The organism is Campylobacter canadensis, assembly GCF_013177655.1.
GTDB lineage: Bacteria > Campylobacterota > Campylobacteria > Campylobacterales > Campylobacteraceae > Campylobacter_E > Campylobacter_E canadensis.
The window spans coordinates 980418-1211103 of record NZ_CP035946.1; the positions used below are offsets into that span (position 1 = coordinate 980418).

The 230686-nt window shown below is 26.8% G+C and carries 214 protein-coding genes, 1 tRNA gene and 3 pseudogenes (2 of these 218 only partly in view); 79 read left to right on the forward strand and 139 right to left on the reverse strand.

Going from position 1 to position 230686, the window contains the following annotated elements; all coding sequences use genetic code 11:
- The 5 genes from CCANL266_RS04670 to CCANL266_RS04690 form a co-directional block, all read left to right on the forward strand.
- Positions 1-378, forward strand: partial view of a FecCD family ABC transporter permease gene (locus tag CCANL266_RS04670; protein WP_172232081.1) — the 3' portion only. It extends 675 nt beyond the left edge of the window; 378 of the gene's 1053 nt are visible here — the last part of the coding sequence; the start codon falls outside the window, past its left edge; its stop codon occupies positions 376-378.
- Positions 365-1132: an ABC transporter ATP-binding protein gene (locus tag CCANL266_RS04675; RefSeq protein ID WP_172232084.1), complete on the forward strand. Its 768-nt coding sequence runs from the start codon at positions 365-367 to the stop codon at positions 1130-1132. The genes CCANL266_RS04670 and CCANL266_RS04675 overlap by 14 nt, the downstream gene beginning before the upstream one ends.
- A 58-nt stretch (positions 1133-1190) precedes the next feature.
- The gene (locus CCANL266_RS04680; RefSeq protein ID WP_172232087.1) at positions 1191-1595 is read left to right on the forward strand and encodes an acyl-CoA thioesterase; all 405 of its coding nucleotides are present in this window, start codon (positions 1191-1193) and stop codon (positions 1593-1595) included.
- Between the two features lie 543 nt (positions 1596-2138).
- A complete protein-coding gene (locus CCANL266_RS04685) occupies positions 2139-2351 on the forward strand; it encodes a hypothetical protein (protein ID WP_172232090.1) in 213 nt (70 codons plus the stop codon).
- A gap of 640 nt (positions 2352-2991) precedes the next feature.
- Positions 2992-3186: a hypothetical protein gene (locus CCANL266_RS04690; protein ID WP_172232093.1), complete on the forward strand. Its 195-nt coding sequence runs from the start codon at positions 2992-2994 to the stop codon at positions 3184-3186.
- A 192-nt stretch (positions 3187-3378) separates the two neighbouring features.
- Here CCANL266_RS04690 and CCANL266_RS04695 read toward each other — a convergent pair whose 3' ends face one another.
- The 3 genes from CCANL266_RS04695 to CCANL266_RS04705 form a co-directional block, all read right to left on the reverse strand.
- Positions 3379-3762 carry a hypothetical protein gene (locus CCANL266_RS04695; RefSeq protein ID WP_172232096.1) on the reverse strand — a complete coding sequence of 128 codons (384 nt, stop codon included), beginning with the start codon at positions 3760-3762 and terminating at the stop codon, positions 3379-3381.
- A gap of 281 nt (positions 3763-4043) precedes the next feature.
- The gene (locus tag CCANL266_RS04700) at positions 4044-4634 is read right to left on the reverse strand and encodes a hypothetical protein (protein ID WP_224315888.1); all 591 of its coding nucleotides are present in this window, start codon (positions 4632-4634) and stop codon (positions 4044-4046) included.
- Between the two features lie 16 nt (positions 4635-4650).
- On the reverse strand, positions 4651-7032 hold the full coding sequence (locus CCANL266_RS04705) for a molybdopterin-dependent oxidoreductase (protein WP_172232099.1): 2382 nt from the start codon (positions 7030-7032) through the stop codon (positions 4651-4653).
- A 169-nt stretch (positions 7033-7201) separates the two neighbouring features.
- Here CCANL266_RS04705 and CCANL266_RS04710 point away from each other — a divergent pair, with 169 nt between their 5' ends.
- Positions 7202-8320, forward strand: a complete 1119-nt coding sequence (locus CCANL266_RS04710) for an MFS transporter (protein ID WP_224331514.1) — start codon at positions 7202-7204, stop codon at positions 8318-8320.
- 3 nt (positions 8321-8323) lie between these two features.
- Here CCANL266_RS04710 and CCANL266_RS04715 read toward each other — a convergent pair whose 3' ends face one another.
- Both CCANL266_RS04715 and CCANL266_RS04720 read right to left on the reverse strand, forming a co-directional pair.
- Entirely contained in the window at positions 8324-9364 is a 1041-nt protein-coding gene (locus CCANL266_RS04715) for a hypothetical protein (RefSeq protein WP_172232105.1), read from the reverse strand.
- A 42-nt stretch (positions 9365-9406) separates the two neighbouring features.
- Complete coding sequence (locus CCANL266_RS04720) at positions 9407-10240, reverse strand: prephenate dehydrogenase (RefSeq protein ID WP_172232107.1); 834 nt, start codon at positions 10238-10240, stop codon at positions 9407-9409.
- 80 nt (positions 10241-10320) lie between these two features.
- Between CCANL266_RS04720 and CCANL266_RS04725 the strand changes: the two genes are divergently transcribed.
- Positions 10321-10722, forward strand: coding sequence for a trehalose-6-phosphate synthase (locus tag CCANL266_RS04725; protein ID WP_172232110.1), 402 nt, complete (start codon positions 10321-10323; stop codon positions 10720-10722).
- Here CCANL266_RS04725 and mfd read toward each other — a convergent pair.
- From mfd to rpsO, 11 genes are read right to left on the reverse strand one after another with little or no spacing between them, the layout of a single operon-like run.
- Positions 10705-13572 (reverse strand): transcription-repair coupling factor, encoded by a 2868-nt coding sequence (gene mfd / locus CCANL266_RS04730; protein ID WP_172232113.1) that lies wholly within the window; start codon positions 13570-13572, stop codon positions 10705-10707. The two genes, CCANL266_RS04725 and mfd, sit on opposite strands and share 18 nt — an antisense overlap.
- Positions 13572-14675, reverse strand: a complete 1104-nt coding sequence (locus tag CCANL266_RS04735) for a Mur ligase family protein (protein ID WP_172232116.1) — start codon at positions 14673-14675, stop codon at positions 13572-13574. Before CCANL266_RS04735 ends, mfd begins: the two co-directional genes overlap by 1 nt.
- A complete protein-coding gene (locus tag CCANL266_RS04740) occupies positions 14669-16204 on the reverse strand; it encodes a GGDEF domain-containing protein (protein WP_172232119.1) in 1536 nt (511 codons plus the stop codon). Before CCANL266_RS04740 ends, CCANL266_RS04735 begins: the two co-directional genes overlap by 7 nt.
- A 58-nt stretch (positions 16205-16262) precedes the next feature.
- Entirely contained in the window at positions 16263-16748 is a 486-nt protein-coding gene (locus CCANL266_RS04745) for a hypothetical protein (RefSeq protein WP_172232122.1), read from the reverse strand.
- Entirely contained in the window at positions 16745-19138 is a 2394-nt protein-coding gene (gene leuS / locus CCANL266_RS04750) for a leucine--tRNA ligase (RefSeq protein ID WP_172232125.1), read from the reverse strand. The genes CCANL266_RS04745 and leuS overlap by 4 nt, the downstream gene beginning before the upstream one ends.
- A 9-nt stretch (positions 19139-19147) precedes the next feature.
- The gene (locus tag CCANL266_RS04755; protein WP_172232128.1) at positions 19148-19492 is read right to left on the reverse strand and encodes a DUF6394 family protein; all 345 of its coding nucleotides are present in this window, start codon (positions 19490-19492) and stop codon (positions 19148-19150) included.
- Positions 19492-20463: a protein translocase subunit SecF gene (gene secF, locus CCANL266_RS04760; protein ID WP_172232131.1), complete on the reverse strand. Its 972-nt coding sequence runs from the start codon at positions 20461-20463 to the stop codon at positions 19492-19494. The genes CCANL266_RS04755 and secF overlap by 1 nt, the downstream gene beginning before the upstream one ends.
- The gene (secD, locus tag CCANL266_RS04765; protein ID WP_172232134.1) at positions 20463-22034 is read right to left on the reverse strand and encodes a protein translocase subunit SecD; all 1572 of its coding nucleotides are present in this window, start codon (positions 22032-22034) and stop codon (positions 20463-20465) included. Before secD ends, secF begins: the two co-directional genes overlap by 1 nt.
- Entirely contained in the window at positions 22034-22327 is a 294-nt protein-coding gene (yajC, locus tag CCANL266_RS04770) for a preprotein translocase subunit YajC (protein ID WP_172232137.1), read from the reverse strand. Before yajC ends, secD begins: the two co-directional genes overlap by 1 nt.
- A gap of 53 nt (positions 22328-22380) precedes the next feature.
- The gene (ybeY, locus tag CCANL266_RS04775; RefSeq protein ID WP_172232142.1) at positions 22381-22794 is read right to left on the reverse strand and encodes an rRNA maturation RNase YbeY; all 414 of its coding nucleotides are present in this window, start codon (positions 22792-22794) and stop codon (positions 22381-22383) included.
- Positions 22795-22833: 39 nt separating this feature from the next.
- Positions 22834-23106, reverse strand: coding sequence for a 30S ribosomal protein S15 (gene rpsO / locus CCANL266_RS04780; RefSeq protein WP_172232145.1), 273 nt, complete (start codon positions 23104-23106; stop codon positions 22834-22836).
- Positions 23107-23207: 101 nt separating this feature from the next.
- Here rpsO and CCANL266_RS04785 point away from each other — a divergent pair, with 101 nt between their 5' ends.
- The gene (locus CCANL266_RS04785) at positions 23208-23828 is read left to right on the forward strand and encodes a thiamine diphosphokinase (protein ID WP_172232149.1); all 621 of its coding nucleotides are present in this window, start codon (positions 23208-23210) and stop codon (positions 23826-23828) included.
- A 3-nt stretch (positions 23829-23831) separates the two neighbouring features.
- Here CCANL266_RS04785 and CCANL266_RS04790 read toward each other — a convergent pair whose 3' ends face one another.
- Genes CCANL266_RS04790 through CCANL266_RS04815 form a run of 6 tightly spaced genes read right to left on the reverse strand, consistent with a single transcriptional unit; the run spans position 23832 to position 29537 of the window.
- Entirely contained in the window at positions 23832-24857 is a 1026-nt protein-coding gene (locus tag CCANL266_RS04790) for a hypothetical protein (protein WP_172232153.1), read from the reverse strand.
- Positions 24854-26137 carry a M99 family carboxypeptidase catalytic domain-containing protein gene (locus CCANL266_RS04795; protein WP_172232156.1) on the reverse strand — a complete coding sequence of 428 codons (1284 nt, stop codon included), beginning with the start codon at positions 26135-26137 and terminating at the stop codon, positions 24854-24856. Before CCANL266_RS04795 ends, CCANL266_RS04790 begins: the two co-directional genes overlap by 4 nt.
- Positions 26130-27188 (reverse strand): 1-deoxy-D-xylulose-5-phosphate reductoisomerase, encoded by a 1059-nt coding sequence (locus tag CCANL266_RS04800; RefSeq protein ID WP_172234391.1) that lies wholly within the window; start codon positions 27186-27188, stop codon positions 26130-26132. The genes CCANL266_RS04795 and CCANL266_RS04800 overlap by 8 nt, the downstream gene beginning before the upstream one ends.
- Positions 27189-27220: 32 nt before the next feature.
- A complete protein-coding gene (locus CCANL266_RS04805) occupies positions 27221-27943 on the reverse strand; it encodes a phosphatidate cytidylyltransferase (protein ID WP_172232159.1) in 723 nt (240 codons plus the stop codon).
- 2 nt (positions 27944-27945) lie between these two features.
- On the reverse strand, positions 27946-28272 hold the full coding sequence (locus tag CCANL266_RS04810) for a hypothetical protein (protein ID WP_172232162.1): 327 nt from the start codon (positions 28270-28272) through the stop codon (positions 27946-27948).
- Positions 28269-29537, reverse strand: a complete 1269-nt coding sequence (locus tag CCANL266_RS04815) for an NFACT family protein (RefSeq protein ID WP_172232165.1) — start codon at positions 29535-29537, stop codon at positions 28269-28271. Before CCANL266_RS04815 ends, CCANL266_RS04810 begins: the two co-directional genes overlap by 4 nt.
- A 60-nt stretch (positions 29538-29597) precedes the next feature.
- On the opposite strand from CCANL266_RS04815, the gene CCANL266_RS04820 reads away from it, so the two are divergent.
- Together CCANL266_RS04820 and CCANL266_RS04825 are read left to right on the forward strand one after the other, a co-directional pair.
- Positions 29598-30851, forward strand: a complete 1254-nt coding sequence (locus tag CCANL266_RS04820) for a 3-isopropylmalate dehydratase large subunit (RefSeq protein ID WP_172232168.1) — start codon at positions 29598-29600, stop codon at positions 30849-30851.
- A complete protein-coding gene (locus CCANL266_RS04825; RefSeq protein ID WP_172232171.1) occupies positions 30841-31419 on the forward strand; it encodes an NTP transferase domain-containing protein in 579 nt (192 codons plus the stop codon). Before CCANL266_RS04820 ends, CCANL266_RS04825 begins: the two co-directional genes overlap by 11 nt.
- A 107-nt stretch (positions 31420-31526) precedes the next feature.
- On the opposite strand, the gene upp is transcribed toward CCANL266_RS04825, so the two are convergent.
- Genes upp through gltX form a run of 3 tightly spaced genes read right to left on the reverse strand, consistent with a single transcriptional unit; the run spans position 31527 to position 34750 of the window.
- Positions 31527-32150 (reverse strand): uracil phosphoribosyltransferase, encoded by a 624-nt coding sequence (gene upp / locus CCANL266_RS04830; protein ID WP_172232174.1) that lies wholly within the window; start codon positions 32148-32150, stop codon positions 31527-31529.
- Positions 32137-33384, reverse strand: coding sequence for a malic enzyme-like NAD(P)-binding protein (locus CCANL266_RS04835; protein ID WP_172232177.1), 1248 nt, complete (start codon positions 33382-33384; stop codon positions 32137-32139). Before CCANL266_RS04835 ends, upp begins: the two co-directional genes overlap by 14 nt.
- A complete protein-coding gene (gene gltX / locus CCANL266_RS04840; protein ID WP_172232180.1) occupies positions 33377-34750 on the reverse strand; it encodes a glutamate--tRNA ligase in 1374 nt (457 codons plus the stop codon). The genes CCANL266_RS04835 and gltX overlap by 8 nt, the downstream gene beginning before the upstream one ends.
- Positions 34751-34819: 69 nt before the next feature.
- Between gltX and CCANL266_RS04845 the strand changes: the two genes are divergently transcribed.
- Together CCANL266_RS04845 and CCANL266_RS04850 are read left to right on the forward strand one after the other, a co-directional pair.
- Positions 34820-35386: a peptidylprolyl isomerase gene (locus tag CCANL266_RS04845; RefSeq protein ID WP_172232183.1), complete on the forward strand. Its 567-nt coding sequence runs from the start codon at positions 34820-34822 to the stop codon at positions 35384-35386.
- A gap of 15 nt (positions 35387-35401) precedes the next feature.
- On the forward strand, positions 35402-37114 hold the full coding sequence (locus tag CCANL266_RS04850; protein ID WP_172232186.1) for an EAL domain-containing protein: 1713 nt from the start codon (positions 35402-35404) through the stop codon (positions 37112-37114).
- Positions 37115-38207: 1093 nt separating this feature from the next.
- Here CCANL266_RS04850 and CCANL266_RS04855 read toward each other — a convergent pair.
- Genes CCANL266_RS04855 through CCANL266_RS04905 form a run of 11 tightly spaced genes read right to left on the reverse strand, consistent with a single transcriptional unit; the run spans position 38208 to position 47384 of the window.
- The gene (locus CCANL266_RS04855) at positions 38208-40136 is read right to left on the reverse strand and encodes an HD domain-containing phosphohydrolase (protein WP_172232189.1); all 1929 of its coding nucleotides are present in this window, start codon (positions 40134-40136) and stop codon (positions 38208-38210) included.
- An 11-nt stretch (positions 40137-40147) separates the two neighbouring features.
- Positions 40148-40873, reverse strand: a complete 726-nt coding sequence (locus tag CCANL266_RS04860) for a 3'(2'),5'-bisphosphate nucleotidase CysQ (protein ID WP_172232192.1) — start codon at positions 40871-40873, stop codon at positions 40148-40150.
- Positions 40874-41332: a DUF2147 domain-containing protein gene (locus CCANL266_RS04865; protein WP_172232195.1), complete on the reverse strand. Its 459-nt coding sequence runs from the start codon at positions 41330-41332 to the stop codon at positions 40874-40876.
- Positions 41333-41391: 59 nt separating this feature from the next.
- Complete coding sequence (gene rpoN, locus CCANL266_RS04870; protein WP_172232198.1) at positions 41392-42600, reverse strand: RNA polymerase factor sigma-54; 1209 nt, start codon at positions 42598-42600, stop codon at positions 41392-41394.
- A complete protein-coding gene (gene lptB / locus CCANL266_RS04875; protein ID WP_172232201.1) occupies positions 42600-43322 on the reverse strand; it encodes an LPS export ABC transporter ATP-binding protein in 723 nt (240 codons plus the stop codon). The genes rpoN and lptB overlap by 1 nt, the downstream gene beginning before the upstream one ends.
- The gene (gene tsaE / locus CCANL266_RS04880; RefSeq protein WP_172232204.1) at positions 43303-43710 is read right to left on the reverse strand and encodes a tRNA (adenosine(37)-N6)-threonylcarbamoyltransferase complex ATPase subunit type 1 TsaE; all 408 of its coding nucleotides are present in this window, start codon (positions 43708-43710) and stop codon (positions 43303-43305) included. The genes lptB and tsaE overlap by 20 nt, the downstream gene beginning before the upstream one ends.
- Positions 43707-43952 carry an RNA-binding S4 domain-containing protein gene (locus CCANL266_RS04885; protein ID WP_172232207.1) on the reverse strand — a complete coding sequence of 82 codons (246 nt, stop codon included), beginning with the start codon at positions 43950-43952 and terminating at the stop codon, positions 43707-43709. Before CCANL266_RS04885 ends, tsaE begins: the two co-directional genes overlap by 4 nt.
- The gene (locus tag CCANL266_RS04890) at positions 43942-44727 is read right to left on the reverse strand and encodes a DUF535 family protein (RefSeq protein ID WP_172232210.1); all 786 of its coding nucleotides are present in this window, start codon (positions 44725-44727) and stop codon (positions 43942-43944) included. Before CCANL266_RS04890 ends, CCANL266_RS04885 begins: the two co-directional genes overlap by 11 nt.
- A complete protein-coding gene (locus tag CCANL266_RS04895) occupies positions 44724-45272 on the reverse strand; it encodes a DedA family protein (protein ID WP_172232213.1) in 549 nt (182 codons plus the stop codon). Before CCANL266_RS04895 ends, CCANL266_RS04890 begins: the two co-directional genes overlap by 4 nt.
- On the reverse strand, positions 45272-46852 hold the full coding sequence (gene rny, locus CCANL266_RS04900) for a ribonuclease Y (protein ID WP_172232216.1): 1581 nt from the start codon (positions 46850-46852) through the stop codon (positions 45272-45274). The genes CCANL266_RS04895 and rny overlap by 1 nt, the downstream gene beginning before the upstream one ends.
- A complete protein-coding gene (locus CCANL266_RS04905; protein WP_172232219.1) occupies positions 46755-47384 on the reverse strand; it encodes a 5-formyltetrahydrofolate cyclo-ligase in 630 nt (209 codons plus the stop codon). Before CCANL266_RS04905 ends, rny begins: the two co-directional genes overlap by 98 nt.
- Before the next feature lie 48 nt (positions 47385-47432).
- Between CCANL266_RS04905 and CCANL266_RS04910 the strand changes: the two genes are divergently transcribed.
- From CCANL266_RS04910 to CCANL266_RS04930, 5 genes are read left to right on the forward strand one after another with little or no spacing between them, the layout of a single operon-like run.
- The gene (locus tag CCANL266_RS04910) at positions 47433-48011 is read left to right on the forward strand and encodes a TlpA family protein disulfide reductase (RefSeq protein WP_172232222.1); all 579 of its coding nucleotides are present in this window, start codon (positions 47433-47435) and stop codon (positions 48009-48011) included.
- The gene (ftsY, locus tag CCANL266_RS04915; RefSeq protein WP_172232225.1) at positions 48008-48880 is read left to right on the forward strand and encodes a signal recognition particle-docking protein FtsY; all 873 of its coding nucleotides are present in this window, start codon (positions 48008-48010) and stop codon (positions 48878-48880) included. The genes CCANL266_RS04910 and ftsY overlap by 4 nt, the downstream gene beginning before the upstream one ends.
- Entirely contained in the window at positions 48873-50204 is a 1332-nt protein-coding gene (radA, locus tag CCANL266_RS04920; protein ID WP_172232228.1) for a DNA repair protein RadA, read from the forward strand. The genes ftsY and radA overlap by 8 nt, the downstream gene beginning before the upstream one ends.
- Complete coding sequence (locus tag CCANL266_RS04925) at positions 50159-50701, forward strand: prepilin-type N-terminal cleavage/methylation domain-containing protein (RefSeq protein ID WP_172232231.1); 543 nt, start codon at positions 50159-50161, stop codon at positions 50699-50701. Before radA ends, CCANL266_RS04925 begins: the two co-directional genes overlap by 46 nt.
- A gap of 1 nt (position 50702) precedes the next feature.
- On the forward strand, positions 50703-51320 hold the full coding sequence (locus CCANL266_RS04930; RefSeq protein WP_172232234.1) for a YggS family pyridoxal phosphate-dependent enzyme: 618 nt from the start codon (positions 50703-50705) through the stop codon (positions 51318-51320).
- Between the two features lie 79 nt (positions 51321-51399).
- Here the strand turns inward: CCANL266_RS04930 and CCANL266_RS04935 are convergent, their stop codons facing one another.
- The 4 genes from CCANL266_RS04935 to CCANL266_RS04950 are packed head-to-tail and all read right to left on the reverse strand — an operon-like array spanning position 51400 to position 53345.
- Positions 51400-51786 carry a hypothetical protein gene (locus CCANL266_RS04935; RefSeq protein ID WP_172232237.1) on the reverse strand — a complete coding sequence of 129 codons (387 nt, stop codon included), beginning with the start codon at positions 51784-51786 and terminating at the stop codon, positions 51400-51402.
- Between the two features lie 46 nt (positions 51787-51832).
- Positions 51833-52357 carry an SCO family protein gene (locus tag CCANL266_RS04940; protein WP_172232240.1) on the reverse strand — a complete coding sequence of 175 codons (525 nt, stop codon included), beginning with the start codon at positions 52355-52357 and terminating at the stop codon, positions 51833-51835.
- 5 nt (positions 52358-52362) lie between these two features.
- The gene (locus CCANL266_RS04945) at positions 52363-52806 is read right to left on the reverse strand and encodes a hypothetical protein (protein WP_172232243.1); all 444 of its coding nucleotides are present in this window, start codon (positions 52804-52806) and stop codon (positions 52363-52365) included.
- A complete protein-coding gene (locus CCANL266_RS04950; protein ID WP_224331896.1) occupies positions 52806-53345 on the reverse strand; it encodes a copper chaperone PCu(A)C in 540 nt (179 codons plus the stop codon). Before CCANL266_RS04950 ends, CCANL266_RS04945 begins: the two co-directional genes overlap by 1 nt.
- A gap of 27 nt (positions 53346-53372) precedes the next feature.
- On the opposite strand from CCANL266_RS04950, the gene CCANL266_RS04955 reads away from it, so the two are divergent.
- The 6 genes from CCANL266_RS04955 to CCANL266_RS04980 are packed head-to-tail and all read left to right on the forward strand — an operon-like array spanning position 53373 to position 59445.
- Positions 53373-54332: a L,D-transpeptidase family protein gene (locus tag CCANL266_RS04955; protein WP_172232246.1), complete on the forward strand. Its 960-nt coding sequence runs from the start codon at positions 53373-53375 to the stop codon at positions 54330-54332.
- A gap of 1 nt (position 54333) precedes the next feature.
- Positions 54334-55311, forward strand: coding sequence for an alanine racemase (locus CCANL266_RS04960; protein WP_172232249.1), 978 nt, complete (start codon positions 54334-54336; stop codon positions 55309-55311).
- An 8-nt stretch (positions 55312-55319) separates the two neighbouring features.
- Complete coding sequence (locus tag CCANL266_RS04965; RefSeq protein WP_172232252.1) at positions 55320-55667, forward strand: hypothetical protein; 348 nt, start codon at positions 55320-55322, stop codon at positions 55665-55667.
- The gene (locus tag CCANL266_RS04970; RefSeq protein ID WP_172232255.1) at positions 55668-56234 is read left to right on the forward strand and encodes a ComF family protein; all 567 of its coding nucleotides are present in this window, start codon (positions 55668-55670) and stop codon (positions 56232-56234) included.
- 40 nt (positions 56235-56274) lie between these two features.
- Positions 56275-58875, forward strand: coding sequence for a DNA gyrase subunit A (gyrA, locus tag CCANL266_RS04975; RefSeq protein WP_172232258.1), 2601 nt, complete (start codon positions 56275-56277; stop codon positions 58873-58875).
- A gap of 3 nt (positions 58876-58878) precedes the next feature.
- On the forward strand, positions 58879-59445 hold the full coding sequence (locus CCANL266_RS04980; RefSeq protein ID WP_172232261.1) for a manganese efflux pump MntP: 567 nt from the start codon (positions 58879-58881) through the stop codon (positions 59443-59445).
- A 16-nt stretch (positions 59446-59461) separates the two neighbouring features.
- Here CCANL266_RS04980 and dcuC read toward each other — a convergent pair whose 3' ends face one another.
- From dcuC to CCANL266_RS05170, 38 genes are all read right to left on the reverse strand, one after another.
- Complete coding sequence (gene dcuC, locus CCANL266_RS04985) at positions 59462-60832, reverse strand: C4-dicarboxylate transporter DcuC (protein ID WP_172232264.1); 1371 nt, start codon at positions 60830-60832, stop codon at positions 59462-59464.
- Positions 60829-62058, reverse strand: a complete 1230-nt coding sequence (locus CCANL266_RS04990) for an L-cysteine desulfidase family protein (protein ID WP_172232267.1) — start codon at positions 62056-62058, stop codon at positions 60829-60831. Before CCANL266_RS04990 ends, dcuC begins: the two co-directional genes overlap by 4 nt.
- Positions 62048-63019 (reverse strand): uroporphyrinogen decarboxylase family protein, encoded by a 972-nt coding sequence (locus CCANL266_RS04995; RefSeq protein WP_172232270.1) that lies wholly within the window; start codon positions 63017-63019, stop codon positions 62048-62050. Before CCANL266_RS04995 ends, CCANL266_RS04990 begins: the two co-directional genes overlap by 11 nt.
- Before the next feature lie 713 nt (positions 63020-63732).
- Positions 63733-64746 carry a hypothetical protein gene (locus tag CCANL266_RS05000; protein WP_172232273.1) on the reverse strand — a complete coding sequence of 338 codons (1014 nt, stop codon included), beginning with the start codon at positions 64744-64746 and terminating at the stop codon, positions 63733-63735.
- 929 nt (positions 64747-65675) lie between these two features.
- Entirely contained in the window at positions 65676-66152 is a 477-nt protein-coding gene (cheQ, locus tag CCANL266_RS05005) for a cheVAW transcriptional regulator CheQ (RefSeq protein WP_172232276.1), read from the reverse strand.
- A gap of 18 nt (positions 66153-66170) precedes the next feature.
- The gene (gene rplQ / locus CCANL266_RS05010) at positions 66171-66521 is read right to left on the reverse strand and encodes a 50S ribosomal protein L17 (RefSeq protein ID WP_172232279.1); all 351 of its coding nucleotides are present in this window, start codon (positions 66519-66521) and stop codon (positions 66171-66173) included.
- Positions 66522-66524: 3 nt separating this feature from the next.
- Positions 66525-67535 (reverse strand): DNA-directed RNA polymerase subunit alpha, encoded by a 1011-nt coding sequence (locus CCANL266_RS05015; RefSeq protein WP_172232283.1) that lies wholly within the window; start codon positions 67533-67535, stop codon positions 66525-66527.
- Between the two features lie 13 nt (positions 67536-67548).
- Complete coding sequence (rpsD, locus tag CCANL266_RS05020) at positions 67549-68175, reverse strand: 30S ribosomal protein S4 (RefSeq protein WP_172232287.1); 627 nt, start codon at positions 68173-68175, stop codon at positions 67549-67551.
- 45 nt (positions 68176-68220) lie between these two features.
- Entirely contained in the window at positions 68221-68613 is a 393-nt protein-coding gene (gene rpsK / locus CCANL266_RS05025) for a 30S ribosomal protein S11 (RefSeq protein WP_172232290.1), read from the reverse strand.
- A gap of 9 nt (positions 68614-68622) precedes the next feature.
- Positions 68623-68988 carry a 30S ribosomal protein S13 gene (gene rpsM / locus CCANL266_RS05030; protein WP_172232293.1) on the reverse strand — a complete coding sequence of 122 codons (366 nt, stop codon included), beginning with the start codon at positions 68986-68988 and terminating at the stop codon, positions 68623-68625.
- A gap of 3 nt (positions 68989-68991) precedes the next feature.
- On the reverse strand, positions 68992-69105 hold the full coding sequence (gene rpmJ / locus CCANL266_RS05035; protein ID WP_172232296.1) for a 50S ribosomal protein L36: 114 nt from the start codon (positions 69103-69105) through the stop codon (positions 68992-68994).
- 225 nt (positions 69106-69330) lie between these two features.
- Positions 69331-70053: a fumarate reductase iron-sulfur subunit gene (locus CCANL266_RS05040; protein ID WP_172232299.1), complete on the reverse strand. Its 723-nt coding sequence runs from the start codon at positions 70051-70053 to the stop codon at positions 69331-69333.
- The gene (locus CCANL266_RS05045; protein ID WP_172232302.1) at positions 70046-72037 is read right to left on the reverse strand and encodes a fumarate reductase flavoprotein subunit; all 1992 of its coding nucleotides are present in this window, start codon (positions 72035-72037) and stop codon (positions 70046-70048) included. Before CCANL266_RS05045 ends, CCANL266_RS05040 begins: the two co-directional genes overlap by 8 nt.
- A gap of 10 nt (positions 72038-72047) precedes the next feature.
- Complete coding sequence (locus CCANL266_RS05050; RefSeq protein ID WP_172232305.1) at positions 72048-72803, reverse strand: fumarate reductase cytochrome b subunit; 756 nt, start codon at positions 72801-72803, stop codon at positions 72048-72050.
- A 253-nt stretch (positions 72804-73056) separates the two neighbouring features.
- Entirely contained in the window at positions 73057-74859 is a 1803-nt protein-coding gene (gene mrdA / locus CCANL266_RS05055) for a penicillin-binding protein 2 (protein WP_172232308.1), read from the reverse strand.
- Entirely contained in the window at positions 74856-75314 is a 459-nt protein-coding gene (locus tag CCANL266_RS05060) for a hypothetical protein (protein ID WP_172232311.1), read from the reverse strand. Before CCANL266_RS05060 ends, mrdA begins: the two co-directional genes overlap by 4 nt.
- A gap of 2 nt (positions 75315-75316) precedes the next feature.
- The gene (gene yihA / locus CCANL266_RS05065; RefSeq protein ID WP_172232314.1) at positions 75317-75892 is read right to left on the reverse strand and encodes a ribosome biogenesis GTP-binding protein YihA/YsxC; all 576 of its coding nucleotides are present in this window, start codon (positions 75890-75892) and stop codon (positions 75317-75319) included.
- Positions 75879-76334, reverse strand: a complete 456-nt coding sequence (locus tag CCANL266_RS05070) for an LptA/OstA family protein (protein ID WP_172232317.1) — start codon at positions 76332-76334, stop codon at positions 75879-75881. The genes yihA and CCANL266_RS05070 overlap by 14 nt, the downstream gene beginning before the upstream one ends.
- Complete coding sequence (locus tag CCANL266_RS05075) at positions 76322-76774, reverse strand: LptA/OstA family protein (RefSeq protein ID WP_172232320.1); 453 nt, start codon at positions 76772-76774, stop codon at positions 76322-76324. The genes CCANL266_RS05070 and CCANL266_RS05075 overlap by 13 nt, the downstream gene beginning before the upstream one ends.
- Positions 76775-76812: 38 nt before the next feature.
- On the reverse strand, positions 76813-77289 hold the full coding sequence (locus CCANL266_RS05080; protein ID WP_172232323.1) for a KdsC family phosphatase: 477 nt from the start codon (positions 77287-77289) through the stop codon (positions 76813-76815).
- A gap of 1 nt (position 77290) precedes the next feature.
- Entirely contained in the window at positions 77291-78016 is a 726-nt protein-coding gene (locus CCANL266_RS05085) for a septal ring lytic transglycosylase RlpA family protein (RefSeq protein WP_172232326.1), read from the reverse strand.
- Positions 78013-79095, reverse strand: coding sequence for a lytic transglycosylase domain-containing protein (locus CCANL266_RS05090; RefSeq protein WP_172232329.1), 1083 nt, complete (start codon positions 79093-79095; stop codon positions 78013-78015). The genes CCANL266_RS05085 and CCANL266_RS05090 overlap by 4 nt, the downstream gene beginning before the upstream one ends.
- Positions 79092-79847: a TatD family hydrolase gene (locus CCANL266_RS05095; protein WP_172234395.1), complete on the reverse strand. Its 756-nt coding sequence runs from the start codon at positions 79845-79847 to the stop codon at positions 79092-79094. Before CCANL266_RS05095 ends, CCANL266_RS05090 begins: the two co-directional genes overlap by 4 nt.
- Entirely contained in the window at positions 79837-81111 is a 1275-nt protein-coding gene (locus CCANL266_RS05100) for a GGDEF domain-containing response regulator (RefSeq protein ID WP_172232332.1), read from the reverse strand. Before CCANL266_RS05100 ends, CCANL266_RS05095 begins: the two co-directional genes overlap by 11 nt.
- 85 nt (positions 81112-81196) lie before the next feature.
- On the reverse strand, positions 81197-82186 hold the full coding sequence (locus tag CCANL266_RS05105) for a tRNA (uridine(54)-C5)-methyltransferase TrmA (RefSeq protein ID WP_172232335.1): 990 nt from the start codon (positions 82184-82186) through the stop codon (positions 81197-81199).
- Positions 82179-83891, reverse strand: coding sequence for a Na+/H+ antiporter NhaC family protein (locus tag CCANL266_RS05110; protein WP_172232338.1), 1713 nt, complete (start codon positions 83889-83891; stop codon positions 82179-82181). The genes CCANL266_RS05105 and CCANL266_RS05110 overlap by 8 nt, the downstream gene beginning before the upstream one ends.
- A 68-nt stretch (positions 83892-83959) precedes the next feature.
- Positions 83960-85234 (reverse strand): TolC family protein, encoded by a 1275-nt coding sequence (locus CCANL266_RS05115; protein ID WP_172232341.1) that lies wholly within the window; start codon positions 85232-85234, stop codon positions 83960-83962.
- Positions 85218-86069 (reverse strand): biotin synthase, encoded by an 852-nt coding sequence (locus tag CCANL266_RS05120; protein ID WP_172232343.1) that lies wholly within the window; start codon positions 86067-86069, stop codon positions 85218-85220. The genes CCANL266_RS05115 and CCANL266_RS05120 overlap by 17 nt, the downstream gene beginning before the upstream one ends.
- A gap of 15 nt (positions 86070-86084) precedes the next feature.
- Positions 86085-87176 (reverse strand): peptide chain release factor 2, encoded by a 1092-nt coding sequence (gene prfB / locus CCANL266_RS05125; protein ID WP_172232346.1) that lies wholly within the window; start codon positions 87174-87176, stop codon positions 86085-86087.
- A gap of 84 nt (positions 87177-87260) precedes the next feature.
- Positions 87261-89708 (reverse strand): molybdopterin-dependent oxidoreductase, encoded by a 2448-nt coding sequence (locus CCANL266_RS05130; protein ID WP_172234397.1) that lies wholly within the window; start codon positions 89706-89708, stop codon positions 87261-87263.
- Between the two features lies 1 nt (position 89709).
- The gene (locus CCANL266_RS05135; RefSeq protein WP_172232349.1) at positions 89710-90309 is read right to left on the reverse strand and encodes a hypothetical protein; all 600 of its coding nucleotides are present in this window, start codon (positions 90307-90309) and stop codon (positions 89710-89712) included.
- Positions 90310-90422: 113 nt separating this feature from the next.
- Positions 90423-91067 (reverse strand): M48 family metallopeptidase, encoded by a 645-nt coding sequence (locus CCANL266_RS05140; RefSeq protein WP_172232351.1) that lies wholly within the window; start codon positions 91065-91067, stop codon positions 90423-90425.
- A complete protein-coding gene (locus CCANL266_RS05145; RefSeq protein WP_172232354.1) occupies positions 91043-92359 on the reverse strand; it encodes an MATE family efflux transporter in 1317 nt (438 codons plus the stop codon). The genes CCANL266_RS05140 and CCANL266_RS05145 overlap by 25 nt, the downstream gene beginning before the upstream one ends.
- 75 nt (positions 92360-92434) lie before the next feature.
- Positions 92435-94174, reverse strand: a complete 1740-nt coding sequence (locus CCANL266_RS09670) for a methyl-accepting chemotaxis protein (protein WP_172232357.1) — start codon at positions 94172-94174, stop codon at positions 92435-92437.
- A 5-nt stretch (positions 94175-94179) separates the two neighbouring features.
- On the reverse strand, positions 94180-94410 hold the full coding sequence (locus CCANL266_RS05155; protein ID WP_172232360.1) for a hypothetical protein: 231 nt from the start codon (positions 94408-94410) through the stop codon (positions 94180-94182).
- Between the two features lie 13 nt (positions 94411-94423).
- Entirely contained in the window at positions 94424-95848 is a 1425-nt protein-coding gene (locus CCANL266_RS05160; RefSeq protein ID WP_172232363.1) for a DUF3373 family protein, read from the reverse strand.
- Positions 95849-95979: 131 nt separating this feature from the next.
- Positions 95980-97977 (reverse strand): ATP-dependent helicase, encoded by a 1998-nt coding sequence (locus CCANL266_RS05165; protein WP_172232366.1) that lies wholly within the window; start codon positions 97975-97977, stop codon positions 95980-95982.
- Complete coding sequence (locus CCANL266_RS05170) at positions 97970-99775, reverse strand: LTA synthase family protein (protein WP_172232369.1); 1806 nt, start codon at positions 99773-99775, stop codon at positions 97970-97972. Before CCANL266_RS05170 ends, CCANL266_RS05165 begins: the two co-directional genes overlap by 8 nt.
- A 74-nt stretch (positions 99776-99849) precedes the next feature.
- Between CCANL266_RS05170 and CCANL266_RS05175 the strand changes: the two genes are divergently transcribed.
- From CCANL266_RS05175 to dapB, 3 genes are all read left to right on the forward strand, one after another.
- Positions 99850-102453 (forward strand): valine--tRNA ligase, encoded by a 2604-nt coding sequence (locus CCANL266_RS05175; RefSeq protein ID WP_172232372.1) that lies wholly within the window; start codon positions 99850-99852, stop codon positions 102451-102453.
- 149 nt (positions 102454-102602) lie between these two features.
- Complete coding sequence (gene trxA / locus CCANL266_RS05180; protein WP_172232375.1) at positions 102603-102911, forward strand: thioredoxin; 309 nt, start codon at positions 102603-102605, stop codon at positions 102909-102911.
- Positions 102911-103645 (forward strand): 4-hydroxy-tetrahydrodipicolinate reductase, encoded by a 735-nt coding sequence (gene dapB, locus CCANL266_RS05185; protein WP_172232378.1) that lies wholly within the window; start codon positions 102911-102913, stop codon positions 103643-103645. Before trxA ends, dapB begins: the two co-directional genes overlap by 1 nt.
- A gap of 1597 nt (positions 103646-105242) precedes the next feature.
- Here the strand turns inward: dapB and CCANL266_RS05190 are convergent.
- The 3 genes and pseudogenes from CCANL266_RS05190 to secA form a co-directional block, all read right to left on the reverse strand.
- The gene (locus CCANL266_RS05190; protein ID WP_172232381.1) at positions 105243-106328 is read right to left on the reverse strand and encodes a glycerate kinase family protein; all 1086 of its coding nucleotides are present in this window, start codon (positions 106326-106328) and stop codon (positions 105243-105245) included.
- A pseudogene (gene sppA / locus CCANL266_RS05195) lies at positions 106328-107195 on the reverse strand (signal peptide peptidase SppA). The gene CCANL266_RS05190 and the pseudogene sppA overlap by 1 nt, the downstream one beginning before the upstream one ends.
- A gap of 19 nt (positions 107196-107214) precedes the next feature.
- The gene (gene secA, locus CCANL266_RS05200) at positions 107215-109716 is read right to left on the reverse strand and encodes a preprotein translocase subunit SecA (RefSeq protein ID WP_172232384.1); all 2502 of its coding nucleotides are present in this window, start codon (positions 109714-109716) and stop codon (positions 107215-107217) included.
- A 68-nt stretch (positions 109717-109784) separates the two neighbouring features.
- Here secA and lolA point away from each other — a divergent pair, with 68 nt between their 5' ends.
- The 10 genes from lolA to CCANL266_RS05250 all read left to right on the forward strand — a co-directional run bounded on the left by lolA (position 109785) and on the right by CCANL266_RS05250 (position 122282).
- Positions 109785-110291 carry a LolA-like outer membrane lipoprotein chaperone gene (lolA, locus tag CCANL266_RS05205; protein ID WP_172232387.1) on the forward strand — a complete coding sequence of 169 codons (507 nt, stop codon included), beginning with the start codon at positions 109785-109787 and terminating at the stop codon, positions 110289-110291.
- A 1-nt stretch (position 110292) separates the two neighbouring features.
- On the forward strand, positions 110293-111309 hold the full coding sequence (gene aroB, locus CCANL266_RS05210) for a 3-dehydroquinate synthase (RefSeq protein WP_172232390.1): 1017 nt from the start codon (positions 110293-110295) through the stop codon (positions 111307-111309).
- Complete coding sequence (locus tag CCANL266_RS05215; protein WP_172232393.1) at positions 111306-112868, forward strand: mechanosensitive ion channel domain-containing protein; 1563 nt, start codon at positions 111306-111308, stop codon at positions 112866-112868. Before aroB ends, CCANL266_RS05215 begins: the two co-directional genes overlap by 4 nt.
- Positions 112822-114108 (forward strand): tRNA (N(6)-L-threonylcarbamoyladenosine(37)-C(2))-methylthiotransferase MtaB, encoded by a 1287-nt coding sequence (gene mtaB / locus CCANL266_RS05220; RefSeq protein WP_263450550.1) that lies wholly within the window; start codon positions 112822-112824, stop codon positions 114106-114108. Before CCANL266_RS05215 ends, mtaB begins: the two co-directional genes overlap by 47 nt.
- Entirely contained in the window at positions 114065-115615 is a 1551-nt protein-coding gene (locus CCANL266_RS05225; RefSeq protein ID WP_172232396.1) for an ATP-binding protein, read from the forward strand. The genes mtaB and CCANL266_RS05225 overlap by 44 nt, the downstream gene beginning before the upstream one ends.
- Positions 115615-116145, forward strand: a complete 531-nt coding sequence (mog, locus tag CCANL266_RS05230; RefSeq protein WP_172232399.1) for a molybdopterin adenylyltransferase — start codon at positions 115615-115617, stop codon at positions 116143-116145. The genes CCANL266_RS05225 and mog overlap by 1 nt, the downstream gene beginning before the upstream one ends.
- 64 nt (positions 116146-116209) lie before the next feature.
- Entirely contained in the window at positions 116210-116482 is a 273-nt protein-coding gene (locus CCANL266_RS05235) for a hypothetical protein (protein WP_172232402.1), read from the forward strand.
- A 23-nt stretch (positions 116483-116505) separates the two neighbouring features.
- Positions 116506-119718: a hypothetical protein gene (locus CCANL266_RS05240; protein WP_172232405.1), complete on the forward strand. Its 3213-nt coding sequence runs from the start codon at positions 116506-116508 to the stop codon at positions 119716-119718.
- A 51-nt stretch (positions 119719-119769) separates the two neighbouring features.
- Positions 119770-119922, forward strand: a complete 153-nt coding sequence (locus CCANL266_RS05245; protein ID WP_172232408.1) for a CstA-like transporter-associated (seleno)protein — start codon at positions 119770-119772, stop codon at positions 119920-119922.
- Between the two features lie 383 nt (positions 119923-120305).
- Positions 120306-122282, forward strand: a complete 1977-nt coding sequence (locus tag CCANL266_RS05250) for an OPT family oligopeptide transporter (protein ID WP_172232411.1) — start codon at positions 120306-120308, stop codon at positions 122280-122282.
- A gap of 408 nt (positions 122283-122690) precedes the next feature.
- Here CCANL266_RS05250 and CCANL266_RS05255 read toward each other — a convergent pair whose 3' ends face one another.
- The 13 genes from CCANL266_RS05255 to CCANL266_RS05315 form a co-directional block, all read right to left on the reverse strand.
- Positions 122691-123272, reverse strand: coding sequence for a response regulator transcription factor (locus CCANL266_RS05255; RefSeq protein WP_172232414.1), 582 nt, complete (start codon positions 123270-123272; stop codon positions 122691-122693).
- Positions 123272-124591, reverse strand: a complete 1320-nt coding sequence (locus CCANL266_RS05260; protein ID WP_172232417.1) for an HlyD family type I secretion periplasmic adaptor subunit — start codon at positions 124589-124591, stop codon at positions 123272-123274. The genes CCANL266_RS05255 and CCANL266_RS05260 overlap by 1 nt, the downstream gene beginning before the upstream one ends.
- Before the next feature lie 3 nt (positions 124592-124594).
- Positions 124595-126709, reverse strand: coding sequence for a type I secretion system permease/ATPase (locus tag CCANL266_RS05265; RefSeq protein ID WP_172232420.1), 2115 nt, complete (start codon positions 126707-126709; stop codon positions 124595-124597).
- A gap of 8 nt (positions 126710-126717) precedes the next feature.
- Positions 126718-128592, reverse strand: coding sequence for a bifunctional diguanylate cyclase/phosphodiesterase (locus CCANL266_RS05270; protein ID WP_172232423.1), 1875 nt, complete (start codon positions 128590-128592; stop codon positions 126718-126720).
- Complete coding sequence (locus tag CCANL266_RS05275; protein WP_172232426.1) at positions 128589-129155, reverse strand: transglutaminase-like cysteine peptidase; 567 nt, start codon at positions 129153-129155, stop codon at positions 128589-128591. Before CCANL266_RS05275 ends, CCANL266_RS05270 begins: the two co-directional genes overlap by 4 nt.
- 106 nt (positions 129156-129261) lie before the next feature.
- On the reverse strand, positions 129262-131037 hold the full coding sequence (locus CCANL266_RS05280) for a TolC family protein (protein WP_172232429.1): 1776 nt from the start codon (positions 131035-131037) through the stop codon (positions 129262-129264).
- Between the two features lie 146 nt (positions 131038-131183).
- Entirely contained in the window at positions 131184-131489 is a 306-nt protein-coding gene (locus tag CCANL266_RS05285; protein WP_172232432.1) for a c-type cytochrome, read from the reverse strand.
- Positions 131490-131584: 95 nt separating this feature from the next.
- Positions 131585-131956: a hypothetical protein gene (locus CCANL266_RS05290; RefSeq protein WP_172232435.1), complete on the reverse strand. Its 372-nt coding sequence runs from the start codon at positions 131954-131956 to the stop codon at positions 131585-131587.
- Positions 131953-132405, reverse strand: a complete 453-nt coding sequence (locus tag CCANL266_RS05295) for a DUF4149 domain-containing protein (protein ID WP_172232438.1) — start codon at positions 132403-132405, stop codon at positions 131953-131955. Before CCANL266_RS05295 ends, CCANL266_RS05290 begins: the two co-directional genes overlap by 4 nt.
- 2 nt (positions 132406-132407) lie before the next feature.
- Entirely contained in the window at positions 132408-133199 is a 792-nt protein-coding gene (locus CCANL266_RS05300; RefSeq protein WP_172232441.1) for a HemK/PrmC family methyltransferase, read from the reverse strand.
- Complete coding sequence (locus tag CCANL266_RS05305; RefSeq protein ID WP_172232444.1) at positions 133180-134358, reverse strand: M48 family metallopeptidase; 1179 nt, start codon at positions 134356-134358, stop codon at positions 133180-133182. The genes CCANL266_RS05300 and CCANL266_RS05305 overlap by 20 nt, the downstream gene beginning before the upstream one ends.
- Entirely contained in the window at positions 134348-136285 is a 1938-nt protein-coding gene (abc-f, locus tag CCANL266_RS05310; protein WP_172232447.1) for a ribosomal protection-like ABC-F family protein, read from the reverse strand. Before abc-f ends, CCANL266_RS05305 begins: the two co-directional genes overlap by 11 nt.
- Positions 136286-136335: 50 nt before the next feature.
- Positions 136336-136905, reverse strand: a complete 570-nt coding sequence (locus CCANL266_RS05315; protein ID WP_172232450.1) for a YceI family protein — start codon at positions 136903-136905, stop codon at positions 136336-136338.
- A gap of 172 nt (positions 136906-137077) precedes the next feature.
- On the opposite strand from CCANL266_RS05315, the gene CCANL266_RS05320 reads away from it, so the two are divergent.
- Complete coding sequence (locus CCANL266_RS05320; protein WP_172232453.1) at positions 137078-137695, forward strand: thioredoxin domain-containing protein; 618 nt, start codon at positions 137078-137080, stop codon at positions 137693-137695.
- Positions 137696-137706: 11 nt separating this feature from the next.
- Here CCANL266_RS05320 and CCANL266_RS05325 read toward each other — a convergent pair whose 3' ends face one another.
- Genes CCANL266_RS05325 through CCANL266_RS05345 form a run of 5 tightly spaced genes read right to left on the reverse strand, consistent with a single transcriptional unit; the run spans position 137707 to position 142153 of the window.
- A complete protein-coding gene (locus tag CCANL266_RS05325) occupies positions 137707-138459 on the reverse strand; it encodes a UDP-N-acetylmuramate dehydrogenase (protein ID WP_172232456.1) in 753 nt (250 codons plus the stop codon).
- Positions 138449-138736, reverse strand: coding sequence for a hypothetical protein (locus CCANL266_RS05330; RefSeq protein WP_172232459.1), 288 nt, complete (start codon positions 138734-138736; stop codon positions 138449-138451). The genes CCANL266_RS05325 and CCANL266_RS05330 overlap by 11 nt, the downstream gene beginning before the upstream one ends.
- On the reverse strand, positions 138721-139935 hold the full coding sequence (gene eno / locus CCANL266_RS05335; protein ID WP_172232462.1) for a phosphopyruvate hydratase: 1215 nt from the start codon (positions 139933-139935) through the stop codon (positions 138721-138723). The genes CCANL266_RS05330 and eno overlap by 16 nt, the downstream gene beginning before the upstream one ends.
- On the reverse strand, positions 139916-140971 hold the full coding sequence (gene recA / locus CCANL266_RS05340) for a recombinase RecA (protein ID WP_172232465.1): 1056 nt from the start codon (positions 140969-140971) through the stop codon (positions 139916-139918). Before recA ends, eno begins: the two co-directional genes overlap by 20 nt.
- 9 nt (positions 140972-140980) lie before the next feature.
- Positions 140981-142153 (reverse strand): MFS transporter, encoded by a 1173-nt coding sequence (locus CCANL266_RS05345; RefSeq protein ID WP_172232468.1) that lies wholly within the window; start codon positions 142151-142153, stop codon positions 140981-140983.
- A gap of 70 nt (positions 142154-142223) precedes the next feature.
- On the opposite strand from CCANL266_RS05345, the gene thyX reads away from it, so the two are divergent.
- The gene (gene thyX, locus CCANL266_RS05350) at positions 142224-142847 is read left to right on the forward strand and encodes an FAD-dependent thymidylate synthase (RefSeq protein ID WP_172232471.1); all 624 of its coding nucleotides are present in this window, start codon (positions 142224-142226) and stop codon (positions 142845-142847) included.
- Positions 142848-142864: 17 nt separating this feature from the next.
- Here the strand turns inward: thyX and CCANL266_RS05355 are convergent, their stop codons facing one another.
- The 12 genes from CCANL266_RS05355 to CCANL266_RS05410 all read right to left on the reverse strand — a co-directional run bounded on the left by CCANL266_RS05355 (position 142865) and on the right by CCANL266_RS05410 (position 153064).
- Positions 142865-143554: an energy transducer TonB gene (locus tag CCANL266_RS05355; RefSeq protein ID WP_172232474.1), complete on the reverse strand. Its 690-nt coding sequence runs from the start codon at positions 143552-143554 to the stop codon at positions 142865-142867.
- 37 nt (positions 143555-143591) lie between these two features.
- Complete coding sequence (locus CCANL266_RS05360) at positions 143592-143963, reverse strand: ExbD/TolR family protein (RefSeq protein ID WP_172232477.1); 372 nt, start codon at positions 143961-143963, stop codon at positions 143592-143594.
- Positions 143956-144378, reverse strand: a complete 423-nt coding sequence (gene exbB / locus CCANL266_RS05365; RefSeq protein ID WP_172232480.1) for a TonB-system energizer ExbB — start codon at positions 144376-144378, stop codon at positions 143956-143958. Before exbB ends, CCANL266_RS05360 begins: the two co-directional genes overlap by 8 nt.
- 9 nt (positions 144379-144387) lie before the next feature.
- Positions 144388-146433 (reverse strand): TonB-dependent receptor domain-containing protein, encoded by a 2046-nt coding sequence (locus tag CCANL266_RS05370; protein WP_172232483.1) that lies wholly within the window; start codon positions 146431-146433, stop codon positions 144388-144390.
- 425 nt (positions 146434-146858) lie between these two features.
- The gene (locus CCANL266_RS05375) at positions 146859-147899 is read right to left on the reverse strand and encodes an epoxyqueuosine reductase QueH (RefSeq protein WP_172232486.1); all 1041 of its coding nucleotides are present in this window, start codon (positions 147897-147899) and stop codon (positions 146859-146861) included.
- Positions 147900-148613 (reverse strand): ABC transporter substrate-binding protein, encoded by a 714-nt coding sequence (locus tag CCANL266_RS05380; protein WP_172232489.1) that lies wholly within the window; start codon positions 148611-148613, stop codon positions 147900-147902.
- A 9-nt stretch (positions 148614-148622) separates the two neighbouring features.
- Positions 148623-149093: a phosphatidylglycerophosphatase A family protein gene (locus tag CCANL266_RS05385; protein ID WP_172232492.1), complete on the reverse strand. Its 471-nt coding sequence runs from the start codon at positions 149091-149093 to the stop codon at positions 148623-148625.
- Entirely contained in the window at positions 149093-149560 is a 468-nt protein-coding gene (locus CCANL266_RS05390) for a type II secretion system protein (RefSeq protein ID WP_172232495.1), read from the reverse strand. Before CCANL266_RS05390 ends, CCANL266_RS05385 begins: the two co-directional genes overlap by 1 nt.
- Positions 149560-150066: a prepilin-type N-terminal cleavage/methylation domain-containing protein gene (locus CCANL266_RS05395; protein ID WP_172232498.1), complete on the reverse strand. Its 507-nt coding sequence runs from the start codon at positions 150064-150066 to the stop codon at positions 149560-149562. Before CCANL266_RS05395 ends, CCANL266_RS05390 begins: the two co-directional genes overlap by 1 nt.
- A 9-nt stretch (positions 150067-150075) precedes the next feature.
- Positions 150076-150519, reverse strand: a complete 444-nt coding sequence (locus tag CCANL266_RS05400; protein ID WP_172232501.1) for a molybdopterin synthase catalytic subunit — start codon at positions 150517-150519, stop codon at positions 150076-150078.
- Positions 150519-150740: a MoaD/ThiS family protein gene (locus tag CCANL266_RS05405; RefSeq protein WP_172232504.1), complete on the reverse strand. Its 222-nt coding sequence runs from the start codon at positions 150738-150740 to the stop codon at positions 150519-150521. Before CCANL266_RS05405 ends, CCANL266_RS05400 begins: the two co-directional genes overlap by 1 nt.
- A complete protein-coding gene (locus CCANL266_RS05410; protein WP_172232507.1) occupies positions 150740-153064 on the reverse strand; it encodes a putative bifunctional diguanylate cyclase/phosphodiesterase in 2325 nt (774 codons plus the stop codon). The genes CCANL266_RS05405 and CCANL266_RS05410 overlap by 1 nt, the downstream gene beginning before the upstream one ends.
- A gap of 79 nt (positions 153065-153143) precedes the next feature.
- Here CCANL266_RS05410 and nspC point away from each other — a divergent pair, with 79 nt between their 5' ends.
- The 5 genes from nspC (at position 153144) to selD (ending at position 157049) form a co-directional block, all read left to right on the forward strand.
- Positions 153144-154283, forward strand: coding sequence for a carboxynorspermidine decarboxylase (gene nspC, locus CCANL266_RS05415; protein WP_172232510.1), 1140 nt, complete (start codon positions 153144-153146; stop codon positions 154281-154283).
- Positions 154283-155173 carry a formate dehydrogenase subunit gamma gene (locus tag CCANL266_RS05420; protein ID WP_172232513.1) on the forward strand — a complete coding sequence of 297 codons (891 nt, stop codon included), beginning with the start codon at positions 154283-154285 and terminating at the stop codon, positions 155171-155173. The genes nspC and CCANL266_RS05420 overlap by 1 nt, the downstream gene beginning before the upstream one ends.
- Positions 155154-155372 carry a winged helix-turn-helix domain-containing protein gene (locus CCANL266_RS05425; protein WP_172232516.1) on the forward strand — a complete coding sequence of 73 codons (219 nt, stop codon included), beginning with the start codon at positions 155154-155156 and terminating at the stop codon, positions 155370-155372. Before CCANL266_RS05420 ends, CCANL266_RS05425 begins: the two co-directional genes overlap by 20 nt.
- Positions 155373-155487: 115 nt before the next feature.
- Positions 155488-156039, forward strand: coding sequence for a sulfurtransferase-like selenium metabolism protein YedF (yedF, locus tag CCANL266_RS05430; RefSeq protein WP_172232519.1), 552 nt, complete (start codon positions 155488-155490; stop codon positions 156037-156039).
- A 41-nt stretch (positions 156040-156080) separates the two neighbouring features.
- Positions 156081-157049 (forward strand): selenide, water dikinase SelD, encoded by a 969-nt coding sequence (gene selD, locus CCANL266_RS05435; protein ID WP_224315898.1) that lies wholly within the window; start codon positions 156081-156083, stop codon positions 157047-157049.
- Positions 157050-157604: 555 nt separating this feature from the next.
- On the opposite strand, the gene CCANL266_RS05440 is transcribed toward selD, so the two are convergent.
- From CCANL266_RS05440 to CCANL266_RS05465, 6 genes are all read right to left on the reverse strand, one after another.
- Entirely contained in the window at positions 157605-158351 is a 747-nt protein-coding gene (locus tag CCANL266_RS05440) for a mechanosensitive ion channel family protein (RefSeq protein WP_172232525.1), read from the reverse strand.
- Positions 158352-158359: 8 nt separating this feature from the next.
- Entirely contained in the window at positions 158360-160051 is a 1692-nt protein-coding gene (gene ilvD / locus CCANL266_RS05445; protein WP_172232528.1) for a dihydroxy-acid dehydratase, read from the reverse strand.
- Positions 160052-160112: 61 nt separating this feature from the next.
- Entirely contained in the window at positions 160113-160880 is a 768-nt protein-coding gene (locus tag CCANL266_RS05450) for a DUF3298 domain-containing protein (protein WP_172232531.1), read from the reverse strand.
- Between the two features lie 8 nt (positions 160881-160888).
- A complete protein-coding gene (locus CCANL266_RS05455; protein ID WP_172232534.1) occupies positions 160889-163591 on the reverse strand; it encodes a bifunctional diguanylate cyclase/phosphodiesterase in 2703 nt (900 codons plus the stop codon).
- Entirely contained in the window at positions 163588-164451 is an 864-nt protein-coding gene (locus CCANL266_RS05460; RefSeq protein WP_172232537.1) for a cytochrome-c peroxidase, read from the reverse strand. The genes CCANL266_RS05455 and CCANL266_RS05460 overlap by 4 nt, the downstream gene beginning before the upstream one ends.
- On the reverse strand, positions 164448-164801 hold the full coding sequence (locus tag CCANL266_RS05465; RefSeq protein WP_172232540.1) for a Fur family transcriptional regulator: 354 nt from the start codon (positions 164799-164801) through the stop codon (positions 164448-164450). Before CCANL266_RS05465 ends, CCANL266_RS05460 begins: the two co-directional genes overlap by 4 nt.
- A gap of 109 nt (positions 164802-164910) precedes the next feature.
- Here CCANL266_RS05465 and CCANL266_RS05470 point away from each other — a divergent pair, with 109 nt between their 5' ends.
- Genes CCANL266_RS05470 through CCANL266_RS05485 form a run of 4 tightly spaced genes read left to right on the forward strand, consistent with a single transcriptional unit; the run spans position 164911 to position 168563 of the window.
- Entirely contained in the window at positions 164911-165843 is a 933-nt protein-coding gene (locus CCANL266_RS05470; RefSeq protein WP_172232543.1) for a metal ABC transporter solute-binding protein, Zn/Mn family, read from the forward strand.
- 31 nt (positions 165844-165874) lie between these two features.
- A complete protein-coding gene (locus tag CCANL266_RS05475) occupies positions 165875-167044 on the forward strand; it encodes a DUF1007 family protein (RefSeq protein ID WP_172232546.1) in 1170 nt (389 codons plus the stop codon).
- The gene (locus CCANL266_RS05480; protein WP_172232549.1) at positions 167041-167754 is read left to right on the forward strand and encodes a metal ABC transporter ATP-binding protein; all 714 of its coding nucleotides are present in this window, start codon (positions 167041-167043) and stop codon (positions 167752-167754) included. Before CCANL266_RS05475 ends, CCANL266_RS05480 begins: the two co-directional genes overlap by 4 nt.
- Entirely contained in the window at positions 167745-168563 is an 819-nt protein-coding gene (locus CCANL266_RS05485) for a metal ABC transporter permease (RefSeq protein ID WP_172232552.1), read from the forward strand. The genes CCANL266_RS05480 and CCANL266_RS05485 overlap by 10 nt, the downstream gene beginning before the upstream one ends.
- Here CCANL266_RS05485 and CCANL266_RS05490 read toward each other — a convergent pair.
- A complete protein-coding gene (locus tag CCANL266_RS05490; RefSeq protein WP_172232555.1) occupies positions 168546-168998 on the reverse strand; it encodes a tRNA (cytidine(34)-2'-O)-methyltransferase in 453 nt (150 codons plus the stop codon). The two genes, CCANL266_RS05485 and CCANL266_RS05490, sit on opposite strands and share 18 nt — an antisense overlap.
- Complete coding sequence (putP, locus tag CCANL266_RS05495) at positions 168995-170506, reverse strand: sodium/proline symporter PutP (protein WP_172232558.1); 1512 nt, start codon at positions 170504-170506, stop codon at positions 168995-168997. Before putP ends, CCANL266_RS05490 begins: the two co-directional genes overlap by 4 nt.
- A 122-nt stretch (positions 170507-170628) precedes the next feature.
- Here putP and CCANL266_RS05500 point away from each other — a divergent pair, with 122 nt between their 5' ends.
- From CCANL266_RS05500 to CCANL266_RS05580, 17 genes are all read left to right on the forward strand, one after another.
- The gene (locus CCANL266_RS05500; protein ID WP_172232561.1) at positions 170629-171711 is read left to right on the forward strand and encodes a DegT/DnrJ/EryC1/StrS family aminotransferase; all 1083 of its coding nucleotides are present in this window, start codon (positions 170629-170631) and stop codon (positions 171709-171711) included.
- Between the two features lie 30 nt (positions 171712-171741).
- Positions 171742-172854, forward strand: coding sequence for a 5-methyltetrahydropteroyltriglutamate--homocysteine S-methyltransferase (locus CCANL266_RS05505; protein ID WP_172232564.1), 1113 nt, complete (start codon positions 171742-171744; stop codon positions 172852-172854).
- Entirely contained in the window at positions 172851-173675 is an 825-nt protein-coding gene (locus CCANL266_RS05510; protein WP_172232567.1) for a Gfo/Idh/MocA family protein, read from the forward strand. The genes CCANL266_RS05505 and CCANL266_RS05510 overlap by 4 nt, the downstream gene beginning before the upstream one ends.
- Positions 173676-173866: 191 nt before the next feature.
- Entirely contained in the window at positions 173867-174448 is a 582-nt protein-coding gene (locus CCANL266_RS05515; RefSeq protein WP_216657286.1) for a MotA/TolQ/ExbB proton channel family protein, read from the forward strand.
- Positions 174435-174830 carry an ExbD/TolR family protein gene (locus tag CCANL266_RS05520; protein ID WP_172232570.1) on the forward strand — a complete coding sequence of 132 codons (396 nt, stop codon included), beginning with the start codon at positions 174435-174437 and terminating at the stop codon, positions 174828-174830. Before CCANL266_RS05515 ends, CCANL266_RS05520 begins: the two co-directional genes overlap by 14 nt.
- Before the next feature lie 4 nt (positions 174831-174834).
- A complete protein-coding gene (locus tag CCANL266_RS05525; protein ID WP_172232573.1) occupies positions 174835-176805 on the forward strand; it encodes a TonB-dependent receptor in 1971 nt (656 codons plus the stop codon).
- Positions 176805-177773 (forward strand): FecCD family ABC transporter permease, encoded by a 969-nt coding sequence (locus tag CCANL266_RS05530; protein ID WP_172232576.1) that lies wholly within the window; start codon positions 176805-176807, stop codon positions 177771-177773. The genes CCANL266_RS05525 and CCANL266_RS05530 overlap by 1 nt, the downstream gene beginning before the upstream one ends.
- Complete coding sequence (locus tag CCANL266_RS05535; protein WP_172232579.1) at positions 177766-178503, forward strand: ABC transporter ATP-binding protein; 738 nt, start codon at positions 177766-177768, stop codon at positions 178501-178503. Before CCANL266_RS05530 ends, CCANL266_RS05535 begins: the two co-directional genes overlap by 8 nt.
- A gap of 8 nt (positions 178504-178511) precedes the next feature.
- A complete protein-coding gene (locus tag CCANL266_RS05540; protein ID WP_172232582.1) occupies positions 178512-179288 on the forward strand; it encodes an ABC transporter substrate-binding protein in 777 nt (258 codons plus the stop codon).
- Complete coding sequence (locus CCANL266_RS05545; RefSeq protein ID WP_172232585.1) at positions 179285-179971, forward strand: hypothetical protein; 687 nt, start codon at positions 179285-179287, stop codon at positions 179969-179971. The genes CCANL266_RS05540 and CCANL266_RS05545 overlap by 4 nt, the downstream gene beginning before the upstream one ends.
- Positions 179972-180040: 69 nt before the next feature.
- The gene (locus tag CCANL266_RS05550; protein WP_172232588.1) at positions 180041-180769 is read left to right on the forward strand and encodes a pyridoxamine 5'-phosphate oxidase family protein; all 729 of its coding nucleotides are present in this window, start codon (positions 180041-180043) and stop codon (positions 180767-180769) included.
- A 1-nt stretch (position 180770) separates the two neighbouring features.
- Positions 180771-181589 carry a class I SAM-dependent methyltransferase gene (locus CCANL266_RS05555; RefSeq protein ID WP_172232591.1) on the forward strand — a complete coding sequence of 273 codons (819 nt, stop codon included), beginning with the start codon at positions 180771-180773 and terminating at the stop codon, positions 181587-181589.
- Positions 181590-181646: 57 nt separating this feature from the next.
- Positions 181647-182357, forward strand: coding sequence for a carboxy-S-adenosyl-L-methionine synthase CmoA (gene cmoA, locus CCANL266_RS05560; RefSeq protein ID WP_172232594.1), 711 nt, complete (start codon positions 181647-181649; stop codon positions 182355-182357).
- Between the two features lie 280 nt (positions 182358-182637).
- The gene (locus tag CCANL266_RS05565) at positions 182638-183600 is read left to right on the forward strand and encodes a methionine ABC transporter ATP-binding protein (RefSeq protein WP_172232597.1); all 963 of its coding nucleotides are present in this window, start codon (positions 182638-182640) and stop codon (positions 183598-183600) included.
- Positions 183593-184348: a methionine ABC transporter permease gene (locus tag CCANL266_RS05570; RefSeq protein WP_172232600.1), complete on the forward strand. Its 756-nt coding sequence runs from the start codon at positions 183593-183595 to the stop codon at positions 184346-184348. The genes CCANL266_RS05565 and CCANL266_RS05570 overlap by 8 nt, the downstream gene beginning before the upstream one ends.
- A 10-nt stretch (positions 184349-184358) precedes the next feature.
- Entirely contained in the window at positions 184359-185120 is a 762-nt protein-coding gene (locus CCANL266_RS05575; RefSeq protein WP_172232603.1) for a MetQ/NlpA family ABC transporter substrate-binding protein, read from the forward strand.
- A 9-nt stretch (positions 185121-185129) separates the two neighbouring features.
- Positions 185130-185891 (forward strand): MetQ/NlpA family ABC transporter substrate-binding protein, encoded by a 762-nt coding sequence (locus tag CCANL266_RS05580; protein ID WP_172232606.1) that lies wholly within the window; start codon positions 185130-185132, stop codon positions 185889-185891.
- Positions 185892-186936: 1045 nt separating this feature from the next.
- Here CCANL266_RS05580 and CCANL266_RS05590 read toward each other — a convergent pair.
- The 14 genes from CCANL266_RS05590 to cysD all read right to left on the reverse strand — a co-directional run bounded on the left by CCANL266_RS05590 (position 186937) and on the right by cysD (position 203611).
- Positions 186937-187425, reverse strand: a complete 489-nt coding sequence (locus tag CCANL266_RS05590) for a type II secretion system protein (protein WP_172232608.1) — start codon at positions 187423-187425, stop codon at positions 186937-186939.
- A 951-nt stretch (positions 187426-188376) separates the two neighbouring features.
- Entirely contained in the window at positions 188377-188757 is a 381-nt protein-coding gene (locus CCANL266_RS09440) for a hypothetical protein (RefSeq protein WP_216657287.1), read from the reverse strand.
- Between the two features lie 566 nt (positions 188758-189323).
- Positions 189324-190313: a beta-1,4-N-acetylgalactosaminyltransferase gene (locus CCANL266_RS05605; protein ID WP_172232610.1), complete on the reverse strand. Its 990-nt coding sequence runs from the start codon at positions 190311-190313 to the stop codon at positions 189324-189326.
- A complete protein-coding gene (locus tag CCANL266_RS05610) occupies positions 190300-191697 on the reverse strand; it encodes a glycosyltransferase family 2 protein (protein WP_172232612.1) in 1398 nt (465 codons plus the stop codon). Before CCANL266_RS05610 ends, CCANL266_RS05605 begins: the two co-directional genes overlap by 14 nt.
- A gap of 17 nt (positions 191698-191714) precedes the next feature.
- The gene (gene cysQ / locus CCANL266_RS05615) at positions 191715-192482 is read right to left on the reverse strand and encodes a 3'(2'),5'-bisphosphate nucleotidase CysQ (RefSeq protein ID WP_172232614.1); all 768 of its coding nucleotides are present in this window, start codon (positions 192480-192482) and stop codon (positions 191715-191717) included.
- A gap of 1 nt (position 192483) precedes the next feature.
- Positions 192484-193644 (reverse strand): glycosyltransferase family 2 protein, encoded by a 1161-nt coding sequence (locus CCANL266_RS05620; RefSeq protein ID WP_172232616.1) that lies wholly within the window; start codon positions 193642-193644, stop codon positions 192484-192486.
- The gene (locus tag CCANL266_RS05625; protein ID WP_172232618.1) at positions 193637-194581 is read right to left on the reverse strand and encodes a beta-1,4-N-acetylgalactosaminyltransferase; all 945 of its coding nucleotides are present in this window, start codon (positions 194579-194581) and stop codon (positions 193637-193639) included. The genes CCANL266_RS05620 and CCANL266_RS05625 overlap by 8 nt, the downstream gene beginning before the upstream one ends.
- 82 nt (positions 194582-194663) lie before the next feature.
- Complete coding sequence (locus CCANL266_RS05630; RefSeq protein ID WP_172232620.1) at positions 194664-195794, reverse strand: glycosyltransferase family 2 protein; 1131 nt, start codon at positions 195792-195794, stop codon at positions 194664-194666.
- Entirely contained in the window at positions 195787-196731 is a 945-nt protein-coding gene (locus CCANL266_RS05635) for a beta-1,4-N-acetylgalactosaminyltransferase (protein WP_172232618.1), read from the reverse strand. The genes CCANL266_RS05630 and CCANL266_RS05635 overlap by 8 nt, the downstream gene beginning before the upstream one ends.
- Positions 196732-196813: 82 nt before the next feature.
- Complete coding sequence (locus tag CCANL266_RS05640; RefSeq protein WP_172232622.1) at positions 196814-199117, reverse strand: glycosyltransferase family 2 protein; 2304 nt, start codon at positions 199115-199117, stop codon at positions 196814-196816.
- The gene (gene cysC, locus CCANL266_RS05645) at positions 199114-199707 is read right to left on the reverse strand and encodes an adenylyl-sulfate kinase (protein ID WP_172232625.1); all 594 of its coding nucleotides are present in this window, start codon (positions 199705-199707) and stop codon (positions 199114-199116) included. The genes CCANL266_RS05640 and cysC overlap by 4 nt, the downstream gene beginning before the upstream one ends.
- A gap of 12 nt (positions 199708-199719) precedes the next feature.
- Positions 199720-201429, reverse strand: a complete 1710-nt coding sequence (locus CCANL266_RS05650) for an SLC13 family permease (RefSeq protein ID WP_172232628.1) — start codon at positions 201427-201429, stop codon at positions 199720-199722.
- Entirely contained in the window at positions 201426-202721 is a 1296-nt protein-coding gene (locus CCANL266_RS05655; protein ID WP_172232631.1) for a sulfate adenylyltransferase subunit 1, read from the reverse strand. The genes CCANL266_RS05650 and CCANL266_RS05655 overlap by 4 nt, the downstream gene beginning before the upstream one ends.
- Positions 202721-203611: a sulfate adenylyltransferase subunit CysD gene (gene cysD, locus CCANL266_RS05660; RefSeq protein WP_172232634.1), complete on the reverse strand. Its 891-nt coding sequence runs from the start codon at positions 203609-203611 to the stop codon at positions 202721-202723. Before cysD ends, CCANL266_RS05655 begins: the two co-directional genes overlap by 1 nt.
- An 82-nt stretch (positions 203612-203693) precedes the next feature.
- Here cysD and CCANL266_RS05665 point away from each other — a divergent pair, with 82 nt between their 5' ends.
- The 12 genes from CCANL266_RS05665 to CCANL266_RS05720 all read left to right on the forward strand — a co-directional run bounded on the left by CCANL266_RS05665 (position 203694) and on the right by CCANL266_RS05720 (position 221611).
- Positions 203694-204404, forward strand: a complete 711-nt coding sequence (locus tag CCANL266_RS05665; RefSeq protein WP_172232637.1) for an RICIN domain-containing protein — start codon at positions 203694-203696, stop codon at positions 204402-204404.
- A gap of 9 nt (positions 204405-204413) precedes the next feature.
- Positions 204414-205220: a cytolethal distending toxin subunit B family protein gene (locus CCANL266_RS05670; RefSeq protein WP_172232640.1), complete on the forward strand. Its 807-nt coding sequence runs from the start codon at positions 204414-204416 to the stop codon at positions 205218-205220.
- A gap of 9 nt (positions 205221-205229) precedes the next feature.
- Positions 205230-205784, forward strand: coding sequence for an RICIN domain-containing protein (locus CCANL266_RS05675; RefSeq protein WP_172232645.1), 555 nt, complete (start codon positions 205230-205232; stop codon positions 205782-205784).
- Positions 205785-205792: 8 nt separating this feature from the next.
- On the forward strand, positions 205793-207097 hold the full coding sequence (gene rimO, locus CCANL266_RS05680) for a 30S ribosomal protein S12 methylthiotransferase RimO (RefSeq protein ID WP_172232648.1): 1305 nt from the start codon (positions 205793-205795) through the stop codon (positions 207095-207097).
- Positions 207087-208019 (forward strand): tRNA lysidine(34) synthetase TilS, encoded by a 933-nt coding sequence (gene tilS / locus CCANL266_RS05685; RefSeq protein WP_224316244.1) that lies wholly within the window; start codon positions 207087-207089, stop codon positions 208017-208019. The genes rimO and tilS overlap by 11 nt, the downstream gene beginning before the upstream one ends.
- Positions 208020-208097: 78 nt before the next feature.
- Positions 208098-213335, forward strand: coding sequence for a hypothetical protein (locus tag CCANL266_RS05690; protein ID WP_172232651.1), 5238 nt, complete (start codon positions 208098-208100; stop codon positions 213333-213335).
- Between the two features lie 76 nt (positions 213336-213411).
- Positions 213412-213486: transfer RNA gene (locus CCANL266_RS05695), tRNA-Val, on the forward strand.
- Positions 213487-213505: 19 nt separating this feature from the next.
- Complete coding sequence (locus tag CCANL266_RS05700) at positions 213506-214828, forward strand: porin family protein (RefSeq protein ID WP_172232654.1); 1323 nt, start codon at positions 213506-213508, stop codon at positions 214826-214828.
- A gap of 11 nt (positions 214829-214839) precedes the next feature.
- Positions 214840-217560, forward strand: coding sequence for a FecR family protein (locus CCANL266_RS05705; protein ID WP_172232657.1), 2721 nt, complete (start codon positions 214840-214842; stop codon positions 217558-217560).
- A 23-nt stretch (positions 217561-217583) separates the two neighbouring features.
- Positions 217584-218003: a FecR family protein gene (locus CCANL266_RS05710; RefSeq protein WP_172232660.1), complete on the forward strand. Its 420-nt coding sequence runs from the start codon at positions 217584-217586 to the stop codon at positions 218001-218003.
- Between the two features lie 566 nt (positions 218004-218569).
- Positions 218570-219715 carry a hypothetical protein gene (locus tag CCANL266_RS05715; protein WP_172232663.1) on the forward strand — a complete coding sequence of 382 codons (1146 nt, stop codon included), beginning with the start codon at positions 218570-218572 and terminating at the stop codon, positions 219713-219715.
- A gap of 21 nt (positions 219716-219736) precedes the next feature.
- Complete coding sequence (locus CCANL266_RS05720) at positions 219737-221611, forward strand: DUF1561 family protein (RefSeq protein WP_172232666.1); 1875 nt, start codon at positions 219737-219739, stop codon at positions 221609-221611.
- A 14-nt stretch (positions 221612-221625) separates the two neighbouring features.
- Here the strand turns inward: CCANL266_RS05720 and CCANL266_RS05725 are convergent, their stop codons facing one another.
- Entirely contained in the window at positions 221626-222324 is a 699-nt protein-coding gene (locus CCANL266_RS05725) for a hypothetical protein (protein WP_172232669.1), read from the reverse strand.
- A gap of 406 nt (positions 222325-222730) precedes the next feature.
- Between CCANL266_RS05725 and CCANL266_RS05730 the strand changes: the two are divergent.
- Positions 222731-223022: pseudogene (locus tag CCANL266_RS05730) on the forward strand (Rossmann-fold NAD(P)-binding domain-containing protein); the annotation flags it as partial.
- Positions 223023-223068: 46 nt separating this feature from the next.
- Here the strand turns inward: CCANL266_RS05730 and CCANL266_RS09580 are convergent.
- Positions 223069-223352: pseudogene (locus CCANL266_RS09580) on the reverse strand (SAM-dependent DNA methyltransferase); the annotation flags it as partial.
- A gap of 222 nt (positions 223353-223574) precedes the next feature.
- On the opposite strand from CCANL266_RS09580, the gene CCANL266_RS05735 reads away from it, so the two are divergent.
- Both CCANL266_RS05735 and CCANL266_RS05740 read left to right on the forward strand, forming a co-directional pair.
- A complete protein-coding gene (locus CCANL266_RS05735) occupies positions 223575-223994 on the forward strand; it encodes a cupin domain-containing protein (RefSeq protein WP_172232672.1) in 420 nt (139 codons plus the stop codon).
- Positions 223995-224101: 107 nt separating this feature from the next.
- Positions 224102-224869: a carboxymuconolactone decarboxylase family protein gene (locus CCANL266_RS05740; RefSeq protein ID WP_172232675.1), complete on the forward strand. Its 768-nt coding sequence runs from the start codon at positions 224102-224104 to the stop codon at positions 224867-224869.
- A 63-nt stretch (positions 224870-224932) separates the two neighbouring features.
- Here the strand turns inward: CCANL266_RS05740 and CCANL266_RS05745 are convergent, their stop codons facing one another.
- The 4 genes from CCANL266_RS05745 to CCANL266_RS05760 all read right to left on the reverse strand — a co-directional run.
- Positions 224933-226426 (reverse strand): type I restriction-modification system subunit M, encoded by a 1494-nt coding sequence (locus CCANL266_RS05745; RefSeq protein ID WP_172232678.1) that lies wholly within the window; start codon positions 226424-226426, stop codon positions 224933-224935.
- 107 nt (positions 226427-226533) lie between these two features.
- Positions 226534-227787 carry a restriction endonuclease subunit S gene (locus CCANL266_RS05750; protein WP_172232681.1) on the reverse strand — a complete coding sequence of 418 codons (1254 nt, stop codon included), beginning with the start codon at positions 227785-227787 and terminating at the stop codon, positions 226534-226536.
- A 1-nt stretch (position 227788) separates the two neighbouring features.
- Complete coding sequence (locus tag CCANL266_RS05755) at positions 227789-229924, reverse strand: DEAD/DEAH box helicase (RefSeq protein ID WP_224316169.1); 2136 nt, start codon at positions 229922-229924, stop codon at positions 227789-227791.
- Positions 229888-230686, reverse strand: the 3' portion of a protein-coding gene (locus CCANL266_RS05760) for a HamA C-terminal domain-containing protein (protein ID WP_172232684.1). 134 nt of this gene lie beyond the right edge of the window; 799 of the gene's 933 nt are visible here — the last part of the coding sequence; its start codon lies off the right edge, out of view — the gene reads right to left on this strand; it ends in the stop codon at positions 229888-229890. Before CCANL266_RS05760 ends, CCANL266_RS05755 begins: the two co-directional genes overlap by 37 nt.

Sequence of the window (230686 nt, forward strand, 5' to 3'; positions counted from 1 at the left end):
CTAAAAAATAGCTGGGCATTAAGTGTTTTTAAAATGGGTGAAAAAAATGCTCAAGTTTTAGGAATAAATATAAATATATTAAGGTTAAAAGTCTTATTTTGTGTGTGTTTAGTTAGCTCTTTGGCTGTTTGCTTTGTTGGTGTTATTGGTTTTATAGGTCTTGTTGCACCACATATGGCAAGGTTATTAATAGGAGAAGAACAAAGGTTTTTCTTACCACTTTCAATGCTTTTTGGGGCTTTATTTTTATCTTTTGCCTCTGTTGTATCAAAAATAATAATTCCAGGAGCCTTATTTCCTATCGGAATTGTTAGTGCTTTTGTTGGTGTTCCTTTCTTTTTTGTGATGATTTTAAGGAAAAAATATGCTAGAAATTAATAATTTATCAATCTATAAATCAAGAAAAAGCATATTAGAAAATATAAGCTTAAAATTAGAAGAAGGTAAAATTTATGCTATTGCTGGTCCAAATGGCGTTGGTAAAAGCACTTTACTTGATTGTATCTTTGGTTTAATAAAAAGCGAAAATATAAGTTTTAACAAAGAAACACAAAAGAATTTAAAAAAATGGCAAGAAAATATAGGATATATGCTTCAGCATTTTCATACCCATGTTGATTTAAGTGTTTTAGAAGTTGTTTTGCTTGGTGCTTATGCTAATTTAAGTTTAAATATTGATAAACAAATAATTGATGAAGCTTTAGGACTTTTAGATAGATTTGCAATTGCAAATAAAGCAAATGAAAATATTCAATCTTTAAGTGGTGGGCAAAGGCAAATGGTAGCTTTTGCTCAAGTCCTGCTTAAAAATCCTAAAATTTTATTATTAGATGAGCCTGTTAGTGCGCTTGATTTAAAACATCAATGTATTTTGCTTGAAGCTTTACAAAAAATTACAAAAGAAAGAAAATTATTAAGTATTGTTGTTTTACATGATTTAAATCTCGCGTCTTTATTTTGTGATGAAGTAATTTTATTAAAAGATAAAAAATTATTTGCAAAAGGTGATGCGAAAACTATTTTAACAAAGGATTTGATTAAAAATATTTACGAGGTTGATTCTTGTATTCACAAAATTAATGATAAAAATTTTGCACAAATTCTAGGAAGTATTACTAAAAAAATTAATTAATAATTTTTATTAATTAAAAAATATTACTATTTTAGCTTTAAAAATTTTAGGAGACTATATGAAAGATTATAAAGAAGTTAGTTTAAGATTAGTTGCTATGCCAAGCGATACTAATCCTGCTGGAAATATTTTTGGTGGCTGGATTATGAGTCAAATTGACCTAGCTGGTTCTGTTGCTGCAAAAGAAGTTGCGAACGGTAGAGTTGTAACAATAGCAGTAGATAAAATGACATTTAAAAAACCTGTTTTTGTAGGTGATATTGTTAGCTTTTACGCAAAAATAATCAATGTTGGCACCACAAGCATTCAAGTTAGCGTTGAAGTCGTTGCTGAAAGATGTACTCCAAAACTTTATGGAGTTTGCACTGACGTAACTAGTGCTGTATTAACTTATGTAAATGTTGATGAAAATGGAAATAAAATTCCAATTAGTGAAGAAAACAAAAAAAGAGCAGGATTTTAAAAGCTAAATAAAGGAAAAAATTTTAAAGCACGTTAAGTGCTTTAAAACTATGTGTATTTATTTTAATAAAATCTTCATAAAAGCCTAAAAATTATATTTTGAAAAAATCCAATCAATAAAGACTTATTTTAAGTGCAACTAATAATCACAAGATGATAAAAATTATATTAAGTACTTGCAAATTTTATATAATTTACATTTATAACTTTTTTTATTCTAGCATTAAGCGTTTTTTTACAATACGATATGACTTTTTTGAAGCTTGAAAAATCTAAGCAAATAAAAATAGCCAAAATAAAACAAGGCTTATACTTTGTTTTCTTTCATAAATGGGAGAATAAACACTCCCTTTGGGGTGTATTATATTCTCCTTTTTGGTTGTTTTTTAACAAACCGCACGACAGAAAATTATCAAAATATTTATTATTGTCAATAACAGAGTAATCGTGCTAGTTGCCCCTGTGGGAATAACTTTCCCATCGTGGGTGTTATTTTTCCTTTTGGGGTTGATTTTATTTAAAAATTAACAAAAAAGGATAAAATATGAAAGAAATTTTAAAAGATATATTTTCAAATAAATATGCCCTTGAAAATATATCAAAAAGCTGTTATGGCTTAGGCATAGGTATAATAGTTGCTATAATAGTTAAAACTGAAACATTTGATTTAATCACAATGGGTATTTCAGTTATAATTAGCTTTCTAGCATTCCTTGTTGGTTTGCTAGTTGATATAATAAGAAAGGATTTACAATGACAAATTTACAAATTTTTTTAATAATTATAGGCTTAGGGTTATCAGCATTTGGGCTTCTTGCTTTAAGCCATCTAAAAAAAATAAAACAAGAACGCAAATAAGTTCTAAAAGCTAGGTCGCAAACGATACATTGCATGGCATTTGCCAAGTGTATCTACCTAGCAAATAAAATTAATCTCGGTTAAATACCGAGATTTAAAATGTTTTTCTTAGTATCTACAATAAAACTTTATTATTCTTTATATACAAACATCATATTTGTATTACTATACATTTTTATAAATTGATTAAAAAAGCTTGCAAAAATTGATTTTTTAGGAATAAGGATTTATAAAACTTATTATATCTTATTTTATTTCTTGCTTAGAAAAACTAAAAATAGCTTAAAAACACGCTTGTTATTTACTTTCATAAATGGGAGAATAAATACTCCCTTTGGGGTGTATATTATATTCTCCTTTTTGGTTGTTTTTTAACAAGCCGCACGACAGAAAATTATTTTCAATCAGTATTTACTATTGTCAATAACAGAGTAATCGTGCTAGTTGCCCTAATGGGAATAACTTTCCCATCGTGGGTGTTATTTTTCCTTTTGGGGTTAGTTTTTATTTAAAAATTAACAAAAAAAAGGATAAAATATATGAAGAAAAAAACTGCAGAAAATGCCGCAAAGACATTTTGGGACATAGGCAAATTGTCTTTAGTAGGTGGTATCATTGCACCAACTCTTTTTTCAAAAGATGAAGTGCAATGGAGCTTAGTTTTTATTGCAGCAATAGTTGCTATAATATTTTTTTATCTAGCTTATTGCATAGATGAAATATATAACGAGTAAGGAGCAAAAATGGAGTTGATTATGCTTTCCCCGCATATTATTGGGGTTAGTTTTGCTGTATGTTTTGTAATATACGCAAAATATAGTAAATTAAAAGAAGAAAAAGAATTAAAAAAGTAACAAGCTAGGCTGAGCTTGTTACACACCGATAACGGCGGTGTTTAATCAGCCTTTCTTAGCTTGTAGCTAATTTTAATACCCTGCTTTGCTTAAAATATTTGCAATATATAAAAATGCTCTAGTTTGTTTTTCTTCTTTGGAAAAATAAGTATCAAAAATATTAGCTTTTAAAATATATTTATTGTTTTTGTATTCTAAAATATTTAGTCCGATAAACATATTTAAACTATGTTTTAAATGTAATAAGTATTTTTCATCTTCATCATCTTCTTTTAGATTAAAATAATGCGATAATAAAACTGCTTGATTAATCTTTATAAAAGCTGGGCTTAATTTATTTGCCGATTTTATAAGCTCTTGTCTTTGAGAGTTATTAAACTCATTTGATGAATGTATAAATTGCAAAATTTGTGAAAAAATTTTAAATATTTTTCTTTTGTGAAAAATGAAATTCATATTTTCTTGCAAGTTGTTGCTACAATAGCTATTACTTAAAAACATTAGCTATTTTAATAAAATCATTCTTTTTTTATATTTAAAAACAAAGTAAGTTGTAGATTTTATATACTCGTAGTCTTATAAAATAGCATAGTTTAAAATAATTTTTAAAAATAAATTCCAAGTTTGATAAAGCAAAATAACTAAATTTGCTGTGCTAAAATATACTAATTATTAAATATTTTTAGCGTTTTAAATTAATAATTAAAATACGCAAGAGTTTTTACTCTTGCATAAAATTATTTAAATTCACCATCACTAGCAAAGGCTTGCATAAAGCGTAAAATTCTATCCTTTTGCTCATCGGTAATTTTTGCATTCATTTGCATTGCACTAACATAAGCATCCCAATCTTCCATTGAATGTTCTTTTGGGGCGTGTGCTGCATGACAAGATGTGCAAGAATCATAATAAAAAACTTCTACCGCTTCAAAGGCATCTTCGATATTTTTTGTAAGCGCTGATGTTTTTATCCAAAAATTCATTTTTTCTTTAGCTGCTAATTTATCAAGTACAAGATATAAAAATTCTCCATTCGCAGTAAAAGCAGCTTTGTTTTTATCAAAAACTTTAGCTGTAATTTCTATTTTACTAAAGCCCTTGCTTTCTTCTAAAACCTTAACTTTACTTCCTTCAAATATCTGTCCTACAGGCTTTTTGTGTTCATCAAGCAATAAAGCTTTTTCATCTAAAACAAAAAATATATCACTAGCAAAACTTTGCTTTACTTCTTGTGTTTTTGGTGGAGTTGGTAAAAATATTTGCTCGTAATCACTTTTATACGCAAGTAAATTAGCTGCGATTAAACTTAAAAATAAAATCTTTTTCATCATACACCCCTTTTTTTTAACCTATTAATTCTGGTAATCTATTTACTGCTTTTAGTACTTGATTATCTATCTTTTTTATCGCAACTAAACAAGAATTTACTGAAGTTGCCTGCGCCATTTGCGAACTTGGGCGAGATGAAGTTAATACATTTACATGCCCACTGTTGCAGCGTGGCATATCCTCATTTGTATTTTCAGGCTCATACCAAGCACCTTCTTGAATGCTAATTACACCTTCTAAAATATCATCACTTAAAATTGCACCTACTAAAATCCTACCCCTATCATTATAAACTTCTACTATTTCTTTATTTTTTATACCTAGTTTTTTCGCATCATTTGTATTGATCAACATCGGTTCTCTGCCGTCTATTTTATACAAATTAGCAATCCAAGTATTATCAAGTTGAGAATGAATTCTATATCTTGGATGTGGGCTTAACATATGAAATAGAAATTTTTGCGTTAGTTTTTTGTTACCTAAATACTCAACAGGTTCTTGCCATACGATATGACCTTTGAAATCAGGTAAATTTAAATTAGCAAATTTTTTAGAATAAATTTGTATTTTACCACTTTCTGTAGAAAGTTTATTATTTACTGGATCTTTTCTAAAATCTGCGTGTCTTACAAAAGAATAATTTTCTTTAGGTGCTTGAAAATGCATACTTCCTTTTTGCCAAAATTCATCAAAATCCATCTCATTAGCACAATCACTTTTTTCATAAAAGCTCTTAATCCATTCTTGCTTAGTTTTACCGCCGCTAAATTTTGCTAATTCTCTTTGTCCGAAGCGTTTTGCAAGCTCATAAAATACATCATAATCATCTTTACTCTCTCCAATAGGTTCAACAACCTTTTTCATAGCATAAACCCAATCTTGTGAATATGAACCACCAAAGCTAATATCATCTCTTTCTAAGGTTGTAGTTGATGGAATAACAATATCAGCCATCTTAGCCATAGGAGTCCACCAAGGCTCATGTACAACAACACAATCAAGAGTTCTTAAAGCATAAATTAATTCATTTGTATTTGGATGATGCCCTAAAACACTTGCACCTGCAACATAAAACATTTTTATTTGTGGATATGTAAAAGTTTTTCCTTTAAAATTAATTGTCTTGTTAGGATTTAAAATACACTCGCTTACCCTTGAAGCAGGAATATTAATACCTATGCTATTTTTACCTTGCGCTAATCCAACAGGCAATAATGCGCCGCTAAACGCTCCACCAGCAGAACAATAATGCATAGCAAAGCCAAATCCACCACCAGCAAGTCCAACCTGCCCTATCATACAAGCAAGTGTAATAATAGCCCAATCAGCATTTTCTCCATATTGCGCCCTTTGATTAGCCCAATTTCCTGCTAAAAAAGTTCTTTTACTAACAAATAAATCGCATAATGAAATAATTGTTTTTTCATCAATTCCACAAATTTTTGATGCCCATTTTACATCTTTATTTATTCCATCACTTTTTCCAAGCAAATATGGTAAAAATTCATTAAAACCATCGGTATATTTTTCAATAAATTCTTTATTGTATTTGCCACTTACATAAAGATAATTACACATTCCTAAAATTAAAGCAATATCGGTATTTGGCTTAATTTTTATCCATTTTGCATTTGTAATTTTAGCTGCGTCTGTGTATTGTGGGTCTATATTTATAAATTGCATTTTTTTATTTGCTGCGTATTTTTTTAACCATTCATCATTTTCTCTATTTGCCACTTTAAAATCTATTTGATTGTTTTTAAAGATATCACAGCCCCACATTACATAAACTTCACAATTATCAAGCATCACTTGATAGCTAGTTTGCAGTGAATACACTTCTAAATCGCCACAAATACTTGTATTTACCTTTCCAGCCGCACCGTTTGAATACTCTCCATCAGTGCCAATAGCACCACCTAAAACAGTGTTAAAAAACCTTCCCGCAACAGCGTTGCAATTATGTAATAAACCAACATGCCCCCATCCGCCATAACTTGCATTAAAGATATTTTCAGGTTTATGCTTTTTTAACTCTCTTTCAAGTAATTCAAACGCCTTTTCCCAACTAACACGAACAAAAGGTTCTTTTCCACGAAGTGTTGGCTCGTTTTTGCCTTCTAAAAAACTCTTTCTTACATAATGGTATTTAACTCTTGTATTTGAAAAAGTTCTATCTACAATAGCCTTTGTAATTACACTTGGTCGTTTATCACTTTCGTGCGCTTTAAGTTCTGTAATATAACCTTTATTATTAACACTAGCGCTAAATGCACCAAAGTGCGTAGCATGCGGTATTTGCTTGATATCATAAAAATTTGTATTTGCATTAAGCATTGTTGTACTTGCTCCAAGACTTAAAGCACTTGCTTTTAGAAAAGTTCGCCTTCTAAGCATAAAAACTCCTTAAAAAAAATAATTTAATATGAATATTTAAATATTATTTAGTTATAAAAGAATAAACATAAATTTTATATTTAATTAAAAAAATTTATAAAAATTATAAAATTACCTAATATTGTTAAAGAAAGATTAAAATAAGTCTATGGATAAAGACTTTAAACGAATGCTTTTTATTGTAGCAATAGGAAATTTTTTAAGCTCAATAGCAATGAATCAGATTATACCTTTATTACCTTTTATAATGGCTGCATATAATGTAGAAGGTGAAAAAATTGGATTATATTCAGCGCTTGCTTATGGAGGTTCAACCTTTATAATGGCGATTTTTGCACCTATTTGGGGTACATTAGCAGATAAATTTGGAAGAAAAAAAATGCTTTTAAGAGCATCTTTAGGTATGAGTTTGTGTTTGTTTATTAGTGTTTTCTTAAAAAATGCTGAAAGTTTTATAATACTTAGATTATTTATGGGAGCATTTTCGGGTTTTAGCTCTGCTTGTATCGCAATTATTGCACTAAATGCACCAAAAGAATATGCAAATTATTCCCTTGCAAAGCTTAGCTCTTACCAAATTACAGGCTCTTTGCTTGGCCCTTTAACAGGTGGAGCTTTAATGCACTTTTTTGATTTTAGAGTACAATTTTTAATATCATCAATTTTACTTTTTATTATCTTTTTTTTAATTTTATTTATGGTAAAAGAAAGACACGAAGTAAAACAAAGCATAAATGTAAAAATTAATAATAATTTTTACTCTTTTGTTTTTAAGGTTTGCATTGCTACTTTTTTAGTGCAATTTACTATGAATTTTTTAGCACCAATAATAGGACTTTTCATTGAGAGAATTAGCCAAAACAAAGAATTAGCAACAGGATTTTGCTTTTCATTAGCTGGGATTGCGAGTGCTATTTTTGCACCTAAAATTGTAAAAATAAAAATAAATGAGCACAAACTTATTGCTTATTCATCCTTATTTATGGCAATAAATTTATTTTTACAATACCTTTGCATAAGCAATTTTTATTTACTTTGTGTTATGAGATTTTTATTTGGCATTTCTTTTTGTGCTGTTATGCCTAGTATTTATACTTTAATTAAGAAAAATACCCCATCAAATATTGGTTCAAAAATTTACGGAATAAACCAAAGTTTTTTAGGTTTAGGCTCTTGTGTTGGAGCCTTTTGTGGCGGATATTTTTATCATATTCTTGATACAAAGGTATTTTTTATTTGCATTGCAAGTATCTTGCTAAATGCCTTAATATTTTTTAGACAAAAATAATTTTTAAACACGAATATCTAAAATCTTCATATCCTGCATACTATCAATAAATTCATTATGAAATTCTTTAAAGTCATCAAAATTAATTTTATCAATCGTATCTTCATCAAGTTTATAAAGTTTTGCTTGAATTTGTTTTTTTAAAGCATCTTCGCTTAAATTTAAAAGCTCTAAAGCCTTTGTGTCTTCATTGCTTAGTTTTGTTTGACTTTCAATTTTTTGCATAATTTGTTGCAGTCTTGCTAGTGCTTTAGCTGCTTCTAACTCACGCTTTTTCTTTTCGTATTCTAAATCTTCCTTGCTTGAAATTTTACTTTTACTTGTCTTTTCATAAGAATTATATTGAGATGCTGCAAAATTATATTCGGCATTGTTTTCTTCAATATTTTCATAATATTCATTAAATTTTATTATTCCATCACTATTAGCATCTTTTAAAATTGAAAAACTAAGTGCTTTTGAAATATCGTTTAATTTTTCAAACTTATATAAATCATCTAAACTACTTGCATATTTAAAATTATTGTTATCTTGAGACTTAATAGCATCATTAATTTTTATATAATTTGTAAAAGAATTTTCATCAGCTTTTAAAGTATCAATAGATTGATTTGTGTATTTTGCACTTACTATTAATTTTAAATCCTTAATTTCTTCTTTATCAATAAAACCACTTTTATTAATATCAGCATTTAAGTAATTTCTATTAATAGCAATATCACTAAACCAACCAGCTACATAACTTGCAGCTTCTTTATCTAAAATTATTCCACCATCATTTGCTTTTATAAAATTATCGCTATCAAAAAAATTTTGCAATTTTGTAAGCGCTGCTTCATTTAACTTTACACCTACATTAAAATCAGCTAGTTTAAAATAAGTATTATATTTTTGTTCTTCATTTGTTTTAAAGGATAAATTATTATTTAAAATATCATTATTTAACTTTGAAAGCTCTTGCTTATTTAAGCTTTTACTTTCATAATTATCTTTTTGATAAACAGTTTTATTGTAAATATCGTTATTATTAATTAAATAAAGCATAAAATACTCCTTTAAAACAATATCGGAAAAAAATATTTTTTTTTACAGAATTTTTCTAAGCTCGTTTGCGTTTTGCAACCATTTAAACAAGGCTTCATAATCATCATTATTTACAAAATCTTCAAATTTTTTTAATTCTTCTTTAAAATCTTTTAAAGATGCTAAGACATTTTCTTTATTTTCTTTAAAAATATTTTGCCACATAAGCGGAGAACTTTTTGCAATCCTACTCATATCAGAAAAAGACCCACCAGCAAGATTTAAAATATGTTTTTTATCTTCGCAAGCTAAAACATAATTTGCAAGTGAAAAAGAAATAATATGTGGTAGATGAGAGATGATTGCACTGTGATGGTCATGCTCTTTTTCGTCCATAAAAACTAATCTCATTTTAAGAGAACTTAATAATTCTATAATTCTATGCTCGTGAAAATTATTTACTTCCTTATCAATGCAAAGTACGCAAACTGCATTAGTAAAAAGCTCTTTAAAGGCTGCTTTTGGACCTGAATTTTCCGTTCCTGCCATTGGATGAGCTAGAATAAATTGAGATTTTAATTCACTAGGAATTGCCTTTTTTATACTTTCTTTTGTACTGCCAAATTCAATTATGCTTGTATTTTTACTTAAATTAAGCTTTGAAAGCTCTTTTATTATGCTAATAATTGCACTAACAGGGGTGCATAAAAATATCAAATCACATTCATTTATATTATCAAAGCTAATTTCTTGATGAATTAATCCAAGCTCTAAAGCTTCTTTTAAATGCTCTTTATTTAAATCAATCCCATAAACACAGCTTATAAATTTATTTTGTTTTAAATTAAGAGCTAATGAGCCACCAATAAGTCCAAGTCCAATTACAACTGCTTTCATAATTTTTCCTTTTTTTGATAATATAAATCAAGTTTTTATTAAAAAAAATTAATAAAAATTATATATAAAAAGGATTATTTATGGACTATGTATTTATAAATTTTATTCATTTATTTTGTGCGATTTTATTTGTTGGCTATGTTTTTTGCGATGCTATTATTATGCCTAAGAGTGATTTTGATTCAAATATTAAAAAAGCTATTATGAAAAAATCTGCTTTAATTTATGCATTTATTTTTATAATTTTGATTGCTAGTGGGATTTATTTGTATTTTTTAAATACATTTTCAAAGCTTGAATTAATATTTTTTGTATTAAAAATATTTTGCATTTTTCTTATATTTTTTTGCGCATTGCTTAGCATTTATAAACTTAGAATAAAAAAGCAAAAAGATGCTTTTGTAATAAAATACGCTCATTTAATAGCTATTATTTTATGCTTATTTGTTGTGCTTTTTGCTAAATTAATTTTTCTTGTTTAAAAATTCTAAAACACAATTTAAAATATCACTATCGTTTTTAGAATTTGCTTTTAAAACTAAACTTTTTTTATCAGCATAAAGTATGCGAATATTGCTATCAAAATTAGAAATTTCAATAATATTTTGTTCTAATGCTTTAATTTTAATTGCGATTAATTTAAAATAATTATTACTAACTTCATCAGGTTTGCTAAAGCTATCGCTAAATTCATCAACAAAATTAGAAAGTTCGCTCATATTTTTACATTCATTAAGTCTTCTATATAAATTAAGTCTTATTTTCTCATTTGAAACAAGCTCATCGCTAATATAAGCATTAACAAGCAGTTTTTGCTCAAAATCTTGTTTTTTACTTTCATTTTTACTTAAAAGATTGATTTGCTCTTCAAGCATTTTAATATATAAAGCATAACCCAATTGTTCAATATGTCCGCTTTGCTCTGCACCAAGCAAGTTTCCACCGCCTCTTAATTCTAAATCCATTTGCGCAAGCATATGCCCACTGCCTAAATAAGAATTACTCTCAAGGCTAAGTAATCTTTTTTTAGCATCTTCGCTTATTTCATCGTTATCAATTAAATAATAGCAAAAACCTTGAATATTTGACCTACCTACCCTACCTCTTAATTGATGTAAATCAGCAATTCCAAAGCGATTAGCATTTTCAATTATTATTGTGTTTGCATTTTGCAAGTCAATACCACTTTCTACTATGCTAGTGCTTAATAATAAATCATATTCTTTATTCATAAAAGCAAGCATTTGTTCTTGAGCTGTATTGTTATCAACCTTGCTATGAAGAACTAGAATTTTTAATTTAGGAAACAAATCTTGTAAATACCTTTTTTTATATTCGATACTTGCAATATGATTATGAATGTAAAAAATTTGCCCTTTTCTCCTTAGTTCTCTGGCTATTATTTCTTTAATTAAAGCATCATCATAAATCTTTACAAAAGACCTTACATCAAGTCTTTCAAGTGGTGGTGTTAAAATACAAGAATAGCTTTTAAGTGTGCTTAAGGCTTGATTTAAAGTTCTTGGAATTGGAGTTGCACTCATACTTAATTGATGTGCGTAAAGGCACAATTGTTTTAATTTTTCTTTGTGTTTTACTCCAAATTTATGCTCTTCATCAACTACAATTAAAGCTACATTTTCAAGTTCTAAAGATAATAGCGAATGAGTGCCAATAATAATTTTAGCCTTTTTTGAAGCAAGAATTTTGCTTTTTGTATTTGAATATCTATCTAGCCTAAAAATATCAATATCATAATCTTTAAATCTTTCTTTTAAGGTATTGTAATGTTGTGCGCACAAAAGTGTTGTAGGTGCAAAAAACAAGGCATTGTAATTATTTTTCACGCAGGCAAAAATTGCGTGCATTGCAACTTCTGTTTTACCAAAGCCAACATCAGCACTAAGCAATCTATCCATAGGATAAGATTTTTGCATATCACAAAAAATATCATTTATTGCCTTTTGTTGGTCAGGTGTTAAACTAAAATCAACAGCATTTTTAAATATCTCATACTCAAGTGGAATGCTAATGCTTTTTGCCTTAATTAAAGCTCTTTTTGCTGCTAATTCACAAATAGAATTTGCTATTGCAAAAAGTTTAGTTTTTAGTTTTTCTTTTAATTTAACAAAGGTATTTTTACCTAGTTTATCAAGTACAGGAATAGAACTAGCTACATATTTATCAATTAAATGAAGTGAATTTGTAGGAAGTAATAATTTATCATCATTCGCATAAAGAATTTTTATGAATTCTTGCTGGGTATTTTGAGTTTTAATAAGTTCTAAGCCAATGAATTTGCCAATTCCGTATTTTTCATGCACAATAAAATCATTTTTGTTTAATTCGTTTATATTTAAACTTGCTTTTATTTTTCTTTGCTTGTATTCTTTTTTGTTTAAACTTATTATATATTCATCATTACTACTAATATTTATAATGGCTGGACTAATAACTTTTTTAACATTTTCACCAAAAGAAAATTCTAAAAATTTATTTTCATTACTTGCTAAAAGTGTGATATTTTTTTGAGAATTTATTTTAAAAAAATCATTATTTATTAGTACTTTACAATCTTTATATTTTTTTGCAGGACTTAAAATATTATTTAATCTATTAGAAAAATCTAAAAAATTACTTGAGCAAAGATGAGAATAATAATCTAATAAATCATTTAATTTTAATTTCCAAAAAAATACGCTTAAATACTCATCAAGCTCACTACATTCATTATTTATTTGCTCAAAAAAATCATACTCAACCCTTGAAATAATAGGTAAAATATCAATTTCTAAAAGCTCATCTTTAAAACTTAAACCGGTATTAATATCATAAAATTTTATACTTTCAATCTCATTGTCAAAAAATACTATTCTAATTGGATTTTCATAATTAATACAAAAAATATCAATTTTTTCATTTTTTATACAAAATTCAGCCTTTGTACTAACACTATCAACTAAGCTATAAGCACTGCATTTTAACATTTTAAACAATTCTTCTTTATTTACACTTTGTGCAAATTCAAGCTTAATTGGCTTTAAATTTTGCTCATTTGGTAATTTGTGCAAAATACTAGCTACAGGAGAAATTAAAACTTTCTTTTCTTTGCAATTATAAAAATCATAAAGCCTGTTTGAAAAAGATATTAATTCATCTAAAAAAGACCTTAAATCATCATTTTCTTCTGCTCTAAAATCTGGCAAAACAAAGCTTTTAATATTAAAATATTCAAAAACATAAGAATAATTATAAGCTTTATTTAAGTCTTCACAAATAAATAATTCACAACTTTTTTTAGAATTTAAATACTCAAATAAGTCCGCTTGCATTATTTTCCTTCATAAAATTTTAAGAATTTTTCTACTAAAACAAAGGAGCCAAAAACAACATAATTTTTATCTTCTTTTATTTTAAAATCAAAATCGCTACAAGCAATATTTAAAGCCTTTGCATTTTCTTTTACATCTGCTAATTGCCTATGAGAACTTTCATAATTTAAAATTTTAATTTCATCAATATTATCTTTTAAAATACTTAAGATATTTTGCACTTCTTTGTCTTTAAAAAAATTACAAATTAAAATTATTTTTGATGAAAAATTTCTTTTAATTTCTTTCTTTAAATTCTCTGCTGCATCAGCATTATGTCCAACATCAATTAAAATATTTTTTTGTATTAATTCACATCTTGCCTTTAAGCTTAATTTAATTGCTTTTGTAATGTAAAAATGAGAAAAAAGCTCAAAATAAGCAAGTTGTGCTAAAGAAAAATTATGCTTTAAAAAATCAGCCTCATCAAGGCATAATTTTGATAAATCTTGTTTTAAAAATATTGCCTTTACACCTTTTTTACAAGCTGCTTGTTTTATTTGCAAAAAATCATCTGCAAAAATATTTACACTAGACATTGCCTTAATTTTTGTACTTATTATTTTATTTAAATCATTGCCTAAAAGTTCGCAGTGGTCAATACTTATTTTTGTAAAAACACACAAATCTATTTTAAAAGCACTAGTAGCATCATATTCTCCGCCAAGCCCAGCTTCAAAAACAACATAATCACAATCTTTAAAACATAAAATACTAAGCAAGGTTAAATATTCAAAATAACTAGGTCTTTCTTCGGTAGCTTTTAGCATTTTTTGTAAAAGTTGATGATTTTCTTCTAAATTACAATCACAATTAAAACAAGTTATTCTTTCTTTAAAATCTAAAATATGCGGACTTAAAAAATGCCCTACTTTAAAATTATCATTTGAAAGCATTTGGGCTAAATATCTACCTGTACTACCTTTACCATTTGTTCCTAAAATTTGTATTACCTTTTGCTTGTTAGAAAAATCTATATTTAAACTGTGCTTTAATCTATATATTTTAAATAAATCAAATTTTTCATAATGTTCTTGCAAAGATAATAAATAATCTTCTAGCATTTTACTTGATTTCTACCTGCTTGTTTTGCACTATAAAGTAAAGAATCAACCGCTTCAATTAATTTTTCTTGAGAATCAAAAGAAAGCCTATCGCTAACACCACCGCTAATTCTAACTACAATTTGTTGATTTTTATATTGAAATTTTTGCTCTTGTACTAATAATCTTACCTTTTGTGCAAATTTAAAAGCATCTTCTTTACTAGTGTGCGGCAATACAACCATAAACTCTTCTCCGCCCCATCTTCCAGCACAATCAAGCTTTCTAATATTAGATAAAATTATATTTCCTATTTGAGCTAAAATAGTATCACCTGCTATATGCCCATAAGTATCATTTATATTTTTAAAATAATCAATATCAAAAAAAACTACTGAATAATTAATATTATATCTATCAAAAGAATCTTCAGCTAGTTTTAATTTTTCTTCAAGCAGCCTTTTATTTGCTAGTTGTGTTAGAAAATCAATTTGTGATTGAGAACGAAGGTTTGTAATTTCTTGTTCTAGTTTAGAAACCTTAACTTTTAATTCATCTAAAACATTAAAATCACTAGTAGCCTTACTTTTTATATCAACAATTTCACTTTCAAAACTTTTTACAATAGCAAGTAGTTTTGCCTTAATCATCTGCATAGCGCTATCGTTTGAATTTATTTTTTCAATCTCACTTCTAATTGCTTGTATTTTTTCAGCTGATGTTGTAGCCATCGTTAAAATATGACCAATTTTTTCACTAATATGACCTAAAATATCATTTAAAACCTTATTAGAACTTGTAATTTCTGCTCTATCTAAATCTATTCTTTTTTGGATAAAATCTTTAATCGCATCAGCAAAATTATTTTTTGAAATACACAAAGGATTATTAGTAATTTGCTCACAAAAATTACTAATTTCACTATTTGTTTCGCTAATGCTTGGAGTTAGAGCATAAACAATTACAGGTGCAAGCAATAAGCAAATATCATCAATACCTTCTTTTAACTCTTGTTTGTTTAAAGAATTTAAAAATAAAAGCATATCTTCTTCTTCTTTATAACCTAATTTAACTGCTTGTTCTAAGGTTTCATCAAGCTCGTTTAAAATATCCTTACTTTTATCCTGCCAAATATTTTTAACAACATCAATACTGTTATTTGTTAAAGGTTGGTAGGTGTTTTTTACAACTTCTTTTATATTTTTAAATGGAACTTTTAAAAATATTTGAAAAATAATTTTTAATAAAATATTGTATGTATGAATTAGCTTTTTATCATCATCTTGATTTTTTACATTATTTACCTGAGTTATTAAATAAATTATAAGCTCATCTAGCGTTTTTATATTTCTATATTTTAAATCTTGGTTTATATTATTATTTAGCTTAGAAATATAAGTTTGCAGTTTATCACTAGTTAAAGTTACTCTACCATGCTTTTTAGCAACCTCATTAAAAACCTCTGTGTAATTTTCAGGAGTTAATAATAAATTTCTTTTAGTAAGTTCTAATATCGTTTCTTTTGCAATTTCATTTATATTCGCTGACATTCACACTCTTTATATTTTTTTAAAATTAACAAATATTGTAACAAAAATTTTTAAATCACTAATTATTTAACAAAACAAAAATAAATTCATTAAATGCTCTTAAACTTGCTTGATTTATTGCTTCTCTTTTTAATTCATCGCTGATTACACCGCTTGAATCTAAGTTAAAAATATATTCTCCGCTTGTAATAATTTGCTTTTTTTTACCATTTTTATAATCAACTAAAAATAATATTTCTACAATAGCTTTATTTACCTTTGCATTTCCTAATTCATCGTAGTACAGTGGAGAAAAAATTAATTTATTTTCTTTAATGCTTATATCTACATCACTTTCTTCATTATCAACAACTTCTTTATTTAGATAGCTTTGTAGATATTGAGCAAAATTATCTCCAAGTAAAATACTATTTTTTGGTTCAATTTTATTAATAATGGTTTTTACATAAATTCTTTGCCCAAGCTCATCTTCTGATAAAGAAGATAAACTTTTATAAGCACAAGAATTTAAAAAAAACAATAAAATCAATAAAAAATACTTCATTTTACAACAATATTTACAAGTTTATTTAAAACATAAATTTCTTTTACAATTTGCTTTTGCTCTAGCCATTTAGCACCTACTTCTTTTGCCTTTGCAATAATTTCTTCTTCTGTAGCACTTGCTGCTACTATAAATTCTGCTCTATTTTTACCATTAATACTAACACCTAGCTTTAGCTCATCACTAATAAAAACTTCTTCTTTAATTTCGTAGTTTTTATTATTTGCACAATCAAATAATTCTTTGCTTAATTCAGAGCAAACATGAGGAATTATAGGTTCTAAAATATTTAATATAATAGCAAAGCCTTCTGATAAAACCTTATTATCTTTTGCATTATTTAAAGCATTTAAAGCCTCCATACACGCAGCAATTATTGTATTAAATGCATATGTTTTTGTAAATACATCATCTGCCTTTTTTAAAGCTTCATATACTTTTAATCTAGCGTATTTATCCTCTTTTGCTAAAGCAGAATGATTAATATCATCAAAAGAGCAAACATTAAGGGTTAAAGCTCTATCATATAATCTATTTATAAATCTAAACGCACCTTCTAATGCACTATCATTCCATTCTAATTCTTTTTGTGGTGGCGCTGCAAATAAAATAAACAATCTTGCAGTATCAGCACCATATTTACTAATTATTTCATCAGGGTCAACAATATTGCCCTTGCTTTTACTCATTTTTGAACCATCTTTTAAAACCATACCCTGTGTTAAAAGCTTAGCAAAAGGTTCATCATATTTTAAATACCCTAAATCTCTTAGTGCTTTTTGGAAAAATCTAGCATATAAAAGGTGTAAGATAGCATGTTCAATACCGCCAATATATTCATCAACATTCATCCAATAATTAGCTTCTTTATCAATTGCACACTTATCCCAATTTAAAGGATTGCTTGCAAATCTTGCAAAATACCAAGAACTTTGAAAAAAAGTATCCATTGTATCAGTTTCTCTGCTTGCATCTGCATTACATTTAGGGCATTTGCACTTTTTAAAACTGTGGTGTTTTTCAAGCGGATTTCCTTCTCCTGTAATGCTAACATCATCAGGTAGTAAAACAGGTAGCTGCTTTTCTAAAAGCTTTCCACAATTTTTACAATTAATAATTGGAATTGGTGCTCCCCAGTATCTTTGTCTTGAAATACCCCAATCTCTTAATTTATAGTTAATTACTTCTTTTCCTATATTTTTTTTACTAAGTAGGCTAATTATTTCATCTCTTGCCTTGCTTGAATTAAGACCACTAAATTCATTACTATTTATTAAAATACCATCATTTGTAAATGGTAAATTTTCACATTCAATTACTTTTTTAATATTTAAATTATACTTACTTGCAAATTCATAATCTCTTTCATCGTGTGCAGGAACAGCCATAACAGCACCGCTACCATAGTCAGCTAAAACAAAATTAGCAACCCAAACAGGTAATGGCTCGTTTGTTAAAGGATGAATTGCATGAATATTTAAATTAATACCAATTTTTTCACTTTGTTGACGAGTTCTTGTGCTTTGATTTTGTAATTTTATAATTTCTTCTTTTGCTTTTTCATCAATTAAATTTGTATTTAAAACTTCTTTTACAATATCGTTTTCAGGCGCAAGAGCAAAATATGAAAGACCAAAAATAGTATCAGCCCTAGTTGTGAAAACACTAAATTCTTTGTCTAATTCTTTAATTTTTACTTTAAATTCACAACCTTTACTTTTACCAATCCAGTTTTCTTGCATTGTTAAAACTTGACTTGGCCATTTATCTTTTAATTCTTCTAAACTATCAAGTAATTCTTGAGCGTATTGTGTTATTTTTACATAATAGCCATCCATACTTTTTTGTACAACTTCATTACCACAACGCCAACATTTACCATCTTCAACTTGTTCGTTTGCCAAAACAGTTTTATCATGCTCACACCAATTTACCTGTGCTTTTTTAGTATAAATAAGACCTGCTTCATACATTTTTGAAAATATTTCTTGCTCAAATTTAGTATAAATTGCATCACTTGTTGCAAGTAATCTTTTTTTAGAAAAAGAAAAACCTAATGAATATAATTCTTTTTTCATATAATCAATATTTTCATAAGTCCATTTGCGTGGGTGAATTGAGTGTTTTATTGCAGCATTTTCAGCAGGCATACCAAAAGAATCAAAACCAAGCGGATGTAAAACATTAAAGCCTTTTTTTCTATAATATCTTGCTAAAGCATCTCCAATTGCATAATTTCTTACATGCCCCATATGAATTCTTCCACTTGGATATGGAAACATTGATAAAATATATTTTTTTTCCTTTGAAAAGTCATCGCTAGGCTCATAAAAAGAACCATCTTCCCATATTTTTTGCCATTTACTTTCAATCTCTTTTGCGTTATACATAAGCAATCCTTAATATTCTTCTTTATTTTTTATAGCATCAATAACAACTAAAATCATTGTAAATACACTAGATATTACAGCACCAATAGCAAGCGAATAAACTAAAGTTGCAACACTGGTTCCATAAATTTGCAAGGTTACAAAAGCAATTATTAAATGTGCATCAGTAACCAATGAACAAGCAAAAATCTCTGTACTTAAGAAATTTTTTACACCAATTTTTAGTAAGGTTGATATTAAATTTATACTAGCAGCAATAAATAAAGCAACTTCATTTTGGTCATATAAAAAACCAGCTGTAGTAGTAAGGCTCATTAAAGTAAAAAATATATGAACAATTCTACCAAAATCCATTACACTTGTCCTTTCTCGTATAATAACCTCATTTTTTCTTTTTCTTCTCTTGCTTTTTGTTTGCTTAATTCTTTGTTTCTATAATTTTCAACACTAAAATTAAACCACATTAAAAGTGGGCTTGCAACAAAGATTGAACTAAGTGTTCCTGCAATAACACCAACAATTAAAGCTAAAGAAAATCCGTGTATTATCTCTCCTCCAAAATAATATAAAATTAATACAGTAAATAAAGTTGTACCTGATGTAAGTGTTGTCCTTGATAAAGTTGATGAAACACTTTCATTTATAATATCGTGCATTTTTATACTTTTACTTGATTTTATATTTTCTCTAATTCTATCAAAAATAATAATAGTATCGTTCAAAGAATAGCCAAGCACGGTAAGTACAGCAGCTAGGGTATCAAGATTTACATCAATGCTAAATAAAGAAATAGCTCCCATAACAATCACTATATCGTGTATTTCACTAATAATAGCAGCCATCGCAAAACGCCACTCAAACCTAATAGCAATGTAAAGCAAAATCAAAGCAAAACTAACTAAAACTGCCATTAAACCTTTTTGCCTTAACTCACCGCCAACCTTTGGTCCGACAATATCAACACGACGAATTTCAAATTCTCCTGTCTTGCTTAATGTTTGTTTTAATACATCGGCAATATCATTGCTTAAAGTATCGCTGATTGCTGCAAATCTGATTACAACCTCTGTTTTATCTCCAAATTCAGTAACACTAGCTCCCTTAAAAAGCTCATTAACATCAAGTGCATTTCTAATCTCTTCAATTGGGGCGTTATTATTATACTTAACCTGAGCTAAAGTACCACCACTAAAGTCAATACCGTAATTTAACCCCTTAGTAAGTAAAAGCACAATTGAACCAAGCACTAAAATAAATGAAAGTCCAATAGAAGCAAATCTTAATTTCATAAAATTATAAACAATTTTTTTATCAAAAACTTGCATTAGTTTCTCCTATAACCAAACCAAAGCTTAGTATTGTTACTGCTTTGAATTTTACCTAAAAATAAATCAAATAATGCATGTGTTCCGATGATTGCAGTAATCATTGAAGCAACAATACCAATACTCATAGTAACAGCAAAACCCTTAATAGCTCCAGTGCCATAAGCATATAAAGCTGCACTTGTGATTAAGGTCGTTAGATTACTATCTAAAATAGCACTCATAGCATTTTTATAACCATCATTAATAGCATCTTTTAAAGAATGACCATCTCTTATCATTTCTCTAATTCTTTCGTTTATAATAACATTGGCATCAACAGCCATACCAACAGTAAGCACAATTCCCGCCATACCTGGCAGTGTAAGCGTTGCGCCAAATAAAGCCATTATTGATATTAACAAAAATACATTGGATATTAAGGCAATATTTGCAAAAATTCCACTTATTCCATAGTAAAATCCCATAAATAAAACAATCATAACAAATACACCAATTAATGCACTTAAGCTTTGTTTTATGCTATCTGCTCCTAAGCTAGGTCCAACACTTCTTTTTTCTAAAACTTTTACAGGGGCAAGCAAAGCACCACTTCTTAATGCAATTGCTAAATCGTGCGCTTCTTCAACAGTAAAATTACCGCTTATTTGACCACTACCGCCGCCTATTCTTTCATTAATTCTTGGCGCTGAATACACCTTACCATCTAATACTATTGCTAGTTGATAACCGATTTTTTTAGCAGTAAAATCAGCAAATATCTTTGCACCTTGAGCATTAAGGGTAAAATTAATTACCGGTTGATTATTTTGTTGAGAAAAACCTACTTTTGCATCAACCAACATAGAGCCATCAAGGACTGGGATATCTTTTAAAACATACTTAATATTAGAATCTTTTACATCAGGTAATATAATATCTCCAAATTTTGCAGCTTGTGCATTTGTTAAAGTATTTGCTTGATCTGCTTTGTTTTTATCAACTTCCATTAATTGTAAGTGCGCTGCTTTAGCTATTAAATCCTTTGCTCTTTGCTCATCTTCAGCACTTTTTACACCTGGAATTTCTACTAAAATATTGTCTTCACCTTGCTTTGCAACTGTAGGTTCTGAAAGGCCAAATAAATCTAAACGATTTCTTATTGTTTCTACTGCTTGTTCTATTGCGAATTTGCTTGTTTCATTTTTTAGCTTTTCACTTAAAGTAATTTTAAAAAAAGAAGAATTTTGTTCTATTTGCAAATCCTTAATTTCGTTTATTATTTCTTTAACTTTCGCATAATCATTTTCATCTAAAACTTCAAAACTAATGCTCTCATCATCACTTTTAAAATTATTAATTACAATTTTTTCTTTATCAAAAGAATAGTTAAAACTTGAAGCAATTGATTTAACTTTAGATTTTAATGCTTCTTGTGTCTGCACGCCTAAAAGCATATGCAAACCACCTTGTAAATCCAAACCTAAATTAATTTTTGCACCCCAGTTTAAAGAAAATAAACTAGGGATTGATAAAAAAATACCAAAAATACTTACAAAAATTAAAACATATAATCTATAAGTTATTTGCATTATTTTTTTACCACTTCTTTTGCTGTCTCATCAATTTTTCTAAGAACAAAATTTCTATCAAGTTTAACAACAACATCATCATTTAAACGAATTTTTAAATGGTCATCTTCTACTTTTACAACTTCTGCTATTATTCCACCTTGAGTTACTATTTTATCCCCTTTTGCTAGAGAATTTAACATTTGTTGGTGTGCTTTTTGCTGCTTTTGTTGCGGACGAATTAGTAAAAAATAAAAAATTGCTATGAAAACAATTATTGGAAGAATTTGATAAAAGAAATTACCATTTTGCATAAAATATCCTTTTTGAAAAAATTAAAAAATAAATAATACATAAAAAAATTTAATCATAATTCAGTTCTTACAATCAAAGAATTTGGTAAATTAAATTTTTTTATAAGTTCACATTCTTTTTGTCTCATTTGACCATCATCAACTTCGTGGTCATAGCCAAGTAAATGCAATAAACCATGAATAAACAATAAACAAACTTCATCTTCAAAACTATGCTTAAATTCTAATGATTTTTCTTTTGCTAAGTCTATATTTATAACGATTGAACCAGCAAAATGTGAATTTATAAAAGAATTATCGTGTGGGAAACTAAGAACATCGGTACTTTTATTTATATTTCTAGTATTTAAGTTGATTTCTTGCATATTAACACTATCAACAAAAAGCAACTCTATATCATCATTACATAATAATTCATAAATTGGAATAAGATAAGAAATATCTAAAGTATCTTCATAAATAATCATAAAAAAAGCTCAAAAGCCCTTTTTTAAAAGGGCTAAAAATTATTTATCTCTAATATTTAAATCGTTAATGATTTTTACATAAACATCATATTTTGTTGCTTTTAAATATTTTAGTAGTCTTTTTCTTTTACCTACTAATTTTAATAAGCCTAAACGAGATGAAAAATCTTTTTTAAAAACTTTTAAATGCTCTGTTAAAACAGCTATTCTTTCTGTTAATAAAGCAATTTGTACCTCAGACGAACCAGTGTCGCCAACCTTTCTTTGCATTTTGCTGATAATTTCAGCTTTTCTTGCCGAATCTAAAGCCATATTGACCTCCAAATTGGTGTTAAAATAAAAATACGAATAATATATTTATTTAATTAACAAAAATTAATTTATGTATAATTAAAATAAAAAAGTGAGAAAAAATGCTTTGTGTTATAGTTGCAAATGGGCAAAAACCAAAAACAAAAATAGAATTAGATACAATTAATAAAGCTGATTATGTTATTGCTTGTGATGGAGCTGCAAATTGGCTTTTAGAAAATAATTTTAAAATAGATGTTATTATTGGTGATTTGGATAGCTTAAAGATATATAACAAAAATATAAAAATAAAAAAAATTAATAATCAAAGTACAAACGATTTAACAAAAGCTTTTAAATATGCCCTATCACTTAATTTTAATAAAATTTATTTTATCGCTTGTCATGGTAAAAGAGAAGACCATTTTATAGCTAATTTTGCCTTACTTAATTGCTTTGCAAAATTAAAAAATAAAGACAAAACTCAAGCAGAATTAAAAATGATTACAAATTATGGTGAATTTTTAGTTTTGAGAAAAAGCTGTGAAGTTAGTGTTAAAAAAAATCAACAAATATCACTTTTTGCCTTAAATCCAAATACGATTGCTAGCTCAAATGGGCTAAAATACGAATTAAATAATTTTAAATTCAAAAATTTATATTGTGCTAGTTTAAATAAAGCTGCTAAAAATAAGGTGCAACTTCATTTAAATGATATTATTTTATTTTATATTTTATTTTAATACCTACAAAATATTTTTCAATAAAATTAATAAATCCTTAGTAACAAGCTCATTTAATTTTATATCATAATTTGTTTCTATTTTTTTTATCAATTCATCAGGATTTTTATTATTTGCAAATTCTGACAATAAAACATCATTTTTGCTTTTAAAGCTAAATTCTAATTTAACTGTATTTTCTTTTATAAGATTAAATAAAAAGCCTTGCAGTATATTTAATAATTCTTCATCTTTAATTTTATTTCTCATATTTTCAACTAATGTATCTTTATTTTCATTTAAATATTCATTTAAACCATTTGTAAATGCTTCAGGTAAATTTAAATTAAATATTGCATTAACATTAGTTAGATAGATATTATCTTCAATTTTAATACTTTTATCTTCAAAACTTGCTATTTGTTGTGTTATATCGTATTTATAAGCATTAGCTAAGTTTTTATTAATTTTAAATGAAGTATCTGTTTTTAAATATGCATCAGCAAGCATCACTGCATATTTCATATTTGTTTGTATTAATTCATCTTTTTTAGAATAATCAAGAAAATATTCTAAGTTAATATCCTTTGATAAGCTAGGAATTAAAAAAGAAAGCTTGTCATTAAACAAAGCAATATAAAAAGCTAATAATTGTTGAAGTTGAGTATCTATTTTTATATTGTTTATTGAAGCTTTTAAATAGCGTTTTTCTTTAGCAAAATAGCTTAAAACATCAAAATAACTACCTGAATCTTTACCATAAATAAGATTATTTTCAACAACAACCGAGCCTATAGTAGCAATTGCTACATTATCAATTAATAGTTTTACATTTTCACTCTTGCAACTAACTAAATTGTTATTTAAGTTGCAATTAAAATTTAAGCCATCAAGTAAAACATTTCTACCTTGATTAAATAAAGCTATTTGCTTTACTTGTTTATTTAAACCAAGCTCAAATTGTTTTGCTTGTTCTTGAGTGATTTTATCATCATTAGAACAAGATAAGAATGTAAAAAGCAACATAGAACAACATAATATTTTTTTCATTTTTTATCCTTAAAATTAATTAAAATCGCACCAATAAATTTATCGTTTTCATAAACTTCAACTCTATAAATATTACCATTTTTATCAACTGAAAAAGATTTTTGCAACATATTTTTTTTAATTAAAATACCTGCTTCATCACCCTTTGCATTATATCCGATTATATTTACTCTTGCACCGTTTATTGGATATACCATAAAACTATCATATGCATCGTGTATGGTAGCAAAATTTGTATTGATAATTTGTTTATCAATATTTAGATTTAATTTATTTATTAAATTTGAATATTCAATTTTGTTATCTAAATACAACCTTGTTTGAAATCTATTACCATATTGTACAATAAAAGAATTTTTATCTTTATAAATTGCTGTTAATTCATTACTTGCTTGATAATTAAAGTCTTTTTTTACTGGAATATAATTTAATCTATTTCTTGAATTTTTAAGAAATAATAAAAATCTATTATCTAGTGTTACATAAATTGGTTGTTCTATAACTTTTTTTACCGAATACGGATTTAAATCAAAATCTCTTGTAAATTCAATACCTGCTGCTTTTAAATAGCTTTCTAATGCTATTAAATGATAGTACGCTCTTTCGTGAGTTGGCAAGTCTTTACTAGCTTCATTAGCAAAGGCTGCTTTTTTATTTGTTATTGCAAAATAGGTTAATGATTTTAACATTTCTTCATCACCATCTTTAGTATTTGTATTTTTTAAATGATAACTATGTAATTTATGCAATAATCTTTCATTAATACTTGCACAGGTATTGCTTGCTATTTCTTCTAAATTACCATATTTTGCATTTATATTTTTTTGGTCTATTATACAAGAATTACCCCATCTATTAGGATTTTTATCCTTACTTATGTATTTTGGAGAAAAATAGCCACTACCATCGTGTAAATTTACAATTAGCTTTACTTCTGGCAAAAGTATTAAAGATTTTATTCTTTGAATTGTGTTAAAATCTGGGTCGTTATCTTTTATTGCTGCGAATTTTCTATTTAAATCTCCATTAGTACCACGATTTCTAGCAATTATTGAATCAAAAGCTAAATTAGGTACAACAATAACCTTACCCTTTGTAAAAGTATAATTTGTAAGCAATAAACTTGCCGCATGAAATCCGCCCGGCTCATCTCCTTGAATTCCACCAAAAACTAAAACAGTATTATCACAATTTTTATCACATTCTCCTCTTGTATTAATTGTAAAATCAAGAGCAAAAATATTGCTCAACATAAAAAAATATAAAAATATTTTAACCATTTAAAAATCCCCTAACTTTATTATCTATTGTAAATACATCCTCAATTGTATCAATTTTGCAAGTACAAAACTTATCTAAAGCTTTCATAATTGCATAATAAATATCATAATATCCGCACTCATCTTTTAAATATTTTTCTACATAAACTTCATTTGCGGCATTTATAATTACCCCTAGGTCTAAATTCTTAAGGAGTTCATTTTTTAAAGAATATATTGGATATTTTTTCTCATCAATTTCATATAATGATAAATTTTTTATTTTTAATAAATCAAGTGCATTACAATGAGCTTTACTATCTTCTTTAAAAAGCGCATTTGCAATACTTAACTTCATATCAGGCACACTAAAATATGCTGTAATAGAATTATTTTTACACTCACAAAATGCGTGTATTAACGAGCTAGGCTCAATTAAAGCATCAAGCTCTAAATCTTTGTACAAATGTTTTGCTTCTACAAGCTCAAAAAGCTTATTTGCCATAGTGGCACTGTCAATTGTTATTTTTGCGCCCATTTGCCAATTTGGGTGCTTTAAGGCATCTTTTGCTTTTAAATTCTTGCAATCTTCTTGTTTAAAAAAGGTGCCGCCACTAGCTGTGATTGTTATTTTTTTAGGATAAGCAACACTTCTTAATAAAGCAGCTAAAGCACTGTGTTCGCTATCAATTGGACTTATTTTACTTGTATCTAAAAATTTTCCTGCAACCAATAAACTTTCTTTATTTGCTAAATATAATTTTTTATTGTATTTTTGAGTTAAAAGGCTTAGTTTTAAACCTGCAAAAGCTACAATAGCATTAACAATTCCATCACTTTTTAAACTAGCAAAATGTCTTTCAAGTTCATTTATATCATAGGCTTCTTTATGTTTTATCAAGTGTAAAATATCTTTATTAGCAAAAACTAATTTTGGTTTATATTCTTGTATTTGCTCATTTAATAGCTCATAGTTTTTATTTGCAGCAAGGCATTCTATTTGTATATCACTATTTTTTAAAACTTTAAGAGTATTAACTCCTATTGTTCCAGTTGAGCCAAAAATACTAATCAGCTTAGCCTTGCTAGGATTTAAAGCAAAACTCATATAAAAATCACCAAAATTACACTTGCAAAAATTAAAGCATCAAGCCTATCAAGAACACCGCCATGACCTGGAAATAAATTTGCACTATCTTTTACATTTGCAAGTCTTTTTAAATAACTTTCAAACAAATCACCAAACACTGAAAAAAATGCCATTAAAAAACTAATCATCAAGCAAGAATAAAAAGATAAATTCTGAGCAAAACAAGCAAATAAAGCTGATAAAACCGTACTTATTAATACACCGCCTATTACACCTTCAATAGTTTTATTTGGACTTGTTGGACAGAATTTATGCTTACCAAAAGCTCTCCCAACAAAATAAGCAAAACTATCACAAAGCACCGTACATAAAAGCACCCAAATTAAAGCATTTAAACCATAAGAAAGATAAATTTCATAAATAAAACTTATACCTACTATTGCATAAATAGTACTTGCTAGTTGTTTTAAATCTTCTTGCTTATAAGCAATGTAACTTGCTTGTAAAATAAGTACAAAAATTGCAGAATAAAGCGCCTTATCGCTCACAAAGGTCAAAACAATGCTAATTACAGCATAAAATATTTTAGTATCTGTTTTAAATAAATTGTTTGCTTCTTTTAAAGCAAAAATCATAGCTAACGCAAAAAGCACAAGCCATAAAATTTTATTGTTTAGAAAAACTACAAGCAGTAAAATTACCGCAAAAATAATTCCTGTTTTTATTTTTTCATTCATCATTACACCTTCTTATCAAAAATATGTTCGTTATCAGTATCATTTTGTTCATCTTCGTTATTTTCTTCTTCTTCATCACTTTGAATTTGCATTCCAAATAAATATGCTTTTTTCTTATTTTCTTTTTTGTTCTCATCAAAAGAAGACTCATCATCGTTAAAATTTGTATTTGTACTTGCACTTTTTGAGCTTTCTTCTATACTCTTTATTTCTGGCATTACTGGGCTTTGCTCTAATTCAATATTTGTTTTTGACAAGGCCTTTGAATGCAATTCACTGGCATAATTTTGGTTTTGATTTATATATGATATACTGCCAATATTACTCATAAAAACACCTTGATAGTATCATAATTAACATAATTAACATATGCTTTTTCAATAATCTTTACATTTTTTCTTTGTGTAAAATCTACTAAAAAATTACCATTTTTCTTGCCTGAATAGCAAGCACAAAGACTAGCAGCATGATAAATTAAATCAATATCATATTTTTGTTTATTTGATGAGATAATCACATGCGCTCCTTTTAAATCTTTAAGATGAAACCACATATCATCTTTTTTAGAATTCTTTAAAAGCCATATATTAGCATTTTCATTTAACCCAACGCTAATTTTATATTCATTTAAATAAAAATTTAAAATATTTTCATTTATTTTTTTATCATTTTTCTTTTGCTTAAAACTTTGCAAAAAATACTCATCTTTTGCAAGATTGATAGCGGTTTTTGTATATTCAAATTCTTTAATTTTATTTTGTAAATTTTCTTTTTCTATATTAATATTTTTTGCTTTTTGCTTTAATTTTTTAGCATTTTTAAAAATTGAATTTATTTCAATACTTGCGGAATTTTTTAAATTAAAATTAATATTTTCTAAAGAAAAGTTGCGTTCATATTCTTTTATTTTATATAAATTTGCCTTTAGGATTTCTCCTTTTTTATATTCAAACAATGCTTTTTCTTCTAATTTTTTTTCATCTTCTAAATTATCTAATAAATATTGTATTTTTTGAATTTTTTTATCAATATTTGCATTTTTTTGCTTTTTAATATCATTTAGTTTGTTTGAAAAAATTTCTTCATATTTATTTTTAAAATATTCTTCAAAATTAATAATTTCAATATATTTTTCACTAATTTTGGTTTCTTTTAAATCTATATATTTTTCATTTTGCTTAATAATTCTTGCATTTTCATAATATCTTAAAGCACTTATTATAATTTTATTTTCATCTAAGAATAAAGCATTTGTAAATCTACCAGAAAACTCTAGCACAAAATAAAATTCTTGCTTTTTATAAGCATGAGCTAATTCACAATGAAAATATAAAATTCTATTGTTTTTTAAGACATTAATATCAAGAATTTTTGCATTAAAAAGATATTTTTTTAACATTAAATCAAAAGGTGAATTATAATTTTTAGCAAAAAAATCCGCCTTGTAAATAGCTGATTTAAATTTACTTAAATCAAAACACAATCTTTCATCAAAATGTATACAAATAGAATTATCACTAACTCTATAAGCTTTATAAATTTTTTTATATTTTTTTAAATAATCTGCAATTTGCACTAAATCATAATAATTCATTTAAATCCTTTCATTAATTTTAACTGCTAAAATTAATAAAATCATTAAAAAGGCTAAAAAATGACTTTAACAGAACAAATTTTTGCAAATCATATAAATAAAGAAGTTAAGGCAAACGATATTGTTGATTGCCCTATAGATATGGTAATTGGTAATGATATAACCACTCCTATTTCTATTAAGCAATTTGAAAAAAGCAAGGCGCAAAAACTAGCTAATCCTGATGGTTTTGCAATAGTTTTAGACCACTACATTCCTGCAAAAGATATTTTAAGCGCAAATCAAGCAAAAATCAGTCGTGATTTTGCAAAAAAACATAACTTAAAATACTTATTTGATGAAAAAAATATGGGAATTGAACACGCTTTATTACCTGAAAATGGTCTTATTAGCCCTGGTGATGTGATAATTGGAGCTGATAGCCACACCTGTACTCACGGAGCGCTTGGCGCTTTTGCAACTGGAATGGGAAGCACTGATTTAGCATACGCTATGATTACTGGTAAAAATTGGTTTAAAATTCCAAGTGCAATTAAGGTGCTTTTTCGTGGAAAGTTGCAAGAATATGTTTATGGAAAAGATTTAATTTTAGAAATAATTAGAATTTTAGGCGTTGATGGTGCTTTATATAAATCTTTAGAATTTTTTGGCATAGAAGAACTTGATATGGATAGTCGCTTTTCACTTTGCAATATGGCTATTGAAGCTGGTGCTAAAAATGGAATTTGTGCAGTTGATGATGTAACAAAAGACTTTTTAAAAAATGTAGATTTAAAAAGAAAAATGGTAGAAGTAAAAGCTGATGAAAATGCAAAATATGAAAGAATTTTAGAAATTGACCTTGATAAATTAAGCCCTGTTGTAGCTCACCCGTTTTTACCAAGTAATGGTAAAAGTATTGAACAAACAGCAAGTATGAAAATAAAAATTGACCAAGCATTTATTGGCTCTTGTACAAATGGAAGACTTAGCGATTTAAGGATTGCTGCTAGTATTTTAAAAGGCAAAAAAGTACATAAAGATGTAAGAATGATTATTACACCTGCTACAACAAAAATAGCTCTACAAGCTCAAAAAGAAGGTTTGATGGATATTTTTGCTGAGGCTGGTTGTGTTGTTTCTAATCCAACTTGTGGTGCTTGTCTTGGTGGATATATGGGGATATTAGCTGATAATGAAAAATGTATTTCTACAACTAATCGTAATTTTATTGGAAGAATGGGTGCAAGAAGTTCGCAAGTTTATTTATCAAATAGTGCAATTTCGGCTGCTTCGGCTATAAAAGGCTATATTTGCTCACCAAATGATTTATAAAAAAAATAAAAAGGCATTTAAGAATAAATTAAATGCCTATGCGGTTATTTTATGTGGCGGTAAAAGCTCAAGAATGCAAAAAAATAAGGCTTTTTTACAAGTAAAAAAAGAAAATAAAAATATATTTCTTTATGAATGGCAAAAAAAAAGATTAGAAAAAATTTTTAAAAAAGTTTTTATAAGTTCAAAAGATATTTATACACACAATACTATTCAAGATTTACAAAAGGACTTTCATCCGCTTAATGCGCTTTTAAGCATCAAAGAATATTTTAAAGATTATAATAAAAACACACAAATTTTTATAATAGCAGTTGATTATATTTGTGTAAATAAAAATATTATTAAAAAACTTTACTATAAAAATGCCATTGCAAAAGATACAAAAACTCACTACTTATGCGGCTTTTACACTTTAGAAGAATTAAAACTTATATCAAATAATAGTTTTTACAAAATTAAAGATTTTGCTACAAGCTGTAATAAAAATACACTAAAAATTAAAAAAAGATTAGCCAATATAAATCATCAATTTGAAATCTTAAAAAAGTCAAAAATTATCTACTAAAAAGCCTATCATATAAATATTTAAATATAAAATACAAAAAATTTTTTGTAAAATTTTACAAAAATTATGCTTAAACACTTAGATAATAAGCATTTAAGCAGTATAAATTATTTTTTTATTGTATTAAAAATTCTATCCCCTGCATCGCCTAAACCAGGAATAATGTAACCATATTCATTTAAGCCCTCGTCCATACAAGCTGTAATTAAATGTACATCAGGATGTGCTTGTTTCATTCTTTGTGCTGCAATTGGAGTTGCTATTATACTTGCAAAAATAATCTTTTTTACTCCATAGCTTTTAAGTTTGTTTACCGCCGCAATAGCACTACCACCGGTTGCAAACATAGGATCTATTATGATTGCTGTTTTTTTATCAACATTTTGTGGAAATTTTTCAAAAAAGAATTCAGGCTCAAGCGTACTTTCATTTCTTTGAATACCTAAAAAACCAACACTAGCATTCTCTAACAAATCAAGCGCTATATCGCTCATACCAAGCGCTGCTCTTAAAATTGGTACAATAACGATATCTTCAGCAATTTCTTCGCATTCACAAGGCATTAAAGGCGTATTTACTTGTATTTTTTTGCAAGTTAAAAACTCACAAGCTTCATAAATTACAAAACCGCTTAATTTTTTAATATAAGTTCTAAAATCCTTGCAGCTTGTATTTTTATCTCTAATTTTTGCTAGATAACTTAAAACGAGTTTATTATTAATTACCTTCATTTAACAATTCCTTAAAATATTTTTCTTCATCAAAATCACTTATTAAAGCAACTTTATCATCAATTGCAGCCTTAGCTACTGCTGTGCTGACATAGGCCTTTACTCTTGTGTCAAATGGTTTTGGAATAATTAAATCCTTACCAAATTTTAGCTCTTTATTATAAATAGCTTTAGTTTTTTCATCTACCGCTTCTTCACCTAATTTTGCTAAGGCATAAACAGCAGCTAGTTTCATATTTTCAGTAATTTTACTAGCTCTTACATCAAGCGCTCCTCTAAAAATATAAGGAAAACCTAAAACATTGTTTATTTGATTATCGTAATCGCTTCTTCCTGTTGCAATAATCACATCACTACGAACTTTTTTTGCAAATTCTGGGCTAACTTCTGGATTTGGGTTTGCTAATGCAAAAATTATTGGGTCTTTTGCCATTGATAAAAGCATTTTTTCACTTAAAATATCAGCTTTGCTAAGACCTAAAAACACATCAGCTCCTACTAAAATTTCTTCTAAACTATCCTCATCGCATTCTCTTATAAATTCACATTTGTGTAGATTTAAATCTTTTCTTTTATGATTAATTACGCCTTTTGAATCAAGCATAAAAATATTTTTTACTCCTATTTGCTTGTAAATTTTTGCACTTGCAATACCAGCTGCACCTGCTCCGCAAATTACAACCTTTAAATCTTCAAGCTTTTTATTTATAAGTTTGCAAGTATTTATAAGTCCAGCTGCGCTAATAATTGCCGTTCCGTGCTGGTCATCATGCATTACAGGAATTGATAATTCTTGTAATTTTTCTTCTATTTCAAAACACTTTGGTGCTGCTATATCTTCAAGATTTATTCCGCCAAAACTTTGAGCAATATTTTTTATGGTATTTATTATTTCATAAGTATCTTGAGTGTTTAATTCAATATCAACTGCATCAATATTTGCAAATTTCTTAAATAAGCAACATTTTCCTTCCATTACAGGCTTACCAGCTAATGCACCAATATTTCCAAGTCCTAAAACCGCACTACCATCAGTAATAACAGCTACTAAATTAGATTTACTTGTATATTTATAAGCTAAATCACTATTTTCTTGTATTTTTAAGCACGGATATGCAACACCTGGAGAATAAGCTAAGCTTAAATCTTCATAACTATTCATAGGAGTTTTAATTGATGTTTGAATTTTTCCACCTTCGTGGTATTTTAAAGCTTTTTGTTCTAAATTATCCATTAATTTTTCCTTTAAAATTATTAAATCTTATTTTAATTTCATCTTCGCTTAAATATTCAAGCATAGCAAACACGCTAGGGCTTACACTAACACCAGTTAAGGCAATTCTTAATAACTGTGCTAAATCCTTTAATTTTGCATTATTTGCTTGTAAAAATTCATTAGTAAATTCTTCATATTTACTCTCATTTTCTTGAACTGTAAATTCATTTACATATTTATTAAATAAATCTTTGCTAATTTCATTTACAAATTTATTAATCGCATTCTCATCATAACTTTGTGGAGTGTTATCTACAATCTTTGCTGAAGATATTAATTCTACTAAAGTTTTTGCCCTTTCTTTTAACATATGTAACAATTTTAACTTTGAGCTAAAATCATAGCCAAGTTCTTTACAAGCATTAATAATTCTTTCATCTGGTAAGCTTTTAATATAATGTGCATTAAGCCATTCTAATTTTTTTGCATTATAAGTACTTGCACCTTTGCTAACATTTTTAAATGTAAAACATTCTTTCATTTCTTGCATAGAAAATATTTCTTGGTCTTTATTTGAATATCCTAATCTTAATAAAAAATTAAGTAAGGCTTCTGGCAAATAACCCATTGCTTTATATTCCATAACATCGGTTGCTCCGTGTCTTTTACTTAGCTTTTTTCCATCTTCGCCATTAATCATTGCTAGATGATAAAAATTAGGAATTTTAAAATTAAGTGCTTCATATAAAATAATTTGCTTAGGAGTATTAGATAAATGGTCATCTCCTCTAATAACATCGCTAACCCCCATTAAAGCGTCATCTACAACCACTACAAAATTATAAGTAGGGCTTCCATCTGCTCTTGCGATTACAAAATCATCTAAGATATCTTCGCATTTAAATACAACCTTGCCTTTAACTCCATCATTTACAACGATTTCTCCACTTAAAGGAGCCTTTATTCTAACAACTGGTTTAATATCTTTTGGAATTTCGCCTTTATAATCTCTATATCTTCCGTCATATTTTGGTCTTAATTTTTTTGCTTCTTGTTCTTTTCTTAACTGCTCTAGCTCATCTTCACTCATATAACAATAATAAGCCTTACCTTCATCAAGCAATTGTTTAATATATCTTTTATAAATATCAAATCTCTTACTTTGATAGGTAATTTCTGAATCAATTTCTAAATCAACCCATTTAAAAGCATCTAATATTGCTTGAGCGGCCTGAGCACTATTTCTAGCCATATCAGTATCTTCAATTCTTAAAATAAATTTACCATTATTTGCTCTTGCATATAAATAAGAAAATAAAGCGGTTCTTAAACCACCAATATGTAAATAGCCCGTTGGTGATGGGGCAAATCTAGTTGTAATCATTGTATTAGCCTTTTATTAAATTTAATATTGCTATAATCTCATAAAATCACTTCTTAAAGGTAAATTTAAATGAAAAAAATATTTATTTTAATATCGTTTTTACTATGTTTAAATGCTTCAACAATAGTAAATATAAAAGCAACAATTAATGGACAAGCAATAACAAATATTGATTTAAAACAAGCAATAAATTTTTATAAACTTGATGAAAAATTAGTTTTAAATAAATTAATTCAACAAAAATTAGTTGTTTTTTTAGCAAAAAAATATAATCTTACTTCTAACGAACTTGAGTATGAAGAAATGCTTAAACAAATTGCAAAAGAAAAAAAATTAAGTGTTGATGAATTTTTAGCTCAATATTCAAATGAAGAATTATTCTTTGTAAAAGATTTAATAAAAAATGAGGTTTTAACTCAAAAATTATATCAATTTATAGTTCAAAATTTTACAAAACAAATAAGCGATGAAGAAGCGCAAAAATTTTACGATGCTCATAAAAGCGATTTTTATTACGCAGGTTATGACAAGGTTGCAAATCAAATAAAAAATATTTTATTTAATCAAAATGCGCAAGAAAGCATAGAAAGTTTTATGCAAAAGGAAAATTCAAAAGCAAAAATAAAAATATTTTAACTAGGAGTCGGTGCTATGAAAATTAATTCTTTATTTTCAAATTCTTTTAGAAAATTTATGGCAATATTGTTTATTAGTTTTGAACTTGTAATTGCCTTTTACTGCTATGGAATTTATAAAAGCGAAGAAAAAAGAATAGTAGCACACCATAAAACTTTTAATATAAGCGAAGATAGTATGAATGTTAGACTTGCACAAAATAAAGCAAGATTTATTAATCAATTTAGTATTTTTAGCCTTTGTTTGCTTGTGCTTCTTTTAGTTACAACTATTTTTTACAAAAAAGAAAAAAGAAAACTTATGAAGTTGTTTAACAATTTTACAAAACAAATTGAAAGTAGTGTTATTAAAAACGATAAAATTCAATTAGAAAAAGAGCTAAACTATCAAGAATTTCAAACAATATCTAATGCTTTAAATCAAGTTTTACAAGAAAATTACAAAAATTTGTATTTTGATAAAGCAACTTCTCTTCCTAATGAATTATTTTTTGTAAAAGAATTAGCTGATAACAAAAATATGATTGTCGTGTATATTTATTCTAAAAATTATCAAAATTTATTATATAACTATAATTTTTTAATTGCCGATAGAATAAATTTAATCTTAGCAAAAAGATTAAAATTTTCTTTTATAAATAAAAAGAATTTACAAATTGCAAAATCAAGTGGTGGAGATTTTTTACTGGCTTTTTCAACAGAAAGCCTTGATTATTATGAAAATATTATACAAGACTTTGCAAAAGTTCTATTAAAAACACTGCAAGAGCCAATAATGTTTGAGTGTAATAAAATCCACAATCAAGACTTTTGCTTAGGTTTTGATTATATTTTAAATGAGAATATCCAAAGAGTTGTTAGTAATGCTTACAAGGCAGCACTTTTAGCAAGCGCTAAAAATGAAGAATATTGCATATATTCATACGAACTTGATGAGCAAATTTCATATACTAATGAATTAAAAAATGACTTAAAAATAGCAATAGAGGAAAATAAGCTGCAAGTTTATTATCAGCCGAAATTTGCTTATGATGGTTTAAGAATTCTTGGTGCAGAAGCCTTAGTTAGATGGAAAAGAAATAATAAATTTGAAAATACAGAAAAATTTATTCAAATTGCAGAAAATAATGATTTAATAATAGCCCTAGAGCAAAATGTAATAAGACAAGTTGCTAAAGATATTACAACTCTTATGAAAATAGGAATATCATTAAAGGTTAGTATAAATGTTTCTTCAAAACACATAAAAGATTCAAAACTACTAGAATATTTAGAAAAAATTTGCAAAGAATTTAATATACCTAAAAATTTAATTGAATTAGAAATTACTGAAAGACAAAAAGTTATTAATTCAAGTTTTAATGAATTAAATAATTTAAAAAATGCTGGTTTTAATATAAGTGTTGATGATTTTGGTAAAGAATATAGCTCTTTTTCATACATAAATGAACTTCCTGTTGATGAAATTAAAATTGATAAAAGCTTTGTAGATGGACTTATTATAAAAGAAGACGGTGCATTTACTAATTCAAATTCATTAATTATAATTGAAAGTATAATTTCTTTAGCTAGACGCTTAAATAAAACAATTACAGCAGAAGGTGTTGAATATAAAAATCAGTTAGATTATTTAAATTCTTTAGGTTGTGAACAATTTCAAGGATACTATTTTCAAGCTCCAATGCCTTTAGATAGCTTACTTGAAAAATATAAAAACCATAATTTTTAAAAACAATATTTAAGAAAACTATTCTTAAATATTTTGATCTTATTTTTTACAGTTTAATTTAAAAGATTTTACAAATTATGTTGTAAGTTTTTTCAAAAGCTTTTCACAAGAATTAAGTTTTAATTAGTAAAAAATATATTTTTAATAAAAGTTTAAAAAATCAATAATAGCTTTTATTTAATATTACTTAGCTAGAAAAATGATGGAGTGATTTAGCTACATACTTGCTTTATTAATAAAATAAGTAATAACACTGAACTTATTTAATTTAAAGCTATTTAAGCAAAAATCCTTCTTAGGCTAAATACTAATGTATTTAGTGAATTTTATCCTTAATTTTTATATAAACCTTAATTATTTTAAACCTACTTGACACATATTACAAGCAAAAATTCATAGCTCAAAATTAAAAATGCTTTAAAATTATTATCTAAACGGCATTACATACTTACATTTATACTTTTGTTTGTAGTTACATAAAAATAAAAACAAATTGCTTTTAGGCAATTAGTTAGCGCCTTTGATAATTTCTTTGTTAAAAAAGTAAAATAGTTACATTTCAAGTCAAAGAAAAATAAAAGATTATGCTATTTTGCAAATAAATACTACATTATAATTAGAAAATTTTATCATTAGAAGCAATGGTGTAAAAATCATAAATTCTTGCAAGATAAAAACTCATAAAATTTTAAAGCAAAAAGTCTCAAATGATAAAGCTAAAGCTTGTAATTTACATAAAATAAGCGATAAAATAACAAATTTATATAATTTTATAGCTCTTTAATATCTAAACATTAAAGGCTTAATCATAATATAAAAATAATTATCACTTTTTTGCTAGCTTTTATCAATTTGCTTTAAGTTTGTGCTAAATTGTAACTAGTTTATAATCAGTATGAGTTATTTTTTAAGATTGTTTTGCTTGAAGTTTTTTAAAATTCTAAATAAGACTATTTAAAATGATTAAAAATTACTTCAATAATAAAAAACCAAAAAAACTTATATGAATATTTGCAAAAAAATATATGTAGTATAGATTTTAAGAAAATAAATTAATTAAAATCTATCTTAATATTATTTATTTTTCTTAAAATTAATCACTTAACTCTTCTCTAACTTTATAAATCTCATCTTTTGAATCTAAAAACGCTTGAACAACCTTAGGGTCAAAATGACTGCCCGATTTATCAACTATATACTTTTCAATTTCTTCAATAGGCCAAGCATCTTTGTAGCATCTTTTTGAAGCAAGCGCATCAAATACATCAGCTAAGGCAACAATTCTTGCAAAAAGATGAATCTGCTCCCCTTTTAAACCATTTGGATACCCAAGACCGTTGTATTTTTCATGATGTTCTAAAGCAACAATTGCAGCCATCTGCATAACTTTACCCTTAAATTTACTTAGCATATCATAACCAATTTGTGAATGCTTTTGCATAGTTTTAAATTCTTCAGGATTTAACGCTGCAGGTTTGTGCAAAATAGAATCAGGAATGCCTATTTTACCAATATCGTGGGTTGGTGCAGCATAGGCTATTATTTCAACTTCTTCTTTTGTACATTTTAGTTTTTTTGCTAAAATCTCACTAATCTTGCCTACTCTTTTTACATGATTTCCTGTTTCTTCGCTTTTTGTTTCAACCATTTCTGCAATAGAATAAATTAAATCTTTTTGAGTATTTAAAATTTCTTCTTGCTTTTGCATACCTTCATAAATCTTTCCAGCATAATCAGCTGCAATTGCTACATAATTTAAATCATCTTTATCAAAATTATTATTAATATCTGTAAGTTTATTTAATACTTGAAAAACCCCTATTACTTCTTTATTTGAATCAACAATAGGCATAGCAAGAATTGATTTTGTTGTATATGAAGTTTTTTTATCATTTGTACTATCAAAATACTTATTATTACTTGGGTTGTTTTCTAAAATTGCCTCTTTTGTTAAAAAAACCTGCCCTACTATACCCTTTCCTAACGGAACTCTAATTTCATTAACGCCATCAGCGTGTAAGGTATAATATTCGTTTTTATCCTTATCAATAAACCAAACGCTACATCTATCAGCTTGAATATTTTGCTTAACCATTTCACCTAAAATTCTTAAATTAGCCTTAGAATCAAGACTCTTTGAAATCTCGCTAAAACATTCTAAAATACTTTGTAATTTTTGCTCTTGGTCAAGATTGTGTCTTTTTAATAATTTCTCGCTAACTCCAAGCTTGTCAAAATCTGTATCAAAATACATAAAAGAACCATTTTGTACTATCATTCCATATTCTTTTGGAATATTAAATTCTTTTAATTCTTTTTCAATTAAATCTTTGTAAGCATATTTTATGTGATAAACATGAAAAATCACATCATCTCTACACTTATCTTGAATATCTTTTAATATTAAAGGCGTTAAATGCTTAGCATCTTTTGCAAGCATATGAGAACTTGAATCATAACTTACATCAGCAATAACTTGCTTAATATCTGTTCTTTTATTGATTAAATTCACAATTTCATCATCATAATAAGTATCTGAAGTAAAATAAATACTATTATTTTGATAACTTAAAATAAAGCCAAAACTACCTTGAGTATGAAAACTCTTAACCGCTTCTATATAAATATCATTAATTAATAATTTTTCTCCTACATTAATTTCTTGAAAGCTTATTGCAGGTTTATTATTTAAAAGGTTAATTTTTGTAAAATCAGGCCAAATTTTGTCGTTAAAAAAATGTTCTTTTAATGTTTGAATACTTTCTTTACTCGCATAAATGGTTATTGTATTTTTTAAATATTGAAAAAAATTATCAACATATAATGCAATAGCACAAATATGGTCTAAATGAGTATGAGATACAAAAATATGCTCAATAAAATTATTCGCCTTTGGCTTTGGTAAATAACCAGCATCAATTACAGCGTTGTTTGTAAATTGAATGCAGGTTAAATTATCACTTAAATATTTACTTACTGAAGAACCTTCAAAAACAATTCTTGGCCTTGTAAAAATATCCATTTTCTTACCTCTTAACTATAATAATTTGATAATGCTATAAAAGCACTACACTTAAAATCTTCTTTATTGTAATTTAGCATTTTTTTATCTAATCCAATCATAATTCCACCACTTTGATTACACAAAAAATCTCCAGCTGCTAAATCCCACGAATTTAGGTTTTCAAACCTAATATACATATCAGCTCTACCTTCTAGCAATTCACAAAATTTTAAAGCCGAGCCTATATGTGCTAATTCAAAATTATGCGATAAAGCAAAATCTTTATTTTTAATACTATCATCTTTTCTTAAAGAAATTAAGGCTTTTTTACTTTCTTTACTTACTTTTTTTAAAATAGTATTGTTTTTATAAACATGATGATTTATAGCAGAATAATACACATTATCATTGCAAACATCATAAATTAATCCTAAAATTGGTCTTGTATTTTCAATTAAACTAATACAAATACAATAATTTTTTTTATTTTTTAAATAATTATTTGTTCCATCTAGCGGGTCAATCAACCAAAAAGTAGAATTTTTTCTAAGCTCATAGTCTAAAATACTTTCTTCAGAACAAATAAGATATTTACTTTTACTTAAAATATCGCAAATAATTTCATTTGAAATTAAATCAACATTGCTAACAAGGCTACCATCTTGCTTTAATCTTGTGCTGCTGACATTAGCATTTTTTAAATAAAGTGCCGCCTTTTTTGAAGCATTTAAAGCGATATTTATTAAATCTTGCAACTACTTAACCTTAATCCAAGTTTGTGTTCTACCCAATAAAGAAAAACCTATATAACCTCTAAGCTCAAGTTTATCGCCTATAATTTTTGCATTTGCTTTATAATTTTTACCACTTTTTGGGTCAATTATAAAACCATTTTTATACTCTGTATCGCTTACCTTTTTTAGCTTATATAATAAAGGTGCTCCAACAAGTTTCATCTTTGAAGCATCATTGCTATAATCAAATTCTTCATAGCTTTTTTTGCATTTATCACATATTTTATCGTCGCTATATCCTGCAACCTTTGTCATTTTACCGTACAAAAGATTATTTTCTTCATAAATAATCCAAGTTCCTGTTATTTTATTGTCCTCATCAACACTATTGTATTCTCCAATAAGTTTTGCATTTTGTGGCAAAAAATCATTTGCATAAGTAAAAACAATAAAAGATAAAAATAAAAGTATTTTTTTCATATTTTTTCCTGATTATTAAATTAAGACAAAAAATATACCAAAATATATTTTATATTTAGTTAAGAATTTAAAAAATACATTTTCTTGCGAGTTGAAGAACTTGGAATATCTAATATTTTTCTATATTTTGTAACTGTTCGTCTTACTAATTTTATATTAAATTTTTCTTGCAAAATTGCAACTAAGACTTCGTCACTAAGAGGCTTTTTTTTATTTTCATTTTTAATTAAATCAAGTAAATAATCTTTTAACGCTTTATTGCTAATACCATCATCAATTTTTTTTGCAAAAAATTCCTTAATTGCAATCACACCCCTATTTGAACATAAATATTTATTTGCAATCGCTCTGCTTATTGTGCTTGTATTTCTGTCTAATTCTAAGGCTAAATCTTGCAAGGTCATTGGTTTAATATCTTTACCTAAAAAATATTCATATTGATATTCAACCAACATTAATGCGAGTTTTTTTAATGTTGCCTTTCTTAATTCAAGACTATCTACTAACTTTTTAGCTTCTTTTATATGCTCTTTAAAAAATTCTTTATTTAAATTATCATCACTAACATCAATTTCAATATGTGGATAATATTCATCATTTATATAAACTTTTAATTCATTATTTTCGTAATAAATATAAATATCAGGAATTATTTGCTCACTATCTGCATAATCATTTAAAAAAGGTGGTAAAGAAAAACTTTTAAATAAACTTGTAGCTTCTTTAAATAAAGTATCTTTTGAATAAGAACTTAGATTTTGAAAATCATTAAGAATTTTTTTGCAATAAACAAATAATTCATCTTTAATATCGCTGTTTAAAAGGCAAAAATATAAAGCCTCGCAATAATCTTTTGCACCTACTCCCATAGGCTCTAAAAGATAAAATCTTTTTCTTACCAGTTCAATATCGCTAAGCAAATAATCCTTGCATAAATCTTCATCATAAACAAAATAGCCATTTTCATCAAGACAAGTTATTATAAGCTCAGCAATTTTTTGTGATTTTTCTGTGGGAAATAAGCTTTTATTTATTTGTAAATATAAATCATCATATAAACTTTTTTTATCCACACATAAATTATCATCTAAAGAATTAAATGAGCTTTTTTTGTAATTGGCATTAATTTTTATAAAAGGATTATCATTAGCTAATTTAGCAATTTCTTCTTCTAATTGCTCTGAACTTGCTTGAAGAACATTAAGCCAAGATTGTAAAGTTTGTGAAAGTTTTGCTTTTTGACTTATTAGAACTTTTTGCTTTAACATTATATTAAGAAATTTTTTCCTAAATATTTATTTAATACAAGCTCGTTTGTTGCTATTTCTTTAGCACTTCCGCTAGCTAATATAACACCACTATCAAGCACATAAGCATAATCGCATATCTTTAAAGTTTCTCTTACATTATGGTCGGTTATTAAAACTCCAATATTTAATGCTTTTAATTCTTTAATAATATTTTGTACATCTAAAATACTCTTAGGGTCAACTCCAGCAAAAGGCTCATCAAGCAATAAAAAAGATGGTTCTAGCACTAAAGCTCTTGCTATTTCTAGCCTTCTTCTTTCACCACCGCTTAAGCTTTTTGCTAAACGATTTTTTCTGTCTAATATCTTTAACATTTGTAATTTTTGCGTTATAACTTCATCTTCATCATCTAGTTTTTTTATTTGTGCTGCTATTTTCATATTATCCCACACGCTAAGCTCTTTTAATACACTTGAATCTTGTGGAAGATAGCCAATACCCATTAAGGCTCTTTGGTGCAATGATTTTAGTGTTATATCTTCGTTGTTTAATAAAATTTCACCCGAGCTTGGTTTAACAAGCCCTGTAATCATATAAAAAGTAGTTGTTTTACCAGCACCATTTGCTCCAAATAAACCTACAATTTGATTATTTTCTATCTTAATATTTACATCTTTTATAATATCATTATTTTTAATAGTTTTTTTTAAATTCTTAGCTTCAAGCTTCAATGAATTCATATTCTCTACCCTCTTTAATTGTAGTAATTTTAACTATTGTAGCATTAATATTGTATTTTTTTAGCAATAAAATTAATTCTTCATTTCCCCATTCAACCAAGTGTAAAGTATTTATAAAAAAATTTTCAAACAAACCATTAATAAGCATTGTTTTTACTTCACAATTATAAATATCATAATGAAATATTTTTTTATTGTTTTTTTCATAGATATTTAAAATACTAAATGTTGGCGAGCTTACATCATCATAATCTAAGCGTGTTTTAAGCAAATGTTTTACAAGGCTTGTTTTACCACTTGCTAAATCTCCTTGCAAAATATAAACACCATTTTCCTTAAATAAATCTGTAACTTTTGATAATTCATTAATATTTGCTTTTATCTTCATAGCTTTTCAACATATTCATTCATTTTTGCTTTAGCTATATTTTTTGTGCTAGGTAGGGCTAAAACCTTATAACTAATTTCATTATCTAATAATTTTAAAGTAATAATATCACCAATCTTAACTTCCTTGCTTGGCTTAGCTAAAACACCATTTATTGCTATAACTTGATTTTTACACATATCTAAAGAAATTGCTCTTCTTTTAGTAATATTTACTGCGTTTAAAAATTTATCAACTCTCATTGTCTATCCTAATTGAATCTAAAAATTCATATCTTTTTTTATACATTGAACGCTTTTTTGATGGAATTTCTTCTAAGTCTTTTTTTAAGTATTCTATTAAAAAGCTTTCTTTATTTTCTTTAATAATCTTTGTATTATCTTTCCAAATATCATCATAGTTTTGTATATAAACTATTTTATTATTTCTAATTCTATTTCTTTTAAAATTAGAAACCATATATTTATCTTTTACAGCATAAACTTGTTTTAAAGACAAAGACTTAGCAAAAACAAAAGCCATAAAAATAATAAAATTCATCGGTCTTATTGAATGAAAATCTTTTGTAAATTCCTTTAAAAGCTCTTTATTATTCGTAGCACCTTGCAAAGCACTAATAAATAAAGCCTCTTCTAGCAATGTAAAAGATAAGGTGTATAAACAATTTTCCTTATAAAATAAAACAAGCTGAAAAAAACCTTCGCTAATAACTCTTGGATACATATTTAAATATAAAGCAATGCTATCTTGCCTAAAAATACACTCACTTCTACTTTTTAAAATATTTGGATACTTATTAAAAAGTATCTTAATATCTCTTTTAAAACAAGAAAAATAAAAAGAAAATGAAAATGAATTACAAGCATATTTTTTGCAAAGCATATCATTTAAATATTTATTATCTTTATAAAAAAATTTTTCAATATCAGGATAAGCTGATAAAAATTCTTTAATTAGCTTAAGCCTATTAAAATAAATAATCTTTCTTAAAAACAATCTAGTAGCTTTTAAGTTCATTTTCTTGCCTTAATTTTAAAAAATAAAAATATTAAAAACAATATTGCAAATAACACAATAGGAGCATAAGATGAATATTGTTCAAAAGTATTTTTTATAAAAGATGCAGCATATAAAGCAGTGTAAAATACACTAACAGCCCATACAAAGCAAGAAATAGCATTGTAAATAAAAAATTTATCAAATCTCATCTTTACTAAAGCACTTGCTATAGGAGATATTGTTTTTAAGCCATAAATAAATTTACAAATTAGAGTAAAAATAAAGGCATTTTTTCTAAATAAAACCACCATTAAAGCCACTTTTCTTTTGTACTTAAAAACATATTTAGAATACTCATTTTTATTTATTTTCATTAAAAAATAAATTAAGCAATTTCCAGCTAAATTACCAATAAAAGCAACAAAAATACTAATATAAGGATTAATATCATAAGCACTTGAAAAAACTCCAAGTGCCAATAAAGCAAGCATACCCCCACCTAAAGAATATAAAAACACTAAAATATAACCATATTTTACAAAACTATCTATAAATTCTTGCATTATTTTGCTATCTCCACAGCTCTTGTTTCTCTAATTACATTTACCTTTACTTCGCCAGGAAACTGCATATTGCTTTCTATTTCTTGTGCAATTTCTTTTGCTAATAAAATACTCTCATCATCGTTAATTAATTTTGCATTAACAATAATTCTAATTTCCCTACCAGCATTAATTGCATAGGCTTTTTTAACCTGAGTACGCTTTTTAGCAATTTCTTCAAGGTCGCTAACTCTTTTTAAGAAGGCTTCTAAAACCTCTCTTCTAGCTCCAGGTCTTGCTGCACTCAAAACATCAGCAGTACAAACCGCTGCAGCTTCAATACTAGTTGCTTCTTCGTGTCCGTGATGAGCGTAAATTGCATTTAATACAACTGCGTGTTCTTTGTGTCTTTTACAAATCATAGCACCTAAATCAACATGCGAACCTTCATAATCATGAGTTAATGCTTTACCAATATCATGCAAAATTCCTGCTCTTCTTGCTAATCTTGCATTACCACCACATTCATCAGCAATTATTCCTGCTAAATGCGCAACTTCTAAACTATGTGTTAGTGCATTTTGACCATAACTTGCACGGTATTTTAATCTTCCGATTAATCTTATTAGCTCAGGAGCCATTTTTGTAAGCCCTAAATCCATTACAACTTCTTGACCACTATTAAACATTTCTTCTTCAAATTCGTTTGAAACTCTTTCGTGTAATTCTTCTATTCTCGCAGGTTGAATTCTTCCATCTTCAATAAGCAGTTCAATAACTTTTTTAGCAATAGCTCTTCTTAATACATTAAAAGAACTAATAATAATAGCATTAGGCGTATCATCAATAATAACATCAACCCCTAAAACCATTTCAAGCGTTTTTATATTTCTACCTTCTTTACCAATAATCCTGCCTTTTAAATCATCGCTTTTTAAATTAATTACACTAATTAATCTTTCGCTAACATACTCTCCTGCATATCTTGTTGTTGCTTGAGCTAAAATATAACCAGCCTTTGCTTTTGCTTGACTTTTTGCTTCTTCTTCATATTTTCTAACTATATGTGCTATTTCTGCTCTTGATTGCTCTTTTACATTATTTAAAACTAATTCTTTACCTTCTTCTTGGGTAAGTCCGCTTACATTTTCTATAGTTTTTAAAAGTTCTTTTGTTTTTAAATCATAATATTCTTTTAATTTTAAATTCTCTTGTTTTTCATCGGCAATTTGTATTTGAAGTTGCTCTACTACTTGTTTTTCTTTATTAAAACTTTCTTGCATAACACATAAATTATGCTCTTTTTTTTCAAGCTCTAAAAGTTTAAAATTAAAATCTTTTTGCAAATTATTTGATAATTCTTCATAGGTTTTTTTGTATCTTAACTCTATTTTTGTCTCGCTAGTTTTTGCATTTTCTAGCACCTTATCTGCATTTTGTAATATCTTTTCAGCTTCATATTCAATAGCTTTAGCTTTAGCCTTAGCCTGTTCTTCGTGAATTTTAAAATGTGCATCGTTTATTTTTTTTGCAATGCAATAACCGATGATTAATCCTAAAATTAGAACAATAGGAAGCGATATAATTTCTCCTACACTCATTATTACTCTCTTTTCTTACATAAAATTTATTTGATGTGATATAAATATCAGCTTGTAAATCTTGTTTAGAACAAATCTTAAAATCAACAAGACTTTGCTTATTTTGAATAAAAATAATTAATAAATTATTATAATTTGTAAAAGTCTTGTCATAATAACCCTTACCAAAACCAATTCTTCTTAAATTACAATCAACTCCAAGACTTGGAATAATAGCCAAATCTATCTTATTTATAGCCCTTTTTGATATGCTTTCTTTTACTTTAAATTTTTTTTGTACTAATGGGTATCTTAATTTAACAATTTTTAATTTTCCATCTTCAAGCATAATTGGGCTAAAAAGCTGATATTTGCTTAATTTCCTTTTAAATTTAAGTAAATTTACTTCTTTTTTTAAAGGAATATAAAGTAAAATATTTTTTAATTTTTTATTAATCTTAAGTATTTTTTTTATATCCTTAAAAATCTTATAATCGTATGAAAAATTGTAATTTTTTTTTCTAAAATTTGCTCTTATTAATTTTTTATCCATAATATATCCTACAAAATCCAAAATACTTATAATTAAAAAAGGTTACAAATGAATTTTAAAACTATATTTTTTGCAATATTTATAATATTTTTTATATCTTGTGGCGATAATGAAAATAAAGAAAATAATACAAATAACCAACAAGAACAAAAAGAAAGTAACGCAGATAATTTTAATAAATTTTCTACAATTTCTTTGCAATTTAGCAATTCTTCAATAGGCTTAGGCTTAAAAAGAACAAATGAAAATAACAAAAATTTAGAATTTATAAATAATGATAATAGAGCTATTATGTTTATATTTTTTACAACTTGGTGCATTCCTTGTAAGGCTGAAATACCGCATTTAAACAATCTTTATCAAAAATACAAAGATAAAATAAGATTTATAGGTATTTTATTAGAAGATAAAAGCGATAAAGAATTAAAAGAATTTATTGAAAGTAATAATATAAATTATGAAATAGCAAATTCTGATGCAAATTATTTATTTGTAAAATCTATTGATGGAGTAAGCGGAATTCCTTATATGATGTTATATAACAACAAAGGTAAAAATATAAACAACTACTTAGGTGCTGTATATGAAGAAATGCTTGATATAGATATTCAAAAGGTAATCCAATGATAGATTTTTTTAAAAAAGGCTTAAACAAAACCCTAGAAGCAATCAAAGGTGTAAAAACAAATAATGATAAAATAAACAAAGATTTATTAGAAGAAATGCTAATAAGCGCTGATATCACCTATGAAATTGTAGAAGAAATACTATATTACCTACCGCCAAGCGATATAGTAAAAAAAGATGATTTGTATAATGTTATGAGTTCTTATTTTATGTACGAACATAAAAATAATACAACAAATAAACCCTTTGTAGAATTAATCTTAGGAGTAAATGGAGTTGGAAAAACAACTAGCATTGGAAAGCTTAGTTCTTTTTATAAAAATCAAGGAAAAAAAGTTTTGCTAGGCGCTTGTGATACTTTTAGAGCTGGGGCAATTATGCAGCTTGAATTGTGGGCTAACAAAAATAATTGCGATATTGTAAGCACCAAGCAAGGTCATGACCCAAGTGCAGTTGCTTTTGATACTATTACAAAGGCAATAAGTAAAGGCTATGATAATGTTATTTTAGATACAGCAGGAAGATTAGAAAATAAAAAAAATCTAGCAAATGAGCTAGAAAAAATAATTAGAATTTCAAATAAAGCTTTAGAAAACGCACCGCACAGAAAAATTTTAGTTTTAGATGCTACTCAAGGCAATAGTGGAATAAATCAGGCAAAAGTTTTTAATGATTTAGTTAAACTTGATGGAGTGATAATTACAAAGCTTGATGGCACGAGCAAGGGTGGGAGTTTATTTGCAATTGCTAGAGAGCTTGAAATACCTATTTTATATTTTGGTTATGGCGAAGGCGTAAATGATTTAGCGCAATTTAGTCCTAGTAAATACTTAAATGTATTACTAGATGGGATTTTTAATAATGGCTAAAAAAAAGCAAGTATTATTTGAATGCCAAGCTTGTGGAAATAGACAAATTAAATTCTTAGGAAAATGCCCTGAATGCGGTGTTTTTAATAGTTTTTTAGAACTAAATGAAGAACAAATTAATCATTTAAAAAACGAAGATAAAAAAATAAACAAAGAAGAAGCCTTAAGCATTTGTGATATTCAAATAGAAACAATAGATAAATTCACAAGCTTTGATAATGAGCTTGATTTAGTTTTAGGCGGCGGAATTGTAAAAGGGTCTTTAATTTTACTTGGTGGTTCGCCTGGAGTTGGTAAATCTACGCTTTTGCTAAAAATTGCTGCAAATTTAGCAAAAAATAATAAAAAAGTCTTATATGTTAGTGCAGAAGAAAGCAAATCTCAAATAAAAATCCGTGCAAACAGACTAAATGCAAATGAAAAAAATCTTTTTTTACTAACCGAACTTTGCTTTGAAAATATAAAAGATGAACTAATTAAAAATCAATATGATTTGCTAATAATAGATAGCATTCAAACAATTTATTCAGAAAATATAAATTCTTGTGCAGGTTCAATTACCCAAGTAAGAGAACTAACCTTTGAACTTATGAAAATTAGCAAAAGTAAAAATATAAGCACCTTTGTCATTGGACATATTACAAAAGAAGGTTCAATAGCAGGTCCAAGAGTGCTTGAGCATATGGTTGATGTTGTTTTATATTTTGAGGGCGATACAGGAAAAGAATTAAGAATTTTGCGTGGTTTTAAAAATCGTTTTGGAAGTACTAGCGAGATTGGAATTTGGCAAATGAGCGAAAACGGGCTGATAGCTGCTTCAAAAAGTAAATTTTTAAATAGAAATAAAAAACAAGCAGGAACAGCTCTTACAATAATAATGGAAGGAAGTAGAGCAATCACCCTTGAAGTACAAGCTCTTGTTTGTGAAAGCTCTTACCCAAAAAGAAGTGCAACAGGCTTTGATAGAAATAGACTTGATATGATTTTAGCCCTTTTAGAAAAAAAACTTGAAATCCCACTTAGAAACTACGATGTGTTTATAAATATTAGCGGAGGTATAAAGGTTAATGAAACAGGAGCTGATTTGGCAGTAGCAGCTGCTATAATATCAAGTTTTAAAAATAGAATTTTAAGTAGTGAAAGTGTTTTTATAGGCGAACTTAGCTTAAATGGTAATATTTGTGAGATTTACAATCTTGACATTCGCTTAAACGAAGCTAAAAACCAAGCTTTTAAAAATGCTATAATACCTAATCAAACCAATTTTAAAGGAATAAAATGTTTTATCGCAAAAGAACTTTCTCAAGTGTTAGAATGGATGTAAAAAGAGCTTTTACCTTATTAGAGCTTGTGGTTGTAGTTGTTTTAGTTGCTATTTTAAGCAGCGTTGCAGTATCAAAAATCCATACTGGAAGCAAACTAGATGAATATGTTTATAACTTATTAAACGATATTAGATACACACAAATACTAGCACTAAGCTACGATGCTTATAATGGCAGTACTAACTTTGATCAAATTAAAAATTCATATTATCTTAATTTTGGTACAAATTGTTATAGCATTTTTTTTAATAAAAGCACTCAAGAGATAATCAATGATTATATGGGTTCTAATAGTAAATTAGAATGTAAACAAGGTTCAAGAACATATTTAGATGGATTAGCAATAACTGGTAATCCTATTGGTTTTGATTATCTAGGTCGTCCTATTATTAGTGACGGCATTGCTAATACACCAAGCGAAATCACATTAAAATACAATAGTGAGGAAAAAATAATAACAATACAGCCATACACAGGCTATTTATCGGTAAAATAATATGAATAAAGAATTATATTTTAATATTAAAGATAAATATCCTAATGTAAGGATAATTGCTGTAAGCAAATACACAAGCGATGAAAACATAAAAGAGCTATTTTCACTAGGTCATAAAGAATTTGCAGAAAATAAGGTTCAAGATTTACTTAGAAAAAAAGAAGAGCTTTCAAAAGAAATTTCTTGGCATTTTATTGGAAATTTACAAAAAAATAAAATAAACCATCTAATAAAAACAAAACCTATTTTATGGCAAAGTTGTACTAGCTTTGCTCTTGCACACGAAGTAGATAAAAGACTTGATTATAAACTTGATTGCCTTTTGCAAATCAACTCGTCTTGCGAAGATAGCAAAAGTGGAATAAGCACTCAACAAGCTTTAGATGAGTATTTAAAAATACAAAATGAATGTAGTAATTTAAACCTAATAGGCATTATGTGTATTGGTGCAATTGATGAAAAATACACTCAAAAAAGTTTTGAAGACTGCTATAAAATTTATGAAGAAGTAAAAAAATACGGAGCAAAAATATGCTCAATGGGAATGAGTTCTGATTACGAACTAGCAATTAAATGCGGTTCTAATATGATAAGATTAGGCTCAATTTTATTTAAGTGATTTAAAAGCTATTTTTTTACTTAAACAAGTTTGTCTTAGTAAGATTAAATAATTTTATTGGAAATTGCTTCCAATAAAATCAATATCCTTCATTTTCTGAAATTTGATACTCTAATTCTTCTAATTTCTCATCAATTTCATAAATTTTTTCTTTTAATTTTTCAATTTCTTGAACTAATCTATCATAAGAGCCTTTCTCGCTATTATTTTTAACTTGCTTTAAAATATTTAGCTCTGCTCTAATTTTTTCAATCTCATTTTGCAAGCTATCATTAACAACCACCTTACTAGCTGCACTCTTAACTTCGCTTACTTTTTGTGCTTTTACATTTTCTTTTACGCTTTCTTTTGCACTTTCTTTTGCTTTTGTATTTGTTTTTTTAGTGCTTGTTGTTGCTTTTTTGCTACTTTCATTGCTTTTTTTAACACTAGTTTTTGCACTAGTTTTAGCTTTTTTTTCTGCCATATTTTCTCCTTAAATTATAAAAAAACCGCATTTTAGATATAAATAATTAACCTTCGTTTAAAAAGCTATTAATTTTTTTTATAATATTTTTTTCTGTTAGGTTTGAGATTTCTCCTTTATACTCTCCTTTATCGTTTATAAAATATAACGATGAACTGTGTGCTACTGTGTAAAGCGCTTCTGAATCTTGATATACATATTCATATTTCACACCATAGTTTTTTGCTATTTTAACAAGCTCTTCTTCGCTTGGAACTAATCCTATTGAATTTTCTTGAAAGAATTTTACATATTCTTCAACGCTTTTTACATCATCTCTTTTAGGGTCAAGCGTTATAAAAACTAATTTTATATTTTTATTATCAAGCTTAGCTAAAACATCACTTGCTCTACTAAGTGAAAAAGGGCAAACATCAGGGCATAAAGTGTAACCAAAATAAATAAGCAAATTTTCGCCTTTAAAATCTTTTAACGAGTAATTTTTATCAAGCCCTTGTAAATTAAAATCATATTTATTCTCGCTACAAGCACTTAATAAAAAAAGCAAAAATACGAGTATAATTTTTTTCATAATAACTACCTTTTTACATCAAAATCAATGTATAAATTTAAACTTTTTTCCCCACTAAATAATTCTAATCTATATCTCATAATGTTTTCAGCACAAGCACTAAAAACTAAATCAGCATAATAATCTTTATTGTTTTTACTTGAAAATTCTTCTACAATATCGCCCATATACATATTTAATCCATAAAATCTTGCATTTAAATTATCTATTTTTCCAAGATTTTTTATATGTAGAGTGTTTTCTACCATTATTTCTAAGGGCTGCTTTTGAAAATAAATCTCAATTTCTTTATTATTAAATTCTAAAAAACAATGCTCTTTATTTAAATTGCATTCTAAGGGAGTTAATTCAGTAATCAACTCTCTTTTTTTAAAATTTTGCTTAGGATAAAAAATAATTACAATTGCAATAAAAATTATTACAAATAATAAAATAAATATTTTTTTCATTAGTGATGTTTATGCGCTTTTATTGCTTTTGATGGAATATCTTTTAAAACTATTTCTTCATTATTATCAAATTTTAATTTTACATCAAGTTTTGTATCATCAACTATTGGCTCTTTAATATCAAAAAGCATAATATGTAAACTTTTTGGCTTTAATTCAACACTTGAATGAGCTGGTATTACAATATCTTTTACTCTTACCATTTTCATCATTCCGTTTTCATGTAAATGAGTGTGCAATTCTGTTGTTTTAGCATAAGATGAATTAGCATCAATTAAACTTATATCCTTATCGCTAGTATTTTCAATATTCATAAAAATTGCTGAATTTTTTGCATTTGGCATACTTTGTTTTACATAAGCATCTTTAATTACTATATCTGCACTAAAAGCAAATAAACTTAAACCTAAAACTAGGACTGTTTTTTTAAACATTTTTTCTCCTTTTGTATTGTAATTTTGATAATCATAAATATAAATAATTAATGTTTGATATTTTTTATTATTAACAATAGCATTAAGTATAAATTTTATAATCATTAGTTTTAATAATTTTAGGGAGTTTTTATGAAAAAAATAATATTTTTTATCTTGACTATAAATTTATTTGCTACTGATTTAACGCAACTTTATTTAAAAGAAGGTATAAAAGCAGTTGAAAAAAAACTACAAGAAAACATAACAAAAACGGATTTTTGGAAAAACGAACTTAAAGATTTAGACCTAGAATACGGGTATTATAGCGATGATGCAATGATAATAATAGTAGATAAAACTAGTAAGAATTTTGAAGTTTATGAAGAACAAGACAATAAATTAAAAAAGATTTTTGAGCAAATTGTAATTACTGGCTTAATGGGAGAGAAAAAAATTGAAGGAGATTTAAAAACCCCTATTGGTTTTTATGAAGTTTTAAAAGAAATAAATCCGCCTGAATACTATGGTCCAACAGCCTTTGTGTTATCATATCCAAATTTATTAGACAAAGCACAAAATAAAACAGGTTCTGGCATTTGGATTCACGGTTTTCCACTTGATGGAGATGTAAGATATGATGCTTATAAAACAAAGGGCTGTGTAGTAATGACAAACGATGTTTTGCTTGATTTTAAAGAATTGCTAAAAAATAAAAAAGCCTATGTTTTAATTAATGAAAAAGGTCAAAGCAAAACAAACATTGATGAAATTTCTTTATTATTATCAAATCTATTTAAGTGGAAAAATGCTTGGACAAATAGCGATACAAAAGAATATTTATCTTTTTATAGTGAAGATTTTGTACGCTTTGATGGTATGAAATTTGCAAAATTTAAAGAACAAAAAGAAATAATTTTTAAAAGAAAGGAAAATAAAATTATTAACTTTTCAAACATTTCAATAAGCCCATACCCTAATATTGAAAACAAAAAACTTTTTAGAATTTCTTTTAGTGAAGATTACAAAAGCGATAATTATTCTTTTGTTGGAGAAAAGACAATTTATGTTGAGTTATTAAATGATAAATTCTTAATTTTAACAGAGCAATAAAATGGCTTATATTACAATAAATAAAGAAAATTATTTTTATAATTTAAATGAGTGTTTAAAACATATAAATAATAATATTGATAATTTTGTTTTAATATTAAAAGACAATGCCTATGGGCATGGATTATTGCAAATCTCAAATCTAGCTTTAGAATTTGGGATTAACTTCATTGCCTTAAAAAATCAAAATGAAGCAGAAGAAGTTAAAAATAAATTCAAAAATATCTTATTACTTTCTCAACTAGCACAAGATTATGAAAGTAATGAAAACTATATTTTAGGAATAAATTCTCTTGATTATTTTAACTACACAAAGAAAAACGATAAAATAATGCTAAAGTTAAATACAGGTATGAATAGAAACGGCTTGCAAATTAATGAATTAAAACAAGCAATTAAAATAATAAAAGAGCAAAAATTAAGATTTTTAGGCGCTTACACTCATTTTTCAAGTCCAAATAATATTGACAAACAAAAAAAACTTTATAAAGAATATTGTACTTATTTACAAGATAATTATGATGAAAAATTATTTTTTCATTCAAGTAATTCTAGTGCGGTTTTTTTAAATAAGAATGATGATTTAGCTGCAAGATGCGGTTTAGCACAATTTGGTTTTTGCGATGTGGAGGCTAATTTAAAGCCAGTTATGAGCCTATATGCACAAAAATTATCTTCAAGAACAATACAAAAAGATGAAATAATAGGCTATGATGAAAGATTTAAAGCTACAAAATCAATGCTTGTTTCAACATATGATTTAGGTTATGCTGATGGCTTAATTTATAAAGAAAATATAAAAATAAAAAATAATATTAAAATTCTAGGCAAAATTTCAATGGATAGTTTTGTATGTGAAAGCAATCAAAATGAACTTTGCATTTTTGATAATGCTTATGAATTTGCAAAAGAATTTAACACAACCGTCTATGAAATTTTTGTTAGACTAAATCAAAATATTAAAAAAATTATAATTTAAGGAAAAAAATGCTTATTTTTGGTCTTGATTTCATAAATAATAAAAAAATAGGTTTTAATAATGATAGTAAGATACAATGTATTGATTTTGATGAAAAAAATATAAAAGAAAATTCTGCAGTTTTTTGTAATGATATTAATGAAATTTTAATTGCAAATGCACTAAATGCAGCCTTTATTATCCCTAATAAATCAATTTTAAACGACTGTGTTAATTTAGCAGAATATTATTTATTTGATAGCAAAATTTTAAGCCTTGTAAAAACAAAAGAAGAGCTTTTTAAAGCTGCAAAATTAAAATGCGATGCTGTTTTTGTGTGCGAATACAACGAAAAGTATAAAGAATATTTTTTATAAATGTTATGCTTTAAATGCAATAATTTTAGCCTTTTTACCTTTTGCTCTAAATGTAAAAAAGAGCTTTTAGATTTTAAAATTAAAAGAAGAATTATAGAAGATAAATTGGTAGTATATTCATTTTACGAATATTCAAAAATAAAAAAATTACTTTCACACAAACACTATTTAAGTGGATATTTTGTATTAAACAACCTTGCAAAATTCAGCCTTAAAAGGTTTGATTTTTGCCTAGAAGAAAAAGTAAATATTATAGCAGTTGATGATGATATAAAAAGTGGTTATTCTCACACAAGCATTTTAGCAAAACACCTACAAAATAAAAACGCAAAAGCACTTTATTCTGCAATATTTAAAAGCAAAAACATAAGTTATAAAGGTAAAAGCAAAAGCTTTAGAAAAGCAAATAAAAAGGGTTTTTATTTAGTAAAAAAGCCAAAATACCCTGTAATTTTAGTTGATGATATTTTAACCACAGGCTCAACGCTAATGCAAGCTTATAAAATGTTAAAAAAAGAAAAAATAAGAGTTCTTTTTGCCGTTGTGTTAGCTGATGTGAAAGACTAAAGCATTATAATAAAGAAATTTTCTCACCAAAAGGATAGTAATGAATCTATTTGATAATAGCGAAATAACCGTAGTTGATATTGAAGATAGCATAAAAACGAGCTATTTAGATTACTCAATGTCAGTTATTATTGGTCGTGCCTTACCTGATGCAAGAGATGGCTTAAAGCCTGTTCATAGAAGAATTTTATATGCGATGCATAATGACGAATCAAAATCAAGAACAGATTTTGTAAAATCAGCTCGTATTGTCGGTGCTGTAATTGGTAGATACCACCCGCATGGAGATATTGCTGTTTATGATGCCTTAGTTAGAATGGCTCAAAGTTTTTCTATGAGATATCCAAGTATCACAGGGCAAGGAAACTTCGGTTCAATTGATGGAGATAGTGCTGCTGCTATGCGTTATACCGAAGCAAAAATGAGCCACTTATCACACGAATTATTAAAAGATATAGATAAAGATACAGTTGATTTTACACCTAATTATGATGGCTCAGAGTTTGAACCTGATGTATTGCCAACTAGAGTTCCTAATTTATTATTAAACGGCTCAAGCGGTATTGCAGTTGGTATGGCTACAAACATTCCTCCGCATAGTCTTGATGAGCTAGTAGATGGCTTACTTTATCTACTTGATAATAAAGATGCGAGTTTAGAAGAAATTATGCAATTTATTAAAGGACCTGATTTTCCAACAGGTGGAATTATTTTTGGTAAAAAAGGCATAATTGATGCTTACCGTACAGGTAGGGGTAGAATAAAAATTAGAGCAAAAACTCATATTGAGCAAAAAGGTAATAAAGAATTAATTGTAATTGATGAGCTACCATACCAAACAAACAAAGCAAGATTACACGAGCAAATAGCAGAATTAGTAAAAGAAAAGCAAATTGAAGGTATAAGCGATACAAGAGATGAAAGCGACAAAGATGGAATTCGCTTAGTAATTGAGCTTAAAAAAGATGCAATGAGTGAGATAGTGCTTAATAATTTATTTAAAAGCACAACAATGGAAAGCACCTTTGGTGTGATTATGCTTGCTATTACAAACAAAGAACCTAAAGTATTTAATTTAATTGAATTGCTAAATTTATTTTTAAATCATAGGAAAACAATTATTATTAGAAGAACTATTTTTGAACTTGAAAAAGCAAAAACAAGAGCACATATCTTAGAAGGTTTAAAAATAGCACTTGATAATATTGATGAAGTAATAGCATTAATTAAAGCTAGCGAAGATAGCTTAAGTGCTAAAAATTCTTTAATGCAGCAATTTAACTTAAGCGAATTACAAGCTGTATCTATCTTAGAAATGAGATTACAAAGATTAACAGGTCTTGAAAGAGATAAAATAGAACAAGAATTAAAAGAATTATTAGCTTTAATTGAAGAATTAAACTCAATTTTAAAAAGCGAAGAAAAAATTGAGCAAATTATAAAAGATGAATTACTTGAAATTAAAAACAAATTCAAAGTTCCAAGAATTACTGAAATAGTTGATGATTACGATGATATTGATGTTGAAGATTTAATACCAAATGAGCCAATGGTAATTACAATAACTCATCGTGGTTACATTAAAAGAGTTCCAACCAAATCTTATGAAAAGCAAAAAAGAGGTGGTAAAGGAAAAATCGCAGTAACAACTTATGATGATGATTTTATTGAAAGCTTCTTTACAGCAAATTCTCACGATACTTTAATGTTTGTTACAGATAAAGGTCAGCTTTACTGGCTAAAAGTTTATAAAATTCCTGAAGGTAGCAGAACTGCAAAAGGAAAAGCAGTGGTAAATCTAATCAACCTTGCGCCTGATGAAAAGATTATGGCAATAATACCTACAACAGATTTTGATGATAATAAATCTTTATGTTTCTTTACTAAAAATGGAATTATAAAAAGAACAAATTTAAGTGAATATCAAAACATAAGAAGCGTTGGAGTAAGAGCTATTAATCTTGATGAAAACGATGAATTAGTAAGTGCTTTAATTGCATTTAATGATGGTGATGATAACTTTAGCGATGAAAATGAAGAAGGCGAAAATATTCAAGAAATAAACGAAGATTTAAGCGAAGAAAATAATGAAAATGAAGATAATGCAGCCCAAGATGATTACAATAAAACAATGGTTTTTGTTGCAACTAAAAAAGGTATGTGTATTAAATTCCCACTTGAAAAAGTAAGACAAATCGGTCGTGTATCTCGTGGTGTAACAGCTATTCGCTTTAAAGAACAAGATGACTGCGTAATCGGTGCAGTAGTAATTACAAGCAACGAACAAGAAATTTTAAGTCTAAGCGCAAAAGGTATCGCAAAAAGAACAAATGCTGGCGAATACCGCTTACAAAGTCGTGGTGGAAAGGGTGTAATTTGTATGAAATTAACTCAAAAAACAAAAGACTTAGTAGGTATTGTAATAGTTGATGAAAGTATGGATTTAATGGCGCTTACAAGCAGTGGCAAGATGATAAGAACCGATATGCAAAGCATTAGAAAAGCAGGACGCAACACAAGCGGAGTAATAGTTGTAAATGTTGGTTCTGATGAAGTTGTAAGCATTGCAAAATGCCCTAAAGAAGAAGACGAAGAAGACGAAGAAATCATTCAAGAAAATGATTTAGGTTTAAACGAATAATTTATGCTTAGTATAATCTTACTAGCAGTAGCTTTAAGTATCGATGCTTGTATCGTTGCTTTTAGCTACTCTCTTACTCTTAATAAAAATTTAATTAAAAATGCCTTTATTTTTTCATTTTCTTCTGCTTTTTTTCAAGCCTTTATGCCTATTGTTGGTTTTTTTATAATGTATTATTTTGGCTTAAAATTCATTGAACTTGCAAAAAAAATAGACCATTTTATAGTATTTTTTATTTTTTTATTTTTAGGAATAAAAATTATAAAAGACGCTTTTAAAAATGAAACAATACAAATTGAAAAAAACCTTAGTTTTAAAATAGTATTTAGCTTAAGCGTAGCAACAAGTCTTGATGCTCTTGCTGCTGGAGTGCTAATATTTTCAAGCAAACTTGATATATTAGACTGTATATTTATAATTTTTGTAATTACTTTTGTATTATGCTTTATGTCATTTTGCATTGCAAAAAGTATTAAATTAAACATAAAGCTACTACAAATAATATCTGCAATTATAATAATATTAATTGGCTTTAAAATTCTAATTGAACATACAATTAAACATATTTAATTGTATGTTTTTTTGTTTAAATAAAAATTATACTAAGCATACTTACAATAATTGCTACAAAAACAGGTAAAGAATTTCTTTTTACAAGCTTAAAGGCATTAACATTTGCAAGAGAACTTACGATAATAATTACTGCTGCAACTGGGCTTAGCAGTCTTCCTAAACTAGCAGCATTTTGCATTGAATGTAGCATTATTAGCGCATCAGCATTTATAGCGTTTGCAAATTGCGGAATTATTGGTGCAAAAGAATACACAATCGCAACCCCACTTCCAGTTGCAAAACTAAGCAAAATAATAATTATAGAAACTCCTAAAGTTACCACACTCGCACTAAGTCCTAAAGAACTTACCAAACTTGTAAAAGCATCAATCAAACCAGTGCAAGTAATACCATAAGCAAAAACCTTAGCAGCGCTAATTAATGTTACTGTAATTGCAAACATTCTGCCCATTCCATCAAAAAATATTTGAATACTAGCAGCCACTTCTTTATAATTTTTGTATCTTATAAATTCACAACACATTGCAATAAAAAAGCTTAAAAGCATTGCAGTTACAATATCTATTTTAATTTTTATACCTAATTTATAAATTCCATATTGAGAAAAAAATAAAATAAAAAATAAAGGTAAAATAGGCAATAAAACATAATATTTTGGTGCAATATTTTCATTTTTTTGCTCTTCTTCTATGTAAATATCAGTGCTTTTATCTTTTTTATCAAGATGTTTTTGCCAAAAATAATGCGCTATAGTTGCAAAAACCCCGCAAAACGCATAAACTGGCAATTGATGTTCTACAAATAATTGCTCAATAGAAATATCAGCGTATTTTGAAACAACCAAAGAAGTAGCAGCTGCAGGTCCAATGTCTAATAAATGCCCACTAGCAACTACACTAGCTGCTGCTAAAGCACTAACGCCTAATCTTCTTAAAATTGGAAAAATAGTAACCATAGTTAAGGTTGCTAAAGCACTTGCTGATTGTATTGCTAAAGATAAAATCATACAAATGCTAAAACCAAGCGCACAAACAATATAAGGAGCATTTAAGCTTTTTAAAGGTCTTGTTAGCAACATAACCATTCTAGTGCTTGCACCAATCATGTCCATATATTTTGCAAAACCAGCTCCGCACATAATAGTTAATCCAAGAGTACTTAAATCTTTAGCTAAAGTGTGTCTTATATAAGCAAACATATCTAAAATAGCACTATTTGTACTTTGCTTTTCGTTAAGAAATTGCGTATTTAAACCTGTTATATATGAATAAAACATTAAAACAAGTCCAGCAAACAATAAAATACTTTGTGCCTTTACCTTCTTTATGATTAAATAAATACTAAAACTCATTACAAAAAGTGTAAAAACAATATGAAATATCATTGTTTATCCTTTTTAAGCATTTGCTCTAAAATAACCACATCAGTTTGTGCCATTCCATATCTTGCAACATTACAAATTGCATCAACTGTATTTTGTAAATTATTTTTAATAATCCCATCATTAAAATTAAAATTATTATTGCTTTTTGCCTGCTCGTATGCTAAAAATGCACTATTTAAAGCACTTGCGATTTTTGCAGCACAAGAAGCTTTTGCTCCATCACAAAATATACCAGAAGAAATCGCTAAAGAATTTATAAGGCATCGCTCAATTACTTTTTTATCTTGCTTATCAAGCATTGCTATAGCACAAATTGCAGCACTAGCAGCACTTACAACTCCACAATATGCGCTTAATTTTCCTATTTTACTTTTTAAATAAAGTGTAATTAAATTGCTAAAGGCTAGTGCTTTTATTAATTCATCTTCACTTGCATTTATTTTTTTAGCATGTAAATACACAGGAACACTAGCGCAAATACCTTGATTACCGCTACCTGAAACTATCATAACGCTTAAAGCACTGCCGCTCATTCTTGCATCGCTTCCTGCACAAGCATAAGCTAAAGATTCGTTTTTAGTGCTTGAAAGCATTAGTTTTCCAATATTTGCTCCGTAATTATTTTTTATACCTTCTTGTGCAATTTTGTAATTTAGCTCATATTGTTCTTTTAGCAAGTCTTTAACATTGTCTAAATTTGCAAGCTTACAATAAGTATAAATATCATCAAAATCAAGCCTATATTCTTCTTCAACACTATTTTTATAAGTATCAATTAAAAGCTTATCATTTAGGCTAAGATACGCTATATTTGTATGCTCATTTACTATTATTATTTGAGCTTTGTTATTTTTTGTATAAGCTATGATTTTGATAAAAAGATTAGGAACCCCTACTTCTAAATTCACAGTAATTTTTTTACATAAATCATCTATTTGCTCTATATCTTCATCTTTTACATTTTTAAGCAATTCTAATTTATCTTCATATTTTTTTACAATGTAACCAATTGCAGCAGCTACTTCTATTCCTTTTTTATAATTAGTATTTGGAATTACAACACTATTTACATTTTTAATAATATTTGAAGAGCAAAATAATTGCATTTGCTCTAAATCTTCATTTAATAAAGAAGAAATTCTTGCAGCAGCGTAAGCTAAAGCTATTGGTTCTGTGCAGCCGTATGATTTTAATAATTCATTTTTTAAAAGTTTTTCATAATTCATAAGATGAAATCTCCTTTATGCAAAAATCAATACTTTCTTCATTTACAGGGTAACGAATAACACAAGATGGGGCTAAAATCAATCGTCCTTTATAACTATCATTTATAGTATGTTTAATATTTTCTTTTAAAAGAGTAAAATTATTATTAGTAATATTAGACCTTGCAATACCAGCAACTAAGATATAATCACTTTCTTGCATAATTTGTCTAATGCTTACATTGCAATCATATGCGTGATAAGATAAAGCAGCTACATTGTATTTATTACATAAAGAAAAATAAATATCATCTCCGTGTAAATGAATAATATTAAAGAATTTATTTTTATCAAAATGATTTAGAATGTAATTATTAAACTGTGCTGAAAACTGCACATATTCATCACTGCTTAATAAATGTTTTTGTGCCATCTGCTCTGCAAAAAATACACCAGCACAACCAATATTTATACATTCTAAAGAATGCTTTAATACTACCTTGCTAATTTTTTCTAAGGCACTTAAAACCTTTTTTGGAGCTATTTTAATATGCTCTAAAACAAGATTATTAGATATCTTTGCAGCTATTGTTAAAGGGCTAAATTGTGTAGCTAAAATTGGTGTTTTATCATCTTTAAGCAGTGCTTTTAGTATTTTTAAAGACTGCAATTCTCTACTTAAAGTAGGACTAGAAAATATATCAATTTCATTAATCTTATCCCAGTCATCAACGCTATTTACAAAGGCTTTTGTTATTTTTGCAACGCCACCTTCTTTTATTTTTGAAAAATCACAAAGACAATCAAAAGCCTGAGCGTAAAACATTCCATTAGGCATACTTTTTATAAAAGCAAGATTATATCTTTTATAAAACTCATAAGTTTTTAAAGCTAGCATTTGTGCATCCAAATCACATTCTGGCAAATGTGTCCAAAAAGAATACAATAATTTATTTTCAATATTTTTCATAAATTCTTGCATTAATTCCTCCTTAATTAAAAATTAATGCAAAGCATTCTACCCCCCCCCCTAGCTTAAAAAAATATTAAAAAATAAAATTAATTAAAAATTTTGCACCATAAAGCAAGTTAAACACAAGCAAATATTTCTATTTTTTAATAGATGAAAATATAAAAACTAATTTAAATAAAATGAATAAAGCAAGCAAAAAGAAATATGCTTAATAGTAAGTAAAAAGGAAGTAAAAGCCCAGCAAGTAGGGAAAATAGACTAGTTAATAATTTATGATATAGAAAATACAGTTTAAAAATAAAGAAAAATATAAAATAACCATAAGTAAAGAATATTATTCTTTACTTGTCATATTATTTTCTAAAATTTTTATTATTCTTTCTAATAAAATATTGTTTCTTTCTAATTCGGTTTCAATTATTTTATTGTTTTGTTCCAATAGTTCATTATTTTTTTGTAATTGTTTTTCTAAATTTATTAGTTTTTTCTTATACTATCATTTTCTATTTCTAAAAATCTTCTAGTTAGTTCTGCTTGGTGTCTAATTTCTATATCCATTGTTTTCTATCCTTAAAATAAAATTTAAGCTAATTATATTACAAAAGATGTAAAAATCTACAGTAAAGTAAAAATACAAATATATTATTAAAAAGTAATTAAAAGCTAAGAAAGGCTGATTAAACACCACCAATATCGGTGTGTAACAAGCTAAGCCTAGCTTGTTACTTTTTTAATTCTTTTTCTTCTTTTCTGATCTTTTCAAGATCGTAGTACCCGCTGACATTGACAGCAGCAATGCTACCTGCAAAAAGAAGAAACATAAAAATTAATTTAACATCTCCTTTTGCAAAGAAAAAAATCTTATTTAATATCCAATGGGTACTAGGAATAAAAATCATAGCCCACAAAGAAACACTAAATAAGACTAGCATAATGCAAAAGAATGTTCTTTTACTTATGCACCTTAGAGGGTTATCATATACTTTAGCCTCTTCTTTTAAAACTGGATTTTTAAATTCCACTTTCGCAGAATTTCTGCTTGTTGCACCATCGCTAGGCGTAGTAGAAGGTTTTTTTATTTTTTTCAAACAAGGTATTTCTTCTTCGCTTTCTATAATGCCATCATAAAGATTACCATTTTTAAAGTCCCATCTATTAAACCTTAATTTATCATAAAAATAATCTCTTTCTAAATCTAAAAACATTTGTGTTTTATTTTGATATATGCCGATATTATTATCATTTTCTTGATAATTTATAATCTCTTCGTTATTGATAATAAATTTACATAAGCCTTTGCATTTGCAACTGCTTAGCATTGTCATTAAAAACACCGTACAAATTTCTTCTTCTTTAGCTTCTAATTCTTTTCCTGTTAATTCAATAAGTGGCTTAAAAGAAAAATCAAGAAAGTCTTTGCTAAGTTTTGATAATAAATCTTTTGCTATGTTAAATTCTTCTTGCGTACATAATTTTTTATAATGAGTTATATTTTCTTTATCAAGTTCAAAATTATAAGAATACTGCTCTGCTGCCGTAAAATTACAATAAATTTTATCATTTAGTTTAACTGCTATAAAATAATTATCTTTAATCTTTTTTATTATTTTTATTTCAAAGCTAGATTTAGTTATATTGCACAAAAGTTCAACTATTTCTTTGTAAGAATCAACATAAGTTGCTCCTGTTTGATGGGCTAACTCTAATTCATATCCTTCTTCATTATATTCTTTCATTTTTTTATTATTATGTAAAAAATAGTACGGTTTTTTTGCTGTTTCGTATTTAATTTTCATATATAATCTCCTTATAAAAATATATTATAAAAGTAACTAAACCGATTATATTATAAAAGACAGAAAAAATCTATATTTTTAATTACGCTTTAAAAATATTTTTGTTACAACGCCTTTAAAGATACATTAACAAAAGCAATTAGCAATGTAGGCGAACACAATAACGCAAGTTAAAGTATAAAAAAGCGGCTATTTTAAGCAATACTGAAACTAATATTTTAAAAGCTAAACTTGCTAATGCAATAAATATAATACTATGGTTAATTTAGTAAAATAAGAAGGATTTTCATAGCAAGAAGTAATACAAGTATAAAAATAAAATAAGCTAAATATATATAGCAACCAAAATTGCTAATACTGCAGTATTTATAAGAGTTTAATTAATATGGTATATGAAGATATTCTTTATAAAAGCAAGTCTATAAGCTTGTAGTACTCTTGGTATATTTAGTATTAAATTTGGTACAAGTAAAGAAATTAAAACAAATTAAAAGATATACAATATTGCTAATTGCTACTAAAATGAGAGTGCAAAAAATAAAGCAACTATTAAATTTGCTAAAAATAAAGTATTTGCTAAATAAGCTAGTACGGCTATTTATAATAGTAAAACACTTAATATAAGTCTATTAATAGCCAAAGAGTAGAACAAATCGCTAAAATTTTATTATAAAATTGCTTTTACAAATGCTAGGCAACTACTCGTAGATTACACATATATCAAAAAGCACATAAGGAATTTATAAAATAAAACACTTTATATAAAATAAAAATTATTACTTATCAACTGTAAACACAAAGCTTGATAGACTGCAATATAAAACTTTTTATAAAAAATATATAAGTTTAGCTATTAAATAATATTGATTTTAGTAATAACCTAAACACAAAGTTGGTGTAAGTTTGATTTTTTTCTCAAAAGGCTCTGGTGCAAAATAACAACATTTTTCAATATAAATATGCGCATTATGTGGTATTTTTAGCTTTTTATAAAAATTTCTAAGATTTATAAATTTTACACCACAAATTTCTACTAAATCAAGCACATCTAAGAGTTTTGAACCATTTTTAGCATTTAAATGAGATGGTGCAAGATTACTCATAGCACAAAAAGAACTAGCCAAAATTAAACCACTTAAATCTGTGCATTTTTCTTTAATATCTTGATGTTTTAAAATAATACTAGTTTTTTCTAAAAAAACAATTCTTGAATTTGGATAATTAGCTGTTTTAACATTTGACCAAAATTTATAAGCATTTTGCGATACTTTAGCTAATTTACAAAACTCTTGATTTAAAATATAATCATCTAAAGTATCACTATAAGATAAAATATATCTTTGCATAAATAAGATATATTGAGCTTATACTAGCTCAATATATGCAAGTGTAGCTGCGTCGCCACGTCTTGTTCTTGTTTTAATAATTCTTGTATATCCACCATTTCTTTCTTTGTATTTTGGTGCTATTTCAGTTACAAGTTTATTTGTACATTCTTTATCTTGAAGACTAGCAAACACTGCTCTGTGTGCATTAGCATCGCCAAGTCTTGCACGAGTAATTAATTTTTCAAAATAAGATCTTAATTCCTTAGCTTTTTCTAAAGTAGTTTCAATTCTACCACTTTTAATAATTGCTATGCTAAGATTTTTAAGTAAAGCTGCACGGTGTGAGCTTGTTCTACCTAATTTTCTATATCCGTGTTTATGTCTCATCTATTATCCTTTATTTTTTAACTCTGCTATTTTTTCTTTTAACTGCTCTTTGTAAGCACTAGTACTATTTGAACCTATTGGATAACCAATTTCTTTCATAGTTGCAACAATTTCATCAACTGATTTTTTACCAACATTTTTTAAATTGTTAATATCTTCAATAGACATTAAAGCTAATTCTCCAACATATTTAATACCAGCAATTTCTAAAGCATTAGAACTTCTAACTGTAAAACCTAGCTCCTTTACACTTTTTAAAAGCTTAGTAAAGTCAATATCACTTTCTTTACTTTGTTTATTTTGTGGTTTTTTTACTTTATCAGTAATTTTTTCAAAAACCGACATTTGTTGATACATAGCTTCTAAAGCATTTTTAAAGGCATCTTCTGGGCTAATTTGACCATCTGTTGTAATATCAAAAACAATCTTTTCATGGTCAGGATTATCCTCGTGCAATACATTTTCAATCTTGTAAGAAACATTTCTTACTGGATTAAAGAAAGCATCAATAGAAATAAAATCATTTGAATTTCTTTCTCTTAAGTCTTCGCTTGCAACATAGCCAATACCTTTTTCAACTATTAGTGTAAAAGATAATTCAGTATCTTCATTAATTGTTGCGATGTAAATATCAGGATTTACAACTTCAACATTTTCATTAACTAAATCAGCACCTCTAATTTCTTTTGCGCCTTTAAAATTAAATTCCAAAACTTCTTTTTTGCTTTCTGGATTTTTAAATCTAAATCTAGTATTTTTAATATTAATTATAAATAAAGATATATCCTCAAGCATACCTCTTTTACTATCAAATTCGTGATTTATACCATCAATTTTAATAGCTGTAGCTGCATAACCAACCGCACCTAATGCAAGCAATCTTTTTAAAGGATGTGCAAGGGTAATTGCAAATCCTATTTCAAAAGGCCAAGCACTAATGCGAGCTTTATTTTCTCCAATAATTTCAATATCAAAGCTATTTGGAACATGAGCTTGAGTAACTACTTTTCTCATAATTTACTCCTTATTACTTAGAGTATAGCTCTACTATAAATCTTTCCTCTACTGGAATGACAACTTCTTCACGCTCTGGTTTTCTAGTGAAAATACCAAATTTTTTATCCTTTTCAACATCAACCCATTGAACAATACCTGTTTGATTTGTAAGTTCAATAGCTCTTACGATTTGTGGATTATTTTTGCTCTTTTCAACAACTTCAATTTTAGCACCTACTGCAACACGGTAGCTTGGAATATCAACTCTTTTTCCATTTACTAAAATATGTCCGTGAGTAACTAATTGTCTTGCAAAACGGCGAGTAGTAGCAAAGCCCATTCTATAAACAACATTATCTAATCTTTGCTCTAAGAATTGAATAAGGATTGTACCTGTATTTCCGTCTTTTCTTGCTGCTTCTTTAAATAAATTTCTAAATTGTTTTTCACTAACACCATACATAAATTTAGCTTTTTGCTTTTCTCTTAATTGTAAGCCGTATTCACTAATTTTACCACGGCGTTGTCCGTGTTGTCCTGGTGCAAAAGGTCTTTTTTCTAAAGCACTTTTACCAGCTAAGCGTCTTTCACCTTTCATAGATAAGCTAACGCCAAATCTTCTTTCTATCTTTTCAACTGGTCCTGTATATCTTGCCATATTAAAATTCTCCTATTTTCTTATAAAAACTATAAACATATATCATCAAACACGACGACGTTTTGGTGGGCGACAACCATTATGTGCTAAAGGTGTAATATCTTTTAAGAATGTAACTTTAATTCCTTCAATTGCACCAACGCTTTTTACAGCTGTATCTCTACCACTACCTGGACCTTGAACTCTAATTCCAACTTCTTTAATTCCGTGTTCTTTTGCTTTATTTAACGCATCTTCAACAGCTTGTTGTGCAGCAAAAGGAGTTGATTTTTTAGAACCTTTAAAACCTAAACCACCAGCACTGCTCCATGCAATCGCATTACCCATTTCATCAGTAACTGTAACCATAGTGTTATTGAAGCTTGCACTTATATATACAACACCTTTACCTATATTTTTTTTAACTATTTTTTTCTTAATAACTTTTCTCTTAGCCATATTATTCCCTTACGCCTTTGCACCAACAGTTTTTCTTTTACCCTTACGAGTTCTAGCATTTGTCTTAGTTTTTTGACCACGCACTGGAAGCCCTTTTCTATGTCTTAAACCTCTATATGAGCCTAAATCCATTAAAGCTTTAATATCCATAGCAACTTGTTTTCTTAAATCACCTTCAACCATATAATTTTCTTGAATTTCTTTACGAATTGTTGCTGCTTCATCTTCACTTAGTTCATAAACTCTTTTATTTGGGTCTATGCCTACAGCTGCAAGAATTTTTCTTGAAGTAAATAAACCTATACCATAAATATAAGTTAAGCCATATTCTATTCTTTTTTTCTTTGGTAAATCAACACCTGCTATACGAGCCATTACTTATCCTTGTCTTTGTTTATGTTTTGGATTTTCGCAAATAATACGAATAACACCTTTTCTCATAACGACTTTACATTTGTCGCACATCTTTTTAACCGATGGTCTTACTTTCATCGTATCTCCTAAAAAAATATTTTCCGCTTTTTTTACAATCTGCATTTTTAGGTAAAAAGATAAATACCAACTAATATTTAAACAGCGGAATTTTGCTTAAATATTACTTCTTCATACAGTTTAAATTGCAAAAAAGTTTGTATTTTATTGTAAAATGGTAATTATTGAAAGAAAAAAATATTTTTTTTATAAAAAATTCACCTTTTTCAAGGTGAATTTAATTTTTTAACCTTTATTTTGAACTAATTTTCTTCTCATATAGGCTATTTTTGTTTGAAGTGGAAGCTGCTTTGGACAATTATCTTCACAAGCAAGTAAAGACATACAAGCAAAAATTCCATCATCATCTCCAACCGCTTCATAAAAATCATCTAATGTTCTTTTATCATGCGGGTCTTGTTCGTATCTTGCAACACGCATAAGCCCTGCTGCACCTATAAAATTAGGTCTCATAACCTTAGTGGCACAAGATGCAATGCAAATTCCACACTCAATACATCTATCAAGCTCAAAAGTTTCATCAGCAACACTTGGTTCAATTTTTTCTTCTATTTTTGAAATATCAACTTCTTTATCAGTATGCACCCAGCTTTCTACTCTTTTGCACATACCTTCCATCCATTCACCTGTATTTACACTTAAATCTTTAATATGTTTAAATGCAGGCATTGGCATAAGCTCTATAATTCCATCAGGATAATCTTTTGTAAGGGTTTTACAAGCTAATTTTGGCTTACCATTAATCATCATAGCACAAGAGCCACAAATACCTGCTCTACAAACAAAATCAAAGCTTAAATTAGCATCAAATTTTTCTCTAATCATACTTAAAACTATAAAAATAGTCATTCCACTTGTTTCTTCTAGCTCATAAGTAGCAAAATGTGGTTTTGAAATTTTGCTATATGGATTATATTTAAATACTTTTATTGTTAATTTTCTACTCATAATCAACCCCTATTCTTTGATTTGGTGCTTTAAATTTTGCTTGTAATTCATATGGCATAAGTGCATCTTGAATTTCATATCTATTTTTGCCTTCTGCGCTCATTTTCTCAACAATAGCATCAACTTCAGCTTGGCGTTTTTCACTTAAAGGATTTTCTATAATATTTCCTTTTGCACCATAACCACGGAAAGCTGGTGGCATTTCCATTTTCATAATATCAAGTTCTTCATATTCAACCCTAGGTAGTGTTGCTCCTTCATCCCAATAAGTCATAGTTCTTTTCATCCAATTTAAATCATCTCTTTTTGGATAATCTTCTCTGTAATGTGCTCCACGACTTTCTGTTCTAAGTAAGGCGCCTCTTGCTACGCAAAGTGCAACTTTTAGCATTCTTGGAACTCTGTATGCTTCTTCTAATTCTGGATTTGAACAATTTAATTCTTTATTACTAATTGCTATTTTTTGACTTTCTATATACAATTCTTCTAAGCGTTTAACTGCTTTTTCTAAACCTTCTCCTGTTCTAAAAATAGCAACATGTTCCCACATAATATCTTTCATTTCGTTTTTTATTTCAAAAACATTACATTTGCCTGTTCTATTTGCAATTTCGTTTAAATATTTTTCTTCTTTTTCTAAGAATTCTTGCACTACATTCATATCAGCAATAATTGCATTTTCTTTACAATATTGAGCAAAATAATCACCAACAATCATACCCGCAACAACAGTTTCAGCGCATGAATTTCCACCTAAACGGTTAAAGCCGTGCATATCCCAACAAGCTGCTTCTCCTGCTGAAAATAAGCCTTTTAGTTTAGGAGTTTCACCATTTGGCTTTGTACGAATGCCGCCCATTGAATAGTGTTGCATTGGAAGAACTGGCGCCCAACCTTTTGGACCTTCATCAGCTGGGTCAATTCCGTTAAAGGTTTTGCAAATATCTTGCACATCACGAAGATTTTTTTCAACATGCGCACGACCTAAAATTGAAATATCAAGCCATAAATGCTCTCCATAAGGACTTTTTACACCCTTTCCTTTACGAATATGCTCCATCATTCTACGACTAACAACATCACGACTTGCTAGTTCTTTTTTCTCTGGTTCGTAATCTGGCATAAAGCGATAACCATCAACATCTCTTAAAACCCCACCATCTCCACGGCAACCTTCAGTTAATAAAATTCCACTTGGAACAATAGGAGTTGGGTGAAATTGCACTGCTTCCATATTTGATAAAGCACAAAGACCAGTTTCAAGTGCCATTGCCGCACCTGTTCCTTCACAAATAACTGCATTGGTAGTTTGTTTGTAAATTCTTCCGTATCCGCCTGTTGCAATCATTGTTGCTTTTGAAACAAAGGCGGTCAATGAACCATCAATTAAACTTCTAGCTACTACACCCAAGCAAACACCATCTTTATGGATAATTCTTAAAGCTTCCATTCTATCAATTATATTTACATTATGTTTTATAGCTTCATTTGCAACACCAAAAATCATACAATGCCCTGTTGCATCAGCAATATAACAGGTTCTCCATTTTTTAGTACCACCAAAATCTCTTGCATTTATTAAACCATGTGCTTCTTCTTTTTCTTCAATTGTTACTTTTTGTGCGTTTATAACAACATTTCTAGGACCTTTTGTAATTCTAGTCCAAGGCACACCCCAACTAGCAAGCTCACGAACAGCCTTTGGTGCAGTCTGTGCAAACATACGAGCAACTTCTTGGTCGCAGCCCCAATCGCTACCTTTTACGGTATCTGCAAAGTGTAAGTCTTCATTATCGCCTTCACCTTTATTACCATTTGCAAGACTTGCTTGCATACCACCTTGAACAGCAGCAGAGTGCGAACGCTTAACTGGACAAATACTTAACAAAGTTACACTTTGACCGCTTTTTGCAACCTCTACCGCACTTCTAAGCCCTGCTAAACCACCACCTATTATTAAAGCGTCTTGGAATTTAACATTCATTCTTAGCTCCTTATTTAATTATTATATTTATACTATTTAGACTATTTTGCAAATCAAAACCATATTTTATAAATACTGCTAAATTCGCTAAGCCTAAAACAATAAAAAATATTGAAATAACCCATTTTGCGGTTTTTAATTTTTTACGAACAGCTCTACTTGATGTAAGAGTATTACCATCAAACCATCCCCACTTAACGCACAATCTGTATAAGCCTATACCACCGTGTAGTTCAACTGCAAATAATAAAACTAAATAAAATACCCACATATTATGATATACAATTCTAGTTGAAGAACCAACCGCACCAATAGAATCAGGGAAAAATAACATCATTCCTAAATGTATTGAACCTAAAAAAAACATTACAAAACCTGTTCCTGCTTGAACTAACCATAATGTTGTATCTTCGTGTTTTATTAAACAGGAATGTTCTTTTGCGATTTGATATTGACGATAAGTTATTGGTAGTTTTCTCATACCTAAAGCTGCGTGAATAAAAAAGATAACTAAAATAACAAATACTAAGAATGAAACTATTCCTGGCTTTGGAGTATCAAAAATAGCCGAACCTTCAAAAAATCTAGCTGTTTTGTCAAAAAATTCTGGGCTTATTAAAACAGTAGATACAAAAAGCATATGCCCCCACATAAATAAGCCTAAAATTAAACCTGTTGCACTTTGAAAAAAATCAAGCCTTGCTGGAAGTCGTGATTTTTTACCATCAACCCTTTTGCCTAAAAAATTCTCTATTTTACTAGACACGAGCACTCCTTTTTTAAAAATTTAAACTAAATCTACCTTTAAAAGATTAATTAATACTTAATTTTTTAAATTAATTTTATCGGTATAAAAAATATTTTTTACTCTTATGCCTAGATATATGTATTTTATCAAGTATATGCCTATTTTGATATTTTTTGAAAAAGTGTTACAAATTTTCACATTTAATAAAATAATTAAAAATTAAAATTTAATAATTAAATATTTAAATTAAATATAAATATTAAATATTAAATTAATATTGTTTTTTAATGAATTTTTTATCTATGTATCCTAAATCTACAAGCTTATTAAAAATATCTTTTGCAATCGGACCTGCAGTTGCTCCACCGTGCATTCCATGCTCAACTAATACAACCACTGCATATTTTGGTTCTTCATAAGGTCCATAAGCATTAATCCAAGCGTGCGAGCGAGTGTAGTATTCCATATTTTCTTCTTGCATTCTTTTCTTTTCATTTTGAGAAATTCCAACAACTTGTGCTGTACCTGTTTTTGCTGCAATATTAATTTTAATACCTTGAGTTGGTTTATAAGCTGTACCTCTTATATTATTTGCTACTTCATACATTGCTTCTCTTATATATTTTAAATGTTGTTTTTGCAAAGGTGTAAAAATATCTTTTTTTTCAAATTCTTGTTTTACTCCAGCAATACTATCTATAAAATGTGGTTTGATTGAATATCCGCTAGCAATTTTTGCTGTATAAAGTGCAACTTGCATAGGTGTTGCTAAAAAATCTCCTTGCCCTATGCTTGTAATTAAGGTTTCTCCTTGATACCAAGGCTTTTTAAATCTTGCTTGCTTCCATACTCTATTTGGTAAAATTCCTACACTTTCAAGTGGTAAATCAACGCCTGTTTTTTTACCAAAACCTAGCTCTGAAAGGGTTTTAGAAATATCAGCTATTCCTACTTTTAATGAGCCTTTATAAAAATAATCATCACAGCTTGAACGAATTGCTGTTTTTAGGTTCATAACTCCGTGCCCCCATATATTATGACAACGAAATTTTCTACCTCCAAACTCAAAACTTCCTGTGCAAGTAAATGTAGTATTTACATCTATTTTACCACTATCTAAAAAAGCAAGTCCTACGCCCATTTTTACAACAGAACCTGGCGGATATTTACCATTTACTAATTTATTTGTAAAAGGGTGGTCTAAATCTTGTATCATTTTATCCCATTCTCGTTGAGTAATTCCTGTTACAAAAGGATTTAGATTGTATTCAGGATAAGAACCTGCTGCTAAAATTGAACCATCATTAACATCCATTACAACAACCGCTCCGCTTAAACCTTTAAATAACTTATCTAAATATTCTTGCATTCTAATATCTATACTTAAAGTAATATCATTGTTCATAATTGGCTTTGTGTTATCAATTATTTCTACTTCTTGATTTAAAGAATTTACCTTTGTAATCTTTTTGCCTGGTGTTCCTTGCAAGATTTCATCATAATATTTTTCTATTCCTGTTTTTCCTAATTTTTTGCTAACTTTGATTGCATCATTTTTGAGCATATCTTCAGTATTTGCCTTACCAACATAACCAATTACATGAGAAGCTAGGGAATTATATGGATACAACCTTTTTAAACTATGTTCAATACTTATATCTTCATCAATATTTAAAAAGAAAAAGCAAGATAAAATATTTTTATATTCAACATAATCAATTATTTCAATATCATCTTGATTATAATATGAGTTTTCTCTATCATAAATCTTAGTTAATTTTGCAATATCAATATTTTTCAAGCAAGAATTTACTCTTAAAAGGGCATCTTGTAGCTTTTTTTTAGATAAATGCGGTCTTAATAAAATTTTAAAGCCAAGTTCATTTACTGCTAAAGGTGTATTGTTTATATCGCTTATTATCCCTCTTGTTGGTGCTATGTTTTGAATTTTTAAGGAATTTTTTTTAGATAATTCTTCATAATAATCATTACTCACAACGCTTAAATAATAAACCCTAAGCAATAAAAAAATTATAAAAAGAGATATTATGCTTATAACTATTTTAAATCTCATAACTCGTCCCTGAAAACAATTAAACTAAGTAGAATTTCAATCCCTATGTAATAAGGCAAAATAACATTTAGTTCAAAGGTAAAATTACCATAAATATATGAAAAAAACATATTCAAAATATAGCTAAAAAAATAAGCAAAAATATTACATAAAAAAATAATAATTGCTCTCATTTTAATCTTATAAATAGTTTTTAAAAAAATAAAAAAATAAAAAATTAAAGCTGATAAAATAGTGCTAAATAAATAAAAGCCGTTGCTAAGTTCAATAAAGCACAAATACAAAACAACAAAAAACAAATATTTATCATACTTTTTTTTATAGCATAAAATACAAAAAGAAGTAAAAAACACCCCAAGCAAAGGTGGTAGATAAATAAATACTGTTCTTATTACTTGATAAAAAACAAGTATTAATACAAAAAAATAAAAATGTAAAATACTTGTTTTTTGCATTTTTAAATACCGTATTGTGCTAAAAATTCAAGCAAATTAGAAAAACCGCTTTTTTTTAAACTTGAAATAAAAAAGGCATCTTTATGCTTATTTTTTAATTTTGCCATTTGACTTTGATTTAGTTTATCAATTTTTGTAAAAACTCTTATATATTTTGCTTCTTTGTTAAAACTTTGAACATATAAAAATAGATTTTCATCAATGCTAAGCTCATCGTGTCTTGCATCAATAAGATGTAAAAAAACCTTAATCTGTCCTCTATTTTTTACAAAATATTCTAAATTTTTATTCCATTCTTCCTTTTGACTTTTGCTTACTTTTGCATAGCCAAAGCCTGGTAAATCTACAAAAATTAATCTTTTTTTATCACTAAAACTTACTTCAAAAAAATTAATAAGCCTAGTTTTACCTGGTGTTTGACTTTTTTTAGCAAGTTTAGAATTATTAGTTAAAGTGTTAATTAGTGAACTTTTTCCAACATTAGAGCGACCCAAAAAAGCAACTTCATTTAAATTATACTCTTCACATTCACTAAGCTTTGAGCTTGATTTTAAAAACTGTGCATTAATTATTTGCATTGTTTAACTCAAAAATGAATTTAACAGGATTATTTTTATTACTATCTACTAAATACTCACCTGTTTTTTGATTTACTTTTACAAGTTGCGCATTTAGCTCTTTTTTATCTTCTTTAAGCACAACATCTCCTTTTAGCTCATAAATATTTTTTAACACATCATATTCTAGCTCTTTGCATTTTCCAGTAATAATTTTATCATTTACACTAAGTTTAAAGTCGCTAATATCCTTTGCGCTATATTTAATGATTACATTTTTTTCATTAAAAATCACTCTTACTTCATTAGCTTGTAAAAAATCATTTTCTTTTTTTATAAATACATTACCAGTAAAAATCCCAATATTATCTTTTTTATTTGCCTTAAATAAATCAGCATTTATTTCAATTTTTTGTGCAAATAAAAATAAGGACAAAAAAGATAATAATATTAATTTATACATAAATAAACCCCTTTTAAAGTTAAATCTTCGCTTGTAAGATTATAAACCGCATTTTTTGAAGTTAAATAATAATTTTTATACTCAAGTTTAGTATCTGAATTACTTGTAATTATTTTATCTTTTAAATCATATTCAACCACATTACTTTTTATAAGCAAAGCATCGTTTTTGTATTTTACATTATCTTGTAAATAAAAAATATTATTTTCTTTATAAGCAATATCTGCTTGTAAATTAGAATTTAAATCCTGTAAAAAAGCATTAACAAATACATCTTTATTGCCTTCCTTAAAATACTTATCGGCTTTGAGATTATATTGAAGAATTTCTTGATTAATCGCATAGCTTTGTACATTATTTGTATCTATACTTCTAAAATCAATTTGATTTAAATTGGTATTAATAACATAAGGCTCTTGTATAAAAATAAAAAAAAGCATAGCACACAAACTAAGCAATATTGCATTAAAAAGCTTAACTAGCACTTAAACCACTCAAATTCTTGTTTGTTGTATTTAATAATATATTCAAGCATCTCGCTAACACAACCTGCACCACCATTACTTTTTAACACAATACCAAAGCTTTTAATCCCATCAGCAGGTATAAAAGGTAACCAAACAGCCTTTAAAAGCTCTAAATCATTGTAGTAATCTCCAATAGCAGCAACATTTTTAAAATCTAATTTTAATTCATTAAGAATTTTTTTAGCACAAGATAGCTTATCTTTTACCTTCATATAAACATAATCTATGCCTAATTCATTTGCTCTATTTTCCACAATTTTTGACTGTCTTCCTGTGATGATTGCAAATTTTATACCAAGTTTTTGAGCTTTTAAAATTGCTGCTCCATCTTTTACATTAAATTCTTTTACCAAATCAGCTTCAGGCGAATAAATTATTTTGCCATCGCTTAAACACCCATCAACATCTAAAATTACTAATTTAATCATATTATTCCTTTGTAATCGCTGCACCAATTAAATTTAAAACACCAGCAATAGTCCTTGCCTCACTTTCACTTTTAAAACCAGTTAAAAAAACTTTATACAAATTATTTGCTCTTATAACCTTACTTGAATAACCTTTGAAATTTTCATATTTTTTTGCAAAAACATTAGCATTAGCAAGAGTTGAAAAAGCACCTAATTGAAGCATATAATTGCCATTGCTTGTAATATTGCTAATTATATTCGTATTTTTATTAATATTGGCACTTGTTATATTTGAATTTACGCCAACCACTGTTAATTTAACCCTTGCTGTACCTTTTTTTGTCATATCAAGCTTATGAGCTGCTAAATTAGATAAATCAATAATTCTACCATCTACAAAAGGCCCTCTATCATTTATTCTAACAATAACACTTCTTGAATTTTCTAAATTATCAACTCTAACCATAGTATTCATAGGAAAGGTTTTATGTGCAGCTGTAAGAGTGTTTGTATTAAAGGTTTCTCCATTAGAGGTTTTTTTACCATGAAAACCAGGTCCATACCAACTAGCAATTCCGCTTTGAGTATCTCCTACTCTTACATATTTTGGATAATAAGTCTTTCCTTTAATAGTATAAGCACGCATGGTAGCAGGTGTATTTGGCTTGCTAATACCATAATTAGGTTCAAAACAGGCAGTGAAAAATAATATAAAAAAAATTAGTAAAAAATGTAAAAATCTCAATTTTTAGCTTCCTTACTTTCATCTATTAACAAAACAGGAATTCTAAGTGTTTGATTTACACTTAAAAAATCAGAGCTTAAATTATTAAACGATTTTAAAATCTTTGTAGTAACATTATTTTCTTTTGCAATATCATATAAAGTATCTCCACTTTTTACCTTATAAGTTATTATATTTTTTACTTTATTTTTAGCATAATCAAAATTTTTCTTGCTATTTTTAAACAAAGCAACTCTTTCAATAGGTAAATATATATAATAACTATATGGTGGGGTTAAATTTGTATTAAAATGTGGATTTATCTTTTTTAAATCACTTAAGCTCATACCAGCTCTTTTAGCTAAATTTACCAAGTTGTCATTTGCTTGAATTTCAACTCTTTTTATATTTAAAGACATAATTTGATTTAATAAATACGCATCACCATATTTTACAATATCGTTTTCTGCAATCAAACTAGCTCCAACTATTTTTCTAAAAAAATTACGAGTTTCTAAAGGTAAATATTTTTTATTTTCATCTAACAAAACCGATAATTCATCGCTATTTGCATTTGCAATAGCACGACGCACACAGCCATCACCGCAATTATATGCAAAAATAGCTAAATACCATTTACCAAATTGCTTTTTTAACCTTTTTAAATATCTTGCCGCAGCAGTGCTTGAAGCTACTACATCCTTTCTTTCATCAACATATCTATCTATTTTTAGACCAAAACTTTTAGCAGTAGGGCTCATAAACTGCCACACACCAACCGCTTTTGCTCCACTTTTTGCATGTGTTTTAAAATTGCTTTCTATCATCGCAAGATATAAAAACACATCAGGAACGCCTTCTTTTTTTAAAATTGCTTTAATAATAGGAATATTCATATTATCTTCATTTAAAATTTTAGTAAAATATTGAATATCCCTTTCGCTCATATTTGAAAAAATTTCTACAAAGCTTTCGTCATTTAAATACTTCATATCAACATCTATACTTTTTAGAATTTTTTCTTGTCTTTCATAATTTTCTACTGAAAAATTAGCAAACGCCAATGAAATTGTAAAAAATATTAAAATAACTTTTTTCAAATTAATCCTTTAAATAATTTTTTTGCATTTTCGCTTGTAATTTGCGATACTTCCTCTCTTGACATTTCTAGTATTTGTGCTATTTTATCAACTACTAGCAAACAATATCTTGGTTCGTTTCTTTGTCCTCTAAACGGATGTGGCGTAAGGTAGGGGCTATCAGTCTCTATTAAAATTTTTTCTAAAGGGATTTTTTTTATTAAATTCGTTAGTTTTTTTTCATTTTTAAATGTTAAAACACCACCTATTCCATAATAAAAATTATCAGAAAAATCAAGCAAACTCTCACAGGCATTAAAACAATGAAAAACTCCTTTGATGCCTTTATATTCTTTTAAAATATCATAAACATCATTATTTGCGTCTCTTACATGTAAAATCAATGCTTTATCATATTTAAGCGATAATTCAATTTGTTTTTTAAAAATTTCTTTTTGCATTGCTTTTTCATCATCGCTTGGATTACGATAATAATCCAACCCACATTCTCCGACTGCTAAGCACTTTTTATCTTTTAGTGCATTTATTATACTTTCTTCATTAAAAGTATCTAAATCATAAGGATGAACCCCTGCTGCAAAATATATATTTTCATATTTTTTACTAAGCTGTATTGCTCTTGGCAGGGTTTTTAAATCAGCTGCAGGGATTATGTAGTGGCTAACAAAATCTTGTTTTGCCCTAAGTAAAACTTCTTCTAAATCTTCTTCATATCTAGCATCATCTAAATGCGTATGAGTATCAATTATCATCATAAGTTTCTACTCTGTCCCTTCCGTCTTTTTTTGCTTTATATAAAGCAATATCAGCATTTTTAATAATTTGCTCAATTCCTATATTTTTATTACCAAAAGCAACACCTATTGAAACTGTAAAATTAATATTATTACCTTCACAAGCAAAAGAAGAATTTTTCATAGTTGTTCTAATTTTTACTGCCATTTTAATTGCATCTTCTTCTTTAATGTCTTTTAGTAAAACACAAAATTCTTCTCCACCAAATCTAGCAACAATATCCTGACCTTTAACGCACTCGCAAAGAATTTTTGCACATTTAACTATAGCCATATCTCCTGCTGCATGACCATAATTATCATTAATGCTTTTAAATTTATCAATATCAACCATTAAAATCGCAAATTCTTTGTCGTTTGCAAGGTTTGAATAATAAATATCGCTAAGTGAAAAAAAGCTTTTTCTGTTTCTTAATTTGGTTAAATAATCTTCTTCAGCACTCTTTCTTAACTGTTCTGAAGTATTTTGAATTTGCTCAATAAAATAAAGCAAATCAACACTATTATTAATTCTACAAATTAAATTCTCTCTTGAAAATGGTTTTTGAATAAAATCATTAGCACCACTTTTAAGCATTCTCGCACCAACTTCATCATTTCCATGTGCTGTTAAAACTATAATGCCTAACTTATTTTTATCATATTTACTTCTTACTTCTTTTATAAGCTCTTCTCCTGAAACTGCTGGCATTTCTTTGTCTGTTAAAATAAGTTTAATATCAGGATTATCTTCTAAATAAGCTAAAGCTTCAGCTCCTTGCGCTGCTGCAAAAACTTGAAAACGATATGCCATTAAAATATTCTTAATTAGATTTCTCATTGGAGTTGAATCCTCAGCAACGATTATTTTGGTATCTGAATTTCTTTTTAGTCTTTCAATAATGTCAATTATGTAATAAACACATTCTGCACCTTCTTTTAAAACATAATCAATAATATCTTTATCCATAAATCTTTGCCTTGTAGCATCATCATCTAAGCCTGTTAAAATTATACTTGGTAATTTTTTGTTTAAAGAATAATCTACAACTTCTCCATGCATTGCATCAGGCAAACACAAATCAAGTAAAGCAGCAAAATATTCATTGCTATTTAAATCTATTAATTCTTTTGCTTGTTCGTAAGAATGTGCTAAATCTATCTCACAAGAAAAATGGTCAGAAATTTTTTTACCTATTGCCTTAATTAACATTTTGTTATCATCAACTAATAAAAGTTTCATAAGAATTCCTAATTAATAATTTTTTTTGATAATTTACATAAATATAATTAATTTTTGCATAATATAAAGCTAATTTATAATTAAATTAGCTTTTTTTAACTAAATAAAACCCTGCTTCAATATGCTCATTAGAATTTACAAATTGGTCAAATAAGGCTGATTTTTTTAAAAAATGGCTTTTTTCTAATTCTTTTAAATCTTCTTTAGCACTCTTTAAAGAGCAAGAAATATAAATAATATTATCATAATTCTTAATAAGCTCTACGCAAGAATTTAAACCACTTCTTGGAGGATCAACCAAGACATAATTAAAATTAAATTCATCTAAATTAATGTGTTTTAGCCTATTAAATTCTCTTTGCTTATTGATTGCACTTACAACTTCACTATCGCTTAATCTTGCGTAAGAAATATTAAAAATATTATTATTTTTGCAATTTTGTTCTAAAAATTTTACATTATTTTTACTAAGTTCGGTTGTAAAAACCTTATTAAATTTTTTAGCAAGTGCTAGGGTGAAATTACCATATCCACAGTAAAGCTCTAATAAATCATTTGCCTTATCATCTACGCAAGATAAAGCAAATTCAATCATTTTTTCATTCATTTGCAAACTTGGCTGAATAAAACATTCATAATTAAAATTATAAATAATATCATTACTTTTATGAATTAATAAATCGTTTGGATATGCTAATTTTTCTTTTTTAGCTAAGGCTACTAGCTTAAAATCTTGTTTTGTAAATTCTTTTAATTTTTGCCATTCTTTTTTAATATCAAAATTACTTATACTTTTATGATAAAGTAAAATTAAACACAAGCTATTTGAAGTAGAAAATAGCCTAACTTCAAACAACCTTTGCTTATCTTCTAAATTACCTAAAATATGAGGCAAAAAAGCCCTAATTTCATCACAAACAAAGGAAAAATCTATATCAAAAATTCTTTCTTTATTTTCTTTAAACATACAAAATTTAGGCTCGTTTTTATCCCAATAAATAGCTAGGTTAAGCCTTGTTCTTAAACCATTTTTGTAAATCTCATCAGCTTTAAAAAAAGTATCAAATTTATTCAACTTTTTTTCCTATAAATCTTAACAAAATGTACATAGCAAAAATTCCAACAATAATTACAAGCCATACAGGCAATCCTGCACTCACAGGTAAATAGCCAAAAATAACAGTAACCGCACAAACAAAAATCGCATAAGGCATTTGAGTTTTAACATGCGCACTTAATTCGCATTTTGCACTCATAGCGCTTAAAATCATTGTATCTGCAATAGGAGAACATAAGTTACCAAAAATAGCACCACTTAAAACACAAGAAATACTAATTACCATATAATGATGTACTTCATTTGGGCTAAGCCCTGCTTGATTTGCAACCGCATAAGCTAAAGGTATTGCTAAAGGCATTAATATCCCCATAGTTCCATAACTTGTTCCAATGGCAAAAGACATAATTGAGCCAAATAAAAATATAACGCTAGGTAATAAAATTTTAGGTGTTTTCTCCCCTAATAAAGATACTATATAATCAGGAGTTCCAAGTTCTTTTACAATTGATGTTAAACTCCAAGCAAAAAGCAACATAGCAATAGTAAAAATCATACTTTTCCAACCATGTAGCCAAGTTTCAATCGCTTCTTTGTGATTAAATTTTTTTCTAATTAAACCCATAATTACCGCTACAACACTTGCAAATAAGGCTGCTTGAAACAAGGCTATGCTTGAATCTGCTTCTCCAAAAGTAGTTCTTAAAGCATAAAAGCTAAAATAATTTTCTTGCACCTTTTTTAAACTTTCTTCATCAAGAGCCGATAAACCACTAAAATAAAAGCAAAATAAAGCCCCAATTATTAAGGTTAAAATAGGTATTAAAGCGTCGCTAATTTTATGAGAAATATTATCATTTGGCTTTAGCTCTCTTTCAAGTTCAGCTCCAACATCTAAAGCAGCTTTGCTAATTATGCCTTTTCTGCAATTACTTTCTGCAATATACATTGGACCAAATTCTCTTTTGCTAATTGCTGTTAAAACAACAAAAGAAAGCATAAAAATATTAAATAATCTGTATGGAATTGTTTCTAAAAATATCCCAAAAGCATTAATGTCTTTTATATTTATAAGCCCATAAGCTGTATTAATAAGCCCTACTTCAACCCCAATCCAAGTAGAAACAATAGCAATACCAGCAACAGGAGCTGCGGTACTATCTAAAATAAAACTTAATTTCTCTCTTGAAACTTTAAATTTATCAGCTATAGGACGCATAATCGGGCCAACTGTTAAAGAATTTGCATAATCATCAAAAAATATACAAAGCCCTACAAGCCAAGTATTTACCTGAGCTGCAACAGGACCTTTTATAAATCTTGTTAAAGAATTTGCAATAGCGCTAACTCCGCCCATTTTAGTAATTAAAGCAACCACACCACCAATACATAAAACCTGCAAAATTACACCAGCGTTTCCTGCGTCAGTAATTGAGTTTAATAAATGCTTTACAACGCTAGAAAAAGCTAAAACAACAGTATCTATTAAAGCAGAAAAAGAAAATTCCTTAGCAATTAAATTAGAAGAAATACTAAGTAAAAGCGTTCCGCTAAAAACACCAATAAATAAAGACATAATTACTTCTTTAGTTAAAAACGCAAGAATAATTGCTAAAAATGGAGGTAAAAGCGTTAAAGCTCCAAACAACTCTTTGTTGTGTAAGGCTAATTCATCACTAGCATTTAAACTTAACGCAAATAATAACAAAAATAAAATTCGCATATCTTTCCTTTGTAATTTTAAGATTTAAGATTTATAATTAATTTTTTTTAATACATTTTAAATACTTTTTAAAACATCATCAATTTGTCTAATTTTATTAATTTATCTTTATCTAGCTCTCCTATTAAAGATTCAAGTTTTAAATAACTAATAATTAATGAATGAACGCTTTTTAAAGCTTCTAATTTGTTTTTATATAAATTAGCTTGTGCGTTTAAAACATCTATTAATTCTTGTTCTTTTTTTGTATAACTTTTTTGAACTAATTCTTCATAAATTTTGGCATTTTCAAGAGCTAAAAAATTAATTTTTACTTCTTCTAATAATGATTCAAAATCATCAATTGTATTTGTTTGTAAAATAGTAATTTCATCTTTAATTTGATTTAACTTATTTGCTTTTAATAATTTATTTAACCTTTCTTTTTCTAATTTATGACCTAAGTTTGATTTTGTGAAAATTGGTATAGAAAAATTAAAATATAAAGAAAAATCATTTTTCTTATTTTTTGAATAATTTTTATCATTGTAATAAATGTTTGATAAATACGAATTTAAGCTTAATTCAGGTAGAAATTCGCCCTTTTTTTCTAAAATATTATTATCTGCAATTTTTTCTTGCAATAACTCTTTTTTATATGAAAAATTATTTTTATATTCTTTATATTTTTGTAAATCTAGCTTTTCAAAATAAGTAGTATTTATAAATTTAAGTTCAGAAACCTTTATTTCTTTGCCTGTAATGTTTTTAATGTTTAAAATAGCTGATTTTAAATTCTTTTTAGCCTTATTTACTTCTAAATTACTTTTATCTAAACTAATTTTTGCTTGAAAAAGCTCTAATTCGCTTGAATTTTTATTAGCCTTTACTTGCTCTAGTTTTAAACTATGTGTATTGTTATAAGACTTTGCTAGTTTTAAAGATATATTAGCAAAAACTAAATCAAAATAAGCATTAGCAACCCTTAAAGCAAGTTCTTGCTTTGTATTTATATTTTCTAATTTTTCTATTTCAAGATTATAATTTTGCTCTTTAATATTTGTATAATTTGATAATTTAAAAATAGGTAAAGAAAAGCTTAAATAAAGTCTTTTATAACCTGCATTATAGTCTTTATCGTTATAAGTAAAGTTATTTATTACATATTGAGAGTTTAGCTTTAGATTAAAAAGCAAATCACCTAAACTATCTTTATATTTTTCTTCTTGAATTTTTACTTTGTATTCTTGGTTTTTAACTAAATAATCAAATTCTAAAGCACTATTATAAGCATAGGCTAAAGAATCTGCATAAATATTTTTTGCAAAAAAAAGTACAAAAAAAATCTTAGCAACTTGTTGCAATCTTATATCCTGCTTGTTGTATCAGTTCAATATCGCTTGTTTTATCATTGCCTTTTGTGGTTAAATAATCACCCAAAACAATAGAATTTATTCCAGCTAAAAACATTGATTTAAAATCATCTTTAAAAACAAGCTCTCTGCCACCTGCTGCCATTAATCTTGTGTTTGGCAATAACTCTTTTGCTTTTTTTATAATAGCAATTGCTTCTTCTTTATCAATTTGCTTTGTTTTTATTGGTAAAGCATCGTTTTTGATATAAAAATTTATTGTGCTTGTATGTGGATTTAAAGTTTTTAAAGCTTCTAACAATTCAATTCTTTGCTCATTACTTTCTCCAAGCCCAAAAATACCGCCGCAGCAAATTCCAAGACCTGCATTAATAGCATTTTGATTAGTTTCATATCTTTCTTCATAAGTATGAGTACTGCATATTTTTGGAAAATAGCTTTTTGCTGTTTCTAAATTATGGTTATAACTATCTATGCCATTTTCTTTTAAAAAAGCAAGTTGCTTAAAACTTGCCCTACCATTACAAGCAATTAAATGCAAATGCAAACCACTTGCTTTAATCTCACTTGCTGCTCTTGCAATAAAATTTATTTTAACCCCATCAATACCATCTCCACTAAAACCACGACCTGAAGTAACTAAGCAAAAACCTAAAGCACCAGCCTTACTTGCGAGTTTTGTTTCATTTACTATTTGCTCAATACTTTTATAATCATAAGAATTTATATTTGTATTGTAATGTTTTGATTGAGTGCAATAAGCACAATCTTCATTGCAATTTCCACTTTTAACATTGCAAATAGAACATAAAAATATCTCACTCATAATTCCCCCTTAAAATTATTTATTAGCTATTAAAACACCTTCAATAAGCTTTTTAATATCCCCATCTAAAATAGAATCAACTTGAGAATAAGCTATATTTGAACGCAAATCTTTAACTTGTTGATAAGGTGCTAAAACATAAGAACGGATTTGATGTCCAAACGAATTTTCTCCTACTGCGCCTGTGTCTTTATTTTCATTTTGTTTTTCTAGCTCTAATTCATACAAACGAGATTTAAGCATTTTCATTGCTGTGGCTTTATTCTTATGTTGAGACCTATCATTTTGGCATTGAACTACAATATTTGTTGGAAGGTGGGTAATTCTTACTGCACTTTCTGTTTTATTAACATGCTGTCCACCTGCACCACTTGCACGATAATAATCAATTCTAATATCTTTTTCTTCTACTTGTATTTCTATATCATCATCAATTTCTGGGCTAACAATTACACTACAAAAACTTGTATGCCTTCTTGCATTGCTATCAAAAGGGCTAATTCTTACTAAACGATGAACTCCATGCTCTGCTTTAAAATACCCATAAGCAAAATCCCCACGCACAATAAAACTCACATCTTTAATGCCTGCTTCATCGCCTTCTTGAAAGTCAAGAGTTTCTACTTTATAGCCTTCTCTTTCGCAAAATCTTAAATACATTCTATAAACTATACTAGCCCAGTCATTGCTTTCTGTACCGCCTGCTCCTGGATGTATATTTACTATTGCACCTTTATTATCATTTTCTCCGCTTAAAAGCATTGATATTTCTAAAGTTGTAATAACCTCATTTAAATTATCACTTTCAGCAAATAAAGCTTCTAGTGTATCAGTATCATTTTCTTTCATAGCAAGTTCAAAAAGCTCAATAGTACCAACTAATTCACTTTTAGCATTCTCATAAGCACTTAAAAGATTATTTAATTTTGTCTTTTCCTTGCCAAGCATTGCTGCTTTTTTTGTATCTTGCCATAAATTTGGGTCTTCTTGCATTTTTTGAATTTCTTCTAATTTTTCTTTTGCTTCATTTGGTTTAATGATTTTTTCAATATTTTGTAATTTTATTTTTAATTCTTTTAATAATTCACCGAATTCGTAAGTATCCAAATTTTTCTCCTTAAAAAATATGAAATACTAGCAAAATATTTTTAACTAAAAAAGTAATTATCTTCCAAAAAGGAAGATAATTATTTATAAATGTTGAAGAATTGTTGGTTTGCTAAAGGCTTGAATGGCTTTAATTTTTCCTTTAAATTTTTCAAATTCAATTAAACAAGTATGAGCACTATTGCTTTGTGCTAATTTTGAAGTACCTTTATCTTTGGTTAAAACATTCACACAACCGTGCTGACAAAGAGATTTTTCTCCTAAAATTTCAGGGTCATACCAAGCACCTTCGCAAATTATTACCACACCTTCTCTTACAATATCGCTTACTAAAGCACCTACTAAAATCTCTCCCCTATCATTAAATGCACGGACAACATCTCCTGTTTTAATAGCTCTTTTTTTAGCATCTTCTGGATTAATTATTATTGGCTCTCTTGCATTTACTTCTGCATAATTTCTAATTAAAGAATTATTTAATTGAGAATGTAATCTAAATCTTGAATGCGGACTTACAAGTGCAATAGGATACTTTTTGCTAGTTTTATTATCCTTTAACCACTCAAATGGCTCAAACCAAGCTGGATGTCCATAACAATCATCATAATTCATCTTAGCAATTGTTGGAGAGTATATCTCAATCTTTCCGCTAGGAGTTCCTAGCCTGTATTTGTGTGGATTTTTTCTAAAATTGCTGTATCTTGTGTAAAATTCACTAGTTTTATCAATTTGTGAAAATTGCACATAACCTTTTTTAAAGGCTTCATCAAAACTTGGCATATTTATATTTAATTCTTTTGCATCGCTTTTTGCTTGTTCGTAAATATATTTTACCCATTCTAATTCGCTTTTACCTTCATTAAAGACTTTATCTAAGCCCCATCTTTTGCAAATTTGCTCACAAATATAAAAATCGCTTTTACTTTCTCCCATAGGCTCAATTATAGGTTTATTTATAAAAATAAATTCTTTATTTGGGCTTTGCTCAATATCGTATCTTTCAGGCTCGAGCGCTACTGGTAAAACAATATCACTTAGCTTTGCTTGAGCAGTCCAAAAAGGCTCGGCGGTAATTATTGTATTAAATTTTTTCATAGCCTTAACTGCACGATTTACATCTTGATGTCTTGTAAAAAAACTTCCACTTGCGTTAAATGCTACTTTCATATCAGGTAATTTTATCTTACTGCCATTATGCTCAATTATACTGTTTGGATTTAAAAGCGCATCAATACTTCTTGAACTTGGAATTGTAATATTATTATTTTGATTCCATACACTGTTTTCATCGCCTTCATTTGGAATAACACTTATGCCTTTTAATGTTGGGCTTACATATAAATCAGCACCTAAATTATTATAACCTAAGCTAAATTCAAAACCGCAACCAAGCTTACCAATATGCCCTAGCATTGCACTTAAAACTGTAATTAACCAATGGCTTTGTTCTCCGTGGTCTTGTCTTTGCAAGGCACGACCTGCTAGAATAATTGTATTGTTTTTTGCAAGAGAAGTTGTAAAATCTTTTAATGTATTTTCATCAACCCCACAAATAGCACTAGCCCATTTTAAATCTTTTTTAATTCCGTCTTTTTCTCCCATAAAATATTCTTTAAATTTATTAAATCCAACTGTGTATTTTTTAATAAATTCTTTATCATAAAGCCCACTTTCATACAAATAACAACACATAGCTATCATCATAGCACTATCAGTATTTGGAATAACGCTTAAAAATTCGCTATTAAAATATCTTTGAGTGTTGTTTTTATACACATCAACGCTATAAATTTTGATTTTTTTGTTTTCATAAGCTTCTTTAAGTTTTTCAAAATATTCGTAATTACTATGAGTTGGACATTCAACTGCTATTTGATTTGTAACTAACAAATCACTACCCCAAATTACAACATTTTTTGCATTTTTCAAAATTGCTTTATATCTTGTAGGTGCTTCATAAACAGTATTTGAACCAAAAACATGAGGTAAAATAACCATACCTGCTCCAGTTGAATAATCTCCACTTTCTTCAACATATCCACCTAATATTTTAAGCATTCTATGAGCCATTGTTCTGCCCCAGCTAACCTTGCCAAAACCGCCCCACCAATAGCATTCTCCATAAATTGCACTAGCTCCATATTTATCATAATTATCTTTTAAAGCCTTAGCAGCTAAATCAAGGGCTAAATCCCAACTAACCCTTATAAATTCTTCTTTTCCTCTTAAATGAGATTTACTTGCACCTAATTTTTTTAAATAGCTTTTTCTAACACAAGGATATAAAACCCTACTTTCATTTTGCGTTCTATCAGGCACACAATTGTTCATCGTATTAGGGAATTTATCTCCAAAAAATGGGCTTACGCTTACTATTTGTGAGCTTTGGATATTTGCATAAAAAGCTCCAAATCTATCAGCAACTAATTCTTTTTTGTTATCAAAAATTGTTTCTTTAATACCTTCAATTTTACTTGCATTTAAAGCACTTGCACTAAGCAAACTTAATTTTAAAAAAGACCTTCTTTGCATATTATTCTCCTTTTGCATCTTTTGCATTTGTTTGTAGATATTTAATAATCATTGCTTTTTCTTCTTTGCTTAAATCAACATAATTTAAACCAATCATACTATCAATATTGCTAGGCCATTGATTTATAGTAAAAGAATCAGGGCTATGCAGTCTATGGCAAGCACTACAGCTTTGCTCATATAAAGCTTTTGCTTCTTTTAATAAAGTTTCATTTGTATTTACAACATCACTTTTTTTAGCTTCAAATTCAATACTAACTTCATACCATAATTCAGCATATTCGTCTTCAACTTCTTTTATTATTTTTAAATATGGATTTTTTTCTGTTTTATAAGTTGCATTTTCATTTTTATCCCAAAAATTTGCTAAAACTTCATTTTTATTTGGGGCTTTTAGCATTTCTTCTTGATAATCATCGCTAACAAAGGCTTTTAGTGATAGTAAATAACTATCTTTATTTTCTTTAATAATATTAACCTCACTAAGCATTTTTGCACTACCAATTTGCTTTTTATTGTAAATAATTGCCACATCTTTATTTAAGTACGCAGCATTTAAAAGACCTAGACTTAAAATATAGCTTAAAATAATCTTTTTCACTTAAACTCCTTAAAATTAACTTAATTTTTTAAACTAAAATAAAAATTTCAAAAAGTATATGAAAGAATAATTAACATTATTAAGAATTTAAAAAAAAATTATAATAAGAATAATTAAAAATATTCTTTTTCTCTTTGCCTAAAATCACTCATAAAATACTCAATAAAATCGTAAAATTCTTTGCTGTGATTGGGGAATTTTAAGTGGCTTATTTCATGCAAAATCACATATTCGATAGCTTTTAAATTCTTTTGAATTAGTTTTAAATTTAAATTAATATAAGCTTTATTGTGATTGCATGAACCCCAGCGAGTTTTCATATTTTTAATGCTTAAATGCGTGTAAAATAAGCCTGTTTTTTTACTCCATTTTTTAAGATAAAAAGTAAAAATTTTTTTGGCATTTTGTCTTAAAAATAAATCTAATTTTGCTTTATTTTGACAAAGAATTTTATCTTTATCAAAATAAGTTTTTTTGGCATTTTCATCAAAGATAATTTTATATTTTTTAGCTAAAAAGATTAATTCATCATCTTTTAAGGCTTTTTTTTCAAATCTTTTTTTTGCTTCATTCATCCAAGAACTTGATTTATCTAAAAACTCATAAACACTTTTAAAGGTGCAAAAATAAGGAATGCTAAGAACAAACTCACCCCTTTCATTTAACCTTAATCTTAAGGTTTTTATGCGTTTTTTAGAATAAAAATAGCACTCACCTTTATAAATAAATGATTTTAAACTAGAGCTTTGCCTTGCCATTTTTTGCTTTTCCATCTGTATGAATTTACTATTCCACGCAAAAACTCATCTGCACAAAATCCTATCCAAACTCCTAAAATTCCAAGATTAAAATGAAAACAAAGCGCATAACCCACAGGCAAAGATACCCCCATCATAAAAACAAGCCCACTAAAAAAAGCAAACCTAGCATCGCCACTTGCACGCAAAGAATTAACCATAACTATATTAAAAGTGCGTGAAATTTCAAGAAAGATTGAAAGAGCAAATAAAGGTGTCATAATTTTAATTAAATCATCATTTAAAGCAAGTATTTTCATAGTTTGATTTTGACAAATATAATTTAACAAAACAATTACAGTACTTGCAATTACACTTAAATAAAGCGCCATCCAAGTATGCTTATAAGCAATATTTTGTCTATTTGCTCCTACTAATTTTCCTATTATGATTTCATTTGCAACACTAATTGCTTGACCAATCAACATAATCATCATTGATATTTGAAAATAAATAGTTTGCACACTTAAATTTTCTTTACCTAAAGATGCAACAAAAGAAAACGCAATAGTATATTGACTAATCCATAAAAGATTTTCACCAGCTGAAAATCCACCTATATTTAGAACTTTTTTTAAGACATCTTTTTCTAAGTTTATCATTTCTTTTATCTTAAGATGAATTTTTAACTTAAAAAATAAGATTAAAAATAAAATAATTATAGCTATTAAACGACCAATTATATTACTTAATCCGACTCCAAAAAGTTCTAATTTTGTATAATGCAAAACATAATAATTTAAAATCACAATAGCAATATCCATAACAAAGGTGCTCATCATAACCCAATAAGCCATATTATAAACCCTTACAATAGCCGCTAAAACAATACCTACAGCATCAAAAAACAAACAAATTGCAAGCATATTTAAATAAAGCTTACTATCTTTTAAAAGCTCATCTGGTATTTGCATCATATAAAGCAAATACTCCCCATGCCATAAAATAAGACTTGCGCAAATAAAACCTAAAAGTGCATTTAAAAATATACTTTGATGAATAACCTTTCTTGCAAGATTATAATTTTTTGCACCAATAGCCTGTGATACAACTACACTACATCCAACACTTAAAAAAGAAAAAATAGTTATAAAAAGGTCTAAAATCTGATTTGCAGCACCCATTGCACCTACAAGAGTGTTAGAGTACTTTGAGACCATAAGAGTATTTATAATTAAAGATAAATATCTTAAAAACATTTCAAAAAATATTGGAATACTAAGACTTTTTAAAGATAATTGCTTACTTGACATAAAAAACCTTGAAATAAAATAAATTGTAATTAATTTGATTAAAATTTTAGAAAATTAAAAACCAAGCAATAATGCTTAGTTTTTAATAATTTGATTTAAAGCTTCATCGTTTTCTTTTAGCTTAATTGAACGCTCTGCTACAATTTGTACTATTTTTGAAGATTCTTTTAATAAGTCATTAATTGAATTCATAGATAAAATAATTCCTTTTGTTTGCTCTGTGATTGTATTTGAGCGGTTATTTTGGTCTTCAATATTATCCACAACTTCATCTACATAATTTTGCGTTGTGTTTAAGCTACTTTGTGATTTGCTACCATTTTCTGCTAGATGTGTTAAAATACTAGCATTATCTTTAAGCGATGAGCCAATTTGAGTTAAATTATCCATAATACCTTTAATACTTGCTTCAATATCTCCTAAACTGCCTTGAGTATTTTCAGCTAGTTTTCTAACTTCATCAGCAACAACTGCAAAGCCTCTACCATTTTCTCCTGCTCTAGCTGCTTCAATAGCTGCATTTAAGGCTAATAGATTTGTTTGGTCTGCAATTTCATTAATAGTATTTAATACATCTTTAATCTGACTTACGCTTTGCTGTAAATTCTCAATTTGAGAATGTAAAATTGTTTGACTTTGCACACTGTTATTTAATTCTTCTAATAAAGTGTAAATAGTTTTTGAGGTATCAAAAAGATAATTTTTACTTTCTGTAATTTTATCTTTTGAAGTATGTGCTGATTTTGCATTATCATCAAGACTAATAACAATTTGATTACCAACACTTACATTACTTGCTGTTTTTTCATTAATACTATGAATTTGATTTTCTAAATTCTTTAAATATTCACTTAAATTTACAATTTCTTCGCTAGTAAATCCAGCAATATTTATAATTTCTTGCATTTTATCAACAAAAGAATTTATAAACTTAGAAATAATTAATAATTCATCTTTTTCCCCACGCTCTAATTTTAATCTATTGTTTTTATTCTTCATACCTGTTTGAAGATAATTTACTATACTTTGTGAGTCTTCTTTAAAATCTTTAAGAATATAAAATATCACAAATACTACAACTACAGTAACTATTAAGGTTAAAATTAAAAAGCCTAAAATTATATTTGATTTAACATTAGCTGCATTTCTCATTTCATCTAAAAGATTTAAATCAGCTGTTACTGAATTTAAAGATTCCGAATTTTTTGTAAATGATGCTGCTAGATTTGTAAAATATTCACTTGATTGTTTTAACGATTTTGATAGTTTTTCTGAATTATCATAATTTCTATCAATTAAATCTGCATAAATATTTTCAAACACTCCTTGCAATTCTACACACATTGTTCTTGTTTCATCACTTGATATTGCGTGTTCTATTTTTGCAGAATATTTTTTTAACTCTTCATCTTTTTGAACAAAACTTTGATTCCAACTACGAATTGTGTTTATAGTTAAAGAGCGTAAATTATCATTGCTTGGATTAAGTAAAAGTTTAATTAAATTAGAATTAACATTCCCAATAAATTCAAATTGCTCAATTAGATTTTCATTTTCACTCATTGAATTATCTGTTTCTTCAAATGTTTTACTAACACTTGCTAAAACTTCTTGAGCCTGTTTAGATAGTTTTGTAATATCATTAAAGCCTGCTTTAACTTTAACAACGCCTTGTTCTTCTTGTTTTACTAACTGTGAAAATGTATATTTAAATGCAAAAAAGGCTAGTGCTATTATTAAAACTAGCACCGCCATAGTATTAAAGCTTAAGTTTAACTTAGAGCATATACTTAAGCTTTTAAAATTTGTTTTCATAAGTTTTACTTACCAGCTACTTGAACTTGATTTGGATTATCAGCTGCTCTTGCTATCATACATTCTTTTAACACAGTAGCTTCATTTGCATCGCTTACCTTTTTTTCTACCCAGCGTTCAATTTGTTTCATTGTTTTTGATTCAGGCTCTGGAGCTTCATATTTACTCATTAAACCTGCACAATCATCAGCTAAGATTGGTAATGCTAATAAACTTAAAAATATTACTTTTTTCATACTTTACTCCTTATTATAATTTTACGTTATACATTAGCATAAAGCTGTCTGCTTTATTTTTATCTTTTAGTTTAACACTGCCGCCAATTGGTGTAGCTGAATTTGAGAATTTATTATCTACATGAGTATAGCTTAGGCGTAAGAATTGATTTCTATCAAGCTGATAAATACCATAAATATCATGAGCCATACCTCTTGTCATTCTCATATTTAGTGGGTCGTTTATGCTTGGGCGAGACATTGTGTACCAGTATTTGCTACCCCAAAAGAATTCATAACCAAATTTAAAGCTTTGAGTAAAGTCGTATCTAGCACCTACATGAACTGAATATCCATTCTTTTCATTTATTTTAAACATCTCTTGAACTGCTGCAATCGCTGCTGGCTGAGTAGTTGCTGCCGCTGCTTTTCCGTTTGATGACATACCTGCTGCCGCTTGAGCTGCTGCTTGAGCTTTAAGAATTGGAGTTACATCTATATTTTTGTGATTTGAGTTGCTACCTTTTGAGTATCCTAAAGAAATAAAGTAATTAAAATCACTTCCAAATGCTTTATTTTGCTCAAAATGTAAATTATATAAGCTTAAATCGCCTAAATTTTTTACACCAAGAACTGGTAATGGTAAAGAAAAATCAGTTAAGTGAGCTACGTTAAAAATCATTAAGTTATCGCCTAAAGCAGGGATTTTTCCTTCTACTTCAGCATAATATAAATTAGAATCTACATCTTCTTGATCGCCCATCCAATCTTTTACTTTTCCTTCGTTATCCCATTGATAAACCTTACCATAAGCAAGTCTTGCTGCAAAATCATAATCGCTTAATACATCTGGTTTATAAGTTAATACTAAAGCATCTCCTAAAACATTTAGCATTAATGCTGGATAAGTTGATTGTCTTAAAGCATTGTTTCTTAAATTGCTTCCTGGACCATCTGTACCTGGTTGTCTACCGATAGTTGCAATTAATTCAGGAGTGATTGCATAATCAAGATAAGCTCTGCTTAAATAAACTACAGGACCACTTGTTCTTGTATTTCTACCTGCATCAAGTTCTAATGGATGAGAACCACTTAAACCCCAACCCATTTGAGACCAGTTTTTAGCTATTGATAAACGACCATAAAATTTAGTTTTATCATTAATTTGAGCGTTCATATTTAAAAATAATTCACTCATCCATTTATTGTTTGCATGATATTTGTGACCTGCTAAATTGTAGTTTGTATTTGTAACTGAAGTTGAAAATTCTAATCCAAAATTAATCTTATCTAAAGCTGAAGTGAATTCGTTTTCATCTGCTCTTTGTTCTAATTCATCTATGCTTTTTTGTAAGCTTGAAACTTGCTTTTTAAGATTTTCAATTTCACTATTTGCATCAGCGCCAAAAAGTGAAGTAGAAAATAAACAAGCACCTAAGATAACTGATAATTTTTTCATTTTTTTCTCCTTTGAAAATAAAAAGATAAGCTAGTATTATATGTTATTTTTTCAAAAAAATCAAATATTTTGTATTAAAAAAAATTAACTTAAGATATATAAATATTAAATAAATTAATTTTAAATAATATTTATATTTTCATACCTTCATCAATAAAAATTGAACGAATTAATTCTTTATCATTTTCGTTATCTTTTTTTGCCCAAGTTAATATTAGTTCATTTTTTGCCCTTGTTAAAGCAACATAAAATAACCTTCTTTCTTCTTCAATACCACCTGCATTTTTACTTAATTTAATATTTGGGAATTTTCCTTGAGCTAAATCTATTAAATAAACTACATTAAATTCTAAACCTTTACTTGCATGCACGGTTAAAAGCTGTACGCCTTTTTGGTTTTTAAATTCTGTATTTAAAAGGGTTTTTTCAAAAAAATCTGCATTATTATCATAATTTTTTGCATCTTCTAAAATATATGAGCAATTTTTTTTGATTGAATTTATTTTTTCTTCTTTTAAACTTGGAGAAAATTTCGTGCCAATATAGGCTCTTTTTACCGCAATATTGTCAATTATCATTGTAAAAATCTTTGAGAAAAAAGTATTTTTTAGTAAAAGATATGGAGAATTTATGTTTTGATTATCTTTTAAAAATAAATATAATTGTTCTAAAAATAAAATATTTTCATCATTTAACTCATCAAGCAACAATACAGGATTGTGTTTAAAATCACTTTTTACTAAGTCTTCATAACTTTTTTGCTCATCTTCTTTTAATGTTTTTGCAAATAAACCTAGCTTAAAATCTTTTTTCTTTAAAAAATTATATTCGCTTTTTTTAATTGGATTTAAAATGCCTTTTAATAAAGAGCCATTGCCAAGCTCTAAAAAAGCTTGATAAATAATATTAACCCTAACCGCACCAACGCCTTTACTTTGTTGAAGGATATCAATAAAACTTAAAATATCTGATTTATTTGCACACAAGGCTGCAAGATTAATTAAACTTGCTATTTCTTTTAAATCATAAAAAGAATTACCGCCCTTTCTAATACACTTAATTAGGTTTTGTTTTAAAACCCTTTCAATCTCATCTCCGCTTGAATTATTTCTATAAATTACTGCAATTTGTTCTTTTGGATTTTCTAAAAGAGTATTTGATATTTGCTCTGCTACAAAGCTGTATTGCTCTTTGCTAAATTCAAATTGATTTAGTAAAATCGCTTTGCTTTCTTGGGTTCTTGTAACTACTAATTGCTTAGGATACAATCTTTCATTATTACAAATTACACGATTTGCAAAATCTAAAATTCTTTGAGTTGAGCGGTAATTTTTATTAAGTGAATAAATTTTAGCATTTTCATATCTTCTTTTAAAACTTGCAATTATTTCAATATTTGCACCGTTAAAAGCATAAATACTTTGGTCATAATCTCCTACACAAAATAAAGATTTTTTTTTAATACAATCTAAAATTGAACTTTGTAAATTATTTGTATCTTGATATTCATCTACTAAGACCTCAACGAATTCATCTTTAAATTCGTTTTTAAAAAAATCCTTTGCCTTTAGCAATAAATCATCAAAATCATAAAAATTGTGTGTATTTTTTTGCTCTTCAAATTCACTTAAAATATTTGTATAAAATTTTGCATTATGCGAGTGTGCTTCATAATTTTGTTTAAACCAATCATAAAAATTCATATCAAGACAAGTATTATTATACATTGAATAAATATCTGCAAGATATGAATAATCATACAAATCATCTCTTTTTGGATACTTATCATAAATACTTTTTAAAAGCCATCTTAACTCTTTACTTCTTTTTAGTACGACTTTTTTATGCTTTTTTAAATAGTCTAGACTAATTGAGTGAAAAGTACCACTTTTAATACCCTTAATAGCACTAGAACCTAATTTTTTGCTAAGTCTTTCTATCATTTCTGTTGCAGCTTTGTTTGTAAAGGTTAAAAGCATAATTTCACTTGCTTTTGCACCATCGTTTAATAATTTTTCAATCCTTGCAACTATTGTGCTAGTTTTGCCCGTTCCTGCGCTTGCTATTATTAGATTATGTCCTAAATTAGCATTTACTGCTGCTAATTGCTCGTTGTTTAAATTACTCAATAATATTTCCTTTAAAAATCAAATACCAAGATAAAGCCTGTGCTTGTTTTTGCCTTAGTTCATCATTTATAAATTTATCGTTTTTAAAACTAGCATTAAAGCCAATTTGCTCATAACTTTTTACATCTTGTTCTTTTAGTGAAAAACAAGGTATGCCAAATGAATAATATTCATAATTTTTAGGTGCAATAAGATTTATAATACTTGCACCAATATCAATATGCTTTGTGATTTTACATATTGGATATATTTTATGATTTTTTGAATACATTATAATTGGTACTGTATGAGTTATTTTTAAATCAAGGCTATCATCAATATTGTATCTTCCATAATGATCGCCCGTAATTACAAATAAAGCATCTGGGTATTTATTACTTTGCTCTTTTATAAAATCAACTAAAACCTTTTGATACCAATAAATTGTTAGTAATTCATTTTTATATTTTTTGCTTAGCTTTTCTGCTTTTTCAAATGGTAAGGAAAAAAGCTTTCTTTTTTGAAATTCTAAATTATAAGTAGGATGATTTGTAGTACTCATAATTACATTAAAATCATAATCTTTTAACGCTACATATTTAAATAAAACATCATCAAAAACTCCCCACTCGCTATTAATACTATCATCTTTAAATACTGCTCTAATTTGCGGTGCATAAAAATTGGCATTAAAATTACTTAATCTAGTTAAATTAGCAATATTTCCCCAGTTATCATGCCCACCCATAAAAAAGGCTGAGCTTAAATGTAAATTTTTTAAATTATCGTTTAATGAAAAAAAGTGCTTTTTTATTTTTGCATATTTTGCTGCTGTATCATCTGTTGTGTTATAAGTATTTAATATTTGTACTTCAAGAGATTGCTTTGTAGCAGGAGCATTATGTAAAGCACTAATGTAAGCACCTTCTTTTGCAAGAGTATGAATATCAGTAAAAATATCATTAAATCTATCTTGCATAACCCAATCGCTTAAGCTTTCGCTAATAATATAATAAATCTTTTGTGCTTTAAAATATTCATCATCTTGTTTTACTTTATGTAAATATTTTTTTAAATCAATTTTACCTGTACAAGGATTTATATTAAAAAATTCGCAAGCAACTTTTTTAGGACTATCAAGCTTAAAACTATCCCAATCAATATTTGTTTGCTTTCTTATTTGTTCTATTGCGTTAATAAAACCAATAAAATGCCCAAAAACACTTATATTTACAATTTCATTTTCACTAGCGATAATTCTTCTTTGAATAAAATCAGCCTTAAAAGAAAATTGCTGATTTATGCAAAACATCATAAAAAAAGCATAAAAAATAAAAGAAAGAATATTTTTTAAGACACTTGTTTTAATTTTAATCTTATTTACACTATTTAAAATGTAAATATTAACTATCATTAAAATAAAAAATAAAATTATAGAACTTACAACTCCATAATTTGATTTTAATCCGCTTTTAATTAAAGCAAAAATTTCTTCATTTTTAAATAAAAATAACTCAACACCAAAATTCTGATGATAAATATTAAAATAAACAAAAAAGGCAAGATTTATAGCTAAACAAACAAAGCTTAAAACATAATAAAAAGCATTAGCAAGATATTTATTAATTAAGGCAAAAATATAAAACACACTAAAGCAATAAGCATAAATTTGTATATCAAATCTCATTGATGATAAAATAGAAATTAAGCTATCATTTACAAATAAAACATCATTTTTGTATAAAAAAACAAGCTTAAAAACAAAAGAAAGTATTAAAAAATACATAAATAATAATAAAGCTCTTAGTGCAATTTGCATATTTTCTCCTTTAAAAAATGCAAGAGTTTATAAAAATAAATTAAAATAAAGGTAAAACTTTTAAGGAATATTAAATGGAAAAAGATTTTTATAACCCAAAAGAAATTGAAAAAGATTACTATGAATATTGCAAAAATCAAGGTTATTTTGAAGTAGATTCAAATAAAAAAATTCAAAAAGAAAATAAAAATTTTGCAATTATGATGCCACCACCAAATGTAACTGGTGTTTTACACATAGGACACGCATTAACTTTTACCTTACAAGATGTTATTACTCGTTATAAAAGAATGGATGGATATAAGGTTTTATATCAACCTGGACTTGACCATGCTGGTATTGCTACTCAAAATGTGGTTGAAAAGCAGCTTTTAGCTCAAGGGATTAAAAAAGAAGAATTAGGCAGAGAAGAATTTATTAAAAAAGTATGGGAATGGAAAGAAAAAAGCGGCGGAGCTATTGTTAATCAAATGTATTCGCTTGGGATTACTCCTGCTTTTTCAAGAATGCGTTTTACTATGGATGAGGGCTTACAATACGCTGTTAAAAAGGCCTTTGTTGATTTATACGATAAAGGTTTAATTACAAAAGATAATAGAATGATAAATTGGTGTACCAAAGACGGTGCATTAAGCGATATTGAAGTTGAATATGAAGAAAACAAATCAAAATTATATTATTTAAGATATTACCTAAAAGATAGTAAAGAATATTTAGTTGTAGCAACAACTAGACCTGAAACATATTTTGGCGATAGTGCTTTAATGGTAAATCCTGAAGATGAAAGATATAAAAATTATATCGGTAAAAGTGTTTTATTGCCTATTTTAAATAAAGAAATAAAAATTATTGCTGATAGCTATGTTGATAGTTCTTTTGGTAGTGGGGTTGTAAAGGTTACTCCCGCTCACGATATAAACGATTACGAAGTTGGTTTAAGACATAATTTAGATTTTATAACTATCTTTGATGAAAAAGGTATTTTAAATGATAAATGTGCTGAATTTGCTGGTCTTGAAAGATTACAAGCAAGGCAAATTATAATTGAAAAATTACAAGAACTTGGCTATATAGAAAAAATACAAGATTATGTAAATCAAGTAGGCAAATGTTATCGTTGTAAAAACATTGTTGAGCCTTATATTTCAAAACAATGGTTTGTAAGTACAAAAATTGCTGATAGTGTAATTACTAAGGTAAATAATAATGAATGTAAATTTTATCCTGCACACTGGATAAATAGTTTTAATGCTTGGATGAAAGATTTACGCCCTTGGTGTATTTCAAGACAGCTTTGGTGGGGGCATCAAATACCTGTTTATTATTGCGAATGCGGCAACTGCATTGCTAGCGTAGAAGAAGTAAGTCAATGCCCTAAATGTTTAAGTAAAAATATTAAACAAGATGAAGATGTGCTTGATACTTGGTTTAGTTCTGGTTTATGGGCATTTAGTACGCTTGGATTAAATAATAATGATTATAAAAAAGGAATTTTATATCAAGAAAGTGATATAAAAGATTTTTACCCAAATTCATTATTGATTACTGGCTTTGATATTTTATTTTTCTGGGTATGTAGAATGCTATTTCAAAGCGATAATGAATTAAATGAGCTACCTTTTAAAGATATATATTTACACGCTCTTGTAAAAGATGAAAATGGCGATAAAATGAGTAAGAGCAAAGGCAATGTAATTGACCCGCTTGTAATGATTGATACTTATAGTGCTGATATTTTAAGATTTACTTTATGCTTACTTGCTGTTCAAGGTCGTGATATTAGAATGAGCGAAGAAAGAATGATTTTAGTGCGTAATTTTACGAATAAATTATACAACGCTGCTAATTTTCTACTATTAAAAGATAAAAATTATAAAGAACTTAGCGAATTTAAAACAAAGCTTGGACTTTATATGAACGCTAAATTTAATCTTTGCGTAAATGAAGTTAGACAATATTTAGCTGAATATAGATTTAATGATGCAAGTATGAGTATTTATAAATTTTTATGGGACGAATTTTGCGATATTGGTATTGAACACTGCAAATTTGATACAAATAGCTTAAAAGAGATTGCTAGTGTATTTTTAAGCGCTATGAGATTGTTAAACCCTTTTATGCCTTTTATAAGCGAATATTTATTTCATAAACTACAAGGTAGTGATATTAAAAAAGATGGCTCTATTATGATTGAGCAATATCCACTACAAAAAGATTTAAGCCCAAGCCAAAAAGAACATATTTTAGAATATGAAAAAGTAATAGAAGCAATAAATGTATTTAGGTCAATTAAAAAAAGCGCAAATATAACAGACAAAAACGCTCAAGCTCTAATCAACATTGATTTAGACATAGATTATTTAAAGCTGATTTGCTTTATTGTAAAACTAAAAGAAATTAAAATTGCACAAGAATTTCCAAGCGAATATGCAAGCTTAATATCAAATAATTTAAAAGCAGGAATTAAGATTGATGAAAATGCAAAAAATGCTTTAAAAGAAAAATTAAGCAATCAAGCAAAAAAACTTGAAAACGAAATTAATAAATTACAAAATATGCTAAATCCAAATTTTATTGCAAAAGCTCCTAAAAACCTTGTAGAACAAAATCAAAATGCTTTAAATGAAGCAAAAAATAAACTTGAAGAAATAAATAAAGAACTTTCATCTTTAAATTAAATTCTTAAGCCTAAAAATCTTTAGGCTTAAAATATTTTTATTTAATAATTTTTATTATTAGATTATTTTTTTAATTATTTTAAAAAAAATAAGCGTATATTAACCTAAGTTTAGAATAATTGCAGTTCATAAAAATTAAGGAGACAATTATGGCAAAAGAATTAACAAAAGAAACAATTGAACTTGCTAAAAGCGGAGTAGCTTTAGTAGATTTTTGGGCACCTTGGTGCGGACCTTGCAGAATGTTAGCACCTGCAATTGATGAATTATCAAATGAATTTGAAGGAAAGGCATTAATAGCAAAGGTTAATATTGATGAAGAGCCTGATTTAGCAACCGAATTTGGTATTCGCTCTGTTCCAACAATTTTATTCTTCAAAGATGGACAATTAGTTGATACAGCTATTGGCGCACAAGCAAAACAAGCTCTTGCTGATAAAATCAACTCTTTACTATAATGAAATTAGCAATTTATGGTGCAAGTGGCAAGATGGGCAAAGAACTTGTTGCCCTTGCAAAAAATGATGAAAAAATCAATTTAATTTACGAATTTACAAGTAAAAATAATAATTTTGATAAACTTTTTCAAGCAGATTTAATAATAGACTTTTCAACCCCAGTAGCATCAAAACAACTATTAATGAAAGCTAGTCTTTTAGAAAAAAAGCCTATTTTATTAGTTGGTACAACTGGTTTAAATAAAGAGTATTTTGAATTAGCAAAAAATTACAATGCTAGTTTTTTTTATTCAAGTAATACTTCTTTAGGAGTTGCACTTTTAAACGAATTAGTAAAAAAAGCAGCTACTATGTTAAAAGATTTTGATGTAGAAATACTAGAAATGCACCATAATCAAAAAGTAGATGCTCCTAGTGGAACTGCTTTAACTCTTGCAAATACAGCTAAAACATATTTAAGCAAAGCAAGAAATGAGCAGGTAAATTTAGTGTTTAATAGAACAGAAAAAAGAAATAAAAATGAAATAGGTATGGCTAGTTTAAGAGGCGGTAATGTTGCTGGATATCATAATGTTGGTTTTTATTCAAACGATGAAAGTGTGCAATTAATACACAATGCAAATTCTAGAGCAATTTTTGCAATTGGAGCTATTAAAATTGCAAAATGGTTGATAAATCAAAAAACAGCACATTATACGATGGGTGATTTTGTAAATTATCTTATGCAAAAATAATTATCACTGTACTTTGTGATAATTATTTTAAAAATGATTTTATATTTTCTTTTAGCTTTTTACACAAAAATAATATAAAATATAAGTTCTTGTTTTATATTTTGTAAAATATTTTTTTTAAAAATCTTTGCAAAACTCACTAAATAGGTCATAAAATTATTTTAAAATCTTTTTAAAATATATGTAAGAAAATATTTTTAAAACTTAAATAAATTATAATTAAGAATGTTTTACTTTATGTTTGTAATTGTTTTTTAAAGCTTTTAGATTATCAATATTTACGCCATTAAAATTACTAATATCTAAAATTCTTTAATTTCATTAAATAATTTAAGCGATGACAAGCTTTCATAATCTAAAAAATTTTAAAGCTTGATTTTGTTTTGAATAGTCTAATGTTTTTTGTGTTATACCAAATGCAATAGATAAATTCCAAGTTTTATTATCTTTATCATATAAAACGCCGTGATTTCTTAAATACTCATTAATATTACCAAATAAAGCATAATATGCTAACTCACAATAATATTTTTCAAAACTTATTTACCCCTTCTTTAACAGCTAATAAAATCAGAACTGATTTATAAGGACTTCTTATATTGTCTATTCTATCAAAGTTTTTTACAAGCAATGCAGCTGCTTTGTGGCTTTTATAGCTTTACCTTGCAAGTATTAAATTTTGCTTTTACTCTTACACCACCTATACTAAAAGATTTTTGATATAAAGCCTATACTAAAATAATCACTAAACCCTGCTAAATATTTATTAGCAGTTAAATTACTATTTGTTTTTAAGTTAGTTAAGCCTACCTATTAGGACTAATATTACTAAAAGCACCCCATAATTCCTTGCTTATTCTATTTTAATTAAAGCTAAGTTTAAACTAAGCCCAATTCCATTAATAAGCTATTCTTTATTAAAAAAATTTATAAAACTCTAATTTTTATCTTAAAACAAATTACTATAACTTCTTATTTTCTTTATTACTTAATTTTATATTATCTAATAATCATACAATTTTAATACTTTTAATTTCTTTTTTTTGCACGTTCATTATAAATATTATGTTTTTCAATATAAAGTGATAAAGTATGCTAAAAATCATTTATCGTATATTCATTTGTTTTTTTAGATTATAAATATTATTATTAATCGCATTAGATTTAGTTTTGATAATATTATCATTATCTATATTTTTGCATTTTCACCTTATCTACCATATCTTGTAACTGAATTGTTGTTTTAGATCTTTTACTTGATTGTGATATTTCTTCGCTTGTGCTAATTCTGTTTTGCTAGTATTTTCTCTTGTTATGCTTTTAAATTGAGTTTTATTCTTTTATTACTAAGCCGTATTCTGTGTTAAAATTCTTTTTTTGCAAAGTAAAGCCAAATCTTACAACGCCCAAAGTGCCATCCTTGATATTTTCTAGTCCGCCGTTGCTGCTCCACCTCTTTTTTTGCTAGTATCTTTCTTCTCTAGGTTGAATTTCACTATTTATTGTTTTAATAGTAAGTAATTTATCATTTTTTATATATTTTTTTGCTAATTTCTTGAAAATTACAATATAAAAAATTATTTTAAATATATAAATTTTAGTTATTTTTACTAATTTTATTTTTTAAAACCTGCATAGACAATTCATCAAGATAATAAGCAGCATTTAACATTAATTCATTTTTATCTACAGAAAAATACTCATTTAGTGCATATATGTTATCTTTATTCTTACTTTTATTTTCACCACAAAAAATAATTAATTCTTTGTTATATTTATTGCACAAAAGACTTAATCTACCTAAAAGCTTACCCATTGTACTTTGCTCATCATAGCAACCTTCAGCACTAATTATATAATTACAAGTACGAATTTTTTCTTCCAATGCAATTAATTTTGCAATATAAGAAAAACCGCTTAAAACCTTAGTATCAAAAAAACTCATAAAAGCATAAGCAATTCCACCAGCTGCACCTGATGAATTACAAAATTCTTTCTTGCTGTTAATGATATTTGCTACATTTTTAAGACCACAATCAAGTTTATATATCTCATCAGTATTTGCACCCTTTTGCCCAGCAAAAATATAAGCAGCCCCGTTTTTTCCATAAAGTTTATTAAGTACATCACAAGCTAATGTTATTTTGCACTTAGAGTAGTCATTGCTATATTTAAAATGAGTTATATTATTTAATTCTCTTCCGCAAAGAAAATCAATTTTTTTATCATTATTAAAAAACTCAAAACCCATCTTACTTAAAAAACCAAGCCCAGCATCATTAGTGCTAGAGCCACCTAAGCCAATTATAAATTTTTTAACGCCCCTGCTTAAAGCATCTTTAAAAGCTAATGATAATTCTTGAGTACTTGTATTCATAGGATTTTGTTCATCTTTGCTAAGCTCTGCTAAACCAACAAAACTAGCTATTTCTATAAAAGCCTTATTTTTATATAATAAATAACTTGGATTAATATAACGATTTGCTAATGCATTATGTGTTTTTAAATAAATTCTTTTGGAATTTTGCAAAATTGTTTCTATGCTATCTAAAAAGCCTTCTCCGCCGTCGCTAAAAGCAAATGAAGTATTTTTTATTCCGAGTTTATCTGCATTTTTGCATATAATTTCATTTGCTTTAATTGAACTTAAAGAACCTTTTAAACTATCACAAAGTACAAGCATTATTTAGCACTTGAATTTAAAGTTATAAAATCAAGCATAAGCTTATTTAAAAACAAAGCACTATTTTTACTTAATGAAGATATAAAACCCATATCATCATCAAAAGTTTTATAAACAGGCTTGCTAATTTGAGTCAATTCTTCTAGCTCTTTTTTTGCTTTAGAAATATTTGCTACCTCATCAATCAAGCCAAGCTGCATAGCTTTATCAGCAAGAAAAACCTTAGCATTCGCCCAATCTTCTTTTTTATCTAAATCTAATTTTCTTGCTTTTGCAACTAGACTAGTAAATAAATCATAACTTTGATTTATTAAATCTTGTAAATATTCTTTTTCATCAATACTCCACTCTCTTAGCATTGTACCTGCTTGTTTATACGCACCTGCACTAATTGTTTGTTCGCTAATTCCTATTTTTTGTGCTAAAGAAGATACATTAAAACCTTGCATAATAACACCAATTGAGCCAACAAAACTAGCTGGATTTGCAATAATTTTATTAGCATAAATTGCGCTTAAATATGAACCACTTGCAAGGGTTGAACCTGCATATACAATTACAGGTTTTTTATCGCCTAGCTCTTTAATAGCTAAAGAAATTTCCATACTAGGAGCAAAGGCACCGCCTGGAGAATCAATAAAAAATAAAACACCCTTAATATTATCATCATCTTTTACTTCATTAATCTGCTCAACTAATTTCATACTATCTAAAATAGTACCTTTTAACTCTATTTGTGCTAAATTAGCAGCACCCTTACTAGAATTAAAGCTAAAAAATAAAACAAGTATTATAAGCAACAAAAAGGTCTTAAAAATAATTATTTATAAACTTTATACAATTTGCAATCGACTTAAATATAGCCATTACTATCCCCCTTTATTATTTACGCAAAAATCCCCTGCTTTGGACCACTAACTCCACAACAATTTTTGTATTTTTTACCGCTACCACAAGCACATAAATCATTTCTTAATTGTTTTTTTGCTGATGAATTTTCTTCAACACTTTTTAACTCTTGTTGTTCTTCTTCTTTGTTGGCTATTTTTGCCATTAATAAAATCTTAATACTTTCAATCTTTATTCTTTGAACTAGTTCTAAAAATAAATTATAACTTTCTTTTTTATATTCTACTAATGGGTCTTTTTGATTATAACCACGCAAACCAATACCAGTTTTTAAAATATCCATTTGATACAAATGCTCTCTCCAAACATGGTCTAAAACTTGTAAATATATAAATTTTTGAATATTTTCTTTATTCTCAAGTGCATCTTTAAATTTATCATCAATAAATTTATTAATACTTGAGCAAAGTAAGGTTAATTTTTCATTATCTTGCATATTCTGCAATAATTCAATATCAACACCAATTTTAAATTCTGAATTCAAAAACTCACTTAAAGTATTATAATCTTGATACTCTTCAAATAAACTTTGGGTATATTCGTTTATATTTTGCTCAACCTTTTGGCTAATATCATAATTTACATCTAATAATTCATTTCTATATTTATAAATTGTTTTTCTTTGCTCATTTGCAACATCATCATATTCTAAAATATGCTTTCTGCTTTCAAAATGTAAATTCTCAACCTTTTTTTGAGCATTAGCAACCGCTCTTGTAACTAAAGGACTTTCTATACTTTCACCTTCAGCAATTTTTAATCTAGTAAAAATTGCTTTTAATCTATCTCCACCAAAAATTCTTAAAAGATTATCTTCTAATGAAAGATAAAAGCGGCTAGTGCCTGGGTCTCCTTGTCTTCCGCTTCTACCTCTTAATTGATTATCAATTCTTCTACTTTCATGCCTTTCAGTGCCTATTATGTATAAACCTCCAAGCTCTCTTATCTCGTCACTTATTTTAATATCAACCCCACGACCTGCCATATTTGTAGCGATTGTTACCGCACCTTTTTTACCTGCATCTTTTATTATTTCTGCTTCGTGAGCGTGGTTTTTTGCATTTAAAACACTGTGCGGAATTTTTGCCTTAACTAAATAACTATGCAATAATTCGCTTTTTTCAATACTTGCCGTACCTACTAAAACCGGTTGTCCTTTTTTATGTAATTGTGTAATTAAATTTACAACTGCTTTAAATTTTTCATCTTGGGTTTTATAAATTAAATCATCTAAATCTTTTCTAATTACAGGTACATTAGTAGGGATTGATATAACTTCTAAATTATAAATTTGTGAAAATTCACTAGCTTCAGTTTGTGCAGTACCTGTCATACCTGAAAGCTTAGAATACATTCTAAAATAATTTTGATATGTAATATCAGCCAGTGTTTGACTTTCTTCTTGAATTTTTACCCCTTCTTTTGCTTCTAATGCTTGGTGCAAACCTTCTGAAAAACGACGACCTTCACTAACACGACCAGTAAATTCATCAACAATCATTACCTCATTATTTCTTAAAACATAATGCACATCTTTTTCAAATAAATTATTTGCTTTTAATGCTTGGTCTAATTGATGTGCTAAAATAGCATTATCCATACTATATAAATTATCAACTTCAAATAATTTTTCTGCCTTTGAAATTCCACTTTCAGTTAAAATAATTGAGCGGTTTTTTTCATCTACAACAAAATCTCCACTTGGTTTTTCTTTAGGATTTTCACTAGCAACACCTCTTTGTAAAGCTTGAGCAACTTTATTTGCTTTAATATAGCCATCAAGAGTTCTATTAGTTGGACCGCTTATTATTAAAGGTGTTCTTGCTTCATCAATTAAAATACTATCAACCTCATCAACAATTACAAAATTATGCTCTCTTTGCATTTTATCTTCAGCACTAAAGCACATATTATCACGCAAATAATCAAAGCCAAATTCACTATTTGTTCCATAAACGATATCGCAAGCATAAATTTCTTTTCTTAAAGCATTATTGCCTTGTACTAAAACTCCAACACTAAAGCCTAAAAATTCGTAAATTGCTTTCATTTCATTAGCATCTCTTTGTGCTAGATAGTCGTTAGTAGTAACAACATGAACGCCTTTTTTACTCATAGCATTTAAAACAACTGCTAAAGTAGCAACAAGGGTTTTACCCTCGCCTGTTTTCATCTCTGCAATACAACCATCATTTAGCACCATACCACCAATTAATTGAACATCATAATGACGCATATTTAATTTTCTGCTTCCAACCTCTCTTACAATAGCAAAAACATCATTTAAAACATCATCTAAACTCTTTTCATTTTTGCTTACTTTATCTTGTAAGGTATTAAATTCGCTTTTAATTTCATCATCACTTAATTTTTTATAATGTTCTTCTAATAAATTAATTTGCTTAACTCTTTTTTGATACACCTTTAACAATCTATCATTACGAGTTCCAATAATTTTTTGTGCTAAAGTTTTAAACATTTTTTTACCTTTTTATTTAAAGTTTTTTTTATAATTATAATTCTTAAAATAAATGAAAGGAAAAAAGAATGTTACATAAAATATTTTTAACACTTTTTTTATTAGCAAATTGTCTTTTTGCAAGTATAAATATAAATAGCTTTAGCGCTGATTTTGAACAAAATATTTATAATAATAATCAAAAAATTAGCTATAAAGGGAAAATTTATATGAAAGATAAGTTAAGTTTATGGCAATATTTTAACGATGAAAATAAAAGAATTTATGTAAATGAAAATGAAGTTGTTGTAATTGATGATGATTTAGAGCAAGTTGTAATTCAAAAAGAGCAAATTGATATTAAAAAAATTTTAAAACTTGCACAAAAAGTTGATGAAAATAATTATATAGCACAATATCAAAATACCAATTTTTATTTAAATTTTGAAAATAATTTATTAAAAACAATTACTTACAATGATGAATTAGAAAATAAAGTTGTAATTACTTTTACAAATCAAAGTAATAATTTAAAATTAGATGATAATATATTTAAATATCAAATCCCATCAAATTATGATTTAATAAGGCAATAAAATGAAGATTCAAGTAAAAGACAAACACTATGTAATGATAAATGAAAAAATACAAATTGATGGAGATTTTGTAATCTTAAGCAATAAAACCTTAGAAAAACTATTGCTAAATGACTTTATATCAATGCTAAATAAAGATAATTTAAAAGCAGTTATTTGTATTGAAGATGGAGAAGAATATAAAAATCTTTCTACTGTTGAATATGTTTTAAATGAAATGTTTAAGCTAAATTTAAGTAGAAATATAAGCTTAATTAATTTTGGTGGCGGGGTTATTAGCGATATTGGTGGCTTTGTAGCTGCAATTTATAAAAGAGGTATAAAACATATAAATGTAGCAACCACCTTACTTGCAGCAGTTGATGCGGCTGTTGGTGGAAAAAATGGAGTTAATAATAGCTTTGGTAAAAATCTAGTAGGCACCTTTAAACAAGCTGATAGCGTGTATATTTTTACAAAATATTTTAATACATTAAAAAAAGATGAAATAAGTGCAGCATTGGCTGAAAGTATTAAAATGGCTCTTTGTTTTGATAAAGAATTTTATAATGAAATAAAAAATATGTCGCTTGATAATTTAAATTATGATTTAATTTTAGAAAAATCCATAAAAATAAAGGCACAAGTAGTAAAAAATGACGAATTTGAAAAAGGTGAAAGAATGAAACTAAACTACGGACACACCTTTGCGCATGTAATTGAAAACTTAACTAATTATAAAAAATATTTACACGGTCAAGCTGTTTCAATTGGAATGGTTATGGCAAATAAATTAAGCTTAAAACTTGGCTTAATAGATAAAGAATATTACGAAGATATCCTTAATACTCTTAAAAAATTTAAGCTACAAACAGATTTTAAAATAAGCAATTCTTTAGAATTTTATAATGCCTTTTTTCAAGATAAAAAAAGCGATGATAGAAAAATTAACTTTATTTTATTAAATAAAGAAGCAGCAATAATAAAAAGCGATGTTAAAAAAGAAGATGTTTTATGTATTCTTAAGGATTATGAATGAAAAAAATTTTAGCCTTGTTTTTATTTATATTTTATGTTTTTGCTGATAATGTTGAAATAAATACTTTGCAAAAAGAACAAATCGCTCAACTAAAAGAGCAAATTAAGCAAGTTGATAAAAATCTAAATGCAAATACAATTTATACAAATTATCATAATTACTTAAGTTATTTAAGTATGCAAGATGAAATGATTTTATTAAAAACACAATTATCTAAGGCTAAAAAAGATAAAAAAGAACAACTTAATTTACAAATAAAGCAACTTGAAAGTAAGATTGATTTGTTTAAAGACTATGAAAGCTATTCTTTACAAAAATCACTAGACTTAGCAAATGAGCCAAGCGAACATAAAAAAATAACAAATATTTACTTAATTTTAGAAGGCTTAAATGAAAAAAAACACCTACTAAAAGAAGACAAAGAATTTGAAAATAAAATAAAAGAATTCTCAAAACTAATAAGCGAACTTGAACAAAAGCAAAATCTATTAAATGAGTTAAATAAGCTTGATAACTCAAACAAAGATGAACTTATAAAAAATACTAATATTTTAGAAGAATATAAAAACACATTAGACTATGCAAATAATTCTTATGCAATTTTTAAAGCTAAAATCAATGAAAACCTTGCTTTAATTGATAAAGAAATTAAAAACCAGTATTTTAGCTCAATTAATTTTTCTATAATTATTCTTTGTATATTTTTAATTAGATATCTTGTTAGCAGATTGATTAGAAAATATGTTGATGATAAAGATAAAGTTTATAGCATTACAAAGATTTTAAATACTTTAACTTTTTTTATAATTGCTTTATTTTGCCTATTTTATTTTGTTGAAAATATCACTTATATTGTAAGTATTTTAGGTTTTGCTTCAGCTGGTCTTGCTATTGCTATGAAAGATATGTTTATGAGCTTGCTTGGCTGGCTTACTTTACAATTTGGCGCTGGTTTTCATGTAGGAGATAGAATTAAGGTTACAAAAAATGGAGTAATTTATGTAGGAGATATAATTGATATTTCTTTATTAAAAATGACTTTATATGAAGATGTAACTTATACAACATTAACAGAAAATAGAAGAGCAGGAAGAATAATTTATATACCTAATAATTATATTTTTACCGATTTAATCTCAAATTACAATTATTCATACTTAAAAACAGTTTGGGATGGAATTGATATTTATTTAGATTATAGTTCTAATATAGATAAAGCAAAACAAATAATTTTAGATTCAGCAAGCTTATACAGTAATGCTTATGCAGATAGTGCAAAAAAAGCTATACAAAAAATGAGAAATCACTATCAAATGAAAAATTCAGGAACTGATGCAAAAATTTTTGTTTTTATAGAGCAATTTGGAGTTAGAATTAGTGTGTGGTATATGGCAAATTCAAGAGAGGTTTTAAAAATGCGTTCAATAATTAGTGAAGAGATAATAAAACGCTTTAAAGAGCAAGGCGATATAAAACTTGCTTTCCCAACACAAAGCATATTAATAAATTCAAATGCAAATACACCATTTAAAAAGGATAATAGTGAAGATTTACATTAAAACTTTTGGTTGCAGAACAAATATTTATGATTCAGAGCTGATTAAAAATTATGTAAAGGAAGAATATTCATTAACTCAAAATGAAAATGAAGCTGATGCGATAATTATAAATTCTTGCACCGTTACAAACAATGCTGATGTAGGTTTAAAACAATACATTTCAAGCACAAAGAAAAAAAACCCTAAAGCAAGATTCATTCTTACTGGTTGTGCAGCAAATAGCATTGGTGAAAAACTATATAAAAACAATATAGTAGATAGTGTTTTTGGAGCAAGTTTAAAACAACAAATTCCAAGTATTTTAAAAACAAAAAAATTCTTTGATGTGGGTAATTTAAATTTTATAGATGAAAAGGTTGTAAGTTCTTACGAGCAGCATACAAAAGCCTTTGTTAAAATTCAAGAAGGCTGCGATTTTAACTGCTCATATTGCATTATTCCTAGTGTGCGTGGTCGTGCTAGAAGTATAGAATTAGATAAATTAATAAATGAAATTAAAACTTTAAGCGAGAATGGTTTTAGTGAAATTGTACTAACTGGTACAAATATAGGAAGCTATGGAAAAGATATAAACACAAATCTAGCAAAATTAATAAAAGAAATTTTTAAAATAAATAATGTAAAAAGACTTAGGCTTGGAAGCATTGAGCCTGTGCAAATTAATGATGAATTTAAAGAACTTTTAGACGAAGAAAAATTAGAAAGACATTTACACATTGCCCTGCAACACACAAATGAGCAAATGTTAAAACTAATGCAAAGAAGAAATACCGCATTAAAAGATTTAAAATTATTTGAATTTTTAGCTTCTAAAAATTATGCCTTAGGTACTGATTTTATTGTAGCGCACCCTGGAGAAAGCGAAGAAATTTGGCAAGATGCAATAAATAAAATTTATGATTTTCCGCTAACTCACATACACGCTTTTATTTATTCAAAAAGAGATGGAACAAAAAGTGTTGAGCTAGCAAAGCAACTAGGAGAAATTCCAAAAGAAATAGCAAAGCAAAGGTTAAAGCAATTAAGACAAATAATCGCAGATAAAAATTATGAATTTAGAAAAAAACAAAAGCAATTAGAAGTTTTAATAGAACAAAAAAAAGATTCATATTACACAGGTTATGACCAATTTTTTAACCTTATAAAAATAAAATCTACAATAAATTTAGAAAAAAAATGGCTAAAAATTAACGATTATGAGGTGGGGCTTGAGACAAATTCAGCAATTATTAAAAAATAAAAATATAAAAATTATTTTAATTTCATTACTTTTAATTTCTTTATGTTTTGTTATATTTTTTTCACAACAAAAACAAAAGGCTTTAAATTACACAGAATTTAATAATTTATTAAATACAAATGTAAAAGATGCTTATTTGCTTAATAATCAGCTTTATTTTAGTATTGATAAAAATAAATATGTAATCTTTGCAAACGATGAAGTATTATCAAAAATGCTAAATTATACAAGCATTGAAAATAAAATTGAATTTGATTATACTTTGCTTTTTTTAGCTTTAATTTCTGCTGCTTTTTTGTTTTATCTATTTTATGCTTCAAAAAATTTAAAAAATGCAAAAAATACTCAAAATCCAGTTAGTAATATTTTAAAAAGCGAATTTAAAACTCAAAAAAGTAAATTTGTTTCTTTTGACGAAATTATTGGTCAAAACACCGCTAAAAAAGAATTAAGAAAATTAGCAAATTTATTTAAAAATAAAAAAAATTGCCCTATTAAAGCCGTGCTATTAACAGGACCTAGCGGAGTTGGTAAAACTATGCTAGCAAAGGCTTTTGCAAGTGAATGCAGGGCTAGTTTTTTTTATCAAAGTGCAAGTAGTTTTAATGAGATGTTTATTGGAGTTGGTGCAAAAAGAATTAGAGATTTATTTTCAAACGCTGCAGCACTAGCACCTAGCGTGATTTTTATTGATGAAATTGATGCTTTAGGTAAAAGAAGGGGTATTAGTCTTTCAAATGAAAGTGATAATACTTTAAATGAATTATTAACTCAACTTGATGGCTTTTGTGAAATAAACAATGTTTTGTTAATAGCAGCAACGAATTTAGAAAAATCTCTTGATGCGGCACTACTTAGAAGATTTTCTAAAAAAATCGCCTTTACTAAACCAAATTATGAAGAAAGAATGGAATTTTTAGATTTTTTAGAATTTAAAAATCTACTTCCAAATAATGTTTTAAAAAACGATTTAGCACATATTACTTATGGTTTTAACGGTGCTAATTTTAGCGATTTAGAAACTGAAATATTACTAAATAATATCTCAAACAAAGAAGAACTAATAAAAAGTATTTTGCATATTAAAAACGGTTACAAAGACGATAATTATTTAAATGACGATGAACTTTTAGCACAAAGTATTTATCAAGCAGCAAAGGTTAAAATAGCACAACTTTGTGATGCTAATGTGCTTTATGTTGATTTATTTAGTGTTGAATTTTCTTTTAAAAACGAGCATTTAAAGTCTCTTTCTCAAATTAAAAATGAAATAATAATCCATTTAGCAGGAAGATTAGCTAATGAAATATTTTTAAATGAAACTTACTCAAATTATTTTAAAGATGAAAAAAAGCTACAAAAGATATTATCTTTATATAAAGATATTGATTTAAATGATTTAAAAAATAAATGCAAAACTTATTTAAAAGCCTATGAAGGCGAAATAAAACAACTTGCAGATAATTTAATAAAAGAAAAAGTAATTTTTATAAATAAGGATAGTTAATGCAAAAAATAAAAATATCAATAATAACCTGCTCTGATAGAGCTAGTAGTGGAGTTTATGAAGATTTAAGCGGAAAACAAATCAAAAATACTTTAACAAGCTGGATTGCAAATGAAATAGATTTTTTTTATCATTTAATCCCTGATGAAAAACAAGCAATAAAAAATGCTTTAGAACTTAGCTGCAATGAGCAAAAATGCGATTTGGTTTTTACAACTGGTGGTACAGGACCTGCTTTAAGAGATATCACACCTGAGGTTACAAAAGATTTTATTCAAAAAGAACTACCTGGTTTTGCAGAACTTATGAGAATGACCAGCTTAAAATATACGCCTACTGCTATTTTATCAAGACAAATTGCTGGAATTTATAATAACTCTTTAATAATTAATTTGCCTGGCAAACCTAAGGCTATTGTTGAATGTTTAGAGCCTATTTTTGGTGCAATACCTTACTGTTTAGATTTAATTAACGCAGCTTATATTGAGGTAAAAGATAACGCACCAAAAATTTTTAGACCTAAATCATAAAAAATTGTTACATTTTTAAAAATAAAATATTATAATTAACAAAACGACATTTAAGGAAGGGATAATGAAAAAAACGTTTTTGTTATGCTTGGGATTATGTTCAATCCTACAAGCAAAATATTATGATGAAGAGGGTTGGTTATCAGGTGGGCAAAACGCTAGAAGAGCCTTTGTAAAAATATTTAATTCTGCTGGTTTAAGTAATGGTTATGGTAAGGAAATTTTTACCTTTGGTGGAGATGAAAAAAACAAAGATAACGCTCCTTTAAAAATTAATGGTTTTGATATATACATTTTCCTGGTGGTGGATGGTCTTATCCTTATGCTTGGTTTATAGATAAAAACCCTAATGAACACTATTTGATTTTTGATATTAATTTATGCCAAAACTATATAAATGAAGAATGTAAAGCTCCTGTTTTAACAAGAGAATATACTCATTTAATCTATACAAATGATGTTGAAACAATAAATAGTGTAAAAAATAATAAAGACCAAGCTTGGTATTTAGCTTACGGTAAGGCCTTGTTAAATTCTGATAAAGGAATTGATGAAACTAGATTTTTTTCTCCTAAAAACGCATACAATCAAGTTTATATAACAGAATATGTAAATACTAAAAATGAAAATGATAGAAATTTTGTAAGAATTAAAAGCGCTAATAAAAGCTCTTTTGTATGGACTTATAATTCAAATCCGAACGAATTATATAAAAATGATTTAACTATTAATGATAACGATAAATATTTTCCTATTTTAGAAGTTAGTAGAAAATACAGCAATAATTACTATTCAATGCTTGCAAAATATAAATTTAAATTAGCACAAAATGAATGTAAGCAAGAAAAAATGTTTAGAATTCAACCTTTAAGAATAGGAGTTAGAGAAGGCAAAAAATTTACTTGGTTAAAAACACATAAATGTATAGATGATAATAACTGCAAGGTAAATGGAATTGATTTTGCACCAGTTCAAGTAAATGCTGGTTATAAAAGAAAAGAGCTTAGCTATGAACAAAAAGTAAGTGCAATGCAGCCATACAAGATTGACTTTTTTGATGATAAAAGCTTTGGTACAAAAACTTATTGTTATACAAATACTGATACAAGTACTGAAGAATGCACCACAGGTATAAAAACTAATGAAAATCAAATTTTTGAAAGCGGTACTAGATATTTTTTTGATAGTATTAGAAATGGTGGCTCTGATGAATTAGTATTTTATGTAATTCAAGCTGCAAATCCTAATGGAAAAGATTGTACAACAGATGTACAAAAAGTACTATCAAGCGCATATAACGATGAAAATTACAGTGAAGAATTTGGCTATACCGATAACTTTAAACCAAGCTTTCAAAATACAAAAGCAGGTAATGATATTTATACAATACTTGAAAATCAAAGTATTTTATTAAGGCTTGATTTTGGTATTTATAATGATATTAACCCAGTGCAAACTCACAATAAAGATAAGCTAGAAAGCAGAAGTTACATAGCATTTTCTTTAAATAATTATGAAAAATTTAACTCATCAAATGGTGAAAAAAATCAAATAGAATTTTATGATGAAAAAGCTAATTTAATTACGCCAACAACTTGCACAAATAGTTATGGTATGAGTGTTGATTGTGATAATTTATTGCTTTATCCATTACAAAGTGGGACCTTTAAAATTAAAAATGTTAAGGCAGCACAAGAAGCTTTAAGAAAATTTCAAATAAGCATTGCGAATTTAGATAAAAACAATAATCTTACTGCTATAGAAAATAAAGAAGAATTAAAACATAGCGAAATAAGTATTAGACCAGCAAAAACAAATTTTAATGAAAATGATATTGCAAACCAAGAAATGCAATTTATCAATAATAATGATATTAATACAAAGATAAATAGAACAATATTAAATAGCTATATAAAACCAAATAAAAACAATTCAAACCAATTTATTGTTGGTAATATTTTTGAGCATTTTGTTTTTCAAGGTGTTAAATATTTTATTCCAGTTACAAGCAATGCTAATCAAACAGGTAATTCGCAACTAGCCGATATGTTAAATTTAAATAATATATTTTTTTATTTAAATCCTATTGAGCCTGAACTTGCTATTTTAGATAGTACATTGCAAGAATATTACAAAGCTTCAAAACAAGATGCAAACAATCATTGTAGAGCTTATGATTATCCTTTAACTAAAGAAGAGGCAAATAAAAGTATTGAAGGTAAAATAGCTTGCCAAACTCCAAGTAGTTTTTTTAAACTAAAAATGCAAAAGCTAGATACAAAAATTAATTTATCTCAAAATATTCATAAAGATGCACAAATAAATGCAGTTATTATTGATAATATAGATAATTATTCTTTAAGAAATAAATTTTCAATTAATAGTGTAAAAAACAACAAAGTAAGCATAGCAACCGATTACACAAACTACACAGAAGCAAGTGTGATTAATAATTTTACTGCAGAATTTCCTATTGATTTTTCATCAAGCAATATTGATGTAAATAACTTTTTAGTGCTTAATTGTGCAAGTGCAAAAAATAGTAATTGTAGAAATGATAATCTAGCAAATCTTAAAGGTACAACAAAAATTAATGATAAAAGCATAAAATTTAGTATAGATATTAACGAGCTAAACGCTCCTTTTGTAAAGGTTTTAAAAGAATACTGCAACGAATTTGCTTGCTATAATTTTGCTCAAAATGATACTGAATATAAAAAAACTTTTGGCTTAAATACTTATTATAAAGATAATAAAACTATAGTAAGTGATGATGATTACAAAGATAGTGCTTACGCTACTTTAGGTGTAATAAATAATACTTATGATAGCACTAGAACAAACCCAAAATATACTTATCCAAAAGATTATTTTGCTTTTGCTAATCTTATAACTTATTGTTCAAATGGTATAAATAAAACAAAAAATACTTGCAATGAATCAGGCAAAAGTACAAAAGAATTTGAAATGAGCGTTGATACTAGTAAGGCAGCTTTTAATTATAACTTAAATAAAACAAAGCTAGAAGCTTTATATCACGAAAATAAAATTCCACAAAAAAATGTAATTAAATTCATAAAACCTCAAATTATGATTAATGACCAAAGAATGCTAGTTTCTACAAAGCAAATTTATAAATGTGGTGCCTTTGAAACAGTTGCTAATGCAAATGAAATTAATATATATAGTTGCGATATTAATCTTTCATACTATGATAAAGCAGCTAGAAAAATCAATATTTTTGTATTAGAAAAGGACGCAAGTTATAGCAATCCTTTATGCTTTCAAGGAGATAAAAAGGATATAAAAGCTAATAAAACTTGCTATTCATTGTTTGGTAGTACTGAAAAATATTTTGGTTTTGAAAATACAGCTAATCCTATCAAACTTAATTCTGATTATGGTTTAGATATTAAAGTAAATAGCTTTACTGATTATAAAAGCGACCCTTTAATTACTATATCAACAAAAGGAAGTAAAAGCGAAAATTCACAATATATAAAAGATACAGTTCATTGTTTTGGTGGAGAGTTAAATTGTGATTCAAGTTTTACAGTGCAATTTGTAAAATAGTAATTACAATTTTATAATACTATTTAATAAATTATAGAAAGGAGAAAGAAAATGGGTTTTTTTGATAAGCTAAAAGCTGCTTGTGGTGTGCCTAATTATGAAGATTATTTAAAAGAATTTCAAAAAAATAATCCTGATAAAACACCTTTAAGCAAAGAAGAATTTTTAAAAGAGCAAAAAGAAAAAATGAATCAATCTTGTTGAGGATAATTAGAAGCTAGTTTTAGCTTAAACACCATTTTGCAAGGATTTTTCCTTGCATATTATTAATATCCTTTTAATCATAATTATATAAAACAACCACTATACGCTAAAAAATAAACACAAATACTTAATATCCAACGCAGTTAATTTTATAAAAAATATTAATTTTTGCATTATTAAAAATCTTTTTTTAAGTACTTATTGCTAGTAATAATTTATTTTTACACTAACACTAAATAAAATATACTAAATATAAAGTTAAAGTATTTTTACTTGTATTTATTATTGTATAAGTAATAATATTATTTGCCGTATCTTTTACCTAATTTTAACCTTTTTTTGTATTATTTTAGCTTTTTTTAAATTATTCTTTAGGGGCTATTATGCAAAAAGAACAAAAATTACCCGAACTAAGTTTTAGGGCTTTGCTTTTAGGAAGCGTTTTAACAATAATTTTTACCGCTTCTAATGTTTATTTAGGCTTAAAGGTTGGTCTTACCTTCTCTTCATCAATTCCTGCAGTTATTATTTCTATGGCTGTTTTGTCAATGTTTAAAAACTCAAATATACTTGAAAACAACATAGTGCAAACAGAGGTTTCTGCAGCTGGAACCTTATCTGCTGTTATTTTTGTAATTCCTGGTCTGTTTATGTGCGGATATTGGAGTGAATTTCCTATGTGGCAAAGTTTTATGATTTGTTTATGTGGTGGAACTTTAGGTGTATTATTTACTATTCCTTTAAGAAGGGTAATGGTAAATAAAAGCAAACTTAGCTATCCTGAAGGAAGAGCTGCTGCTGAAATACTAAAACTATCAAATGACTTAAATGCAGGGGAAAAAAGCAAAGAAGGCTTAAAAGAACTTAGTTTAGCTGCTTTATTTTCTGCTTTAATGAGTATTTTTAGCAGTGCATTTAAAATAGTAGCTTCTCAAAGCAATGTGGCTTTTATGCTAAACAAAATGAGCTTTGCGATATCAATAGGCTATTCTTTTGCCTTAGTTGGGGCTGGATATATAGTAGGTTTAGCAGGTTGCCTTGCTTTGCTTGTTGGTATGATATTAGCTTGGGGAATTTTTACACCTTACTTATCAAGCTTTGCTGATATGAAAGATTACTCTGATGCTTACTCGCTTGCAACCAATATATGGGCTTTAAAAGTTAGATTAATAGGCACAGGTGCAATAGCTATTGCAGCGCTTTGGACTTTAATAAAATTATTAAAACCAGTTTTTATTGGTATGCAAGAAGTATTTAAAAATGCAAAAATAAGCTCTAATGAGAAAAATCATTTAGATACGGATATGTCCTTAAAAAGTATAATGATTTTATTTGTATTAATTTGCATTGGACTTTTTATTACCTTTTTTTCTTTTGTTAGCGATGCAAAACTTAGTCTTTATTTAGAACTTATTTTATCTTTAACAGGTACCCTACTTGCTATTTTTATTGGCTTTTTTGTTGCAGCAGCTTGTGGTTATATGGCTGGGCTTGTTGGTTCGTCTTCAAGTCCAATATCAGGTATTGGATTGATTGCTATTATTGCTTCTTCTTTAACTATATTATTTATTGGTTCAAATCATAATATTTTTGCAAGCGAAGAATTATCAAAATTTGCAATTGCTTTAAGTATTTTTATAACCAGTGTTGTTTTAGGAGTAGCAGCAATATCTAATGATAATTTACAAGACTTAAAAACAGGTCAATTAGTAGGTGCAAGTCCTAAAAAACAACAAATAGCATTACTTATTGGTTGCTTTTTTGGTTCTTTGGTGATTACTCCTGTTTTAAATCTTTTGTATAAAGCTTATGGCTTTGTAGGTGCAATGCCAAAAGAAGGAATGGACTTAAATCAAACACTAGCAGCACCACAAGCTAATCTTATGAGCACAATTGCACAAGGAATTTTTCACAATAACATTGATTATAAATATATACTTTTTGGCGTTTTTATTGGTGTTATAGTTATTATTATTGATATAATTTTAAAAAATAAATTCAAACTTTCTTTAGCACCATTAGCAGTTGGAATAGGAATTTATCTTCCGCCTTCAGTAAATGTAGCGCTTGTAATTGGTGGTTTTGTGCAATATTTTGTTTTTAGATATCTTAAAAATAAGCACGATGATAATAGCTTAAAGCAAAAAGAACAAAAAGGAATTTTATTTGCGTCTGGATTAATAGTTGGTGAAAGCATAATAGGAGTTATTATTGCTGCTATTACTGTATTTTCTGTTAGTAATGGCGGTAGCGATAGCCCATTAAAAATAAATTTTACTTTAATAAATAATGAGCTTTTGGCTTTAATATTATTTGTATTATTGCTTGTTGTATTTGTTAAAAGACTAATAAAAAACTAATAATTTTAGCTAGAAAACTAGCTAAAATTTAAATTATTTAAAGACTATCTTGCTTACTAAAAATATTTAAAACTTTATTTATTTTTCTTATTAATTTTACTTATTATTTTAAATTGTATAAAACATTAATATAACTAAAAACTAGCTACTAGTTTGCCATAATTAATAATATTACTTAATAGAGCTTAAAGGAGTAAAAGTGCTTTAAAATTTTTAATTATTAGAATTTTTATAACAGTTTTGTTTTATTTTAAATAAAATTACAAAGTAACAACATTGTTGTTAATTTTACTAAAAATCCCCTTGCTATGCTAAATTATTCTTCTTATAAATAAAACCAAATAGTAAAAATATTTTACTCTTTTATAGCTTGTGTTTTAGCTAAAAATATATAATTTTAGCTAAAAATTACAAAGATATATTTTTTAATTTTATCATAAGTGCGATTTTGTTTTCCACACCTAGTTTTTGATAAATACTAGCACTATCGCTTTTAATAGTTCTTAGGCTAAGATTAAGATTTTGTGCTATTGCATTATTATTTAAACCATCTTTTATATATTTTACTATTTGTCTTTCTCTATCATTTAAACTTTCTAAAACAGTAGAATTATCTTCATAATTTACATTTATAAGTTTTATCATATTTAAAACAATTTCTGGTAAAAGCCAAATACCACCATTATTTACACATCTAATAGCATCAACAAAATGATTTTTTTGCATTTTTGAATTTGCATAGGCCTTTGCACCTGCTTTTAAACATTGTTGTGCTTGATTAAAGTTAGGATTTTTGCTAATAGCAATAAATTTAACCGAATTCTTGCTTAAAAATTCAATTTCATCATACATATCACTAATAACAATATTTATATTTTTAGCTAAAACTACATTAGAATTTGCAACTTCAATACATTCAAATTCACTTTCAAGCAATTCTTTTATATAAAACTTATCTTGTTTATTATCAATTAAAAGTGCGATTTGCATTATCTCTCCCTTAAAGCATTTTGTTTAGTTTTAAATATTGGTTTTAATAAATAATCTAAGATTGTTTTTTTACCTGTAATAATATCAGCTGTAACAATCATACCTACTTTTAAATCAAGCGGATGCTCATCTGTTCCTAAATGATTTTTATCAGTAACTATTCTTACTAAATAATAACTTTCCCCTTTTTCGTTGGTTTCAGTATCGGCACTAATTTGTAATACCTTACCCTTTAAACCTCCGTAAATGCTAAAATCATAAGCGCTAAATTTTAATGTAGCTGGTAAATCTTCTCTTAAAAAAGCAACATCAGCTGGCTTAACCTTAACTTCAGCGATTAACTTATCATCTAAAGGAACAATTTCAGCTATATCCATACCTGGTTTTATAACACCTGAAACGGTATGAATATTCATCTTTGAAATAATTCCATTTACTGGACTTTTTACTAAGGTTCTTTCTACTTTATCATCTAAGCCTATTTGACTTTTTGAAATTCTTGCAATTTCAGCATTCACTTCATTTAGTTCTTTTTTGCTATCATTTGTAAAACTAAGCTGTATTTCTTTTAAGGCTTCTTTTGCCTTTGGTAAGGCTATGGTTGCTTGTGAAAGCTCTCCTTGAATATCATTTACCTTTCTTTGACCTTGCAAATAATCAATCTTAGAAACACTACCTTTTTTATAAGCATCTTCAACCAATCTTTGCTCTTGCTTTGCGATATTTAAATTAGTTGTTAGATAAGATATTTTTGAATTTAATTCTTTAATTTCACTTTCTTTTTGAGAAATTTTTGCATTTAGCTGTAATTTATTTGTATTAAACAAACTTTTTTCATTGTTTAAAGCAATAGAATTTATTTTTTCTAATTCTTCTTTGCTTATCACGCCTTCATTGAAATCTTTGCTATAAGCTTGTGCAAAAAGGCGTATTTTTTTAGCTAAAAGTTCGCTTAATTTTACACCACTTTCAGCTAAAGAACTTTCAAAACTTTTATTATCAATTTTTACTAAAATTTGCCCTTTTTTAACAATATCGCCTTCTCTTACTAAAATCTCTTGAACTATACCACCTTCAAGGTTTTGAATAACTTGATTTTGACCACTAGGTATAACCTTACCTTGACCACGAGTAATCTCATCAACATTAGCAACACCCATCCATACGATTAAGCCTAAAATACACACAAGTACTAAATAAAGCATAGTTTTAGTCTTATGAGAATTCTTTGCTAAAACAGCCTGAGCTAGGCTATTCATATAAGCAATATCTTCTTTTGTGTATTCTTTAGAAATATTATTTTTATTATCTTTTTTCATATTTTAAACTCCAAGTTCATTTAATACTTTGGCTTTTGGACCATCTAAAACAACCTTACCATTATCAATAACTATTATTCTATCTACTAGGCTTAATAGTGATTGTTTGTGAGTAATTACAACTAAGGTTTTATCACTGCAAGCTTTTTTAATATTTTCTAAGACTTTTGCTTCAGTTGATGTATCAATAGAATTTGTTGGTTCATCTAAAAGTACAATAGGAGCATCTTTAATAAAGGCTCTTGCAATGGCAATGCTTTGTCTTTGCCCACCGCTTAAACCTTCACCTCTTTCATAAACAGGCATATCAAAACCTTGCGGGTGTGAATTTACAAAATCACTAACACAAGCAATATCAGCAGCCTTTACTATCTCTTCATCGCTTGCAGCTGGATTTTTATAAATAATATTTTCTCTAACACTGCCTTTAAAAAGCATAATATCTTGTGAAACATAGGCGATATGTTCTCTTAAATCAGCTGGGTCAATTTGTTCAACATCAATTCCATCAATACTAACACTACCTTTAGTAGGCTCATATAAACCTAAAATTAATTTTTCTATTGTTGTTTTACCGCTACCATTTTTTCCTATGATTGCAACTTTTTCGCCTTCTTTAATTTTAAATGTAACTGAATTTAAAGACTCTTTTTTTGCTTCTGGATAAGTAAAAGATACATTGTTAAAATCAATCTGACCGTTAAAATTATTTCTGCGTATAAATTTCTTTCCATCTGGTCTTTCTACAGGTAATTGCATAATGTCTTCTATACTTTTATAAGCGGTTTTTGTTTGCTGAAAGTTAGAAATAAGTGATGCAACCTGCCCCATAGGAGTAATAGCACGAGAACTTAAAATAACACTAGCAATAAGCCCACCCATACTAAGCTGCATATCCTTAATCATATAAACACCCATTACAACTATAGCAATAGTGTTAAATTGAACTAAAAAGCCTGTAACCATTGAAATTGAGCTTGAAAGTAATTTACTTTTAATGCTTTTTGCAGCTATTTCTCCTGTAGCTTCTTCATAAACCCATTGCGCTTGAGATGCAGCATTTAAACTTTTAATAGTTTCAAGAGTATTTAAACTTTCTACTAAAATACCATTTTTATAAGCACTTGCTTTATATGTACTTTCAATTGATTTTTGAAGTGGGTTTTTAATGCTAAAGGTATAAATTAAAATTAAAATAATCACAACAATAGGAACAACAACTAAATAACCTGCTAAAAAATATACAGTAAGTAAAAAAATCACACAAAAAGGCATATCTACAATACTAGCTATTGAAGCTGACGCAAAAAAGCTTTTTAAAGTATCAAATTCTTTTAAATTTTGTGCAAAAGAACCAACACTTTTTGGTCTTACGCTAAGCTTAATATCTAAAACCTTTTCATAAATCATTGAACTCATAATTATTTCACTTCTTTTAGAAGCATTTTCTAAAAAATAAGCTCTTACTAATTTTATAACTAAATCAAGTGCATAAACTATAAAAACCCCTATTGCAAGTACCCATAAAGTTTCTGTAGCATTATTTGGCACAACTCTATCATAAACATTCATTGTAAAAAGCGGAGAAGCTAATACAAAAAGATTTATAATAAATGATGCAATTAAAACGTCAATATAAATCCCCTTACTTCTTTTTAAAGTATCAAAAAACCAATGTGAATTTGCCTTTGCAAGTTCATCGCTATTATCATCTTTATAAGAAAATTCTTTTTTTAAATAAAAGCAATAACCTAAATATTCTTCTTCTAAAGTTTGAATGCTAATTTTTGTGCTACTTTCAAGACCTGGTAAAATAACCACAGCTTCATTATTTTCAAAAGCTTGTAAAATGCAAGCTTTTTTATCCTTTAAAACTAAAATACAAGGCAAAACTAATCTTGGAATATCAAGCAAATCTTTTTTCACCAAAGAGCTAGAATAGCCTGCCTTTTTTGCTGCTCTTGAAAAAAGCGCCTTTTTACTATTGGTTGAAAATAATTCAACCATACCGCTATTTTTATCCACAGGTAAACCTGCTGTAAGTGCTTGGGCACTATAAGGATTTTTATTTAAATGCGTAAAAAGCACTAAACATTCTAATAATTCATTTGTATGCATAACGCCCCCTATTTAATTTCGCTTATATATCTACCTTGCATATATTCTATGCCGATTTTTTGTAATTTTTCTTTTTGTTCTGAATTTTCTATTCCTATTGCAATAATTTTTACTCCTTTAGAATTTATAATTGTTTGCATAGCGTTTTTTGCTCCGCTTGTATTATTGTCTTCTAATAAATCTAAAAGCATACTTGCTTGAATTTTTAAATAACTTACATTTAATTCATTTAAAGCAAGTAAGTATTCTTTATTTAAAGCAAAGTGGTCTAAACCTAAAGATATGTTAAATTGTTTAATAAACTTAACAAAAGCAACTAAATCACTAATATTAATTAATGAATTCATAGCAAGTTCAAAATAAATTTTTTGATTTACATTTTTATTTTTTAGAATTTTTTGTAGTAGCTTATAATTTTTTTCTTTAATTAAATCATTTGAGATATTTATTGCAATTGGTGCATAAAATTCATTAGAAATCGCCTTGCTTAATACATACATATCAAGCTCTTCGTTAATATTTAAAGCACTAACAATAGGCATAAAAAATGAAGCACTCATAAGCTCACCATTTAATTTTAATCTTAAATACAATTCAGAATGAAGCAATTCAACATTACTTAAAACATCTTGTTGAACAAAGCAAAACTCATCATTATTCATAGCATTTAAAATAAAGTCTTTATACTCTTGCTTTCCTAATAAAAGCTCGTTTTCTGCTATATTTTCTTCAATACTAAAATTATTTTTTGCTCTAAGTAATAAATGGTCAATTCTTACTAATAATTCGTTGTATTTAATTTTATCAAAATATGCTAAAGCAGCATTTACCTTAAATTCACTTGAATCTAAATTATATTTTTCAAATAATTCTTTTACAAGCTCAATTACATTGATACATTCTCTTTTAAATTCTTGTCTATTTTTGCTTAAAATAGCAAAATCATTCTCATTTAAAATAAAAACATTTTCTTTTTCATAAGTTTTTAAAACAGCAGCAAGTTCGTTAAAAAAATTAAGCGCTTTTGCAAAACCTAAAATCTTTTTCACATTGTAAGTTTCTTTAATGCTTAAAACAAATAAAAAACCATTTGAATATTCTTCACTATTTAAATTTTGCTCATATTGATTAATAAAATATCTACGATTATATAAATTAGTTCTTTCATCTTTATATAAAAGCTCATTATATCTATCAATAGTTCCTGCTTCTCTTTCAAAAATATCTCTAACCTTTCCTACCATTGAGTTCATAGCCTGAACCATCTTTTTTACTTCTTGGGTAAAAGGTAACTTATCTTGAACAATAAAAATATTTTCTAATATAGCTTCTGCTTGTTGTCTTACTAATTCTAACGGTCTAAATAAAGCTTTTAAAGCAAAAAATACAAAAATCAAACTTAAAGCACAAATTATACCTAAACTAATAAATAAATCTTTTAAAGTAGTATAAAGTTGCTCGTATGCAAAAACTGGGCTAATTTGCACAATTAAAGTACCTATTTTATTCCATTGTCTAATCTCAAATTCAACACTTGGTGGAGTAAAATCAACTAAATCTATAAACCATTTACTTACTCCGTAATAAGCGTGTTCTTCTAATTTTCTATCATAAATAATATTAGAATTTGCATCAAGAAATTTTATCTGTTCATAAACACCACTATCAAAAATAGCATTAATTAATAATCCAACACTATCTGGAGTAATTTCTGATAAAGTAGAAATTGATAAGCCCAAAGACTTTGCAGTATGTTCTGCATTTATTTGCAGTTGGGTTTGAATAAAATCATTTGATGTTTTATAGTCTTTTATCGCCACAATTCCTAAAATTATAAAAATGAAAAGTACTGAACCAATTAAAATTTGCTTAAATAATGTCATAAATCACCCTTTTTTAATTTTTCTAAATATTTTGCCCATTCCTTTGTGTATTTAGATGATTTTGCTGAAATTTTTCCTGTTGATGCTTGTTGTGCTAAAAATAAATCCTTAGCATTGAAAGCTAAAACCGGCTTTAAATCAGGTCTATTATTTGCTCTTCTTATATTGTTTGTATTACTATCTAAAATAAAAGGAATTGAATCTTGGTTCTCATAATAAGCTAAAACCATATGCGCAATCCATTTTCCATTTAAATTTGCATAAACATAAGTAAAGAACAATTTATTTTCATCAACACCTAAATCAAGTAAGGTAAAATACTTTGCAATTACAAAATCTTCACAATCTCCAAGCCCCTTGCCTAAAGACTCAAATCTATTTGCCCAGTAATCAACCTTACCCCACACTTGCATATCATCAGCCCATTTGATTATAGTTGAGTCGTTAAAAAATTCATTTACTTTTAATAGTTTTACACCCTCTTCTTTTCCTACCAACTCATTCATAAGCTTGTCAAGTCTTTCTAGTCTAACAACGCCTTGTTGTCCGTACTGCCTTTTCATATTTTCATATGTTTGCGGCTTAATAAAAGAAGAACTTGATAAATTTATTACAAAAAAGAGAGTAATTAATACTCTCTTAATATTGCCTTTAAACATAAAATTTTAATTATTTTACATCATTAATTGAACACGCAAATGTAATAAAATTCTTTGCATATCCATTTACAAAAGTATCAGTTAAAACACCTAAATTATTTAACATCTTATATTGCGCTAAAACATAAGCATTGTGAGTGCTTGTGTATTCACGAACTGAACTAAAATATTCGCTTTGTGCATCTAAAAGATTAATTAAATCTCTTTTTCCAAGTTTAAATTCATCTTCATAAGTATCTAAAGTTTCTTTAGCATAATCAACATATTGTTTTAAATAATCTAATTTTTCTTTGTTAATTACATAAGAATTAAATGCAAAAGAATTGCTTTCTTCTAATTCACGCTTTGTATTTTCTAATGAATTAATTCCTGAAAGTTGTGAAAGTTTAGCTTTTTCAAGATTTAATTTATCTTGAGTTTTGTTAAATAGATTATATGAAAAGTTAAGCGCTGCTATGCCTTGAGTTTGATTATATTTATCTGAGTCAATATTTTTTCTTGCAATATCACTTTTTTCATATTTACCGCTTAAACTTAAATCTAACTTAGGCATCATATTAGATTTACTTGCTTCATAAGCATAGCCTAAAGCCTTAGAATTTTCTTCTTGAATTTTTAAACTCGGGCTGCATTTGTAGCTTAAAGTATCAAAGCTGTTTAAATCTTGCGGAATAACAAAATTAGCTTCAACATTTGCTAAAGAATTAGCATCAATGCTTTGACCATAGTATTTTTTAAATGAATTTAACGCATCATCTAAGTCATTTTTTGCTGCTAATAAATTACTTTTTGCTAATGCTAAACGACTTCCTGCTTGTTTTTCTTCACTTGGGCGTGCATAGCCTGTTTTTGTTCTATCTTTGATTAAAGAATAAATTTTTTCATGTTCGCTAACATTTTGCTCTGCAATATCAACTAAAACTTTTGCTTTAATAACTGCAGCATAAGCACTAACAACAGAATATGTTAATTCGTTTGAATTTTGAATTAAATTATAAGCTGCTGCATTTGTTGTATGGCTTTGTTGTGATTGAGTATTTACATCATAACCACCATTAAATAAATTTTCATTTAAAACTAAAGATGCGTCATATAATCCGCCTTTACTTTTTGTTTTGTTTTCTATATTTGGTTTTTTAGAAATTGTATTATAACTTGCATTAGCATATAAATTTAATGTTGGATAATAAACTGAATTAGCAATATCTAAATCTTTTGCTGATTTTAAATACTCGTTTTTAATATTTAAAATATTTGGATTATTAGCTAAAACATCTTTTACCACTGCTTCTAAGCTTAAACTTCCATTTCCATTGTAAGTAAATAAATTACCCTTAGAAGTGTTTGCTTTATCTAAACTATCTAAAAATGATGAAGTTTTTGTACTTTCTGGTTGAACAACTACTGCAGGTGCTTCACTTGATGGATTTAAAACTTCTAATTCTTGCTTACCTTCTGCAAAAGTTGGCTCTTCTCCTGGTTTTTTAGCTATAACATAAGCATCTTTGTATTTTGTATTTTTTCTAATTACATCTCTAATAGCTCTTGCTTTCTTTGCACTCATATCTGCTGTTTCAGCAACAACAGTATAATGACTACCACTCATTCTATTTTTAACTACTACTTCGTTTGCATATTCGCTATTTTTAATAGCCTCTGAAACTTGATTGTATGCTTTTACTAATTGCGTTTCGTTATTATGGCTTAGTGAAATTGCAAAGATATTATATTCACTTGCATTTAAAAAACTCAGCGCTACTGCTGATAAAACGATGGTTTTTTTCATAATTTTCCTTTGATTTTTGATAAAATGCCGTGATTTTATATAATAAAGTTTAAAATTTAATTAAAATAAGCAAGTATAAGAAGAATTCTTCTTAAGTTAATAAAAACTCAAGAAGATATTTAACTTTCTTTAAAAATTATTAAAAATTATTTTTTTAAAGAAACAATATAAGCAGCTAAAGCATTAATATCATCATCACTTAGTTTAGCAGCTTGAATTTCCATAGTTTTTTTAGCTTTACCGCCAAAAGTTTTAGCTCTATATCCCTTTAAAGCTTCAACTATTTCTTGTTCGCTTAATGTTACTGATGCAACCTCACCACCTGGTGGAACCTTGCTTGCATCTTTTCCATGACAGGCAATACATTTTTTAAATAATGTAGCACCATCAGCTGCATAAGCACCACTAGCTAGCATACTAGCAACTAGGCAAGAATAAATAATCTTTTTCATGACTTACTCCTTTTAAAAATTTGGATTGAAAGAATAGGACAAAATATTAAACAAAAAATAATCTAAATTAAGAATTATAAAAAATTCTTAATTGATTATGCTAATAATTTTGCCATATCCTGACTTAATTGAATGTTTGAATGTGCATTTTTAAAATTATCTAAAAATTTATCATTAAGTTTAGAAAAATCTTCGTTTTTAAATTTATCACTTTCAATTTTTAAAGCATTATTTATTTCATCTAAGCTTTTAACCGAGTTTGTATTGTTTGATAAATTCTTTTGCAAATCAGATTGTAAACTTAAAACATCTTGGTATTTTCTACTTCCTATTTTTTCTTCATGTGGATTTAAAGCCTCATTAGAAAGCTCATCATTATTTACTTGTGTATTTTGTGTATTATCCTTATCTTTTACGCCTGTTGAAGAATAATATAACTCACTTGTAATACCTGAATTAACTCTCATTTTGAACTCCTTATCTTTGTAAAAAATAAACATAGCTGCATTATAACAATTATTTTAAAACAAAGCTCACTTTCTTTGTGAATTTTAATAAATTCTGTACTATTTGTAACAATTTCACCCATTTTTTGCATATTAATAATATTTGCATTGTAGTAAAAATTAAAAATTAAAGCTGCTATTAAAACTAACAAGCTTAAAATTATTCTAAAAATTTTTAACTTAAATGAGCATTTATTAAATATTTCAAAAAACAATGAAAACACACTTATAGCTATTAAAACATAAGCATATTTAATAAATATGCCGCTCATAATCAACCCGCTTTGAAATTTGCTTAAATTAAGTAATTCTTGATTTGCAGGATAAAAAATACAAGGAGCAACTATAATTCCAGCAAAAAGTGAAACACAAATAACACCAGCTAATAAAAATAAATACAATTTATACAAAATCAAATCCTTTCTGCAACAAAGGCTCTATAATAAGAACTTAAATCCTTAAAAAAAATCGCTTTATAGCCCTTGCTTTCTAAATGTTTTTTTAATATATCTTTTTGGTCATATCCAAATTCACAAGCTAAAAATTTTACCTTATTTATAGCTGCTTTATTAATAATATCAAATAAAATTTCGCTACCAAGTTCGCCACCAAATAAAGCTTCTTTTGGCTCTTTTAATACAAATTCATCAAGCTTATAATCATTAGCAATATAAGGAGGATTTGATACTATAAAATCATATTTAGAAAAATCTACATTTTTGTAATCTTCTATAAAAAAATTTACATTTGCCTTGTGCAATAAAGCATTTTTTTTTGCAAGACTTAAAGCCTTTTTGTTTATATCACAAGCATCTATTTTTGCCTTTAAATTCAAACTTAAAATAATACTTATAATTGCACTACCAAAGCCGATTTCTAAAATGTTATTTATATTTTTATCTCTTGCAAATTCTATACTTGCATTGATTAAAATTTGTGTATCTTCTCTAGGAATTAAAACTCCTTTTTTACAATAAAATAACATATCATTAATATAAGTGTGTTGGAAAATATATTGCAAGGGAATATTTTTTTTATACAAAGCAGCTATTTTAAAAATATCCCTACATTCTTTATTGCTAAGCTCTTTTGAAAAAGCACTATATTCAAGCAAATCAATGTTTAAATACTGCATTATTATATTTCTTGCAGTATTTAAATCAACTATTTTTTTTAATTCTTGCTTAAGCTCTAGTAAGTGCATTTATTCTCTTTTTTAAATTTGGATGAGAGCAATTTATACACTCGTATAAAAAATTATGGTCTAAAAGAGCTTTATTTTTTATACATAATATTTTTAAAGCTTCAATCATATCTTCTTTACTTGTAAGTTCTGCTCCATATTTATCAGCATTAAATTCTTTTTTCCTTGATAAATAATTTGTAATTATCGAGATAAAAATATCAAAAAACACCATTAAAAATACAAAACTTAAAATCTTTGAAGATAAATAAGATTCTAAATGAATTTCTTTTGAAATAATAGGCTCTAATAAAGAAACAAAATAAAGACTAATAAATAATAAAATAAATGAAACTATAAGTCCTGAATAAATATCTTTATTTTTAAAATGACCTAATTCATGCCCTAAAACAGCAAGAATTTGTCTTTTTTTCATAGCCTGTATTAAAGTATCATATAAAACAACTTTCTTGCTAGAAAAAAGCCCAGCAAAATAAGCATTTAAACGCTTATCATTTTTACTTGCATCAATACTATAAACCCCTTTACTAACAAAGCCACATCTACTTAATAAAGCATTTATATCTTCGCTTAATTCCCCATCAACTAAGCTAAGTTTATTAAATATTGGAACAATAAAATTAGGATAAACAATAGTAGCGACAATTGAAAAAATAATCATTACTAAAAAAGCACCAATGTACCAATATTGCACTAAAAGCCTAATGCACAATAAAAGTATAAATAATATTATAGAACCAAAAACAGCACTTAAAATAATAGATTTTAAGCTATCTTTAAAAAACATTGCTCTATTTTTATTATTAAAACCACTTTTTTCATTTAAAACAAAGGTTTCATAATAATTTGACAATATTGTAAATAGCATTAAAGATAAAAAATAAATTGCCAAAATAGCAAATTCATTAAAAAGTGTGGAATTATCATAAATACTTGCTAATTGCTTAAAAATAAAAAGCACAAAAACAATATTTATAAAATATGTAATAAAAGAATTAAAAACATTATATTTTAGCTTATTTAAAGCTATTTGTTTAAATTCTTTAAACTCAACCTCGCTTAAAAAATCCTTTGAGCTTTTATATTTTATGTGTTTTATTTCTAAAAGATTTAAAAATAAAGTAAATATAAAGGCTATGCTTATTAAACTAACTAACATCATTTTGTATTTCCTCTTGTAATTGTAGAACTTCGTAATATTCCTCTTCTAGTTTATCTAGTTTATTTTTTGCTTCATCAAGCTCTTTGCTTAGTTCAACTATGCCGTATTTTTCATATTTTTCTTTGTCGCTTAAATAAGAATTTAAAATTTTAATTTGCTTTTCTAATTCAGCAATCTTATCAGGATGATTATTTAAAATTTCATTTTGTTTATATGATAGTTTTTTACTCTTTGTTCTAGTCTTTTGCTCTTTTACAATACTTTCATCTTTTATCTCTTCATTGATTTCTTTGATTTCATCTAAAACATCTAGTAATTCACTAAAAGACATTGTTTCAATATTAATCTTCTCATCATAAAAAGCAAAAAGCATAGTAGCTAATCTATCTGTAAAATATCTATCGTGGCTAACAAAGATTAAAGCTCCATTAAACTCACTTAAATGCTGCTCTAAAATATTAATGGTTGCTATATCTAAATCATTTGTTGGTTCATCTAAAATTAAAACTTCATACTCTTTAGTAAAAAGTTTTGCTAAAGCAATGCGTGATTTTTCGCCGCCGCTTAACGAACCTATTTTGTAGCTTAATTGCTCTTTTGGAAACAAAAATTTTTTCAAATATCCATAAACATGCATATTATTTCCACGCACATTGACCCTATCTCCACCGTTTGGACAAAAATACTCAATTAGGGTCTTATCATCATCAAGTTCGCTCTTTTTTTGATCAAAATAACCTATTTGAAAATCTCCTTTTTTAATAAAACCATTACTAGCTTGTAACTTCCCTAGTAAAAGTTGTAAAAAACTTGACTTTCCACAGCCATTCTTTCCAACAATAGCAATTCTTTGTCCTTGGATAATCCTTGTAGTAAAATTATCAAAAAGCTTTTTATTACCAAGCTTTAACGATAAATCATTAATTTCAAAAAGCATTTTTTTCTTGTTTAAAATTAAGGAATTTGTTTTAAGCTGCATTGCACTAGAAAGCTCTGTTTTTAAACGATTAATTAGGCTTGGATTTTTCTTAGCCTCTTCACGCATTTTAAAAATTCTTTCTTTTCTTCCTTCATTTCTTTTAAGTCTTGCCTTAACGCCTCTTCTAAGCCATTCTTCTTCGGCTTTTAGTTGCTTTATTAAGGTTTCATAACTTTTATTTAAACTAGCTAAAATATCTGCTTTTTGTTCTAAATATTGAGTGTAGCCGCCTTTAAATTCTTTAATGCTTGCATCTTCTATTTCTATACATTTATTGGCAACACTATCAATAAAATATCTATCGTGACTAATAAACAACACAGATTTTTTACTATTTTTTAGCATATTTTCAATAAATCTGCACATATTTACATCAAGATGATTTGTAGGCTCATCTAAAATTAAAATATCAGGATTTTTTAACAATAAACAGGCTAATGAAAGTCTTCTTAACTCTCCACCGCTTAGACTATGTATATTTTGATTAATTAAATCATCTAATTCTAATTCTTTTGTGATTTTTTTTATTTTATTATCTATACTCCAAGCTTCTAAACTATCAATTTCATTACTAAGTCTTGCAATCTCATTTAACAAAAAGGTATTAGTAGTATCTTTTTGTAATTTGATATTCATTTCATTATATGCGTTAATGGTATCAAAAATATATGAAAGTTCTTTTTTTATATATTCATCAACACTATTAACATCACTTATTTCTACACTTTGCGATAAAATCTCTATTTTCAAATTTGATGAAACGATTATTCTACCACTATCAGCTTCAATTTGCTTTGTTAAAATCTTTAAAAATGTTGATTTTCCAGCACCATTTTTACCAATAATTGCAACTTTTTCACCAGAATTTAAAGAAAAATTTACATTTTTTAAAATTACTTTTTCACCATAATTTTTACTAATATCAATTAAATCTACTAAAAGCAAGAATAACCTTTATATAAAGAGACCAAAAGGTCTCTTAAAATTTAAAATAATTATTTTACATCAACATCAAATGAAATTTCAACTTCTTCGTGAGTAACTTTTCCATGTAAAGCTGAAATTACTTTATCAGTTGATAATGCTGTGTAAGCTGCTGCTAAATTAAAATCATTTTTCATATTAATTACACCGCTTACAACTAATTTTGAATCTTCTACTTTATAAGTCATAGCAACTTCTTTACTAACACCATTAAATGTAATTACAGCAGTTGCATTACCTGAAATATCATCACCTTTTACATCTTTTAAAGTTGCTGTGATTTTACTATCACTTAAAGCTGCGATGAATGTTCTGTGAATATTTTTTTCACGAACCTTATCCTTTGTGTTTTCATCAGCAAAATCCATTGTTGCACTAGCACCTTCTAATATTTGTGCTACTGAACCATTTGTAGTTTTAAATGTATATTTTGCATTATCAATAACACCAGGAACAGCTACTTTAGTTTTTAGTTTAAAACCCTTAAAATGGGTTACAACACTGTTTGCATCAATTTCTAAAGCAGATAAATTAGCACTTAAAAAAGCAAGTGCTGCCATTGAAAATAAAACTTTTTTCATTTATTTCTCCTTGTTTAAGATAAAAGGCTAATTATATAGCAAAAAATTAATGAGTACTGATTTTTAATTATTTTTTTTAATAAAATATATAATAATCACTATTATATTTGCTTTAAAAAATATTAAAAAATAAAATATAAAATCTTAGTTTATTTTTAAAAAAAGGACTAAAATGAGAAAAATATTTATTTATTTAGCTTTATGCTGTGCTTTATTTGCAAATGAAGCAAAATACTATGAATTAAAAAGCCCACTAAACAATAAAGAAAACTCTTTAATAGAAATTTTTTCTTACTCTTGCATTCACTGTTATGCACATTTTAAAGAAAAAACATTAGAAAAAATTCACTCAAAATTACCTAATTTACACATTGAATACAAGGTTGTAAAAAGCTGGGATTTATTTGCAAATAGACTAGCTCTTATCTTAGCTTACGCAAAATATAAAGATGAGCAAAATAATGCTAATTTTAGCAACGGACTTTATGCAAAGATAATTCAAAGTTATTTCAATGAAGTTTTTATAAAAAAGAATAATTTTAATAATAATGTAAATAATTTTGAAAAAATTGGCTTAAATATTCTAAAAATCAGTAAAAAGCAACTAGAAAAATTTAAAACTAGCAATATCGCTCAAGGTATTTTAAACGACTTAGATAAAAGTGATGCAATAGCTAATGAATATGGCACACCAAGCTTTATTGTAAATGGAAAATACATAATAAATCTTAATGCGGTTCATAGTGTTGATGATTTTGTAAATATTATTAATGAAATAAATGAAAAATAAGCCTTTGTGGCTTATTTTAAAATAACAACTTCAGGAATTAGCTCAATGCTAAATTCTTTAAAAACTTTTTCTTTACATAGTTCAATTAAGCTATAAGCATCATCAAAACTAGCCTTATTAAAATTAATTAAAAAATTAGCGTGTTTTTCACTGATTTTAGCCCCACCAATGCAAAAGCCTTTTAAATTGCATTTATCAATTAAATACCCAGCACTATAATTTTGCGGATTTTTAAAAATAGAACCAAAACTAGCTCCGCTTGGCTGATTTGCTCTCATATTTTTAAAAAGTTCAAGCTTTTCTAAACTAAAAGAATTTTCTTTTTTTAATTTTACTGCAAAAATATGCCCTGTAATATCACTACACCTATATGAAAAATTAGCACCTTGCCACACACCATCAATATTAAGTTCTAAGATATAATTAGCTATTTCAAATTCTTTCATTCCTGCATTCATTTTGCAAAGTCCGCCCATTTGACCTGGTAATGAACTTAAAAATTCAAAATTAGCAATATCATTCTTTTTAGCGTATTTATATAAATCATAAGCCTTAGTTTTTGCACCTACTTCTAAATAGTCTTTACAATCTTTAATATAAGCAAACTTATCATCTAAAATTGCTAAATTACTAGCATTATTTATTAGCATATTTGAAGCAAGTCCTATTAAATAATAATCGCTCTTACAAGCTTCTTTTAAGACTGCGACTTCAATCTTATTACCAATATTTACGCTTGAATACTTTGAAAAATCAATTATCATAATCGCCCTGTATGCTTAATAGCTCAAAATAATCTTTTTGTAATTTTGCATTTTCTTGATTTAGTTTATAAATTTGATTTTGCAAAGCATTTGTCCTTTCATTTAAATCTTGCAGCACCTCAACTGAAGAATTTCCAAAAAAAATTAAACCAAAATAAATTCCAAAAAAAACTGCAATAACAATCACAAAAAAGGCTTGTAAAATTAAGCCTTTTTTGCTTTCTTTTTTATAATTTATTTCATTTATTTTTGCTTGAGTTTCTAAAAGCTCTTGCATAAATGCTCAATTTCTAAAAGTCTATTATATTTTGCTGTTCTTTCGCCTCTTGCAGGTGCTCCTGTTTTAATATATTTGCAGCACATTGAAAAATCAGCTATAAAACTATCTTCGCTCTCTCCACTTCTGTGCGACATAATACAATTATAATTATTTTTCTTAGCTAAAGTAATTGCATCAATTGTTTGAGAAATTGTACCTATTTGATTAGGTTTAATTAAAATTGCATTTGCTAAACCTTCATCAATGCCCTTTTGCAACAATTTTACATTAGTAACAAATAAATCATCGCCAACTAATTGAACCTTATTTTTAAGTTTAGCGCTTAAATGCTTCCAGCCTTCATAATCTTCTTCTGCTAAAGCATCTTCAATACTTAAAATAGGATATTTATTTACTAGCTTTTCATAAATTTCACTCATTTGCTCATAGCTTTTTTTGTCATTTTCATAAGTATAAAAACCATCTTTATAAAATTCGCTAGATGCAACATCTAATGCTAAGCTTATTTTACCACTAAAACCAGCTTTATTAATTGCTTCAAGTAATAATTCAATTGCTTCTTCATTAGACGATAAATTAGGTGCAAAACCACCCTCGTCTCCTAATGCAGTATTTAAACCTTTTTGTTTTAAAATATTTTTTAAAGTATGGTATGTTATTGCGCTTGCAAACAACTTTTCTTTAAAACTTTCAAAACCAGTTGGAAGTAGCATAAATTCTTGAATGTCAATATTATTATCTGCGTGTGCTCCACCATTTAAAACATTTAGCATAGGGGTTGGAAATTCATAAAACTGACCGCATAAATATTCATATAAAGCTAAATTATGTGCTTTTGCTGCAAGCTTTGCAATGGCCATTGAAATACCTAAAGTTGCATTCGCTCCAACACTAGAATAATTACTAGTTCCATCAACCTTTAACAAATGTTCATCAATTAATCTTTGCTCATCTACTCTTAAGCCTAAAATACCTGCTGATAATGCTTTTACATTATTAACCGCCTTTTGTACTCTTTTGCCAAAAAATTCATTTGTACCATCTCTTAATTCTAAAGCTTCATTAATTCCAGTACTTGCTCCACTTGGCACAATAGCACTAGCGCTTAAACCATTATCTAAACTTGCAATAACTTTAACCGTTGGGTTTGCCCTACTATCAAGCACTTCTAGTGCATCAATCTTCGCTATCTTCACTTACTTCTCCTTCATAATTTAAATTGTTTTCGTTCATTTTGTTTCTAATTTTATCTGCTATTTCATCAGCAATTTGCTTATTTTCTTTTAAAAAAGTTTTAGCATTTTCTCTACCTTGCCCTAATTTAGAGCCTTCATAGCTAAGCCAAGCTCCACTTTTTTCAACAATATCAAATTTAACACCATAATCAATTAATTCGCCTTCATAGCTAATTCCTTGACCATACATAATATCAAATTCAGCAGTTTTAAATGGTGGTGCAACTTTATTTTTTACAACTTTTGCCTTTGTTCTATTTCCTATTGGTTCTTCACCTTGTTTTAATGTAGCTATTTTTCTAATATCAATTCTTACACTAGCATAGAATTTTAAGGCATTTCCGCCTGTTGTTGTCTCTGGAGAACCATAGCCCATCTGACCTATTTTCATACGAATTTGATTAATAAAAATAACCATTGAACCCATTTTTGAAATAACTGCAGTAAGCTTTCTTAAAGCCTGACTCATTAATCTTGCTTGAAGTCCTACATGAGTATCTCCCATCTCTCCTTCAATTTCAGCTTTTGGAGTAAGTGCAGCAACGCTATCAACTATTATTACCTCTACCGCACCGCTACTTGCTAAACGCTCAACTATTTCTAAAGCCTCTTCTCCGCTGTTTGGTTGAGAAAATAATAAATTATCCATATCAACACCTAAAATCTTTGCATAAACAGGGTCAAGTGCATGTTCAGCATCAATAAAAGCACAAGTTAAACCACTTTTTTGTGCTTGAGCGATAATTTGCAAGGTTAAAGTAGTTTTTCCACTACTTTCAGGTCCATAAATTTCAATTATTCTTCCTTTAGGAACACCACCAATTCCTAACGCAATATCAAGCCCTAAAGAACCTGTGCTAATAGGCTCAACTTTTACAACTGGCTTATCTCCATATCTAATAATAGCACCTTCGCCACAAGCTTTATTGATACTTTTTAAAGCTGCTTCTAGTGCTTTTTGCTTATCATCACTAACGCTTTCTTTAACCTTAGCCATTGTTTTCCTTTACTTTGAATTTAATTTGATTTTTACCCTAAAATTATAAATAAATAAGCATAATGCAATTAAAGCTGCAATTAAAAACGCATCTCTTGGGTGATGTAGATTAAATAAGCGCATAAATATTTCATCAATAAATGGCGAACAAAACTGCCCTGAAAAAACACAAGCACTTGCAATTGCCATATTTGTTGAAAGAGCAGATTTTTTACTTTTTATTGATATTTGAGAAAATGCAAAAGGCATTAAAATTCCTACCGCACTTCCGTTGAAAAAACAAGCTATTATTCCAATAATTAGCATTAAATTTAAATTAAAAACATAGTAATTTTCACTAAATCTTATTGAAAATAACAAAAATGCAATTAAAAAACCTAATGCACCTATATATCTAATTTTTTCTTTTACAATAGAAAAAAGTTTTGAGAATTTAAAAGACACAAAGGCTCCGCAAATTCCTGAACTACCCATTAAAATACCAATGAAACTAGGGTTTATTAATTTTTCTTTTTCATAGATAATTGAAAAATTATTTGTAAAATTAAAAAATAAAACTTGAGTTAAAAATAAAGAAATATAAAAAGGATAAATTATTTTTAAATTTCTTTTATCAAGCTCTTTGTGTGTATTTGATAGCATAACCTTTGGTAAATATGTTATATTTAATAAAAAAATAAAAATAACAAAAAAATAAATTAAAAAAGAAAACTGCCAAGAAAGTGAAGCTAAAAATCCCGAAATGCTAACAGTTATAACAGCCCCTAATTGATTGCACATTCCGCTTAAGCTCATTAGCTTTACTTGTTCGTGTTTTTCAAACAAAATCCCAATCAAAGAAACACTAAGCGGTGTTAAAAAACCTGCTCCAATTCCTAATATTGCCCTAGAAATTAATATTAAATAAATATTATTTAAAAAGTAAGGAAAAACTCCACCTACTAAAAACAAACAAAAACCAATCATTGCTATATATTTTGCGTTTATAATTTTTGATAACTTTGCAAAAATAAAGGAAGTAAAAATAATCATAATTGATGGTATAGTAATAATAAGTTTTATCATTATCTCTGCTTCATTACTAAAATATTTTGCAATTAAACCTAAGGCTGGAGAAACCGCAGCTCCGCTAGTAACAGTAGCTAAAGATATGCTTAAAACACTAAGTTTTAACATATTCATAATTTTTCCTTGTTGCTTTTTTATTTGTATTTAATAAATATAATCTGCAAAATCAAATTAAAGGCAAATAATGAAAATTACACTTTTACACCATACACCACTTTTTGTTGTTTCACACGCTATAAGAACTTGTTGGCAAAGTTTTGCTAAGGGCGATAATGGCGGAGAAGTTGATTGTGAATTAATTGATAGAGTTGGTAATAAAAATAAACATTCAAGCACACTTGAGCATTTAAATTATAATTTTTACATTCAAGGAATTTCTCGTGCTTGCTTGCAAGAATTAGCTCGCCACAGACACGCATCTTTAAGTGTAAAAAGCACTCGCTACACGCTAAAAGAGCTTAAAAAAGAAGAAGAATTTAAAGAATTTGACTTTGCAAATGCACAAAGATATATTGTTTTAACAGGCAATCGTTTAGTTGATAATGCAAGTATTTTAGCTCTTGAAAAGCTTAGAATTATCTTAAATCAAGATAAAATGACCCAAGATATTGCAAAATATTCTTTACCAGAATGCTATAAAACAGAACTTACTTGGAGTATTAATGCAAGGGCTTTACAAAACTTTTTAAGCCTTAGAACTTCAGCAGCTGCCTTAGCTGAAATTCGCAACCTTGCCTTTGCAATATATGAAGCCCTACCAGATGAACATAAATTCATCTTTAAAGACTGTTTAAATGAAAGAAAATAAGCTTTTTATAATAAAGCTTATTTATTTAACGAGTAAGTAATAGGTACTACTAATCTTATACTGCGATTTTCTTTTCTTAGCTTATTTGAAGCTTGTTTTGCACTGCTTAATGCGGCATTGTCTAAGATGTCATAACCTGATGATTTAAGTATTTTTATTTCTTTAAATTCTGCATTTTTGTAAAGTATTTCTAGTATTACTTTGCCTTTAATTCTTTTTCTTCTTGCTTCTTTTGGATAATTTTTTTTAGCATTTGTGATTATTACTTTATTTAAATAAGCAATAAATTCATCTTCTTTAGCGTCCTTACTTAAAATTTGCTCTTGAGAATTTAAGCTTGGCTCTTTTGTTTTTTGCTCTACTTTTTTTTGCTCTTTTAATTCTTTATTTTTTTGTATTTTATTATGCTCTTTATGTTTTTTTATCTTTTTATGTTGCTTTTTTACTTTTTTTTCTTTATTTATACTTACTTTTTCTTCCTTAATTTCTTCTTTGATTTCTTCTTTGATTTCTTCCTTGATTTCTTCCTTGATTTCTTCCTTGATTTCTTCCTTGATTTCTTCTACTTTTTCTTCTACTTTTTCTTCTACTTTTTCTTCTACTTTTTCTTCTACTTCATTAGCATAAAGGCTTAGGCTAACTATAATTGGTGATTTTTTTTGAGAAAAATCTGTAATTTTTGCTTTATTAAATATAAAATAAAGCAAAATTATATGAAAACATAAGGATAAAATAAAGGCAATTTTATTTTTGTGTTGCAACAGCAAAATTATTAAACTCCATTTCTTTTAAAATATCAAGAACTATAATAAAATTATTAAATTGAGTATTTTTATCCGCTCGTAAAATTACGCTAATTTTTTTATCTTTTAAAGCCAATACATTCTTAAGCTCATCTTTATTTAATTCTTTTTTATCAATATAAATAAGCCCATTTTCATCAATATCAATAAAAAGTTTTTCTTTATCATCAATTGAGCTTGAATTATTAGAATTAGGTAAATTTAAAGGTATTTTCTTTTCAACAACAAAGGTGCTTATACATAAAATAATGCAAAGTAAAACAAGCATAATATCTATAAAAGGCACTAGGTTTAAACCATCGTTTTTACGCATTTTTTAACCTTAAATTGCTTTGTAAAACTTCTACTTTTCTAAGAAAAATATTGTATAAAATTAAAGTTGGAATAGCCACCAATAAGCCTAAGGCTGTCGCCTTTAACACTAAAGATAAACCAATGATAATTTCATTAACACTAAAATCTACACTATTTGCAATATCATAAAATGTAATCATAATTCCACAAACAGTACCCAAAAGCCCCACATAAGGGGCATTTTGATACACAATATAAAGACAAGTAAGATTTTTACTAAGCATCACTTGTGCGTGTTTTTCATCTTTAAATTCCATATTTTTTGCCTTTGCAAAAAATATAAATCTTTCAATACTAAACATAAGCACTAAAAAACTCATAAAAAACAAAACTGCAAAAACAGCTAAATCTAAATATTCTTTTAAAAATTGCATTATAATTCCTTAAAAGCTATATGCAAAACCAAATCTAATGTTTCTTCCTGCCTCATAATCAGTATTTGCTCCCATATTAGCTCCACGAGTTGTGTGAGAAACATATAATTTATTAAAGATATTATTTACACTTAAATTAAGTTCAAGATTTTTTACATAGCTTGGATAATATGCCAAATAAACATCACTTACACCAAAACCTGCTCTTTTACTTTTATCTTCAAGTGTTTTAGAGCTAAAGGCTAAAAGGTTGTATCCTAAAATAGTATCAAGATTTGCAAAATTGTATTCTAAGTTTAAAGTATATTTATCGCCCATATCAGTATAAGCTAAAACATCACCCTTTGCTAAGCTTGTGCTGCCATTTTTTGAACTTGTTTTAAATCCATCTTTATATTTTGTGTCTTGTTTGGTATAAGAAAAACTAGCACTAAAATCTTTATAAGCTAATTTTGCAAAAAGCTCCATTCCACTAATCTTTGCTCCACCTGTATTTTTTCTTACATAGGTTGTGCCGCTTGAACTTGCTAATTCTTTAATTAAATTTTTATAATCAGCATAAAAATATTTTGCTATTGCTTGGATATTTAAATCATCGTTTTCATAATTATACGATAAACCACCTTCATATAAAGACCCTGTTTCTGGCTTTAAATCATCACTTATTACGCTAGTTACTATTTGAGAAACTTTAAATACTTCTACAGGAGCAGGTCCTCTAAATGCTTTTTGATAACCCGCAAAAACATTTAAACCATTTGTAAAATCATATTCTAAAGCTAATGCAGGAGAAATATTGTTAAAGCTTTGTTTTTTTGCACCTGAATTATCAAGAGTATATTTATCAACTCTAAGACCTGGTGTTATATAAAAATTATTAATTTTTATTCTATCTTCTAAATAAGCTGAAAAATTACTTGTTTTATCCTTAGGGCTGTTTGGCATTGGAGTAAAACTTACATTTTGTTTTGAATTATCAATACTAAATTGCTTTATATTACTATTGTAACCTGTTGTTTTATAATATTCTACGCCGTATCTTAAAGTATTATTAATTTCATCGTTGCCTAAAATAGTTTTGTTATTTATATAAAAACCAAAGGTATTTACATTTGAATCTTTAATCGTACTAGGTTTTTTTAAATCAGCCAATAAAATATCTTCTTTAGTAAATTGATGAGATAAGGTATGCTTTGTATTATAAAATTTTAAATTAAAATCAATTATATCACTTGGATTATAAGCATAATTGAAAATAAGCGTTTTTCTTGGCGTGCTTTGAGATAATATTGCTGTATTATCTGTAATACCAAACTCACCTTTTAAAGGATATCTACCTTTATAATCTGTATTTTCATAAGATAATTTAACTTTATGCTCATCTTTTTCATAAGCTAATTTAATTAAAACATTAGTATCTTTTCCATCAGTGCCGCCTATTCTTTGATTATTTGCACTCTTGCCAAATTCATAAGAATTGTGCTTTGCATAAGCTAAAATACTAAAACCATGATGAGCACCTGCTAAAGCAAGTGAATTTTGCCATTCTTTGTTGTTTGTTGCGTAAGATGTTTTTACCTTACCACCTACTAAATTACCATCTTGCAATAAATCAATAGCATCAATAGTACTAAACGCAACACTTCCTCCTAAAGAACCAGAATTGTTAACAACACTTAAAACCCCAGTTCCAACATCAACTGCCTTTATCATATCTGCATCAATTATCAAATTAGCACTATGATGAAAAATATTACCCATTTGTCTTGCGCCATCAATTGTAATATTGATTGCCTTTTCATTTAAACCACGAATATGAATTTTTTGATTTAAATTACTAGTTCCACCCATATAAATACCAGGAATTTGCCTTAGTGCATTTCTTATATTTCCTGATGCTTTTTCACTAATATCAACATAATCAATGTTATTAGTTCCCAAAGAAGAACTTGTAACTGAAATATTATCTAATTCATATTTTTCTTCATTAACACTAAAAGAATTTGCTAGTGCTAGTGAAGTTGCAATAGATAAAAGTGTAATTTTTTTAAACATTTTATTCCTTTGTTATGATTTTAATAATAAAAACTAAAATTATAAAATTGAAATTAAAATAAAAAATTAATGATTTATAAATTTATAATTATTATCAAATTAAAGGCAAAATAATTTAAAATAAATCTAATAATAAAAATCTCTTTTAAGCAAATATCTACATATTTTAAATATTGCAAAATAATATTAAGTAATTACTATTTTACAACTTGTATAAAACTAAGCTATTTAATAATTTATAAATAAATTTAGATTAAATAATATAAAACTAGCCCTTACTAGCTATAAAAATAAATAAAATTAATCTTTTAAAATAAGGCTATTATTTACTTAAAAAATGCAAAAGCAACAAGTAAGTTTTCTAAAAATTATAAGAATAAATTAAATAATTTATAAATAAATATTAACTAAATTAGTACTAAAAATCAAAGCAAACAAAATTCAAAATCATCAAAAATAATACTTTTTGCAATAATTTCTAATTTTTTTGGAATTTGTTCTAAAATTATAATTGGGTTTAAAGAATAATCTCCAAATAAATGTTTTCTAAGCTCATTTTGCTTGTTTATACTAATTGCATTTTTACATAATTCATCAAAAGATTTTAAAGAAAAAAATCTATTAGCATAAGCAAAAGTTAGCACACAAAGCCCATCTTTATTACAGTAATTAACATCTTTATTTGTATCTAAACTAAGTGAAATTTTACTTGTAGTAAAATGAGAATAAAACAAAATAAAAGATTTAAAAAACTCATTTTTACAAAAAGTTTTTGCATAAAGCAAGCGATAATTTAAGATTTTTTTTCTAATAATCTCATTTTCATCTTTTAAAGATGAAAAAATTTGCAATCTTTGTTCTGCTGAAGATGGTAAGATTAAATCCTTGTAAATTGAAGTTGAAAGTTCTTTTATTAGTTCGTTTTCGCTCTTTTGTTTATTAAGCCCATAAATGCAACCACAATAATTTTGATGGTATAATTTATCTTTTTTTGCAAGTTCTAATTGTTTATTTATACCGCCGTTTTTTCTAAAATCAACACAAAAAAAATCTAAATTTTTACCTTTTAAGGCTTCTTGCATTGATAAATTTAATTGTTCTAAATCTTTTTTTGGGCTTGTAAGAAGGGTCGTTGTAAAAGTTTTCTCTCCTAACTTTACTGCTAAATTTGCACTAGATTCTAATCTAAAATCAAAACATTTTTGACATCTTTTACCTCTTTCAGGCTCGTTTTCATAACCTTTTACATAATTAATCCATTCATTATAATCATATTCACCCTTAATAAGCTCAATGCCAAGTTTATCACACGAGCGTTTTACATCAAAATACCTAAGTTCGTATTCACTTAAAGGGTGGATATTTGGGTCATAAAAATAGCCTATTAATCTTTCTTTAGGTAATAATTTTCTTAATTCCTGTAAAAAATAATGGCTATCTACACTGCAACAAATATGCACAAGCATTTATATTTTAATACCCCATTTGATAATTAATCTTTCTAAAGTGCCATCTTCTTTCATACTTTTTAATGCAATATTTATTTTTTCTATCAATTCTTTGTTATTTGTATCGCTTACATAACCTTGCACGCTCGCATCAATATATTCACAAAAAATTCCTAGCTCTTTGTGTTTTTCAATAAATCTTAAAGCAGAGTGCTTATCAAGTGCTAAAAAGTCAATTTTATTATTTTTTAGCGCTAAAATTCCTAAATTAATATCATTAAATGCCTTTACATTGCGTTTTAAATCCTTAAAATAATCATATTGAACACTTGAAAGCTCAGCACCTATTAAAGCATTTACTTTATCTGTGCAATTTGTGTTTAAGGTGTTTTCAACACTAGCACCTAAATAAAGCACTGCGTTTATACTATCTTTTACATTTTCGCTAAATAAAACACTTTTTTCTCTTTTTGCTGTTTTTTTCATAATAGAAGCTATAAAATCAATTTTTTTTGCCTTTAAAGCAGGGATTAAAGCATCAAAATCCATATAAATATATTTAACATCAACATTCATTCTTTTTGCAATCTCATTTACAACGTCAACATCAAAGCCCTTAAGTTCTCCATTTTCAATAAATTCATAAGGTGCATAATTTGGTGTAATACCAGCCTTTAAAACATCAGCAAAAAGCATAAAACTAAAAGATAAAATAGATAATATTTTTCCCATAAATCCTCCTTAAAATAAATTCATATTCTTTAGCAAACCTTGAAAAATCAAGCAAAGCATAGCCGCAAAAAAACCAGCCAATAAATCATCAAGCATTACACCTAAGCCGCCATTTATTTTTTTATCAACTTTACCTATTATGCTAGGCTTTGTTATATCAAAAAATCTAAATAAAATAAAAGCAAGAATAAAATGCCAAAAATGATTGTTGTAACTTAAACCAATAGCTAAAAATACACCACAAACTTCATCAATTACAATTTCTTTTGAGTCGTGAATTTTTACTATTTTTTCATAATTATCAATAATTTTTATGCTTATAAAAAAAATAATTAAGCTAAAAATAATTAAATAAAATTGATTTAAATAAAATAAAGTTAAATATGCAAAAGGTAAAGCAGCAATACTACCAACAGTACCACTTGCTTTTTTACTTAAACCACTATAAAAAAAAGTTAAATAAAGCTTGGTAAAAAACATTAAAAAACCACCGCATTATAAGCAAGTGGGTAATATATTGTATCATTTGTTTTTAGCGTAACAAAATTAGAACTGCCCTTTGCATCTCTTGCTGTTAATAAAGCTTCAATTGATTTTATAGCTAAAAATTTTTCGCAAAGTCCATTGGCTTTAATCCCTGCAACTTTTTTAATAATCATATAAGCATCACTCTTATCAACGCTAAATTCTAAACATTTTTCATTACCAACCATAAAGAATTTATCATCTTCTAATTTAACATTTGTCATTACTTTTATATCATTAAAATCTAATTTAGAAGTATAATAAAAGCCAACATCAGAAAGCAAAACTGGTAAATTACTAGCAGCGGTTGCGATTGCTGCATCATCTCTTGTTGCATTTAATTTAGGAATAGCAAAGGCTGCTAAAATTCCTAAAATTGTTATTACAAAAATAAGTTCAATCATACTAAAAGCTTTTTTCATTAAAACACCAATTTATTTGTATTTAAAGATATTTGCATTTTATTTGCATTATGCTCTATTTCAATCATTCTAGCCCTAGGCGAAGTATAAATATTTTTATTTTCATCACTAACATTTGTTTTATTTGATATCATATTTTTAACAATTCCTACATTAAAAAATTTATTACATAAATTATCTGTTTTTTTATTTATTTTTAAAATGGTTAAATAACCATCATCGCTGGTATTAAGTAAATCTAAACTAAAACAATCTTCACCACCTATTGAAAAAATATGTCCATTTTTTAAAGAAACATTACTCATCTTTGCAAAATCACTTGATACTTTTGAATGAATTGAATAATACAAACTTAAATCATTAATAATTTTATTCATATTATGTACTGCCTTTGTAATAAGCGCATTATCTCTAATTGATAAAACCTTTGGAACGGCAATACCTGATAATAAAGATATAATAACAATTACAAAAATTACTTCAATCAAACTAAAAGCTTTTTTCATAAGCAAATCCTAAGATAATATTCCTGCATTTTTTAACATAAAACTTCTATCTTTTGCATAAATTCTTTCATTATTAATTAAGTCATACTTCCAAATTGGAGCATTTTTTTTAAAATCTTCAATAAAATTAGGAAAAAGTTCTAAAGCGTTTTTTCTATGCGAACTAGCAATCGCAGCAAAATAAGAACTTTGCCCTATTAAAACATCTCCAATTGAATGAGCAAAAAATAGTTTTACATTCATATTTTCAACCTTCTTACACCATTCATTAAACCATTCTTTTAAAAGCGGCTCGTAAATATCAAAACTAAGTCCATTTATATTATCTTCTTTTCTAATAATACCGCTAAAACATACAAATGCTCCGTAATTTAATTTAGCAGCACTTGCACTAAATTTATTATACAAAAATTTATCATCTAAAGCACAATTAAATAATAAAAAATTTTCCATCATCCACCGCAAACTGGAGGTAAAATATTTACAATATCGCCGTCTTTTAAAGCACAATCAATACTGCTTATAAATTTATCATTAACCGCTATAGCACTTATTTTTAACCACTCATAAAGTTCTTTATCTTTACTTAAAACTTCTTTTAATTCAAACAAAGACTTAACTTCTACCTTTATACTATCTTTTTTAATTGGTCCTAAAAAATTTACTTCTACCATTACATAACCTTCTTTAAAAACTCTTCTTCAGGAACAGGTTTTGAAAAATAATAACCTTGATATTCATCACAACCTTGCTCTTGTAAAAATTGTAAGCTTTCTAAGTTTTCAACCCCTTCAGCTATTGATTTTTTGTTTAAAGATTTTACCAATTCTAAAATAAATCTAACTAATTGTTGAGATTTTTTATCTTTGTGAATATTTCTTATAAAACTTTTATCAATTTTTACAATATCAAAATCTAAGTCATTATCGTTTAAATAAGATAATGATGAGTATCCTTTACCAAAATCATCCATACTTAATCCAACTCTTAAGCCTTTAATCTGTTTAACAACTTCTTTATCGGTTAAATTTTCAATAGCAAAATTTTCAGTAATTTCAAATTCAATTAAGTTAGGGTCAATGCCTTTTAAATTTTCTTCAATAGTTGAAATGATTGTATCGCTTAATAACTGCTTAGAGCTTAAATTAATACTTAATTTTAAATTAAGCCCCATTTTAATCCATTTTTTTTGTGTTTCACAAGCCATTCTTATAATATCATTACCTAGCATAATAATAAGATTTGACCTTTCACAAATACCAATAAATTCATCAGGCATTACAATCTTATCGCCTCTTTTCCACCTAACTAAAGCTTCGGCTCCTACAACCTTTCCGCTTTTACAATCAATTTTTGGTTGATAATAAAGCACAAATTCTTTATTTTCAATACCCTTTCTAATGTCTTGCTGTAAATGTAAGTTTTGAGTTGTTAATTCTCCAATTGCTTTTGTATAACCAAAAACACAATTTTTATATTTAGCAAGTTTATTATTAATAGCTAAATCAGCTAAATGCACACAATTAATAATGTTTTCACTATCATCAGGATACACGCTATAACCAACCTTAGCACTAATTTTAAAAGGTTGATATTCAACATTGTTTGAATTTGATTTTATAATTATACTTCTTGCACTAAGGCATTTGTGATATTTTTGCGCAAGCTCATCTGCTTGAGTGTGTTTATTTATTTCTTCAACTAAAATAAATTCATCAGCGCCAATTCTAGCAATAGCAAAAAATCTATCATCAAGATGGCTAAATTCAAATTTATTATTTTTTATATAATATTGTGCTTCAAAATGCTCTTCATCTCCTATTGCAATATCCATACCAAGACAATATAATCTATAAGCAACAACTTTTAAAACCTCATCGCCAAACTCTCTGCCATACATACTATTTAGCGTTTTAAAACCTTCAATATTAAAAAAGCAAAAGACTAATTTATTATCATCTTTTACTGTATAATTTTTTAAACTCATATTTAAACTTAACATATTCATAAGTCTTGTAATTGGGTCAATAAAAGCCATTTTTTTAATATCATTATCTTTTTGCTTAACTTTTTTTAAGAATTTTAAAATACCTATGCTTAATTCCCTAAATTCTTGATATTTAAAATCACACTTAACTTGTTTATCGTCTAAAATAGATAAAAAATATTCAGAAGCATGAGAAATTTCTTGTTTTACCATATTTTTCTTAGTTAGGGCAAAAATTAACAAGAAAATAAAACTTATTCCTATTGATAAGAATATAAATGTTGCTTGAACTAAGAAATTTTTATATTTTGTATCTTTAGCTAATTCTAATGATTTTTCTAATTCTTTTATATTAATTTTATAGCTAAAACTTATCCAAAAATTTCTATTGTAACATTGCATTGAATCTTTTTGTGTATCGCAATAAAAATGCTCTGTATTGTTATAATTAAAATCCATTGGTAATTTTTCAACACTAAAATCACTAAGCGCATAATTATGTAAATTTTTAATGTTTTTTAGTGCAACATCAAAAGAAGCTGAAAGATACTTTTCATCACTTATACTAATTTTTAATAGTTTATTGTTTTCTAATTTAATATATCTTGCGTGGTGTAAATAATTTTTCTCAACCTCGCTAACTATGTTTAATTCTATAGGATAACCAACTGATGAAAATAAAAACTGCAAAGCATTTTCTTGATTGCTTTGCGAGTCTAAATAAGCATCAAGTAATAAATATAAATTATCAATAATCTCTTTTGCGCTGCCATTTAAATAAGCGTATTCTACTTGTAAATATTTATTAATATTAGTTACTTCTTCTTTTATGTATTTATTTAAACTTATATCTACTTGATTATTAAAATCTTCTTGTAATTTTTTTACATCTTCATTGTAATTAAATTTTGAAATTCCAAAACCTACTAAAAGCATAAATGATAGTATTAAAACAATATAAATTAATAACTCTTTTACCGATTTTTCTAAAATAGATACACTTTGTTTCATTCTTTTTATAATTTCCTATTATTTAAATAATGATTATAGTATAATAGCTTTCTTTAAATAAAAATAAAAAGGCATATTAATGTATTATAATTTAAAAACACCTTATTATATTTGCTATGAAAATAAGTTAAAAAAGAACTTAGAATTATTAAAATATATAAAAGATGAAAGCGGAGTAAAGATTTTACTTGCTTTAAAAGGCTTTGCTTTTACACAAGCACTTGATTTAGTCGCAAAATACCTTGATGGTGCAACCGCTAGCGGGCTTTGGGAAGCAAAATTATCAAAAGAATTTATAAATAAACAAACACACACTTATGCACCTGCTTTTAGCGAAGATGATTTAGAAGAAATTGTAAAAATAAGTGAGCATTTAGTAGTAAATAGTATAAATGAATTTAAAAAAGTTCAAAAATATAAACCTAAAAGCTTGGCAATAAGATGTAATTTAGAGCATTCTTTTGCACCAACTCAAGCTTATAATCCTTGTGCAAAATTTTCAAGACTTGGAATAAGAGCAAAAGATTTATTAAATAGCGATATAAAGCCTAATGGATTACATTTTCACGCTTTATGTGAAGAAAGTTTTGAAAGTCTAGAAAAAACTTTTTTAGTTTTTGAAGAAAATTTTTTAAAACCAATGCTTGAAAAATGCAATCTTGAATATATTAATTTAGGCGGAGGGCATCATATCACAAAGCAAGGTTATAATGTAAATGGATTAATAAATTTTATAAAAAATATTAAAGCTAAATATAATCTTGATGTTTATTTAGAACCAGGCGAAGCTATTGGCTGGGAATGCGGGGATTTAGTGGCTAGCGTGCTTGATATAGTAGATAATGAAAAAAAAATAGCAATATTAGATGTAAGTGCTGAAGCGCATATGCCTGATACTATTTTAATGCCTTATACTAGCAAGGTAGAAAATGCAACAATACTAGCAAGTAAAGATGAAATTTTTAATGTAAAAAGCACTGATACAAGCTATATTCTAGCAGCAAACACCTGTCTTGCTGGAGATGTGATGGGTGAATATAAATTTAATAAAAAACTACAAATTAATGATAAAATAATTTTCAAAGACCAAATTCACTACACAATAGTAAAAAATAATACCTTTAATGGAGTAAAACTGCCGAGTTTAGTTTTTGCTAAAGAAAACGGTGAATTATTGGTTAAAGAATTTGATTATTTTGATTATTCAAGGAGAAATTAATGAACAAAATAGCTTTTTTATTATTTACAACTTCGCTTTTTGCAAGTGATTTAACAACTAGCGGAAGAATTACAAATATCACTCAATACGAGCTTGGGCATTTATGGACAAGTATTAATCCTTATTTTGCACCACTAGCCTTAATTGCAATGATTGCTGTTCTTAGCGCATTTGCTTTGCATTATATGGTAATTGGCCCTAAAAAATTTAGCCACGATGGTAATAAAATCTATGCCTTTTCAATGTTTGAAAGAATTTTCCATTTAATTGCAGCTATTTCTTGGATAATATTAATTCCTACTGGGCTTATAATTATGAATGGTCATTTTTTTAATGGCGGACTTTTTGTAAGAACTGCTAAAAACCTGCACGGTATTGCTACTATACTTTTTTTAATTAGCATTTTACCTATGTTCTTTTGCTGGATAAAAAGAATGCTACCTGCAAGCTATGATATAAAATGGCTTATGATAGTTGGTGGATATTTAAGCAAGGTTAAAAAACCTGTACCTGCTGGTAAATTTAATTTTGGTCAAAAAATGTGGTATTACATTGCTGTATTTGGTGGTGCTATTATGATTATTACTGGTGCTTTTATGTTCTTTTTGGATTTTCAAAGCGATTTTGTACAAAAACTTTTAGGAATAAGCCATATAAATATTTTAAGACTAAGCGCAATCACTCATAATATTTTAGGAATACTATGCTTAGTAATGTTTTTAGTTCATTTATATATGGCTGTTTTTGCAATTAAAGGCTCAATTCACAGTATGATTACTGGTTATAAAGAAGAAGAAGAAGTATATATCTTACATTCAAAATGGTATCAAGAATTAAAAGATAAAAATCAAATTAAAGCAAGTTATGAATATGAAAAAAATCAAAATTAAAATCTGGATTGAAGATGATGAAAAAATCTTTGGTAAAGGTAATTACGAATTATTAAAAGCTATTGAAGAATGCGGCTCAATAAACCAAGCGGCAAAAAAATTAAATATGAGTTATAAAAAAGCTTGGCTTAAAAAAGAACAAACTCAAGACTTTTTAGGTGGAGAAATTTTTATAAGCAAAAAGGGGGTGCAAGTTTAGATAGTGGTACTAAACTAAGCCCTAGAGCTAAAGGCTTTTTAGATTTTTACACCGAACTTGAAAAAGAACTAGAAGAAAATGCAAATATAAAATTTAAGGAAAAAAAGGAGAATGAATGAAATTAGATTTTACAAATAAAGCCTGCCCTATTCCTGTAATAGAAAGCAAAAAAGCTTTAATGAATATGAATGAAAATGAAGAATTTATAATTATTGTTGATAATCAAGCTGCTAAAGAAAATATAACTAGATTGCTTAAAGAGTTAAAACAAGATTTTAAGCTTAACGACTTTACATTCACAGGCACAAAAAGTAATATTGTCTTAAGCAAAAATGAAAAAGAAGAAAATACAAAAGAATGTTTGTTTTTAAAAGCACAAAAGGTTGGAGATGGAGAGCTTGGATATATGCTTACAGTAGGCTTTTTGACCGCATTAAAAGAGAAAAAAATTGATAGAATTATCCTTGTAAATGATGCTATTTTTATGGCTTGTGATGAAAATCATCAGGCTTTTAATATTTTAAAAGAACTTGAATCTTTAGGTGTAGAAGTTTTATCTTGCGCAAACTGTCTTAATTATTTTTCACTAAGTCCTAAAATAGGAAGAAGCGCTAATGCTATGGAAATTGTTGAGTGCTTATTTTCATACAAGGTGCTTAGCTTATGAGGTTAATTAATAGCGTTAAATTCAATGGTTGAAGCACAAAAATAAATCAGGCTGATTTAAACAAGGTGCTATCAAAACAAGAATTTAACCCCTTTATTAAAAGCTCACAAAATAGCAACGAAGATGCTTATGTGATTGATTTGTCTGCTTTTATGCAAGATGATTTAAATAATTACAATTTAGTACTAAGTTGTGATTTTATAAGTCCAGTTTGCGATGATGCTTATATGTATGGAAAAATAGCAGCAGCAAATGCTTTAAGCGATATTTACGCTATGGGTGCAAGAGTGTTTTCTTGTATGAATTTAATATCTTTTAATGAAGAATTTAGCAACGATGTTTTAGCACAAATCATTCAAGGTTTAAACGATAAAAGTAAAGAAGCAAATGCAATTTTATCAGGTGGTCATAGTGTAAAAGGTAGTGATATTTTAGCAGGATTAAGCGTAAATGGTATTTGTAAAAAAGATAAACATTTAAGCAATAATAGTGCAAAATATAACGATGTTTTAATAGCTACAAAAAAGTTAGGTACAAGTACAAATATACTTGCAAATAAAGCTGATTTATTAAATGCACAAGATTTAAATTACACTTTAAATCAAATGCAACAATTAAATTCATTTTTGCCAAGTGTTAAAATAAATGCTTGTACTGATATTACCGGCTTTGGTTTAATTGGGCATTTAAGTGAGATGCTAAATGATGATATTAGCATTGAGCTTGATAGTTCTTCTTTAGAATTTTTACCATCTGTTATGGAATTTGCAAAAATAGGCTTAATTAGCGCTAATGCTTATTGCAACAAAGAACAAATATCTGTTAAGATTAAAAGCTTTATTGATGATGATATTTTACTTTACGCTCCTGAAACTAGCGGTGGGTTAATTTTTAGTGTAAATGAAAAAGATGTAAATAAATGCCTTGATGAATTAAATAAGGCTAATTTTAATGCCTTTGCCTTTGCTAAAATTAATAAAAAACAAGATTTTGATATTTTTATATACTAATAATTATTTTTGCTCTAATAATTAGAGCAAAAAAGCACATAAAAGCTTAATTAAATAAGTTTGATAGTAGTAAAATATAAATAAACGCTGCAAATAATTTTTAGCTTAATAAAATCAAAATGTAAATTACCTTTAAAAAGGAGTAAAAATAATAGAATTTAGTACTAAAACCAAGTAGTTTTTGCTAAAAAATGCTTTTTACTTAGACTCTAATATCCTAATTTATAGCTCAAAGGACTTTAATTTAAGCTCTTTTATATTTTAATGTATTTTATTTGTATATTATTTTTAAACATAAAAAAACAAAGTACATAAAGATTTATTTTAACTCTTTGTAGATTTTTAACTTAGCTCTTTTACTTATATTTTTACTTTTTAAATAGTAAATTTCTTCTTGGTTTAACAAGCTTATATTAATTTAAATAGTAGTTATTTAATACGAGTTTTTATTTTTAGCTAAATTGCTATTTATATTATATTGCTTATAATCTTTAAAGCACAATAAATACACTATTTTTATTGTGCTTTGTTTATTAGCTAAAATTATTTTTATTTTTATTTAAATACTTCTGATAATTCTTCTTGCAGTAAGGCAAAAGCTTGTAGGTATTCTTCATTTTTTACCCAGCAAATAATATCAATATCAAGGCTACTATCATTAAAAGAAGCAACATTAACTTGATAATTTTTATCTTTTAAAATCTGTTTATTTGCTTGCATAATTGCATCAATTTGACTTCTTTTATCAGCTAATTGGCTATGAGCAATGCTTTTTCTAATTTGAATTCTTCTTATTTTTTCTCTTGAATAATTTGTAATATTTTCATTAATAATTTTAGAATTTGGCATAATTACATTTACATTATCAACTGTTCTTAAAATTACACAATAAAGACTAATCTCTAAAACAACCCCATTTACACTAGCAATTGCTATTTCATCGCCAACTTTAAATGGGCGAAAAATTATAATAAGCACTCCAGCAGCAATATTAGAAAAAGACTGCTGAAAAGCAAAAGATATAGCAAGAGATGAAGCAGTAAATAAAGCAACAAAAGAAGTTGTGTTTATGCCTAAATTATTTAAAGCTGCAAGTATGCTTAAAATAATAAAAATCACCTTAAAAAGCTTTATTAAAAACGAACTAAGCGTTATATCAACCTTAGCCTTTACAAAGGCAATATTCATAATTTTTACACATATTTTCATTAAAATATATGCAATTATTAATATGCAAATTGAACCTAAAATTTTTACCCCATAATTAAGCACAGCAGTATTATTTAAAAAATCTTCTAACATTTATTTCCTTATTTTAAATTATCAACATCAAGCACAGCTCCATTACTTGCATTGCTAACTAATTTAGCATACATATTTAACCATCTTGAATTTATTTTTTTATTTATAGCTTTAAAATTAGCACGACGCTTAGCAAATTCTTCATCACTAATTAATAAATTAATAGTGCAATTTATTGTATCAATTTCTATTTCGTCGCCATCTTCTATTAAAGCTATTTCGCCACCTTCAGCAGCCTCAGGAGAACAATGTCCAACACTAAAACCACGAGTAGCTCCACTAAACCTTCCATCAGTAAGCAAAGCAACACAAGAACCTAAGCCACGACCCATAATAAGACTAGTTGGGCTTAACATCTCTTGCATACCAGGACCACCTTTTGGACCTTCATATCTAATTACAACACAATCACCTGCTTTTACCTTAGAAGAGCTAATTCCTTTAATCGCTTCTTCTTGAGAGTTAAAGCAAACACATTTACCACGAAAAATCTTTTCTCCTATTATTCCTGCAGTCTTAATCACAGCACCTTCTTTAGCGATATTGCCAAATAAAACACACAAGCCGCCACGATTTGAATAAGCATTATTAAGTTTTTTAATAGCCTTATCATCTGCATTTGAATTTTTAATTACATCAATTATTTTTTCACCTGTAATACTTAAAGTATCTTTGCTAAAAAAGATATTATCACTAACCTCATTCATAATAGCACTTATTCCGCCACTTTTATGTACATCTTGCATATGAGTTCCTGGTAATGATGGAGAAACCTTTGCAATATGTGGAGTAACTTGAGCTATTTCGTGAATTAATTTTAAGTTAATTTCATCTGCTTTTGCTTCTTTTGCTATTGCTAGAGTGTGTAAAATTGTATTTGTACTTCCACCCATAGCCATATCGCATACTAAGGCATTTTTAATACTTTTATTATTTACTATATTTCTTATTTTAAATTCATTACACAATTTTTCATCTTTAGCAATTTCACAAATTCTTTTTGCAGCTTTTATTAATAACTCTTTTCTTTCTTCACTTAAAGCTAAAGCAGTTCCGTTATTTTTTAAAGCAATTCCTAAACTTTCCATTAATGAATTCATAGAATTAGCAGTAAACATTCCACTACAGCTTCCTGCGCCTGGACAAGCTTTACATTCAATTTCTTTTAATTTTGTTTCATTAATCTTACCTACTTCAAATTCTCCAACCGCCTCAAAAGCAGTATTTAAATCAATATGGCTTCCATCTTCTAAAACTCCAGCAGCCATTGCTCCACCACTTACAAAAATAGTAGGCACATTTACTCTTAAAGCCCCCATTATCATACCAGGAGTAATCTTATCACAGTTTGGAATGCCAATCATTGCATCAAGCTTATGTGCATTCATAACCGTTTCAATACTATTTGCAATTAATTCACGACTAGGTAAAGAATAAAGCATACCATCATGACCCATCGCAATGCCATCATCAACACCAATACAGTTAAATTCAAATGGAATACAGCCATTTTTTCTAATTTCATCTTTTATAATTTTTGAATATTCATTTAAGAAAAAATGTCCTGGAATTATTTCAATAAAAGAATTGCAAACCCCAATAAATGGTTTAGCAAAATCTTCGTCTTTTAAACCAACTGCTCTTAACAAAGAACGAGAAGGCGCCTTTGTATAACCTTTTTTAATTTCATCACTTCTCATAAAGTCTCCTTTTTTAATTATATTTATTTTAAAATACGCCCCCTAAAAACTCTCCTTTCTTTTAATTTAAATATTCTTTTTTTAAATAATTTTTTATATAGTCTTTTTTTATAATTATTGCTATTAAACCTTTAAAATAAGGTTGAATTACATATGGATTATAAAGCAAAACTAAATAATCATCAATTAAAAAATAATTTTGGCTAATAAAAGAACTTTCACTAATATTATAAGCTTCGTTTGAGATTAAAGTTGAGTCATAAAAACTATCATTAATTTTTTTAATCACAAGATTACTAAAAGCTTGATAATCATCAAACAAATCTTGCAGTTGTAATTTTTGATTGTCTTTATAAGAAGAACAGTCTAAATCTTTTACACCGTGCGCTGCTCCATTATAATAATTATATGAACTATTGCAAAAACTATAATAATTTTGTTTATAATCTACTAAAATACTTGCTCTTTCGCAAATATCGCCTTCATTACATTCATAGTAAAAATCTAAATACTGATGATTTTTGGTGTAGTTATAATAAAATTTTTTAGAAACTTGCTTTTCTTGTATGTCAAAGTCTAACTTTTTAGATAATTTTTTGTATTTATTTATTTTAAATGACTTTTTAATATTCATTAAAATATTATATTTATCTTGGAAAAAGAACTGAAAAGAATTTTTAATAGCAATATCTTCATCTATGTGTATTTTTTTTACAACGCTAAAAACAGAACTATCATTAAAAAATATCTTTTCATTCTTATCTTCATAAAAATAAGATTTTGCAAATACAAAATAAGAGCAAAAGCATAATAAAATAATCTTTTTCATATTTAAATCTACTCGTTAAAATTAGCTTTTAAATAAGGAAATATCTCTTCTGCTTCTTTTGGTTCGCTTAAAACATAGCCTTGTGCTTTATTGATTTGTAGATTTCTTACAATTTCTAAAATCTCAGTATCACTTACAAATTCAGCAACAACTGCATAATTTTGTTTTTTAGCAAAATCTACAATTAATTTTAAAATATCAGCATTTTTGCTGTCTGTTTTAAGACCTTGAATAATACTTCCATCAATCTTTAAGTAATCAAAATTAACCTTTAACAAACGATAAAAATTTGAATATCCACTACCAAAATCATCAATTGCTATCTTAGAACCAAATCTTTTTATCTCACTTAAAAAGTATGCTATTTCATCGTACTTTTCAATACCTTCACTCTCTAAGATTTCAATACATAAATTCTGCGGTTTTGAACATTCTTTTAACTTACTTAAAAAATATTTACTTGTTTCAATATCTACGATATCTGAATTTGCCATATTTATTGAAAAACAAGCATTTGTTTGCTCAATTAATTCAAACGCCTTTGTCATAACTATTTTTTGAATTTCTTTATAATAACCTACTTTTTTTGCAATTTCTAAGAAATAATATGGAGATTTTACATTTCCGTCCTTATCTCTCATACGAACTAATATTTCATAATATTCTACAGGATAAGTAGAATTAGCAATACTATGTACTCCTTGACAAACAACAAAAAATCCGTTATTTGCAATAGCATAACGAATATCGTTTTCTACTTTTTGTTGATGAGCATATTTTTCTTCAATACCAAGTCTTTTATCTTTATCATAAATACAAAATGCAGCTCTTGTATTAATTGTTTCATAACTTGCTAAAATAGCTTGAGCTAAACGATTTATAACCTCAAACGAAGAAGAATAATCATCGCTATTATAATAGTTTGAATGTCTTGTAATATCACTATCGCTTGAAATACCAATGTTTAATTCAATATCACTTACTTTTTTATCATTATAAAAAGCTAAATCAAATTTTTGTTTTAATGGGATTTCATCTTGAATATGCTCTGATTTTATTTTTTGCTTATTAAAATGCCAAACGATTGAATATGCAATATTTATAGCTTGTTCTTTTGTCTCGCAAGCAATACAAAATTCATCAAGTTGTAAATGATAAAACTTAGTTTGTCCTAAACTTTCTTTAAATTCCGATTGAAAAATAGCATTTTTTAAAGATTGCACAAAACATCTAATAATATCATCAACAATTACAGTTGAATAATTTAATCTAATATCATTAAAATTATCAATCTTAATATATACAAATATCTTTTTTAAATCATTTTTACTATCTTCTTGCAATGCTCTTAAAGAAAGTAAGCCTGTAAGTTCATCTGTGGTTAATTTATTTTTTAAATTATTTGCTAAGTCTTTATAGGTTTTAATTTGAAAGATTTTTTTAGATACATCAACCTTGTTTATCAGGTCGTAATCAGTATCAATTTCTTTTTTAAATACACTAAAGAATTTTGTATCTCTATTTGTGTTAATATTATTTTCATTATAAAGTTCTATTTTATTATGACTTTCTTGTACTATTGAACCAAAATTAAATGTTTTTAAATCTTGCTTATCAAAAATACCTAAAGTATTTAACGAATCATAAAAATTATTTGCTTGCACCTTTCTTGATTGATAGCTTTGCTCTCCAACATTTACACCGTAAGCAAATGTTTCATTTACAAAACTAATATTGTAATCATCATTATGCTTTTTTACTAAAATTTGCTGAATTGGAGAAAATATAAAAGCTTTATATAAAACCCTTACAAGGTTTGAAATCTGCCAAGAATATCTATATAAAAACAATATACATAAAGCAAAAAGCATTAACACAATAGCTGCATTTACTGAGATTTCATTTTTATCATTATGTAAAGTGCTTATTTTTGTTTGTGTTTTTTGTAAAATTTCTTGTAATTGAGTGTTTATATCATCAAATTTTAAAATCTGCTCTCTTTGTTTTCTTAAATCTAATAAACTTTGCAATAAATTATAACCTTGTGAAAAAAAACTAAATAACTCTTCTTGATTTTCTAGTTCTTCATTTAACGACTTTATGCTTTTCACATTATCTTTTTGCTGAACTATTTTATTTTTTAATTCACTTTTTTTACCTTCAATACTTAATATTAATTGCTTTAACTTATTTTGAATATTTTTTATTTCATAACTTTGAACTTTATTATTAAAAACAAGCTCTAAAATATCTTTTTTATATGAACTTTTTATATCGCTATCATATAAGATATTAAAACTTTTATATTGACTAGCACTGTTTGCTAAAATACTATTAAAATCAACTATATAACCACCCAAAGTATTAAGAGAATTTATAAAAATCGCTTCTTTAGAACTGTCTAATAAATCAAAATATATAGCCTGTTTTATAATACTTCTTGTTTTTGAGTTTATATCTTCTGTTTGATAATTAATACTATCAAAATCAGTGTAAATTGTTGGTCTTTCAATATTAAATAACAATTCTTTATTTTCTAAAATCAATGATTTTATTGATTGAGAAAGGTTATTATAAGCATTTATTTTTTGTGTCTTATCTACAAATAAAAACAAGCACAATAAAAAAATACTAAACAATAAAACACTAATAAATTTTAATATTTTTAATGCAAAAATTTTAATTTCTAAATTCTTATATTCTATATTCATCTTTTATCCAAAATTTCTGGTCTTTGCCCTTCTAGGCTTTTTAAAAACGCTAGGATATTCTCCACCTCACTATCTTCTAATATAACTCCAACTTGACATACTGCCATTATTTTCACCATATCTTCAAGATTATTAAAAACCCCGCTATATCCATAAGGAGCACTTAAAGTAATATTCCTTAAAGTCGGTACTTTTACATTCTCAGGCAAAATATCGCATAATGGTGAAAATACTGTATTAATTTTAGCCTTAATATTAGTTCCAAAATTAAAACCACTATGACAGGTATTGCAGCCATAATATTTAAACAAGGCATAACCTATTTTTGCCTCATCGCTAATTGCTTTATCATCTCCTTTTAAATATTTATCAAAAGGAGCGTTTAATGTTACTAAAGCCTTTTCAAATTCTACTAAAGAATTTATAAAATTATCGTAATCAAGTTTAAATCCGTATGAAGAAAATAAATGAGTGTATTTATTATCATTAATAATATTATTTTCTATCCACTCTTTATCAACTCCCATATCTTCTTTTAAGGTTCTTATTATTTGCTCTTTTAAATTCCTTTGCGCACCATCTTTAAAAAATAAATAAGAATAAGCAGCATTTAAAACCGTAGGAGGATTTATTAAATTATCTTTATTTACTCCACTATCATTAGTGCCAGAGCCATCAATATCTAAATTATGGCAATAATTACAAGACATTTTACGAGAACTTATATTTGTATCAAAATATAATTTTTTCCCTATTTGCGCTAAGTTTTTATCATAAGGAATTGCCTCTAAAGCCTTTAAACGAAAATCACCACAATACATTAGTGATAAATTAAGAAAAATAAAAAATAAAATTCTCACTCTTCTTCCTCACATTCATCACAAACACCTTTTATTAATACTGAATTAATGTGTAAATTATCAATTTTAGGTAAATCAATACCCTTTGTGTGATGGCAAATATCGCATACAAAAAGAGCGTTTGAACCTGTATTGAGTTTATAATATCCCTTGCCGTTAATTTCAATTTTTAAAAGTAAATTATTACTTTCAAATAATTCTATATTACGATAAAAAGTAGTCTTATTCATCTTACTAGCAAAGTCATCGTAACATAAGGCATCTTTTGATTTAATAAACTCATCAATAATCAATAACCTTAAATCAGTAACATTAATCTTATATTTTTGTAAAAGTTTAACCGCATTCATAAGGCGAATAATAGCAAAAAAAGTTTAAAAAAAAATATTAATGCAACTAAGTTACATTTAAGATATTTTGTATTATACTAGCAACCTAATTTTAAGAAAGGGAATAATTATGAAAAAAATTGCATTTACTTTTTTTTCTTGTGTATTTTTAAATGCACAAAATATTGGTGTTAGCATTAAACCAATTGAATATTTGGTTAATAAAATTGCACCTAATGTAAATACTGTTGTCTTGGTTGATGATAATTCTAATCCGCACAACTTTGAGCTAAAAGCTAAAAAGATTTTAGAATTAGATAAAAGCAAGGCTTTTTTTGCTATTGGAGTTGAGGCTGAAGATGTGTGGCTTAGCAAACTAAAGGAAAATACTAAAATTAAGGTTATAAGAATTGATGATGGTATAAAAAAAATCTCTTATGCGCATTTGCACGAGCATGAACACGATGCACATCATGAACACGAACACGAACACGAACACGAACACGAGCATGAACACGATGCACATCATGAACATGAACACGATGCACATCACGAGCACCATCATCATCATTCAGGCGCTGATGTACATATTTGGACAAGTACTGAAAACTTAAAAATACTTTCAAACAACATAGCAAAAAATTTAAAGCTGCTTTATCCTGAAAATGCCGCTCAAATAGACAAAAACTTACAAGCATTACTAAAAGATTTAGAGGATTTAAAAACAAAAATAAACGAACAAACAAAGGATTTAAAAACAAAGGCTTTTATAAGCTCTCATCCAGCTTGGGGCTATTTTGCAAAAGAATTTAATTTAAAAGAATATTCTTTAGAATTTGAAGGAAAAGAACTAAAAATAAAAGAACTAAAAAAAATGATTGATTTAGCTAAAGAAAACAAAGCTTGCTTACTTATTAGCTCTGCTTTATTTAATACAAAAAGTGTTAATTTAGTAAAAGAACAAAGCAATTTAAAACTAGCTAATATAAACGCTTTAACTTACAATATTTTAGACGAGATGTTAAATTTTGCTAAGACTTTGCATAATAATTGTTCTAATTAACATAAAAGTATTTGCGTGTGCTTTATGCGCATTGCAAATACCTAGCGTTCATATTAGTTTTGACCTGCACCATGTAAGCTGGAAATTCAATGAGCAATTTAGTTTAAATCTAATTAACGACTACGATGAGAATGAAAATTTAAAATTAGATGAAAATGAATTAAAAATAATTGAAGAAAAGTTGCTATCTTACTTAAAGCCAAGAAAATATTTAATGCAATTAAGTTATTATGATTTACCATTTGGCTACAGTAAAGAGCTTGATTTTAAAGTTGAAAATGTAAAAGTTAGCTTTGATGGGCTTTTAAAACTTGATTATGATATTATTTATAATTTTACTCCACAAAATCAAAGAGTTTTAAACCTTAATTTTGAAGATAACGAAGGTTTTTTTAATTTTGCATTTATTGAAAATAAAATTGTAAATAAAGATTTTAATGTTATTGAAAACTATAACTTAAACGCTGCTTTTTATGAATTTAGCACAGAAAACAAAATAGTAAAAAATACAAAAAGCTTTTCGCAAAACATAGCTTATTTATTAAATGCCTTTTTAGAATTATTATTAAAACATTTAAGGCAATTATCAATTTTAGTTTATCCTATAGCATTTGCTTATGGTTTTTTTCACGCTCTTATGCCTGGTCATTCTAAATTACTTTGTGCAGCATTGTTTTTAAATTCTAAAAAATCAGCTGCAATATTTTCTCTAAAAATAGCATTTTTTCACTTATTTAATGCCTTCATTTATGCTTTTATTTTTACTAGCTTAAATTATTTAAAATTAAATATAATTTCTAGCTTATTTGTATGTTTATTAGCACTTTTTTTAATTTTTATGAAAATTAAAAAAATAAAAATAAGTAAAATAAGCAAAACAAATAATATAAAAAAATTTTACACAAAACATACTCAAAGTAAAATTTTAAATATAATAAAAAAAGAAAGCGTAATTGATAGTTTTTATGCTTTTGTTTTAAGTTTATTACCTTGCCCTGGTTTAATATTTGTTATTGCTTTAGTTAGTTCTTTTGGTAAAATAGCTTTTTTTGCTGCAATTTTAATTGCACTTGGAATGGCATTAGCAATATTTTTAAGTGCTTTTTATGCAAAAAAAATTAATATTTCAAATAAATACCAACTTGTATTTTTACTACTAGTTTTTATAATATCTTTAATTGTATTTATAGGAGAATTATGATAAATATTAAAAATCTTTCTTATGCTTATAATAACGATTTAGTTTTAAGCGATGTTAGCTTTGATGTAAAAAAAGGTGAATTTGTGGGCATTATTGGTCCAAATGGTGGCGGTAAAAGCACTTTGTTAAATTTAATTTTAAATAAATTAAGTCCAAAAAGTGGCACCATAGAACTTTTAAGCAATAAAATAAGCTATGTAGCACAATATTCAAAGGTAAATGATAGCTTTCCGATTTCAGTTTTTGATTTAGTTTTAACAGGAATTTTAACAAAAAAATCAACCTTTTTTTACAAAAAAGAAGAAAAGCAAAAAGCACTAAAGGCTTTAGAGCTTACAAATATGCTTGCTTTTAAAGATGAATTATATAAAAATCTTAGCGGCGGACAAAAACAAAGGGTGTTAATCTCTCGTGCATTAATTAGCGAATGTGATATATTATTACTAGATGAACCTACTGCAAGTATTGATGTTAATGGGCAAATGCAGATTTTTGAATTACTTAAAAACTTAAAAAATATAAGCATACTTTGCGTTTGTCATGATATAGCTTTAATTAGCTCTTATGCAAATAAAATTATTCATATTCAAAAAAATGCTTACATACACGAAGATTTAACTGCATTTAAAAAGGATAAAATAAAATCAATGCTAAAAGCAAATTCACATATTTGTCCTATTGATTTAGTAGGAAAATGCAAATGTTTTTAGAATATTTAAAATTAGATTTTATACAAAATGCAATCTTAGCATCTTTTTTTATAAGTGTTTTATGCGCAATAATTGGACCTTTAATTTTAGTAAATAGACTAAGTTCAATTGTAGGAGGCGTAGCACATGCAGCGTATGGTGGAATTGGTATTTCGCTGTACTTTGGAATTAGTGTTATATTTTCATCTTTAGCTTTTTGTATCTTTTGTGCTTTAATAATTGCTTTTTTATCAAAACAAAAAAGCAATCAAGATGCTGTTATTAGTGTTATTTGGGCGTTTGGAATGAGTCTTGGATTGCTGCTTAGTGATTTAAGTACGAATTTTAATGCAGTGATTTTAAACTACTTATTTGGTGCTATTTTAACCGTTGAAAAAATAGATTTTTATGCAATGATTATTGCTTTACTTATAATCATTCCTTTAGTTTTTATTTTCTATCGTCAATTAGTTTGTGTTTGTGTAGATAGTGAATTTGCAGGAATTCGCCACATAAAAGCTGATTTAATATATTATTTGATAGTTATTTTTTCAGCTGTTTGTGTTGTGCTTGGTTTAAGAGTTGTAGGACTTATAATGATAATAGCTTTAATTAGTATCCCAGCTTATATTTCTTTAATGTTTGTAAAAAGTCTATTTTATAGTATGCTTTTAAGTGCAATTTTAAGTTTTTTATTTTGCTTTTTTGGCTTAATGATTAGCATTGTTTATAATCTAAGTACAAGTTCTTGCATAATACTTCTTGCTTGTATTTGCTTTGCCATCGCTTATTTAATTAAAAAATTTACAAAATTACATAATTTGTCTTAAAGCTTCAGAGCTAAAAAAACCAACACTCATAGCAAGGTTTAGCGACCTTGCATTTTTACCCATTGGAATTAAAAAGGTATTTTCATAAGTTAAAACATCATTGAATTTACTTTTACTAAGCCCGTAAGTTTCATTACCAAAAATTATAAAATCACCCTTATTAAATTTTGCATTAAAATAAGAATTATTAGATTTAGTACTAGCAAACTTCATTTTATTTAAATCATTTTTATCTAAAAATTCTTGAGCATTATCCCAAAAAACTGGCTTTAGCTTAAACCAATAATCAAGCCCTGCTCTCATAATTTTTTTATCATCATAATCTAAAAAATGAGGTCCAATTAAATGCAAGGTAAAATCTAAATTATAGCAAGTTCTACCTATTGTACCTACATTTGCTGCTATTCTTGGCTCTACTAAAACAATATTTATCATTTTAAATTCTTTAGCATTTTTTCGTGAATTAAATATGAATCATCTTTTTTAAGCAAAGAACCAATAATTATAAACACAACAGCAACAATAAAAGCAGGAATTATTGAATAAAGCTCAAATATAGCACTTTTAAATAGCATATTTGCCTGAATGCTTTCCCAAATTATTACACAAATAGCCCCAGCAGCCATTCCTAAAATAGCGCCAAATCTACTCATATTTTTCCAAAACAATGAAAGCAAAATAACAGAGCCAAAAGAAGCCCCAAAACCAGCCCAAGCATAGCTTACAATTTTTAAAATACTTGAATTTTCATTAGTTGAAAGTAAAAAAGCAATTAAAGAAACTATTAAAACGCTAAGTCTTGAAATAAACATAATAGTTTTATTGCTTGCATCTTTTTTAAAAATCTTTTTATAAAAATCCTGTGCTAAGGTTGAACTTGATACTAAAAGCTGAGAACTTGCTGTACTCATAATTGCAGCTAAGATTGCACTTAGTAAAATACCAGCAACCCAAGGATTAAAAAGTATTTGCGACATTAAAATAAAAATCCTTTCAGGGTCATTTAAACTAACATTAGACACTTTTAAATAAGCAATGCCTAAAAATCCAACCATAATAGCGCCAAGCAAAGAAATAACCATCCAAGAAATACCTATAAATGTTGCTTGTTTTATATCATTTACACTTTTAATACTCATAAAACGCACTAAAATATGTGGCTGACCAAAGTATCCAAGCCCCCAAGCTAAAGAAGAAATAATAGCAATAATTCCAACATCGCTGCTTAATGATAAATAATTAATATTGTTGGTAATTGATAAATCTTTTATAACACTTATTGCTTTATCAAAACCACCTATTTCATTAAGCATTGTAATAGGAACAACAATTAAAGCAAGCATCATTAATAAACCCTGTATTAAATCAGTCCAACAAACTGCTTTATATCCTCCTAAAAAAGTATAAAAAACAATGATAAAAGTGCCTATTATTAAAGCTGTGTTGTAATTAATTAAAAATAATTTTTCAAATAATTTTGCTCCAGCAACCAGACCGCTTGAAATATAAATAGTAAAAAAAACTAAAATTACAAAGGCACAAATTATTCTTAAAATGTGTTTTTCATCATTAAATCTACTTTCAAAAAAATCAGGAATAGTTATACAATCTTCTTTAATATCAGTATAAATTCTAAGTCTTTTTGCTACTATTAGCCAATTAAGAGTAGCCCCAATACTAAGCCCAATTGCAATATAAGTTTGCCCTAGTCCAAGTGCTAAAACCGCTCCAGGCAAGCCCATAAGAAGCCAAGCACTCATATCAGATGCACCAGCACTTAAAGCTGATACAACAGGACCCATATTTTTATCTCCTAAAAAATAATCATGAGAATTTTTATTTTTACGCCAAAAATAAAAGCCAATAAAAATCATAAGCAAGCTATATAAAATAAAATCAACAATAATAGCTGTGTTAAAATGCACAACTTCAAAACTATTCATAAAATATCCTTAATAATAAAAAAGAACTTATCTTAGCAATAAATTTAAAATAAATCGTTTAAGTTATTTATTTTTTAATCTATTTTATTTATTATTTGCAAATTAATTTTCAAGGATAAACTATGTTTTCATTCATTAATTTACAAGCACAATATAAAGCATACAAGGAAGAAATTGACTTAGAAATAAGCAAAATTTTAAATCAAGCACAATTTATAGCTGCTCCTTGTGTAAAAGAATTAGAAAGCAATTTAAGCAAATATATAAAAATTAAACATAGCATTAGCTGCTCAAACGGTACTAGTGCATTACTTGCAGCATTAAATGCTATTGATATTAAAGAAGATGATGAAATAATTACAAGTGCATTTACTTTTATTGCAAGTGCTGAAATGATAGCTCTTTGTAAGGCTAAGGTTGTTTTTGTAGATATTAATATGCAAGATTTAAATCTTGATATTAATGAAGTAAAAAAGGCTATTACTCCTAAAACTAAAGCTATTTTAGCTGTAAGTATTTTTGGTCAAATGCCTAATTTGCTTGAACTTAAAAAAATAGCAGAAGAAAATAACATTTATTTAATTGAAGATGCAGCGCAAAGTTTTGGTGCAAAAGATAATAAAAATAATATTTCAGGTAGTATTGCTCATATTTCTACTACTTCGTTTTTTCCATCAAAACCACTAGGCTGTTATGGTGATGGTGGAGCTGTTTTTACAAATGATGATTTTTTAGCTGAAAAAATAAGATTATTTGTAAATCACGGCTCAAAACAAAGATATTTACATGAAATAATAGGAGTAAATGCAAGACTAGATAGCATTCAAGCTGCAGTTTTAAATGTTAAATTAAAACATTTTGATGAAGAACTAGCAAAAAGACAGGAATTAGCAAAAATATATGATGATAATTTAATAAATTGCAAAAAAATAAAAATAAAAGATTCTTACACAAGCGTATATGCTCAATATAGCATTTTGGTTGATGATAGAGAAAAAATTATAAATGAATTTATTAAAAACGATTTGCCTTATGCTGTGCATTATCCTATGCCTTTACATAAGCAACCTTGTTTTAAAGAATACAACAAGCTAACACTTAAAAATACAGAATATGTTTGCAAACACATAATCTCTTTACCATTTTGTGCTTTTTTAGATAAAAACAATCAAGAAAAGGTTATTTCAATGTTTAAAAATTTATAAATAAAATCAAATTAAAACAAAGGAGAAAAAATGAAACTAGACCAAGTTGGTTCTTTTTTAAGAGAAGAAAAACTAAAACAAGCAAGAAAAGATTTTGAAGATAAAAAAATTGATTTAAATTCTTTAAGAAATATTGAAAACGAATGTATAAAAAATCTTTTAAAAAAATGTGATGAAATCGGACTTTATTATTTAAGTGATGGGGAGTTAAGACGCTCTTGGTGGCATTTAGATTTTTATTGGCAGCTTGATGGTGTAATTAAGATTATAAAAGAGCAAGGCTACGCTTTTAAAGGCTTGCAAACTCGTGCGGAAGGATTAAAAATAGTTGATAAAATCTCTTGTAAAAATCACAATTTTATTAATGATTTTAAAGAGCTTATAAAAATAGCAAAGCAATTAAATATTGATATTTCAAGGCTAAAACTTACCATTCCAAGTCCATCAATGTTTTTATATATGCTTTTTGTAAGAGGTAAAAATGAGACAAATTTTGCTTATTACAACACAAATTATTCTTTATTAAAAGATGATATTTTACAAGCTTATAAGGACTTTTACGAATTGTTTTTTGAAGCTGGTGGAAGATATTTGCAGCTTGATGATACTTCTTATGGTTCGCTTTGTGATGATGAATTTTGCAAAATTAATGAGCTTGATTATGAAAAAACCTGCCTTGAATATGTAGATTTTTTAAATCAAAGCCTTAGTTCTATGCCTAAAGGTTTAACTAGTGCTATTCATATTTGTCGTGGAAATTACCGCTCAAGATATGCAGCAAGCGGTGCTTATAGCAAGATTGCCCATATTTTATTTAAAGATTTAAAAATTGATAAATTCTTTTTAGAATTTGATGATGAGCGTTCTGGTGGTTTTGAAGCCTTAAAATATATACAAAATCAAGAAGTTGTTTTAGGAATTTTAACTACAAAAACAATTCAAAACCCAAGCTTAGAAGACTTAGAAAAAAGAGTATTGCAAGCAAGTTCGTATATGGATAAAAAACAGCTTAGTATAAGCACACAATGCGGCTTTTCTTCTACTGAAGAAGGCAATGAAATAAGCATACAAACACAATGGGATAAAATTCTTTTATTAAAAGAACTTGCAAATAGATTAAATAACAAAGGCTTTAATATATGAAATTAGCAATAATTGGCTTAGGTGTAATGGGCAAAAATCATTACACCGAGCTTAAAAAAGAAAATATAAATTTATATTGCTTTGATATTGTAAAAGCAGATTTTTTAAGTAAAGATGATAATTTTTATTTAGATTTAGATGAATTAATAAAAAACGACTTAGACGCTGCAATAATAGCAACACCAACCAAATTTCATTTTGATATTTTTGTAAAAATTCATAAAAAAGTAAAAAATATTTTAATTGAAAAACCACTTAGTTTTAATTTAGAACAAGCTTATAAAATAAAAGAACTTGCAAAAAACAACAATGTTTGTGTAGGCTTTTGTGAAAGATTTAACCCTGTTAGTTTAGCCTTTAAAGAATTATTAAAAGAAAATGAAGAAATTCTTTATGCAAAATTTATTAGAGCTTCTAGCTATCCTGCAAGAATTAGCGATGTTGGCGTAGATATGGATTTAAGTGTTCATGATATTGATTTAGCTAATTTTTTTGGAATAAAAAGCACTTTTGAAATTAGTAAAAATTATAAAAACAATTTGTGTTCAAGTATAAAATTAAACTCAAATAAACTTGATATTTTGGCTAGTTGGGAATTTAATTGCAAAATTAGAAGAGCTTTTATAAATACTAATCTAGCTAGTTATGAACTTGATTTTTTAAATTCAAAATTGTTTAAAAATAACGAAGAAATAAAAATAACTTTAAGCTCAAGTTTAAAGCAAGAGCATAAAGCCTTTATAAATTTAATTAAAACTAACAATATGGGATTTTTAGCAAATATTGATGATGCTATTTACACCCAAGAACTTTTATCCTAAACAATACTTACAAATATATTATATAAAATTCTTTTTTTATATAATATAAAACTCTATTATTTAATATTTTTTTTATTTTTAATATATTTTTTTATATAAAAAAATATTTTTGATATTAATTTTTAATTTAATTTTAAGTTATCTTATGATAAATTCATTTTAATATTAATTATTAAAATTAGGAGAAAAATTTGTATCATTATTTAGAAGAAGGTGGGATATTTATGTGGCCTATTTTTGCACTTTTATTACTTTCTAGTGCAATAATACTTGAAAAATTACACATACTTTTCATAAAACAAAAAAGTATAAATATAGCTTTTAAAAATACTGTAAAAGCAAAAATAAAAGCAAAAAAGTTTCAAGAATTAAATGAATATTTAAAAAACTATAACAATAGCATTGCAGTAGTTTTAAAACAAATAATAAATGAAGATGATGAAATCACAATAGAACAATGTTATCAAAATGAAATAAAAAGACTAGAGCATCTTTCTTATTTTCTTGGAATAAGCATAACAATAGCACCTCAACTTGGATTATTAGGCACAGTTACAGGTATGATACAGTCTTTTAAAGCCCTTTCAAATGCTGATGAAAGCGTTGTTGCTAGTGGTATAAGCCAAGCTCTGCTTACAACCGCTTTTGGCTTATGTGTTGCTATTTTTGCTTTATTTTTTCATATTATTTTTAATAAAAAAATAGATTATTTAAACAATGAAATATATTTATATTTAAATAATTTAATCAAGGCAAAGAATGAAAAAAATTAGTAGAAAAAAGCCTGAATTTGTAGAAATTTCAATGCTTAATTTAATTGATGTTATCTTTGTTATGTTGATTTTTTTTATGCTTTGTTCAAGTTTTAAGCATTATTGGCAGTTTGATGTTTTGCTACCTAAAGAAGAGGGCAAAAGTCAAAATACATTTGAAAATATATTAGAAATATCACTAAATAACAATAAAGAATTATTTGTAAAAGATAAAAAAGAAATCAAAATGATTAATTACGAAGAACTAAAAGGATATCTAAATGAGAAAAAAATAATAATTTTAAATGCGGACAAAAAGATAGATTACGGTGATGTTATTAATTTAATAGCATTTTTACAAGCTCAAAATCAAGAGCAAATAAAATTAAATATTCAAAGGTAAAAAAATGAAAAAATACTTATTATTAAGCGTAGTTACACTTAGCGCTTTAGCAAATACAAATATTTTACAAACACAAGTTATATCTTCAAGTGGTTTTACTCAAAGCCTAAAAGATACTAGTCATAATGTTTTAGTTTTAAGCAAAGAAGATATAGAAAATAAAGGCTATAAAGATATTTACGATGCATTAAAGACCTTTCCGTCAATTAGCATAGCAAGAACAGGCACAAGCGATAGTATTGATATTCGTGGGCAGGGAGCTAAGGCTAATACAAGGGTTAAAATATTTATAGATGGAGTCTTAATAAATCCTAGTGATAACTCTCACCTTGCAACTCCGCTTGATTTTATTAATATTGACGAGGTTGAACAAATTGAAGTTATTGCTGGTGGAGGTAGTGTAATTTATGGAGATGGTGCTGTTGGTGGAGTTGTAAATATTATTAGTAAAAAATATAGCAAAATGAAAGATTATGCAAATATTAGGCTAAAAACAGGCTCTTTTGATCATAAATCACTTAGTTTAAACGCTGGTACATTTTTACAAGATAGGGTTTTTTTAAATCTATCATATAATAAAATTGATGAAGGAGGATATCAAAGAGCAGACAAAAATAAATCAGACTCAGCAAGTCTTGCTTTAAAATTTTTACTAAGCGATAATACAGACCTTAGTTTTGATACAAGTTATAAAGAAGAAAAAATAAAACAAAGCGCTATGCTTGATGCTGCAACTTTACTAAACGATAGACGCTCAGGCGGTTTAATACAAACTGCTTTTTATCCAAAACCAGCTTATATAAATGCTGCAGAGCAGGATTTTACAATAAATAAATATCTAAGCACTAGTTTAAAATTAAATTATCATAATGAAGATTTTGAATTAGCAATAATTCCTTATTATTTTAATTATTCTTATGATGATTCTAATCTTAAAGATGAAAAAGTTGCACTAACAATTAAAAGTATTTTTAATGCAAATGAGATTACAAAACTTAGTTTAGGATATGATTATTCGTATAATAATGGCTTAAGAAATCAAGGTAGTATTAAAAACGAAGTAAATAAAACAACTAATTCTCTTTTTGCAAATTCTCTTTTTGCTTTAAATGCTTTTGATTTATCTTTTGGTCTTAGATTTGAGAATTCTAAATACAATGTTAAAAGGTTTTCAAGTAATATTTTAGCATTAAGTGATGATAATAATTATAATAATCTTGCTTTTAATACAATTTTTTCTAAGGCTTTAAATGATGATTTAAAAGCATATTTTAAATTTGAAAGCGGTTTTAGCTCTCCTACACCTTATGAGCTTACCGATAAGGTAAATAATGAATATAAAATCAACAATGTAAAAGCAGAAAAATATCTAACATACGAACTTGGTTTAAAAGGTCTTGTGTTTGATAATTTTGCACAATTGGCATTCTTTTACACCGATACAAAAGATGAAATTTATATAAATATGACTAGCGGCAGACCACCACACGCAACAGGCTTGCAATGGACATATAATAATATTTCAAAAACACAAAGATACGGAGCAGAGCTTAGCCTAAATCAAATGCTTTTAGATGATACTCTTTCATTAAACGAAAGTTTTTCTTATATAAATGCTAAGGTAAAAAATGATGAATTAAATCCTTACAAAAACAAACAATACATACCTTTAGTGCCAAAATATAAAATTAACTTAAACGCCTCATATGAATTTATAAATAATTATTTTGCAAGGATAAATTATTCTTATCTTTCAAAGCAAAATTGGGATTTTGCAAAAGATACAAACAATAATTACCAAGGCGGTTATGGCTTAGTTGATATTGGTTTTAGCATAAAAGCTATTAAGAATTTAGATATAAATATTGATGCTAAAAATATTTTTGCAAAAGAATATAATATTTATTGCAGCAATAATTTATGCCAACCAGCAGCAAAACAAACATTTTATTTAGAAACAAGGTATAGTTTTTAATGAAAAAATATATTGTTTTTGCTCTAATTTCAATTGCTTTTATAATTTTGTCTCTTGGTCTTAGTGCAAGTAATAGCATTTATGGATTTAAGTCTCTTTTAGACTTAATCCTTATGCAAGCAGACGATAATACACAAATAGTATTTTTACAATTAAAGCTACCTAGAATTTTATTATGCTTTTTGGTAGGAATGCTACTTGCAAGTAGTGCGGCTGTGGTTCAAAGCGTATTTTTAAATCCACTTGCAGACCCTTATATAATAGGAATTGCAAGTGCTGCAACCTTTGGTGCTGTGCTTGCTTATTTGCTAAATATAAGTGAGATTTTTTATGGGCTTTTTGCCTTTATTTTTTCTATGATTTTATGCTTTATTATCTTAGCAATTTATAAAGAAAATAAAAATATTTCAACCTTGCTTATTTTAGGTATAGCAATATCTGCTTTTTTAGCATCTTTTACTTCTTTTTTTATTTACTTAATTGGGCAAGATTCGTTTAAAATAACAGCTTGGCTAATGGGTTATTTTGGTGCAGCAACTTGGTTTAAGGTTATTATTGTTTTTATTGTTAGCCTTATTAGCTTAACTTATTTTTATCTAAAAAGATATGAATTAGATATTTTATTGTGTGCTGATGAAGAAGCAAGCACTCTTGGACTTAATGTTGAAAAATGCAAAAAGAATTTAATAATTATGTCTTGTCTTTGTGTGTCTTTTAGCGTTGCTTTTTGCGGTATGATAGCTTTTGTAGGGCTTATTATTCCACATATATTAAGAATGTTTTTAAAAAATTCTAGCAATGTTTTAATAATACCACTTTCATCAATGTTGGGCGGTATATTTTTACTAGCTTGCGATAATATCTCAAGGCTAATTATGTACCCTACTGAAATTCCTGTAGGAGTGATTACATCGTTTTTTGGCGCTCCTTTTTTTATTTATTTGGCATTAGGAAAGAAAAATGCTTAAGATAGAAAACTTAAAATTAAATTATGAAAATAATCTAATTTTAAATCAAGTAAATTATGAATTTAATTTAGGTAAATTTTATGCTATTTTAGGTGCTAATGGTTGTGGTAAAAGTTCTTTACTAAAATGTATTTTAAATCTAAACAATTATGAAGGAAGTATAAGCTATAAAAACACAAATTTAAAAACATTAAATTCTAAAGAATTAGCAAAAATAATATCTTACATACCACAAAAATCAAGTATTTTTATGCCTTTTATTGTAAAAGATTTTATTTTAATGGGCTTGTTTAAAAATAAAGCTTATTTTTTTTCATACAATAAAGATGATTATAAAAAACTTGATGAAGTTTTAGAACTTTTAGAATTAAAAAACTATAAAAATAGACTTATTCAAAGCCTTAGCGGTGGAGAATTTGCTAGAGTTTTAATGGCAAGAGCCTTGATTGAAAAACCAAAAATATTGTTAATTGATGAGGTTAATGCCGCACTTGATATTAATTATTCTATTTACATAATGAATTTATGCAAAAAATTAGCAAAAGAAAATATATGCGTAATAATGGTAATTCACGATTTATATTTAGCGCTAAATTATTGCAGTGATTTTATTTTTATACAAGATAAAAAAATAGCTTACACTGACTTTAACGCTAATTCAATTAAAAATATTTTTAAAATTGAAAACCAAATCCACAATATAAACAATAAAAAAGTTTTAATTTATTAGGAGATAAAATGAAAAAAATAATTTTATTATTTTTAAGTGCCATATTATTAAATGCAAAAAGTCTAGTGGTTTTAGAACCAAGCGCAGTAGAAATTTTGCTTAAATTAGGTGCAAAAGACAATATTTTAGCAATAGCAAAAACACAAAGCTCAAAAATAGAACCTGAGTATTTAAGCAAAGATTTAGATAGTGTTGGAACATATATTAGAGTTAATATGGAAAAAATAATCTCACTAAATCCTGATTTAGTACTCTATTCTCATCATTCTTTAAATGTTGAACAATTAGACAAATTTAACATAAAAAGAAAAAGTATTGAAGCAAATAACTTAGAAGATATTAAACAAAATATTAAATTTCTTGCTCAAATTAGTAATAAAGAAAGTAATGGAGAAAAATTACTTTTAGAATTTAATAATTATTTAAGTAAAACAAAGAATGTTATAAAAAATAAAAGCGCAATTATTGTATTTTCGGCAAATCCTTTAATGCTTTTTTGTAGTAATAATTTAGCCAATGATGTAATTAATCACATTGGAGTAAAAAATATTTGCACACAAAAAGAGCAAAGTCCAATAGTAAATATTGAATATATTCTAAGCTCTAATCCTGATGTAATTATTTATTTTGGCAATAAAGAAGAGTTAATAAAACAATATCCATTATTAAAATTAAGTAAGGCATATAAAGATAATAAAATATTAACAAGCAACTCAGCAAGTTTATTAAGAGCTAGTTATAACATTACTAAAACAATAAGCACATTAATAGAGCAAATCCAATGAGATATTACATTATTGCATTATTTATTAATTTGTTAATTCTTAGCATACCAGTAAATGCAAATTATAAAGAAAAACAAAATAATAAAATTCAAATTAGTCTTTATGAGAATAAAAATAAAGAAGAGATGAAAGAAGAGTTTAAAGAAGAGAGTAGCGAAGAAATTAAAGAAGAAATTAAAGAAGAAATTAAAGAAGAAATTAAAGAAGAAATTGAAAAAGAGAGTGAAGTAGAAAGTAAAGAAGAAATAATAAAGAAAAAAATTGAGAAAAAAATTGAGAAAAAAATTAAAAACAATAATAAAGTAATAAATAAAAATTCACAAAATAAAAATAGCAAAAAAACAACTAATGCTAAGCAAGAAAACAATACTAAAAATAATATAAATAATGAAAATAATACACAAAGTATAAATGAAAATATTTGTGCAAGCGCAATTAAATTTTATAACATAAAAAACAATTATCCCAAAAAAGCAATTAAATTGTCTCTTTATGGAAGATATGCAGTAAAAATAATTTTTAGTATAGACAAAAATAAAAATATAAGAATAATAAAAGCAACAGGCAAAGAGCCTTTTTTAAGTGAAGCAAAAAAGGCAATACTAAAAATAGATTATGAGATTTATAATTTTAATTTCACACTTTGTGAATATGAAAAAACAATAATTTACGAATTAAAATAAAGGAGTTAACATGTAAAATAATATTTAAAAATACAAAATACAAAATAGTAATTATTAAAAGGAGAAAAAATGAATGAAAAATTAAAAAATGCCCTAGAGCATATGAATAAAGAACATATTGATAGTATTAAAAATTTAGTTAAATTTCACAAAAATGTTGATGCAAAAGAAGCAAAACTAACGCATTTAGACTATGAAAAAATTACAATAAATTATGATGGTAATGAATTTAGTATTAATTACGATAATAAAGCAAATGATGAAACATTGCATTATGAAATAATTAATTTATGTACAAAAGCAAAGCCTAAAGAAGATGGCTCAAAATTAAACGAAGAAATAAAAAATTATATGCACTCTTTTAAAAGTGTTGTAATTGCAAGTGGCGATGAAAATGGCTTTATATCATCTTATGCACCTATTATTTTTAATGGTGATGAAATATTTATTTTTATAAGTGAAGTTGCCGAACATTACACAACTATTAGTAAAAATCCAAATATTGAAATTATGTTTTTACAAGATGAAAAAGAAGCAAAAACAGTATTTGCAAGAATAAGATTAAGATATCAAGTAAAGGCTACAATTCTTCCAAGAGAAGAAAGGTTTGAAGAGCTTTTTAGTATTCTTAAACAAAGATTTAGCGAAGCTTCTGTTTTTGCTGCTATGAAAGATTTTCATTTTGTAAAATTGAGTATAAAAAGCGGTAGATATGTAAAAGGTTTTGGCGCAGCATTTAGCATTGATGAGCATAATAATGCAAGTGCAATTCGCATAGAAAAACCACATAAGGTATAAAATGAAATTAAGCAATTTATCACAAAGTTTATTTATAACTTTATATTATAAAGCATTGGAATTTTCGCATAAAAAAGCTATTTTAAAAGATGAAAAAGCCTTTAATCTTGTAAAAATTATTGATTATGATTTTTCAAAGATTAAAGATGTAAAATTAAGCAGAGTTGCTACTTGCATAAGAAGTGCTTATTTTGATAAAAAATGTAAAGAATTTATAAATAAAAATGATAATTGCTTAATCTTAATTTTAGCTGCAGGGCTTGATGCAAGATATGATAGATTAAATGCTAGTTTAATGAAAAATGCTTATTTTGTTGAATGTGATTTAGGCGAAGTAATTGAGTTAAAAAAACAATATTTTACACCTAATTTTAATCAAGAATTTATAAGTGCTGATGTTTTAGATGATGATTTTTTAAATAAAATTGATTTTAAAAACAAAAAAATATTAGTAATAATTGAAGGTTTATTTATGTATTTTAGTAATGAACAAATAAAAAAAGTAATGGCTAATTTATCAAAACTGCAAGAATTTGAGCTTTTGTGCGACTTTGTTGGTAGTAGATTTTTTAAAAAAATTAAAAATAATGTTATAAAAAAAATGAATATTTCTTATCTTGGCAAAATAAATAGCCCAAAAGATTTTTTTACCTTATGTAATAATTACGAATGCACTAAAATAGAAGCTAAAAATTTTATGAGTGAGCATATTTTAAGATGGGGTTTTGTTGGAATTTTAAATTTATTTTTTACTAAAAAATTCTCTTTTAAATTTGCTTTTATGCTGCATTCAAAACTAAAACACAAAGTAAATTCATAACTTCTTTTAAATAAAAAGCTTGTAAAATGCCTAAATATTTTTATTAAAAGGTTATTTATGAAAGATGAAGTTTTTAGTGAAAAAATCATAAAACAATTTGAATTTGATGAAAAGGTAGTCCGTGTTTTTGATGATATGGTTACAAGAAGTGTGCCTTTTTATAAACAAAATGAAAAAATTTTGTGTGATATTTTATTTAAAAACGCAAAAGAAAATGCAAAAATTCTTGATATAGGCTGCTCAACTGCAAATACACTAATAGCGCTAGCAAATAAAAAAGATTATGAGCTTTTTGGGCTTGATAGCAGCAAATGTATGATAGATAAAGCTTCAACAAAGGCTAAAGATTTAAATATTAATATAACTTTCATACACGATGAAATTGAGAATTTAGACAAAATAAATACAAGTTTTGATGTGATAATTTGCGCTTACACCTTGCATTTTATAAGACCCTTAAAAAGACAAGAAATTTTAGAAAAAATATATAAAAAACTTAATAATAATTCTATTTTTATTTTATGCGAAAAAGTACTTTTTGAAAATAACACCTTTCAAAAAAATATAATTGATATTTATGAAGATTACAAAGAAAGTATGGGTTATTCACGCTATGAAATAGCACAAAAAAGAGCAGCCTTAGAAAATGTTTTAATCCCTTTTACATACAATGAAAATGTAAAAATACTATCCAATGCTGGTTTTAAACACATTGATAGTTTTTTTCGTTGGGCTAATTTTGCATCTTTTATTGCTTTTAAAGAATAATTTGTGTAAAAATGTAACAAAATATCATTTTTTTAAAAAAAATCTTGACATTAATTAATTTTTATGCTTAAAATAAGCAAAAAAATTAATTTTAAGGATAAAAAGATGATGATGCAAATGCGTTAGCATCTGATTAAAAAACTTTTCTTTTTTAGTCAGATGCAAAAAATACATACTAAAGCAAGCGACTAAAGAAGAAAAGTAAAATCTTTGTAGCTTTTTATAACTTCAAAAACTTCAAATGAATTTTATTTTTCTTTCAAATAAAAAAGGAAAGAAAATGATAAAAATTAACAATTTAAAAAAGTTTTACGGTAAAACTTGTGTTATAAACGATGTTTCATTGCAAATTAACAAAGGCGATATTTATGCAATCGTAGGACACAGTGGAGCTGGCAAAAGCACTTTACTTCGTTGTATTAACGGGCTTGAAAGTTACCAAGAAGGTAGCTTAAAAGTCTTTAATCAAGAAGTAAAAGATTTAAAAGAAAGAGATTTAAGAAAATTAAGAACAAAGGTTGGAATGATTTTTCAACATTTTGCACTAGAAAGTAGAAAAACAGCTTATGAAAATATCGCAATGCCTTTGCTTTTGCAAAATAAAAGTAAGGATTTTATAAAGCAAAGAGTTTTTACACTTTTAGATTTAGTTGGCTTAGAAAATAAAGCCTATTCCTATCCAAAAGAGCTTAGCGGTGGGCAAAAACAAAGAGTTGCTATAGCAAGAGCCTTAGCCTTAAATCCTGAAATTATTTTAAGCGATGAAGCAACAAGTGCGCTTGACCCATCAACAACAAATCAAATTCTTGATTTATTAAAGCAAATTAACAAAGAATTAAACATAAGTGTGGTTTTAGTAACTCACGAAATGGAGGCAGTAAAAAGAATAGCAAATAAAGCTTGTTTGCTAAATGGCGGCAATATCATTGCTAATTCTTGTGTAAATGATATCTTCTTAAAACCTAGCAAAAAAATGAAAGAATTTTTAAGCGAAGATGAGCATTTGCCTAAAGGTGGAGTAAATATTAAGCTTATTTTTCCCGATGATGTAGCAAATAAAAGCATTATTTCTCAAATGGCAAGAGAGTTAAATATTGATTTTTCAATAGTTTGGGGAAAAATTGAATTAATAAACGAAAAAGCAGTTGGTACATTAATTATAAACACGCAAAAAGCTAACCAAGATTTAATTACAAATTTTGTTAGCAAATGCGCTATTAATTGGGAGTTATGTGATGAGTGATATTTTAAATATTTTTAATACTTTCTTAACGCATTATAATAATATTTTAAAAAATGCTTTATTTGAGACAATTTATATGAGCGTATTTTCAACCTTAGGTGGTTTTATACTTGGAAGCTTAATTGGAATTTTACTTTTTGTTAGCAAAAAAGGCTCTTTGTTTGAAAATAAAATTCTTTATAGAATTTTAGATGTTTTTGTAAATATTTTTAGGTCTTTTCCATTTTTGGTTTTGATAATTGCACTCATTCCATTTACTAAATTTTTAATTGGAAAAAGCATAGGTACAAATGCAATTATAGTTCCACTTACAATAGGAATAGCTCCCTTTATTGCAAAATTAATTCAAGAAGCTTTTAATAATGTTGATTATTCAATAATTGAAGCAGCAAAAAGTTATGGAGCAAATAGATTTCAAATAATATTTAAAATTATACTAAATGAAAGCTTGCCAGCAATATGCAGTGCTTTAACTCTAACTTTAATTATAGTTATAGGTTATAGTGCAATGGCAGGAATAGTTGGAGCAGGAGGACTTGGAGATGTAGCTATTAGATTTGGTTATCAAAGATTTAAAACAGATGTTATGATTGAAACTGTGATTGTATTAATAATCTTGGTTCAATTTGTACAATTAGTAGGCGATGTGGTTTTAAAATCACTCAATAAAGGTAAAAATAAAGCATTTTATATTTATATTTTAGCTCTTATTTTACTTACAATTTTTAGTTATTTTAAATTAAATTAAAGGAAAAAAAATGAAAAAATTATTATTATCAGTAACACTTTGTGCAAGTATTTTTGCATTAGATATTAAAGTTGGTGCTACACCTGTTCCACACGCTGAAATCTTAGAAGTAGCAAAAAAAATTCTAAGTAAAGATGGGCATAATTTACAAATAGTTGAATTTAATGATTATGTTTTACCTAATCTTGCAGTTGATGATGATGAGCTTGATGCAAACTTTTTTCAACACAAGCCATATTTAGATGAATTTAACAAGCAAAAAGGTACAAAACTAAGTCCTATTGTTGCTGTACATTTAGAACCAATGGGAGTTTATTCAAAAAGTATAAAAAATCTTAGTGATTTAAAAGAAAATGCTTTAGTTTATATTCCCAACGACCCAACAAATGAATCAAGGGCTTTGGATATTTTAGCGGCTAATGGCTTGATAAGTCTTGATGAAAGTGTAGAATTAAAAACTCCACTTGATATTGTTAAAAACCCTAAGAATTTAAAGTTTAAAGAACTTGAAGCTGCGCAATTGCCAAGAGTTTTAGATGAATGCGATTTAGCAGTTATTAATTCTAATTTTGCACTAGCTGCTAATTTAAATCCTAGCAAGGATGCAGTTGTTTTAGAAGATAAAAACAGCCCATATTCAAATATAGTGGTGGTAAAAACTTCAAATGTAAATAATGAAAAATCACAACTTTTAATAAAGGCATTAAAAAGTGATGAAGTAAAAAAATTCATTGAAGAAAAATACCAAGGTGCAATTATTCCTAGTTTTTAAGGAGATAAGATGAAAAAGATTTTACTAGCATTTAGCCTGCTTTTTTCCCTTAATGCTAAGGAGCTTAGGGTTGGAATCACTCCATACCCTAACGCCTTTATTTTAGAAAATATAAAAGACGATTTAAAAGAGATTGGCTATGAGTTAAAGATTATTGAATTTAACGATTATATTTTGCCTAATCTTGCCTTAGAAGATGGTGAGCTTGATTTAAATATGTTTCAACACGAACCATTTATGAATGAATTTAACGAAAGCAAAAAAACTCATATAGTAAAGGTTAGCGAGGTTTTTTTACCACCAATGGCAATTTATTCTAAGAAAGTAAAAAATATAGCTAATGTAAAAAACAATGCCTTAATCTATGTACCAAACGACCCAACAAATGAATCAAGGGCTTTAGAGCTTTTAGAGGCAGCTAATTTAATTAAGCTTGATGAAAATGCTAAATTTAAAACCGTGCTTGATATTAGCCACAATCCTAAAAATCTAATTATAAAAGAACTTGAAGCAGCACAAGTTCCAAGAGTTTTAGATGAATGCGATTTAGCAGTTATTAATACAAATTATGCTCTTGCAGCAAAGCTAAATCCAATAAGTGATTCTATTTTTATTGAAAGTTTAAATAGTCCTTATGTAAATATTGTTGCTGCTAAAAAAGGTAACGAAAACTCAAAGCAAGCACAAGATTTCATAAAGGCTTTAAAAACACCTAAAATGAAGGAACTAATTTTAAAAGAATTCAAAGGCGCAATCATACCAGCTTGGTAAAAGTAAGTAAAAAGCTTTAATTTAAGCTTTTTACTAAATTATATTTAATATAAAAAGTAAATTTTAAAAATATAAATATTTTTTGAAAATATATAATAAAATTAAATAATTTAATATAAATAAATTATTAATTAAAATTATAAAATAATTTAAATTAAATTTTATTGAAGATACTGTCTTGCAATCTTTATAGCATTTGTAACATTACTAATCTTTTCAGAGTTGAGAATTTAATTTCCTACCATTTTTCACTATAAACTTAAAAATACATTAAATTAAGTTTTATTTAAGCTCTTTTTCCCAACCTTCCCAACCTTCCCAACCTTCCCAACCTTCCCAACCTTCCCAACCTTCCCAACCTTCCCAACCTTCCCAACCTTCCCAACCTTCCCAACCTTCCCAACCTTCCCAACCTTCCCAACCTTCCCAACCTTCCCAACCTTCCCAACCTTCCCAACCTTCCCAACCTTCCCAACCTTCCCAACCTTCCCAAACTCTTCTTAACTCTTCTTAACTCTTTGCAATGCCATAAATTTATCTCTCATTTTAAATATTAGCTTAAAAATACATTAAATTAAGTTTTATTTAAACTTATAGTTGGGGTTGTTTATTGTTTTTTGGTTGGGGGTAAAGTTTGAATGGTTGGATAGCGTAAAAATATTTTAGGGTATTGATAAGCGGAGTAAGGATTGATTGTTGGTGGAAGTGGGACTGAAAATTGGTAGGATTGAATGATGATTTGTTGTGATAAAAATGGTGTTGGGGTTATAAATATTTTGAGTGATTAGATAGTTTTTAAAAATGCTTTTTTATATTGTAGGGTTAAATATTGGTAGTTTCTGCAATTTCCCTAAATGTTGTTAATTTAATCTTGTGTTTTTTACTATAAACTTAAGAACACATTAAATTAAGTTTTATTTAAGCTTGTAGTTGGGTGTTTTGATGGTGGTGAATGAGTTAAGTTGTGTGTTTTTTACTTGTTTGAAGGTTTAAAAAGTGTAAGTAAAAAGGTAGTTTTTAGGCTACCTTTTTGTTTTTGTTTTTATTAGAAATCTAATTTAACACCTGAAGCTGAATAGTCGATTGTGTGAGTATTTGCGCCACTAGCTGTTAAATCTTTACCACCAAAAGCTGCTTTTACTGTTGATAATTTTAAAGTTTCTTTACAAGCATTCTTACTACTAGTTGTATTTCCTTTAAATGTTACTTTGCCATTCGTGTTTATTTGTAAAGTTAAGCATTTATCATCTCCGCCAATTTTCATTGTATAATCACTGGTACTGCTAGCACTACCACTAGTTCCAGTAGCTTTTGTTAATGCAACATTAGTCATTTTTGTAATATCTGCATTAAATTCCCCCTGAGCCGTATAATAAGACCCTAAATCCCCAATTAAAGTAACAATATTTTGAGCTGACTTAACCTTCTCCGCATCATCTCTAGTAGCATTAATCTTAGGAATAGCCACAGCAGCTAATATACCTAAAATAACAATAACAAAGATTAGTTCAATCATTGTAAAACCTTTTTTCATAATAACTCCTTGTAAAAAATAATTTATCTTTTTACTTTTTGTGCAAGAAATTAAAATAAGTACTTGGTTTTAAATTATTATGCATAAATACTTTTATAGCTTTAGCTTATATTTTAATACATAACTTTTTAGCTTTTTTTAAGCTTTAAAATTACTAATTAAAGTTGATTATTTAGTACTTTTAAAGATGCTTTTTTGTGTTAGTAAGTAAGATAAATAAATAAAGATAATAACATTTAGTAAAAATACATAATAACAAATAATAAACTTATAAATATATTAAGTTAGGTTTGATTGAAGTTGCTTTTTTCTAACTCTTACAACTATTCCAACTCTTCCAAGCATTCCAACTATTCTAAACCTTCGTAATACTGCAAATTTATTCTTGTATTTTAACTATTGGCTTAAAAATACATTAAATTAAGTTTTATTTAAGCTTGTAGTTAGGGTTGTTGATTGTTTTTTTAGGGTTGAATGATGGTTTGTTGTTAAAAAATGGAGTGGGTAAAGTTGGGTATTCTCAAAACTTTCTAAACCTTCGTAATATTGTGAATTTAATTGTACTTTTTACTATAAACTTAAGAATAGATTAAATTCAGTTTTATTTAAGCTTGTAGTTGGAGTTGTTGATTGTTTTTTGGGGTGTAGATAAGAAAATTAAAAGAAAGTAAAAGAATTGAAAACAGTATAAATAAAGTTAAAAAAGCAAAAGAGACTAAAAGAAAACTAAAAAAGCTAAAAGAATTTAGAGAAACAAAAATAGTTGGGGGGGGGGGATGCAATAGTGATTTTTAGTTAGGGGACAAATAAGAAAGCAAAAAAAGTTTAAAAAAAGTAAAAGAAATTAAAAGAATTGAAAAAGCTAAAAAAACTAAAAAATTTAAAAGAATTTCCCTAAATGATGCAATTTTAATCTTATGTTTTTTACTACAAACTTAAGAATAGATTAAATTAAGTTTTATTTAAGCTACTTTCTTCCATCCATTCCATCCATTCCATCCATTCCATCCATTCCATCCATTCCATCCATTCCATCCATTCCATCCATTCCATCCATTCCATCCATTCCATCCATTCCATCCATTCCATCCATTCCATCCATTCCATCCATTCCATCCATTCCATCCATTCCATCCATTCCATCCATTCCATCCATTCCATCCATTCCATCCATTCCATCCATTCCATTCCATCCATTCCATCCATTCCATCCATTCCATCCATTCCATCCATTCCATCCATTCCATCCATTCCATCCATTCCATCCATTCCATCCATTCCATCCATTCCAATCATTCCAATCATTCCAATCATTCCAATCATTCCAATCATTCTAAAACTTCAAACCCTTCGCAATATTGTAAATTCAATCTTGTGTTTTTTGCTATAAACTTAAGAATATATTAAATTCAGTTTTATTTAAGTTTGTAGTTTGAGATTGAAGGTAGATGGTGGATAATTGTTTTTTTGGTGGGTAAAGTTTAAGTGGTGGATAGTTATTTTATTGGTGGGGTAAAGTTTAAGTGGTTGGATAATTGTGCGGGAGTAAAAACTAATGATGAGATGTTGTAAAAAGAAGATTTGTGGGCTAAGCAAAATAAAGATTAGTGTTTGTGTAGGGTTAAATATAAATTGATGTGTTAAAAGATAAAATAAATTAAATTCTAGGCATTTACTTTTAAAAAATTGAAAAAAAGCGGGGGGGGTCTTAATTAGTATAACTTGTAGTATTTGGTATTAGCTTGTAGCAAGATAGATTAAGCTAAACTAGCTATTTACAACTCTTTTAATCTTCTAAGATTTTTAAGCTTTTCAATCTCTTATTTTTTATTTATTTTAGCAATGCAAGTAAAAATATTTTAATGAACTTTATTTAAACATATATTTTAAATAATACCCTATAAATAAGCTTTAATTAAGCTTATTTTTGTTTGAGTGGGGGGGGTAAATCTTAATTTTGAAAAAAAGCATAAATAATAATGTTTAAGCTTTGTAAAAAAACTAAAATTAAAAGAATAATAAAGACTTAAAATCTCTTCTTCATTTAACATTCTTTCATCAATCTTTGTACCTAAAAGCTCTTTATGCCTTTCTTTAAATTCATCTAGGCTAAGCCAAGTATCATCTTTTTGTATTTGTCTTGATTTTTTTATAAATGGAAAATGTAAGTTAGTTAATTTATATCTTTTAACTTTATGTGTTTTTAAAGATAAAAGCTCGTAAGAATTTAAATTTGTATATTTATCTCTTTCTTCAAATAAAACCTCATTCCAATTCATAGAATCACCATCAACTAGCACTTCTTTCCATTTTAAATCATCATTTTTTACAAGCCAATGGTCAACTACATCAATGTAATAATTAGGCACCACATAAACTTTATTTTCATAAACAGCCACATTTAGCCTTGCAATACTTACAAGGTCGTTATCTTTTTTAGCTAAATAAAAAGAAGAAAAAAGCTTTTTAGCATCATAAATATGATCTACATCAATCTTAACAAGCCACTGCCCTTTAGGAATAAAAGAAGCCGCCCAGTTATAATAAGAATAAAGTTTGTTTTCTTCATTTTTAGGGTTTTGTATTTGTACATTGTAAGGATATTTTTTAGGAATAAAGCTTGGATATTGTTTGCAAAATTCTAAGATTATTTCTTCGCTTTTATCATCACAATCGTTGTAGGCTATAATGCCCCTTTGAATGGCAGGTAAAATACTTTCAAGCGACGCTCTTAGCGTAATATCTTCGTTTTTAACCCTAATATACGCCCAAGGATTTAAGGCTGAATTTTCATCTTTAGCCTTTTTATCATAATCAAAATACCCTTTATGCTTTCCCCCATAGATATTTTTATTAATATTTATAAAATATTTATTATTTTTTTTCATAAAGTTTTTTTACATTTTTTATAAAAGAAAAAATTGCTCCCTTATACCAATTTTTCTTTAAATTTATAAGCTCTTGCCCTAATTTATATGTTTTATGTTCTTTTAGTTGTAAAGCTGCATTATAGTCTTGATATTGCTTTATAAATGATAAATTACAATTTTTTATCTTTTCGTTTTTATGAGCTTTAGCAACCTTTATAAGTAAAAAAGGTAATTTTATTTTATCTTTAATATTTATACAAGCTAAACCTAATTTATAAGCAAGGCTAGTTCGCACTCTTATTCTTGCGCCAAAATTAGCATAATTATTATCTTTTAAATATTCTTCAATTTCTTCAAAATATTTTAAGCAATTATTAGGATAAACATAAAACTTAGCCAAAGAAAGCAAGTGATTATAATAAAAACACACTATATTATGTGCTATTTGCCCATATTTACCATGTGCTTTAAAAAACAACATTATATTGTATGCGGAAATTAAATAGCCTTTAAAATTATAAAATCTTTTTGCCATATCATAATCATTAAAAAATATATCTTGTAATTCTTTAAAATGCGGCAAAATGCTATCTTTTGTAATTTTTTTATCAAAATTACAAGATGAATTTACTCTTACTCTATAAAAATACAATTGCTTATTTAAAACATAAACACTACTCGCTTGTAAAAATAACATTAAGCCAAAATAATGGTCTTCTGCATAACCATCATTTAATAAACTTAAATCAAGTTTTTTAAGATAGCTAAAATTAATAAGCCCATCAACCATAAAAGGAAATTGTGTTGTTTGATGTTCTTTAAATAAGTTAATAATGTCTTGATTTTTTAAAATAATATCTTTATTAAAATCGTATTTTCTCATTCTATTCCAACTAGGGTTAAAACTCTCATCAAGCTCATCAGTAAACATTTTAAAGTCAAACCATACAATGTCATTGCTAAGAGCATTTTTAGCACATAAAGATAAAATATCTTCATGCCAATAATCATCAGAATCTAAAAAAATAATATGAGTTATTGAAGTTACTTTTAATTGCTTTTTCTTTCTTGAACAAATAATATTTTTTATATCTTTTTTGTTAGTACTTTTATAATAAATAAAATCATCATCTTTTTTATCTAAAGTAAAAGAAATCTCGTTTTTAAAATAAGCAATTGCATTGTTTCTTGCTGCTGATTGACCTTTATTTACTTTATCAATTATAAAAAATCTTTTATCTTTTTTTACATATTCAAGTGCGATTTTTAAACTATCATCACTGCTACCATCATTAATAAGGCAAACTTCAAAATTATTGAATTTTTGCTTTAAAATACTATCTAAACACTCTTTTAAATATTCTTGAGTGTTGTAAATAGGAACTGCTATTCCAACCTTCATTTTTTATCCTTTTTTGTTTATTTTAAAATTTCATCTATTTTTTTATTGCAATATGCTATAAAATCAGGATTTAACAAATCTTGTTTATTAAATGTTATTTCTTTTAATTCAGGGTAAGTTAATATTAGCCCACCAGCATTAATCAAAACAGCATAAGCTGCAGCAATATCCCACTCCATAGTTGGAGCAATTCTTGGATAAATATGTGCTTTATTTATAGCTAAATAACAAATTTTTAATGAAGAACCAAAATTTTTAATTTTTATATTTTTTGTGCTTTTTATACTAGCTATAAAATCTTGAGTTTTAGAATTTAAATGACTTTTTGAAGCAACAATAATTAAATCATCTTTATTCTCAACAAAATTAAACTTTTTTTGATTATAAAAACACTCATTATTGTAAGCAGAAAAAAGCTCATTTAAGCAAGGTGCATAAACTACACCTAAAATTGGCTTATTTTTATGTAATAAAGCAATATTTATTGTCCATTCTTTGCTTTTATTAATAAATTCTTTAGTCCCATCAAGCGGGTCAATCATAAAAATATATTCTTCATCTTTGCGTTTTTCATACTCAATTTGCTTATTTTCTTCGCTAATAATCATAATATTTGGATATAGTTTTTTTAATTCATTTACGATTATTTCGTTGCTAGCCAAATCAGCTTGTGTTAAAGGCGAGTTATCTTCTTTATAATCAATATTATAACTTTTATTAAAAATATCTAAAGCAGCAAGTCCAGCCTTTAAAGCAATTTCTTCAATTTTTTTTAAATTAAACATTCTACCCCCTTTTTAAAATATTTAAAAAACTTCTTTTTTTATTAGCATTAAAATATTTTATTGCTATTTGATTTACATCTCTCATCATATTTTTTATAATAGGATATTTTTCTTTTAACTTAAGTGGGTCCTTTTCAAATTTAAAAAGCTCTAAACTATAAAAAATTAATTCTTGATAAAAAAGTAAAATAAACTCATCTTTATATTCACTTTTGTTTTCTTGAATAAAATCATAAGTTTTAATTGCTGTTAAAAATAATGATGAAATTTTATAATATTCTTTAGTTGTCTTTGCATCTAAAAACTCATCATATAAATAATAAATAGCAGGATTTAGGTTATCTTTTGTAATTTGCTTATCGTAACTCATTATTGAATTAGCTCTTATTCTATAAAAATAGATTTTATCTTTTAAAACATAAATCTTTTTTGCTTGCATAAATAAACACATTCCAAAATAATGGTCTTCATGAATTATATTATTAATAAATTCAAGCTTGATATTGCTTAAAAAATCAAAATCAATCATTCCGTGTCTGCCAAACCAAAATGCTCTTTTGTTATTAGTATTAATTAACTTAAGCCATTCTTTAGTATTTATAATCATATCTTTTTTAATATTATATAAATCAAGTTGGGTAGGAGTATTTAAGTCACTAATATTATCATAATACCTTGCAAAATCAGCCCACACCACATTTATATCCTTATCTTTTTGAAAGGCATTTAAGCATTTGCTTAGTGCGTCTTTGCTTAAAAAATCATCGCTATCAACAAAATAAATATATTTAATCTTAGATACTTTTAACTCGTTTTTAGTATAAAGTGCTTTTATTTGATGTGGATTATTATTTGTAATTTTATAAGTATTTAAATTAGCATTATTTATCTTTTCAAAATTATATTTGTTTTGATAAAAATGTATGCCAACATTTCTAGCATTTCCTAGACCACCATTTATTTTATCAATTACTATTATTCTTTCATCTTTTAAGGCAAATTCTTTTGCTAGTTCTAAATTATTTTGCTTTGTGCTACCATCGTTTATTAATAAGATTTCTATATTTTCATAATCTTGATTTAAAAGTGAATTTACGCATTCACTTAAGTATTCTAAAACATTGTAAATTGGTACTACAAGGGCGATTTTTTCTTTATTCATTACTTCTCCAATTAAGATTATTGTATATATTTAAAATTAATTTTTCATCTAAAAAATCTTTTTTTATTAATCTACCTATGTATTTAGTATCATTTTTTATAAAATCTTGCAAGCTAATATCCCACTGCGTTAATTCGCTTGCAAATCTATCTTTTTTAACTGCATAAAAATGATAATTATTTAAAATACTTCTAATTATTCTTCTATCATTAAATCTTAATATTTCTATACTTCTTCCATATTGAGTAAGATATTCTTGCCATTTTAAATTATCATTATAAATAAGCCAATGGTCAACCACATCTCTATAAATATCACCCGTATCAGATGGTGTAATATAAACTTTATTATTATTTATAACAAAATTTACCCTTGCTATGCTTAAAACATCTTTTTTATTCTTTACAAGAAAAAAAGAATTAAATAATTTTTTTGCATCATAAATATGGTCAACATCTAATTTTATTAGCCACTCATTTTTAGGTATAAAAGAAGCTACATAATTATAATATGAATAAAGCTTTTCATCTTCATTAGCAGGTTTAAAATCTTTTACACTAAAAGGATATTTTATCGCTTTAAAGCTAGGGAATTTTTCACAAAATTCTAAAATCACTTCTTCACTTCCATCATCACAATCATTGTAACCAATAACGCCTCTTTGCACAGCTGGTAAAATTGAATAAAGCGATGCTTTTAAGGTTATAATTTCATTTTTTACCCTAATATAAGCCCAAGGATTTAAGGCTGAATTAGGCTTACTTGCTTCTTTTATATAAGAAAAATAACCTTTATGTATAGCTTTATCGTAATATTTATTAAAATCTTCATTTTTAATATTCAAGGTTTTAAGCTTGTACAATAATGGAATATGCTTATTAAATTCTTTTAAATCAACTACATTATTAGTAATTATTTTTTTAGTAAATAAACCCATAATTACCCCCCCCCCATAATTCTTATAAAAACACTAAATAACAAAAAATAATTTATTCTTGCACTTGTCATTTCTTACCTTCTTATTGATTTTTGCTTAGCATATAACATATATTTTTATGAAATACAAATAATATATTTACCAAATTTAAAAATTTTTCCTTTGCTAATTTTGGGTCTTTGTTAAAAGTCATTATATCTTTAGATAAAATGAGCAAATATGGAGCAAAAAGTATCAAAAATTTTTGAGCTAAATCTTTATTTTCATATTTATTTGCAAAATTTACAAAGGCTTCAAGATTTCTTATTAAAGAAAAGCATTTGTGATATTTTTTAGCTAAACTTGCATCTAAAAACTCATCATATAAATAATAAATAGCAGGATTTAGGTTATCTTTTGTAATTTGCTTATCGTAACTCATTATTGAATTAGCTCTTATTCTATAAAAATAGATTTTATCTTTTAAAACATAAATCTTTTTTGCTTGCATAAATAAACACATTCCAAAATAATGGTCTTCATGAATTATATTATTAATAAATTCAAGCTTGATATTGCTTAAAAAATCAAAATCAATCATTCCGTGTCTGCCAAACCAAAATGCTCTTTTGTTATTAGTATTAATTAACTTAAGCCATTCTTTAGTATTTATAATCATATCTTTTTTAATATTATATAAATCAAGTTGGGTAGGAGTATTTAAGTCACTAATATTATCATAATACCTTGCAAAATCAGCCCACACCACATTTATATCCTTATCTTTTTGAAAGGCATTTAAGCATTTGCTTAGTGCGTCTTTGCTTAAAAAATCATCGCTATCAACAAAATAAATATATTTAATCTTAGATACTTTTAACTCGTTTTTAGTATAAAGTGCTTTTATTTGATGTGGATTATTATTTGTAATTTTATAAGTATTTAAATTAGCATTATTTATCTTTTCAAAATTATATTTGTTTTGATAAAAATGTATGCCAACATTTCTAGCATTTCCTAGACCACCATTTATTTTATCAATTACTATTATTCTTTCATCTTTTAAGGCAAATTCTTTTGCTAGTTCTAAATTATTTTGCTTTGTGCTACCATCGTTTATTAATAAGATTTCTATATTTTCATAATCTTGATTTAAAAGTGAATTTACGCATTCACTTAAGTATTCTAAAACATTGTAAATTGGTACTACAAGGGCGATTTTTTCTTTATTCATTACTTCTCCAATTAAGATTATTGTATATATTTAAAATTAATTTTTCATCTAAAAAATCTTTTTTTATTAATCTACCTATGTATTTAGTATCATTTTTTATAAAATCTTGCAAGCTAATATCCCACTGCGTTAATTCGCTTGCAAATCTATCTTTTTTAACTGCATAAAAATGATAATTATTTAAAATACTTCTAATTATTCTTCTATCATTAAATCTTAATATTTCTATACTTCTTCCATATTGAGTAAGATATTCTTGCCATTTTAAATTATCATTATAAATAAGCCAATGGTCAACCACATCTCTATAAATATCACCCGTATCAGATGGTGTAATATAAACTTTATTATTATTTATAACAAAATTTACCCTTGCTATGCTTAAAACATCTTTTTTATTCTTTACAAGAAAAAAAGAATTAAATAATTTTTTTGCATCATAAATATGGTCAACATCTAATTTTATTAGCCACTCATTTTTAGGTATAAAAGAAGCTACATAATTATAATATGAATAAAGCTTTTCATCTTCATTAGCAGGTTTAAAATCTTTTACACTAAAAGGATATTTTATCGCTTTAAAGCTAGGGAATTTTTCACAAAATTCTAAAATCACTTCTTCACTTCCATCATCACAATCATTGTAACCAATAACGCCTCTTTGCACAGCTGGTAAAATTGAATAAAGCGATGCTTTTAAGGTTATAATTTCATTTTTTACCCTAATATAAGCCCAAGGATTTAAGGCTGAATTAGGCTTACTTGCTTCTTTTATATAAGAAAAATAACCTTTATGTATAGCTTTATCGTAATATTTATTAAAATCTTCATTTTTAATATTCAAGGTTTTAAGCTTGTACAATAATGGAATATGCTTATTAAATTCTTTTAAATCAACTACATTATTAGTAATTATTTTTTTAGTAAATAAACCCATAATTACCCCCCCCCCATAATTCTTATAAAAACACTAAATAACAAAAAATAATTTATTCTTGCACTTGTCATTTCTTACCTTCTTATTGATTTTTGCTTAGCATATAACATATATTTTTATGAAATACAAATAATATATTTACCAAATTTAAAAATTTTTCCTTTGCTAATTTTGGGTCTTTGTTAAAAGTCATTATATCTTTAGATAAAATGAGCAAATATGGAGCAAAAAGTATCAAAAATTTTTGAGCTAAATCTTTATTTTCATATTTATTTGCAAAATTTACAAAGGCTTCAAGATTTCTTATTAAAGAAAAGCATTTGTGATATTTTTTAGCTAAACTTGCATCTAAAAACTCATCATATAAATAATAAATAGCAGGATTTAGGTTATCTTTTGTAATTTGCTTATCGTAACTCATTATTGAATTAGCTCTTATTCTATAAAAATAGATTTTATCTTTTAAAACATAAATCTTTTTTGCTTGCATAAATAAACACATTCCAAAATAATGGTCTTCATGAATTATATTATTAATAAATTCAAGCTTGATATTGCTTAAAAAATCAAAATCAATCATTCCGTGTCTGCCAAAATACATTCCTAAAACATTGTTTTTAGCTATTAAATCAATAAAATCATTAACATTAATTACGCAAGAATTCTTAAAATTTAATTTATCAATTAAAGACTTATAATTATCATTTTGCATACCAAAACTCTTTTCATTAGCCCACACCACATTTATATCCTTATCTTTTTGAAAGGCATTTAAGCATTTACTTAGTGCGTCTTTGCTTAAAAAATCATCGCTATCAACAAAATAAATATATTTAATCTTAGATACTTTTAACTCGTTTTTAGTATAAAGTGCTTTTATTTGATGTGGATTATTATTTGTAATTTTATAAGTATTTAAATTAGCCTTATTTATCTTTTCAAAATTATATTTGTTTTGATAAAAATGTATGCCAACATTTCTAGCATTTCCTAGACCACCATTTATTTTATCAATTACTATTATTCTTTCATCTTTTAAGGCAAATTCTTTTGCTAGTTCTAAATTATTTTGCTTTGTGCTACCATCGTTTATTAATAAGATTTCTATATTTTCATAATCTTGATTTAAAAGTGAATTTACGCATTCACTTAAGTATTCTAAAACATTGTAAATTGGTACTACAAGGGCGATTTTACCCCCCCCATTATCTATTATCCTCTCATTTTTAAAAAATTTCTTAAAAAACATTTTTGCTCCTTTTTCTTTTTTATTATTATCTTGTATTTGCTTTTGTAAATTAATTATTTGTACATTTAATTCGTTAATTTTACTATTTTTATCAGATAAAATTTTAGCAAGCATTTGTGCTATTATTTCTAAATTATCATCAGTATTTTTATCTGTAAAATGAAATTTTTCTTCTAAAAACAATTTTTCTTGCTTTGGAAAATATTTATTTTTTATAATTTCATTGTCTTTTTCATAAAAATTTTTAATAAAAGCCACTTCTTCTTCGCTAAAAATACAATATTTAAAAGAACTTTTAAAAAACATATTAAAATACGCATTAATTCCAACACGATTTTTATTGGTATTATTATCAATAAATTGTGGTAAATATTTATTGATTTTACTAAGTAGCTTAACCCCTTGTAAATTTAAAGAAATATTACTGCTTTCACAAAAAGTAAAGCTTTCTTGGTTTAAATTAAGCTGATATAAAAAATCGCTTATTAAATTATTATTTTTAAAATGATTTTTTTCAAAAATATTAATTTTTAAAGCCTCTTTGCCAAAAACTTTTTCATAATTATTTATTGTTTGTAAATGGTTACATATAAAATGAAAATGGCTCATTTTTTTCTTATAAAATGAAACAAATTTTAAATCATCTTCTTTAGCCAAATCATAAACATTAAATTCCCCATCAATTTCATCCCATTTTATTGCTTCTTGGTATAAAGATTGCAATAAGCTAACCTGCTCTCTAATATAAAAAATCACCACAAATTCATCAAAACCAAAATCTATTAAAACTTCTTTTAGTCTATTTATCTCATCAATGCTAGTAAGTCTTGAATGTATTAATTCACAAGTGAATAAAACATTTTCTTTACCTTTAAATTCTTGCTTTAATTCATATAATAATTTTTCTTTATATTTAGCTCTTTTTTCCTTATCAATTAATTTATTTTGCAAAATAAAAGAATCGTTTTTATCATCATCATAAGCTAAAAATCCTAAATGCCAATGAGATTTACTGTAATAATAAGTATTTGCTATATAAATATTATTTTTATTAAATTCTTCTTTGTTTAAAAAAATAAAATCTTGTAATGTCGTAGAGCCTGTTTTTTCAATACCTATGTGTAATATTGCTTTCATTTTAAATATCCTTTATGCTTTAAAAAGTCTAAAATTATAGCAACATTTGTTTGCACACTGTTACTTTCGTTATTAAGATGTATTTGTGCGTTTAGTGGTTTTTCATAAGCACTGCTTATTCCTGTAAAATTACTAATTTGCCCACTTCTTGCTTTTTTGTATAAACCTTTTGGGTCTCTTCTTTCGCACTCATCTAACGAAGTATCCACAAAAACTTCTATAAATTCATCTTCTTCAACCAATTCTCTTGCTAATCTTCTATCGCTTCTAAAAGGAGAAATAAAAGCGCTAATTACAATAATGCCACTATCAACAAAAAGCTTTGCAAGCTCTGCTATTCTTCTTATATTTTCTTTTCTTGATTTATCGCTAAAATCTAAGTCTTTATTAAGCCCTAATCTTACATTATCTCCATCTAATAAATAAGTGTGATAGTTTAATTTAAAAAGCTCTACTTCAAGTGCATTTGCTATTGTGCTTTTTCCACTACCACTAAGCCCTGTTAGCCATATCACACAAGGTTTTTGCTGTTTTAAACTTGCTCTTTTTGCTTTATTTATACTACTTTTATGCAAAACTAAATTATTCATATTGATCCTAAATTAAAATTTAAATACCATAGGTGTAACTATAAGTACAACTAAAGAATATGCAATAGATGCAATCCAGCCTATTTTTACAAAGTCCATAAATTTATAATTACCAGCTGAACTTACCATCAAATTTGTTTGATAACCAAAAGGAGTCATAAAAGATGCACTAGCAGCATAAGCAACTATAAAAATAAAAGGATAAGGGCTAAGCCCTAAAGAAAGTGCGCTGCTGTATGCTATTGGAAAACTTAGTGCTGCTGCTGCATTGTTTGTAATTAGTTCTGTTAATAACAAAGTCATTAAATAAACCCCAACTAAGGCACCATAATTTCCAAAAACTCCAAAGGTATTTACTATTAAATTAGCAAAATCAGCTGCAACCCCACTACTGATTAAAACCCTAGTAATTGCAAGCGATGAGCCGATTATAATTATAATATCTAAAGGAATTCTCCTTCTTATTTCATCAATATTTATATATTTAGCACCTATGTAAAACATAAGTAAAAGCAAAAGCCCTTTTACAATATCAATACAATTAAAAACATTCAATAAAATCACGCTTACAAAAGAAGATAAAATGATAAAACTTTGTTTTGTATTGAATTTTGGATTGTACATTTTTGAAATGATATGAAAATTCTTACCTTTATTATCTCTACTTGCAAAATCACTTCCAACGCTTAAAATCAAACTATCTCCTGCGCAAATTACACATTCACCTATTTTTTTAATGCTTTCATTTGCTCTTTTATAACAAATAATAGCAGCATCAAATTTCGCTCTAAAGCTAACTTCTTTAACGCTTTTACCGATTAAACTTGATTGATTTGAAATTACTACTTCTACTAAATTCAACTTATTTAATTCAACATTTTCACATAATTTTAAGCCATTAAAATTTGATAATATGCTTATGTATTGTATATCTCCACTAAAAATTAACTCATCATCTTCTAAAATAATTTCATCATTTGATACTGGAGAAATTATTCTATTTTTTCTTTTAATTTCTACTAAAAATAAATATTGCAATTGCTTTAATTTATTTTCTTTTACGCTTTTATTTATTAAGCTACTACCGCTTACAACCTTAGTATTAATTATATAATCTTTAATCTCATCAAAATCATTCTTATAATCAGGCAATAAAAATGAAAAAAACATAAGCACAACTGTTATTGCAATACAAATTCCAAGCCCAACAATAAAAAAATCAAACATTTTTAAACTCTCAAGCTTGTTTTCAATAACAAAGGAATTAACAACCATATTTGTAGAAGTTCCAATAAGGGTTAAAGTCCCTCCAGCTAAGGCAAAAAAACTTAAAGGCATAAGTAGTTTTGAAGCTGAATGAAATTTATTTTGTTTTATTACCCCCATTAAACTTGCAACTACTGCAGTGTTATTTAAAAAAGCTGAAAAAAAGCAAGAAATTAAACCAAGCTTTAAAATAGACAATTTATAACTTTTAGAAAAAATCTTTTTTGAACAATAATCAATAAAAGATGTTTTTTCAATGGCAATAGAAGCCACCATTAACAAAACAAGGGTTATTAAAGCACTATTTGTAAATCCAATAAAATACTCTTTATAATCAATATATCCTATTAAAAAATAAAAAATTCCAACAAGTGCAAATAAAATATGCGGCTTATGTTTATTATAAATTAATAAGCCTAAAAGTAACAAAATGCTAATAATTACAATTATCTTCATATACTTATACAACCCCATTCAGGATAATTTTCTCTAATAAATTTATTTAAGGCTTTTTCTTCTTTTGTATATTGTCTTTTTTCTTCTATATCTTGCTTTAATTGTTCTAAAATCATACCACAAGCTATTGTTTTATTGCTATATTTATCAATTAAAATAAAAGCACCTAATTTATTATTTTTTTTATATTCTTTACAAAGCAATTCTTTATCAAGGCTTATTTCACAACACAAAATATCATTTAACTTCACGCTATCACAATGGCTTTGTTTTAATGTGCAAATATCAATTTTATAATTTACCTTAGTAATTTTTGCATTTATTGTTTGATTTGCCAATTTTAAAAGCACTTCATTTTTAATATCAATATCACTAAAGCAAATAACATCAGCTAATACTTTTTTACTTAAAAAAAGCTTATCTTCGTTTTTGCAAAGTATATTTCCTCTACTAATATCAACTTCTTTATTAGTAGATATAGCAATTTGCTCTAATGCTTTTGCCCTACTTACATTTTTAAAATCATAAATAATATCTTTTATATTTACTTTTTGTTTTGAAGGTAAAACAACAAGTTCTTCGTTTTTTTCTAAACTACCGCTTAAAACCTGTCCTAGATAAAATCTTTTATCATCTACTTTATTTACATACTGTACCGAAAAATAAAACTCATCATCAGAATTTTTAACTTCAATGCTTTTTAATCTTTGTAATAAGGCTAAGTCTTTAAAATAAGCAGTATTTTTACTATTATTTACAATATTATCTCCTAATTTTGCACTAATTGGAATAAAATAATAATTACTTTGCTTATTTGCAATTTCTTTAAGATAATCATCTTTAATTTTATTAAAAACATTTTCATCATAATTAATTAAATCAATCTTATTAACAGCAACAATAATTTCTTTTATTCCAAGCAAAGCACATATATAGCTATGTCTTTTTGTTTGCATACTAAGACCCTTTGTTGCATCAATTAAAATTATTGCTATTTGTGCATTACTCGCTGCTGTAACCATATTTGCAGTATATTGCTCGTGTCCTGGACAGTCTGCAATTATAAATTTTTTATTTTCATAATTAAAATATCTATAAGCAACATCTATTGTAATGCCCTGCTTTCTTTCATCTTCTAAACCATCTACTAAATTGGCAAAATTTATCTCTTCATCTGTAATATCTTTTAGCTCGTTTTCATAAATAGCACCGCATTCATAAAGCATTCTTCCTATAAGAGTTGATTTTCCATCATCAACACTACCGCAAGTAATAAATCTTGAAATATCCATTAAAAATAACCTTCCATTTTCTTAGCTTCCATACTTGAATTAGCATCGCTATCAATTAACCTACCTTGTCTTTCACTAAATTTGGTAGCTTTTAATTCATTAATGATATCTAAAACGCAACTAGCCTCCGATTCTATTGCCCCAGTTAGCGGATAACAACCTAAGGTTCTAAATCTAACCTTTTTTTTATAAGCATTTTTTACTATTTCTTTTGGCGTTCTTTCATCTTCTACTAAAATCATAGCACCTTTATAATCACTTACTAATCTTTCTTTAGCAAAATACAAATCAACAATTTGTATATTTTCACTAAGAATATACTCCCAAATATCAAGCTCAGTCCAATTGCTAAGTGGAAAAACTCTCATTGACTCATTTTCATTTATTCTTGTATTAAATACATCCCATAATTCAGGTCTTTGATTTTTTACATCCCAAGCGTGTTCTTTGTTTCTAAAAGAAAATATTCTTTCTTTAGCACGAGACTTTTCTTCATCTCTTCTAGCACCACCAAAAACAGCATCAAATTTATATAAATCTAAACACTGCTTTAAAGCTTGTGTTTTCATAATGTCAGTGTGCATTTTAGAACCGTGTATAAAAGGATTAATATTAATTTCATCACCCTTTTGATTGTGATAAATAATCATAGAATGCTCTTTAGCAACCTTGTCCCTAAAATCATACATTTGCTTAAATTTCCACAAAGTATCAACATGCACTAAAGAAATTGGAATTTTATTAGGATAAAAAGCCTTTTTTATTAAGTGTAACAATACAGTAGAATCTTTACCTATTGAATAAAGCATAGCAGGATTTTTAAAAGCTGCTATCGTTTCTCTTATAATATAAATACTTTCATTTTCTAAATATCTTAAATATTCTTTCATTTTTTAACCTTAGAATTTTAATTAAATTTTTATATTAATAAGATATTCTTAACAAATAAATTTTATTTTTAAGGATTTAGTTTTGAAAAAAAGTACTTTGCTTATAAGCGTATTTTGCATATTAACTTTTGTATCTTGTGCAAGTAAAAACACGATTAATAAAGAAAATTTTTTGCTTGATACTCAAATTGTAGATAATCAAGATATATTAAAAATCGGTTTAAACCCAAGTCCTCCAACTAAAGAGCAAAAAGATTTAAAGCCATTTGCTGGACCAAATTTATCAAAATTTTTAGCAAAGCCAACACTAAACGCAGCTAATTCATCAAAAAAAGAAGACATATCTGATATGGTTGCCATTATGAGCTCTAATGCTGGAGTATTAACTATTTGGGCTACTAATCCTGGAAACTGGATTTGGGGCTATCCTGCAAGAGATTCTCGCCCTTTTAAAGGTGCTAGAATTTGGCAAATTATAACACTTAGCGATGGTAGTGTGATGTTTAAAAATTATCAACATAAAACCTGCATAAGTGCTTATAATAACGGTATTATCCATCTTCCTTGCAATGAGCAATCGCCTTCACAAAAATGGACTTTAATTAGATTTTCCAATCAAGCTTGGCAAATTAAAAATGTAGCAAAACAAAGCTGTTTGCAAACACCAACATTTAGACACACTATCTTTTATAGCATTTTTTTAACCAAGTGTGCAAGCTCTAAAAACCTTGACCAACAATGGTATATAACAGCTCCGCTTATTTCAACTAAGCCTATTTTTGTATTAAATTAAAGGATAAGAATGAAAAAATTATTTTTATTATTAATAAGTATTTTAGCCTTTGCTAAGGTTGATGATTTTAATGTAGCAACTTGGAATTTGCAAGGCTCATCTGCCGCAACTGAAAGTAAATGGAATGTGAGTGTTAGACAGTTAATTAGCGGGGATAATCCTGCAGATATTTTAATGGTGCAAGAAGCAGGCTCTTTACCATCTTCTGCAAGAAGAACAGGAAGAGTTGTGCAACCTGGCGGAACACCTGTTGAAGAATTTATTTGGGAGCTTGGTACTAGCACAAGACCAAGAACCGTATTTATCTACTACGCTCCTCTTGATGTTGGTGCTAGAAGGGTAAATCTTGCTATTGTTTCAAATCAAAGAGCGGATGAAGTTTTAGTTGTGCATCAAAGTTCAATAATGTCTGAAAATGCAAGACCTGCTTTAGGAATTCGCATAGGAAATGATTATTTTTTTAATATACACGCTTTAGCAAATGGTGGAGCTGATGCAAACGCCTTAGTTAGCGCTATACACGATAGTGTACCTATGGGTAGTAATTTTTTAATAGCAGGAGATTTTAATAGAGAGCCTGCTGATTTGCAAAGTGGTATGGATAGAAGAATTCAAAGCGATGTAAATATCATCTCTCCAAGAACACCAACTCATGCAAGTGCAAGTGGAAATCATAGAATTTTAGATTATGCCATAGCAGGTATTAATCAAGCTGGTACAACGAGTTTGCCAACTTTATTAGCGCTTTTAATTAGTGCTGGAGTTCGCTCATACTTAGCAAGCGACCATTTCCCTGTGCATTTTAAGAAATTTTAAGGATATAAAATGAAAAAAATATTTCTAGCTTTAATATTCATTAATACTTGTTTATTTTCACAAACACTACCTGAAGATTTAGAAGATTTTACCGCTACTTTTTCACTGCGTTCTGCATTTAATGGAGACCTTTTAGGAATTAGCGAAAAAAATCTTAATTTAAAATTAAGACAAATTGAATTAAGCGATGAATTAGCAAAAATTGACCCTTTAAGCAAATTATTTAAATTAGGCTTAGTGCAATTTACAAGCGCTAATTATGATGATTTGTGCCTTGCAATCTTTCCTGATGGTAACTTTGGTGGAAAATCTTGCAAAGATGATTTAGAAAATAAATCTTATGAAACTTTATTTTCAATAATCCCTACTAATGTTGGTTCTGTGCAAATTCGCTCTTTGGTTTTAAATAAAGATGAGTGTATAAGCGTTTTTGATAACCCAAGACTACCTTCAGGGCAAGGATTTGGCTTAAATGCTTGTGATTTTGATAGGTTATTTGATATTGATTTAAGAAATTTATTTTTAATATTGCCACCACTTCAAGAAGCTGATGTTTTAAATTAAGGAAAAAAATGAAATTATTTTTACAAAGTTTAGGGTGTAATAAAAATCTAGTTGATAGTGAAATTATGCTAGGCAGTTTAAGCGAGTACGAGCTTTGCGATGAAGTTAGCGAAGCTGATGTGCTTATTGTAAATACTTGCGGTTTTATAAAAAGCGCAAAAGTTGAAAGCATTAATGCTATTTTAAATTTACATGAACAAAGAAAAAAAGATTCTTTATTAGTTGTAACAGGTTGTTTAATGCAAAGATACAAAGATGAGCTAGTAAAGGAATTACCTGAAGTTGATTTATTTGCTGGGGTTAGCGAATATGAAAAAATTGATGAATTAATAGCAAAAAAGCAAAATAAATTCAGCGATAATGTTTATTTACAAAATGCAAATTCTAAAAGAGTAATCACAGGTTCATTATCACACGCATACATAAAAATAGCAGAAGGCTGTAATCAAAGCTGCTCTTTTTGTGCTATTCCTAGCTTTAAAGGTAAGCTAAAATCAAGAGATATAAGTGATATAGCAAAAGAAGTAAAAATGCTTACTGATAAAGGATATTACGATTTTTCTTTTATCGCACAAGATACTAGCTCTTATTTAAAAGATAAAAATATAAGCGACGGTTTAGAAAAATTAATAGATGAAATAGAAAAAATAAAGGGAGTAAAAGCAGCTAGAATTTTATATCTTTATCCAAGTTCTCTAAAAAAATCTTTAATTGAAAAAATTAAAAATTCTAAAGTTTTTGTTAATTATTTTGATATGCCTCTTCAACACGCAAGTAACAAAATATTAAAATCAATGAAAAGGGGCTATGATATTAAAAAAGCTAAGGAATTTCTTGATTTAATGAAGAGTGATGATAGCTTTTTAAGAACAGGCTTTATTGTTGGCTACCCTGAAGAAAGCGAAGAAGATTTTAATGAACTTTGTGAATTTATAAAAAATGAACCTTTTGATAGAATTAGTGTTTTTGCTTATTCTAAAGAAGAAGATACCGCAGCTTATAATTTAGAGCAAATAAAAGCAAGTATTATTAATAAAAGATTAAGAATAATTGAAAAAATAGTAAATGATAAAATAAATCAAAGCTTTAAAAAACTAGAAGGTAAAACAATTCTTGCAAGTTGCACTGGTCAAAGTAGCGAAGGAGAATTCTTTATTGGGGCTAAGCCTTTATTGTTTGATAGAGATATTGATGGGGAAATTTTAATCAATGAAAGTGATTTTACTCTAAAAGCAGGAGATTTATTTTATTGTGAAATAACACAAGTAAAAGGGCAAAACATCATTGCAAAGGCACTTAAACTTGCAGATTGATTTTATTGATGAATTAAAAAATAAAAACAATCTTTTAGCCTTTTCTTACGGTAGTGATAGCACTGCATTATTTTATATTCTAGAGCAAAATAAAATTCATTTTGACCTTGCCTTAGTTAATTACAAATTAAGAAAAAGTGCTGATTTAGAAGAGCAATCAGCACAAATACTAGCACAAAAATACAATAAAAAAATACACATAAAACATTTTAAAGGTGTTTTTAGTGAGCAAAGGGCAAAAGATTTTAGGTATGATTTTTTTGATAATTTAATGAAAGATTATGATAATTTAATAATAGCACATAACCTAAATGATAAATTTGAATGGTTTTTAATGCAGCTTAGTAAAGGTGCTGGACTTTGCAATCTAATTGATTTTACAAGCAACAAAACAAAAAATCACTACAAAATAATAAAGCCATTAATTAATGTTACAAAAGAAGAAATAATTACTTTTTTAAAAGATAACAATATTTTTTATTTTAATGATGAAAGTAATTTTGATAAAAAATATAAAAGAAATGAAATTAGACTTGATTTTTCCAATGAATTTATTAAGCGTTACTCAAGTGGAGTAAGAAAAAGCTTTGAATTTTTAGAAGAAGACAATAAAGAATTATTGGGCAGTACAATAGAATTTAAAAAAGCCCTAGTTTGCACTACTTTTAACGGTGTATTAAAGGCTGTTAAAAAATTTTCTTATCTTTTAAGTCTAAAGCAAATAATAGAAATTAAACAAGAATTAAATAAAAATAAACAAATTCAAATAAATACAGGTAAAGAAAAAAACATTTGCATTTGCTTGTGGGGTAATCATTTTTATGTATTTTTAAAAGAAGATATCAAACTTACAAAAAAGCAAAAAGACAAAGCTAGATTATTAAAACTTCCACCACTTTTAAGGGCTATATATTTTTCATAAATTGCACCAAAGTGCAAACAGTATTTAATAAAAGTTACTTTAATTACAACATAAATTACTTTTTTTAAGGGGGACAAAATGTCTATAAGTGCAAAAGTTAAAAACCTAGTTGGCGAAGCTAAAGTTATAAATAACGATGGCGAAAGAATTTTAAACAATGGCGATGAGCTTATTTTAGGAGATTTAGTTCAATCACTAGATGCAAATTCAAGCTTAGATTTAGAATTAACAAATGGAAAAATCATTCACCTTGCAGGAAAAGAAGTTGTAAAACTTGATTCAAGTGTTTTAAATGATGAAAATCTTTCAGATGTAAGCGAAATTGATGATAAAATTAATGCAGTTTTATCAAATATCTTAGCAAATAACGAAATTCCACAAGAATTAGATGCAACTGCAGCAGGTGATAATGCTGTTTTAGGTGCAGGAGCTAGTTTAAGCCAAAGCGAATTTTTACAATCAGGTAGCGAAAGCAAGGTTAGTGCTGATGTAAATAGCATAAATGCACAAAACATAGCAACAACTAACGCAGCAAATAGCGTAAATACAATTGCAATTAATACAACAAATGCTGTTAATAATGTTGCAAACGAAGGTAATATCAATAACGATAATGCTAACAACGCTAACGAAGATAATACAAATAATGGCACTACCGATAACGGTAACCAAGATAATAATGAAGGTAATGCAGGAAACGAAGGTAATACCGATAACGGAAATACTGAAAACGGTGGCAATACTAATAACGGTAACACTGAAAATGGTGGCAATGCTGATAACGGTAATACTGAAAACAGTGGCAATACTGATAACGGTAGCGATACTGATAACGGTAGCAACACTGAAAATGGTAGCGAAAATAATGGCAACAACACTGAAAACGGTGGCAATACTGAAAACGGTAACAATGAAAATGGCGATAACACTAATAACGGCGGTAACAACAACGACAATACTGAAAAACCAGCTGCAAATATTGATTTAATTAAAAAAGATGGTAGTGTAGCTACAAGTGAAGAAATATTAAAAGATACTGAATATACAGTTAAAATTGAAAATTTAGAAGCAAATAAAACTTATATAGTTGAAATTTATGATATTAGTAATGATAGCAATACCACAACTACAAGAACAATAGAAATTACAACTGATGAAAATGGTGTTGGTTATAAAACTATTGGAAAAGAAAATATTTTAAATATTGACAATTTAGATAATGGTACAATAAGCTTTACAGTAAAAGATAAAGCAACAAATGAAACTATTATTGAAAAAACTTACAACATTGATACAGTTGCTCCAGAAATTCAAATTGAAAATTGCGAGCTTAACAATACACAACCAGCAACAGTAAATGCTGATTTAAATATTAAAAATGCTGATAAGGTTTATTTAGTTAAAGAAGATGGAACTAAGATTGAATTAATTTCATCTGCAACAGAAAATAAAACTTATAATGTAAGTTTTGAATATTCTGAAAATGCAAAAATTATAGCTGTTGATAAAGCAGGAAATGAAAGCAGTGTAAGTGTTGATGAATATTTAAATGCAAATAATCAAGTAGAAGAAAGCCCAGAATATTCATTTATAATAGTTGATAATGTTACAGGAGAAAAAGTTGTTAGTGAAAAAGCTACAAATCATCTTGATTACAGTGTTAAGGTTGTTGGTGCTAAAGCTAATGAAAAATTAACTATTGACATTGCTTATATTGATGAAAACAACCAAATTAAGTCAGTTAAAGTTGAAAATGTAGTTGCTAATGAAAAAGGCGAAGCAAATCTAAATATCGATTTTAGTAAAATTCAAGCAGGTAAATTTGAAGCAGGTCATTTTGAAGGAAATAATTTTGTTGTTAAAGTTAGTGGAGAAACAAGTGGTAGTGCAAATGAATTTGAACACGATTTACAACAAACAATAACAATTGATAATATTTTCAATATGAATTTAGTTAAATTTGAAAGTAATGCTGATTCAAGTACTAAATTTGATTTTTATTTTGATGAAAAAACAACAGCAAATATTATTGACAAAGATGGCAATGTAACTCAAATGGTATTTGAAAAAGGAACACATACTATTGAAATTGCTGATATTAATAATGCTCATATTGACTTTTTTGATAAAGCAGGTAATGAAAAAAGCTATAGCCTAGCTAATGAAGTTAATAACTATTTTGGTATTTATGATGAAAATGGTAATTTAGCAAATGGTAGTTTAAATGCTCAAAATTACACATTTAAAGGTAAAGCTTATCCAAACGAAACTTACAAAATTCACTTAAATGCACAAGATACAACAACAGGTAAATGGACAGAATTTACAAAAGAAGTTAAAGCTGATGCAAAAGGTTATTACGAATTAACAATAGACTTTAAAAAAGACTTCCCAGGTTTTGATGGAGATAAGGCTAATATTAAAATTGACTTTACAGGAAATGATTTAGCTAGCGAACTTCATAAGTCATTTGGTATTGATACAACTGCTCCACAAATTAAAATTGATAGCTATGAAAGCAATGAAGATAATAGCTTTAATTTAATAGTTGATATTAAAGGTAAGGCTGAAAAAGTTGTAGCGATTTTACCAAGTGGAAAAGAAGTTGAATTAACTTATCAAATAATTGATACAAAAAATGGACAAGCAGAAAAATATGTAGCTAATAATATTAGTCCTTTTGAAGAAGGTATTAAAATCATTGCTACAGATAAAGTTGGAAATAAAAGTGAAATCAGCTTAGATGATTTTATTGCTAGTCAAAATCCAAGCGAAGATGTAACACCACCACACCACGAAGAAATCCACGATGGAATTTACGCTTCAAAAATTACTGATTACAACACAGGTAAAGAAATCCACGATACAACAAATAGCAATAATATTACTATCGTTGGTGGTGGTGCAAAAGCAGGAAGTACAATTAGCATTGTTATTAAGTATCCAAATGGTGGAGAAGATGTAACTTATACTTGGCCACAAAGCTTATTTAAAGCAGATAAAGATGGTAACTTTAAATTAGATATTAAAATCTCTCCAGAGCAAGGAAATTATAAAATTTACTTATTTGATGGAAAAATTACAACAGGCGAAGGTTTAACATCTTTAAAACCACAAGTAAGCTTTACTTATGATAAAAATTATACAGAAAGCAATACTCAAGAACAACCTAATAATCCTGATGATATTGTTGATACTAAACCAGAAAATAAACCAGAAGATACTCCAAGTAATGACGCTCAAACAGCAGATTTTAATCATATTAAAATTGATAGCATTACTTATGTTAATGGCGAAGCTTTATCTAATGAAAACAACTCAATGGTATGGCAAATTCACGCAAGTGGAGCTACTCCAAATCATGCTGTTGCTATGAAGATAATTGCTCCAAATGGTAAAGAAGTTTATTGGGGATATGGCGGAGTTATACCACCAATTGTAGCTGATAAAGATGGTAACTTTACTTATAACTTAAAGCTTTATGATGTAAATAATCCTGTATTAAGCGGAGAATATAAAATATCTTTTGTTGATATTCATACTAATACAAATTATGTAGATGATTTTAATGATTCTATTACATTTACAGAAAACTTTGTATCAAACAACGCTCAAGCAGATACAGAATATGCAATAAATAACGATTCACATTCAACTAAGATTGATGAAATCATCAATAATAATGATGGTACTTACACAATCAAAGGACACGGAGCTAATAAAGATGGACTAACCTATGTTAGTATAAATGGAGAAAGCCTAATTGATACAGCTAAAAATAAACATTATTTTGATGCAGATAATAATGGCAATTTCTCATACACAGTTAAATTAAATCCAGGCGATACAATAGTATTATTAAACCCTGATGAAACATTAAATTTCAACACTCAAGCTAGAATTCCAGGCGATGCTAGTGTAGATAACTCACATACAGCAATTAATTCTTATGTTTATGATATTGTAAGCTTTAGTGCAAATAATCAAATCTTAGGCAAAGAAACTAATTCAACCTTTATTGAAGTAAATTGCAAATCAAACGGAGTAAATGGCTTTGCAACTTTATGGGTAAAATATCCAAACGGAGATATTTATTCACTAAATTCAACAGGGGAAATAAATAGCGATGGTTCGTTTAAATTCTATGTTGATTTTGCAACTCTTTATGGAACAAATGAAAATCATTCAACAATAAAAGATGGCAAATATGAATTTGCAGCAGTTAAAAATGGTTATGTTCCAAGTGATGCTGACTTTAAAGGTACAATTATCTTTAATGAACATTATGAAGCAAGTAATACAAATGCTGATTCAAACGGCTTTTACAATGATGGACATATCGTTAAACTTGATAAAATTGAAAACATTAGCGAAGATGCAGTTTATAAAACAATTAAACTTGCAGGACACGGCGGAAGAGATGGAGAATTTGTATGGGTAATGATTGAGCATCCAAACGGACATAAAGATTATATTCCTGATATGTCAGCTCATAAACAATACACAGAAGCAAGAGCTGATGGTAGCTGGGATATTACTTTAAAATTACCTAAAGATGGAACTTATAAGTTCTACTTATTTAATAACGACCAAGCAATGAGCCATGAAACAAATGATTATCATGCAAGCATTGATTTAAAACCTGTTTTAGGCAATGAATTTAACAACGATGCACAATATGGTGTAAAACTAGATGAAATGATAAACAATAATGGCGAAATCATTCTAAAAGGACACGGAGCAAAAGCTTACGATAATGTTTATATTCAAATTAAACATCCTGATGGAAAACTTGATAGTATTGATGATATTTTACATAATAAACACTATGTAGAATCAAATCAAGATGGTAGCTGGCAAACTACAATTAAGCTAAGTACTGATGGTAAATATGAGTTTTATTTATATAATTCTAATGAAGAACTAAGCCATAAAACAAGCCACGCTTCAACAGAAGTAACAGGCGTTAGCACTGTAATTAGCGAAATTGATGTTATTCAATATACCGATGGTTCAACTTCGCAAGAACACGCACAAGATAACTCTAAGCAAATTGATGTTATTCAATACACTGATGGAACACACAATAAAGAAGGTATTTCATTAAATAAAGTAGCTAATATTAGCCTAGCAAGTGAAGAAAGCAAACCAAGCTTAGACAAAGATGACTTACTTGATAGCGCTAAAGATTTATTTGGTGCTAAGATAGCTCCTGCAAGTAGCCATAGCGATGATAGTGTAAGCATTGCAAACTTTGATACAAACAAAGAATTGCATAATCTTAATGATGAATTAAGCAAGCATAATCACTTCTAATCTTTAAGCCTATTAGAAAATCTAATAGGCTTTTTTCAAATTACTTTTAGCTTTTCTTTATATAATTAACCTTTTAGATTCTGTAACTCAGTGGTAGAGTGTTACCTTGACATGGTAAAAGTCGTTGGTTCAAGTCCAATCAGAATCACCATTATTTTACAAGGGGAGCAATGAGAAAATATTTATTAACAATTTTATCTTTATCAACAGTATTATTTGCAAATAATCAAGAGTTAGTAAATCAAACAATGCAAGCTTATAAAGCTAGAGATTGGAAAAATACTTATTATTTTGCTGAACAAATTTGTAAAATTGATTGCTCTGGTGTGGATTTAAACCTAATTATTGGTCAAAGTGCAACTCAACTAGGCTTAAACGATGAAGCTTTAGCTGCCTTTGATAGAGTTTTAATTTATGATGAAAACAACATTGAAGCACAATTGCAAAGTGCTTTAATATATAAAAATACTTCAAATATTATGCTTTTACAAGCACAAATTGAAAGCTTGATTAAACAAGAACATAATTTAAACGATAATCAAAAAAGAGCTTTATATATATTAACTCAAGAATTAAGAAAAATGAAATATGAAAAAGACACCTATGGTCTATATGCTAGTATTAGTGCTGGAGTTAATTATGATAAAAATCCTAAAAAAGGAAACAATAATGTAATAAAATTAAGCCATTTTTTTGGTAATTTACTTATACAAAATTCTCAAGAAAAAGCAGCATCAAGTTATATAGCAAATTTTAATATTGGTTATCTAAAAAATTTAAATGATAGTTATAATATTGATTTAAATGTTAATTACTATCATAAAAAATATTTTAAACCAGAAAGACAAAATTATTCTAACTTAGATGTAGCTACTGTATCTTTAAGTAATACTTTTACATTAAATGAAGATTTAAACTTTAATATTTTAAGCTCTTATGATTATTCAAAATTATTAAGAAAAAAATATTTATCATCTTTGTATTTTGATGCAAGTTTAAGCTATAATATAAAATCAAATTTTATTTTATCTCTTGGCTCTAGCTATCAAAAAGCTGATTTTTTAAGAGATGATTTAAAAGATGATAATTATAAACATATAAGTTTTTATGGTTTAGCAAGGTATTATTTTAGCACATCATATTATTATCTAAAATTAGCTTATGATATTGAAAAAGCAAAAGAAATATCACAAAGCTTAAATTCAGATTATAAAGAATATCAAGCAAGTCTTGGTGCGTATTATCTTTTACTAGAAGATAGTGCTTTTAAATTAGATTTTACTTACTATAAAGATTTATATAAAAAATATTCAGCAGCCTTTGATAGTAAAAGAAAAGATGATGTTTATAAAATATCAAGCACTACTGAATTTACATATTCAAAACACATAAGTGTGCAGCTTGATTTAGCTTACCAAATACAAAAATCAAATCAAGCCTTGTATTCTTATGAAAATTATTTAATGAGTTTAATTTATAGATATAAATTCTAAAGGAGTCAAAAATGAAAAGGCTTTTGTTGTTAGTGTTTTTTGTAATAAGCGCTTTTGCTAATGTTGGAAAAGTTATCGCAATAAAAGGCGATGCTAGTGCAAATTCTGCTAATGGTGTAAAAAGAATATTACAAATTAATAGTGAAATTTTTGAAAACGATATCATTATAACTGGTAAAAATGCAAAACTTCAAATTGTGTTTATTGACAATACCGTTACAACCATTGGTAAAAACACAACATTAAATGTAAAAGAATACTACATTGATGGTAAAAATTCTAAAGTGGAGCTTGAAGTTAATCAAGGTTCATTTAAGGTTATCACAGGGCAAATCTCAAAACTTGCAAGAGAGAATTTTAAACTTAGAGCAAAGACTGCTACTATTGGGATTCGTGGAACTGTATTTGTTGGAGAGGTTAGCGATAAATTAAATAAAGTTGCTTGTTTAAAGGGTGCAATTGATGTAAAAATAGGAAATGTAAGCAATAGAATTAATGCTGGAAAACAAATTTCTTATACAAATAAATATATTTCAAAAATTGAAAATGTAAAATTAGATGAATTTAGCGAATTTAAATCAGAAACTCAAAGTAAAACAGAGCAAGTAAAAGCAAAAGAAAACACTAAAGATAAAGAAAACGATACAAAACAAAATAATGAAAATAATGATACTGTAAAAGAAAATAATATCGAAGCAAAAGAAAGTACTAACAATCAAACAACACAAGAAATTATGGATAATACAAATTATAAAGAAAACAATGACACTTTACAAGCAAAAGACGGTGTAATAAACATTAATGCAAATCAAACTAACAACAACAATATAAATAATATTCCTAATTCTGATAACAAAAATACAATAAAAACAGATGTTTTAGAAAATAAACAAAGTGAGAACATTGATAATATTCATGATAAAATATCAAATGTTGCTATTAATGATGATAGTATAAAAGAAGATGCTTTAACTAAACCTTATATACCAAGCACACCAAAACCAGTAGTTCCAAAACCACAAGCTCCTAAAGAAAAATTAAAAGACAATAATTATTATTCAAATAATCTTGCGGTACTTAATTTAAACCTTGAAAAAAATCCTGTTGTAAGCATTTTTAATAATTATAAAAAATTAATCATTGATTTTAAAAATAACACTTTAACTGAAGAAGCAATAATTAATGAGAATGGTAAGGAAAAAATTGCAAGTTATAAATATGCAATTGGAAATTTTGCTTTTAATGAGACAAATAAAAATTATGTAATTGATGCAAGTTCATTGGTGGATAATTCAACTCATACAAACAATGCAAACAATAAAATAACAATATCAATTAATGCTGATAAAAATAACTTCACATTAAAAGCTGATAATTTAACCTTATTTACAGAACTTAATGGAAAAAATATAGATTTTAAGAGCAACTCATCAAGTAATTTTCAAAAAATTAATGATAATTATGATAAAAAAACAGATAAATTCAACAAAGGTAAATTTTATTATGTAAATGATGAAAGTAATGCTACTTCAGGTTTTAATGTAAATTTAGAAAAAGATACTTTTACTTATTTTAATGGTAATTTAATACTTGATTATAGTAATAAAGGTTATTTGAAAAAATATCTTTTCCAAAAAAATGGTTATATGAAAAACCCAATAGCAATCAACGAATATATGCCTGTAAACATAACAAAAAGTAAAGATGCTGATGGAAATAATGTATTTTTTCTTGTTGAAGATTACTATTTAAAAGATGGTATAAATAACAATATAATTATTACATTTAATGAAAATTCTGCAAATGTTCAAGGTAATTTGCAACACGCTTTATATTACCTAAATGGTAGAGATATTTTAGTAGATAATAAAAATGGTGATAAATTCACATCACTTTTACAAAATTATGGCTACAATGCGGAAAAATCTTTTGAAAAAGCAAAGGCTAATTTGATTGATAAAATAAACGCAAATTCAAAGCTAAAAGCAAGTTATTATAAATCAGAACACGGTGTTTTAAAAATTGACCCTAGTACTTACAAATTCACATATTACACAATTGATGCTAGTAAAGAATATGTTGTAAGCTATAGTTATTACACTACTTTAAATGCAAAAGATAATTATAAAGATATAAATATAGTAATTTATAATTTCGGTAAAATAACAGATAATAATCAACAAAATAACGAATATGTGCATAATGCTATTAGAGCTGATGATAGCACAGCTTTATTTAATCTTGAAAACGAAAAGTATAAAGATAATAAATTGGTTATTAGCGATGAAAAAGAGTTTAATAAAATTGCAGAATCTTTTGAAAGAAAGCATTATGAACAATTAAAGAATTTAATAGAACTAAGCTCTAATGATGGTGGTTATGTAAAATTAGAAGCTAATAAAGATGCTTTTTATATGAAGGCTCCAAGCAAAAACGATGTAAATAAAAACTTAGAATTAAACATTAAAAGACAAAACAACACAATCTACAGAAATGCAAAATATGATAAATTAAGCATAAAAGATAGTATTAATTTAGATAAGCAATTTAAAAATAATATTGATATTGCTGACAAAAAATTTGAATATAAATACAAAGATAAAGATATCTCTTTTGAAGTTGAAAATATCAATAAATCTTTTAATAATTACAATGTAGATGCTAGTGTTAATTTTGGAAATACAAAGGTGGAAAATAATGATAAAAACTATCAACTATATTATAAAAAATAAATAATTTAATTTTAGGGGTGTAAATGAAAAAAATTGTTTTGTTACTTAGTCTAATTAATTTAATGTTTGCTAGCGTTGCTAATATTAGTGCCATTAAAGGAGATGCTTATAGAATTGATACTGCAGCTAACAAACATAAACTTCAATTAAATTCAGTAATTTTTGAAGATGATACTATTATCACAACTTCAAACTCAAGATTACAATTAATTTTTCAAGATAATACAATTGTAACCTTAGGTAAAAACTCAATTTTAAACATAAAAGATTACATAATTAATGGTAAAAATTCTAAAGTTAATTTAGAGGTAAAACAAGGTTCTTTTAAGGTGATTACTGGTCAAATTTCTAAACTTGCAAGAGAGAATTTTACCTTAAAAGCACATACTGCTACAATAGGATTAGAGGTACAGTTTTTATTGGAGAAATCAGTAATAAATTAAATAAAATAGCCTGTATCAAAGAGGCAATTGATGTAAAAATTGCAAATACAACTAATAGAATAAATGCAGGAAAACAAATAACATATTCAAATATTAATGATATTAAAATAGATAAAATAAAACTAGATGACTTTAATGAATTTTCAAAAGACAATCCAATTTCTAAAGATACAAGCAATATTGCAGGTTTAAAAGCTCAAGAAGGCGAATATAATCTACATAGTACAAAAATAGCAGAAAATAATAACATTGAATTTAAAGACATAAAAGAAATAAATGCCAATTTAGAAGATAATTTAATCAAGCAAGAAGAAATAATAAAAGATATTGTTTTTGTAACAAGTGAAAGCTCTTTAAAAGCAAACAATGCCTATTATTATAAAAATAGCGATGGAACTTATTTAAAATTTGTTACTGATAAAGATTCTAAAATTAATAAAGTTACTATTTTTTCAAAAAGTAACGATGAATACTTTACAAAAGAGTATGATTTTAATAAAAATAGCTTTGAGAATGTAAATTATAAAAATGATATTTTAAATAGTGTTTATAATGGCGCTAGTATTTTGCAAAATATAAATAGCAACTTTATTTTTTCTTCTTTTTTATTTTCAGAAAAAAATAACAATGAATTAATTTATAATAATGATTATTTAGAATTAAACGAAGAAAAATTTCAACTAATTAGCGAAGATGAATTTACGCAAATGAAAGATAAGTATGAGCAAGGTATAAGAAATTTTTATATTAAAAACCCACAAGCATTTACAAAAAACGATTTTAATTCTACATTTTATTACAATGGTAATTTTAAACAAGCAATTTTTGATGGCAATACTCAAATGAGTGCTAAGCTAGAATTAAATAAAAATAAATTAAGCATATATAAAAAATACAATGCCGCTTTTCTTGGAGATAAAAATAATAAATATTTTAAAGATGTTTTATACTTTGGACAAGATTATTATAGTTTAAGTAGATTTTATTTAAGAAATTATGCAGATGATAACTATAATACTTACGCAAAATTAGAAAGTAGAGAATATAGCATTAAATCAATTAAAACATATATGAATGAACAAGGTAAATATGTTATATCTTTGCTTGTAAATAATCAAGCAGAAGGAAAAAATAACTACGATATAATAGTAGATAAAGATAAGTTATTTTACAATAACACAATTTACAATTTTGAAACTTACGATAAAACGCAAAATATTAGCCTTGAACTTTCAAAAGATTCAAATGAATTTTATGAATTAAAAAAAGAATGGGATAATATGATAGCAAATACAGATAAAATAAGTAATAAAGATTTTTATTATGCAAATAGTAATAGCGCTTTAGAATTAAACTTAGATAAAGATAAATTAAATTACATTTACAATGATAACACAGGCGCTTATAAGCTAGAATTAAAATCAAATAAAGAAGCAAACATTAAATATTACGACCTTGCACTGAACAAAAAAGCAAGTGAAAGCAAGAATATAAAACTAAACAAAGATAACGATAAAATAAACATTAAAGCAAATAATTTAATTTTTGACGCAAACAAACACGATAGTAATATAAAAATAAATACTTCTTATGTTAAATTTCAAGATGGAAAAAGTTTTAATATAGAAAATGAAATACTAGACAAAGTAAATTCGCAAAGATTTGACAAACAAAATAATAGTTTTAATCAAAACTACAATAAACTTAAATAAAACAAAAAAAAGGAGGATGAGATGAAAAAGATATTATTTTTATTTTATCTTAGCCTGTATTGTTTTTGTATGGATAACATAAACACACATTTAGTTAATAAAGATACAAAAGTACAAGTAAAATTATATAACAATTCTAAATTTTGTCTTGATTATAAAGTTATTGATAATGATATTTTTGCTGTTTTAAAAAGATGCAATAATGTAAGCACAATTGCAAGATACGATATTTTTAAAAGAATAGCATTAAAAGTAAAAAACGAATGGCTGTGTTTATCATTGAGAAAAGATATCTTAGAAAACAAGGATTTAAATGATTTTATAGTACTTAGGCCTTGTGTTTTAAATGATAAAACTCAATGGTTTGATTTTAAAGAAGATGGGGAATTTTCTTTTCTTGCATATCCAACAATAAAAATAAAAGAACATAAAACTCATTTAATCGCAAGTAAAAATAATTTTGCAAATGCTTTTAAATTAGATTTAGACCTTATGAAAGAATGGCGAACAACTCTTAGTACTCCAATAAATTATGATATAAAAACCTTTATTGCATTTAGAATTCAAGATGGCAAAAAAATAACCACATTTTATAAAACTCCAAATTCATACAGTAGTAAAAAATACTTTTTTTACTATGACGCTGTTAATTCTTACATAAAAGATTATTCTCCTTCAAGAGGAATTTTTACTTGTTTAAGCTCAAATCTACAAAATAAAACTCATTCTTATATTAGTTTTAAAAAATGTCCTACCAAAAAAGACCAACTTGATAGTGCTTATTTTAATTTTGATTTATTTAGCTTTGCAATTTTTGATGCACAAGATAACATTTTAGATGTAACAAGAGCAAAAGATAGAGGTAAATTTTTTGTTATAAATAAAGATGAAATTGCTAACAGTGGTTTATATAGCATTAATGAAAGTGCAAAATTTTACTTTAGTTCTGCAATGTATGATTTACAAAATTTCATTGCAAGAAACAAAAGTTTTCAAGCTCAAACTTGTCCAAATATTGATAAAAAACGAATTAAAAGAGAATTAAACGAGCATAGTTTAGCTAATTTTGACCCAAGTAAAGGCGGTTATAGAAGAAGGTTATATGATATTGTTACTTCAAGTGATTCTCAAGATGTTTATACTGGCATTTGCGGATATTGCTTATTGCAAAGCTTTGAAATATTTGCTATTTTAAATCAGTATTACCCAAACGAGCTTGAGCATAGTTTAAATGGTTATTTTTTTGATTATGCAATGCATAGCAATCCTTTAGCTTCTTTAGCGCTTAGAAGCCCTAGTATTAATAATGTGTTATTTTTTGCCTTAAATTATTGGGGTAATTCTTTATATTCAAACGAGCCACTTTATCTTAGAGCTTTACGCTCTGTAGAAGCATTGATGAGAATTATCCTACCTCATCACCAGTGGAATTTATATGATGCTGTTTTTACTCAAGATGCAATAAATGATGAACTAGATTATATTTTACAATCAAATCCTGGCTCTGTATTTTTAGCCTTGCTTGATACTTCTACGCAAAGTGATTTTAGAGGGCACGCTCTACCTTTAATTAGAACCAACGCAGGGGTAATTGTTATACCTACTAATGTTGAAAATATGACTTTTACAGACTTTTCTACCTTTATTCAACCTGTAAATAATCGCAGCGACTTGCTTAATAGGCTAAGCACATTGAATTCTTACGATATTACAGGTCTTGCATTAATTCAAATGGGTTCTTTAATAGTAAATCCTTTAGAAGATTTACTATCTCAAAATTCATGCGAAGGAAGAGCAAATAATAGAAGAGGCAATGGGCAAGGACTAAATGTAAATAATGCAAATGCTTGTAATATGCAGCATTGTTCATTAATGGAATGGGAGCAAAGCAACTAAAAAGCTAAATATAATTATAAATATCTTTTTAAATCATCTTTATATTTGCTTTCTAGTTTAAGATACAAATCATTGAATTCTTTTTTAAATTCATCTACTTGCCAAGCTTTTAAAAAATTATTTTCTTTAAAAAATCTTTTTTTATCTTTAATATTATTTAAATTAAAATCTAATCCATAAATATTTTTAAAATAAATGTTAAGATATTTATGCAAAAGTTCTAAACTCATAAATATAAAAATCATAACAGCTTCATTTAATATTAAAACAATATTATTTTCAAATTGCTTTTGTAAATTCAAAAAATTACCTTTAACTAAAGAGCAAGGATGATAAAAATTAGAAGTATAAAACATATCATATAAACTTAAAAATTCAAAGCCAAGATAATCCGCATTTAAATTAGTTTTTGCATAAAAAGGATATAATTTACAAGCTAATGGGCGTATCTTGCATAAACCTTTTTTATTACATTTTGCAAAAATAATTGTTATTTTTTTACCACAATTTAATAAAAAATCCATATTATAATCTGCTTTTAAATCACTTTTATCTTTTAAAAACTCATATTCGCTTTTAAGCATAGGAATTATACAATCTTCATCTTTGTTACTATTACAACAATGTCCTTTACAATCTAATTTATAACAATTTTTAAAATATATTAATTCTATATTTAATAATTTTTCATAAAACATATTATCTAACCACAACTTATTATAAAATACTTATTGATAAAAATATATAACATTATAGCTAGAAATATTTTTTAAAACAAAAAAAACCTTTTTTAAAAGTATAAAAATTATTTTTAAAACTAACCAGTGTTAAGCTAATTCTCATAATATTTTTATACATTCTGTTGTTATTTTTCATTATTAACTTAAAAATTATCAAAAAATTAATATTTTTTACCAAGTTTTATTAATTTTTAACATTTTTTACACCCAAAAACTCATTTTGTTTTTAAACTCTAAAAAATTTATATTAAGTAAAACAAAAAATAAAGTAAATAATTTAAATAATAATTAAAATCTGCTATTTAAAAATATACTACTATTAAATAGAACTTTTTGAACTTATTTTTAAAGAACTGATAGATTTTGTTATTAATACCAAAAAAAGCATATAGAATGCTTAAGTGTAATTTTACAAGCAAGGCTAAATTATTTGTTGTAAGGGGTGCTAGAAGTTTGTATATAAATATGCCTGATTTTCCTAAAGAGTATTTAATATAGCTAAAGCAAGTGCTAAAGTATTGGAAATTTTATGAAAAGGCTTTAAATGGGTATATGTAAGCCCATCTGCTATTTTTTGAACTTCCAAAAAGCAATCATTATAAAATCATAAGCAAAAATTTGAAGTAAATGCCAACAATGAAAGCAAAATCAGCTACAGTGATTATGCTAGTAAGACATAGTGCTTAATTTAAAAACACAGGCATTGGGGTAATAAGCCTATAAATAAAGATGCCTTATAATTTTAAGGCAATCTTTTATTTCTTTTAAATGCTTATTTTTGAAGTTTTAAATTTTCTTCTAAAGAATTTAAAATCTCTTCACTAGTTCTTAGGATTTTTTCTTCTTTTACATTTGGATTTTTAGCACTTAAATCATAATTTCTTTCTTCAAGCTCTTTTTTGCTAACAAGCCAAGAATTAGCAGTGATTTTTTTCTTTGTAGCATTTTAGAAATTCCTTAAAATGTGCGTATTCTAAAGGCTTGTTTTTAGTAAGCTTGTAAGTAAATAAAATATGATTAAAAAGATATTTTATTTAACTGTGACTAAAAAGTATTTAAAAAAAATTAGAAGTAAAATTTCGTAATTTTTATAGTTTTTATCATATTAAGAATTATCATAATTTTTATAAGAAGCAAGATAGAAAAAATGAAATTAAGATTTTAATTTTTTACTTGATTTAGAGTAGCTTTCATATTTTATAATACTAAAAAAAGGAGATAAAATGCAAGAATTAGAAAAAGCAGGAATTCATGGAAGTTTTAAAGGCGATAGTAAATTTTTTAGCAAAAATGTAAAAGTTTCTATGATGTTTAAACCAAATGAGTGGAGAAATTTTAGTGGGGCTTTGGTTGAATTTGAAGCCAGTGCTAGAAGTGCATGGCATACTCATCCTCAAGGACAAACCTTAATCGTAACAGAGGGCGAAATCATCACAAAAGTTCCAGGGCAAAAATCCTTTATAGCTAAAAAAGGCGATGTGATAAGCTGTCCTATAGGAGTAAAGCATTTTCATGGTGCAACTAATACAAGTAGTGGAGCACACATAGCACTTACAGGCGAGAAAGAGGGTAAAAATGTAGAATGGCTTGAGCTTGTAAGCGATGAAGAATATGAACATGCCTTAAAAGAAGCAAGAGAGTAAAGAAATTTGTAAATAAAACACAAAAATTTTTATAAAAACTTTTATGTTTTTGAAGTATTTTAAATGCTCTTTTTTCACAAATTTTAAAAACTACAAAGGATAAAACCATGCAATTAAGACAAAAAGCAAGAGAAATTTTTAAAAAACTCTTAGGAGGAGCAAAAAAGGATCAACTTTTTGCAAGTGATAAAGAGTATTTTATCAATCACATAAATTTTACTTTTGGCGAGAGTTTTGTAAAAGCAAATCTTAATACACAAAAATATTTTTTAATCACCCTTGCTTCTACTTTAGCAGTAGGTGGAAAAATAGAGTTTAAAACTTTACTTCAAGGTGCAATCAAGAACGATATAAGTCCCATTGTCATTAAAGAAGTGATTTATCAAGCTACGCCTTATGTGGGTTTTGCTAGAGTATGTGATTTTTTAAGCCTTTGTAATAAAGTATTTAAAAAACTAAATATCGCCTTAGTTTTAACCCCACAAGGCACTACTACGCAAGAAAATCGCAAAATAAAAGGCAGGGAAATACAAAATACTATTTTTGGTGAAGCTAATATCACTAAAATGATAGAATCTACCCCAGAAGATAAAGCTTTTATAAATGATTTTTTGAGTGCGAATTGTTTTGGAGATTATTATACACGCACAGGACTTGATCTAAAAACTAGGGAGCTTTTAACCCTTGTATATCTTATCTCGCTTGGTGGGCTAGATAATCAAGTAAAAGCCCATATACAAGGTAATCTTAACATGGGACAAAGTAGAAAAGATTTGCTAAATGTCATTGCAGCTCTTATTCCATATATCGGTTATCCAAAGGCTTTAAATGCCCTAAATTTGCTTGATGATATAAAAGTAGAATGCAAGCAATAAATATTTATTGTAAATTGAGCTTAGAAGTTATTTGTAAATTAGTTTTTATCAAAAAACTTGCAATCATTTTAGTATGCTTTTAAGCTCACTTAGATATTCTTGTTGTGTTTTTAAATTTTCTTCTAAAGAATTTAAAATCTCTTCACTAGTTCTTAGGATTTTTTCTTCTTTTACATTTGGATTTTTAGCACTTAAATCATAATTTCTTTCTTCAAGCTCTTTTTTGCTAAGCAGCCAAGAATTAGCAGTGATTTTTCTTTCTTTGTAGCATTTTAGAAATTCTTTAAAATGTGCGTATTCTAAAGGCTTGTTTTTAGTAAGCTTGTAAGGTGGTATAAGCTCGTAGTAATACACCTTATCATCATTTGCTTTTAAAATACTATTTAAGCCTTTTGAGAAAAATAATACATTTGTTTTTACCGCACTATAAGGCAAAAACACTCCACTAGGCAGGCTTAAAATACATTCAAGATTATAATTTTGCACTAAATCAGCCTTTACGCTCACAAAGGCATTTGAATTTTGAAAAAGCACACCTTCAGGCACGACAACCGCACATCTAGCATTGTTTTTTAGTGATTTTAAAATGTGTTGCAAAAACAAAAGCTCCGTAGCATTTGAAGCAACTGTAAAATTGTTTTGAATTTGCTCTTTTTCTTTACCGCCAAATGGTGGATTTGCAAGTATCACTTCATATTTATCATTTTCTGTAATATCTGTGATTTTCTTACTTAGCGTATTTGTTTTTATTATATTTGGAGATTTTACCCCGTGTAAAATCATATTCATCACGCCCATTGCATAGCTTAGCGGAGTTTTTTCCTTGCCAAATAAAGCATCATTGTGTAAAAACTCTAGCTCTTCTACACTCAAACTAGCCTTTGTTTTTCTACTCTCATCTTTATATAAAATATGTAAAAAACTCTCAACCAAAAAGCCACAACTCCCACAAGATGGGTCGTAAATCCTTTCTTTTGCTCTAGGATTTATCACTTCCACCATAGCCTTTATCAAAGGGCGTGGCGTGTAAAACTCTCCGCTATTTCCACCATCACTACCCATATCTTTAAGCAGTTTTTCATAAACTTCGCCCAAAGCAAACACATCACTTTCTTTACTAAAACTAAGCTCATCAATGATATTTATCACTTCTCTTAAAGTATGCCCATTTGCAATGCGATTATCTATAAACTCAAAAATTCCACCAATTTTATACTCAATGCTTTTAAAATCTTCATTGTTTTTAAAGTTTTTAAGATAGACAAAAAGCTCTTTATTTACAAAATTAAGCAAATCTTGCCCACTTAAAGCCTTGTTAAAATCAATCTTTCCTTCGCTTGTTTTTGGTGCTGCCCATACCTTCCAGCTAAATTTTTCTTCTAAAATGCTTTTATATTCTTGATTGTTTAAAATTGCTTCAAGCTTTAATTCTTCTTCATAATCATCTAAAAATTTTAAAAAAAGTATCCAGCTAATTTGTTCTGTATAGTGCATAGCACCACTTATACCATCATCTCTTCTTAAAATATCTGTGATTTTATCTATTTTATTTTGCATTTTTTTCCCTTAAAGCCTTTAAAATAATTTTATCAAAGTCTAGTTTTATTTTTATATATTTTTGTTTTTAAACTGCAATATGTTAAAAAATCAAAAATTTTTTAACATTATAATTCTCCCTTAAAAGCTTTATCAAGCAAGGATTGCTTAAGCTCTTCATAATCTTTTAACTCTTTAGTGTAAAGCTCTTTTAAAGCCTTTGTCTTTTCAAAGACAAAATCTAAATGCTTTGCGATTTGCTCTTGCTCTTTGAGTGGGGGTAGGGGGATTTGAATTTTCTTTAATTTATCTATATTTATTCCACTTTGCCCTATCCATTGGTGGCATATTTTTTCAAAATATTTATTTTTCAACAATAAGACAAAATAAAATACAACTAATTTAGAGTTATATTGATTTTTTAATTTTATTTTTGTCAAGTGATTACTAAAAGCATAATTATAATTTTGTGTAACTAATGCAGTTTTGCCAACTAGTTCTGTGCTATTAGTATTGTTAAATAAAATATCATTTTTCTCAATAAATGATTGCTTTTCTTTGATAAATTCTCTTTTAATTTTTATTAAAGTATCAAAATTTAAATTCCCATCTGTTGAAATATTATGTGTCCTTAAATGCACATATCCACTTGGAATTTCATTATTTTTACTAGCAGCGAAGCCATTTTGGATTAAATTTGATATCTCCCCTAAGCTTTTCCATTCCCAAGATTGTGGGAGTTGATAATTTTCTTTAGTATTATCATTAAGTGGATTAAAAGCCTTTTGTAAAGCACTTTGCATAAGTTCATCAATATTTGCTAAATTTTCTTTTGCTTTTTTGATATTTTCATCAATCTTGCTAAAAGCAAAATCCAAAATCCCCACTATCCTTTCTTGCTCTTTTAGTGGTGATAATGGGATTTGTAAATTTTCTAAATCAGCAAATCTTAAATTATTTATATTAGAACCTTTAGAAATATTCAAAATATAATTTTTATAAAAACTACTTTTTAAATAAAAAGCTAAAAATTTATGAGAAATATTTAAATTATTAATTCTAAATAATCCACAAAAAACTCCGAAGGTAAAGTCATTTAAATCATTTAAAAGTATATTTTTTCCAACAATATGCTTACTTCCGCTACTCATCGCAAATAATATATCATTGTTTTGAATAATCTTATCAACCGCTAATTCTTTGGGGATTATTTGCAAATCATCTAAAATTAATTCATTTTGAATATTATTTGCTCTCAATAAATACACGGACTTTTCATCTTTTATGGATAATAATTGCTCTTTTTTATAAGAAACTCCTCTTATAAAAAAGCCTATACTTCCAAGCGTTTTAACTTCCCAACCCTGCGGTAAATTTGTCATTTTATTGTCCTAAACCTTCATAAAAATAATTTAATATATAATCTTCAAAATTATCGTAAAGATTTTTTTCTTTTAATATGTTGATTATATCATCAGCTGTGCATTCTTTAAATTTGTTTAACGCTTGCTCTATTGTTAAATCCTTATTTTCAAAATCAATAAATCCACATTGGTGAAATTTTTTAGAAATGATTCTAGGTAACCCAAATTCTTCAAGAGTATATACCACTGATGGTAAAAAAGCATTTGAAAGTTTTGTAACAAAACTTGAAATATCTATACCCTTTTCAGGATAGAGTATTTGCATAATTTGATTCAAATCATTAAAAAAACTAGCGATATCAAAACTGATTGCTTTTTCAATGTCAAAATACTGACTAATATTAATTTTATATCTCTCTTGTTTACTTGTATTATTAATAGTTTGTTTTACGCCATCATAATTGTGTTTGCCATAATCAATTATTTTAAAATAAGCATTTTTAGATTTCTCATTCAATACTTTGAAAACAATTTCTCGTATCTCTTTCTTTTTGATAAATCCCCACTCATCTGGAACATCACTATTTAAATATTCAATACTTTTTTCAAAAAGTTCGGCATTTTCAACAATTGTTAAAATATTGTTCAAATCCATTAAAATAGAATAATTTTTCATTTTTGACATAATTTGATGAAATTTGTTTTTATCATTAAGTACGTTTTTTAAGTTCTCTTCCATTTTTGTTTTTGTATTAAAAGTTTCCAAGTCATTTCTATATAAAAATTCTTCTTGAGGAATTATTTCCATAGTTTCTTGCTCATTTTTTAATGTTTCTTTGTTGCTTTCTAATAAATACACATTACCAACAAAATATTTAAACATTCTCCCGCATCTACCTATAATATTTTTATATTGCATACTTGTTAATTTATCTTTATCCCTCGCAACAGAATCATTCCATATAACTATATTTTTTGTTGCAGTATTTACACCTTCTATTAAAGAAGTGGTGGTCACCATAATATTCATGTGTTCATTTTCTGAAAATAGTTTAACCTGAAGTTGTTGGATAAATCTATGCATAGCGGCATTGTGTTGCCCTATCCCATTTGCCAAACATTCAGCAAAATCCCAATCTTGCCAATAATGTTTTTTTAACCAATTTGAAAAACTTTTTAATTGATTATCTGTTGCATTAATATAGTTTTTTATATTTTTACAAACCTTTTTTGATTCTGATTTGCTTTTTATATAAATCATTGTTTTTTGATTTTTATTTTCATTTAATATGTTTTTTAACATATATTCTTTCTTTTCTTTTTTGTGGCTTAAATCATGTGTTTTTAATGCTACAGTATTAAAATCAATTAGGACTTTTTCTATATTTTTTAAAAATTGATATTTCGATGATTTTTCATTAAATTGTTTGATATTTGGACACAGATAGTATGATTGTTTGGAATAAGAACTTACTTGCTTTATTGTATTTTGTAAAATATCTGACCTTATATCCCCTACAATTTTATAAAACTCATCTACGATAAATAAATCAATTCTATTGGCTTTTATAAAGTCTAAATATTCCAAAACTCTTTCTTGGGTTAATATAAATATATTATTTTCTTTTGGGGTAGCACCCGATGTTGTAATTATGTTGTAATCAGGTGTAAATTTCCTTACAAGTCTTCTTCTAGCTTCATCTAACAAAGAAATAGTAGGGACAATGATTAATACATTTTTTGGCTTTTTCATAGCTATTAGAGCATCGATAATAAAGCTTTTACCAAAACTTGTTGGAGCAGAAAGAATAAGACTTTCATTGCTTAAAAGTCTTTTTAAAACTCTTGATTGTTCTCTATGTAAAACTTTTGGTTCATCCTCTCCGATATTTGCTTTAAAACATTCTAGTAAGAATTTGTCTTCTAAAATTGAAGTATCTTGATTCATATAGGGATATAACCCAAATTGTCTGATAAGATGATTTAATATAGGCGGATATAAAGCCTTATCTTGAATTTCATCAAGTAAATAAAAAAGCTTTTCTTTAGCTTCTGTTTCTTTGTTATCATTTAGATTTTCATGTATCCTTACACATTCATCAAAAATTTTTTCACTGGTCATTTGGCTACCTCTAGTTTTTTGACGAAATCGCATTTGATTTTTTCTTTATCTGGCACAGGAAATAAAATGATATGAAATTTTATTTTTTCTATATTATGCACATTGTTTAGCTCATTGGTAATTTTTGTAATAGCTTGTTTTGCTTTCTCTTGATGAAAATTTACTATTTTTTGTTTATATTCTTCTGATAACTCGCTATATCTTTTAGTTGTCTTGCATTGATAGATGATTGATATTGAAATATGCAAGATATTCTTTAGTTCATCTATGGAAGTATCTTGTTTTAAAACTCTTTTTATTTTATCTATACTTTCTTTAGAGATTTTATCTTTGATAAAAGATTCGACATCATTTATATCCATAATAATAGACTTTTCTTTATTTAGCTTGTCTTTTACTAAAAGATTTTTAATGGATTTTATAGCTTCATTAATTGCATCGGTTATATCTGTATAAAATTTAGATTCTCCTAGCCATAAATGACATTCTTGATTTTCTATAGTTAAATGAACACTATCTGCACCCTTTGCATAATCATTGGTATTTTGTTTATAAAAAATCTTAGGCACAATAGGCAAGGCATTATAGTATTTTTTCATAATACCATAAAGAAAAATTTCTCCTATCTCTCCTTCTTTTTTATTTAGATTTGCAACAGATCGTTGTATTATGGAATAATACTCTTCTTTTGAAGCTAAAGCTTCTCTTTCTGTTTTCGATAAGGCAGTTTCAGCCAATGTGTTCATTATATATTGATTAAATTTCTCAAATCTCCACTCACCTTCCTCAAAGTCG

Coding starts and splice junctions, on each gene's coding strand:
- CCANL266_RS04675 (WP_172232084.1), top strand. CDS start 365: ATGCTAGAAATTAATAATTTATCAATCTATAAATCAAGAAAAAGCATA.
- CCANL266_RS04680 (WP_172232087.1), top strand. CDS start 1,191: ATGAAAGATTATAAAGAAGTTAGTTTAAGATTAGTTGCTATGCCAAGC.
- CCANL266_RS04685 (WP_172232090.1), top strand. CDS start 2,139: ATGAAAGAAATTTTAAAAGATATATTTTCAAATAAATATGCCCTTGAA.
- CCANL266_RS04690 (WP_172232093.1), top strand. CDS start 2,992: ATGAAGAAAAAAACTGCAGAAAATGCCGCAAAGACATTTTGGGACATA.
- CCANL266_RS04695 (WP_172232096.1), bottom strand. CDS start 3,762: ATGAATTTCATTTTTCACAAAAGAAAAATATTTAAAATTTTTTCACAA.
- CCANL266_RS04700 (WP_224315888.1), bottom strand. CDS start 4,634: ATGAAAAAGATTTTATTTTTAAGTTTAATCGCAGCTAATTTACTTGCG.
- CCANL266_RS04705 (WP_172232099.1), bottom strand. CDS start 7,032: ATGCTTAGAAGGCGAACTTTTCTAAAAGCAAGTGCTTTAAGTCTTGGA.
- CCANL266_RS04710 (WP_224331514.1), top strand. CDS start 7,202: ATGCTTTTTATTGTAGCAATAGGAAATTTTTTAAGCTCAATAGCAATG.
- CCANL266_RS04715 (WP_172232105.1), bottom strand. CDS start 9,364: ATGCTTTATTTAATTAATAATAACGATATTTACAATAAAACTGTTTAT.
- CCANL266_RS04720 (WP_172232107.1), bottom strand. CDS start 10,240: ATGAAAGCAGTTGTAATTGGACTTGGACTTATTGGTGGCTCATTAGCT.
- CCANL266_RS04725 (WP_172232110.1), top strand. CDS start 10,321: ATGGACTATGTATTTATAAATTTTATTCATTTATTTTGTGCGATTTTA.
- mfd (WP_172232113.1), bottom strand. CDS start 13,572: ATGCAAGCGGACTTATTTGAGTATTTAAATTCTAAAAAAAGTTGTGAA.
- CCANL266_RS04735 (WP_172232116.1), bottom strand. CDS start 14,675: ATGCTAGAAGATTATTTATTATCTTTGCAAGAACATTATGAAAAATTT.
- CCANL266_RS04740 (WP_172232119.1), bottom strand. CDS start 16,204: ATGTCAGCGAATATAAATGAAATTGCAAAAGAAACGATATTAGAACTT.
- CCANL266_RS04745 (WP_172232122.1), bottom strand. CDS start 16,748: ATGAAGTATTTTTTATTGATTTTATTGTTTTTTTTAAATTCTTGTGCT.
- leuS (WP_172232125.1), bottom strand. CDS start 19,138: ATGTATAACGCAAAAGAGATTGAAAGTAAATGGCAAAAAATATGGGAA.
- CCANL266_RS04755 (WP_172232128.1), bottom strand. CDS start 19,492: ATGGATTTTGGTAGAATTGTTCATATATTTTTTACTTTAATGAGCCTT.
- secF (WP_172232131.1), bottom strand. CDS start 20,463: ATGCAAGTTTTTGATAAAAAAATTGTTTATAATTTTATGAAATTAAGA.
- secD (WP_172232134.1), bottom strand. CDS start 22,034: ATGCAAATAACTTATAGATTATATGTTTTAATTTTTGTAAGTATTTTT.
- yajC (WP_172232137.1), bottom strand. CDS start 22,327: ATGCAAAATGGTAATTTCTTTTATCAAATTCTTCCAATAATTGTTTTC.
- ybeY (WP_172232142.1), bottom strand. CDS start 22,794: ATGATTATTTATGAAGATACTTTAGATATTTCTTATCTTATTCCAATT.
- rpsO (WP_172232145.1), bottom strand. CDS start 23,106: ATGGCTTTAGATTCGGCAAGAAAAGCTGAAATTATCAGCAAAATGCAA.
- CCANL266_RS04785 (WP_172232149.1), top strand. CDS start 23,208: ATGCTTTGTGTTATAGTTGCAAATGGGCAAAAACCAAAAACAAAAATA.
- CCANL266_RS04790 (WP_172232153.1), bottom strand. CDS start 24,857: ATGAAAAAAATATTATGTTGTTCTATGTTGCTTTTTACATTCTTATCT.
- CCANL266_RS04795 (WP_172232156.1), bottom strand. CDS start 26,137: ATGGTTAAAATATTTTTATATTTTTTTATGTTGAGCAATATTTTTGCT.
- CCANL266_RS04805 (WP_172232159.1), bottom strand. CDS start 27,943: ATGAATGAAAAAATAAAAACAGGAATTATTTTTGCGGTAATTTTACTG.
- CCANL266_RS04810 (WP_172232162.1), bottom strand. CDS start 28,272: ATGAGTAATATTGGCAGTATATCATATATAAATCAAAACCAAAATTAT.
- CCANL266_RS04815 (WP_172232165.1), bottom strand. CDS start 29,537: ATGAATTATTATGATTTAGTGCAAATTGCAGATTATTTAAAAAAATAT.
- CCANL266_RS04820 (WP_172232168.1), top strand. CDS start 29,598: ATGACTTTAACAGAACAAATTTTTGCAAATCATATAAATAAAGAAGTT.
- CCANL266_RS04825 (WP_172232171.1), top strand. CDS start 30,841: ATGATTTATAAAAAAAATAAAAAGGCATTTAAGAATAAATTAAATGCC.
- upp (WP_172232174.1), bottom strand. CDS start 32,150: ATGAAGGTAATTAATAATAAACTCGTTTTAAGTTATCTAGCAAAAATT.
- CCANL266_RS04835 (WP_172232177.1), bottom strand. CDS start 33,384: ATGGATAATTTAGAACAAAAAGCTTTAAAATACCACGAAGGTGGAAAA.
- gltX (WP_172232180.1), bottom strand. CDS start 34,750: ATGATTACAACTAGATTTGCCCCATCACCAACGGGCTATTTACATATT.
- CCANL266_RS04845 (WP_172232183.1), top strand. CDS start 34,820: ATGAAAAAAATATTTATTTTAATATCGTTTTTACTATGTTTAAATGCT.
- CCANL266_RS04850 (WP_172232186.1), top strand. CDS start 35,402: ATGAAAATTAATTCTTTATTTTCAAATTCTTTTAGAAAATTTATGGCA.
- CCANL266_RS04855 (WP_172232189.1), bottom strand. CDS start 40,136: ATGGATATTTTTACAAGGCCAAGAATTGTTTTTGAAGGTTCTTCAGTA.
- CCANL266_RS04865 (WP_172232195.1), bottom strand. CDS start 41,332: ATGAAAAAAATACTTTTATTTTTATCTTTTATTGTTTTTACTTATGCA.
- rpoN (WP_172232198.1), bottom strand. CDS start 42,600: ATGTTAAAGCAAAAAGTTCTAATAAGTCAAAAAGCAAAACTTTCACAA.
- lptB (WP_172232201.1), bottom strand. CDS start 43,322: ATGAATTCATTGAAGCTTGAAGCTAAGAATTTAAAAAAAACTATTAAA.
- tsaE (WP_172232204.1), bottom strand. CDS start 43,710: ATGAAGATAAAAGCAAATATTAATGAATTATCAAAAGTTACAGATTTA.
- CCANL266_RS04885 (WP_172232207.1), bottom strand. CDS start 43,952: ATGAGAGTTGATAAATTTTTAAACGCAGTAAATATTACTAAAAGAAGA.
- CCANL266_RS04890 (WP_172232210.1), bottom strand. CDS start 44,727: ATGAACTTAAAAGCTACTAGATTGTTTTTAAGAAAGATTATTTATTTT.
- CCANL266_RS04895 (WP_172232213.1), bottom strand. CDS start 45,272: ATGCAAGAATTTATAGATAGTTTTGTAAAATATGGTTATATTTTAGTG.
- rny (WP_172232216.1), bottom strand. CDS start 46,852: ATGAGTGTAGGAGAAATTATATCGCTTCCTATTGTTCTAATTTTAGGA.
- CCANL266_RS04905 (WP_172232219.1), bottom strand. CDS start 47,384: ATGGATAAAAAATTAATAAGAGCAAATTTTAGAAAAAAAAATTACAAT.
- CCANL266_RS04910 (WP_172232222.1), top strand. CDS start 47,433: ATGAATTTTAAAACTATATTTTTTGCAATATTTATAATATTTTTTATA.
- ftsY (WP_172232225.1), top strand. CDS start 48,008: ATGATAGATTTTTTTAAAAAAGGCTTAAACAAAACCCTAGAAGCAATC.
- radA (WP_172232228.1), top strand. CDS start 48,873: ATGGCTAAAAAAAAGCAAGTATTATTTGAATGCCAAGCTTGTGGAAAT.
- CCANL266_RS04925 (WP_172232231.1), top strand. CDS start 50,159: ATGTTTTATCGCAAAAGAACTTTCTCAAGTGTTAGAATGGATGTAAAA.
- CCANL266_RS04930 (WP_172232234.1), top strand. CDS start 50,703: ATGAATAAAGAATTATATTTTAATATTAAAGATAAATATCCTAATGTA.
- CCANL266_RS04935 (WP_172232237.1), bottom strand. CDS start 51,786: ATGGCAGAAAAAAAAGCTAAAACTAGTGCAAAAACTAGTGTTAAAAAA.
- CCANL266_RS04940 (WP_172232240.1), bottom strand. CDS start 52,357: ATGAAAAAAATTATACTCGTATTTTTGCTTTTTTTATTAAGTGCTTGT.
- CCANL266_RS04945 (WP_172232243.1), bottom strand. CDS start 52,806: ATGAAAAAAATATTTATTTTATTATTTGTAATAATTTTTATTGCAATT.
- CCANL266_RS04950 (WP_224331896.1), bottom strand. CDS start 53,345: ATGATTATAAAATTTATACTTAATGCTATTGTTAATAATAAAAAATAT.
- CCANL266_RS04955 (WP_172232246.1), top strand. CDS start 53,373: ATGAAAAAAATAATATTTTTTATCTTGACTATAAATTTATTTGCTACT.
- CCANL266_RS04960 (WP_172232249.1), top strand. CDS start 54,334: ATGGCTTATATTACAATAAATAAAGAAAATTATTTTTATAATTTAAAT.
- CCANL266_RS04965 (WP_172232252.1), top strand. CDS start 55,320: ATGCTTATTTTTGGTCTTGATTTCATAAATAATAAAAAAATAGGTTTT.
- CCANL266_RS04970 (WP_172232255.1), top strand. CDS start 55,668: ATGTTATGCTTTAAATGCAATAATTTTAGCCTTTTTACCTTTTGCTCT.
- gyrA (WP_172232258.1), top strand. CDS start 56,275: ATGAATCTATTTGATAATAGCGAAATAACCGTAGTTGATATTGAAGAT.
- CCANL266_RS04980 (WP_172232261.1), top strand. CDS start 58,879: ATGCTTAGTATAATCTTACTAGCAGTAGCTTTAAGTATCGATGCTTGT.
- dcuC (WP_172232264.1), bottom strand. CDS start 60,832: ATGATATTTCATATTGTTTTTACACTTTTTGTAATGAGTTTTAGTATT.
- CCANL266_RS04990 (WP_172232267.1), bottom strand. CDS start 62,058: ATGAATTATGAAAAACTTTTAAAAAATGAATTATTAAAATCATACGGC.
- CCANL266_RS04995 (WP_172232270.1), bottom strand. CDS start 63,019: ATGCAAGAATTTATGAAAAATATTGAAAATAAATTATTGTATTCTTTT.
- CCANL266_RS05000 (WP_172232273.1), bottom strand. CDS start 64,746: ATGAAAGAATATAATGAAGAAGGATATGAATTAGAGTTAGCCCATCAA.
- cheQ (WP_172232276.1), bottom strand. CDS start 66,152: ATGCAAAGATATATTTTATCTTATAGTGATACTTTAGATGATTATATT.
- rplQ (WP_172232279.1), bottom strand. CDS start 66,521: ATGAGACATAAACACGGATATAGAAAATTAGGTAGAACAAGCTCACAC.
- CCANL266_RS05015 (WP_172232283.1), bottom strand. CDS start 67,535: ATGAGAAAAGTAGTTACTCAAGCTCATGTTCCAAATAGCTTTGATATT.
- rpsD (WP_172232287.1), bottom strand. CDS start 68,175: ATGGCAAGATATACAGGACCAGTTGAAAAGATAGAAAGAAGATTTGGC.
- rpsK (WP_172232290.1), bottom strand. CDS start 68,613: ATGGCTAAGAGAAAAGTTATTAAGAAAAAAATAGTTAAAAAAAATATA.
- rpsM (WP_172232293.1), bottom strand. CDS start 68,988: ATGGCTCGTATAGCAGGTGTTGATTTACCAAAGAAAAAAAGAATAGAA.
- rpmJ (WP_172232296.1), bottom strand. CDS start 69,105: ATGAAAGTAAGACCATCGGTTAAAAAGATGTGCGACAAATGTAAAGTC.
- CCANL266_RS05040 (WP_172232299.1), bottom strand. CDS start 70,053: ATGAGTAGAAAATTAACAATAAAAGTATTTAAATATAATCCATATAGC.
- CCANL266_RS05045 (WP_172232302.1), bottom strand. CDS start 72,037: ATGAATGTTAAATTCCAAGACGCTTTAATAATAGGTGGTGGTTTAGCA.
- mrdA (WP_172232308.1), bottom strand. CDS start 74,859: ATGAGATTTAAAATAGTTATAAGCATAATATCTCTTTTTATAATTTTT.
- CCANL266_RS05060 (WP_172232311.1), bottom strand. CDS start 75,314: ATGCAAAAAACAAGTATTTTACATTTTTATTTTTTTGTATTAATACTT.
- yihA (WP_172232314.1), bottom strand. CDS start 75,892: ATGCAAATAATTAATGCACAGTTTTTAAAATCAAGCTCAAAGCTTAGT.
- CCANL266_RS05070 (WP_172232317.1), bottom strand. CDS start 76,334: ATGTATAAATTAATATTATTATCTTTTTTGTCCTTATTTTTATTTGCA.
- CCANL266_RS05075 (WP_172232320.1), bottom strand. CDS start 76,774: ATGCTTTTTTTTATTTTTATACAAGAGCCTTATGTTATTAATACCAAT.
- CCANL266_RS05080 (WP_172232323.1), bottom strand. CDS start 77,289: ATGATTAAATTAGTAATTTTAGATGTTGATGGGTGTTTAAGCGATGGC.
- CCANL266_RS05095 (WP_172234395.1), bottom strand. CDS start 79,847: ATGATAATTGATACTCATACGCATTTAGATGATGCTAGATATGAAGAA.
- CCANL266_RS05100 (WP_172232332.1), bottom strand. CDS start 81,111: ATGAAACTTTTATTAGTTGATGATAACAAAATGTTAATTAAGGCAATA.
- CCANL266_RS05110 (WP_172232338.1), bottom strand. CDS start 83,891: ATGCGAATTTTATTTTTGTTATTATTTGCGTTAAGTTTAAATGCTAGT.
- CCANL266_RS05120 (WP_172232343.1), bottom strand. CDS start 86,069: ATGAGTGAGATATTTTTATGTTCTATTTGCAATGTTAAAAGTGGAAAT.
- CCANL266_RS05130 (WP_172234397.1), bottom strand. CDS start 89,708: ATGCAAAGAAGGTCTTTTTTAAAATTAAGTTTGCTTAGTGCAAGTGCT.
- CCANL266_RS05140 (WP_172232351.1), bottom strand. CDS start 91,067: ATGGCAAGGCAAAGCTCTAGTTTAAAATCATTTATTTATAAAGGTGAG.
- CCANL266_RS05145 (WP_172232354.1), bottom strand. CDS start 92,359: ATGTCAAGTAAGCAATTATCTTTAAAAAGTCTTAGTATTCCAATATTT.
- CCANL266_RS09670 (WP_172232357.1), bottom strand. CDS start 94,174: ATGAAAACAAATTTTAAAAGCTTAAGTATATGCTCTAAGTTAAACTTA.
- CCANL266_RS05155 (WP_172232360.1), bottom strand. CDS start 94,410: ATGAAAAAAGTAATATTTTTAAGTTTATTAGCATTACCAATCTTAGCT.
- CCANL266_RS05160 (WP_172232363.1), bottom strand. CDS start 95,848: ATGAAAAAATTATCAGTTATCTTAGGTGCTTGTTTATTTTCTACTTCA.
- CCANL266_RS05170 (WP_172232369.1), bottom strand. CDS start 99,775: ATGCAAATTGCACTAAGAGCTTTATTATTATTTATGTATTTTTTAATA.
- CCANL266_RS05175 (WP_172232372.1), top strand. CDS start 99,850: ATGGAAAAAGATTTTTATAACCCAAAAGAAATTGAAAAAGATTACTAT.
- trxA (WP_172232375.1), top strand. CDS start 102,603: ATGGCAAAAGAATTAACAAAAGAAACAATTGAACTTGCTAAAAGCGGA.
- dapB (WP_172232378.1), top strand. CDS start 102,911: ATGAAATTAGCAATTTATGGTGCAAGTGGCAAGATGGGCAAAGAACTT.
- CCANL266_RS05190 (WP_172232381.1), bottom strand. CDS start 106,328: ATGCTTGTACTTTGTGATAGTTTAAAAGGTTCTTTAAGTTCAATTAAA.
- secA (WP_172232384.1), bottom strand. CDS start 109,716: ATGTTTAAAACTTTAGCACAAAAAATTATTGGAACTCGTAATGATAGA.
- lolA (WP_172232387.1), top strand. CDS start 109,785: ATGTTACATAAAATATTTTTAACACTTTTTTTATTAGCAAATTGTCTT.
- aroB (WP_172232390.1), top strand. CDS start 110,293: ATGAAGATTCAAGTAAAAGACAAACACTATGTAATGATAAATGAAAAA.
- CCANL266_RS05215 (WP_172232393.1), top strand. CDS start 111,306: ATGAAAAAAATTTTAGCCTTGTTTTTATTTATATTTTATGTTTTTGCT.
- mtaB (WP_263450550.1), top strand. CDS start 112,822: ATGCAAATACACCATTTAAAAAGGATAATAGTGAAGATTTACATTAAA.
- CCANL266_RS05225 (WP_172232396.1), top strand. CDS start 114,065: ATGAGGTGGGGCTTGAGACAAATTCAGCAATTATTAAAAAATAAAAAT.
- mog (WP_172232399.1), top strand. CDS start 115,615: ATGCAAAAAATAAAAATATCAATAATAACCTGCTCTGATAGAGCTAGT.
- CCANL266_RS05235 (WP_172232402.1), top strand. CDS start 116,210: ATGAAAAAAACGTTTTTGTTATGCTTGGGATTATGTTCAATCCTACAA.
- CCANL266_RS05245 (WP_172232408.1), top strand. CDS start 119,770: ATGGGTTTTTTTGATAAGCTAAAAGCTGCTTGTGGTGTGCCTAATTAT.
- CCANL266_RS05250 (WP_172232411.1), top strand. CDS start 120,306: ATGCAAAAAGAACAAAAATTACCCGAACTAAGTTTTAGGGCTTTGCTT.
- CCANL266_RS05255 (WP_172232414.1), bottom strand. CDS start 123,272: ATGCAAATCGCACTTTTAATTGATAATAAACAAGATAAGTTTTATATA.
- CCANL266_RS05260 (WP_172232417.1), bottom strand. CDS start 124,591: ATGAAAAAAGATAATAAAAATAATATTTCTAAAGAATACACAAAAGAA.
- CCANL266_RS05265 (WP_172232420.1), bottom strand. CDS start 126,709: ATGCATACAAATGAATTATTAGAATGTTTAGTGCTTTTTACGCATTTA.
- CCANL266_RS05270 (WP_172232423.1), bottom strand. CDS start 128,592: ATGACATTATTTAAGCAAATTTTAATTGGTTCAGTACTTTTCATTTTT.
- CCANL266_RS05275 (WP_172232426.1), bottom strand. CDS start 129,155: ATGAAAAGGCAGTACGGACAACAAGGCGTTGTTAGACTAGAAAGACTT.
- CCANL266_RS05280 (WP_172232429.1), bottom strand. CDS start 131,037: ATGAAAAAAACCATCGTTTTATCAGCAGTAGCGCTGAGTTTTTTAAAT.
- CCANL266_RS05285 (WP_172232432.1), bottom strand. CDS start 131,489: ATGAAAAAGATTATTTATTCTTGCCTAGTTGCTAGTATGCTAGCTAGT.
- CCANL266_RS05290 (WP_172232435.1), bottom strand. CDS start 131,956: ATGAGAGTTAATTCAGGTATTACAAGTGAGTTATATTATTCTTCAACA.
- CCANL266_RS05300 (WP_172232441.1), bottom strand. CDS start 133,199: ATGCACTTACTAGAGCTTAAGCAAGAATTAAAAAAAATAGTTGATTTA.
- CCANL266_RS05305 (WP_172232444.1), bottom strand. CDS start 134,358: ATGTTAGTTAGTTTAATAAGCATAGCCTTTATATTTACTTTATTTTTA.
- CCANL266_RS05315 (WP_172232450.1), bottom strand. CDS start 136,905: ATGAAAAAAGTTTTATTTTCAATGGCAGCACTTGCTTTTTTAAGTGCT.
- CCANL266_RS05320 (WP_172232453.1), top strand. CDS start 137,078: ATGAGAAAAATATTTATTTATTTAGCTTTATGCTGTGCTTTATTTGCA.
- CCANL266_RS05325 (WP_172232456.1), bottom strand. CDS start 138,459: ATGATAATTGATTTTTCAAAGTATTCAAGCGTAAATATTGGTAATAAG.
- CCANL266_RS05330 (WP_172232459.1), bottom strand. CDS start 138,736: ATGCAAGAGCTTTTAGAAACTCAAGCAAAAATAAATGAAATAAATTAT.
- recA (WP_172232465.1), bottom strand. CDS start 140,971: ATGGCTAAGGTTAAAGAAAGCGTTAGTGATGATAAGCAAAAAGCACTA.
- CCANL266_RS05345 (WP_172232468.1), bottom strand. CDS start 142,153: ATGAATATGTTAAAACTTAGTGTTTTAAGCATATCTTTAGCTACTGTT.
- thyX (WP_172232471.1), top strand. CDS start 142,224: ATGAAAATTACACTTTTACACCATACACCACTTTTTGTTGTTTCACAC.
- CCANL266_RS05360 (WP_172232477.1), bottom strand. CDS start 143,963: ATGCGTAAAAACGATGGTTTAAACCTAGTGCCTTTTATAGATATTATG.
- exbB (WP_172232480.1), bottom strand. CDS start 144,378: ATGCAATTTTTAAAAGAATATTTAGATTTAGCTGTTTTTGCAGTTTTG.
- CCANL266_RS05370 (WP_172232483.1), bottom strand. CDS start 146,433: ATGTTTAAAAAAATTACACTTTTATCTATTGCAACTTCACTAGCACTA.
- CCANL266_RS05375 (WP_172232486.1), bottom strand. CDS start 147,899: ATGCTTGTGCATATTTGTTGCAGTGTAGATAGCCATTATTTTTTACAG.
- CCANL266_RS05380 (WP_172232489.1), bottom strand. CDS start 148,613: ATGGGAAAAATATTATCTATTTTATCTTTTAGTTTTATGCTTTTTGCT.
- CCANL266_RS05385 (WP_172232492.1), bottom strand. CDS start 149,093: ATGTTTTTTACCAAGCTTTATTTAACTTTTTTTTATAGTGGTTTAAGT.
- CCANL266_RS05390 (WP_172232495.1), bottom strand. CDS start 149,560: ATGAAAAAAGCTTTTAGTATGATTGAACTTATTTTTGTAATAACAATT.
- CCANL266_RS05395 (WP_172232498.1), bottom strand. CDS start 150,066: ATGAAAAAAGCTTTTAGTTTGATTGAAGTAATTTTTGTAATTGTTATT.
- CCANL266_RS05400 (WP_172232501.1), bottom strand. CDS start 150,519: ATGGAAAATTTTTTATTATTTAATTGTGCTTTAGATGATAAATTTTTG.
- CCANL266_RS05405 (WP_172232504.1), bottom strand. CDS start 150,740: ATGGTAGAAGTAAATTTTTTAGGACCAATTAAAAAAGATAGTATAAAG.
- CCANL266_RS05410 (WP_172232507.1), bottom strand. CDS start 153,064: ATGAAACAAAGTGTATCTATTTTAGAAAAATCGGTAAAAGAGTTATTA.
- nspC (WP_172232510.1), top strand. CDS start 153,144: ATGTATTATAATTTAAAAACACCTTATTATATTTGCTATGAAAATAAG.
- CCANL266_RS05420 (WP_172232513.1), top strand. CDS start 154,283: ATGAACAAAATAGCTTTTTTATTATTTACAACTTCGCTTTTTGCAAGT.
- CCANL266_RS05425 (WP_172232516.1), top strand. CDS start 155,154: ATGAAAAAAATCAAAATTAAAATCTGGATTGAAGATGATGAAAAAATC.
- yedF (WP_172232519.1), top strand. CDS start 155,488: ATGAAATTAGATTTTACAAATAAAGCCTGCCCTATTCCTGTAATAGAA.
- CCANL266_RS05440 (WP_172232525.1), bottom strand. CDS start 158,351: ATGTTAGAAGATTTTTTAAATAATACTGCTGTGCTTAATTATGGGGTA.
- ilvD (WP_172232528.1), bottom strand. CDS start 160,051: ATGAGAAGTGATGAAATTAAAAAAGGTTATACAAAGGCGCCTTCTCGT.
- CCANL266_RS05450 (WP_172232531.1), bottom strand. CDS start 160,880: ATGAAAAAGATTATTTTATTATGCTTTTGCTCTTATTTTGTATTTGCA.
- CCANL266_RS05455 (WP_172232534.1), bottom strand. CDS start 163,591: ATGAATATAGAATATAAGAATTTAGAAATTAAAATTTTTGCATTAAAA.
- CCANL266_RS05465 (WP_172232540.1), bottom strand. CDS start 164,801: ATGAATGCGGTTAAACTTTTACAAAAATATAAGATTAATGTTACTGAT.
- CCANL266_RS05470 (WP_172232543.1), top strand. CDS start 164,911: ATGAAAAAAATTGCATTTACTTTTTTTTCTTGTGTATTTTTAAATGCA.
- CCANL266_RS05480 (WP_172232549.1), top strand. CDS start 167,041: ATGATAAATATTAAAAATCTTTCTTATGCTTATAATAACGATTTAGTT.
- CCANL266_RS05485 (WP_172232552.1), top strand. CDS start 167,745: ATGTTTTTAGAATATTTAAAATTAGATTTTATACAAAATGCAATCTTA.
- CCANL266_RS05490 (WP_172232555.1), bottom strand. CDS start 168,998: ATGATAAATATTGTTTTAGTAGAGCCAAGAATAGCAGCAAATGTAGGT.
- putP (WP_172232558.1), bottom strand. CDS start 170,506: ATGAATAGTTTTGAAGTTGTGCATTTTAACACAGCTATTATTGTTGAT.
- CCANL266_RS05500 (WP_172232561.1), top strand. CDS start 170,629: ATGTTTTCATTCATTAATTTACAAGCACAATATAAAGCATACAAGGAA.
- CCANL266_RS05505 (WP_172232564.1), top strand. CDS start 171,742: ATGAAACTAGACCAAGTTGGTTCTTTTTTAAGAGAAGAAAAACTAAAA.
- CCANL266_RS05510 (WP_172232567.1), top strand. CDS start 172,851: ATGAAATTAGCAATAATTGGCTTAGGTGTAATGGGCAAAAATCATTAC.
- CCANL266_RS05520 (WP_172232570.1), top strand. CDS start 174,435: ATGAAAAAAATTAGTAGAAAAAAGCCTGAATTTGTAGAAATTTCAATG.
- CCANL266_RS05525 (WP_172232573.1), top strand. CDS start 174,835: ATGAAAAAATACTTATTATTAAGCGTAGTTACACTTAGCGCTTTAGCA.
- CCANL266_RS05530 (WP_172232576.1), top strand. CDS start 176,805: ATGAAAAAATATATTGTTTTTGCTCTAATTTCAATTGCTTTTATAATT.
- CCANL266_RS05535 (WP_172232579.1), top strand. CDS start 177,766: ATGCTTAAGATAGAAAACTTAAAATTAAATTATGAAAATAATCTAATT.
- CCANL266_RS05540 (WP_172232582.1), top strand. CDS start 178,512: ATGAAAAAAATAATTTTATTATTTTTAAGTGCCATATTATTAAATGCA.
- CCANL266_RS05545 (WP_172232585.1), top strand. CDS start 179,285: ATGAGATATTACATTATTGCATTATTTATTAATTTGTTAATTCTTAGC.
- CCANL266_RS05550 (WP_172232588.1), top strand. CDS start 180,041: ATGAATGAAAAATTAAAAAATGCCCTAGAGCATATGAATAAAGAACAT.
- CCANL266_RS05555 (WP_172232591.1), top strand. CDS start 180,771: ATGAAATTAAGCAATTTATCACAAAGTTTATTTATAACTTTATATTAT.
- cmoA (WP_172232594.1), top strand. CDS start 181,647: ATGAAAGATGAAGTTTTTAGTGAAAAAATCATAAAACAATTTGAATTT.
- CCANL266_RS05565 (WP_172232597.1), top strand. CDS start 182,638: ATGATAAAAATTAACAATTTAAAAAAGTTTTACGGTAAAACTTGTGTT.
- CCANL266_RS05570 (WP_172232600.1), top strand. CDS start 183,593: ATGAGTGATATTTTAAATATTTTTAATACTTTCTTAACGCATTATAAT.
- CCANL266_RS05575 (WP_172232603.1), top strand. CDS start 184,359: ATGAAAAAATTATTATTATCAGTAACACTTTGTGCAAGTATTTTTGCA.
- CCANL266_RS05580 (WP_172232606.1), top strand. CDS start 185,130: ATGAAAAAGATTTTACTAGCATTTAGCCTGCTTTTTTCCCTTAATGCT.
- CCANL266_RS05590 (WP_172232608.1), bottom strand. CDS start 187,425: ATGAAAAAAGGTTTTACAATGATTGAACTAATCTTTGTTATTGTTATT.
- CCANL266_RS09440 (WP_216657287.1), bottom strand. CDS start 188,757: ATGATTGGAATGATTGGAATGATTGGAATGATTGGAATGATTGGAATG.
- CCANL266_RS05605 (WP_172232610.1), bottom strand. CDS start 190,313: ATGAAAAAAAATAATAAATATTTTATAAATATTAATAAAAATATCTAT.
- CCANL266_RS05610 (WP_172232612.1), bottom strand. CDS start 191,697: ATGAAGGTTGGAATAGCAGTTCCTATTTACAACACTCAAGAATATTTA.
- cysQ (WP_172232614.1), bottom strand. CDS start 192,482: ATGTTTAATTTAAAAAAAATTGAAGAAATTGCTTTAAAGGCTGGACTT.
- CCANL266_RS05620 (WP_172232616.1), bottom strand. CDS start 193,644: ATGAATAAAGAAAAAATCGCCCTTGTAGTACCAATTTACAATGTTTTA.
- CCANL266_RS05625 (WP_172232618.1), bottom strand. CDS start 194,581: ATGGGTTTATTTACTAAAAAAATAATTACTAATAATGTAGTTGATTTA.
- CCANL266_RS05630 (WP_172232620.1), bottom strand. CDS start 195,794: ATGAATAAAGAAAAAATCGCCCTTGTAGTACCAATTTACAATGTTTTA.
- CCANL266_RS05635 (WP_172232618.1), bottom strand. CDS start 196,731: ATGGGTTTATTTACTAAAAAAATAATTACTAATAATGTAGTTGATTTA.
- CCANL266_RS05640 (WP_172232622.1), bottom strand. CDS start 199,117: ATGAAAGCAATATTACACATAGGTATTGAAAAAACAGGCTCTACGACA.
- cysC (WP_172232625.1), bottom strand. CDS start 199,707: ATGAATAATTTAGTTTTGCATAAAAGTAGTATAAATAAAGCAAAAAGA.
- CCANL266_RS05650 (WP_172232628.1), bottom strand. CDS start 201,429: ATGAAGATAATTGTAATTATTAGCATTTTGTTACTTTTAGGCTTATTA.
- CCANL266_RS05655 (WP_172232631.1), bottom strand. CDS start 202,721: ATGGATATTTCAAGATTTATTACTTGCGGTAGTGTTGATGATGGAAAA.
- cysD (WP_172232634.1), bottom strand. CDS start 203,611: ATGAAAGAATATTTAAGATATTTAGAAAATGAAAGTATTTATATTATA.
- CCANL266_RS05670 (WP_172232640.1), top strand. CDS start 204,414: ATGAAAAAATTATTTTTATTATTAATAAGTATTTTAGCCTTTGCTAAG.
- CCANL266_RS05675 (WP_172232645.1), top strand. CDS start 205,230: ATGAAAAAAATATTTCTAGCTTTAATATTCATTAATACTTGTTTATTT.
- rimO (WP_172232648.1), top strand. CDS start 205,793: ATGAAATTATTTTTACAAAGTTTAGGGTGTAATAAAAATCTAGTTGAT.
- CCANL266_RS05690 (WP_172232651.1), top strand. CDS start 208,098: ATGTCTATAAGTGCAAAAGTTAAAAACCTAGTTGGCGAAGCTAAAGTT.
- CCANL266_RS05700 (WP_172232654.1), top strand. CDS start 213,506: ATGAGAAAATATTTATTAACAATTTTATCTTTATCAACAGTATTATTT.
- CCANL266_RS05705 (WP_172232657.1), top strand. CDS start 214,840: ATGAAAAGGCTTTTGTTGTTAGTGTTTTTTGTAATAAGCGCTTTTGCT.
- CCANL266_RS05710 (WP_172232660.1), top strand. CDS start 217,584: ATGAAAAAAATTGTTTTGTTACTTAGTCTAATTAATTTAATGTTTGCT.
- CCANL266_RS05720 (WP_172232666.1), top strand. CDS start 219,737: ATGAAAAAGATATTATTTTTATTTTATCTTAGCCTGTATTGTTTTTGT.
- CCANL266_RS05735 (WP_172232672.1), top strand. CDS start 223,575: ATGCAAGAATTAGAAAAAGCAGGAATTCATGGAAGTTTTAAAGGCGAT.
- CCANL266_RS05740 (WP_172232675.1), top strand. CDS start 224,102: ATGCAATTAAGACAAAAAGCAAGAGAAATTTTTAAAAAACTCTTAGGA.
- CCANL266_RS05745 (WP_172232678.1), bottom strand. CDS start 226,426: ATGCAAAATAAAATAGATAAAATCACAGATATTTTAAGAAGAGATGAT.
- CCANL266_RS05750 (WP_172232681.1), bottom strand. CDS start 227,787: ATGACAAATTTACCGCAGGGTTGGGAAGTTAAAACGCTTGGAAGTATA.
- CCANL266_RS05755 (WP_224316169.1), bottom strand. CDS start 229,924: ATGCGATTTCGTCAAAAAACTAGAGGTAGCCAAATGACCAGTGAAAAA.